Source organism: Stenotrophomonas sp. GL_101 (assembly GCF_057835675.1).
Genome location: NZ_CM174432.1, coordinates 3752311 through 3982996 on the forward strand (window position 1 = coordinate 3752311; position 230686 = coordinate 3982996).

At 67.0% G+C, this 230686-nt stretch carries 195 protein-coding genes, 1 other RNA gene and 1 riboswitch (1 of these 197 cut by a window edge); of the genes, 85 read left to right on the top strand and 111 right to left on the bottom strand.

The features are described from left to right. The 4 genes from AC3IR9_RS16555 to gap all read right to left on the bottom strand — a co-directional run. Window positions 1–875, bottom strand: the 5' portion of a protein-coding gene (locus AC3IR9_RS16555) for a phosphoglycerate kinase (protein ID WP_489292063.1). 301 nt of this gene lie to the left of the window's left edge; the window shows 875 of its 1176 coding nt (coding positions 1–875); its start codon is at window positions 873–875; the stop codon falls past the left edge of the window. 388 nt (window positions 876–1263) lie between these two features. Then, window positions 1264–2631, bottom strand: coding sequence for a DUF3999 domain-containing protein (locus tag AC3IR9_RS16560; RefSeq protein WP_489292065.1), 1368 nt, complete (start codon window positions 2629–2631; stop codon window positions 1264–1266). Continuing rightward, the gene (locus AC3IR9_RS16565; RefSeq protein WP_489292067.1) at window positions 2628–5291 is read right to left on the bottom strand and encodes a DUF2339 domain-containing protein; all 2664 of its coding nucleotides are present in this window, start codon (window positions 5289–5291) and stop codon (window positions 2628–2630) included. Before AC3IR9_RS16565 ends, AC3IR9_RS16560 begins: the two co-directional genes overlap by 4 nt. Window positions 5292–5451: 160 nt before the next feature. Further along, the gene (gene gap, locus AC3IR9_RS16570; RefSeq protein WP_489292068.1) at window positions 5452–6456 is read right to left on the bottom strand and encodes a type I glyceraldehyde-3-phosphate dehydrogenase; all 1005 of its coding nucleotides are present in this window, start codon (window positions 6454–6456) and stop codon (window positions 5452–5454) included. A gap of 200 nt (window positions 6457–6656) precedes the next feature. Between gap and AC3IR9_RS16575 the strand changes: the two genes are divergently transcribed. Next, window positions 6657–7286: an OmpW/AlkL family protein gene (locus tag AC3IR9_RS16575; RefSeq protein ID WP_489292070.1), complete on the top strand. Its 630-nt coding sequence runs from the start codon at window positions 6657–6659 to the stop codon at window positions 7284–7286. Between the two features lie 347 nt (window positions 7287–7633). Here AC3IR9_RS16575 and AC3IR9_RS16580 read toward each other — a convergent pair whose 3' ends face one another. Further along, a complete protein-coding gene (locus AC3IR9_RS16580; RefSeq protein ID WP_489295870.1) occupies window positions 7634–8344 on the bottom strand; it encodes an aspartate/glutamate racemase family protein in 711 nt (236 codons plus the stop codon). 96 nt (window positions 8345–8440) lie between these two features. Here AC3IR9_RS16580 and AC3IR9_RS16585 point away from each other — a divergent pair, with 96 nt between their 5' ends. Both AC3IR9_RS16585 and AC3IR9_RS16590 read left to right on the top strand, forming a co-directional pair. Further along, the gene (locus tag AC3IR9_RS16585; RefSeq protein ID WP_489292071.1) at window positions 8441–9256 is read left to right on the top strand and encodes a S1/P1 nuclease; all 816 of its coding nucleotides are present in this window, start codon (window positions 8441–8443) and stop codon (window positions 9254–9256) included. 10 nt (window positions 9257–9266) lie between these two features. Beyond that, the gene (locus AC3IR9_RS16590) at window positions 9267–10073 is read left to right on the top strand and encodes an MBL fold metallo-hydrolase (RefSeq protein WP_489292072.1); all 807 of its coding nucleotides are present in this window, start codon (window positions 9267–9269) and stop codon (window positions 10071–10073) included. Window positions 10074–10168: 95 nt separating this feature from the next. On the opposite strand, the gene AC3IR9_RS16595 is transcribed toward AC3IR9_RS16590, so the two are convergent. From AC3IR9_RS16595 to AC3IR9_RS16605, 3 genes are read right to left on the bottom strand one after another with little or no spacing between them, the layout of a single operon-like run. Then, entirely contained in the window at window positions 10169–10732 is a 564-nt protein-coding gene (locus tag AC3IR9_RS16595; RefSeq protein ID WP_489292073.1) for a hypothetical protein, read from the bottom strand. Continuing rightward, a complete protein-coding gene (locus AC3IR9_RS16600; protein ID WP_489292075.1) occupies window positions 10729–11967 on the bottom strand; it encodes a M56 family metallopeptidase in 1239 nt (412 codons plus the stop codon). The genes AC3IR9_RS16595 and AC3IR9_RS16600 overlap by 4 nt, the downstream gene beginning before the upstream one ends. Then, window positions 11960–12325 carry a BlaI/MecI/CopY family transcriptional regulator gene (locus tag AC3IR9_RS16605; protein WP_489292076.1) on the bottom strand — a complete coding sequence of 122 codons (366 nt, stop codon included), beginning with the start codon at window positions 12323–12325 and terminating at the stop codon, window positions 11960–11962. The genes AC3IR9_RS16600 and AC3IR9_RS16605 overlap by 8 nt, the downstream gene beginning before the upstream one ends. Before the next feature lie 216 nt (window positions 12326–12541). Between AC3IR9_RS16605 and AC3IR9_RS16610 the strand changes: the two genes are divergently transcribed. Beyond that, on the top strand, window positions 12542–14494 hold the full coding sequence (locus AC3IR9_RS16610; RefSeq protein WP_489292077.1) for an acetyl-CoA hydrolase/transferase C-terminal domain-containing protein: 1953 nt from the start codon (window positions 12542–12544) through the stop codon (window positions 14492–14494). Window positions 14495–14633: 139 nt separating this feature from the next. Here the strand turns inward: AC3IR9_RS16610 and tkt are convergent, their stop codons facing one another. The 14 genes from tkt to AC3IR9_RS16680 form a co-directional block, all read right to left on the bottom strand. Then, window positions 14634–16643, bottom strand: a complete 2010-nt coding sequence (gene tkt, locus AC3IR9_RS16615; RefSeq protein ID WP_489292079.1) for a transketolase — start codon at window positions 16641–16643, stop codon at window positions 14634–14636. 353 nt (window positions 16644–16996) lie between these two features. After that, window positions 16997–18319 (bottom strand): dicarboxylate/amino acid:cation symporter, encoded by a 1323-nt coding sequence (locus AC3IR9_RS16620; protein ID WP_489292080.1) that lies wholly within the window; start codon window positions 18317–18319, stop codon window positions 16997–16999. A gap of 67 nt (window positions 18320–18386) precedes the next feature. Next, window positions 18387–20081, bottom strand: a complete 1695-nt coding sequence (locus tag AC3IR9_RS16625) for a BatD family protein (protein WP_489292081.1) — start codon at window positions 20079–20081, stop codon at window positions 18387–18389. Continuing rightward, window positions 20078–21826 carry a tetratricopeptide repeat protein gene (locus AC3IR9_RS16630; RefSeq protein WP_489292083.1) on the bottom strand — a complete coding sequence of 583 codons (1749 nt, stop codon included), beginning with the start codon at window positions 21824–21826 and terminating at the stop codon, window positions 20078–20080. The genes AC3IR9_RS16625 and AC3IR9_RS16630 overlap by 4 nt, the downstream gene beginning before the upstream one ends. Beyond that, window positions 21823–22842: a vWA domain-containing protein gene (locus AC3IR9_RS16635; protein ID WP_489292084.1), complete on the bottom strand. Its 1020-nt coding sequence runs from the start codon at window positions 22840–22842 to the stop codon at window positions 21823–21825. The genes AC3IR9_RS16630 and AC3IR9_RS16635 overlap by 4 nt, the downstream gene beginning before the upstream one ends. Then, on the bottom strand, window positions 22839–23300 hold the full coding sequence (locus AC3IR9_RS16640) for a DUF4381 family protein (protein WP_489292085.1): 462 nt from the start codon (window positions 23298–23300) through the stop codon (window positions 22839–22841). The genes AC3IR9_RS16635 and AC3IR9_RS16640 overlap by 4 nt, the downstream gene beginning before the upstream one ends. Continuing rightward, window positions 23297–24211 carry a DUF58 domain-containing protein gene (locus AC3IR9_RS16645; RefSeq protein ID WP_489292087.1) on the bottom strand — a complete coding sequence of 305 codons (915 nt, stop codon included), beginning with the start codon at window positions 24209–24211 and terminating at the stop codon, window positions 23297–23299. The genes AC3IR9_RS16640 and AC3IR9_RS16645 overlap by 4 nt, the downstream gene beginning before the upstream one ends. 15 nt (window positions 24212–24226) lie before the next feature. Next, complete coding sequence (locus AC3IR9_RS16650; RefSeq protein ID WP_489292089.1) at window positions 24227–25261, bottom strand: AAA family ATPase; 1035 nt, start codon at window positions 25259–25261, stop codon at window positions 24227–24229. A 114-nt stretch (window positions 25262–25375) separates the two neighbouring features. Further along, window positions 25376–25663 (bottom strand): YkgJ family cysteine cluster protein, encoded by a 288-nt coding sequence (locus tag AC3IR9_RS16655; protein ID WP_489292091.1) that lies wholly within the window; start codon window positions 25661–25663, stop codon window positions 25376–25378. A gap of 308 nt (window positions 25664–25971) precedes the next feature. Beyond that, window positions 25972–27966 carry a type IV pilus secretin PilQ gene (locus AC3IR9_RS16660; RefSeq protein WP_489292093.1) on the bottom strand — a complete coding sequence of 665 codons (1995 nt, stop codon included), beginning with the start codon at window positions 27964–27966 and terminating at the stop codon, window positions 25972–25974. Window positions 27967–27986: 20 nt separating this feature from the next. Continuing rightward, complete coding sequence (locus tag AC3IR9_RS16665) at window positions 27987–28520, bottom strand: pilus assembly protein PilP (protein ID WP_489292094.1); 534 nt, start codon at window positions 28518–28520, stop codon at window positions 27987–27989. Beyond that, on the bottom strand, window positions 28517–29194 hold the full coding sequence (locus AC3IR9_RS16670) for a type IV pilus inner membrane component PilO (RefSeq protein ID WP_489292095.1): 678 nt from the start codon (window positions 29192–29194) through the stop codon (window positions 28517–28519). The genes AC3IR9_RS16665 and AC3IR9_RS16670 overlap by 4 nt, the downstream gene beginning before the upstream one ends. Next, window positions 29191–30018 (bottom strand): PilN domain-containing protein, encoded by an 828-nt coding sequence (locus AC3IR9_RS16675; RefSeq protein WP_489292097.1) that lies wholly within the window; start codon window positions 30016–30018, stop codon window positions 29191–29193. Before AC3IR9_RS16675 ends, AC3IR9_RS16670 begins: the two co-directional genes overlap by 4 nt. After that, the gene (locus AC3IR9_RS16680) at window positions 30018–31076 is read right to left on the bottom strand and encodes a pilus assembly protein PilM (protein ID WP_489292098.1); all 1059 of its coding nucleotides are present in this window, start codon (window positions 31074–31076) and stop codon (window positions 30018–30020) included. The genes AC3IR9_RS16675 and AC3IR9_RS16680 overlap by 1 nt, the downstream gene beginning before the upstream one ends. Window positions 31077–31300: 224 nt before the next feature. Between AC3IR9_RS16680 and AC3IR9_RS16685 the strand changes: the two genes are divergently transcribed. Both AC3IR9_RS16685 and AC3IR9_RS16690 read left to right on the top strand, forming a co-directional pair. After that, complete coding sequence (locus tag AC3IR9_RS16685; protein WP_489292100.1) at window positions 31301–33724, top strand: penicillin-binding protein 1A; 2424 nt, start codon at window positions 31301–31303, stop codon at window positions 33722–33724. A gap of 463 nt (window positions 33725–34187) precedes the next feature. After that, window positions 34188–34832, top strand: a complete 645-nt coding sequence (locus AC3IR9_RS16690) for a hypothetical protein (RefSeq protein WP_489292101.1) — start codon at window positions 34188–34190, stop codon at window positions 34830–34832. On the opposite strand, the gene AC3IR9_RS16695 is transcribed toward AC3IR9_RS16690, so the two are convergent. The 19 genes from AC3IR9_RS16695 to AC3IR9_RS16785 all read right to left on the bottom strand — a co-directional run bounded on the left by AC3IR9_RS16695 (window position 34817) and on the right by AC3IR9_RS16785 (window position 60611). Continuing rightward, on the bottom strand, window positions 34817–35686 hold the full coding sequence (locus AC3IR9_RS16695; protein ID WP_489292103.1) for a hypothetical protein: 870 nt from the start codon (window positions 35684–35686) through the stop codon (window positions 34817–34819). The genes AC3IR9_RS16690 and AC3IR9_RS16695 overlap by 16 nt on opposite strands. Window positions 35687–35729: 43 nt before the next feature. Further along, entirely contained in the window at window positions 35730–36533 is an 804-nt protein-coding gene (locus AC3IR9_RS16700) for a hypothetical protein (protein WP_489292104.1), read from the bottom strand. Continuing rightward, window positions 36533–36964, bottom strand: coding sequence for a hypothetical protein (locus AC3IR9_RS16705; RefSeq protein WP_489292106.1), 432 nt, complete (start codon window positions 36962–36964; stop codon window positions 36533–36535). The genes AC3IR9_RS16700 and AC3IR9_RS16705 overlap by 1 nt, the downstream gene beginning before the upstream one ends. Before the next feature lie 50 nt (window positions 36965–37014). Next, window positions 37015–42819 carry an ESPR-type extended signal peptide-containing protein gene (locus AC3IR9_RS16710; RefSeq protein WP_489292108.1) on the bottom strand — a complete coding sequence of 1935 codons (5805 nt, stop codon included), beginning with the start codon at window positions 42817–42819 and terminating at the stop codon, window positions 37015–37017. 65 nt (window positions 42820–42884) lie between these two features. After that, window positions 42885–43580, bottom strand: a complete 696-nt coding sequence (locus tag AC3IR9_RS16715) for a pilus assembly protein (protein ID WP_489292110.1) — start codon at window positions 43578–43580, stop codon at window positions 42885–42887. Window positions 43581–43597: 17 nt separating this feature from the next. Continuing rightward, window positions 43598–44737 carry a CblD like pilus biogenesis initiator family protein gene (locus AC3IR9_RS16720; RefSeq protein ID WP_489292111.1) on the bottom strand — a complete coding sequence of 380 codons (1140 nt, stop codon included), beginning with the start codon at window positions 44735–44737 and terminating at the stop codon, window positions 43598–43600. Next, a complete protein-coding gene (locus AC3IR9_RS16725; RefSeq protein ID WP_489292112.1) occupies window positions 44734–47457 on the bottom strand; it encodes a TcfC E-set like domain-containing protein in 2724 nt (907 codons plus the stop codon). Before AC3IR9_RS16725 ends, AC3IR9_RS16720 begins: the two co-directional genes overlap by 4 nt. Before the next feature lie 51 nt (window positions 47458–47508). Next, window positions 47509–48015, bottom strand: coding sequence for a CS1 type fimbrial major subunit (locus tag AC3IR9_RS16730; RefSeq protein ID WP_489292113.1), 507 nt, complete (start codon window positions 48013–48015; stop codon window positions 47509–47511). Window positions 48016–48296: 281 nt separating this feature from the next. After that, a complete protein-coding gene (locus AC3IR9_RS16735; RefSeq protein ID WP_489292115.1) occupies window positions 48297–49352 on the bottom strand; it encodes a protein kinase domain-containing protein in 1056 nt (351 codons plus the stop codon). 62 nt (window positions 49353–49414) lie between these two features. Next, window positions 49415–49777, bottom strand: a complete 363-nt coding sequence (locus AC3IR9_RS16740; protein ID WP_489292117.1) for a NirD/YgiW/YdeI family stress tolerance protein — start codon at window positions 49775–49777, stop codon at window positions 49415–49417. 703 nt (window positions 49778–50480) lie between these two features. Continuing rightward, window positions 50481–51758, bottom strand: a complete 1278-nt coding sequence (locus tag AC3IR9_RS16745; RefSeq protein ID WP_489292118.1) for a citrate synthase — start codon at window positions 51756–51758, stop codon at window positions 50481–50483. A gap of 355 nt (window positions 51759–52113) precedes the next feature. After that, the gene (locus AC3IR9_RS16750) at window positions 52114–52374 is read right to left on the bottom strand and encodes a type B 50S ribosomal protein L31 (protein WP_489292120.1); all 261 of its coding nucleotides are present in this window, start codon (window positions 52372–52374) and stop codon (window positions 52114–52116) included. 110 nt (window positions 52375–52484) lie between these two features. Continuing rightward, entirely contained in the window at window positions 52485–53423 is a 939-nt protein-coding gene (locus AC3IR9_RS16755) for a nucleoside hydrolase (protein ID WP_489292121.1), read from the bottom strand. Between the two features lie 185 nt (window positions 53424–53608). Next, window positions 53609–55720: an ATP-dependent DNA helicase RecG gene (gene recG / locus AC3IR9_RS16760; RefSeq protein WP_489292122.1), complete on the bottom strand. Its 2112-nt coding sequence runs from the start codon at window positions 55718–55720 to the stop codon at window positions 53609–53611. Between the two features lies 1 nt (window position 55721). Further along, window positions 55722–56114: a RidA family protein gene (locus AC3IR9_RS16765; protein ID WP_489292123.1), complete on the bottom strand. Its 393-nt coding sequence runs from the start codon at window positions 56112–56114 to the stop codon at window positions 55722–55724. Between the two features lie 175 nt (window positions 56115–56289). Continuing rightward, window positions 56290–58449: a RelA/SpoT family protein gene (locus AC3IR9_RS16770; protein WP_489292125.1), complete on the bottom strand. Its 2160-nt coding sequence runs from the start codon at window positions 58447–58449 to the stop codon at window positions 56290–56292. Between the two features lie 227 nt (window positions 58450–58676). Continuing rightward, window positions 58677–58976 carry a DNA-directed RNA polymerase subunit omega gene (rpoZ, locus tag AC3IR9_RS16775; RefSeq protein ID WP_489292126.1) on the bottom strand — a complete coding sequence of 100 codons (300 nt, stop codon included), beginning with the start codon at window positions 58974–58976 and terminating at the stop codon, window positions 58677–58679. A 112-nt stretch (window positions 58977–59088) separates the two neighbouring features. Further along, the gene (gmk, locus tag AC3IR9_RS16780; RefSeq protein ID WP_489292128.1) at window positions 59089–59754 is read right to left on the bottom strand and encodes a guanylate kinase; all 666 of its coding nucleotides are present in this window, start codon (window positions 59752–59754) and stop codon (window positions 59089–59091) included. After that, window positions 59751–60611 carry a YicC/YloC family endoribonuclease gene (locus AC3IR9_RS16785; protein ID WP_489292129.1) on the bottom strand — a complete coding sequence of 287 codons (861 nt, stop codon included), beginning with the start codon at window positions 60609–60611 and terminating at the stop codon, window positions 59751–59753. The genes gmk and AC3IR9_RS16785 overlap by 4 nt, the downstream gene beginning before the upstream one ends. 125 nt (window positions 60612–60736) lie before the next feature. Here AC3IR9_RS16785 and rph point away from each other — a divergent pair, with 125 nt between their 5' ends. The 7 genes from rph (at window position 60737) to pepQ (ending at window position 68137) form a co-directional block, all read left to right on the top strand. Continuing rightward, window positions 60737–61465, top strand: a complete 729-nt coding sequence (gene rph / locus AC3IR9_RS16790; protein ID WP_489292131.1) for a ribonuclease PH — start codon at window positions 60737–60739, stop codon at window positions 61463–61465. Further along, window positions 61462–61851 (top strand): VOC family protein, encoded by a 390-nt coding sequence (locus AC3IR9_RS16795; protein WP_489292132.1) that lies wholly within the window; start codon window positions 61462–61464, stop codon window positions 61849–61851. Before rph ends, AC3IR9_RS16795 begins: the two co-directional genes overlap by 4 nt. Then, the gene (gene rdgB / locus AC3IR9_RS16800; protein ID WP_489292133.1) at window positions 61848–62441 is read left to right on the top strand and encodes an RdgB/HAM1 family non-canonical purine NTP pyrophosphatase; all 594 of its coding nucleotides are present in this window, start codon (window positions 61848–61850) and stop codon (window positions 62439–62441) included. The genes AC3IR9_RS16795 and rdgB overlap by 4 nt, the downstream gene beginning before the upstream one ends. A 58-nt stretch (window positions 62442–62499) precedes the next feature. Further along, a complete protein-coding gene (gene hemW / locus AC3IR9_RS16805; protein WP_489292134.1) occupies window positions 62500–63717 on the top strand; it encodes a radical SAM family heme chaperone HemW in 1218 nt (405 codons plus the stop codon). Between the two features lie 201 nt (window positions 63718–63918). Continuing rightward, entirely contained in the window at window positions 63919–66375 is a 2457-nt protein-coding gene (locus AC3IR9_RS16810) for a DUF1631 domain-containing protein (RefSeq protein WP_489292135.1), read from the top strand. Next, on the top strand, window positions 66372–66725 hold the full coding sequence (locus AC3IR9_RS16815; RefSeq protein ID WP_489292136.1) for a PilZ domain-containing protein: 354 nt from the start codon (window positions 66372–66374) through the stop codon (window positions 66723–66725). The genes AC3IR9_RS16810 and AC3IR9_RS16815 overlap by 4 nt, the downstream gene beginning before the upstream one ends. An 83-nt stretch (window positions 66726–66808) precedes the next feature. Further along, window positions 66809–68137, top strand: a complete 1329-nt coding sequence (pepQ, locus tag AC3IR9_RS16820) for a Xaa-Pro dipeptidase (RefSeq protein ID WP_489292138.1) — start codon at window positions 66809–66811, stop codon at window positions 68135–68137. 124 nt (window positions 68138–68261) lie between these two features. On the opposite strand, the gene AC3IR9_RS16825 is transcribed toward pepQ, so the two are convergent. Continuing rightward, window positions 68262–69590, bottom strand: a complete 1329-nt coding sequence (locus tag AC3IR9_RS16825; RefSeq protein ID WP_489295871.1) for an aminopeptidase P N-terminal domain-containing protein — start codon at window positions 69588–69590, stop codon at window positions 68262–68264. 7 nt (window positions 69591–69597) lie between these two features. Further along, on the bottom strand, window positions 69598–70146 hold the full coding sequence (locus tag AC3IR9_RS16830; RefSeq protein ID WP_489292140.1) for a UPF0149 family protein: 549 nt from the start codon (window positions 70144–70146) through the stop codon (window positions 69598–69600). Between the two features lie 199 nt (window positions 70147–70345). On the opposite strand from AC3IR9_RS16830, the gene AC3IR9_RS16835 reads away from it, so the two are divergent. The 8 genes from AC3IR9_RS16835 to AC3IR9_RS16870 all read left to right on the top strand — a co-directional run bounded on the left by AC3IR9_RS16835 (window position 70346) and on the right by AC3IR9_RS16870 (window position 74436). After that, on the top strand, window positions 70346–70567 hold the full coding sequence (locus AC3IR9_RS16835) for a TIGR02449 family protein (RefSeq protein WP_489292142.1): 222 nt from the start codon (window positions 70346–70348) through the stop codon (window positions 70565–70567). Further along, window positions 70564–70860 carry a cell division protein ZapA gene (locus AC3IR9_RS16840; RefSeq protein ID WP_489292143.1) on the top strand — a complete coding sequence of 99 codons (297 nt, stop codon included), beginning with the start codon at window positions 70564–70566 and terminating at the stop codon, window positions 70858–70860. Before AC3IR9_RS16835 ends, AC3IR9_RS16840 begins: the two co-directional genes overlap by 4 nt. A gap of 121 nt (window positions 70861–70981) precedes the next feature. Further along, a non-coding RNA gene (gene ssrS / locus AC3IR9_RS16845) (6S RNA) lies at window positions 70982–71166 on the top strand. A 79-nt stretch (window positions 71167–71245) separates the two neighbouring features. Then, window positions 71246–71848: a 5-formyltetrahydrofolate cyclo-ligase gene (locus AC3IR9_RS16850; RefSeq protein ID WP_489292144.1), complete on the top strand. Its 603-nt coding sequence runs from the start codon at window positions 71246–71248 to the stop codon at window positions 71846–71848. An 8-nt stretch (window positions 71849–71856) separates the two neighbouring features. Further along, a complete protein-coding gene (locus AC3IR9_RS16855; protein WP_489292145.1) occupies window positions 71857–72333 on the top strand; it encodes an EVE domain-containing protein in 477 nt (158 codons plus the stop codon). Window positions 72334–72358: 25 nt separating this feature from the next. Continuing rightward, the gene (rpiA, locus tag AC3IR9_RS16860) at window positions 72359–73006 is read left to right on the top strand and encodes a ribose-5-phosphate isomerase RpiA (RefSeq protein ID WP_489292147.1); all 648 of its coding nucleotides are present in this window, start codon (window positions 72359–72361) and stop codon (window positions 73004–73006) included. 51 nt (window positions 73007–73057) lie between these two features. Beyond that, window positions 73058–73507 (top strand): DUF192 domain-containing protein, encoded by a 450-nt coding sequence (locus AC3IR9_RS16865; protein ID WP_489292148.1) that lies wholly within the window; start codon window positions 73058–73060, stop codon window positions 73505–73507. An 83-nt stretch (window positions 73508–73590) separates the two neighbouring features. Then, the gene (locus tag AC3IR9_RS16870) at window positions 73591–74436 is read left to right on the top strand and encodes a SirB1 family protein (protein WP_489292150.1); all 846 of its coding nucleotides are present in this window, start codon (window positions 73591–73593) and stop codon (window positions 74434–74436) included. 60 nt (window positions 74437–74496) lie between these two features. On the opposite strand, the gene AC3IR9_RS16875 is transcribed toward AC3IR9_RS16870, so the two are convergent. Continuing rightward, window positions 74497–74688, bottom strand: coding sequence for a rubredoxin (locus tag AC3IR9_RS16875; protein WP_489292152.1), 192 nt, complete (start codon window positions 74686–74688; stop codon window positions 74497–74499). 72 nt (window positions 74689–74760) lie between these two features. Between AC3IR9_RS16875 and thiE the strand changes: the two genes are divergently transcribed. Continuing rightward, complete coding sequence (gene thiE / locus AC3IR9_RS16880; RefSeq protein WP_489292153.1) at window positions 74761–75396, top strand: thiamine phosphate synthase; 636 nt, start codon at window positions 74761–74763, stop codon at window positions 75394–75396. A 15-nt stretch (window positions 75397–75411) separates the two neighbouring features. Beyond that, a complete protein-coding gene (gene hemL / locus AC3IR9_RS16885; protein ID WP_489292155.1) occupies window positions 75412–76701 on the top strand; it encodes a glutamate-1-semialdehyde 2,1-aminomutase in 1290 nt (429 codons plus the stop codon). 85 nt (window positions 76702–76786) lie between these two features. Here the strand turns inward: hemL and azu are convergent, their stop codons facing one another. Continuing rightward, on the bottom strand, window positions 76787–77245 hold the full coding sequence (gene azu / locus AC3IR9_RS16890; protein ID WP_489292156.1) for an azurin: 459 nt from the start codon (window positions 77243–77245) through the stop codon (window positions 76787–76789). Between the two features lie 113 nt (window positions 77246–77358). Here azu and AC3IR9_RS16895 point away from each other — a divergent pair, with 113 nt between their 5' ends. After that, a complete protein-coding gene (locus tag AC3IR9_RS16895; RefSeq protein WP_489292157.1) occupies window positions 77359–77973 on the top strand; it encodes an HAD-IA family hydrolase in 615 nt (204 codons plus the stop codon). A 145-nt stretch (window positions 77974–78118) separates the two neighbouring features. Here AC3IR9_RS16895 and AC3IR9_RS16900 read toward each other — a convergent pair whose 3' ends face one another. Further along, a complete protein-coding gene (locus AC3IR9_RS16900; RefSeq protein WP_489292158.1) occupies window positions 78119–79348 on the bottom strand; it encodes an acetylornithine transaminase in 1230 nt (409 codons plus the stop codon). 65 nt (window positions 79349–79413) lie between these two features. Between AC3IR9_RS16900 and AC3IR9_RS16905 the strand changes: the two genes are divergently transcribed. Further along, on the top strand, window positions 79414–80286 hold the full coding sequence (locus AC3IR9_RS16905) for an ion transporter (protein ID WP_489292159.1): 873 nt from the start codon (window positions 79414–79416) through the stop codon (window positions 80284–80286). A gap of 54 nt (window positions 80287–80340) precedes the next feature. Here AC3IR9_RS16905 and AC3IR9_RS16910 read toward each other — a convergent pair whose 3' ends face one another. The 11 genes from AC3IR9_RS16910 to AC3IR9_RS16960 all read right to left on the bottom strand — a co-directional run bounded on the left by AC3IR9_RS16910 (window position 80341) and on the right by AC3IR9_RS16960 (window position 93259). After that, the gene (locus AC3IR9_RS16910; protein ID WP_489292161.1) at window positions 80341–81333 is read right to left on the bottom strand and encodes a YiiG family protein; all 993 of its coding nucleotides are present in this window, start codon (window positions 81331–81333) and stop codon (window positions 80341–80343) included. A gap of 80 nt (window positions 81334–81413) precedes the next feature. Next, window positions 81414–82232 (bottom strand): SDR family oxidoreductase, encoded by an 819-nt coding sequence (locus tag AC3IR9_RS16915; protein ID WP_489292162.1) that lies wholly within the window; start codon window positions 82230–82232, stop codon window positions 81414–81416. A 726-nt stretch (window positions 82233–82958) separates the two neighbouring features. Beyond that, window positions 82959–83387, bottom strand: coding sequence for a hypothetical protein (locus AC3IR9_RS16920; protein WP_489292164.1), 429 nt, complete (start codon window positions 83385–83387; stop codon window positions 82959–82961). Window positions 83388–83534: 147 nt separating this feature from the next. Continuing rightward, window positions 83535–84158 carry a hypothetical protein gene (locus AC3IR9_RS16925; protein ID WP_489292165.1) on the bottom strand — a complete coding sequence of 208 codons (624 nt, stop codon included), beginning with the start codon at window positions 84156–84158 and terminating at the stop codon, window positions 83535–83537. A gap of 93 nt (window positions 84159–84251) precedes the next feature. Then, window positions 84252–84812 (bottom strand): hypothetical protein, encoded by a 561-nt coding sequence (locus AC3IR9_RS16930; RefSeq protein WP_489292166.1) that lies wholly within the window; start codon window positions 84810–84812, stop codon window positions 84252–84254. Beyond that, window positions 84809–85285, bottom strand: coding sequence for a hypothetical protein (locus AC3IR9_RS16935; protein WP_489292168.1), 477 nt, complete (start codon window positions 85283–85285; stop codon window positions 84809–84811). The genes AC3IR9_RS16930 and AC3IR9_RS16935 overlap by 4 nt, the downstream gene beginning before the upstream one ends. 231 nt (window positions 85286–85516) lie before the next feature. Beyond that, window positions 85517–86604, bottom strand: a protein-coding gene (locus AC3IR9_RS16940; RefSeq protein ID WP_489290575.1) for an IS3 family transposase whose coding sequence is annotated in 2 segments (ribosomal slippage) — window positions 85517–86352 and window positions 86352–86604 — 1089 coding nt in all. Because the reading frame shifts where the segments join, the coding sequence is not laid out codon by codon here. A 48-nt stretch (window positions 86605–86652) separates the two neighbouring features. Further along, a complete protein-coding gene (locus AC3IR9_RS16945) occupies window positions 86653–86991 on the bottom strand; it encodes an RHS repeat domain-containing protein (RefSeq protein ID WP_489292169.1) in 339 nt (112 codons plus the stop codon). A gap of 13 nt (window positions 86992–87004) precedes the next feature. After that, window positions 87005–90727, bottom strand: a complete 3723-nt coding sequence (locus tag AC3IR9_RS16950) for an RHS repeat domain-containing protein (RefSeq protein WP_489292170.1) — start codon at window positions 90725–90727, stop codon at window positions 87005–87007. Between the two features lie 141 nt (window positions 90728–90868). Beyond that, entirely contained in the window at window positions 90869–92239 is a 1371-nt protein-coding gene (locus tag AC3IR9_RS16955; RefSeq protein ID WP_489292171.1) for a hypothetical protein, read from the bottom strand. Between the two features lie 357 nt (window positions 92240–92596). Beyond that, window positions 92597–93259 carry a protein kinase family protein gene (locus AC3IR9_RS16960; RefSeq protein WP_489292172.1) on the bottom strand — a complete coding sequence of 221 codons (663 nt, stop codon included), beginning with the start codon at window positions 93257–93259 and terminating at the stop codon, window positions 92597–92599. A 102-nt stretch (window positions 93260–93361) separates the two neighbouring features. Here AC3IR9_RS16960 and AC3IR9_RS16965 point away from each other — a divergent pair, with 102 nt between their 5' ends. After that, on the top strand, window positions 93362–95353 hold the full coding sequence (locus AC3IR9_RS16965) for a bifunctional DedA family/phosphatase PAP2 family protein (RefSeq protein WP_489292173.1): 1992 nt from the start codon (window positions 93362–93364) through the stop codon (window positions 95351–95353). 82 nt (window positions 95354–95435) lie between these two features. Here AC3IR9_RS16965 and AC3IR9_RS16970 read toward each other — a convergent pair whose 3' ends face one another. The 3 genes from AC3IR9_RS16970 to AC3IR9_RS16980 all read right to left on the bottom strand — a co-directional run bounded on the left by AC3IR9_RS16970 (window position 95436) and on the right by AC3IR9_RS16980 (window position 98286). Continuing rightward, a complete protein-coding gene (locus AC3IR9_RS16970; RefSeq protein WP_489292174.1) occupies window positions 95436–96014 on the bottom strand; it encodes an LON peptidase substrate-binding domain-containing protein in 579 nt (192 codons plus the stop codon). A 10-nt stretch (window positions 96015–96024) separates the two neighbouring features. Further along, the gene (gene mpl / locus AC3IR9_RS16975) at window positions 96025–97389 is read right to left on the bottom strand and encodes a UDP-N-acetylmuramate:L-alanyl-gamma-D-glutamyl-meso-diaminopimelate ligase (protein WP_489292176.1); all 1365 of its coding nucleotides are present in this window, start codon (window positions 97387–97389) and stop codon (window positions 96025–96027) included. Between the two features lie 333 nt (window positions 97390–97722). Then, complete coding sequence (locus tag AC3IR9_RS16980; RefSeq protein WP_489292177.1) at window positions 97723–98286, bottom strand: adenylate kinase; 564 nt, start codon at window positions 98284–98286, stop codon at window positions 97723–97725. 137 nt (window positions 98287–98423) lie between these two features. Between AC3IR9_RS16980 and AC3IR9_RS16985 the strand changes: the two genes are divergently transcribed. After that, window positions 98424–99680 (top strand): 6-phosphofructokinase, encoded by a 1257-nt coding sequence (locus tag AC3IR9_RS16985; RefSeq protein WP_489292178.1) that lies wholly within the window; start codon window positions 98424–98426, stop codon window positions 99678–99680. A gap of 58 nt (window positions 99681–99738) precedes the next feature. Here the strand turns inward: AC3IR9_RS16985 and AC3IR9_RS16990 are convergent, their stop codons facing one another. Next, the gene (locus AC3IR9_RS16990) at window positions 99739–100242 is read right to left on the bottom strand and encodes a hypothetical protein (protein ID WP_489292180.1); all 504 of its coding nucleotides are present in this window, start codon (window positions 100240–100242) and stop codon (window positions 99739–99741) included. Between the two features lie 290 nt (window positions 100243–100532). Here AC3IR9_RS16990 and AC3IR9_RS16995 point away from each other — a divergent pair, with 290 nt between their 5' ends. Beyond that, a complete protein-coding gene (locus AC3IR9_RS16995; RefSeq protein ID WP_489292182.1) occupies window positions 100533–102560 on the top strand; it encodes a sodium-translocating pyrophosphatase in 2028 nt (675 codons plus the stop codon). A 61-nt stretch (window positions 102561–102621) separates the two neighbouring features. On the opposite strand, the gene AC3IR9_RS17000 is transcribed toward AC3IR9_RS16995, so the two are convergent. The 5 genes from AC3IR9_RS17000 to AC3IR9_RS17020 all read right to left on the bottom strand — a co-directional run bounded on the left by AC3IR9_RS17000 (window position 102622) and on the right by AC3IR9_RS17020 (window position 106047). Continuing rightward, the gene (locus AC3IR9_RS17000) at window positions 102622–102786 is read right to left on the bottom strand and encodes a hypothetical protein (protein ID WP_489292183.1); all 165 of its coding nucleotides are present in this window, start codon (window positions 102784–102786) and stop codon (window positions 102622–102624) included. A gap of 107 nt (window positions 102787–102893) precedes the next feature. After that, entirely contained in the window at window positions 102894–103556 is a 663-nt protein-coding gene (locus AC3IR9_RS17005) for an NHL repeat-containing protein (RefSeq protein WP_489292185.1), read from the bottom strand. Window positions 103557–103603: 47 nt separating this feature from the next. After that, a complete protein-coding gene (locus AC3IR9_RS17010; protein ID WP_489292186.1) occupies window positions 103604–104824 on the bottom strand; it encodes a helix-turn-helix domain-containing protein in 1221 nt (406 codons plus the stop codon). A 52-nt stretch (window positions 104825–104876) separates the two neighbouring features. Continuing rightward, a complete protein-coding gene (locus AC3IR9_RS17015; RefSeq protein ID WP_489292187.1) occupies window positions 104877–105449 on the bottom strand; it encodes a hypothetical protein in 573 nt (190 codons plus the stop codon). A 10-nt stretch (window positions 105450–105459) separates the two neighbouring features. Continuing rightward, window positions 105460–106047: a hypothetical protein gene (locus AC3IR9_RS17020; protein WP_489292188.1), complete on the bottom strand. Its 588-nt coding sequence runs from the start codon at window positions 106045–106047 to the stop codon at window positions 105460–105462. Between the two features lie 129 nt (window positions 106048–106176). Here AC3IR9_RS17020 and ppa point away from each other — a divergent pair, with 129 nt between their 5' ends. Both ppa and AC3IR9_RS17030 read left to right on the top strand, forming a co-directional pair. Further along, entirely contained in the window at window positions 106177–106713 is a 537-nt protein-coding gene (ppa, locus tag AC3IR9_RS17025; RefSeq protein WP_354284549.1) for an inorganic diphosphatase, read from the top strand. 151 nt (window positions 106714–106864) lie between these two features. After that, window positions 106865–107986 (top strand): HDOD domain-containing protein, encoded by a 1122-nt coding sequence (locus AC3IR9_RS17030; RefSeq protein ID WP_489292189.1) that lies wholly within the window; start codon window positions 106865–106867, stop codon window positions 107984–107986. Window positions 107987–108047: 61 nt separating this feature from the next. Here AC3IR9_RS17030 and AC3IR9_RS17035 read toward each other — a convergent pair whose 3' ends face one another. From AC3IR9_RS17035 to thiC, 6 genes are all read right to left on the bottom strand, one after another. After that, window positions 108048–108293, bottom strand: a complete 246-nt coding sequence (locus tag AC3IR9_RS17035) for a hypothetical protein (protein ID WP_489292191.1) — start codon at window positions 108291–108293, stop codon at window positions 108048–108050. 15 nt (window positions 108294–108308) lie between these two features. Next, window positions 108309–111161, bottom strand: coding sequence for a TonB-dependent receptor plug domain-containing protein (locus AC3IR9_RS17040; RefSeq protein ID WP_489292192.1), 2853 nt, complete (start codon window positions 111159–111161; stop codon window positions 108309–108311). Window positions 111162–111229: 68 nt separating this feature from the next. Then, on the bottom strand, window positions 111230–112111 hold the full coding sequence (locus tag AC3IR9_RS17045) for a helix-turn-helix transcriptional regulator (RefSeq protein ID WP_489292193.1): 882 nt from the start codon (window positions 112109–112111) through the stop codon (window positions 111230–111232). Between the two features lie 122 nt (window positions 112112–112233). Beyond that, entirely contained in the window at window positions 112234–114573 is a 2340-nt protein-coding gene (locus AC3IR9_RS17050; protein WP_489292194.1) for a winged helix-turn-helix domain-containing protein, read from the bottom strand. Between the two features lie 266 nt (window positions 114574–114839). After that, a complete protein-coding gene (locus tag AC3IR9_RS17055) occupies window positions 114840–115517 on the bottom strand; it encodes an ion channel (protein WP_489292195.1) in 678 nt (225 codons plus the stop codon). A 103-nt stretch (window positions 115518–115620) separates the two neighbouring features. After that, entirely contained in the window at window positions 115621–117498 is a 1878-nt protein-coding gene (gene thiC / locus AC3IR9_RS17060; RefSeq protein WP_489292196.1) for a phosphomethylpyrimidine synthase ThiC, read from the bottom strand. 94 nt (window positions 117499–117592) lie between these two features. Further along, a riboswitch (TPP riboswitch) is annotated at window positions 117593–117693 on the bottom strand. Between the two features lie 270 nt (window positions 117694–117963). Here thiC and AC3IR9_RS17065 point away from each other — a divergent pair. Next, window positions 117964–119532: a BCCT family transporter gene (locus tag AC3IR9_RS17065; RefSeq protein WP_489292198.1), complete on the top strand. Its 1569-nt coding sequence runs from the start codon at window positions 117964–117966 to the stop codon at window positions 119530–119532. A 727-nt stretch (window positions 119533–120259) separates the two neighbouring features. Here the strand turns inward: AC3IR9_RS17065 and ggt are convergent. Then, window positions 120260–121978 (bottom strand): gamma-glutamyltransferase, encoded by a 1719-nt coding sequence (gene ggt / locus AC3IR9_RS17070; RefSeq protein WP_489292199.1) that lies wholly within the window; start codon window positions 121976–121978, stop codon window positions 120260–120262. Window positions 121979–122639: 661 nt separating this feature from the next. Between ggt and ilvC the strand changes: the two genes are divergently transcribed. From ilvC to leuB, 9 genes are all read left to right on the top strand, one after another. Continuing rightward, window positions 122640–123614 (top strand): ketol-acid reductoisomerase, encoded by a 975-nt coding sequence (gene ilvC, locus AC3IR9_RS17075; protein ID WP_489292200.1) that lies wholly within the window; start codon window positions 122640–122642, stop codon window positions 123612–123614. Window positions 123615–123652: 38 nt separating this feature from the next. Beyond that, a complete protein-coding gene (gene ilvG / locus AC3IR9_RS17080) occupies window positions 123653–125392 on the top strand; it encodes an acetolactate synthase 2 catalytic subunit (protein WP_489292201.1) in 1740 nt (579 codons plus the stop codon). Continuing rightward, a complete protein-coding gene (locus AC3IR9_RS17085) occupies window positions 125376–125636 on the top strand; it encodes an ACT domain-containing protein (RefSeq protein WP_489292202.1) in 261 nt (86 codons plus the stop codon). Before ilvG ends, AC3IR9_RS17085 begins: the two co-directional genes overlap by 17 nt. A 129-nt stretch (window positions 125637–125765) precedes the next feature. Beyond that, complete coding sequence (locus AC3IR9_RS17090; RefSeq protein ID WP_489292204.1) at window positions 125766–126863, top strand: threonine dehydratase; 1098 nt, start codon at window positions 125766–125768, stop codon at window positions 126861–126863. Beyond that, window positions 126860–128413 carry a 2-isopropylmalate synthase gene (locus tag AC3IR9_RS17095; RefSeq protein ID WP_489292206.1) on the top strand — a complete coding sequence of 518 codons (1554 nt, stop codon included), beginning with the start codon at window positions 126860–126862 and terminating at the stop codon, window positions 128411–128413. Before AC3IR9_RS17090 ends, AC3IR9_RS17095 begins: the two co-directional genes overlap by 4 nt. 10 nt (window positions 128414–128423) lie before the next feature. Next, window positions 128424–129218: a class I SAM-dependent methyltransferase gene (locus AC3IR9_RS17100; protein WP_489292207.1), complete on the top strand. Its 795-nt coding sequence runs from the start codon at window positions 128424–128426 to the stop codon at window positions 129216–129218. A 35-nt stretch (window positions 129219–129253) separates the two neighbouring features. Then, window positions 129254–130675: a 3-isopropylmalate dehydratase large subunit gene (gene leuC / locus AC3IR9_RS17105; protein WP_489292209.1), complete on the top strand. Its 1422-nt coding sequence runs from the start codon at window positions 129254–129256 to the stop codon at window positions 130673–130675. Beyond that, the gene (gene leuD / locus AC3IR9_RS17110) at window positions 130675–131253 is read left to right on the top strand and encodes a 3-isopropylmalate dehydratase small subunit (protein ID WP_489292211.1); all 579 of its coding nucleotides are present in this window, start codon (window positions 130675–130677) and stop codon (window positions 131251–131253) included. The genes leuC and leuD overlap by 1 nt, the downstream gene beginning before the upstream one ends. Continuing rightward, a complete protein-coding gene (leuB, locus tag AC3IR9_RS17115; RefSeq protein ID WP_489292213.1) occupies window positions 131243–132307 on the top strand; it encodes a 3-isopropylmalate dehydrogenase in 1065 nt (354 codons plus the stop codon). The genes leuD and leuB overlap by 11 nt, the downstream gene beginning before the upstream one ends. 791 nt (window positions 132308–133098) lie before the next feature. On the opposite strand, the gene AC3IR9_RS17120 is transcribed toward leuB, so the two are convergent. Next, a complete protein-coding gene (locus tag AC3IR9_RS17120) occupies window positions 133099–136263 on the bottom strand; it encodes an efflux RND transporter permease subunit (protein WP_489292215.1) in 3165 nt (1054 codons plus the stop codon). Window positions 136264–136267: 4 nt separating this feature from the next. Further along, window positions 136268–137398: an efflux RND transporter periplasmic adaptor subunit gene (locus AC3IR9_RS17125; protein ID WP_489292216.1), complete on the bottom strand. Its 1131-nt coding sequence runs from the start codon at window positions 137396–137398 to the stop codon at window positions 136268–136270. A gap of 121 nt (window positions 137399–137519) precedes the next feature. On the opposite strand from AC3IR9_RS17125, the gene AC3IR9_RS17130 reads away from it, so the two are divergent. The 5 genes from AC3IR9_RS17130 to mgtE all read left to right on the top strand — a co-directional run bounded on the left by AC3IR9_RS17130 (window position 137520) and on the right by mgtE (window position 143389). Then, complete coding sequence (locus AC3IR9_RS17130; RefSeq protein ID WP_489292217.1) at window positions 137520–138191, top strand: TetR/AcrR family transcriptional regulator; 672 nt, start codon at window positions 137520–137522, stop codon at window positions 138189–138191. Window positions 138192–138328: 137 nt separating this feature from the next. Then, window positions 138329–138976, top strand: coding sequence for a protein-L-isoaspartate O-methyltransferase family protein (locus tag AC3IR9_RS17135; protein ID WP_489292218.1), 648 nt, complete (start codon window positions 138329–138331; stop codon window positions 138974–138976). Window positions 138977–138992: 16 nt separating this feature from the next. Continuing rightward, window positions 138993–140357 carry a TolC family outer membrane protein gene (locus tag AC3IR9_RS17140; protein WP_489292220.1) on the top strand — a complete coding sequence of 455 codons (1365 nt, stop codon included), beginning with the start codon at window positions 138993–138995 and terminating at the stop codon, window positions 140355–140357. 929 nt (window positions 140358–141286) lie between these two features. Continuing rightward, window positions 141287–141955, top strand: a complete 669-nt coding sequence (locus tag AC3IR9_RS17145) for a hypothetical protein (RefSeq protein WP_489292221.1) — start codon at window positions 141287–141289, stop codon at window positions 141953–141955. Between the two features lie 48 nt (window positions 141956–142003). Further along, on the top strand, window positions 142004–143389 hold the full coding sequence (mgtE, locus tag AC3IR9_RS17150) for a magnesium transporter (protein WP_489292222.1): 1386 nt from the start codon (window positions 142004–142006) through the stop codon (window positions 143387–143389). 27 nt (window positions 143390–143416) lie between these two features. On the opposite strand, the gene waaA is transcribed toward mgtE, so the two are convergent. After that, window positions 143417–144715 carry a lipid IV(A) 3-deoxy-D-manno-octulosonic acid transferase gene (waaA, locus tag AC3IR9_RS17155; RefSeq protein WP_489292223.1) on the bottom strand — a complete coding sequence of 433 codons (1299 nt, stop codon included), beginning with the start codon at window positions 144713–144715 and terminating at the stop codon, window positions 143417–143419. Window positions 144716–144801: 86 nt separating this feature from the next. On the opposite strand from waaA, the gene AC3IR9_RS17160 reads away from it, so the two are divergent. Further along, on the top strand, window positions 144802–145722 hold the full coding sequence (locus AC3IR9_RS17160) for an LpxL/LpxP family Kdo(2)-lipid IV(A) lauroyl/palmitoleoyl acyltransferase (protein WP_489292224.1): 921 nt from the start codon (window positions 144802–144804) through the stop codon (window positions 145720–145722). A 264-nt stretch (window positions 145723–145986) separates the two neighbouring features. On the opposite strand, the gene AC3IR9_RS17165 is transcribed toward AC3IR9_RS17160, so the two are convergent. The 3 genes from AC3IR9_RS17165 to AC3IR9_RS17175 are packed head-to-tail and all read right to left on the bottom strand — an operon-like array spanning window position 145987 to window position 148630. Next, on the bottom strand, window positions 145987–147324 hold the full coding sequence (locus tag AC3IR9_RS17165; protein WP_489295873.1) for an O-antigen ligase family protein: 1338 nt from the start codon (window positions 147322–147324) through the stop codon (window positions 145987–145989). Beyond that, complete coding sequence (locus tag AC3IR9_RS17170) at window positions 147305–148417, bottom strand: glycosyltransferase (RefSeq protein WP_489292225.1); 1113 nt, start codon at window positions 148415–148417, stop codon at window positions 147305–147307. Before AC3IR9_RS17170 ends, AC3IR9_RS17165 begins: the two co-directional genes overlap by 20 nt. Before the next feature lie 15 nt (window positions 148418–148432). Then, window positions 148433–148630 (bottom strand): zinc-finger domain-containing protein, encoded by a 198-nt coding sequence (locus tag AC3IR9_RS17175; protein ID WP_489292226.1) that lies wholly within the window; start codon window positions 148628–148630, stop codon window positions 148433–148435. Window positions 148631–149017: 387 nt separating this feature from the next. Here AC3IR9_RS17175 and AC3IR9_RS17180 point away from each other — a divergent pair, with 387 nt between their 5' ends. Further along, the gene (locus tag AC3IR9_RS17180; RefSeq protein WP_489292227.1) at window positions 149018–152368 is read left to right on the top strand and encodes a GH92 family glycosyl hydrolase; all 3351 of its coding nucleotides are present in this window, start codon (window positions 149018–149020) and stop codon (window positions 152366–152368) included. Window positions 152369–152430: 62 nt separating this feature from the next. Then, window positions 152431–153078, top strand: coding sequence for a basic secretory protein-like protein (locus tag AC3IR9_RS17185; protein ID WP_489295875.1), 648 nt, complete (start codon window positions 152431–152433; stop codon window positions 153076–153078). A 585-nt stretch (window positions 153079–153663) separates the two neighbouring features. Here AC3IR9_RS17185 and AC3IR9_RS17190 read toward each other — a convergent pair. Next, window positions 153664–155952, bottom strand: coding sequence for an NADP-dependent malic enzyme (locus AC3IR9_RS17190; protein WP_489292229.1), 2289 nt, complete (start codon window positions 155950–155952; stop codon window positions 153664–153666). A gap of 249 nt (window positions 155953–156201) precedes the next feature. After that, entirely contained in the window at window positions 156202–157551 is a 1350-nt protein-coding gene (locus AC3IR9_RS17195; protein WP_489292230.1) for a dicarboxylate/amino acid:cation symporter, read from the bottom strand. A 245-nt stretch (window positions 157552–157796) separates the two neighbouring features. Here AC3IR9_RS17195 and AC3IR9_RS17200 point away from each other — a divergent pair, with 245 nt between their 5' ends. Then, on the top strand, window positions 157797–158963 hold the full coding sequence (locus tag AC3IR9_RS17200) for an OprO/OprP family phosphate-selective porin (RefSeq protein ID WP_489292232.1): 1167 nt from the start codon (window positions 157797–157799) through the stop codon (window positions 158961–158963). A gap of 56 nt (window positions 158964–159019) precedes the next feature. Continuing rightward, window positions 159020–161668: a hybrid sensor histidine kinase/response regulator gene (locus tag AC3IR9_RS17205; protein WP_489292234.1), complete on the top strand. Its 2649-nt coding sequence runs from the start codon at window positions 159020–159022 to the stop codon at window positions 161666–161668. A gap of 74 nt (window positions 161669–161742) precedes the next feature. Here AC3IR9_RS17205 and AC3IR9_RS17210 read toward each other — a convergent pair. Further along, window positions 161743–162830 (bottom strand): IS3 family transposase gene (locus tag AC3IR9_RS17210; RefSeq protein ID WP_489290575.1). Its coding sequence is split into 2 segments (ribosomal slippage): window positions 161743–162578 and window positions 162578–162830, totalling 1089 coding nucleotides; the frame shifts between segments, so codons are not numbered across the junction. Window positions 162831–163496: 666 nt separating this feature from the next. Here AC3IR9_RS17210 and galE point away from each other — a divergent pair. After that, window positions 163497–164483, top strand: coding sequence for a UDP-glucose 4-epimerase GalE (gene galE, locus AC3IR9_RS17215; RefSeq protein ID WP_489292235.1), 987 nt, complete (start codon window positions 163497–163499; stop codon window positions 164481–164483). A 27-nt stretch (window positions 164484–164510) separates the two neighbouring features. Here galE and AC3IR9_RS17220 read toward each other — a convergent pair whose 3' ends face one another. From AC3IR9_RS17220 to AC3IR9_RS17235, 4 genes are all read right to left on the bottom strand, one after another. After that, entirely contained in the window at window positions 164511–165167 is a 657-nt protein-coding gene (locus tag AC3IR9_RS17220; RefSeq protein ID WP_489292236.1) for a LuxR C-terminal-related transcriptional regulator, read from the bottom strand. A 143-nt stretch (window positions 165168–165310) separates the two neighbouring features. Further along, entirely contained in the window at window positions 165311–166360 is a 1050-nt protein-coding gene (locus AC3IR9_RS17225) for an ABC transporter substrate-binding protein (RefSeq protein ID WP_489292238.1), read from the bottom strand. 10 nt (window positions 166361–166370) lie between these two features. Then, window positions 166371–167765, bottom strand: a complete 1395-nt coding sequence (locus tag AC3IR9_RS17230; protein WP_489295876.1) for a sensor histidine kinase N-terminal domain-containing protein — start codon at window positions 167763–167765, stop codon at window positions 166371–166373. After that, a complete protein-coding gene (locus tag AC3IR9_RS17235) occupies window positions 167743–168441 on the bottom strand; it encodes a response regulator (RefSeq protein ID WP_489292240.1) in 699 nt (232 codons plus the stop codon). Before AC3IR9_RS17235 ends, AC3IR9_RS17230 begins: the two co-directional genes overlap by 23 nt. Window positions 168442–168650: 209 nt before the next feature. Between AC3IR9_RS17235 and AC3IR9_RS17240 the strand changes: the two genes are divergently transcribed. The 3 genes from AC3IR9_RS17240 to phbB are packed head-to-tail and all read left to right on the top strand — an operon-like array spanning window position 168651 to window position 171946. Continuing rightward, entirely contained in the window at window positions 168651–169805 is a 1155-nt protein-coding gene (locus AC3IR9_RS17240; protein ID WP_489295877.1) for an OprO/OprP family phosphate-selective porin, read from the top strand. 40 nt (window positions 169806–169845) lie between these two features. After that, window positions 169846–171183 carry a CitMHS family transporter gene (locus AC3IR9_RS17245; protein WP_489295879.1) on the top strand — a complete coding sequence of 446 codons (1338 nt, stop codon included), beginning with the start codon at window positions 169846–169848 and terminating at the stop codon, window positions 171181–171183. A 22-nt stretch (window positions 171184–171205) separates the two neighbouring features. Next, on the top strand, window positions 171206–171946 hold the full coding sequence (phbB, locus tag AC3IR9_RS17250) for an acetoacetyl-CoA reductase (protein ID WP_489292242.1): 741 nt from the start codon (window positions 171206–171208) through the stop codon (window positions 171944–171946). Window positions 171947–172098: 152 nt separating this feature from the next. On the opposite strand, the gene AC3IR9_RS17255 is transcribed toward phbB, so the two are convergent. The 3 genes from AC3IR9_RS17255 to rsgA form a co-directional block, all read right to left on the bottom strand. Beyond that, the gene (locus tag AC3IR9_RS17255) at window positions 172099–174396 is read right to left on the bottom strand and encodes a TonB-dependent receptor (RefSeq protein ID WP_489292243.1); all 2298 of its coding nucleotides are present in this window, start codon (window positions 174394–174396) and stop codon (window positions 172099–172101) included. A 529-nt stretch (window positions 174397–174925) separates the two neighbouring features. After that, window positions 174926–176167 carry a flavohemoglobin expression-modulating QEGLA motif protein gene (locus tag AC3IR9_RS17260; protein WP_489292244.1) on the bottom strand — a complete coding sequence of 414 codons (1242 nt, stop codon included), beginning with the start codon at window positions 176165–176167 and terminating at the stop codon, window positions 174926–174928. 62 nt (window positions 176168–176229) lie between these two features. Continuing rightward, on the bottom strand, window positions 176230–177321 hold the full coding sequence (rsgA, locus tag AC3IR9_RS17265) for a ribosome small subunit-dependent GTPase A (RefSeq protein WP_489292246.1): 1092 nt from the start codon (window positions 177319–177321) through the stop codon (window positions 176230–176232). Between the two features lie 184 nt (window positions 177322–177505). Here rsgA and AC3IR9_RS17270 point away from each other — a divergent pair, with 184 nt between their 5' ends. Genes AC3IR9_RS17270 through AC3IR9_RS17290 form a run of 5 tightly spaced genes read left to right on the top strand, consistent with a single transcriptional unit; the run spans window position 177506 to window position 180883 of the window. After that, a complete protein-coding gene (locus AC3IR9_RS17270) occupies window positions 177506–178780 on the top strand; it encodes a pyridoxal phosphate-dependent aminotransferase (RefSeq protein ID WP_489292247.1) in 1275 nt (424 codons plus the stop codon). Window positions 178781–178783: 3 nt separating this feature from the next. Beyond that, a complete protein-coding gene (locus tag AC3IR9_RS17275; RefSeq protein WP_489292248.1) occupies window positions 178784–179407 on the top strand; it encodes an SGNH/GDSL hydrolase family protein in 624 nt (207 codons plus the stop codon). Further along, the gene (locus AC3IR9_RS17280) at window positions 179347–180105 is read left to right on the top strand and encodes a class I SAM-dependent methyltransferase (RefSeq protein ID WP_489292249.1); all 759 of its coding nucleotides are present in this window, start codon (window positions 179347–179349) and stop codon (window positions 180103–180105) included. Before AC3IR9_RS17275 ends, AC3IR9_RS17280 begins: the two co-directional genes overlap by 61 nt. 59 nt (window positions 180106–180164) lie before the next feature. Further along, on the top strand, window positions 180165–180533 hold the full coding sequence (locus tag AC3IR9_RS17285) for a hypothetical protein (protein WP_489292251.1): 369 nt from the start codon (window positions 180165–180167) through the stop codon (window positions 180531–180533). A 26-nt stretch (window positions 180534–180559) separates the two neighbouring features. Continuing rightward, window positions 180560–180883, top strand: a complete 324-nt coding sequence (locus tag AC3IR9_RS17290; RefSeq protein WP_489292252.1) for a hypothetical protein — start codon at window positions 180560–180562, stop codon at window positions 180881–180883. Between the two features lie 18 nt (window positions 180884–180901). Here AC3IR9_RS17290 and AC3IR9_RS17295 read toward each other — a convergent pair whose 3' ends face one another. Continuing rightward, window positions 180902–181684, bottom strand: a complete 783-nt coding sequence (locus AC3IR9_RS17295; protein WP_489292253.1) for a polysaccharide deacetylase family protein — start codon at window positions 181682–181684, stop codon at window positions 180902–180904. 56 nt (window positions 181685–181740) lie between these two features. Between AC3IR9_RS17295 and grxD the strand changes: the two genes are divergently transcribed. After that, window positions 181741–182667, top strand: coding sequence for a Grx4 family monothiol glutaredoxin (gene grxD, locus AC3IR9_RS17300; protein ID WP_489292255.1), 927 nt, complete (start codon window positions 181741–181743; stop codon window positions 182665–182667). Between the two features lie 355 nt (window positions 182668–183022). Here the strand turns inward: grxD and AC3IR9_RS17305 are convergent, their stop codons facing one another. Together AC3IR9_RS17305 and AC3IR9_RS17310 are read right to left on the bottom strand one after the other, a co-directional pair. Continuing rightward, on the bottom strand, window positions 183023–183562 hold the full coding sequence (locus tag AC3IR9_RS17305; protein ID WP_489292256.1) for a DUF924 family protein: 540 nt from the start codon (window positions 183560–183562) through the stop codon (window positions 183023–183025). Window positions 183563–183615: 53 nt separating this feature from the next. Next, a complete protein-coding gene (locus AC3IR9_RS17310; protein ID WP_489292258.1) occupies window positions 183616–184392 on the bottom strand; it encodes an AMP nucleosidase in 777 nt (258 codons plus the stop codon). Between the two features lie 181 nt (window positions 184393–184573). Here AC3IR9_RS17310 and AC3IR9_RS17315 point away from each other — a divergent pair, with 181 nt between their 5' ends. The 5 genes from AC3IR9_RS17315 (at window position 184574) to AC3IR9_RS17335 (ending at window position 189402) form a co-directional block, all read left to right on the top strand. Further along, a complete protein-coding gene (locus AC3IR9_RS17315; RefSeq protein WP_489292259.1) occupies window positions 184574–185986 on the top strand; it encodes an amidohydrolase in 1413 nt (470 codons plus the stop codon). A gap of 50 nt (window positions 185987–186036) precedes the next feature. Further along, window positions 186037–187269: an amidohydrolase family protein gene (locus AC3IR9_RS17320; protein ID WP_489295881.1), complete on the top strand. Its 1233-nt coding sequence runs from the start codon at window positions 186037–186039 to the stop codon at window positions 187267–187269. 55 nt (window positions 187270–187324) lie between these two features. Continuing rightward, window positions 187325–187954 (top strand): 2-hydroxychromene-2-carboxylate isomerase, encoded by a 630-nt coding sequence (locus AC3IR9_RS17325; RefSeq protein ID WP_489292261.1) that lies wholly within the window; start codon window positions 187325–187327, stop codon window positions 187952–187954. Between the two features lie 92 nt (window positions 187955–188046). After that, window positions 188047–188991 carry a DegV family protein gene (locus AC3IR9_RS17330; protein ID WP_489292263.1) on the top strand — a complete coding sequence of 315 codons (945 nt, stop codon included), beginning with the start codon at window positions 188047–188049 and terminating at the stop codon, window positions 188989–188991. A 72-nt stretch (window positions 188992–189063) separates the two neighbouring features. Then, complete coding sequence (locus tag AC3IR9_RS17335; RefSeq protein WP_489292265.1) at window positions 189064–189402, top strand: hypothetical protein; 339 nt, start codon at window positions 189064–189066, stop codon at window positions 189400–189402. 48 nt (window positions 189403–189450) lie between these two features. Here AC3IR9_RS17335 and AC3IR9_RS17340 read toward each other — a convergent pair whose 3' ends face one another. The 4 genes from AC3IR9_RS17340 to AC3IR9_RS17355 all read right to left on the bottom strand — a co-directional run bounded on the left by AC3IR9_RS17340 (window position 189451) and on the right by AC3IR9_RS17355 (window position 194563). Next, window positions 189451–190863, bottom strand: a complete 1413-nt coding sequence (locus AC3IR9_RS17340; RefSeq protein ID WP_489292267.1) for an efflux transporter outer membrane subunit — start codon at window positions 190861–190863, stop codon at window positions 189451–189453. Continuing rightward, window positions 190860–191915 carry an HlyD family secretion protein gene (locus tag AC3IR9_RS17345; RefSeq protein ID WP_489292268.1) on the bottom strand — a complete coding sequence of 352 codons (1056 nt, stop codon included), beginning with the start codon at window positions 191913–191915 and terminating at the stop codon, window positions 190860–190862. Before AC3IR9_RS17345 ends, AC3IR9_RS17340 begins: the two co-directional genes overlap by 4 nt. Before the next feature lie 16 nt (window positions 191916–191931). Continuing rightward, window positions 191932–193473, bottom strand: a complete 1542-nt coding sequence (locus AC3IR9_RS17350) for an MFS transporter (protein ID WP_489292270.1) — start codon at window positions 193471–193473, stop codon at window positions 191932–191934. 181 nt (window positions 193474–193654) lie between these two features. Next, on the bottom strand, window positions 193655–194563 hold the full coding sequence (locus AC3IR9_RS17355) for a LysR family transcriptional regulator (RefSeq protein ID WP_489292271.1): 909 nt from the start codon (window positions 194561–194563) through the stop codon (window positions 193655–193657). A 150-nt stretch (window positions 194564–194713) separates the two neighbouring features. Here AC3IR9_RS17355 and AC3IR9_RS17360 point away from each other — a divergent pair, with 150 nt between their 5' ends. After that, on the top strand, window positions 194714–195160 hold the full coding sequence (locus tag AC3IR9_RS17360) for a universal stress protein (protein ID WP_489292272.1): 447 nt from the start codon (window positions 194714–194716) through the stop codon (window positions 195158–195160). Window positions 195161–195255: 95 nt separating this feature from the next. Here the strand turns inward: AC3IR9_RS17360 and AC3IR9_RS17365 are convergent, their stop codons facing one another. Next, complete coding sequence (locus AC3IR9_RS17365; RefSeq protein ID WP_489292274.1) at window positions 195256–196722, bottom strand: GGDEF domain-containing protein; 1467 nt, start codon at window positions 196720–196722, stop codon at window positions 195256–195258. Window positions 196723–196939: 217 nt separating this feature from the next. Between AC3IR9_RS17365 and AC3IR9_RS17370 the strand changes: the two genes are divergently transcribed. The 3 genes from AC3IR9_RS17370 (at window position 196940) to AC3IR9_RS17380 (ending at window position 199523) form a co-directional block, all read left to right on the top strand. Beyond that, entirely contained in the window at window positions 196940–197908 is a 969-nt protein-coding gene (locus AC3IR9_RS17370) for a L,D-transpeptidase family protein (RefSeq protein WP_489292275.1), read from the top strand. Window positions 197909–197912: 4 nt separating this feature from the next. Next, window positions 197913–198548 carry a M23 family metallopeptidase gene (locus tag AC3IR9_RS17375; protein ID WP_489292277.1) on the top strand — a complete coding sequence of 212 codons (636 nt, stop codon included), beginning with the start codon at window positions 197913–197915 and terminating at the stop codon, window positions 198546–198548. Window positions 198549–198662: 114 nt separating this feature from the next. Then, window positions 198663–199523: a PA4780 family RIO1-like protein kinase gene (locus AC3IR9_RS17380; protein WP_489292278.1), complete on the top strand. Its 861-nt coding sequence runs from the start codon at window positions 198663–198665 to the stop codon at window positions 199521–199523. Window positions 199524–199544: 21 nt separating this feature from the next. Here AC3IR9_RS17380 and AC3IR9_RS17385 read toward each other — a convergent pair whose 3' ends face one another. The 5 genes from AC3IR9_RS17385 to AC3IR9_RS17405 all read right to left on the bottom strand — a co-directional run bounded on the left by AC3IR9_RS17385 (window position 199545) and on the right by AC3IR9_RS17405 (window position 202618). After that, entirely contained in the window at window positions 199545–199877 is a 333-nt protein-coding gene (locus tag AC3IR9_RS17385) for a hypothetical protein (protein WP_489292279.1), read from the bottom strand. Window positions 199878–199957: 80 nt separating this feature from the next. Beyond that, window positions 199958–200791 carry an S-formylglutathione hydrolase gene (gene fghA, locus AC3IR9_RS17390; protein WP_489292280.1) on the bottom strand — a complete coding sequence of 278 codons (834 nt, stop codon included), beginning with the start codon at window positions 200789–200791 and terminating at the stop codon, window positions 199958–199960. Between the two features lie 10 nt (window positions 200792–200801). Next, on the bottom strand, window positions 200802–201170 hold the full coding sequence (locus AC3IR9_RS17395) for a YqcC family protein (RefSeq protein WP_489292282.1): 369 nt from the start codon (window positions 201168–201170) through the stop codon (window positions 200802–200804). Between the two features lie 7 nt (window positions 201171–201177). Continuing rightward, entirely contained in the window at window positions 201178–202287 is a 1110-nt protein-coding gene (locus AC3IR9_RS17400; RefSeq protein WP_489292284.1) for an S-(hydroxymethyl)glutathione dehydrogenase/class III alcohol dehydrogenase, read from the bottom strand. Window positions 202288–202342: 55 nt separating this feature from the next. Then, the gene (locus AC3IR9_RS17405) at window positions 202343–202618 is read right to left on the bottom strand and encodes a metal/formaldehyde-sensitive transcriptional repressor (protein ID WP_489292285.1); all 276 of its coding nucleotides are present in this window, start codon (window positions 202616–202618) and stop codon (window positions 202343–202345) included. A 140-nt stretch (window positions 202619–202758) separates the two neighbouring features. On the opposite strand from AC3IR9_RS17405, the gene AC3IR9_RS17410 reads away from it, so the two are divergent. Then, the gene (locus AC3IR9_RS17410; protein WP_489292286.1) at window positions 202759–203874 is read left to right on the top strand and encodes an alpha/beta fold hydrolase; all 1116 of its coding nucleotides are present in this window, start codon (window positions 202759–202761) and stop codon (window positions 203872–203874) included. A gap of 204 nt (window positions 203875–204078) precedes the next feature. Here the strand turns inward: AC3IR9_RS17410 and AC3IR9_RS17415 are convergent, their stop codons facing one another. After that, window positions 204079–204987 carry a LysR family transcriptional regulator gene (locus AC3IR9_RS17415; protein WP_489292287.1) on the bottom strand — a complete coding sequence of 303 codons (909 nt, stop codon included), beginning with the start codon at window positions 204985–204987 and terminating at the stop codon, window positions 204079–204081. Window positions 204988–205111: 124 nt separating this feature from the next. Between AC3IR9_RS17415 and AC3IR9_RS17420 the strand changes: the two genes are divergently transcribed. Then, window positions 205112–206218 (top strand): alkene reductase, encoded by a 1107-nt coding sequence (locus AC3IR9_RS17420; protein WP_489292288.1) that lies wholly within the window; start codon window positions 205112–205114, stop codon window positions 206216–206218. A gap of 16 nt (window positions 206219–206234) precedes the next feature. On the opposite strand, the gene AC3IR9_RS17425 is transcribed toward AC3IR9_RS17420, so the two are convergent. From AC3IR9_RS17425 to AC3IR9_RS17435, 3 genes are all read right to left on the bottom strand, one after another. After that, window positions 206235–207020: a hypothetical protein gene (locus AC3IR9_RS17425; RefSeq protein ID WP_489292289.1), complete on the bottom strand. Its 786-nt coding sequence runs from the start codon at window positions 207018–207020 to the stop codon at window positions 206235–206237. Window positions 207021–207088: 68 nt separating this feature from the next. Further along, complete coding sequence (locus AC3IR9_RS17430) at window positions 207089–208153, bottom strand: linear amide C-N hydrolase (RefSeq protein WP_489292291.1); 1065 nt, start codon at window positions 208151–208153, stop codon at window positions 207089–207091. A gap of 91 nt (window positions 208154–208244) precedes the next feature. Beyond that, window positions 208245–209135, bottom strand: coding sequence for a LysR family transcriptional regulator (locus AC3IR9_RS17435; protein ID WP_489292292.1), 891 nt, complete (start codon window positions 209133–209135; stop codon window positions 208245–208247). A 107-nt stretch (window positions 209136–209242) separates the two neighbouring features. On the opposite strand from AC3IR9_RS17435, the gene AC3IR9_RS17440 reads away from it, so the two are divergent. Both AC3IR9_RS17440 and AC3IR9_RS17445 read left to right on the top strand, forming a co-directional pair. Next, window positions 209243–210295 carry an NAD(P)-dependent alcohol dehydrogenase gene (locus AC3IR9_RS17440; protein WP_489292294.1) on the top strand — a complete coding sequence of 351 codons (1053 nt, stop codon included), beginning with the start codon at window positions 209243–209245 and terminating at the stop codon, window positions 210293–210295. A gap of 652 nt (window positions 210296–210947) precedes the next feature. Next, a complete protein-coding gene (locus AC3IR9_RS17445) occupies window positions 210948–211280 on the top strand; it encodes an EmrE family multidrug efflux SMR transporter (protein WP_489292296.1) in 333 nt (110 codons plus the stop codon). 117 nt (window positions 211281–211397) lie between these two features. Here AC3IR9_RS17445 and AC3IR9_RS17450 read toward each other — a convergent pair whose 3' ends face one another. Further along, window positions 211398–212762 (bottom strand): glutamate--cysteine ligase, encoded by a 1365-nt coding sequence (locus tag AC3IR9_RS17450; protein ID WP_489292297.1) that lies wholly within the window; start codon window positions 212760–212762, stop codon window positions 211398–211400. 232 nt (window positions 212763–212994) lie between these two features. Between AC3IR9_RS17450 and AC3IR9_RS17455 the strand changes: the two genes are divergently transcribed. The 3 genes from AC3IR9_RS17455 to AC3IR9_RS17465 all read left to right on the top strand — a co-directional run bounded on the left by AC3IR9_RS17455 (window position 212995) and on the right by AC3IR9_RS17465 (window position 215597). Further along, window positions 212995–213693, top strand: coding sequence for a VIT1/CCC1 transporter family protein (locus AC3IR9_RS17455; RefSeq protein ID WP_489292299.1), 699 nt, complete (start codon window positions 212995–212997; stop codon window positions 213691–213693). After that, window positions 213693–214523: a helix-turn-helix transcriptional regulator gene (locus AC3IR9_RS17460; protein WP_489292301.1), complete on the top strand. Its 831-nt coding sequence runs from the start codon at window positions 213693–213695 to the stop codon at window positions 214521–214523. Before AC3IR9_RS17455 ends, AC3IR9_RS17460 begins: the two co-directional genes overlap by 1 nt. 96 nt (window positions 214524–214619) lie before the next feature. Beyond that, a complete protein-coding gene (locus AC3IR9_RS17465; protein ID WP_489292302.1) occupies window positions 214620–215597 on the top strand; it encodes an MBL fold metallo-hydrolase in 978 nt (325 codons plus the stop codon). A 91-nt stretch (window positions 215598–215688) separates the two neighbouring features. Here AC3IR9_RS17465 and yihA read toward each other — a convergent pair whose 3' ends face one another. Continuing rightward, the gene (gene yihA / locus AC3IR9_RS17470; protein WP_489292304.1) at window positions 215689–216312 is read right to left on the bottom strand and encodes a ribosome biogenesis GTP-binding protein YihA/YsxC; all 624 of its coding nucleotides are present in this window, start codon (window positions 216310–216312) and stop codon (window positions 215689–215691) included. Between the two features lie 155 nt (window positions 216313–216467). Between yihA and AC3IR9_RS17475 the strand changes: the two genes are divergently transcribed. The 7 genes from AC3IR9_RS17475 to betA all read left to right on the top strand — a co-directional run bounded on the left by AC3IR9_RS17475 (window position 216468) and on the right by betA (window position 225066). After that, window positions 216468–217256, top strand: a complete 789-nt coding sequence (locus AC3IR9_RS17475) for a c-type cytochrome (protein WP_489292306.1) — start codon at window positions 216468–216470, stop codon at window positions 217254–217256. Window positions 217257–217361: 105 nt separating this feature from the next. After that, the gene (locus AC3IR9_RS17480) at window positions 217362–218006 is read left to right on the top strand and encodes a thiol:disulfide interchange protein DsbA/DsbL (RefSeq protein WP_489292308.1); all 645 of its coding nucleotides are present in this window, start codon (window positions 217362–217364) and stop codon (window positions 218004–218006) included. A 124-nt stretch (window positions 218007–218130) separates the two neighbouring features. Continuing rightward, window positions 218131–218958: a thiol:disulfide interchange protein DsbA/DsbL gene (locus tag AC3IR9_RS17485; protein ID WP_489292310.1), complete on the top strand. Its 828-nt coding sequence runs from the start codon at window positions 218131–218133 to the stop codon at window positions 218956–218958. A gap of 53 nt (window positions 218959–219011) precedes the next feature. Then, on the top strand, window positions 219012–219749 hold the full coding sequence (locus AC3IR9_RS17490) for an endonuclease/exonuclease/phosphatase family protein (RefSeq protein WP_489295883.1): 738 nt from the start codon (window positions 219012–219014) through the stop codon (window positions 219747–219749). A gap of 134 nt (window positions 219750–219883) precedes the next feature. Further along, the gene (betT, locus tag AC3IR9_RS17495) at window positions 219884–221863 is read left to right on the top strand and encodes a choline BCCT transporter BetT (RefSeq protein ID WP_489292311.1); all 1980 of its coding nucleotides are present in this window, start codon (window positions 219884–219886) and stop codon (window positions 221861–221863) included. Window positions 221864–221897: 34 nt separating this feature from the next. Beyond that, window positions 221898–223370: a betaine-aldehyde dehydrogenase gene (betB, locus tag AC3IR9_RS17500; RefSeq protein WP_489292313.1), complete on the top strand. Its 1473-nt coding sequence runs from the start codon at window positions 221898–221900 to the stop codon at window positions 223368–223370. A gap of 25 nt (window positions 223371–223395) precedes the next feature. Continuing rightward, window positions 223396–225066: a choline dehydrogenase gene (gene betA, locus AC3IR9_RS17505; protein WP_489292314.1), complete on the top strand. Its 1671-nt coding sequence runs from the start codon at window positions 223396–223398 to the stop codon at window positions 225064–225066. Window positions 225067–225167: 101 nt separating this feature from the next. On the opposite strand, the gene AC3IR9_RS17510 is transcribed toward betA, so the two are convergent. Continuing rightward, on the bottom strand, window positions 225168–226049 hold the full coding sequence (locus AC3IR9_RS17510; RefSeq protein WP_489292315.1) for an EamA family transporter: 882 nt from the start codon (window positions 226047–226049) through the stop codon (window positions 225168–225170). A 72-nt stretch (window positions 226050–226121) separates the two neighbouring features. On the opposite strand from AC3IR9_RS17510, the gene AC3IR9_RS17515 reads away from it, so the two are divergent. Beyond that, window positions 226122–226595: an Lrp/AsnC family transcriptional regulator gene (locus tag AC3IR9_RS17515; protein WP_489292316.1), complete on the top strand. Its 474-nt coding sequence runs from the start codon at window positions 226122–226124 to the stop codon at window positions 226593–226595. Between the two features lie 44 nt (window positions 226596–226639). Here AC3IR9_RS17515 and AC3IR9_RS17520 read toward each other — a convergent pair whose 3' ends face one another. After that, window positions 226640–227128, bottom strand: coding sequence for a LuxR family transcriptional regulator (locus AC3IR9_RS17520; protein ID WP_489292317.1), 489 nt, complete (start codon window positions 227126–227128; stop codon window positions 226640–226642). A 58-nt stretch (window positions 227129–227186) separates the two neighbouring features. Beyond that, window positions 227187–227666: a VOC family protein gene (locus AC3IR9_RS17525; RefSeq protein ID WP_489292319.1), complete on the bottom strand. Its 480-nt coding sequence runs from the start codon at window positions 227664–227666 to the stop codon at window positions 227187–227189. A gap of 332 nt (window positions 227667–227998) precedes the next feature. On the opposite strand from AC3IR9_RS17525, the gene fhuE reads away from it, so the two are divergent. Continuing rightward, window positions 227999–230173, top strand: coding sequence for a ferric-rhodotorulic acid/ferric-coprogen receptor FhuE (fhuE, locus tag AC3IR9_RS17530; RefSeq protein ID WP_489292321.1), 2175 nt, complete (start codon window positions 227999–228001; stop codon window positions 230171–230173). The last annotated feature ends 513 nt before the right edge of the window (window positions 230174–230686 follow it).

A 230686-nucleotide genomic window follows, 5' to 3' on the forward strand; every position in this document is an offset into this window, starting at 1 on the left:
CCGATGTCCAGGATCAGGTCATCGTCGGCCACCTCGGCGAGCGCTTTGACGGTCGCTTCGGCATCGGGGAGGAACTGTTTGGCCACCACCACGTCGGTTGGCAGCGGGATGTCGGCACCCCGCGCCTTGGCGTCAGCGACGATCTTCCTGGCGGTATCCAGCAGGTCCGGTTCGCACAGCGACTTGCCGACCGGGTACCCGGCGGCGGCGATGAAGGTGTTGGCGATGCCACCGCCGACGATCAGCTGGTCGACCTTGCCGACCAGGCTGGACAGCAGTTCCAGCTTGGTGCTGACCTTGCTGCCGGCCACGATCGCCAGCAGCGGCGGCGCCGGTGCCAGCAGCGCCTTGGCCAGCGCATCCAGTTCGGCCATCAGCAGCGGGCCGCCAGCGGCGACCGGGGCAAAGCGGATCACGCCGTGGGTGGAGGCCTGGGCGCGATGCGCGGTGCCGAAGGCGTCCATGACGAAGACATCGCACAGCGCGGCATATTTCTTCGACAGGGTTTGGTCGTCCTTGCCTTCACCGATGTTCATGCGGCAGTTTTCCAGCAGGACGATCGACCCCGGGGCCACCTCGACACCGTCGACCCAGTCGCGCACCAGCGGCACCTCGACACCCAGCAGCTGCGACAGGCGCAGCGCGACCGGTGCCAGCGATTCGGCCTCGCTCCAGACGCCTTCGGTGGGACGGCCCAGGTGCGAGGTGACCATGACCGCCGCGCCCTTCTCCAAGGCCAGCTTCAGCGTCGGCAGCGATGCGCTGATGCGCTGCTCGGAGGTGATGCGGCCATTCTCGATCGGCACGTTGAGGTCCTGGCGGATCAGCACGCGCTTGCCGGAGAGATCGAGGTCGGTCATGCGAACGATGGACATGGGCAACTCTTTGGCTGAAAAAGGAAAGGGCGCCACGCATGGCGCAGACACCCATTGTCCCGGCTGCGCGGGTGCATCGCAAATGCGCGGGCAAATGCCAAAGCGGGAGCCAAAGCTCTACGGCCGATGCTCCTGCGCTGTGCGGGGGCCTGTGGGTTCACGGGACACGCTGCAAGTACGTCCATGTAAGCTCCGTCGCCGCATCCATGCGGCTCAGGGTCCCGTGAACCCACAGGCCCCCACACTCGACAGTGGGTCGGTCCGCATGGCAAAGCACATGCGTAATGCCGGGCTCTGCCCGGCAGCCCTTCTCCCCACCGCCAACGCGATGAACCGTCCGCAGGTGGCCCGCTAGGCGCTGCTCTTGCCTTCAGCGACCAAACAACGATCAACCACCCGCATCCCCAGGCTTCTGCCGCAGCACGCTCAGCGCAAACCCACCCACGATCAGCACGCCCAGCACCAGCAGCCCCCACAACAGCCAGCGCTTCCAGTCGCGTTGGGCGGCCACTGCCGCGTCGCCGCCCAGCACCTGCGCCGGGCCCTGCAGCGTGGCCAGCGCGGGCTGCCATTGCGCGCCCTGCTGCTCGCGCAGCTGCGCGATCACCGTGCCCACCGGCGCATCGGTACGTGCGGCCCGCACGCTGCCCGCAGCGACGCTGTAAGGAGGCTCGCCCTGGCTCAGGAACACCAGGGCCTCCGGCTGGTACCCCAGCTTCAAGGTCGGTGCCACGCTGGGCTGTGCCTGCGCGGCCACCAGCTTCCAGTAGCGGTCGCGGGTGGGCACCGGCAACGCCTGTGTCTGCGAGCGACGGCTCTGCGCGGCATCCTGCAGCTGATAGGCCACCCACGGCCCGGCGCGGACCTGCCACGGCTGGCCGGCGTCGTCGCGACTGAGCAGGGTCCACTGCACCACGCTGTTGTCGGTGGTGGTGATGTCGGCCTGGGCAATCGGGAAGCGCCCTTCCAGCGCGTACTCGAATTCGCCCGGCTTGCCCGCATGCCCCCCCAGCGACTGCCACGGCCAGTCGATCGACTGCGCTGCCGGCACCAGCTCGGCCTGCACGCCCGACAGGACCGGCAACGCATCCTCGCCCACCGGCAGGATGCGGAAATAGCGGGCCTGGCGCCCGATGTCGATACGCCGCTGCTGCAACCGCCGCCCGTCGTGCTGCAGGTCCACCAGCGGCACGTCGTCGGCGATGCGCTGCCACTGGCGCAGGTCGTCACTGGCCTCCACGCGCACCCGCGCCTGCAGCGCCGATTGGGTCTGCCAGTCCAGCCGCAGCGCCAGCACGCCCACCTTCAGCGCGCTGGCATCCACCAGCCAGCCCGCCGCCTGCGGGGTCGCAGCGCCGCTGCGTCCCAAGCGTGCCTCGACCCGGCGCACGCTGCCGTCGGTATTGCGTTCGGTCAGCAGTTGCAGGTCATCGGCTGCCGCACCGGCCAGCGCCGGCAGCGGGAACCAGGCCAGGTCCTGCCAGTGCGCGGCGCGCGCAAGCGGCTGATCCGCCGCCAGCAGGGTGGCCGGCAATGCCTGGCCCTGCGCATTGAACACCTGCACATCGGCCAGACGCGGCGACACCGCGCTGCGGTAGACCGCCTCGTCGAGCATCACCCGGTAGGCGCCTGCGTTGTCCTGCGACACCTGCAGCGGCCATTGCTGGCGATAGTCCTGGCGCGCATCGGCAGCGGCGGCAAGCGAAGGCAACGCGACCAGCGACAGCGCCACGATCAAGGTAGGCAGGGTGTTCACGAGGGTTGCTCCACGGTGGTGTCCGGCGCGCGCGGCGGTGCCGGCGCCAGGTAGCCCACGACCGTGCACAGCAGGCCGTAGGCGATGAAGGAAGAAATGCCCAGCAGATTGCCCAGGTGCTGGCGGTCGATCAGCACCAGCTTGGCCAGCACCACACCCATCAGCACCGCGCCCACCAGCCACAAGGTGCGTTGGCCGCGACGCGAGCCCCACACCCAGCTGATCACCCCGAGCACGCTCCAGACCACGGTCAGGCTGGTCTGGGCCAGGGTCGAGGACCACAGCGCGCCATTCCACGGTATCCCGCCCCAGTGGTGCACGGTATGCAGCGTCGTACTGGTCAACAGCAGGAAGCCGGCAACGGCCAGCAGCGGCACCCGCAGGCCGCGCGGGCCATCGGGCGCCTGTGCCGACCACAGCCAGCGCGCCAGCAATGCCATCACCGCCAACTGGGCCAGCTCCATCGGATTGAGCAGCGGCAGCCACGGCAGCGGCGTGGCCGAACCGGGCTGCACCAGCAGGCACAGCGCGCTGATCCCGAGCACCGCGAACACGGTGGCGGTCAGGGCCGTGCGCAGCCCATCGAAACGCGCGCCCAACGGCAGGGTCAGCCACGACCAGCGCAACAACGCGGTCGCGGTGACCAGCAACCATGGCAGCAACGCCAGCGCCACCGCCCAGCCCTGGGCAAGGGCGAAACGGTCGGCCAGCCACATGCAGGCCAGCGACACCACGGTGGGCCACAGCAGCCACCAGCTGAACTGCGCCGCCAGCGCCGCCTTGCCCTGGCCACCGCGCAGGCACCACAGGCTGCGCACGCCCAGCGCGGCGAACACCGCCCAGGCCAGCGCGCCGTAGCCGGCGAACGGCTGCTGGTGCACGTCGGCCTGCCACAGTGCCAGCGGGAACGCGGCCAACAGCATCGCCAGCGTGGTCAGCCCCAGCGCGCGGGCCGGCGCACGGCGATGCACTTCGGCTGCCATCCAGGCAGTGACGGCCACGCCGATCAGCAGTGCGTCGGGGCGGCTGTCGCGCGCGATGAAGCGGCTGACCTCATGGGCCATGCCCCCCAGCCACCACAGCAGGCCCCACAGGTAATAAACGATGGCCGGTGCATCCTGGCGCGCACGGCGATAGCTGTACGCCGAGGCGAACCCGGCCACGGCCAGCAACAGCCCGCTCATGAACGTCGGATTGGCAATGGCGGTGGCATCCTGGTGCCAGTAATCGGCGCCTACCACGAAGCCGAAGGCCGCCCCCAGCTGCAGCAGCGCGCCGGCGACCTGCGGCAGCCAGCGCTTCTGGCGCAGGCCCAGCCACGCCAGCGCGGCCCCCTCCAGCGCGAACACGCTGGCGGTGGCACGGGCCGACAGCGCCAACGGTACCGCCAGGGTGGCAAAACCGACCGCCAGCACCGCGTGGGACTGGCCCAGCGCGGCATAACGCTCGCGACGGATCAGCGCCCAACCCAGCAGCGCATACACCGCCGCCAGCGCCACCGCGCACAGCGCCAGCAGCAGCCGGTCGTCATGCAGCATGCCGGCCTGCAACGAGAAGGCGATCAGCGGCGTGCCGAACACCAGGCTGCCATCGACCAGGTCACGCTTCTCCGCCGGCTGGCGGCGCGCGTACAGGATCGGGATCAACAGGTAGAAGGCGAAGAACAGCAGCAGGAACGGCTCGGTGCTGCTGAACTTGTCGGCGTTGTACTGCAGCACGCCCCAGGCGGTACCGATGCCGAAGGTGAAGGCAAAGCCCAACAGGTTGAGCGCGCGCCACGGGCGCCACCAGGCGATGGCGAGAATGGCCGCATTGAGCACGGCGTAATACGAGAACAAGGCGACATGGTTGCCGCTGCCGGTGGACAGCCAGAGCGGCGCCATGAACCCGGCCAGGATGCCCAGCACCGCCAGCGTGCGCGAGTTCTGCACCACCGCCAGCACGCCCATGCCGGCGATCAGCAGCACGCTGATGGCAAATGCCGGCAGCGCGTCGATCAGATCGTAGCGCTTGAACGCGGCGAAGACGGTCAACAACAGGATGCCGATCGCGCCACCCTGCAGCGCCAGGGCGAACATCCGGCGGCGATCGCGCTGCACCCAGCCGAACACCAGCCCGGCCAACGCGCCCGCGGCAATGGCGGCCAGCCGCAGTTCGATCGGTGCGTTCAACCAGCCCTGGTCGCTGGCGTACTTGAGCAGCGCCGCCACACCGGCCAGCAATACCAGCATGCCGATCTTGACCGGCACGTTGCCATCGGTGAACCAATGTTTGATCGCACCGACCAGGCGCTCGCCCGGGCCCGGGCCCGAGGGGGGCGGTGGCGGTGCGGGCGGCAGTGGCGGTGGCAGCTGGGTCTGGCTGGCCGCCGGCACCGCGGCGGCAACCCTGGCAGGCACCGGGGCAGCCGCGCCGGGGTCGGCAGCGGTGGCAGCGGCCGCAACGGGAGCCTGGTAGGGCGCGTCAGCCCAGTGCATGGACCGCGCCGCGGGCGCCGGGGCCTGCGTCGTGTCCGCCGCCCCGGGTGCCGCCGCTTCGTATCGCTGCAGTTCCAGTGCCGCCACGCGTCGGCGCAGCCCGGCGATCATGACCAGCGCCACGATCAGCAGCACCGGGACCAGCAACAGCACCACCACGACCAAGGCAATCAGAGCTTCCATTCCACGCCATCCTCAAGGGGGAGCCCCGGCGGCCTTCTGCCCAGGCCATGCCGGTGGCACGCGGCCATGCTAATGGATCGGCGGCGGTGGCGGGGTACCGGAAACGACGAACCCCGGCACGGGGCCGGGGTTCGCGGGGTAGCGCAGGGTGCGTGCGCGCTTACTTGGCGGCGACTACCTTGACCATTTCCAGGCACTTGTTGGAATAGCCCCACTCGTTGTCGTACCAGGACACCAGCTTGACGAAGGTGCTGTCCAGCGCGATACCGGCGTCGGCGTCGAACACCGAGGTGTGGGTTTCACCGCGGAAATCGGTGGCCACCACCTTGTCTTCGGTGTAGCCCAGGATGCCCTTCAGCGCGCCTTCGCTCTGTGCCTTCACTTCGGCGCAGATCTCGGCGTAGGTGGCTTCCTTTTCCAGCTCGACGGTCAGGTCGACCACCGACACGTCCGAGGTCGGCACGCGGAAGCTCATGCCGGTCAGCTTCTTGTTCAGTTCCGGAATCACTACGCCCACGGCCTTGGCAGCGCCAGTGGAGGACGGAATGATGTTTTCCAGGATGCCGCGGCCGCCGCGCCAGTCCTTGTTGGACGGGCCATCGACGGTCTTCTGGGTGGCGGTGGCCGCATGCACGGTGGTCATCAGGCCGCGCTTGATGCCCCACTTGTCATTGATCACCTTGGCCAGCGGGGCCAGGCAGTTGGTGGTGCACGAGGCGTTGGAGACGATCGCCTGGCCGGCGTAGGTCTTGTCATTCACGCCGAACACGAACATCGGGGTGTCGTCCTTGGACGGGGCCGACAGGATCACCTTCTTGGCACCGGCGTCGATATGCTTCTGCGCGGTGTCCTTGGTCAGGAACAGGCCGGTCGACTCGATCACCACGTCCACGCCCACTTCGTCCCACTTGAGGTTGGCCGGGTCGCGTTCCTGGGTCAGGCGGATCTTCTTGCTGTTGACCAGCAGGTCGCTGCCGGACACCTCGACATCGGCCTTGAAGCGACCGTGCACGGAGTCGTACTTCAGCATGTAGGCCAGGTAATCGGGCTCGAGCAGATCGTTGATGGCGACGATTTCGATGTCATTGCCGAAATTCAGCACGGCCGAGCGCAGGACATTGCGACCGATGCGACCGAAACCGTTGATGCCAACCTTGATTGCCATGTTCACAAGCTCCTGCAGCCGCGACGGTGCGGCGCCGATGGAAAGGGGCGCTCATTCTAGCAGGGGTGGACCGGCCCCGGTCCGCGCCGGGGCATGGGTAAACGGTTCCAGACCGGATTGGGTGGATTGATCCGGATCAAGGCGCGAACAGGCATGGCAGGGAAAACTGGCGCCATTCCACCCCGCAACGAGAATCCCTCATGCGCAAGACCGCCCCCCTCCTGCTGTCCAGCCTGGCCGCTGCCCTGGCCCTCACCGCGGCCCCGGCCATGGCCCAGTCCAAGGGCGACTGGACCGTCGGTGCCGGTGTGCACCAGGTGGCCCCGAAATCCAACAACGGTTCGCTGTCCGGCGGCACGCTGAAGGTGGATGTCGACAACGACATCAAGCCGACCATCACCGGTGAGTACTTCATCGCCGACAACCTGGGCATCGAGATCCTCGCGGCACTGCCCTTCAAGCACGACATCAACATCGACGGCCTGGGCCGCGTGGGCAGCACCAAGCACCTGCCGCCGGTGGTGTCGCTGCAGTACCACTTCAACAGCAAGGGCAAGGTCTCCCCGTTCGTTGGCGCAGGCATCAACTACACCACGTTCTTCAGCGAAGAGACCGGTGGCGCGCTGGCCGGCAGCAAACTGAAGATGGCCGATTCCTGGGGCCTGGCCGCGCATGCAGGCCTGGACTTCGCGATCAACGACAAGGGTTCCCTGCGCGTTGATGTGCGCTGGATCGACATCGACAGCAAGGTCAAGCTCAATGGCGAGAAGATCGGTACCGTCAACATCGACCCGCTCGCTTACGGCGTGTCGTACGTGTTCAAGTTCTGATCGGACGATCAGGACTCAATAGAGCAACACCCCTCGCAGCAAAGCGTTTTCCCCGGCTTCGGCCGGGGATTTTTTTTTGGTTCTTCTCTCCTGTGAGGGGAGAGGTTCACCCATAGGGCGACAGCAGCTTGCTGGGGTGTCTTTGCTTGGCTATGGCGCGAGCGTCCGGGCCGCTTGGCGGCCGGTAGGCCCTTGGCAAAATAAAGGAGGAGGCCGTCGCCGCAGGCGTCGGCCGGGGGACATTTGCACAAGGGCCTACCGGCCGCCAAGCGGCTCGGCTTACGGCCCGCATGGGCAAAAAACTTCTTCCTGTTATGCCATTTGGAGCAGCCGACCAACGGTCGGCTCTACGGCCCGTGCAGGAGATGCTGCGCGGCGGCCTGTGCATGCAAGGCGGCGGTATCGAACAACGGCACCGATGCATCGTCCGCGCCGACCAGCAGCATGATTTCGGTGCAGCCCAGGATGATGCCCTGCGCGCCCCGGTCCACCAGCCACTGCATCACCCCGCGATAGACCTCGCGCGAGTCCGCCAGCACCCGTCCCTGCACCAGTTCTTCGTAGATGATCCGGTGCACCGCCGCGCGATCGTCCGCCTCGGGCACCCGCACCTCCAGCCCGTGCCGCTGCGCCAGACGCACCCGGTAGAAGTCCTGTTCCATGGTGAACGCCGTACCCAGCAGCCCGACCCGGGTCAGGCCCGAGGCCTTGACCAGCTCCCCGACCGGGTCGGCGATATGCAGCAGCGGCACGCCAATGGCCGCCTGCACCGCATCGGCCATCAGATGCATCGTATTGGTGCAGATCACGATCGCCGTCGCACCGCCCGCCTCAAGGCGCCGTGCCACCTCGACCATCGCCTGCGTCGCCGCCTCCCAGTCGCCCGCCCGCTGCAATGCCTCGATGTCGGCAAAATCGAACGACCACAACAGCACCCGCGCCGAATGCATCCCACCCAGCGCATCGCGCACCTGCTCGTTGATCATCCGGTAGTAATGCGCCGAACTCTCCCAGCTCATCCCGCCGATCAACCCCAGAACCTTCTGCACCGCCGCCACTCCCGTTCCCATCCGAGCAGCCAGCCTACCCCTGCCGTCGGCCGCCAGCCAGATCCGGGCAAGTCGCCCTGCGGACGGGCCGCTAGAATGCAGCCGATGAAGATCGTCTCCTTGATGCCGGCCACCGCCCTCGCACTGGCCCTCACCCTCGTCTCCACCGATGCCCTGGCCTGGGGCGCCCAAGGCCACCGGCTGGTCGCCCGCGTCGCCGAAACCCGGCTGACGCCGCAGACCCAGGCCGAAGTGGACCGCCTGCTGGCCAGCGAGCCCGACCCCACCCTGCACGCCATCGCGCCCTGGGCCGACCAGCTGCGCGCCAAGGACCCCGGGCTGGGCAAGCGCTCGGCGCGCTGGCACTACGTCAACATCGGCGAGGATGACTGCCACTACCAGGCGCCGAAACACTGCCCCGGGGGCAACTGCATCGTCGAAGCGCTGAAGGCGCAGACCGCCGTCCTCGGCGACCGCAGCAAGTCCGACGCCGAACGTGCGCAGGCGCTGAAGTTCGTCGTGCATTTTGCCGGTGACATCCACCAGCCCATGCACGCTGGCTATGGCAACGACAAGGGCGGCAACGATTTCCAGGTGCAGTTCAACAATCGCGGTACCAACCTGCACTCGCTCTGGGACAGCGGCATGCTCAACGAGCTCAAGCTTGACGACGACCAGTACCTCAAACGCCTGATGGCGCTGCCTGCGCCCAAGCTCGGCAAGCGCTCCAGCATCAACACCGACGCGGTGCAATGGGCCGAAGCCAGCTGCCGCATCGCCATTGCACCTGGCGTTTACCCGGCCGGGCGTACGCTGTCGGCCGAGTACACCGCGACCTACCGCCCGATCGCGGAAAGAGCGCTGCGCGTGGCCGGCGAACGCCTGGCGCTGCTGCTCAACGCGACGCTGGGCAACCGCTGAGGCCACCACCATGACACCGCACGTCGCCAGTTTTTTCCACCCCGACAGCCACACCTTCAGTTACGTGGTGCATGACCCGGCGACGTTGCAGGCCGCGGTGATCGATCCCGTGCTCGACTACGACCCGGATACCGACGCGCTCGGTGCCGGCCCCCTGCAGCCGTTGCTTGCGCACGTGCGCGACAACGGCCTACAGGTCCGCTGGCTGCTGGAAACGCACGCGCATGCCGACCACATCAGCGCCGGCCGCTGGCTCAAGCAGCCGTGGCCGGACGCGCGCCTGGCCATGGGCGATGGCATCGTGCAGGTGCAACGCACCTTCGCGCCGCGGTACGCGCTGGAGGTGCCGACCGACGGTTCGCAGTTCGACCATTTGTTTGCCGATGGCGAGCATTTCGCACTGGGCGGCATCGATGTAGAGGTGATCGCGGTGCCCGGCCACACCAGCGACAGCGTGGCCTACCGTATCGGCGATGCGCTGTTCACTGGGGATTCGCTGTTCATGCCCGACGGCGGCACCGCCCGCTGTGATTTCCCCGGCGGCGATGCGGCGCAGCTGTACCACTCGATCCAGCGCCTGCTGGCATTGCCCGACGCCACCCACGTGTTCATCTGCCACGACTACGGCCCCGGTGGGCGCGAGGTTGCCAACCAGACCACCATCGGCGAACAGCGCGCGCACAACATCCACCTTCGCGACGGCGTCAGCGAAGCCGATTTCATCGCCACCCGTCAGGCCCGCGACGCGACGCTGGCCGAGCCGAAGCTGATGCATCCGTCGGTGAAAGCCAACATCCAGGGCGGCCCAACCCCGTAGAGCGGGGCTCTGCCCCGCTGCATTGTCTCTGCCCCGCTGCATGGGCCCGGCCCCGTTGCGCGTGTCCGGCCCCGCGCAGCCACCCATGGGCGGCTCTACCTGCCTTGGCGGTGCACGGTCTGCTTGCCCTTCACGATTTCGAAGGTGAAGGCATACAACAGGCTCACCGGCACCGGCTCGATGCGCGCGGCCCCGCTGCAATCCCCGCGGTCATCGGGGACCTGTCCCGCAGCGTAGTGACACAGCGCCGCGGGCGAGTACCGCCACTGTGCCACCGCCTCCTGGGCTGCCTGCAGCAGCGGCGCGTTGTCCACCGTAGTCCCCGCGCTGCATTCAGGCCTGTCGGTCAACGCCACGCTGCGTTCCACAGTGCCTTCGGCATCCACAACCACCTGCAGGCAGACCACGGTGGGTGCCAATTCGCGGCGCGGGTCGCGCGTGCCGACCACCGGGTCCGGCGCCGCATACAGCTGCGGCATCCGGTAGCCCTCGCTCGGACTGAGCTGGTACGGCTGCACCTGGCCTTCCGCGCCCGCGCCAGCGGTCTTCAAACGCTGGTGATCGACGTTCTCCGCGCGCGTATCCACCGTGCTGATCTGGTCATGGCCGGCGCAGCCGACCACGGCCAACGCCAGCAGGGCCGGCCCGATGCGCCTCACTGCGCGGGCGCCGGTTCGTTCATCTCATAGGTCACCGGAATACGTACGGCTGCGGCCACCGGCTTGCCGTTCCTCAGGGCTGGCGCATAGGTCCAGGTGCGTGCCGCGGCGATCGCACTTGCTTCAAACACGCCCTGAGGGGCGGCGCTCAGCACGCGTACGTCGGTCACCGCGCCCTGCGCGTCCACATCCACCCGTAGCACCACCTTGCCAGACAGGCCCTGCTCGAAGGCCCGCGTGGGATAGCTGGGTGGGTTCATTTTGTTCGGCGTCACCGGTCGCTCCCCGTCGATGCTGGCAGCGTCGGTCTGCACCCGTTCGACTGTCTCGGTGGTGACCGCCCGCGGGGCCGTTGCGCCGCCCTGGCTGGCCCAGGCCACCGTGCCCAGACCCACGCACACGCCCACCACCAGCATCTGCCCGCTCAACCAGGGCAACGCCTTTGGCTTGTGTTCCTTCAACATGGCAATTCGCTCCTTCAGCATCGGTTGGCTGCGCCAGTGGCAGGCCATCGGGGCAGCCGGGTAGACCAACTGCGCCTTCAGCAGCGCGTTGGCGTAGAGCCGGCGCAAGGCCGGATGGGGATCAACCGTGCGCGCATCACAGGCCAGCTCCTGGTCACGCAGGAACCGACGCGCCGCCCACGGCAGCAGTGGATGGAACCAGAACACGCAGCGCAGCGCGGCCAGCGTGGCGTTCGCCCACGGGTCGCCGTGGTGGCGATGACTGCGTTCGTGCTGCAGGATCAGGTCCTGCTCGGCCGGACTGAAATCATCTTCAAAGCCCGGGCCCACCACGATGCGCGGCCGCCACAAGCCAACCAGCGCCGGCAGGCCCGGATCGGCGCTGGCCTGCCAGCTGCCATCGGCACGCGGTTGCAAGCAGCCCAGCGCGCGCTCGAAGCGGCGCTGCGCCTGCCAGCTGGAGACCGCCAAAGCCATCGCCCCGGCCATCCATACGGCCAACAGCAGCACCGGCCACAGCGACATCTCCGCCGGCAACACCGGCGCGCGCAGGGCGGCGCCGATCACCCGCATTGGGGCGGCATCGGCCAGCGGCAGGCTGGGCAAGGGCAGGCACAAGGCCACCAGCACCAGCGGCAACAGCCACCAGCTGCGGTAGGCCAGCGCCGCCCCGCCCAGCCGCAGCAGCAGGGGCCGCAGCGCTGCCAGCAGCAGCACCGCGATGGCCAGCCAGACGCTGGCCTGCATCAGTCCGTTGAGCAGCTCAGTCATGGTCCAGGTCCTGGATCAGCTGCTTCAGTTCGGCGAGGTCCTGCGCGCTGAGCTCCCCGCGCTGGCTGAAATGCGCCACCAGCGGCGCCACCCGGCCGTCGAACAGCTTGTCCAGCAGCCCACTGCTCTGCTCGGCCACCCAGGCCTGGCGTTGCAGTACCGGCGAATACAGGTAGCGACGGCCGTCGCGGCTGGCGCTGATCGCGCCCTTGGTCAGCAACCGGTTGAGCAGGGTCTTGATGGTCGGCTCGGCCCAGTCGCGCCCGGCCAGTGCGGCCACCACGTCGTCGGCAACCAGGGGATGCCGCTGCCACAGCACATCCATTACCACCGCCTCGGCTTCACTGATCTGGCTCATCATTTACATCCGTAATCGATGGACTGATTACGCACGTAATCACCATTGAAGTCAACCCCCTGCCGCCGACCCGTTGGCTTGCACAGCCGATTCATGGCGACGCTGCGAGGATCAGGCCATCCCGTGCAGATGCTGGATGCGATGGAGGCCCGCGTCGACGTCCGTTCAAACCCGGAATGCTGTAATGGTCCGCATGACTTTGAAGGATGGCGCTGGATGACCGAACACCTCACCGACCTCGACGCTGCGATCGACTGGCTGCTGCAGCGGGTCGATGGCCCCTTGCGCATCGGCGCGCCGCTGGCGCTGGGCAAGCCGCACCGGCTGCTCAATGCCCTGTATGCACGGGTCGAGAACGATTCTTCGCGACCGCTGCAGGTGTATACCGCGTTGTCATTGAACCCGCCCAGGCCCGCCGCCGGGCTGGAAGCGCGCTTCATGGCGCCGTTCGCCGAGCGCCATTTCGGTGCCGATTTCCCGCGCCTGGCCTATGCCGACGCGATGGTCCGCGATGCGCTTCCGGCCCACGTGCAGGTGGAAGAGTTCTACATGCAGTCCGGTGCGTTGCTGGGCTCGGCGCAGGCCCAGCGCGGCTACACCAGCCTCAACTACACCCATGCCGCCGACGCGGTGGCGCAGCGCGCGCCGCACGCCATCGTGCAGAAAGTGGCGATGCGCCCGGATGACCGGCGCTTGTCGTTGTCGTGCAACAACGACATCACCCAGGACACGCTCGATGCGATGGCCGCGCGTGGCCTGCCGCGCCCCTTGATGATCGCCGAGATCGACCCGCGGTTGCCCTACCTGGGCGGCACTGCGACGGTGGATGTGTCGTTCTTCGACCTGGTGATCACCCCGCCCGGCCCGTACCCGCAGCTGTTCGGGCTGCCGCGCCAGCCGGTCAGCGATGCCGATTACGCGATCGGCCTGTATGCCAGCGCGCTGGTCCGCGATGGCGGCACGTTGCAGATCGGCATCGGCACGCTCGCCGATGCGATCAGCCATGCACTGGTGCTGCGGCACACCGACAACGCGCGCTACCGGCAGATCCTGCACGCGCTCGATCCACGCCTGGCCACGCACCCCACCGTGCTCGAATGCGGCGGCCTGGAGCCGTTCGAGATCGGCCTCTACGGCTGCAGCGAGATGCTCAACGAAGGCTTCCGCCGGCTGGTCCAGACCGGGGTGATCCGGCGCAAGGTGCATGACGACCTGGCGCTGATGGAGCGCATCGAGAGCGGCAGCACCCTCACCATCGACCACGCCACCCTGGAGGCCGAAGGCGAGTACCTGCATGGCGCGTTCTACCTGGGCTCGCCAGAGTTCTACCAGTGGCTGCGCGAGCTGCCCGAGGACGAACGCGGTGCCATCGGCATGCGCCGGATCAGCGAGATCAACCAGCTCTACGGGGGCAATGAAACCCTGGAACGGCTGCAGCGTCGTCATGCGCGCTTCTTCAACTCGTGCATGATGGCCACCGCACTGGGTGCGGCGGTTTCCGATGCACTGGAGGATGGGCGGGTGGTGTCCGGCGTGGGTGGCCAATACAACTTCGTGGCGATGGCCCATGCCTTGCCCGAAGCGCGCAGCGCGCTGCTGTTCCGCGCGGTGCGCGAGGACAAGGGCCGCTTGCAGTCCAACGTGCGCTGGAATTACGGCCACACCACCATCCCGCGCCACCTGCGCGACATCTACATCAACGAGTACGGCATCGCCGACCTGCGCAACCTCACCGACGAAGACTGCGTGATCGGGATGGCCGGCATCACCGATGCCGCGTTCCAGGCCGAGCTGCTGCAGACCGCGAAAGCATCGAAGAAGCTGGATGCCGCTTTCGCTGCACCGGCCGATTGGCCGCAACGCAACACCGCCACGGCAGTCAGTGCCGTGCTGGCACCGTTCCGGCAATCGGGCCTGTTGCCGGACTATCCGCTGGGCAGTGACTTCACCGACGTCGAGCAGCACCTGGTCAAGGCGCTGGGCTGGCTGAAGCAGAACACGCAGACGCGCGGCGCCAAGCTGCGCACCGTGCTGGCGGCGGTGATGCAGCCGGCCGGCGACGGCGATGCGGCCTACCTGCAGCGGATGGGGCTGGAGGCGCCCAAGGACACGGCTGAGCGGATCGAGGCGCGGTTGCTGCGGTTGGGGTTGGCCCGTACCGCCGGATGAATCCGGCGCCGGGCCATGCTCGGCTGGACGCCCGCGACAATGAAGAAGGCCGGCTTTCGCCGGCCTTCGTTTTTGCAGCCGCCGGGCAGAACCCGGCGCTGCCACGGCGCCAGGATGCCCGGCACCGTGGGCAGGGCGATCAGTTCGCCAGCTGCGCCTTGGCCGCGGCCACCACCGCTTCGGTGGTGATGCCAAAGTGCTTGTACAGTGCTTCGGCCGGGGCGGAGGCACCGAAGGTGTCGATACCGATCACCGCACCGTCCAGGCCCACGTACTGGCGCCAGAAGCCGGTGACGCCGGCTTCGACGGCCACGCGGTTGCGCACGGCGTTGGGCAGCACCGACTCGCGGTAAGCCGCGTCCTGGCGCTCGAACACATCGGTGGACGGGATGGACACCACGCGGGTCTTGATGCCAGCAGCATCCAGTTCCGCCTTGGCGGCCACGGCCAGGCCCACTTCCGAACCGGTGCCGATCAGGATCACGTCGGGCACGCCACCGTCGGCATCGGCCAGCACGTAACCCCCGCGCGCGATCTGCGCGACCTGGGCGGTGCTGCGCGGCTGGTGCGGCAGGTTCTGGCGGCTGAACACCAGGCAGCTCGGGCCGTCGGTGCGGGTGATCGCCGACTTCCAGCTGACCGCCGATTCCACCGCGTCGCACGGGCGCCACACATCGTTGTTGGGGATGTAGCGCAGCGAGGCCAGGTGTTCCACCGGCTGGTGGGTCGGGCCGTCTTCGCCCAGGCCGATCGAGTCATGGGTGTAGACGTGGATCGCATGCGCCGGGATCAGCGCGCTCATGCGCACGCCGTTGCGGGCGTAATCGCTGAACACCAGGAAGGTGGCATCGAACGGAATGAAACCACCATGCAGGGCCAGACCGTTGGCGATCGCGGTCATGCCGAACTCGCGCACGCCGTAATAGACGTAGTTGGCGTTGGGGTCATCGGTGGCCACCGACTTGCTGGCCTTCCACAACGTCAGGTTGGAGTGGGCCAGATCGGCCGAGCCGCCGACCAGCTCCGGCAGCAGCGGGGCGAATGCTTCGATCGCCATCTGCGAGGCCTTGCGCGAGGCAATGGTCTGGCCGTCGGCCTGGACCTGGGCGATGTAGGCATCGGCCTTGGCGATGAAGTCGGCCGGCAGCTCGCCATGCGAACGGCGGGTCAGTTCGTCGGCCTCGGCCGGGAACTGCTTGGCGTACTTGTCGAAGGCCAGTTCCCACTCGGCCTGGCGCAGGGTTCCGGTGCCACCGGCACGCCAGCCGGCGTAGATCTCCTCGGGAATTTCGAACGGACCGTACGGCCAGCCCAGCTGCTTGCGGGTGGCCTCCAGTTCGTCCTTGCCCAGCGGGGCGCCGTGGCTGGATTCCTTGCCGGCCTTGCCCGGCGAACCGAACCCGATCGTGGTGCGGCAGCAGATCAGGGTGGGCTTGTCGAACTGCGCCAGCGCGCTGTCGATGGCCGCCTTGATGCTGTCCGGGTCATGGCCATCGACGCCGCGCACCACGTTCCAGCCATAGGCTTCGAAACGCTCGGGGGTGTTGTCGGTGAACCAGCCGGCGGTGTTACCGTCGATGGAGATGTGGTTGTCATCCCAGAAGCAGACCAGCTTGCCCAGGCCCCAGGTGCCGGCCAGCGAGGCGACTTCATGCGAGATGCCTTCCATCAGGCAGCCGTCGCCGAGGAACACCCAGGTGCGGTGGTCGACGATCTCGTGCTCGGGGCGGTTGTAGCGCTGGGCGAGGAGCTTTTCTGCCAGCGCGAAGCCGACGGCGTTGGCCAGGCCCTGGCCGAGCGGGCCGGTGGTGGTCTCAACGCCGGGGGTTTCATGGTGTTCGGGGTGGCCGGCGGTCTTGCTGCCGAGCTGGCGGAACTGCTTGAGCTGCTCGATCGGCAGGTCATAGCCGCTCAGGTGCAGCAGCGCGTACTGCAGCATCGAGCCGTGGCCGTTGGACAGCACGAAGCGGTCGCGGTTGAACCACTTGGGGTTGTTGGGGTTGTGACGGAGATAGTCGTTCCAGAGGACCTCGGCGATATCGGCCATGCCCATCGGCATGCCGGGATGCCCGGACTTGGCGGTTTCGACCGCATCGGCGGCAAGGAAGCGGATGGCGTTGGCCAACTGGCGGCGGGTAGGCTGCGTCATGGTTGTATCGGAGTCGGGAGGCTCCCGCGGAGCTGCGGGCCGCTAATTGTCCCACAGACGTCCGGCGGGGTCAGGTCGGGCGTCGGCTTTCTGAATAAAAGCGTTCGCCATCGGCTCCCAGGTTGGGCTGGGGTGGGCGGGCACCGATGCCCTTGCGGGTAGGTCACCACCGTTGGTGGTGACGCGGATCCCCGCATCGTCCGGCACTGCACCGGAAAACAAGGGAACTCGGCGCTGCGCGGGATTCCTGACGGGTGTTGCGGTGTCTCCGCTGCGCGGGCACCGATGGCCTCGCTTGGCGTAGGTCACCACCGTTGGTGGTGACGCTGATCGCCGCAGGCCGACGCCGTGCGTCAGTCGCGCTTGACCTGCAGCGGGACCGGGCTGTCTTCGGTTTCGCCCTTGGCCACCAGGGTGGTCAGGGCCAGGTCGCCGGTGACGTTCAGCGCGGTACGACACATGTCCAGGAAGTGGTTCACGCCCAGGATCAGGCCGATGCCCAGCGGGTTCACCCCGACCATGGCGCAGATCATCGCCACCACAGGCAGCGAGCCGGACGGCACGCCGGCCGTGCCGATGCCGCCGAGGATGCAGACCGCCATCACCATGATCTGCTGGCCGATGCTCAGGTCCACGCCGAAGAACTGGGCCAGGAAGATCACTGTCACGCCCTCGAACAGCGCGGTGCCGTTCTGGTTGGCGGTAGCGCCCACCGTCAGCACGAAGCGCGACACCTTCTGCGGCAGGCCCATCTGGTCGGCCACGCGCAGTGCGGTGGGCAGGGTGGCGTTGCTGGAGGCGGTGGAGAACGCCATCACCGTGGCTTCCTGGGTGTCGCGGAAGAAGGCCAGCGGCGAACGCCCGGACAACCACACCGCCACGCCATAGGTCACCACCATGTGCAGGCCCAGTGCCAGCACCACCACGCCCACGTAGGCGCCCAGGCGGATGATCAGGTCGAAGCCGAACAGCGCGGCCAGGTTGAACATGAAGCAGGCCACCGCGTACGGGGCCAGGCGGATGACCAGGTTGATCAGGGTCATCGACACTTCGAACACGCCTTCCACCGCGCGCCGCAGCGGGGCGACCTTTTCTTCGTCGCTGAGCACCATGCCGATGCCGAACATCAGCGCGAAGAACATCAGCGACAGGATCGCGCCATTGTCCGAGGCCGCCTGCAGCACGTTGCTGGGCACGATCGACAACAGCATGTCCATGCCCTTGGGCGTGCCATGGATGCCGGCCACGATCTGCTGGCTGCGCTCGGCATTCTCGGCGAGCATCTGCGCGGCCACCTGCGGGTCTACCCCGGCACCGGGCTTGAGCACATTGACCAGCACCAGCCCGATACCCACCGCGATACCCGACAGCAGCACCGTGTAGGCCAGGGTCTTCCAGCCGATGCGTCCCAGCGCGCGGATGTCGCCCATCTCCGACACGCCCATGATCAGCGCCGAGAAGATCAGCGGCACGATCAGCATGAAGATCAGGTTGAGGAACAGGCTCGACAGCGGCGTGGTCACCCAGGCCATCACGCCCTTGGCGACCTCGGGCAGCCCGGGAACGCCCGGGCCGGCGGCGTGGACGATCAGGCCAAGCACCAGGCCCAGCACGAAGCCAATGCCCATTTTCCAGTGCAAGGGCAGTTTCTTGCGGGTCGTTGCGGCCTGAGTCATGTAGCGGCTTTCCTGTAAAGAAGTGAAATCAGCTTAGCAAAGCCGGCCCCGCAGGCCCGGCAGCGGATCAAGATCCCGAAGGATATAGAGGCGCCAGGCCATTGTTTTCCGCCACCTCGTCCTGCTTCCAGTGCGGTCGGTCATGGAAGGCGCGGCGCAGCACCTGGCGGGCGACAGCCACATCGCCGCCCTGGCCGGCCCAGCGTACCCGCTGCATGGCCAGCAGCGCCTCGCGCTGGGCCGGATCGGCCAGCCGCGCCAGCAGGGCGTCCAGGCCCTGCACCCCGCCCATCGCGGCCAACAGGCCGATGATCTCGTCCAGGCCCTGGCTTTCCAGCGCGCGGCGCAGGTCTGCCTGGGCGACCGGAGCCGCCGCCGCGCGCGCGGCGCCCGACGACGGCACAGGGGCCGGAGCCCGCACGCCGGTGCGACGCCAGCCCCACCACAGCGTGAGCAGCCACAGCAGGACCAGGCCGGCGCTGGCCGCGATCCAGCCCCATGGCCGCGGCGTAGCAGCGGAATCGGCCAGTGGCAGGGCATTGGAGGGCGTTGCCGGCGTATCGGGCAGCGCCGAAGTCGTGTCCACCGGCAGGCTCGGGGCGGTGGACCCGGCAACCCCGGCAGCCACGGTGAGCGACAAGTCAGGCAAGGTCGCGGTCCGCGCCTGGCCGGTCTTCACGTCCCACCAGGCCATGCGCGGACCCGGCACCTGCAGGTTTCCGGCACGGCGCGGCACGATCGAGTAGCGGCGGGTCAGCTTCAGCTGCGGCGTGCTGCCATTGAAGGTTTCGTCGTACTGCGGTGGCTCGGCAAAGACCTGTGCTTCCGGGCCGACGTCCAGCGTGGGCAATTCAGGGAACTGGGCACGGGTGGCACCCTGCGCGATCGCCTCGACCACGACCGTGGCCGCTTCGCCGGCTCGCCCGCTACTGGGCGCTGCGGTGTAGCGCAGGCGCAGGTCATGCAGCGGCAACCACGGCTGCGGTGCGCTGGCCGGTTGCTCCTGTACCTGCAGCGTGCGTGCCGGCGCGCTGGCGCGCAGCCGCCCGTCGCCGCCGAACATGTCGTCGAAGAAGCCACCGGCCGCGCGCCCATTGAACTGCGCAGCAGGCAACTGCAGCGGCCCGCTGCGCTCGGGGATCAACAGGAAGCGCCGCTCCACCAGGTTGTAGCGACGCCCATTGACCTCGCGCACCAGGCTGCGGTCTTCGCCCACGCGCTGCAGCGAGGCGCCAGCCGGGGTATCCAGTACCAGCTCGCCGGAGACCAGCTGCGAGGCGTAGTACAACCGCACCACCACCCCGACGCTCTGCTGCACGTACGGCGTGCTGTCATCGACCTCGGTTTCCATGAACACCGCCGCGTTGCCGGGCACCGCGGCAGACGGGCTGGCACCGGCACTCACCTGCAACTGCAATGGCTCGGTACGGCCGTTGCCCACCTGCAGCGCAGGAATCTGCAAGGTGCCACTGCGCCGCGGCGAGAGCGCCACGCCATACAGGTTGCGCGTGCTCATGCTGCCATTGCTCAGCTGCACCTGGCGGCTGCTGGTCTGCGCGCTGAGGTCGAAATCGGTGCGCAGCGGAGCGTAATCCGGCATGCCGCTGCCCTCGCTCTCGATGGTGAGGGTCACCGTCTCGGTGTCGCTGATCTGCGCACGGTCCAGCCAGGCGCGGGTCTGCGCCTGCGCCAGGGTACTGACGCCCAGCAGCAACCAGCTGCAGGCACGCACCCATCGCCGCATGGTGGAATCACTGCTCATCGTCCTTCCCGTTTCCTGCGTTCGTTTTCCAGCTGGAACTTGGCCCGCAACAGGCTGCCTGGATCATCCGGAACGCGCCGCATCCACGCTTCCACCGCCTGCCGCTGCTCACGCTGCTGCGGGCTTTCGGCGGCGGCACGCTGGGCCGGGGTGTCCTTGCCATCCTTGCCTTGCTGCTGTTGCAACGCCTGCTGCATCTGTTGGCGCTGGGCAGCATCGGCCTGCGCCTGCGCGGCAGGGTCGGGGTTGCCCGGGTCGTGCTGCGCTTCGCCCTGCTTCGGCGTGCCCGGGTTCTGCCCCGGCGTGGGCGGGGCGTTGCCCGGATCCTGCTGGCCGGGCTGCCTGGGCGGTTGCCCCTGCTGCCCCGGCTTTGCCTGCCCCTGTCCCTGCGGCAGTGGTGTGTTCGGCGGCTGCTTGCCATCGCTGCCCTTGGGCGGGGCGGATGGCGGGGTGCGCTTGCGCGCGACCTCCACCGCCGCCCGGTTGGCCACCGCATCGGGCATGCCCGGACTGCGCCGCAGTGCCTGGTCGTACGCGTCGATGGCCGCGTCGTACTGGCCCTGACGGGCCAGTGCATTGCCCAGGTTGTACTGGCCGGCACCGCTGTGGATACCCTCGAACTGCTGCTGGGCGGCCTTGAAGTCGCCACGCCGGTAGGCATCCACCCCTGCGCTCAATCGCTGTTGCTCGATCTGGTCGGCACGCTGCCACCAGCTCCCTTCCGCGGCATGCGCCGGTGCCGGCAAGGCCAGCGGCAGGACCGCCCCGGCCACCAGCAGCATGGCAAGACCGCGCCGACGGAAGGCCCACAGCGAGATCAACATCAGCGGCAACAACAGCCAGAAACCTTCATCGCGCCAGGCCATGCCCGCACCGTCGCGACGGTCGTCGGCGCTGGCCCTGGGCGTCAACACGCCCAAGGCCTTCAGGTCGGCATCGTCATTGGCGATACGCACATACCGCCCGCCGCCGTTGCCGGCGAGCGCGCGCAACGGCGTTTCTTCCAGCCGCGCCTGTTCGATCTGTCCGTCGCCGGCGCGATAGGCGGCACCGGCTGGCGTACCCAGCCCCAGCACCGAAACGGTGAAGCCCTGTCCGCGCGCGGTGGCAGCCGCGCGGGCGGCGGCCGCGTCGGCGCGGTCGGTCAGCAGCAGGATGTCGCCGCTGCGTGCGCCGGATTGCTGCAGCAGCAGTACCGCCGCCTCCAGCGCACGTTCGGCGCGCTGGCCATCGCGCGGCATCACGTCCGGGCCCAGCGCGTCCAGGTACAGCGCCACGTTGGCGGTATCGGCAGTCAACGGCGCGACCGTGTAGGCATCGTCGGCGTAGACCAGCAGGGCCACCTGCCCGCCCTGGCGTTCGCGCAGCAGCGTGGCCAGTTTGGCGCGGGCCTGCAGCAGGCGCGAGGGCGGCAGGTCGCTGGCGGCCACCCGCGTGGACAGGTCCAGTGCCACCACCAGTGGCGTGGGCGATTGCCACAACGGCTGCGCCACCTGCCGCCAGCTTGGCCCTGCCAGCGCCAGCACCGCCAGTGTCCAGCCCAGCAGCAACAGCGCCAATCCGCCCCAGGCGCGGCGACCACCGGCGACCAGCAGGTGGCGCAGCAGGTGGGCATCAACGGCGGCCTGCCACGCACTGCCGCGGCGTTGCCGCCAGGCCCAGAACAGCACGATCAACGGCAGGGCCAGCAGCGCCCACAGCGCCTGCGGGCGGATCAGATGCAGTGCAGTCCAGTCGATGGTCATGCCCAGCGCCTCGGCAACAGCCAGGCCACTGCACCCAGCAACAAGGCCAGTGCGAGCGGCCAGGCGTAGCGCTCGATGCGCGGGCGCACGGCAGGGCCGGCCGATGCCACCGGCTCCAGACGCTGCAGTTCGGCGTAGATACCGGCCAGCTCATCGGTGTTGCGCGCGCGGAAGGCGCGACCACCGGTCATCTCCGCAATGCGCTGCAGCGTAGCCTCGTCGACCGGGTCCTGCCCGGGGGCGATCTGCACCCCGAACAGGCTGAAGCCGCCGTCGCCGCCGAAGGCCACGGTGTACACGCGTACGCCTTCGGCCTTGGCCAGCTCGGCGGCACGCAGCGGCTCCAGCACACCGGCATTGCTGACCCCGTCGGTGAGCAGGATCAGCACGCGCTGGCCCTGCGGTTGTTCGCGCAGGCGCTTGACCGCCAGCGCGATGGCATCCCCGATCGCGGTCTCACGCCCGGCCAGGCCCACCACGCTGTCACCCAGCTGCAGGCGCACGCTGGCCAGGTCGCTGGTCAGCGGGGTCAAGGTGTAGGCACGCTCACCGAAGATCAGCAGGCCCACGCTGTCGCCGGCACGACGGTCAAGGAAATCGGCGAGAACCGCCTTGGCCGCAGTGAGCCGGTCCACGACCTGGTTGCCAAGCGTCATGTCCGCTTCGCTCATGCTGCCGGACACGTCCACGGCCAGCATCATCTGTCGACCCTGATGCGGTGGCGTGATGGCCTCACCGAGGTGTTGCGGACGGGCGGCGGCCACGCACAGGCTGGTCCAGGCCAACCACAGCAGCACCCGCCCGATGCCGAGCGAGCGCACCCCGGCGGCCATGCCCAGCGCCTGCAGCTGCGCAGCCGCATAGGGCACCCGCAACGCGGCTGCGTCGGCGGTGCGCCTTGGCCACGCATGCATCAGCACCGGCAACGGCAGCGCCGCCAGCAGCCACGGCCAGGCCAGGGTATCCAGCCAGGACAGCCATCCGGGTATCCAGTCGGGCAAGGTCATGGCGATCATCGGCGACGCCTCGACAGCAGGTCGAGGAAGCGCGCGCGCGACAGGACCCGCAGGCGCAGCACCGCCTCCGGATCGACCTGCGCGCGATAGGCACCGTCCAGCAGCAAACGGCCATCACCGTCGGAGAACGCCTTGCTGCCAGGGGCATCCAGGAATTCCAGCCACGCCTGGCCCTGCAACAGCTCCGCGCCAGGCTGGCGCAGGCGTGCGGCACGCCGCAGCAGTGCGGCGATGGCGGCAACCTCGTCGGTCGGCGTCGCCGCCTCGATGGCGGCCTGGTCGAACAGACGCCTCCAGCGCTGCTGCTGGCGCCGCCGGCGGCGTTGCCACCACCACAGCACGCCGACCAGCGCGAGCAGGGCGGCCGCCAGCAGCCACCAGCCCGGCGCGGGCGGCCACCACGGGGGCGACGGTGGCAGGTGCACGTCGCGCAGTGGCAACGAGGCGGCCGCGCTCATGCCACTACCGCCGATGGCATCGGGGTCAGCCAACAGTCGCTGGCATCGTCTGAGGCCACCACGTGCACGTGGATGCGGCGCGATGACAGCGTGCGCTGCAGGTCCTCCAATGGGGCCACGAAGCGCTCGCGCCAGTGTTCGCGTACGGCCGCGCGGTCCAGGTCGAGCAGCACCCGGCGGCCCTGCGACAGGAACGCCAGGGGCGCCGACGGCGGCGCCAGTTCCAGCGGGTCCACCAGCAGCATCACCTGCACTTCGTGGTGCATGGCCAGCGCGGTCCAGCGCGACACGCTGATGCTGGCGGCCTGGCCGGGATCGGCCAGCACCACCACGCGTGCGCCGGGGCGCAGCAGGCGCGTGGCGTGCTCAAGGGCGCGGTCCAGGCCTGCGTTTTCGGTGGGCGGCTGCGCATACCAGCGGGTCAACGCGTCCAGCACGCGCAGCACACCACGGGTGCCCCCGGCCGGTGGCAGCGGTGCCTCGATGGCGCTGCCGCGCAGGGCAGCCAGCCGGTCGCCCTGGCGCTGCGCCAGCCAGGCGACGATGGCGCCTACACGTGCGGCCTGCACCGATTTGAAGCGAACCCGGGTGCCGAAGTACAGCACCGGGTCGGTGTCGGCCACCAGCAGCGTCAAGCGCTCGCGCTCGGCTTGGAACAATTTGGTATGCGCACGCCCGGTGCGTGCGGTCACCCGCCAATCGATGTGGCGGGCATCGTCACCGGCCACGTACTCGCGTGATTCGGCGTACTCCATGCCACGCCCGCGCATCGGTGCCGGCGCGCTGCCGGCATGGCCGAGCCGGCCACGGCGGGCCGGTGCCAATCGATGCGCATTGCGGCGCAGGGCCACCAGTTCGTCCAGGCGCGGGGTCACGCCATCGCCGTCTGCGCTGTTCGTCGGGGTATCCACGTGCGGTCGCACGGCTCAGGGTGCCGGTACGCGCGCCAGCAGCTCGGCTACCAGGCGGTCGCCGTCCCAGCCTTCGGCAGTGGCTTCGTAGCTGGGCAGCACGCGATGGCGCAGTACATCCGGGGCGACACTGCGCACATCGTCGGGCGTGACGAAGTCGCGGCCGCCAAGCCAGGCGCGGGCGCGGGCGCAGCGCTCCAATGCGATCGAGCCGCGTGGGCTTGCCCCCCAGGCGATACGCCTGGCCAGGGCCGGGTCGTAGCGACTGGCGTCGCGCGAGGCCAGCACGATTTCAATCAGGTAGCGCTCCAGCGCCGGCGCCATGTGCAGCGACAGCACCGCCTTGCGCGCGTCGAACACATCCTGCAGCGGCATCCGCGCCGGGGCCGGCGGCGGCGTGCCCAGCGCATCGCGGGCGCGCTCTCGGGCCAGCCGCAGGATTTCCGTTTCGGCATCCGAATCGGGGTAGCCGATGCGCACATGCATCAGGAAGCGGTCCAACTGCGCCTCGGGCAGCGGGAAGGTGCCCTCCTGCTCGATCGGGTTCTGCGTGGCCATCACCAGGAACAACGCCGGCAAGGCATAGGTGTGCCGGCCAACGGTGACCTGGCGTTCCCCCATCGCCTCCAGCAGCGCCGACTGCACCTTGGCCGGGGCCCGGTTGATTTCATCGGCGAGCAGGATCGGGTGGAAGATCGGGCCGGGCACGAACTCGAACCGGCCTTCCTGCGGGCGCCAGATCTCGGTACCGGTCAGGTCGGCCGGCAGCAGGTCCGGGGTGAACTGCACGCGCGAGAAGTCCGCCTCCAGGCGCGCGGCCAGCGCGCGGATCGCGGTGGTCTTGGCCAGTCCGGGGGCACCCTCCACCAGCAGGTGGCCGTCGGCCAGCAAGGCCGTCAGCAGCCGCTCGACCAGCGCCGCCTGGCCGACGATCTCGGCTGACAAGGCGTCGCGCAGCGCGCGGAAGCTGTCGTGCAGGCGGTCGTGGGCCAGTTCGGTGGCAGCAGGGGTATCGAGGGGAGTGTCGGGCATTGGAGGCGGCAGGTTCATGGCGTCCGTGTGACCTGCGCGGCGTGCGAAGGTTCCGCTTACATGATGGCAGGCGGGCCGGGGATCGGCATCAAGATTGCCTGAACGCGGCGACGGCGCCGCGCTGGCGTGCAGCTACCGCGCGCGGGGTGGCGTTGCGGCGTCATTACCCGGGAAGATGGCGTTGCAGTAGGCACCTGCCATCGTGAAGCGTCGACAGGCCAATGGCCGGCTTTCATAGATGCCGCAGTTCATCCGCTCTCTGTTCAGGGCGATGCACCATCCGTCTTCACCCTTGCTCATCACCCGCACGCCGCTTGGCAGCTCAGCGGTCAGCTCGGCCGGGATGGGCTCTGACTCGCCGAGCACCACCGTCAGCGTGCAACACCGCGCGTCACATCTTGAGCAGTGGGCTGCTGACATGGGAGATCTCCTGCATTTGCGACGAACCGGCGTGCACATTAACGCCGCTTTGGCTGCTGTCGCATAACGCAGCATGAAGCGGTATTGACAGGGCCGACCAGCGGCTAGGGCAGGTAGGCCGCGTACCTCAACGCTTGCCCCCCTTCTTCAACTATGACCAACCAGAGAGGCCGGAGAGTGTTGACATAGCCGCTTGAACGATCTGCGCAGCGCCCCCAGCCGTGGTTCATCGGAGTCGATCCGGTGGCTAAAACGGGAACGGGCCGCACATGGCGGCCCGTTCTTACCCACAGTTGCGTGGTTCGACCTCAGTTGGTCCTGGCCACGCGCAGCACCTTCGGGGTGACAAAGACCAGCAGTTCGGCCTTGTCCTTGTTGCGGCTGCGCTTCTTGAACAGGTTGCCCAGGAACGGCACGTCGCCCAGGAACGGCACCTTGTTGACGCTGTTGCGGTCGGTGAACTCGTACACGCCACCGATCACCACGGTCTGCCCGTCTTCCACCAGCACGGCGGTGTTGACTTCGCGGCGGTTGATGGTGGGCACTTCGCCGTAACCGGCCAGGCGGATGTAGCCTTCCACTTCATCCTTTTTGACCGCCATGTTCAGGAACACGCGGTTGTCGTTGGTGATGGTCGGGGTGACCTTCAGCTCCAGCACCACCTCCTTGAACTGTACGTTGGGCGTGGCAGCGCCACCGGCCGAACCGCCACCACTGATGGTGACATAGCCGATTTCCTTACCCTGCTTGATGATCGCTTCGCGCTGGTTGGTGGTGACCACGCGCGGATTGGAGATCACTTCGCCGCGCGATTCCTGCTGCATGGCCGACAGTTCGACGTCCAGCAGGTAACCGGCGTTGAGAATCGACAGCGCCAGCGAGCCCGGATTACTGGCCGCGGCGACCGGCAGGTTCCAGTTCAACCGTTCCGTGTTGATCGTGTACGGCGCGCGGATCGGGATTGCACCTGTACGACCACCGGCATCCCAATCGGCGAGCGCCTTGGCGTAGTCGTTGTTGACCTTCGACTGGTCGTTGATGTTCTTGGCATTGCCCTCGGTGCTGCCACCGAAGAACACATTGTCACGGCTGCCGGTGATGCCGAACTTGGCACCCAGCTCACGCGCAAACGTATCGGTAGCAATCACGATGCGGCTTTCGATCAGCACCTGGTCGACCGGACGGTCGATGACCTTGATCAGCTCGCGCATGTGCACCAGCTTCTTCGGGATGTCACTGATCATCAACGTGTTGGTGCGCTCGTCGGCGACGATGCGGCCCCGCGAGGACAGGAACCCGCTGTCTTCCTGCGAGCTGCCCCCGCCTCCGCCGCCGCCACTGCCACCACCACCGCCGATGCCCTTGGCCTCGGTCAGTGCTTTGAAGATCTGCACGGCGTTGTGGTAGTTGATCTGGATGTAATCGGTGACCAGGTCTTCGCGGTTTTCAATCGCGATACGCGCGTCTTCCTTGTCCTGCTCGAACTTGGCCAGCTCCGGCTGCGGGGCCACCCACACCACGCCGCCGTCGCGACGTTTGTCCAGGCCCTTGGCACGCAGCACGATGTCCAGCGCCTGGTCCCACGGCACGTTGACCAGGCGCAGGGTGACGTTGCCTTCGACGCTGTCGGAGGCCACCACGTTGAGGTTGGATTCCTCGGCGATCAACTGCAGCACGGTGCGCACCGGCACGTCCTGGAAGTTGAAGGTCACCGGCTTGCCGCTGTAACCGCGCTGGGCGACGGCGACGGCGGCCTGGGTCACCGTGGTGGCATTGATCGCACCGGTGGCCGGAGCCTGCTTGCGCGGGCTGATCTCCACCACGTACTCGTTGGCGGTCTGGTAGGCCAGCGACTCGAACGCGGTGTTGGTGTTGAGCACCAGCTGGGTGCCGCCGCCATAAGGCTTGGGATCGATGCGCTGGACCGGAGTGGCAAAGTCGGTGACGTTGATCGACTTCTGCAGGTTCTCCGGCAGGCGGACGTTGCCCACGTCGATCACCACGTTGTTGCCCTGGGTGCGCAGGTCCGGGTTGGCGCCCTTGCCGTCGAACTGCAGGATCAACCGGCCGGCGCCGTCTTCACTGCGCTTGAAGTCGATCTTGGTCACCGACAGCGACGCCGGTGCCGTGGCGGCAGCGGCAGCGGCAGCGCCGGCCGGCAGCGGTGCCGCCGCGGGCGTTGCCCCGGGCGTCGCCGCCTGCAGCGTGCCATTGGCCACCATGAGCGCGACTCCCAGCGCGCACAGGTGGATCAGCTTCGGGCGCCGCTGGGGGCGCTGCCGCATGGCATTGAAAAAGGTCATCGTGCTATCCCCATAATCATTCATTGATCTTCAAGCGCAAGCGATGCAGGCCGTTCCAGCCAGCCGCCCGCGCCATCCGGCACCAGTTCAATCAGTTCGATCCGGTCTTCGAAGACCCCGGTCACCCGGCCATCGCTCTGCCCCATGTAGACGCCCGGACGCACCCGATAGGTGACCTTGTCCGGCGCCATCACCAGCGCGACCAGCCCGCCCCCGTTGCCGATCGAACCGACCATGTCCAAGGCATCCAGCGGGAAGGCTTCCAGCGGCTCCTTGCGGCGGTTCGGATCCGGACGCAGTCCCGAGCCTCCCTGCGGATTGGTCCAGGCATCGGTGAACGGATCGCGCATCCCCTGCGCGGAGTATTCAAACGTCTCAAACTGCTGCATCACCGGCAGAGGCTCCAGCGGCGGTGCCGGGCGCGCGCGCACGTCGTCCACCCACTTGGCCAGGTTCGGCGCATCGCCCGGGGTACTGCTCACCCCGCGCGCGCAACCGGCCAGCAATGCCAGCAACAACAGCCCACCTATCCGTGCGGTCATCCCCAGGCTCATTTCCTGCCTCCGGACTTGGCGGACTTGTCATTGGCGGCGGCAGTCTTTTCCTGCGCTTCCATTTCCAGCTCGTCCAGATAACGGTAAGTCTTGACCGTACCGGACAGCTCCAGCGCGCCGCTGCGTGCGGTGATGCCGGTCTTGGGATCCTTGGGCTTCAGGTTGATATCGTGCATGGTCAGGATCACCACGCGCGGCAACGAGGCCACGCCACTGACGAACGCGCCGAACTGGTGGTAGCTGCCCACCATGCGCAGGGCGATCGGCTTTTCGGCGTAGAACTCCTTGGGCTGCTCGGCACCGGGCTGGAACAGTTCATTGACCAGGCCGCTGGACAGCGCGGTCTGGGAAATGTCGATGATCAGGTCCGGCATTTCGGTCTTGCTGGGCAACTGGCGCAACATCTGCTGCAGCACCTGCTCCATCTGGGTCAGCTGCTGCTTGAGTGGCTCCAGGTTGACCGCCCGCCCCTGCTGCTTCTCGAACTCGGTACGCAGCCCGGTTTCGGTCTGCTCCAGCGAAGCCAGTTCATCACGCTTGCCGCTGATCAGGGCAAACCACGCCAGGAACACGATCAACACCGCCAGCAGTGCGCAGAACACCACCTTGGCCTGCTGCGGCCAGTTACCGATGTTGTTGAAATCCAGCTCTTTGAGATTGATCTTCTGGCTCATGCGGCCCCCTTCTGCGGCGTACTGGCTGCCGCCGGTTGTGCCGGTGCGGCGGGCGGGCCGATACGGCTGCCGGCCGGCTTGGCCGGATCGGTCGCCGGTGCCGGCGCTGCGGTCGGGGCCGCAGCCGGATCGGCCGCTGCCGGCGCCGGCGACAACGGCGCGACGGCCGGCGTGGCCGGTGCCGTGACGGGCGCATCGGTCGGAGCCGCGACGCTGCCATCGGTGTTGATGCCGTTGATCGGCTCACTCTGCGCAGGCAGGGTGACCTTCACCACGAACATGTACGGCAGTGCGCTGATGTCGGTCACCGGTCCCGGCGCGGTCTTGCCGTCGTCGGGCTTCTTGGCCTCGATCACCGACAGTTCCGGCTTGCTCATCCAGCCCGAATTTTCCAGGTTGCGCATGTACGCGCTGACCCGTGCATTGGACTGGGTGCGGCCTTCCAGGGTCAGGATGTCGCCTTCCTGCTTGAGCGCGGTCAACACCACCCCGTCGGGGATGGTGCGCACCAGTGCATCGAACAGGTGCACCATCTGCGAGCGCTTGGCCTGCAGCTCCTCGATCACCTTCTTGCGCGCCAGCAGGCGCTCCTTCTGGCGATCCAGGCGGTCGATCTCCTTGTTCTGCTCCTTGACCTTCTCGATCTCGGCCTGCAGGAAGCTGTTGCGCTCGCCCTGCCCGCTGACCTGACGGTCGTAGTAGAACCAGATCATCAATGACAGCAGCACCCCGCCAATGGCGGCGAAACCGAGCATGCCGTAGAAATCGCGCTGGCGTTGCTTGCGCCGTTCGGCGCGCCAAGGCAATAGGTTGATTCTCGCCATCAGTCGAAGCTCCTCAGCGCCAGACCGGTGGCGATCATCAGCGCCGGGGCATCCTGGGCCAGGGCATGCGCCTGGACCTTCGGGCCCAGCGTCATCTGCGCCAGCGGATTGGCCACCACGGTGGCCACGCCCAGCTGCTCTTCCACCATCTCCGGCAGGCCGGCCAAGGCCGCACAACCGCCGGCCAGCACGATGTGGTCGACCCGGTTGAATTCACTACCGGCATAGAAGAACTGCAGGAGACGACTGATCTGCTGGACCGTGGCTTCCTTGAACGGCTCCAGCACCTCCATTGCGTAGGTTTCCGGCAACCCGCCCTGGCGCTTGGCCAGGCCCGCCTCTTCGTAGGTCAACCCATAACGGCGCATGACCTCGTCGGTAAGCTGCTTGCCGCCGAACACCTGTTCGCGGCTGTACAGGCTGCGCCCACCGCGCAGGACGTTCAGGGTGGTCATGGTGGCGCCGATGTCCACCAGCGCGACCACGCCATCGCTGGCGATCGGCAGCTCACTGGCTACCAGGGCAAAGGCGTTTTCGACCGCGAAGGCCTCCACGTCCATCACCCTGGCGGTCAGCCCGCCCAGCTCCAGCGCCGACTGGCGCAGCTCCACGTTCTCCGAGCGCGAGGCCGCCAACAGCACCTGGACCATTTCCGGGTTGTTGGGAATGGCGCCCAGCACTTCGAAATCGAGGTTCACTTCCTCGATCGGGTACGGGATGTAGTTGACCGCTTCGAGCTCGACCTGGGCTTCCATGTCGTTCTCGTCCAGGTCGGCCGGCATCGGGATCAACTTGGTGATCACGGCCGACCCGGCCACGGCGGCGGCCGCATGCTTGGCCTTGGTACCGGAACGGTTCACGGCGCGTCGGATAGCCTCACCTACGGCTTCAACTTCGACGATGTTCTTTTCAACCACAGCATTCGGCGGCAACGGTTCCACAGCGTAATGTTCCACGCGGAAACGATTGCCACTGCGAGAAAGCTGCAAGAGCTTTACTGCAGTCGAGCTGATGTCGACGCCAATAAGCGGCGACTGGCTTTTTGGGATGAGCCCCACGGTTTCTCCCCTGCCGACGGGCACTTGGACGCATAACCTGCGCCCGCGCATTAATAACGTTTTTTTTGCAAACCGCAACTGTCACGCCGCAAAACGGGCACTACGGCACGTTTCACGCGTCCCCAGACGTTGATCGAGTTGCGCTCCCCAGGAACGGCCCCAGCCGCTCCCTTGCGTAATCTATACTCTGCGGCCACGAAATTCGCAATCGGAATCTGTCCCTGATGACACGCTTTCGCCGCTGGCTGCGCTGGTTGCTGGTCGCCTTCCTGGTCCTGGCGCTGATCGGCGCCGCCGTCGCAGGTGGCCTCTACTACGCCGTTTCCTCCAAGCTCCCGGACGTGCAGTCGCTGCGCAACATCGAGATGCAGGAGCCCATGTACGTGTATGCCAGCGATGGCAAGCTGATGGCCGTATTCGGCGAGTCGCGGCGCGTCCCGATCACCATGAAGGAGGTCCCGGAGCGGCTCAAGCAGGCCTTCCTGGCCACCGAGGACGCCCGCTTCTATGAGCACGGCGGGGTGGACTACAAGGGCATCGGCCGCGCGGTGTGGCTGCTGGCCACCACCAACGACAAGCGCGTCCCCGGGGGTTCGACCATCACCCAGCAGGTCGCCCGCCAGTTCTTCCTGAGCTCCGAGTACAGCTACACCCGCAAGCTGGCCGAGATCCTGCTGGCGCGCAAGATCGAGTCCGAGCTGAGCAAGGACGAGATCTTCGAGCTGTACCTGAACAAGAGTTTCTTCGGCAACCGCGCCTACGGCGTGGCCGCCGCGGCCGAGTTCTATTACGGCAAGAAGCTCGGCGAGCTGGACCTGGACGAGATGGCCTCGTTGGCCGGCATCCCCAAGTTCCCCTCCTCGGGCAACCCGATCAGCAACCCCGAGCGTGCCCGCGAGCGCCGCGACTATTACGTGCTGCAGCGTATGGCCAGCCTGGGCTTCGTCAGCCAGGCCGAAGCCGACGCGGCCAAGGCCGTGCCGATGCACGCCAGCGCGCACGAGCCGCCGGTGCAGGTCGAAGCCCCCTACGTGGCCGAACTGGTCCGCCAGGAAATGATCGCCCGCTTCGGCGGCGACGTGGTCAACAAGGGTTACCACGTCACCACCACCATCAACGCCGAACTGCAGGCCGGTGCCAACATCGCCGTGCGTGACGGCCTGCTGGCCTACGACCATCGGCATGGCTGGCACGGCGTGGAAAAGCAGATCCAGACCGGCCCGGCTGACGATGCCGCGGCGCTGGCCGACCACCTGCGCGGGATCGTCTCGCAGGCCGGGCTGCTGCCGGCGATCGTCGCCAGCACGGGCGCCGACGGCAGCGCCACGGTGGTACTGGCCAACCGCAGCGAGGTCGTACTGCCCGCCTCGGCGGCCAAATGGACCAACAAGACCCCCGCCAAGCTGGTCCAACGGGGCGACATCGTGCGCGTACGCACCGGTGCCAAGGAGGGCGAGTGGCTGCTCGACCAGATCCCGCGCGGCCAGTCCGCGCTGGTCTCGGTGGATGCCGAGAGCGGCGCGCTGAAGGCGCTGGTGGGCGGTTTCAGCTTTTCCGGCAACAAGTTCAACCGCGCTACCCAGGCCCGTCGCCAGCCCGGCTCGAGCTTCAAGCCGTTCATCTATGCGGCCGCGTTCGACAAGGGCTTCAACCCGGCCTCGATCGTGCTCGACGCGCCGGTGGTGTTCCGCGACCGCCGTGGCAAGACCTGGTCGCCGCAGAACGATGGCGGCGGCTTCCGCGGCCCGATGCGCCTGCGCGAAGCGCTGGTGCAGTCGCGCAACCTGGTCTCGGTGCGCCTGCTGGACGGCATGGGCGTGGATTACGCGCGCAAGTACATCAGCGAGTTTGGTTTTGCCGAGGCCGAGCTGCCGCCGAACCTGTCGATGTCGCTGGGTACCGCCTCGCTGACCCCGCTGTCGGTGGCCCGCGGCTATGCGGTGTTCGCCAACGGCGGCTCGCGCGTGGACACCTGGTTGATCGACCAGGTCACCGACCGCGACGGCAACCTGGTGTTCAAGGAAAACCCGGCGATGGCCTGCCGCGATTGCGCCGGCACCAGTGGCGGCGCTCCGGTCAGCCAGGTCGTGGACGGCTTCAACTTCGGCTGGGCTGCCGCGCCAGCGCCGACCGGTCCGGCCAAGCCGCAGCAGCCGGTCGCTGAAGCGCCCAAGCCGGTCAACCCCGATGCCAAGGTGGCCCCGCGCGCGATCGATGCACGCACCGCCTACCAGTTGGTCTCGATGATGCGCGACGTGGTCCAGCGCGGCACCGGCACCGCGGCCAAGGTGCTGGGACGCGAAGACGTGGGCGGCAAGACCGGCTCCACCAACGACCACCGCGACGCCTGGTTCTCCGGTTTCGGCGGCCCTTACGCCACCACCGTATGGGTGGGCCGCGACGACTTCCGCTCGCTCGGCTACCGCGAGTACGGCGGCAAGGCAGCCTTGCCGATCTGGATCGACTACATGCGCGTGGCGTTGAAGGATGTCCCGATCGCCCAGAACGAGCCGCCGTCGGGCATGGTCCAGGCCACCCTCAACGGCGCCACGGAGTGGGTCAAGGTGGAGGACATGGACAAGATCGAGGAATACAGCTTCGAGGCCCATACGCCGCAAGCTGACGATGCCGCGTTCGATATCTTCTGATCGGCAGAGCCCGCAGGACGCACCAGAAGGCCGGGCATTGCCCGGCCTTTTTTTGATTCTTCGCCCGTTTGAGGGGAGAGGCTCGGCGCAGGGCGCGAGGGCGTCTCTTCGTTCCGGCCCGCCGCGAGGGTCCGGAGCCCCTTGGCGGCGGGCAGGCCCTTTCGCAAATGTCCCCCGGCGCCGGCCTGCGGCCGTCACCTCCTCCTTTATTTTGCCAAGGACCTGCCCGCCGCCAAGGGGCGCGGCTTACGGTACGTAAAGACACTCCGCCGCGGGCTGCGGGCTGCGCGGTGTCCTCCATGGCGTGGATCTACGGGTCTGCCATCGCTCGCCCGCATTCCCGATGCGCGGGTACCGATGCGCTTGAGGTAGGTCACCACCGTTGGTGGTGACGGTGCAGGCGCTACGTGCTTGTCACGCTCACGGTGTACATTGCGATGCAGGTCGCACAGGAATTCCGGTCATGCATCGAGCCCGCCAGCATGCAGCCAGCCAGACCCGCGAGCGCCGGCATCGGCTCGCCCACGAAGCGGCCCGGCTGATGGCCGAGGGCGGCATCCGCGACTACCACCAGGCCAAGCTCAAGGCGGCGGCCCGGCTGGATATCCACGACGACGCCTCCCTGCCCCGCAACGCCGAGATCGAGGACGCGCTGCGCGAGTACCAGCGTCTGTTCGCCGGCGCCGATCACGGTACGCACCTGCGTCAGCGCCGCGAGGCGGCCCTGCGCGCGATGGAGTTCCTGGAGCGGTTCGCGCCGCGCCTGTGCGGGCCGGTACTGGAAGGCACCGCCGACGCCAACAGCCCGGTGCAGCTGCAGGTGCACAGCGACGATGCCGATGCGGTGCAACGCTACTTCGACGAACACGGCATCCCCGCCGAACTGCGCACGCGCCGCCTGCAGCTGGACCGCGAGCGGGTACTGGACGTGCCGGTATGGGTGTTCAGCGCCGAAGACCTGACCTTCGACATCGCGGTGCTGCCCTACGACGCGCTGCGCCAGCCCCCCTTGTCGGCGATCGACGAGAAGCCGATGCGGCGGGCGTCGGTGGCGCAGGTCCGCCAGATGCTGGCCGAGGCGGAGATCGAGGGCTATCTGGCCGACTGAGCCACCGCCAGCGGCGGCCAACCCAGGAGCCTTCGTTCCATCGCAGTGACAGGGAGTTGTGTGTAAAACGGCTCGAGGAAGACGTCCGGTTCCGGTTGCTGCCCCGTCGACTTGAACAGCCTCGCCTGGCGCTGCGCGTCTTGCACCAGCTGCATCAGCACGGACGCCTCCATCGTGTGCGAACTGGGCGGAAGTTCATAGCGCACCAGCGGCGGCAACGCGCTGTCGAAGGTCTTGGCCAGCGCCTCAGTGAAGGTCTCCAGGCCCACGTTCTTTGCGGGCCGGGCGCGTCGACCGACCATCGTGGCAAACATCAGCTCCGAGAAGATCCACGGCGAGCCGATGAACGCCTTGTCCTCCAGATACTGCTCCACACGGACGGCATCGGTGTCCAGAAACAGCATCAGCTCGGCGTTGTCGATCATCCGGTGCAGGGCCACGTTGAGGATCATGTACATATTGGCCGCCGTGCGCGTGGCATGCCGGTAGTGGAACAGGTGCTCCTTGCCCTCGATGCGCGAGCGCGCAGTGTCCACCCGCAGCAGCAGGTCGTACACGTTGCCCCACACGCAGGAATCAACGAAGACACTCAGGCCCGCCGCTTCCAGCGCCAACGCGAGACTGACCACGGCATCCTGGTTGGCATGGGCGTGCGACAGGAAGACGTCGGCCTTGCCCACCGGAAAGAGTTGCGCCGCGATGCTCTGCGCATCGAGCAGGCTGTCCTTGCCCGCCATGAAGGTGGCGATATCGTCCAACTTCGATGTATTGCGCCCTTTGAGTTCGGCAATGGCGGCCGGGTCTTCGGTCAGGGAGAGCGCATCAAACCCGGTGATCTTTACATCCAACAGCATGTTTCGTGCTCCTTGATTCCGGTCTCGATCTTCATCATCGGCATCACCACCCGAGCAGCGCCCTCTCCGGTGCGCTCAACGGCAGCTTCCCGTACAGGTGATCCAGAAATACCGGGTTGTCACGCCAGCCCGGCGGTGACGGCAATCCCGTCGTATCCACAATCGCGCGCAGCAGGCGTTCCCACTCCATGACGTGCGCCTGTTGGGCCGCCAGCAAGGGCCTAGACGTCGCTTCGCCCTGGTCTTTCATTGCTTCCAGACGCAGTGGCGGTCGGCCACGTCGCGTGGCATGACGGGCGTAGAGGCGCTCGGACAGCGCCCACGTCGAGCCACCGCAGCGGCTGTTGTGCACCACGTCGGCAAGCCGCACCGGCGCGTGCTCGAGATGGATGAACAGTTCACAGCTCTCGATGAGCCGCTGCTGCACGGCAGCGACCACGGTGCAGATGCTGGTCGACGCGCGGGTGGTGCGGCCCTGCCTGGCATACGGCGTATCCAGCAGGTCGGCGTGTTCACCCGACGGGCGCTGCATGTCGCGCGACAGCGCCTCGGCACGTTGCCACAGGCTGGAGCCGACGAATACGCTCAGACCAGTCGCCTCCAGCGCGACCGCCAGCTGCACGACCCGTGCCGGGTTGCCCACGGCATGGGACAGGTAAACATCAACAGCGGGCAGCGTTGACAGCGGCTGCAGTGCATCGGGCTCCAACACGCTGCTGCTGTCACCCAGGTAGGCCGATACGCGCTGCAAGGTCTCGCTCCAGCGCTGCTCGTAGGCGTCCACCTCGGCCGTTTTCACGGCGAGGTCGTGGAGGGCAACCTGGCCCTCGTTGAGCTTCAGCAGCATCAGCGCGCCCCCTGGGCCAGCAGCAATGCGCCGACGCAGCCGCCAACCAGCAGCAGGTGAAATCCCAGCACGGTGGGCCGGAACAGCACCGCCAGCAGCGGATCGCGCAGGGCACGCAGGCGGCGCAGATCGATGCGCAGTGGCACCACGTCGTCCAATGCGCGGTCCGCTGCATCGTTGTACAGCGCAATGAAGGCGCGTTCGTACTGCAGGAAGTAGGCGTGGAAGCCCATGAACAGCAACCCCGGCGGCAGCAGCACCGCCCAGTGCAGCGCGGCCCCCTGGCCCAACGCGCAGGCCAGCATCGCGGCCATCACGGCCACGCTGGCGCCCTTCATGGCCGAGGCGCTGTTGGCCAGCCGGTTGATCACGCCCTGCACGATGTTCAGATAGCCCAGGCGCAGGGCGATCTGGTTGGTAATGGTATCCATTGCACTCGCTCCTTGAAGGGCAGGGCCTGGTGCAGGCCCTGCCCGGTGGGTCACCAGCCGATACCCACGCCCAGGCCCACGCTCTGCTCACCGCTGTTGGTGAACGCACCGTTGAGGCTGAAGGTGGCCGAGCCCTTGTCGTTGAGCACGCGCTGGTACCCCACGGCCATGGCCGACTCGCCTTCGGCATAGCCCACGCCCGCACCGAGACGGTTGTAGGTGGACAGGCCAGCGGTGTTCATGGCCATGGCCGTCTGCGCACTGCTCATCGCGGCCATGCGGTTGAAGCGCTTGTCCATCTTGTCCAGGCGCTGTTCGACGCCCTTGATGGCGCCATCGGTGTACTCGTTGGCGCGGGCCAGCATCTTTTCCAGGTCGGCCGTGTCGACCTGCGGGGTGGGTGCCGGCGTGGGCGCCGGCGCGTCGGCCGGAGCAGGCGTGCCACCGCCGTCAGCGCTGGCGATGCTGCCGCCGGCACGGTCTGCGGCGGCGCCGGCCGCGTCACCGGACGCCCCGGCCTGGCCGTCGCCTTCCGGTGCCGCTGGCGGCGCGGGTGCGTTGGACGCTGCCAGCGCCCTGCCCTCCGGCGCGGCACCGGTGCGTTGTTCCAACCCATCGATGCGACCATCCAGGCGCTGCTCGATGGCATGCAACTGGCCACCGTTGACCGCATCACGGCTGCCCGGCGCGATCAGGCCGTTGGCCACATTGCCCAGCACCATGCCGTTGGCGCCGGCCAGGTTGAGCTGGCCCAGGCCATCGCTGCGGGTACCCGGGCCGTCCTGGAAGACCGAGCGCAACTGGTTCTCCACTTTATCGACGCGGGTACCGGTGGTGGTCACGGCAGTGTCGAGGGCGGTTAGGGCGCCGTTGACGGTGTTCTGTTGACCACCCTGAATCTTGTACGACGGAGAGACAATGTTGCCCTGACGATCCAATGTAGCTCCTCCACCAAGTGACGACAAAGCGTCTCGAAGCTGCCCAGCAGTCGCAGCATCGTATGAGGCAATTCCGTTTGCAACGCTCGTCAGCCTGCGTCGATTTGAATGGGTTCCGATCGAAACTTCATTGGAACGCATCGCCTCAGAGCCCGCACCAATAGCCACCGAGTTCTCCGCACCGCCGAAGACCCAGGCGCGGTCACCGATGGCCATGCTTCCACGAGCGTCTGCACGTGCGCTTGAGCCGATTGCCAGCCCCCCCTCGTTGAAACCACTCACCGAAGAGGATTGACCGATCGCCACAGAGTTTCTTGCGCTCGCCCGCGCATAGTTACCGACTGCTGTGCCGCCCTCACTATCAACGCTAGCGGATGCATACTCGCCAATGGCTACTGAGCGGTCACCAGCCTTCGCAGGCGAATTGCTGTCATTCTTAGAGCTTATTGCAATCACCTTGCTCGTCAACTCCAGATCCGAAACACGTTCGTTGGTCTGAAAAAGCTGCGCCCCCGTCATCGCGTCGGAGCTGCCATCGGATATCCTTCCATTGGAAATCCCGGTTAGTCGGCTACCTCCAAAATCGACGTCACCAGCTGCAGTCATCGCTACCGCCGTATCGGTAAATTTCAGATCATTCCGATCTTTCTGCAGTTCATTCAGCTCACTGCGATTCCGCGCTATCTCTCGCTTCGCCTCAAACAGCTGATTGCCTGTCACTGCATCACGGCTACCAGCGCTGACGCTACCGTCGACCAGGTTGGTGAGCACCGCACCCCCTACACCAGCCAACGCCAACTGCCTGCTGCCATCGGGTCGCATTGACGGAACGTCTTGAAATGTCGCGCGCAGCTTTCCTTCCAAGTCATCGACTCGCGAGCCGCCGGCGGTCACCGCGCCATCCAAACTCGAAAGTGCGTCACCTACTGTATTGAATATTTCGCCTTGCACGCTGTAACTGGGGGCAACAACGCTGCCCCGTGCATCCAGTCCCGCGGCGCCACCAAGAGTCGCAATAGCTTCCGCTAACTGAGCTACCGTCGCCGAATCGTGGTCACCCAGTCCTCGACCAACGTTTACCAGACGCCGCTGCAATCCGTCGTTACCAAATGAGACCGTGTTGGTGTCTTTCGCTACAGACTGAGCTCCAATCGCCACAGACCCCATTGCCCCTTTCAACACGACACTCGCAGGTCCAAGCGCCACACCGCCTGCATCGGCGACTTGGGATTCTGCTCCAAGCGCAAAACCTCTGGCCGCGCCCTCATGCACATGGGACGCACGTCCCAAAGCGACTGAGTTTGTGCCTTCCGCGACCGCGTAGGCACCCAGTGCAACTGCACCCTCGGAGCCACCAGTAGTCGACGCCTGTGCAGAATCGCCCAATGCGATTGCAAGCCGTCCTGCTTCTGCTGCCTCTTGATCAAGGAACTGTCCAAAGGCCAGGTACTTGGCGCTTTCACTCAACGCATCTACGCGACGGTTCGTTGCAAACAACTGCCCACCATTCACAGCGTCAGTACTGGCAGCCGAACTGATATCACCCGCCGCAACCCCGCGCACCTTGCCGCCGTCCATATCGACCGAGCCGTCCGCTTCAAAGCGGACCACACCCTCCAGCTCTGGATCGAAGTTGTCGAAATCGGTTCGCAGTGCATCGAGGTCGCGCCGGTTATCGGCGATGCGCGTCCCTTGACTGGTCAGCTGCGTGGCATGGTTGCCCAGCAGGGTTTCGTTGGCCGCCACCTTCTGGTTGGTGGCGTGCACCTGCTTGCCCGTCACTGCATCGGTGCTGGTGCTGCTCAGGGTGCCATCGGCCACGTTCACCAGCTTGCGCTGCAACGTGGCGTTACCCACGGAAACCTGGGCCGTTCCGCCGGTGACGGACCCTTCGCCCAACGCCACCGCGTTCTCGTGCGTGGCTTTCGCATTCCCGCCCAGGGCAACAGCGTATTTCGCCGTCGCGGAGGTGGCGCTGCCGATGGCGATCGCGTTGGTACCCACCGCATTGGCATTGTTGCCCAGGGCCAGGGTGGCCAGGCCGTTTGCCCGGGCTTTGCCGCCCATGGCCATGGCGTAGTCGCCGGTGGCGGTGGCCTTGTCTGCATCGCTCACGTCAGCCGCTGTCGACAGCACGTTGCCGGTGGCGCGGGCCCGGGCCAGCGCACTATCGGCGGCGGTCTTCGCGGCTGTGGCAGCGGTGCGCACCGCCGCGACCTCGACGTTCGTTGCATTGAGCTGCTTGCCGGTTACCGCTTCGGTGCTGGTGGCGTTGAGCGTGGCATCGGCCACGCCGCTCAGCGTGCGATTGGCGTTGGACTTGTTGCGTACGTCCATCACAGTGCCGGTGTTCTCGCCGCCCACGCGCACAGCGCCGGTAGCCGACGCCTGGCTGATCAACCCGCCCAGTTCATTGGTTTTCGCCAGCGCACTGTCGGCGGTGGCTTTTGCGGCGGTTGCAGCCGTGCGCACCGCTGCGACCTCCACGTTCGTTGCATTGAGCTGCTTACCGGTGACCGCTTCGGTGCTGGTGGCGTTGAGCGTGCCGTCGGCAACGTTCACGATCTTCCGTCGCTTGGTGGCACTGCCTACGGACACCTGGTCGGCGCCAGTGGTCTGGGCACCACTACCAAGCGCTACGCTGCCAGTGTGGCTCGCCGTGGAGCGCTCGCCCAGCGCGACACTGCTTTCCGCGGTCGCTGCAGCAAGGTTGCCCAGTGCGCTCGCGTAGGTCCCCGTGGCCCGCGCCTCACGGCCCAAGGCCGTGGCCTGGTTGGCCGTGGCTGACGCCTTGTAGCCCAGCGCCACCGCATGGATGCCCGAGGCACCGGCATCATTACCCAATGCCACGGCCCGGTCCCCCACTGCCGCAGCGCGCAGGCCGGCAGCCACCGCGCCATTGCCGCTGCGCGTCCCTGCACCCAGCGCCACTGCGCCGGTGGACGCATCCTTGCTGCCATCGGCCTTCACCCCGGCCCGGGCATCCGCACCCAGTGCCAGCCCGTTCGCGTTGTAGGATTTTGCGCCGTACCCCAGCGCAGCGCCGGCAGTCGCGCCCGCACCTTCTGCGGAGGCTCCCTGGCCTACTGCCGGTGCCGGTGCGTTCAAGCGCGCAGTCGCCGCCTCGGCGGCGGTGCGCGCAGTGTTGGCGGTTGCCGTTGCGGTGGTGACGGCCTGGTTGGTGGCATGCAGCTGCTGCCCGGTGACCGCATCGGTACTGCTGGTACTGAGCACACCGTTGTCCAGATTCTGGATCCGCCGTTTCGCCCCATTTTTGTTCTTCACGTCGATGACGGTGCCGGTATTGTTGGCACCTAGACGTACCTGGCCATTGGCGGCGGTCTGGCTGATCAGATCGTTCGCCTGGGTCGCTTTGGCCAGCGCGCTGTCGGCCGTGGTTTTGACGGTGGCCACCGTCTGGTTGGTGGCAAACAGCTGGCGGCCCGTCACGGCCTCGTCACTGCTGCTGCTCAAGGTGCCCTGGCCCACGTTGACGATCTTGCGCTTGGTGGTGGCGTTGCCAACCGAGACCTGGTTGGTCCCGCTCGTGGTCGAATGCGCCCCCAGTGCCACCGAGCCTGCATCGCCGGCCGTGGCCTTTTCACCGATGGCCACCGCCAGCTTTGCGTTGGGGCTCACCACTTTGGCCTGGTAGCCCATCGCGATGCCGCCTTCGGCCATGGAGTGGGCTCCGGCACCAATGGCAAACGACGAGAAGGCGTCGGCCGTGGAATTATTGCCAATGGCCAACGACTCCTTCCCTGCAGCATTGGCGCGCAACCCGAGCGCTATGGCACTTTCGCCCGCTGCACTGGCGTACGCACCGATGGCGACGGCATTCGCGCCGTTGGCCGCGGCGCTGCGCCCGGCAGCAACGGCAGTGGTGCCTCGCGCCGTTGCCTCCCGGCCAATGGCAACCGCGTCTGCGTCCAGCCGGGCCGTGGCGGCCGCCACGCGCAGGTTGGTGCCATGCAGCTGCCTGCCATTGACCGCATCAGTGCTGGACGCATTCAGCGTACCGTCTGCCACGTTGACGATGCTGCGCTTCAGCGTACTGTTTCCCACTGAAATCTGATTCTCTCTATTGGTTTGGGAATTTGCACCCAATGCAACCGAGTTGCCGTGGCTCGCGCGGGAATCCGCACCGAGTGCCATGGCGTTGCCCGCGCCGTCCGCTCGCGCGGCACGCCCAATGGCAATGCTGTTGGCATACCCCCCGGCCGACGCGTGATTGCCGATGACGATCGAATGACGGGAACCCGTATTGGCCACCTCGCCGAAGTCGCCGATGACAATGGATCCCTCCGCGCGCGCCTTTGTGTCGCCTCCCAACGCGATGGTGCCGCTGCCAACCGCTCGGGCACCGCTACCGAACGCGAGCGAGTTGTGCCCTTCTGCACGCGAGTCGTTGCCGATAGCCATCGATCCGGTGGAGTGCGCGCGGCTACCGAAGCCGATGGCAACCGCGTGCGTGCCATAGGTCTCCGCGCGGTTGCCGAGTGCCACGCTGTAGGCCTCCGCTGCTTTGGAACGGATACCCACCGCGATGCTCTCCAGCCCGCCCGCCTGCGCTTCGGCACCCACCGCCATCGTTTCCGCCGCCGTGATCAGGCTCCAGGCCGACGCCGTCGTGTTGTTGTAAACGTCCATCCGATGAACGGCGTTGACGCCGATCGGCGCTGAGGCAGCCTGCCTGGGCTGGAGGGCGGTCAGCGCCTGGCGTTGCCACCACTCGAGTTCGTCTTCATGTGACGTCCTGTCTGCAGCGCCGGCCATCAGTGGCATCGCCAGCAGCACGGCTACGGCCGCGCCACACTGTACGGTCTGAGCGCGCTTGCCTCGCGCACATGTCAGCTCACTCGCCACCACCCAGCACTGACGCGCGGTGGACCATAGACGTCGGTAGATCTTGTTCATTGAACTCTCCTTGGCAGAGTTTCCAACTTGCTCCCGCCGGGCACGACGCCCAGTGGGACAGGTAATCAGGGGGTAAGGGTGGTCACGTGTTCGCGGTTGCCATCGCGCGTGAGCCGATAGCGCAGTTGCACGGTGTGGCCTGGCGTGACCGTAAACGGCAGCGGCAGCGCGCTGCCCGGATACAGGCTGCGCGACACCTCATGTGCGGTGCAGCGGCTGCCGTCGCAATCGGCGATGCTGGTAATGCCCAGGCGCAGCGTGCCGTCGTTGCGCAGTGCATCGCCCGTTACGCGGGGGCCTACGCTGCCCTCTGCGGGCAGCACGTTCACCAGCGCGCCCCACACCAGGTTCACGCCGACGCTGGCCTGCGCGCCGTCAACGCCGCCGACAGGGGTGTCGTCCGGCCCGCGCACGCCTTCGAAGTACACCCGGTACGCGGTTTCGGCCTCCACCGGCTGCAGGGGAATGACCCGGATCAAGCGGTTGCCGCCGCCGGCCAGGGCAAATTTCCCCGGGGTGATGGCAATGGCGGCCTCGCCGGGTTCGACCTCCACCTCATGCTCCTGCGCGCCGGCGGGATCCACGATGCGGCGCAGCGAGGCCTGGATGTACTGCGGCTGCGTGGACTGCGAATAGATGCGGATCTGCGTGCTGCGCTTGGCATCCACGGAGGCGCGCATGGGGTGCACGGTGAGGTTGGCCTGGGCTGGCACGGCCAGCATCAGGGTCAGGGGAATCAGGCAAGCAATGACGCGTTTCATGGGTACTCCTGGCGGGGTCACGGCGTGGTGGTGGGGACACGCAGCTCCACTTGCACCTCGCCGAAATAGACACCGGGCTGCTGGGTGGAAATGGGTACACGGGGAATATCGAAGGTGAGCGGCGTGGGCACGCAGAACACCGGTTGGTTCATGCCGGGAAGCAGCACCAGCCGTAGCCGGGCGGTGTCGATGCCGTGCAGCTGCTGCTCCACGCCACTGGGCAGGGGCACTGTTGCGCCGTTGTGGGCAAGGCTGACGGCGTAGTCCAGGCGCCGCGTGTCGTCGGCGCCGCCATCGTCATGCCAGAGCGAATAGCCGCTCGGTCCGGGTGGGTGCCCGGCGATATCCCGCACGGTCACGCCCAGGTACTGCGACTGGGATCCGAGTCCGTCGTACAGGCACATGTCGAGCACCGTGCGCCCGCCCACTGTATGACCGATGGGGTCATAGGCGGCGTTGAGCTGGACCAGCGGGGAGACGTGTTCGAAGGCGGGGAAGTAGATGGAGACAGCATCGCGATCGGTGATGGTAAAGTCGAACGTGAAGCGGTAGACGCCTAATGCGTCTTCCACCGGAGAGCGCAAGTTGAGTTCGAGCGCACCTTTCCACTTTCCCGCCACAAGCCGCTCAAGCTCCGAATTTGGCAGCCACAAGTGCATGCTGGTTCCAGCCGGGGGATTGAAGGTGCAGTAGTCTGCGTAAGAGGTGTGCAGCGGCTGCGGGTACGCTTTCCACGAGTCGCTAGAACATGCAAAAGTGCCATCAGCCCGTAGCAGCTGCCCGTGCACCACAACCTCCGTCACGGTGCCTGTGCGCTCTTCAGTCAGCACAAGTCCGACCTTGGATACGTTCGAGGATATTTCGCCGCTGTCTTCTATCGGGCAGCGCCCCAAGGTTGGGAAGCTCGCGCTACTGCATGTGAGGAATAGCCTTCCGTAGAGCTTTCCATAGTCAAACCTGTCGTAGGCGAGGACTGTCTTGGGCGCCATCAGCTCGATGTCGCCGGGCATCGCGGACTTATCCCACGACATCACGGTATCCAAGGCGACGACCCCTCTCGGGGGTTCCGTCTGCGGCGGCCTCTGCCCCCACGCCTTCGGCATCACCATCAGCAATGCCATCACCAGCAACACCGCCCATACGCCACGCCGGTTCATGGCGTCCCTCCGGCCGCAGCGGTCTGCGGCACGACCGCGATCAGCGCCTGTTCCTGCAGCAGGCGGGTTACCCGCGCCTGCTGGCGGATGTCGGCGGGCAGCTGCGCCACGTTCAACGGTGCGCACTGCACCTGGCCGACCAGCATCACCACGTTGCGGCGCTCGCGAACCTGCAGCGGACACTGCAGCAGGCGGTCGTCCTGCAACAGGTAGAGGGTGCGTTCGCGGCGTGGAAAATCGGCCACAAAGCCGCCGTTGGCGCCGGTGCCGGGCACCGGCGCGTTGAGGATGCGCGCACCGCGCAGCGGCACGCCGGCGATGTCGCGCGCGTTGCCGATGAAGGTGTAGGTCACCTCGATCGGCACCGGCAGCTGCACGAGGCGGCCCGGCGACAGGAACAGCGGCCGTGCACCGCCCACCCCGGTCACGCGGATGGCGGCATCGCTGGTCAGGGCGCTGGCGTCCTGCACTTCGGCACGGTGCGACTGGTACGCCGGCAGCGGCAGCAGGCGACGTTCGCCCAGTGCCAGGCGCTGCCGGCGCTGCCCCCCCACCTGCAGCTCGGCGGCCACGCCGGTCAGTTCCAGGTCGTCGGTGTCGTCCACCTGCACGGCCAGCCCGGCGTCCGCGCCCAGGCCACCGCCCCAGTAGAAGCCGCGGCGTCCCAGCGCCAGCCCGGAACTGTGGGTGGCGCTGTAGGCCAGCTCATCGCTGCCGTGCTGCTGGTAGTGGGCCAGGGTCACACCGGTGTGCCCGACGCTGTTCTGCAGTTGCGCGCTGAGCGCGGCGCTGTAGCGGTCGCTGTTGTTGCCGCGCAGGTCCAGCGAGGCTTCGCGGTACTGCGTCTCCACCTCTTGGCGCACGGTCTGGCCGGCGCTGTAGTTGAGCTCCGGGCGGGCGTGCCGGGGCTGCCGATAGTCCAGGCCATAGCGGCGCTGCGAGGTGCCGCGGTCGCCGCGTTGCAGGCGGGTCAGGCTCAGGTTGAGATAGAGGCCGCGGTCACGGCCATCGCGCAGGCTGCTGCGCGTGGTCTGCTGCCACAGGCCGATGCGGGTGGACACACTGAACTCCTGCCAGCGCTGCACGCGGCTGTAGCTGGCCTGCCAGGTGCGGCTGAGCTGCGGTTCACGCGTGTAGCGCTGCTCCCACGGTGGCAGCAGCGGGTCGAGCCCGGCCATCGGGTCGTCGATGTCGCCCGGCAGCAGCGCGCCGCGGCTCCAGGTCTGGCGGCGGGTGTAAGCCACGTAGGCACTGCCGCCGGCCACCGGCAGCGCCATCGAGGCGCTGAGCGAATCGGCGCAGCCCAGGCGGTCGCGCGCGTCGTCCTCGAACTGGCAGGCCTTGCCGCGCAGCCGCTGGTGGTACAGGTTCCAGGAGGCCAGACGGCGGTAGGACAGCTGATGCTGCTGGCCGCTGCTGCCGTCGCTGCCACGCAGGCCGCTGAAGGAGGCGCGGAATTCCTGGGTGGCAAACAGGCGGCGGAAATCCGCGCGCAGCTCGCCATAGCTGAAACCGCCGATGTCGGCGACGCCGGCCGTCATTGCCAGGTCGCGCCCGAACGGCACGCGCACGCCTCCCATGGCGGCCATCTCGCCGTCGAAGCGGTCACTGCGGCGCTCGTTGCGGCGGCCGCCCTGCAGGAACCACTGCACGCTGCTGTTGGTCCAGTCGCCGCCCTTGTCGAAGGGCGCATCTTCGCTGCGTACCAGCACGCCATCTTCGTAGATGCGCAGCGACACGGTGTAGGTGCCGAACGGGAAGCGCCGGGTGTCCAGGTCGTTGATGCCGGCCTGCAGGTAGAAGGTCTGCAGCAGGCGCTCGCCATCGAACGCATCCACCCGCGCGTCGCGGCCGAGCAGCACGGTCAGTGGCGTGGCCTGGACGGCGGACTCGGTGTCCACGTAGGCCTGGGTGGTGCCCACGCGCAGGCCGGCGAAGCGGTCCATCGGCATCATGCTGAAGCTGAAGGTGCCGCCCTGCGGGCTGGACAGGTTGCGCCGGTCCATGCGCCCGGCCTGCAGGTAATGCTGCTGGCCCAGGTCGTGGCGGTAATAGGCATTGTCGACCTGGAACTGCTGGCGGCGCGGGCCGCTGCGGTACTGCTGGCTGCTGAAGTTCCAGTCCGCCGCCAGGTGGCCGCGCTGGAACAGGCCAAGCGCACCGGCGCCCTGGGCGGTGAGCGCCTGGTAGCCGCGCCCGCCACTGAGGTTGACGGTCTGCTGGTGCAGGAACGCGTTCTCGGCGTTGCTGCTGATCTGGTGGAAGCGGTCGGCGGCCGGCTCGGCGCTGATCCATTGGCGGGCGACGAACAGGCGCACCGCGCCCTCGCCTTCGTCATACAGGGCGCGCACGGTGTGGGGGTCCTCGGGTGGATCGAGATAGCCGCAGCCTGCGCTGGCATCGCCATAGCGGCAGGCCCGATGACTGTTGCGCGGCAGCGGTTGCGACAGCGCAGGCAGCAACGCCGCCTGGGCCTCGGTGGACAGCTCCAATGCCTGCAGCACCTTCGCCGGGTCTTCCAGCTGCACGTGCTCCAGGGTCACGCGCACCGGCGACAGCCCGGCCGAGAGGCCGAACAGGCGCACATCAAGTTGTTCGATCTGACCCTCGGCCAGTTCTTCGAAACCGACCGGTACGCCCCGTGCCGCAGCCAGCGGGGTGGCCAACGACAGGGCGAGCGCGATCGCCAGCCGGGTGCCGGCAGGTGCGTGAGCGTTCATGGAGGTTGATGCCTGATGCGGCCGGCCCGGGTACCGGGCCGGCGCAGGGTGTTACGGGGTGCCGGTCTTCTGCACCATCGCGATGCTGACGATGCCTTCGTACTCGCCCGCCACGGCGACCGGTGCGCGGGTGACCTGGCCGATACGCAGGTCCATCACCACCGAGGCCCCCTGCAGGGCGCCGTCGTAGATATCCGAGGCGAGGAAGTCCTGGGCGGCGACTGTCAGGCGCTTGTTGTTGAGGTCGACCGCCAGCGGAATCGGCGTGCCGCCGCCGCCCTTCAGCACCAGCGACGGATCGGTGGTCAGGCGGACTTCGATGTCCTTGGTTTCATCGTTGGTATAGATGCGCACACGCTCGGTGTGGGCGTTCAAACCCTGCCCCGGAATGTGGGAGAGCGTGATCAGGTCCGGCAGGGCACTGCCGTCGGCCTTCATCAGCGCCAGGGTGGTGTCCACATTGGTGTAGACCTTGATGTGGGATTCGGCGGCGTTGGCCGACACGGATGCGGCGACCAGCGCTGCAGCGAGCGCGGCCTTCTTGAAGATGGTGGACATGGGGTCTCTCTCTTGGTGTCATCGAAAGGAAGCTTTCGGCGAAAGCACCGCAACACCGCGTGGGGTGTGGCAGCCCAGTCAGATTAGTCAGCGAGACGTGATTTCCCCATTCAACCAGTCCTAAAAATGACGCTGCATGGCCCGTTCTGCGACACCCCGCGCAGTCCCGGAACAACGCACGCATTCCTACTTTTCCTGGCACACCAGCGCGCGCGCATGGCCCCCCTGCCCAGGCGCAAGGGGGGGTCGCAGCCACCCTTGGCCTGCGCCGGGTGCAGCGCTTAGGCCTGGCCCAGCACCGGCTCGTCCAGCAGCATTTCCTGCAAGTCTTTCCACATTTTTTCGCGCACCCGCCGCACCATCGCCGAGTCGCTCGTGGCCGGCACGGGAACCGGCAACACCGCACGGGCATGACGCGCCAACACGCCAACCGCGGCGGCCGCCGACGGACGTCGTGCGGGATCTGCATCCATCAATGCCGCGACCAGCGCGCGCACGTGCACGGGCACCTGTTTGCGCAGGCGACCCAATGCAGGCCGCTGCTCCACGCTGGCCTGCGCCGCCGAATCGGCCTCGTCGCGGTGCATCAACCAGGAGGTCAACAGCTGGTGGATGGTGGCGCCGAGCCCATATAGATCTTCGCGCTGGTGGGTGCCGGCGAACGCGCCACGTTTGGCCTCCGGTGGCATGTAGCTGGGGGTGCCCCACGGTGTGTCGCTGGTGTCATCGGCACGCAACGCGCCTTCGAAGTCGACCGGGCGCAGGCGGCCACTGCGATCCACCAGCAGGTTGGCCGGCTTCAAGTCGCGCCACACCCATCCGGCCGCATGCAGGTCGGCCACCAGCTGCGCCACCCCGGCGGCATAGGCCAGCGCATCGGCCAGCGGAATTTTCTTCTGCGGATCGGCGCAGGCGTGCAGCAGTGGCTCGCCGTCGATGTGCTCCATCACCAGATAGCGGTGCTCACCGATGCAGAACGCATCGATCACCGCAGGCGGCGCAAACGGCAGCCCGTCCATCGCGCGCAGGAACGCTTCCTCGCGCTCGACGAAGCTGCGGCCGTCCAGCCCATGCCAGTTGGTTTCGCCGTGGCGACGCCCTTCCTTCACCACGCACAGCCGCGCCGGGGAATACTGGATATCCACGGCGCGGTAAACGCCGCCCTTGCCGCGCTGCATGAACGCTTCGTAGCAGAGGAAGCGGGTCTGCAGCGGCGTGGGTAGCGATGCCGTCTCGACGGGTGTGTGGAACGGGCACTGGACCCAGTCGGGTACCGCCTTGCCGGGTTCGCGCAGGTCGGGAACCAGTTCACCGCCGGGCATGCGCACGGCGCTCACCCGGGTGCCATCGTCACCTGGCAGGCCGACATGGCAATCTGCGCAAACGGGCCGGCGGAAGGTCAACGCGGCGGCAGGACCTGCACGCGTTTCACCTCGATATCGGTGGCCTTGAAGCGGTGCGTGTCCACCTTGCCCAACAGTTCGACCGTGGTGGCCGCTTCGATGGGCAGGTGCGGCATGTCTTCGTCGTCGATCTCCACCTCGATCTCGCCGGTGGCGTCGCGGAAGCGGTAGCGTTCATCGCCGACCTTGGCGACCAGATGGCCCAGCAGCAGCACCGCATGGTCGTCGCGCTGCTGGCGCGCCTGCGCCACGGTGGTGGCGACCGCGGTGGCCCCCGGTCCGGTATAGCCGGCCAGCGCGTCGCTGGCGTGCAGGGTGGATGCAGCGGCAAGCAGCGGAATCAGCAGGTAACGCTTCATGGTCGGTCTCCTTTCGGCATGGCTTGATTGATGTGACAAGCCTGTTCCGTAGAGCCCGATAGACCCATGCAATAAGTACGAAAACGTCAGCGCACCGCCCCACCCCGCAGGCCCCGTTCATCCGCACGCCGGGTAGAGCCACCCCATGGGTGGCTGCACAGGGTGCCCACATCAACCGAAGCCACCGCGAAAAGAGGTTTTTCTCCCATCTGGGGGGAGCGTGATTGCTGCAGGGGCCGTCGATGAGTGAACACGACGCTGCGCGGGCGGTACCGTGTGGATCGGCTGTCGTGTCCGATCAGGCGGGTCGCGAGCGTGAGGGCCCCGTAGCAGCCGGTAGGCCCCTGGCGCAAATGTCCCCCGGCCGCGAGCGGCCTCCTCCTTGATTTTGCCCAGGAGCCTACCGGCTGCTACGAGGCTCGGCTTGCGGTGGGCAGGTGGACGCCAAGGTTTTTGGCGGTGGCCGGTGGGTCGGGCGCTGGGCCCCCATGCCCTTGGAGGCGAAATAAAGGGGGAGGTGGCGGCCGCAGGCCGACGCCGGAGGACATTCGCCGGAAAGGGCATGGGGGCCCAGCGCCCGACCCGCCGACGGCTGTGCCTGAAAAGCGTCATGGCACGTTGCTGCTTGCCCCGCAGATGGGAGAAGACCCAAAAAAAACGCCCCGCAATGCGGGGCGCCTTTCAACACGCGGTACCGGGGCGATCAGCCTTGGTAGTCGCGCACGTCGCTGCCGGTGTAGACCTGGCGCGGACGGCCGATCTTCATTTCCGGATCGACCTGCTGTTCCAGCCAATGCGCAACCCAGCCGGAGGTACGGCCCAGGGCGAACATGACGGTGAACATTTCGGTCGGGATCTGCAGCGCCTTGTAGATGATGCCGCTGTAGAAATCGACGTTCGGGTACAGCTTGCGCGCGACGAAGTAGTCGTCCTGCAGCGCGGCCTGTTCCAGCTTGACGGCCACGTCCAGCAGCGGATCCTGCACGCCCAGCTGCTTGAGCACCTTGCCGGTCATCTCACCGATGACCTTGGCGCGCGGGTCGAAGTTCTTGTACACGCGGTGGCCAAAGCCCATCAGGCGGAAGCCGGAGGTCTTGTCCTTGGCCTTGAGCACGGCGGACTCGACGTTGTCGGCCGAACCGATCTCTTCCAGCATCTTCAGCACGGCTTCGTTGGCACCGCCGTGGGCCGGACCCCACAGCGCGGTGACACCAGCGGCAACCGACGCATACGGGTTGGCACCGGTGGAACCGACCAAGCGCACGGTCGAGGTGGAGGCGTTCTGCTCGTGGTCGGCATGCAGGATGAACAGCAGGTCCAGCGCCTTGACCACGTCCGGGTTCAGATCGTACTGACCATCAGCCGACTCGAAGGTCTGCTTCAGGAAGCGGCTGACGTAGTCCAGCGAGGTGTCCGGCGTGTTGGCCGGCAGGCCCTTGCCATGGCGATAGATCAGCGCCGACAGGGTCGGCACCTTGGCGATCAGGCGCACGGCGGCCTGGCGGCGCTGCTCGGCGTCGGCCAGGTCCAGCGAGGCGTGGTAGATGCCCGACAGCTGCGCGATGGCTGCGGTCAGGATCGCCATCGGATGGGCGTCCTTGGCGAAGCTGGCGATCAGCGTGTTGATCGATGCATCGACGTTGGCTTCGGCCGCCAGCTCGTCGGTGAAGGCCTTCAACTGCTCGGCGCTCGGACGCTCGCCATTGATGAGCAGGTAAGCCACTTCGACGTAGCTGGACTTTTCCGACAGCTGTTCAATCGGGTAGCCGCGATACAGCAGCACGCCCTTGTCGCCGTCGATGTAGGTGATGGCCGACTTGCAGCTGGCGGTAGCGGTGAAACCAGAGTCGTAAGTGAAGAGACCGGTTTCCTTGGTCAGCTTCGAGATATCGACGCAATCGTTGCCGAGGGTAGGTTTGATGACAGGCAGAACAACCGACGTGTCGCCGGCGTTGAGCGTGACCTGATCAAGATCGGACACTGTGTGCGCTCCTCAAGGGGAAGGCGCCCGACCAAGCGCATGGGTCAGGCACGTGAAGGAAGTCCACGATCGTTGTCGTGGATCCCGCCATTATCGCACAGCAACATTTTCGCCGCCCTTGGACGGAAGTCGTAGAACCTTGCCAGGCCGGGCGAAGTATGGCTGCCGCGAGGCGCGGCAAGGGCTGCACGCGCGTAGGACAATAATGTCCGGACACACCGTTGCGGCAGCGGGAACGCGGCGCCAGCTGGCGTTCAGGAAAGAGCGCGGGGTGCGCGCAGGGCGGCGAACGGCAGACAGCAAAAAACAACGGCCGCCAGAGCGACCGTTGTTTTCATGCAACTGCAGCGACAGATCAGGCTGCGGTCGGCGCCGGCTTGCCGAAACGCTTCTGGAACTTGTCGATACGGCCGCTGGTGTCGATCACCTTGTGCTTGCCCGTGTAGAACGGATGCGAAGCCGAGGAGATTTCAACCTTGACGAGCGGGTACTCGTTGCCGTCTTCCCACTTGACCGTGTCCTTGGAGGACATGGTCGAACGGGTCAGGATCTTGAAATCAGAGGTAACGTCGTGGAAAACCACGTCGCGGTAAGCAGGATGAATATCGGCCTTCATGGGCGCGCACCGTAATAAGGGCTGGTGGTCAAGAGCGGCATTATAGCCCCGGATGCCGCCAAGGGCAAGCCGGGACCATCAACCGTGCGAATGGGCCGCCGGGGCGCCCCTCAGAGGATGCCGAGCGCGGCCCGGACCTGGGCTTCAAAGCGCCCTTGGTCGTAGGCCATCAGCAGCTGGGTGTTATCCGGCTGCCCGGTCTGGCGGTTCCAATCGACAATGGTAGCACCCCGGCTGTGGACGCCGGAAAGTTCCACGTTCAGCGGGCGCGATTCGACCCGCAGCGCGCCTTCGGGCTGCAGCGCCCACGCCATCGCCAGGGCATCGGCGGCGAACCAGCGGTCACCACGGCTGTCTTCGGACCACAGGCGGGTCTGGCGCGAGATCAGTTCGTAGAAGCGGGCCTTGTCGGTGTCGGCGGCCAGCCACTGTTCGACGTCCTTGTGCAGCAGGCCATGGGCGACGGTGGCTTCCCAGTCGGCCACTTCGATGTTCGGGAAGCCGGTGAATACAACGTGCGCGGCCTCCGGGTCGAAGGCGATGTTGAACTCGGCCGCCGGGGTGATGTTGCCGTGGCAGGTCACAGCCCCGCCCATCACCAGGAAGCGCTTCACGCGCTGCGGCAGGGTCGGGTCCAGCTTCAGGGCCAGGGCCAGGTTGGTCAGCGGGCCGAGCGCGACCAGGAACAGCTCCCCGGCGTATTCGTGCGACAGGCGCAGGATGGCCAGTGCCGCGTGTTCGGCTTCGGCCTGGCGCCTGGCGGCCGGCAGGTTCACATCGCCGAAGCCATCGGCGCCGTGCACATGGGCGGCATCCACCGAGGGGTGCAGCAGCGGATCGGCGCTGCCGGCGTACACCGGCACGTCGTCGCGGCCGGCCACTTCACACAGCTTGAGCGCGTTGCGCACGGTGTGGTCCAGGCCGACATTGCCGGCGGCGATGGTCAGCCCGACGATATCGTGGCGGTCATCGGCGAAGGCCATCAGCAGGGCCAGGGCGTCATCCACACCCGGGTCGGTGTCGATCAACAGCGGAATCTTCTTGGTCATCGTTGCCGTCTTGATAATCGGCAAGGGACTTTCGCACCCTGTCATGACAAATACAAGGCGGGGGAATACGGGTGCGAAAGGCGCCGGCCATGGGCCGGGGGCCCTGCGTGCGGAGCCCCTTTCCCGCTCCGTCACGACCAACGGTCGTGACCTACCCCCGGCAGGCGTGGGCGTGCGCCAGCGTCTTACGCCGCCGCATACCGCACCGCGGCCCCGATCCACCGGCGCACCACCTTGTCGGCCACCTCCGGCGCTTCGGCCAGCAGCCGCTCGGCCAGTGCGTGCACGCCGGGCAGCAGGTCGGCATCGCGCGCCAGGTCGGCCATGCGGAACGCGGCCAGGCCGGTCTGGCGGGTACCCAGCAGCTCGCCCGGGCCGCGCAGCTCCAGGTCCTTTTCGGCGATCAGGAAGCCGTCGTTGGTCTGGCGCATGGTTTCCAACCGCTCGCGCGCCATGTTCGACAGCGGCGCCTGATACAGCAGCACGCAACGCGACACTGCCGAACCGCGCCCTACCCGCCCACGCAGCTGGTGCAACTGGGCAAGCCCAAGGCGCTCGGCGTTTTCGATGATCATCAGCGAGGCATTGGGCACGTCCACGCCCACTTCAATCACCGTGGTGGCCACCAGCAGGTCGAGCTGGCCGGCCTTGAAGGCCACCATCGTGGCCAGCTTTTCACTGCCCTTCAGCCGCCCGTGCACCAGCCCCACGCGCACGCCCGGCAGCAGCGCCTGCAGCGATTCGTAAGTGGCCTGCGCCGGGGTGGCATCGAGCTCGTCGCTTTCTTCGATCAGCGTGCACACCCAGTACACCTGCTGGCCCTCCGCACACGCCACGGCGATGCGCTGGATCAGCTCTGGGCGGCGGTCGTTGTTGAACGCCACGGTCTGCACCGGGGTGCGCCCGGGCGGCAGTTCGTCGATGGCCGAGACGTCCAGGTCGGCGTACTCGCTCATCGCCAGCGTGCGCGGTATGGGCGTGGCGGTCATCACCAGCTGGTGCGGCACGCTGCGCCCGTCGGCGCCCTTGTCACGCAGGGCAAGGCGCTGGTGCACACCGAAGCGGTGCTGCTCATCCACGATGGCCAGGGCCAGGTCATTGAACACCACGCTGTCCTGCATCAACGCATGGGTGCCCACCACCACCTGCGCCGCGCCGGACGCGACGTCGGCCAGTACCCGGGCGCGCGCCTTGCCGGTGACCTTGCCGGCCAGCCAGGCGGTGCGCACGCCCAGCGGTTCCAGCCAGGCACGCAGGTTGTTGAGATGTTGTTCGGCAAGCAGTTCGGTAGGCGCGGCCAGCGCAACCTGCTTGCCCCGCTCCACCGCCAGCATCGCCGCCAATGCGGCCACCACGGTCTTGCCCGAGCCGACGTCGCCCTGCACCAGGCGCAGCATCGGGTGCGCCTTGACGAGATCCTTGCGGATCTGCTCGAACACGCGCTGCTGCGCGCCGGTGAGCTGGAACGGCAGGCTGTCGCGCAGTTGTTTCACCAGCCTGCCCGGGCCGCGCAGCGACGGCGCGTGATGGGCCTGCAGCGCCATGCGCTGGCGGCGCAGGCTGAGGTGGTGGGCCAGCAGCTCTTCGATGGCCAGGCGCCGTTGCGCCGGATGCGTGCCGCTGGCCAGCGCGGCCAGGTTGGCGTCCGGCGGTGGCCGGTGCACGGTGAGCAGTGCGCTGCGCAGCGACGGCAGCCCCATCCCGGACAACCAATCGGGCGGCAGCAGTTCCAGTGTGGATTCTTCGGGCAGCCGGTCCAGTGCCAGCCCGATGAACCGGCGCAGGGTGACCGGGCCCACGCCTTCCACCGCGGGGTAGACCGGGTCGAGGCTGTCGCCCAGGTCCTCATCATCGCTGCCCCCCATCACCCGGTAACTGGGGTGGACGATCTCCAGGCCGTGGTGGCCAGGCTTGGGGGTGCCGTAGCAGCGGACGCGCGCGCCCACGCCGAACTGCGCCACCTGCTGCGCGCGGAAATGGAAAAAGCGAAGTACCAGGGTGCCGTAGGAGTCGTCTTCGATGGCGACCTTGAGCATCGGCCGGCCACGGAAGCCACGCTCGACCGCGCTGACCCGCCCCTCCACCTGCGCGGCCATGCCGGGCTGCAGTTGGGCGATGGTGCTCAGCCGGGTACGGTCTTCATAACGCAGCGGCAGGTGCAGCCACACATCCTGCAGGGTGAGCAGGCCACGGGCCTCCAGTTTGGCGGCCACCGCCGGGCCGACCCCGGGAAGCATCGACAACGATGCTTCGCCGGCGGCCGCCAGGGCCGGTGCAGGAACCCGTGACCGCGCCACGTCAGGCCTGGTCGAGCACCATCACCGCGTCAACCTCGAAGTTTGCACCCTTGGGCAGGCCGGAGACTTCGATGGTGGAGCGGGCCGGGAACGGGGCCTTGAAGTAGTCCTGCATGACCGCGTTGACCTTGGCGAACTCGGCCAGGTCGGTCAGGTACAGGCCCAGGCGCACGATCTGGTCCAGCGTGCCGCCGGCTTCTTCAGCCACGGCCTTGAGGTTGTCGAAGGCGCGCCGCGCCTGGGCTTCGATGTCGCCGGCACCGACGATGTCACCGGTGGCCGGGTCCAGCGGGATCTGGCCGGAGAAATACACGGTGTTGCCGGCGCGCACGGCCTGCGAGTACGGGCCGATGGCCGCCGGGGCCTTGTCGCTGGTGATGATCTGACGGGACATGGAAGCTCCAGGTAACAAAAGTGGGCCCATCATTGTACCGCCGAAGCCGAGGCCCGAAGCCGCAATCCCTGGCGATCCGGGGCCGATGATTGCCGCGCGTTGCGCGGCCAGCCGACCAACGGTCGACTCTACGCGGTGGCGTGCCGATTGCATGACCGAGGGGCGCCGGGGCCGATCATTGCCTGCGCACCGATTGGACGACGGAGAGGCGGCGGAGGCGGCGCATCACTTCGGCCAAGTGGTTGCGGTCGCGCACCTGGATGTTGAAGGCCAGTACCGCCGCGTTGAAATCGCGGTCCAGGTAATCGACCCGTTCGATGTTGGAATGGCTTTGTGCGATGGCCGCGGCCAGCTGCGCGAGCACGCCGGTGCCGTTCTCCACTTCCACCACCAGTGAGGTGTCGTAGTCGCCGGAGACGGTGGTGTCCCAGCCGATCGGTACCCAGCGCTCGGGCGATTTACGCAGCTCGGCCAGGTTCGGACAGTCCGTGCGATGCACCACGATGCCCTTGCCGGCGGTGTGGTAACCCATGATGTCGTCGCCAGGGATAGGCTGGCAGCAGTTGGCGAAGCTCACCACACCGCGCTCGCTGCCGTTGATCAGGATCTTTTCCTGCGAGTGTTTGGAATGCGCGCCGCCGCGCAGCTCGGCATAGGCCATCAGCGCCTGCGCGGCCTGGTTGGGCATCCAGTTGCCCAGCGCCACTTCGGCCAGCAGGGCCTCCAGGCGCGGGTAACGATGTTCGGCCAGGAAGGCATCCAGGCGCCCCTTGGGCAGGCGCTCCAGTGAACTGTCCATCGCCTCCAGCGCACGGTCGAGCATGCGATGACCCAACTGCACCGCGTCTTCGTGCTCGAGCTGCTTGAGCTGGTGGCGGATGGCGGTGCGTGCCTTGGAACTGACCACGAACTCCAGCCACTGCGGCTTGGGCGTGGCCGAGCGCGCGGTGATCACTTCCACGGTCTGTCCACTGACCAGCTTGGTACGCAGCGGTACCAGCTTTTTGTCCACGCGCGAGGCCACCGCCATGTTGCCCACGTCGGTGTGCACCGCATAGGCGAAATCGAGCGCGGTGGAATTGCGCGGCAAGGCCAGGATCTTGCCCTTCGGGGTGAACAGGTACACCTCGTCGGGGAACAGGTCGACCTTGACGTTGTCCAGGAATTCCAGCGAGGAACCGGCCGCCCGCTGCGAATCGATCAGCTCCACGATCCACGCATGCGCGCGGCTCTGTGCACTGTTGGGCGAATCGCCGCCGAACTTGTAGGTCCAGTGCGCAGCCACGCCGCGCTCGGCGATCAGGTCCATTTCCTCGGTACGGATCTGCACTTCGATCGGCGAGCCGTACGGCCCGAACAACACCGTGTGCAGCGACTGGTAACCGTTGGCCTTGGGGATCGCGATGAAGTCGCGGAAACGCCCGTCCAGCGGCTTGAAGGTGGCATGCACCGCACCGAGCGCGTGGTAAGCGTTGGGCACGCTGCGTACGACCAGGCGGAAGCCGAACACGTCCATCACCTGGTCGAAGGATTTGTTCTCGTCGTGCATCTTGTTGTAGATGCTCCACGGGGTCTTGATGCGGCTGACCAGCCGATGCTCCAACCCTTCCTTGGCCAGCCGCTGGCTGAGCTGCACTTCCACCTGCGCCATCGCCTCGCGGCGCACCACCGGCTGGCTGCGGATGTGTTTTTCCAGGATGGCGTGGCGCCACGGGTACAGCGCCTTGAAGCCGAGGTTCTGCAGTTCGCTCTTGACCAGGCTCATGCCCAGCCGCTGCGCGATGGGGGCGTAGATTTCCAGCGTTTCGCGGGCGATGCGGCCGCGCGCTTCGCGGCTCTGCGCGCCGAGCGTGCGCATGTTGTGCAGGCGGTCGGCGAGCTTGATCATGATCACGCGCAGGTCGCGCGACATCGCCAGCAGCATCTTGCGGAAGCTTTCGGCGGCTGCTTCCTGGCGGTCGCGGAACTTCAGCTTGTCCAGCTTGGTCACCCCGTCGACCAGCTCGGCCACCGCTTCGCCGAACTCGGCGGCCAGCTCCTCGCGGGTCAGCGGCGTGTCTTCGATGGTGTCGTGCAGGATCGCGGCGATCAGCGCCTCCACATCCAGGCCGAGTTCGGCCAGCACCTGGGCCACCGCGACCGGGTGGGTGATGTAGGGCTCACCGGACTTGCGGGTCTGCCCGGCATGCGCGGCGGCACCGACTTCCCAGGCACGGCGCAGCAACGGCAGCTGCTCGGGCGGCAGGTAATGCGCCGCGCGTTCGAGCTGGAGGACATAGTCGGGTACGGCCGCGCCCGGGGGCGAGGCGACCTTGGCAGTGGGGCCTGGGTTCATGCTGGAAGACTATTCCAGCGGCGGGATAACGGCAAACGTCTGAACAGGGGTTGGGCGCGTGATGCGACGACCAACGGTCGTCGGCTACCGGTTGGGGGCGGCCGGTGCGTTGCGACGACCAACGGTCGTCGGCTACCGGGTGTGCGGCGTTGGTTTGCCGGGCCCGGACGCAGAACAGCCCGCCAAGGGCGGGCTGTTCTGGCAACAACGTATGTTCGCCGAAGCGATCAGTCGTCGTTCTTGGACATGTCTTCGTCGGCGACGACTTCGGCAGCGGCCCATTCCAGTGCTTCACGCTCGGCACGCTCGCGCTCGGCCTTCTCGACTTCGTCGATCATGGCGTTGTCGATCCGGCGGGCGGCAATTTCGCGCAGCGCCAGCACGGTCGGCTTGTCTTCGGTTTCGCTGTTATCCAGGGTGGCCTGGACGCCATTGGCCAGCTGACGGGCGCGCTTGGACGCCATCATGACCAGTTCGAAACGGTTGTTCACAACTTCCAGACAATCTTCTACGGTGATGCGGGCCATGCGGGCTCCCGGCAGCCGGTGCGGGCTGCTCAATCGAATGAGGGAAAGGGGACGGATTGTACCGGTGGGGGCTGGACAAAATCAAGCCAACCGGTTAGCTGCCCCTTGGGAATCAGTCAGTTGTGGCCGATTCCTGGGTCAGCAGGGCCTGGATGAGCCCGGCGTGGCGGACCTTCTGGGCCTCCCGGCGCAGCCGGCTGGCGGTGAAGATGGCGCACAGTTCGTCCACGGCGGTGTCGAACACCTCGTTGACGATCACGTAGTCGAAATCGTTGAAATGGAGCATTTCCTCGCGCGCAGCCGACAGGCGCTGGGCAATCACCGCCTCGCTGTCCTGGCCACGCTTGCGCATCCGGTCCTGCAGCGCCTGCCGGGACGGCGGCAGGATGAACACGGTGACCGTGCCTGGCACCAGTTGGCGGACCTGCTGGGCGCCCTGCCAGTCAATCTCCAGAAGCACGTCCTGGCCGGCGGCCAGCTGCGGCTCCACCGACTGGCGCGCGGTGCCCTTCCAGTCGCCGTGCACCCAGGCATGTTCGAAGAAGTCGCCGGCGGCGATCATCCGTTCGAATTCCTCGGCACTGACGAAGTGGTAGTGCTCGCCGTTGACCTCGCCGGGGCGCGTGGCGCGCGAGGTGAACGAGATCGACAGGGCGATCTGCGGGTCGCGCGCCAGAGTGGCGTTGACGATGCTGCTCTTGCCGGCCCCGGAGGGCGCGGCCACGATGTACAGGGTGCCGCGCGCGGGCGCACCGGGGGGCGTGGGCTGGGGGCTCATTCGATGTTCTGCACCTGTTCGCGGATCTGGTCGATCAGCACCTTCAGCTCGACGGCGGCGTTGGACGTACGGCTGTCCACCGACTTGGAGCCCAGGGTGTTGGCTTCGCGGTTGAACTCCTGCAGCAGGAAGTCCAGGCGTCGGCCGACCGGCTCACGCTGCTTGAGCACGCGGCGGATTTCCACGATGTGGCTGCCCAGCCGGTCCAGCTCTTCATCCACGTCCAGCTTCTGCAGCCACAGCACCAGTTCCTGCTCGGCACGGCCGGGATCGACCGGGTGCGGCAGGTCGGCCAGGCGGGCCGCCAACTTGGTCCGCTGGCCCTCGCGGATGGTCGGAATCAGCGTGCGGACCTCGGCGGCGATACGCTCGATGGCGTCCACGCGCTCGACGATCGCATTGCCCAGCTGGTCGCCCTCGCGCTCGCGCGCGGCCACGAAGCTGCCCAGCACCTGGTCCAGCAATGCCAACGCCTCGACCTGCAGCGCGGCCGCATCGGTGGCCTCGCCCTGGGTGACGCCCGGCCACTGCAGCAGGTCGATGAAGCTGACCTGCAGGCTGGGGAAGTCCGAGGTCAGCCGGTGTGCCAGCGCGCCCAGCTGGCCCAGCAGCACCTCGTTGACCTGCAGGCTGGCGCCGGTTTCCGGTGCGCGCAGGCGCATCACCAGGTCCAGCTTGCCGCGGCTCAGGCGAGCGGCGATGCGCTCGCGCAGCTGCGGTTCCAGCGCGCGCAGTTCTTCGGGCAGGCGCGTGCCGACCTCCAGGAAGCGGTGGTTGACCGAGCGCAGCTCGCAACCCAGCGTGCCCCAGGCGGTGGCGCGCTCACCGCCGGCGTAGGCGGTCATGCTTCGAATCATGGTGGGTTTTCCGATGTTCCCAAAGGGGGAATGGTACCCTAGCGACCTCATTCGAGCCTCCCTGCCTGCCCCCTAGGGGTGCGGGCATGGACGCGTTCTCCCCCGCTTTCACGGAACCCCACCGCATGTCCGATTCCCGTCCCAGCGGCCGCCAGGCCGACCAGCTGCGCGAAGTGCGCATCGAACGCGCCTTCACCCGCCATGCCGAGGGTTCGGTACTGGTCAGCTTCGGTGAAACCCGCGTGCTGTGCACCGCCAGCGTGGAAAACCGCGTGCCGGGCTTCCTGCGCGGCAAGGGCGAAGGCTGGGTCACCGCCGAGTACGGCATGCTGCCGCGCTCCACCCACACCCGCAACGACCGCGAAGCGGCCCGTGGCAAGCAGGGTGGCCGCACGCTGGAGATCCAGCGGCTGATCGGCCGCACCCTGCGCGCCTGCATCGACCGCGGCGCGCTCGGCGAGCGCACCATCACCCTGGACTGCGACGTGCTGCAGGCCGATGGCGGCACCCGTACCGCAGCCATCACCGGCGCTTACGTGGCGCTGGTGGATGCGGTGAACTTCCTGCTCAAGCGCGGCGACATCAAGCGCAACCCGATCTTCGGCGCGGTCGCGGCGGTATCGGTCGGCGTGTACCGCGGCACCCCGGTGCTGGACCTGGACTACGCCGAAGACAGCGACTGCGATACCGACATGAACGTGGTCATGAACGATGGCGGCGGCTTCATTGAACTGCAGGGCACCGCGGAGGGCCACGCGTTCCGTCGTGACGAGCTGGACGCACTGCTGGTGCTGGCCGAGAAGGGCATCAAGGACCTGTTCGTCGCGCAGCAGGCGGCACTGGCGTCGGCATGAACCGTCGCATCGCGCTGACCACCCTGGTGGTGGCCGACTATGACGAGGCGATTGCCTGGTACACCGGCAAGCTCGGCTTCACGCTGATCCACGACATCGACCAGGGCAACAAGCGCTGGGTGGTGGTGGGGCCCACTGACGGCAGCGCAGCGGCGCTGCTGCTGGCACGCGCCAGCAACGACGAACAGCGCAGCCGGATCGGCAACCAGACCGGCGGTCGGGTCGGCTTCTTCCTCAACACCGATGACTTCTGGCGCGACCATGCGGCGATGACCGCGCGCGGCGTGGAATTCCTGGAAACCCCGCGCGAGGAGGTCTACGCGACCGTGGCGGTATTCAAGGACCTGTACGGCAACACCTGGGACCTGCTGGAGCCCACACCATGAAACTGGTCCTGGCCAGCGGCAACGCCGGCAAACTGAAGGAGCTGCAGGCCATGTTGGCTGACCTGCCGCTGCAGATCCTGGCGCAGGCTGAGCTGGGCGTCAGCGACGTACCCGAAACCGGCCTGACCTTCGTCGAGAACGCCTTGATCAAGGCCCGCCATGCCAGCGCCGTCACCGGGCTGCCGGCGCTGGCCGACGATTCGGGCCTGATCGTGGACGCACTCGACGGCGCGCCCGGCCTGTACAGCGCGCGCTACGCCGGCAGCCCGACCAACGACGCGGCCAACAACACCAAGCTGCTCGATGCGCTGCGCGAGGTGCCGGCGCAACGCCGCACGGCACGCTTCTACGCGGTGATCGTGCTGCTGCGCCACGCCAACGACCCGCAGCCGCTGATCTGCGAAGGTAGTTGGGAAGGCGTGATCCTGGATGCACTGCGCGGCAGCAACGGCTTCGGTTACAACCCGGTATTCCTGGACCCGACGCGCGGCCTGACCGCGGCAGAGATGGAGCCGGCGCAAAAGAACGCGATCAGCCACCGCGCCATCGCGCTGCAGTTGCTCAAGCAGAAGCTCGCCGGTTGGCAGTGATGTGCCGCCTGATCGTCCCAGGGAAGCCGGCCAGCGGCCGGCACTACCGATGAATACCATGGCCCAGACACACGACCACTGCTCCCACCTGCCCGGCGAACACTGCGACGATGACCACGCGCCGCGGTTGGTTCCGCCGCCGCTGGCGCTGTACGTGCACCTGCCGTGGTGCGTGCGCAAATGCCCGTACTGCGATTTCAACTCGCATGCGGCCAAGGGCGAACTGCCGTTCGATGCCTATGTGGATGCGTTGATCGCCGACCTCGACCAGGACCTGCCGCTGGTCTGGGGCCGGGTGGTCAGCAGCGTGTTCTTCGGCGGCGGCACGCCCAGCCTGTTCCCACCGGAGGCGATCGACCGCTTCCTGCAGGCCGCCTCGGCGCGCCTGCGCTTTGCGCCGAACCTGGAAGTGACCCTGGAAACCAACCCGGGTACCGCCGAGCACGGCCGCTTTGACCGTTACCGCGCCGCCGGGGTGAACCGGATCAGCTTCGGCATCCAGACCTTCAACGATGACGCGCTCAAGCGGCTGGGTCGCATCCACGACAGTGGCGAAGCCGAACGCGCGGTGAAACTGGCCCAGGACGCTGGCTACGACAACTTCAACATCGACCTGATGTACGCGTTGCCGCAGCAGACCCTGGCCCAGGCCGAACATGACCTGGAACGCGCCTTCGCGCTGCAGCCCACGCATATGTCGCATTACCAGCTCACCCTGGAGCCGAACACGGTGTTCTTCGCGCGGCCACCGCAGGGCATCCCCGACGAGGATTCGGCGTGGGACATCCAGGAGCATTGCCAGCGCCTGCTGGCTGACGCCGGTTACGCGCAGTACGAAGTCAGCGCCTACGCCCAACCGGGCCGGCAGAGCGCGCACAACCTCAATTACTGGCGCTTCGGCGATTACCTGGGCATCGGTGCCGGCGCGCACGGCAAGATCAGCAGTGGCGCCGAGCAGCACGTGCTGCGCCGCTGGAAGCACAAGCACCCGCAGACCTTCATGGACAGCGCCGGCACGGCCGCCTCGATCGGCGGCGATGACGTGATCGATGCGCAACGCCTGCCGTTCGAGTACATGCTCAACCTGCTGCGCCTGCACGAAGGCTTCAGCCTGAAGGATTTCGAATCACGCACCGGGCTGGATCGCGCGCGCATAGCCGCGCCGCTGCAGGCGGCGGTCGAGCGTGGCTGGATGACCCTGGAAGGCATGCGCGCCCAACCGACCGAGCTGGGCCGGCGCTTCACCAACGACGTGGTCGAACTGTTCCTGCCGTAGAGCCGACCGTTGGTCGGCTGCCGTTGGTCGGACGCCGATAGCCACATGGAGCAGCCGACCAACGGTCGGCGCTACGTTGGTGGAAAGCAGCCGACCAACGGTCGGCTCTACGCCGGGGATGCGTGTCGGGGTATTCCTTCTGGCGGCGGCAGGGCGAAACCGTTAGATTCCGTGTTCTCAGGGGAGCCGGAACCACAACGGATGTCTGCGTCCGCACCTTCATCAGCCGCACCCGACCTGGCCCGTTTCGCCGACGTGCCGGCGCCACCGCGCGTGCGACGCCTGCTGGCCGCCCTGCACGCCCTCGCCGCGCAGACCCTGGCCAACCCGTTGAAGCTGACCATCGTCGAGCTGGAGCGTGAGCTGTTCCGCGACGCCGAGCGCGCGCGCAACAGCCAGATCCAGGCCGACATCTACGCCCAGACGCGGCGCCTGCACGAAGTCAACGCGCAATTCGCCCCGTGCTTCCTGGATGAACTGGGCAAGGTGTTGGCCAGCCTGCACGCGCCACGCATCAAGCACGTGCCGGTAACGGCGGCCGCCTCGATGACGGCCAATACGCTGACCCTGGTGGCCGACACCGACATCGACCGCGACATCGTGCTGGTGGACATCACCCGCCGCGAATCGCAACGCTCGGCCAGCGCGCTGCAGCTGCTGGGCCAGCGCTTCGGCGTGCTCGCCGCCGGGCCGGAGTTCGAGGTCGACGACCTGCCGTTCGGGCCCTATGTGGCGTGCCGGATCCTGCGCGAACTGGGCGAGCGGTTCGCGCTCGGGATGGAAACCCAGCTGGCGCTCTACCGCGTGTTCGACCGCCAGGTGATCGACCGGCTGGGCGAACTGCTGGAACGCGCCAACATCCTGCTCGGCCACGAAGGCATCCTGCCCGGCCTGGTCTACACCCCCTATCTGGCACGCTCGGCGACCACGCGGCGCATCGTCACCGGCGCCGAGCGCGCGGCCGCCCCGCGCGAAGGCGGCAAGGTGGTCCGGCCGCTGACCGGTTGGAGCGGTTCGGCCCAGAGCAGCGGCTGGGCAGCGCTGACCAACGAGGCGATGGCCGACCTGCCCGCCTCGCTGCGCGCGGCCGGGGCCGGGGCCGCAGCGATGGTCGCCCCGTCAGCGCCGGCCGGTGCGGAGGCAGCTGCCGACAGCCCGGTGCAGGACCTGGCAGCCCCGGCGATGTCGGCCCTGCACCAGTTGCTCGACGCGGCGCGCCATGCCAGCACCGGTGGCCTTGCGCCCCCTGCACACGCGGAGGCCGGCGCAGCGCCCGGCACCCCGCCGACCGCCGCCGACGGATCCACCCCAGCGCCCGCGCCGATGGCACCGGCGGTCGCCATCGCCAGCGAGACCGTGCACGCCACCCTGGCCAAGCTGCAGTCGCAGAGCGTGGGCCATGGCAGCGCCCGCCGCAGCATGTCCGACCTGCACAACGCGCTGCTGGCGCAGATGCGGGCCGACCACGGCGCGCAGGCTGCGCTGACGGTCAAGGACAACGACACCTTCGACCTGCTCGACATGCTGTACGGGCAGATCCAGCGCGAAGTGCGCCCCGACGCGGCGGCCGCCGAGCTGCTGGCCCGCCTGCAGGTACCGGTGGCGCGCGCCGCGCTGTCGGACCCGGCGTTCTTCGTGCGCGACCAGCACCCTGCGCGCGAGCTGCTCAACGCGGTCGCCGAAGCCGGGGCGAACTGGCTGGGCGCAGAGGACATCGACCCGCAGCTGGTGCAGAAGCTGGGCCGCGCGGTTGACCAGGTGGTCAACGACTACCAGGGCGATGCGGCGGTGTTCGAGACCGCCAACGAAGACATCCAGCAGCATTTCCGTGCGCTTGCGCACAAGGCCGAACTGGCCGAGCGCCGCCATGTCGATGCCGCGCGTGGCAAGGAGCGGCTGGAATCGGCCAAGCAGCAGGCCAGCGCCAGCATCGAAGACCTATGCGCCCAGGCGGCGCCGCCGCGCTTCGTGCAGTCGCTGCTCAAGCAGGCCTGGTCGGACGTGCTCACCCTGACCCTGCTGCGCAGTGGCGAGGACTCCGAACAATGGCAGCAGCGCCAGCAGGAAACCGTGCGCATTGCAGAGGTCACCTGCCAGGCACCGGGCAGCGCGCCCGGCGATGCCGAACTGGGCGGCCAGGTGGAGGCGGCACTGCTGCAGGTGGGCTACCACCAGGATGAAGCCGCCGCGATCGCCCGGCGCTTGTCCACCCCGGGTGGCGAGGACGACGGCAGTTCACGTACCGAACTGACCGCGCGGATCCGCGCCCGCACCCGGCTGGGTGAGCAGGCCGAGGGCAACGAGTCCCGCAAGGTCGCGCCGCTGGCGCGCAGCGTGGCCGAGGAAGACTGCTACCGCCAGCTGCGCACGCTGCCGTTCGGCACCTGGTTCGAGTTCACCACCAACCAGCAGGGCGACCTGCGCCGCCAGCGCCTGTCCTGGTACAGCCTGCTCACCGACAACGCGTTGTTCGTCAATCCGCGTGGGCAGAAGGTCGGCGAGCATTCACTGGATGCATTGGCGCGCTTGATGGCGCATGGCCAGCTGCGCATCGTCGGCGAGGACAAAAGCCGCCTGATCGACCGCGCCTGGCAGGCCACGCTACGTACGCTGCGGTCGCTGGCCGGCAGCAGCGCTGACGGAGAGACCCCCGCATGAGCACCGAAACCGACACCCGCCGCGCCCCCCGCCGCCAGGTGGCCGAACTGGTCCCGGTCAGCGACATGCTGGCCGAAACCGTGGTCGGCCGGCTCGGCAACGTGTCCGAGACCGGCATGCTGATGCTGGCCTCGGTACCCATGCACGACGACGCGCTGTACCAGCTGCAGTTTTCCATCCCCGGGCCGCAAGGCCAGCCGCTGGCGCTGGACGTGGGCGCGCACCTGCTCTGGAGCGAGCAGACCCATGCCCCCGGCCAGGCCTGGGTGGGCTTCCGTTTCCTCACCCTCAGCCGCGAGCATCGCGAGCGGCTGCGGGCCTGGATCGCGCAGGAAACTTCGGCGGCCTGAGTGCCGGTTCCGGCACAGCACCGCGCGGCCGATTGCGGCAGAATCAGGGGCTGCATTCCGCACTGTCCTACGAGTCTTCCGCGATGAACCAGCCAGACCTCGGCGCCCTGTACTCCCACCACGTCAGCGTGCTGCGCAGGCGCGCGGACGAAGCGCTGGCGCGCGGCGGTTTCGACCACCTGGTGATTCCCAGCGGCACCCCGCATTACCAGGCGTTCGACGACCGCGACTACCCGTATGCGGTCAACCCGAACTTCAAGGCCTGGCTGCCGCTGACCAAGCTGCCCAACAGCTGGCTGGTATACACCCCCGGACAGCGCCCGACACTGATCTTCCACCAGCCGTTCGACTACTGGCACGTGGTGCCCGATGCCCCCAACGGGTGGTGGGTGGAACAGGTTGACGTCCAGATCATCCGCACGCCCGAGCAGGCCTTGGCGCTGCTGCCCAAGGACGCCGCCCGCTGCGCGATCCTCGGTGAGCCGCAAAGCGCGCTGGGTACGTTCATTCCCAACAACCCCGCCCCGGTGCTGGACTATCTGGACTGGCAGCGCGGCTACAAGACTCCGTATGAAATCGCGCTGATGGGTGAAGCGCAGCGCCTGGGCGTACGCGGCCACCGTGCCGCCGAAGCGGCATTCCGCGCCGGCGCCGACGAATTCAGCATCCACATGGCGTACTGCAGCGCAGTCGGCCAGGATGCCAATGAGCTGCCATACGGCAACATCATCGGCCTCAACGAACACGCCGCGGTGCTGCACTACACCGACCTGGGCCGCACCGCGCCCAGCCCGCTGCGCAGCTTGCTGATCGATGCCGGCGCCAGCGCACATGGCTATGCCAGCGACATCACCCGTACCTATGCGGCCTCCGGCCATGACGAGTTCCAGGCGATGATCGACGCGGTCGACGCCGCACAGCAGCAGATGGCGGCCGGGGTGCGCGCCGGGGTCGATTACAAGCAGCTGCACGTGGACGCGCACTTGTCGCTGATGGGCATCCTGAAGGACTTCGGCGTGCTCAAGGTCTCGCCCGAAGCGGCGCTGGCCACCGGCGTCAGCGCGGCGTTCTTCCCCCATGGGCTGGGCCACCTGATCGGCCTGCAGGTGCATGACGTGGCCGGTTTCGCGGCCAGCGACCGCGGCGGTCGCATCGAGCGCCCGCCGGGCCATCCGTACCTGCGCCTGACCCGTGCGCTGGAACCGGGCATGGTGGTCACCATCGAACCGGGCGTGTACTTCATCGACATGCTGCTGGAGGAAGTGAAGCAGGCCGGCAACGGTGCGAGCATCGACTGGGACCGCGTGGACTTCTTCCGCCCCTACGGCGGCATCCGCATCGAAGACGAGGTGCTGTGCACCGAGGGCGAGGCCAGCAACCTGACCCGCCCGGCGTTCGCCGAAGCCACGTAGAGCCGACCGTTGGTCGGCTGCAGGCGGCACCGAAACATCGTAGCGCCGACCGTTCGTCGGCGGCTCCATGCGGCAATCCGGGCAGCCGACCAACGGTCGGCTCTACGGGTGGTTGTCGCGCGCCTTATGCGCGCTTGGCCATCTCCGCTTCAATCTCATCGGCGCTGCGCGCCAATGCCGCGGTCAACACCTGGTGGCCGCCTTCGGTAATCAGCACGTCATCCTCGGTGCGGATGCCGATGCCGCGCCAGCGCGCTTCCACGCTGCGGTCATCCGCTGATACATACAGGCCCGGCTCGATGGTGAACACCATGCCCGGCTCAAGCATGCGCGAGTCGCCGGCGAGCCGGTAGTCGCCCACGTCATGCACGTCCAGTCCCAACCAGTGCCCGGTCTTATGCCGGTAGAAGCGCTGGTAATGGCCCTCGGCGAGGTTGTCTTCCAGCGTCCCCTTGAGCAGGCCCAGCTGCAGCAGCCCCTCGGTCAGCGTCTGCACCGCCGCCAGATGGCCGGCTTCATAGGCATTGCCGGGCTGCGCCTGCGCAAGGGCAGCAGCCTGTGCGGCGCCGACCAGATCGTGCAGCGCGCGCTGCTCGGCACTGAAGCGGCCGTTCACCGGGAAGGTGCGGGTGATGTCGCTGGCATAGCCGCGGTATTCCGCGCCCGCATCGATCAACACCAGCTCGCCATCGCGCGTACGTGCATTGTTGTCGCGATAGTGCAGGATGCAGCCATTGGCGCCGGCACCGACGATGCTGGAGTAAGCCGCGCACGCATCATTGGCGCGGAACTCACGCTCCAGGTCGGCCTGCAGCGCATACTCGTGGATGCCCGGGTGCGCCACCCGCATCGCCACCCGGTGCGCCTGCACGCTGATATCGGCGGCGCGCTGCATCAGCGCGATTTCAGCACTGGACTTGAACAACCGCTGCTCGTGCAGCAGGTGGCCCAGCTCGAGGAACTCATGCGGCGGCTGCGCACCATGGCGCACCTGCGCGCGTACCTGGTTGACCCAGCCGATCAGCTTGAGGTCGAAGTCGGCATCGCGGCCGAAGTGGTAGTACACCCGCGAGCGGCCTTCCAGCAGCCCGGGCAGGATGTCATCCAGGTCGTCGATCGGGTACGCATCGTCCATGCCGTACTGCGACACCGCGCCTTCCTGCCCGGCGCGCGCACCGTCCCAGGCTTCGCGGTCGGCATCGCGCTCGCGGCAGAACAGGATCACCTCGCCGTGGCGTCGGCCCGGAATCAGCACCAGCACCGCATCCGGTTCCGGGAAGCCGCCCAGATACCAGAAATCCGAGTCCTGGCGGAACGGATAGTGGGTGTCCAGGCTGCGCACCCGCTCGGATGCGGCCGGCAGCACCAGGATCGCGTCGTCGCCAGCCATTTCCATCAGCTGGCGGCGGCGACGGCTGTATTCGGCGGCGGAGATGCCGGTCAGCTGCCGGATATCCATCTCAGTTCAAGCGCTGCCGGTGGCGCGCGGCCATCACGCAGTCGCCGTGCAGCAGCAGCACCGCCACGCGGATGAACTCTTCGATTTCGGCCAGCGCGTCTTCGTCGTCCTCGTTGCCGCTTTCGAAGTCTTCGCTGGAGGCCTGGGCCAGTTTGGCCAGGTCGTTCAACCCTTCTTCACCCTCTTCGGACAGGGTCGGGCGGGTGCTGCCCGAGCCCAGCCCGAAGCCGCCCAGGAACGCGCGTGCCCAGGTGAACAACGCATCGGCCTGCGCGGCGGTGTCGCTGGCGTCGCTGAGCAGCAGTTCAAAGGCGAAATCGCGGTCCTCAAGCTGTGCCACGCTGGCCTCCAGCAAGCGCGACAGCGCGTCGCCCTCGGCCGGGGTCTGCAGGTTGTCATCGGCCAGCACCCGCGCCGGCCATTCGCGCACCGGCGCACCGCCGGCGGACAACCAGCCACACAGGCCGCCGTGCAGTTCAGCGGCATTGGCGCCCAGGCCCAATGCCTGGCTGGCCTGGTTTACCTCGTCAACACTGGGAAGTTCGGTCATCTTGGGGCTCGATCGGGAAAAGGCGCCCGGGGCCACCCATGGCGGCGCTCTGGCAGCGTCACAGTGTAGCAATCCGGCCGTACGCTTCGGGTCGTGATCGAGGCGACGCCGGTTGCCGCCAGCGGCCAGGCGCCCCGCGACGCCCTCCCGGCCATTATTTGCTTGACCGCCTCCACTGCCCTTGCCTATGGTGCCGAACATGGAACCTTCCGACGCCATCGCCCAATTGCAGGCCTTCGCCGCCCGGGTGGAGGCATTGCTGGAACGCAACCAGCGCCTGGCCGAGGAGAACCGCAGCCTCCGTCACCAGCAGGAACACCTGGTCACCGAGCGCTCGCAGCTGCTGGCCAAGAACGAGCAGGCCCGTTCCCGGGTGGAAGCGATGATCACCCGCCTCAAATCCCTGGAGCAGCACACATGAGCCAGACCGAACCGGTCAGTGTCCGCATCCTGGACCGTGAATACACGGTGGGCGTGGGCCCGGAAGAACGCGAAAGCCTGACCGCCGCGGCCAGGCTGCTGGAGGCGAAGATGCGCGAGATCCGCGGCAGCAACCGCATGGCCGCGGTGGACCGCGTGGCGGTACTGGCCGCTCTGAACCTGGCCCACGAACTGCAGCAGCTGCGCGATGAGCATGCGCGCCAGGCCATTGCCCTGCAGCAGACCCTGGGCGATCTGAACCGGCGTCTGGACCGGGCGATCGACGGGACCTGATGCGCGATGGGGTCATTCCCCGTGGCGCGATGAACACGCGCCGGTCATCGATCTGAATTCAGGTGTAATCCGACCGACGAACGGCCTACCCCTCGGCGTGCGCTTGGCTATAATGGCGACGCGTTCTCTGCTGTGAACGACGGCGTGTGCAAACATTCGCCTTGTCCCTTAATTACGACCACGGGTGCGCGACGGCGCCGGGAGTGCAGGTCCGCCTTGTAGCGGGAAGCCCGAAGGAACCCCAGCGTACCCACTTGAACCCCGGGTTCAAGGTCGTTTCGCACGCATCGTCACCGCGGAGAATGCAGTCTTCCTGCAAGAGCGACGCCCCATCGGGACGTCGCTCTTGTTTTATCCGCGCCCGTACCCCGCTCCGGACCCAGGCATGACCGACCCGCGCTCCGCACTGCGCCAGCAGCTGCGCCAACGCCGCCGCGACATTCCCGCCGTGCAGCGCCTGGCCGCTGCCGAGCAACTGGCCGATGCCCTGCTGCAACTCCCCTTTGCCCCCACCGAGGGCTTCGTTGCCGGGTACTGGGCGATGGATGGCGAGATCGCGCTGCACCGCTGGCAGATGCAACTGCCCGACCGACTGCAGTACTGCCTGCCGATCCTGGCCGGCGATACCCTGCGCTTCGCGCCGTGGCGGCCAGGCCAGCCGCTGACCGCCAACCGCTATGGCATTCCCGAACCGGACCTGGCCATTGGCGACACTCTGGCGCCCGAACAGATGGCCCTGGTGGTCGCGCCACTGGTCGGTTTCGACGCGTGCGGCCGGCGGCTGGGCATGGGAGGCGGCTGGTATGATCGCAGCTTCGCATTCCGCCAGCAGCGCCCGGCGCCGCCGTGGCTGGTCGGGGTCGGCTTCTCGGTCCAGCAGGTCGATGACCTGCCGGTTCAGCCGTGGGACGTCGCGGTGGATGCGATCTGTACAGAAGCCTCAACCCTTGTTTCCGTACCGACCAACGATCGGTACCTACCGCGATAAAGACACGCATGACCGCACGCAAGCGCTACTGGCTGATGAAGTCCGAACCGGATGCCTTTTCCATCGACGATCTGCAACGCGTGGGCCGCGAGCCCTGGAACGGCGTGCGCAACTACCAGGCGCGCAATTTCATGCGCGACGGCATGAAGATCGGCGACGGCGTGCTGTTCTACCACTCCAATACCAAGGTGCCCGGCATCGTCGGGCTGGCCACGGTGGCCAGCGAGGCCTACCCGGACGAGACCCAGTTCGATGCGACATCGGACTACCACGACCCCAAGGCCACCCGCGAGGAACCGCGCTGGCTGCTGGTCGACGTGGCCTTCGAGCGCAAGCTGCGCGACACCATTTCGCTGGACCAGATCAAGCTGCATGCCGATGCGCTGGGCGAGGGTTTCCCGCTGACCGCGCGCGGCAACCGCCTCTCGATCCTGCCGGTGACAGCTGCGCAGTGGAAGCTGCTGCTGTCGCTGGAAAAGCACTGACCCTTTCCCTCACGAGTTTCCCGTCATGTCCGAAGCCAAGCGCCTGGCTGCAGAAAAAGCCCTGGAATACGTCGAAGACGGCATGATCGTCGGGGTCGGCACCGGGTCTACCGTTGCCTACTTCATCGATGGCCTTGCCCGCATCAAGCACCGCATCAAGGGCACCGTGTCCAGCTCCGAGCAGAGCACCGCGCGCCTCAGGGAACACGGCATCGAGGTGATGGAGCTCAACCACACCGGCAACCTGTCGCTGTACGTGGATGGCGCCGACGAGTGCGACGGCAACAAATGCCTGATCAAGGGCGGCGGCGCCGCGCTGACCCGCGAGAAGATCATCGCCGAGGCCAGCGAGCGCTTCGTGTGCATCATCGACCCGAGCAAGCAGGTGCCGGTACTGGGCCGGTTCCCGCTGCCGGTGGAAGTGATCCCGATGGCACGCAGCCTGATCGCGCGCCGCATCCTGGACATGACCGGCGGCCAGCCGGCCTGGCGCGAAGGCGTGGTCACCGACAACGGCAACGTGATCCTGGACATCCACCACCTGCAGATCACCGACCCGGTCCAGCTGGAGCGCGAGCTCAACCAGCTGCCCGGCGTGGTCAGCGTGGGCCTGTTCGCGCGACGCCCGGCCGACGTGGTCATCATCGGCGGCGAACCGCCCCGCGTGCTCTGATTCCGCAGCCGGCCCCTACTGGCCGGCTTCTTTCTTTTCGAGGTAGACCCGATGTCGCTGACCCGCCTGCTGCCGCTGCTGCTCCTGTTGACCTTGACCGGCTGCGCCAGCAGCGGCGCCCGCCATTGGGTGGAACTGAGCGGTGCCCGCTACAAGGTGGAGCTGGCCGTCGACGACGCCAGCCGCGCACGCGGGCTGATGTTCCGCGACCAGATGCCCGCCGACCACGGCATGCTGTTCCTGCACGAGCGTGAAGAGCTGCAGGCCTACTGGATGAAGAACACCAAGATCGCGCTGGACATCCTGTACTTCGACGAACAGCGCCGGCTGGTCAGCCAGCAGCGCGACGTACCGCCGTGCTCGGCCGGCGACCGGTGCCCGCCTTACCCCAGCAGCGGCCCGGCCCGGTATGTGCTTGAACTCAATGCCGGCCAGGCGGAAAAGCTCGGACTGAAGGACGGCACCGAAATCACCTTCGGCCCGGGCATCGCCGACCGGTAGAGCCGACCGTCGGTCGGCTGCCCACCACCATTTTTCACACCGGACAGCTTGAAACCGGTCGCGATTGCCGCCAGTCTGTACCCATGCAGGGGCAGATCACATTGCCGACGTGGGAGTCACTGGCCGAACTGGACGACGAGGCCCTGCCGCTGTTGCCCACCGCGCTGCTGATCGCCCGCGACGAATACCCCGACCTGGACCCGAAGGTCTACGACGCCGTGGTGCAGAGTCACGCCGACCACCTGCGCACCGAAGTGGACACCATCGAACACTGGCCGCTGAAGATCGCCGCAGTCAACCGCCACCTGTTCGACGAACTGGGCTACGGCGGCGACCACGGCGAGTATTACGACCCGCGCAACAGCTACCTCAACCAGGTGTTCGAACGCCGCCTGGGCAACCCGATCTCGCTGGCCCTGGTACAGATGGAAGTGGCCCGCCGGCTGGGTATCCCGCTGGACGGCGTGTCTTTCCCGGGGCATTTCCTGGTGCGGCTGCCGGTGGACGACGGGATGCTGGTGATGGACCCGTTCAATGGCGGCCGCCCGCTGGATGTGGAAGAACTGCGCGAACGCGCACGCTCGCACCTGGGCGGTGAAACCCCCGACGACAGCGTGCTGGCGCAGATCCTGGATGCCGCCCCGGCCCGCGCGATCCTGATGCGCATGTTGCGCAACCTGCATGGCGTGTACGTGGAACGCGGCGAGTGGGATCGCGCCGCGCGCAGTGCCGATCGCCTGCTCAAGCTGGCCCCCGAACAGGACGACGCGCTGCGCGATCGTGGGTTGGCCTACCTGCAGCTGGAGTACCAGGCCGGCGCGCAAAGCGACCTGGGCCTGTACCTGCAACGCAATGCAAAGGCCTCCGATGCGCAGTGGGTGCGCGAGAAGCTGGTGGAAATGGGCGGGCGGACCCCGCGACTGCATTGAAGCGGTAGCGCACGACCGTGGGGCGTGCAGGTAGCGACCAACGGTCGATACCTACCGCCGTCAATCGATCTCGACCATCTCGAAATCATCCTTGGTCACGCCGCAATCCGGGCACGTCCAGGTCTCGGGAATGTCTTCCCAGCGCGTGCCGGGAGCGATGCCTTCTTCGGGCAAGCCCTCCTCTTCCTTGTACAGGAAGCCGCAGACAACGCACATCCAGGTGCGGAAGGTGGTGGCGGTGGCATCGGTCATTGGATAATCACGGCTGGACAAGAACTGGCAACGGCCATTGTCCCACTCCCGTCGTGCTACCGGTAGCCACCGATGAATCCTGCTTCAGCCACCACGCTGCGCCCCAGCGGCGTTTACCTGATCACCCCTGACGAGGCCGACACCGCGCGCCTGCTGGCGCGTACCGCGCCGCTGCTGGCCGCTGGCGTCACCTGGCTGCAATACCGCAACAAGACCGCCGACACCGCCCTGCGCCAGGCACAGGCGCATGCCCTGCAGGCGCTGTGCGTGCAGCACGGCGTGCCGCTGATCATCAACGACGATCCACTGCTGGCCCAGGCCGTGGGCGCGGCCGGCGTGCACCTGGGCGGTACCGATGGCGACATCGGCCAGGCGCGCGGGCTGCTGGGCGCCGATGCCATCATCGGGGCGTCCTGCTACGACCAGCTGGCCAATGCCGAACGCGCCGTGGCCGCGGGCGCCAGCTACGTGGCCTTCGGCGCCTTCTTCCCGACCACCACCAAGGTCACCACCAGCCGCGCCCATCCCGACCTGCTGCGTCAAAGCGCCGCACTGGGCGTGCCGCGGGTGGCCATTGGCGGGCTGACCCCGGACAATGTCGGTCCCATCATCGCCGCCGGTGCCGAGCTGGTGGCCGTGGTCAGCGGTATCTTCGCCGCCGCCGATCCGGTTGCCGCCCAGCGCGCCTACCGCGCCCAGTTCGCGTAATTCCCAGGAAAGCCCATGAACCACGACCAGTCCCACGCCCTGTTCACCCGCGCCCAGGCGCTGCTGCCCGGCGGGGTCAATTCGCCGGTGCGTGCGTTCAAGTCGGTCGGCGGCGAACCGTTCTTCGTCAAGCGCGCCGATGGTCCGTACCTGTACGACGTGGACGGCAACCGCTACATCGACTACGTCGGTTCGTGGGGCCCGATGATCGTCGGCCACAACCACCCCAGCGTGCGCCAGGCGGTCAAACAGGCGGTCGGCGATGGCCTGTCCTTCGGTGCACCGTGCGAAGCCGAAGTGGTGATGGCCGAAACCCTCACCCGGTTGATTCCCTCGTGCGAGATGGTGCGCATGGTCAACTCCGGCACCGAAGCCACGTTGTCGGCGATCCGGCTGGCACGCGGTGCCACCGGGCGCAACCGCATCGTCAAGTTTGAAGGGTGCTACCACGGCCACGGCGACTCGTTCCTGGTCAAGGCCGGCAGCGGCATGCTGACCCTGGGCGTGCCGACCTCCCCTGGCGTGCCGGCCGGCCTGAGCGAACTCACCCTCACCCTGCCCTACAACGATTTCGACGCCGCCACCGCGCTGTTCGCCGAACAGGGCCGCGAGATTGCCGGGCTGATCATCGAACCGGTGGTGGGCAACGCCAACTGCATTCTACCGCGCGAGGGTTACCTGCAGCACCTGCGTGCGCTGTGCACCCAGTACGGCACGCTGCTGATCTTCGACGAAGTGATGACCGGCTTCCGCGTCGCCCTCGGCGGTGCGCAGGCGCATTACGGCATCACCCCGGACCTGAGCACGTTCGGCAAGATCATCGGCGGCGGCATGCCGGTGGGTGCCTACGGCGGCCGTGCGGACCTGCTGTCGCAGATCGCCCCGTCCGGCCCGATCTACCAGGCCGGCACGCTCAGCGGCAATCCGGTGGCGATGGCCGCCGGCCTGGCAATGCTGGAGCTGATCCAGGAACCGGGTTTCCATGATCGGTTGAGCGCGGCCAGCGCGCGCCTGTGCGCCGGGCTCGAAGCGGCCGCGGCCGACGCCGGCGTGGCGGTGACCACCAACCAGGTCGGCGGCATGTTCGGCCTGTTCTTCACCGATCAAAAGGTCGACAGCTACGCCCAGGCCATCGCCTGCGACATCCCCGCATTCAACACCTTCTTCCACGCGATGCTGGAGCGCGGCGTGTTCCTGGCGCCGTCGGCCTACGAGGCCGGTTTCATGTCCAGCGCGCACGATGACAGCGTGATCGATGCCACCATTGACGCCGCGCGCGAGGCGTTCAAGGTGGTCAAGGGCTGATCGAACGCGGTAGGTGACGACCGTTGGTCGTCACATCGTCTACCGACCAACGGTCGGTAGCTACCGGGCGTTTCGCTTTCGGTCTTCAACCGAAAACGAAACGCCCTTTCATCATCGCAAAATGCCCCGGGAACGAGCAGAAGAACGTGTAATCGCCGCCCTTGGCCAGCTTCGCGGTCGAGAAGGTCACGCTGGTGGTCTGCCCGCCGCCGATCACCGGCGTATGTGCCAGCACGCGCGCATCGCCCTTGGGCAGGTAGCTGTCGGCCAGGGTCATGCGCATGCCCGCCATCGCCACCGGCTGATAGTCCGCGCTGCGGGTCAGCACCCAGTTGTGGCCCATCGCCGTGGCGGCCAGCTTGCCGGTGTGGCGCAGGGTCAGCTTGACCTGGCTGCAATCGGCGGCAACCTTGATCTCCTTCTGGGTGAAGCTCATCTGGTCGGTGCTGTCGAGGCTGACCGCGCACACGCGGGCATGGGCAGCCGGGGCCAGCATCAGGCCGGCGAGCAACACGGGGGCAAGCAGTTTCACGGCGATCTCCATCAGGCAGTCCCAAGGATTCTAGACAGCCACCCCGCTGCCCACCTGCGACGCGATGTCGCAGCGCGTGCCCGCAGTGAGGTACGGTCAGCACTGGACCTGGACGAACCTTGCCGATGCCGGTTGCCGTGGACTGCCTGCTGCTGGACCTGGATGGCGTGCTGGTGCGCTATGCGCGCCATCTGCGCGTGCGTCATCTTGCCGCCAGCACCGGCCGCAGCGTTGCGCAGGTACAGGCCGCGTTGTTCGACAGCGGGCTGGAGCAGGCGCATGACGCCGGCCTGGACAGTGCCACGTATCTGCAGCAACTGGGCGAGGCACTGCATACCACGATCGGTATCGATCAGTGGCAGGACGCACGTATTGCTGCCTCCGTGCCACAGACCGGGGTGATCGAACGCGTCGAGCGCATCGCGCGCCGGATGCCGATCGCGATCCTGACCAACAATGGCGCGCTCATGGCCCAGACAATCCCACGCCTCCTCCCTACCCTGGCCGATGCCCTGCACGGGCGCATCCTGTGCAGCGGGGCCCTGGGCTCGCGCAAGCCGGACCCGGCGGTATTCACCCAAGCGATGACGCGGTTGGGCGCGTGCGCCGGGCGCACGCTGTTCATCGATGACCTGTTCGTCAATGTGCGCGGCGCGCGCACGGCCGGCCTGCATGCGGAGACGGCCAACGACAGCCGCAGCGTTGGCAAGGTGTTGCAGCGGTACACCCTGCACCCGTAGAGCCGACCGTTGGTCGGCTGCCGTTGATCAGGGGCCGTTGATCGGTGGCCGGTGGTCGCCTGCCGATCAGAAGCAGCCGACCAACGGTCGGCTCTACGGGCCGGTGTTCAGCGCGACACGATGGACCCGGCGCCGATGCCGGTATCTATCGCGAAGCGACAAACGCGGCAATCGCCGCGCGCAGGCGCTTGAGGCCCTCGGCGATTTCCTCGTCGGTGATGTTCAACGACGGCACGAAGCGCAGCACGTCCGGACCGGCCTGCAGGGTCAGCAGGCCAAGCTCGGCGGCATGGTCGAGGATGGCGCCCGCCTGGCCGGCAAAATCCTTGTCCAGCACCGCGCCCAGCATCAGGCCGCGCCCCCGCACCTGGCTGAACACCTTGAACTCGTCATTGATCCTGCCCAGTCCATCGCGCAGCGCCTGCGACTGGCGGCTGACGTTGTGGGCGATCTCCGGCGAGGACAGCTTGCGCAGCGCCACCCGCGCCACCGCAGCGGCCAGCGGATTGCCACCGAAGGTGGTGCCGTGCGCGCCGAACTGCATCACCTCGGCCACCTTGGGCCCGGCCAGCATCGCGCCGATCGGGAAACCACCGCCGAGGGCCTTGGCCAGGGTCACGATGTCCGGCGTAATGCCGTCCTGCCAATGCGCGAACAGAGTGCCGGTGCGGCCCATGCCGACCTGGATCTCATCGAGCACCATCAACGCATTGTGCTGGTCGCACAGGTCGCGGATACGCTGCATGAAGCCCGGCTTGGCCGGCATCACCCCGCCCTCGCCCTGGATCGGCTCAAGCATCACCGCGGCCACGTCGCCAGCGGCCATCACGGTTTCCAGCTGGGTCTCATCGTTGAAATCGACGTAGCGGAAACCGGCAGGCAGCGGCTCGTAGCCTTCCTGGTACTTGGGCTGCGCGGTGGCAGTCACCGTGGCCAGGGTGCGGCCGTGGAAGCTGCCGCGGAACGTCACGATTACCCGCTGGTGGGCCGGGCGGCCCTGTGAGGAGGCCCACTTGCGCACCAGCTTGATCGCCACTTCATTGGCTTCGGCGCCGGAATTGCACAGGAACACCCGCTCGGCGAAGCGTGAGGCGGTGACCAGTTCCTCGGCCAGGCGCAGCGGCGGCTCGCTGTAGAACACGTTGCTGGTGTGCCACAGCTTGCCGGCCTGTGCGACCAGCGCGGCGGTCAGGTCCGGGTCGTTGTGGCCCAGCCCGCACACGGCGATGCCGGCGGACAGGTCGATGAACTCACGCCCCTGGGTATCCCAGACGCGCGCGCCCTGGCCGCGCTCGAGCACCACCTGGCGCGGCTTGTAGACCGGCAGGTAGTAATGCGACAGGGACAACAGCGGATCGGTGGCAGCGGCGGTCATGGCAGTCAGGGGCTCAGGAAAGTCCCCATTCTCGCGCTTCCACCGGCTGGGGCACAATGCGCCTCATGCGACCGCTCAGTGCCCCCCAGCTCAACCCCGCCACCGAGACCGGCTGGCGCCGGCGTTGGTTCGACATCATCTACCGCCACGACACCCGGCCCTCGCGCAATTTCGACCTGCTGCTGGTGTACGCCATCATCGCCAGCGTGCTGGTGGTGATGCTGGACAGCGTGCAGCGCTTCCATACCGCCCACGCCGACTGGCTGTACGTGCTGGAGTGGGGCTTCACGATACTGTTCACCGCCGAGTACGTGCTGCGCCTGGTGGTGGTCAAACGGCCGCTGCGCTACGCGTTCAGCATCTGGGGGATCATCGATGTCGCCTCGATCCTGCCCACCTACCTGTCGCTGTTCATCCCCGGCGCGCAAAGCCTGCTGGTGGTGCGTGCGCTGCGCATCCTGCGGGTGTTCCGCATCCTCAAGCTGACCCGCTACATCGAAGAAAGCGGCATCCTGATGGAGTCGCTGTGGCGCAGCCGGCGCAAAGTGCTGCTGTTCCTGTTCACGGTGGTGACCATCACGATCATCGCCGGCACCATGATGTACGTCATCGAAGGCCCCAACCACTGCTTCACCAGCATCCCCAGCAGCATGTACTGGGCCGTGGTGACCATGGCCACGGTAGGCTTTGGCGACATCGTGCCGCAGACCGTGCTGGGCCGCTTTGTCACCTCGGTGCTGATCCTGATCGGCTACAGCATCATCGCCGTGCCCACCGGCATCTACACCGCCGAACTGGCCAGCACCATGCGCGATGCCGAACAGGCCGCGCGCCGCGATGCGCGCGGCTGCCCGCATTGCGGGCTGGAAGGACACGAGCCCGATGCCCGGCATTGCCGCCAGTGCGGCGAGAAACTGCCCAAGGTGTTCAACCAGTAGCAGGCGCGGGCCGCCGCTGCCGGCGCGCGGGCGCCGGCAGCGGCCTCGACCGCGTTACTGCCGGTTGCTCTGGAACACCAGCTTGTTGTATTCGTTCAACAGCCGCCCGGCCGAGCCCTGCGCAGCATGCGTCGGCGAATCATGCATGCGCTGTTCGAAGTCGGTGTACGGGGTCTTGTCGACCACGCGCTTGATGCGCTCACGGCCTTCGCGGCGGAACTGCTCGGCCGCGGTTTCAAAACTCTTCCAGTCCATTTTGCCCGGTTCCTGCTCGCCCACCTTGGCATGCGCTTCGTCGGCGATGGTGTTGAACGCGGCCAGTCTGGCGCGGCCCTGGGCCACGTCGAAGTCCTCGTCAGACATGAAGTCCATCAGCGACTTGGCCTCCAGCATGATCGCCAGGCGGTAGTACGTACGGGTGCGGCCTTCCTGCTTTTCCAGTGCCTGCAGCTGCGCCTGCTGGGCGCGGTCGTTCTCGGCATCCAGGGCCGTGCTGAAGGTGTCGCTGGCCTCGGCGAAAGCGACCAGCGCGTCCATCAACGGCGCATGCATCTGCTTGCCGCGCGCGTAGCCATCGTCCTGGTAGTCCTCGCGCTTGTAGTAGTCGTAGGCAGCATGGGTAAGCGGCTGCAGGGTGTGCAGGCTGTCCAGGTAGGCCTTGGCGGCCTTGTCCAGTTCGGCCAGGGCCGGCGCGGCGGCGATGCCGGTGGGAATGGCCGCATCGCAGCTGGCCAGGTCACTGACCTCCAGGTCCGGCGGGCCGATCGGGCGGTCTTCGCGACCGGTCGGCCCGGCCTTGGGATCGTTCATCCAGCCGGTGTAATAGCCGATGCCACGTTGAATGTCCGAATCCACATCGTTGTAGCACTCGATGTAGCCGTTGAGCTTGGCGGTCAGCGCCTGCTCGGCGTCGATGGCGGCGGTATCGGCGGCCGTGCCGGCCGCATCGGCAGCCTCCTTGCCCGCATCGGTGGGTTTGCCGCCGCAGGCGGACAGGACCAGGGCGATCGACACGGCCAGCGCGGCCGTGGAAAGTGCATGTTTCATCAAACGTCTCCGTGATGTAAACGATTCCAGAGACGTAGTGTACCCACCCGGGCCGCGCAGGTAAGCCTTTCGGCAACCGCTCAATCCAGGAACAGGTCCGGCAGCAGTGGATGCGATGGGTCCACCGCATAGCCGCTCAGGTCGGTAATGCCCGCCTGCGCCAGCACCTCGTCATCGAGCAGGAACTGGCCACTGAAACCGGCGGCGTCACGGGTGAGCACCGCGTGCGCCGCATCGGCCAGGATCTCCGGCGTGCGGCAGCCGGCCACGTCGACCCCGGGAATCATGTTGATCGCATCGGTGGCGATGATGGTGCGCGGCCACAGCGCATTGACCGCCACGCCCTGCGGGCCGAACTCGGCGGCCAACCCCAGCGTGACAAAGCTCATGCCCATCTTGGCCAGCGTGTAACCGGTGTGCGGGCCCCACCATTTCGGGTCCAGGCTCGGCGGCGGTGCCAAGGTGAGGATGTGCGGGTTGGGGGCCTGCAGCAGGTGCGGCAGGCAGGCCTGCGCGCACAGGAAGCTGCCGCGCGAATTGACCTGCTGCATCAGGTCAAAGCGCTTCATCGGCGTATCCAGGGTGCCGCGCAGCCAGATCGCGCTGGCGTTGTTGACCAGGATGTCGATACCGCCAAAGGTATCCACTGCGGCGGCCACGGCAGCGCGCACCTGATCCTCTTCGCGGATATCGCACTTCAGCGCCAGCGCCTGGCCACCGGCAGCGGTGACCGCCTCGGCGGCACTGTGGATGGTGCCGGGCAGCTTCGGGTTGGGCACCGCCGACTTGGCCGCGATGGCGATATTGGCGCCGTCGCGTGCGGCACGCAGCGCAATGGCCAGCCCGATGCCGCGCGAGCCACCGGTGATGAAGAGGGTTTTGCCTTGCAGACTGGCCATGCGAATGTCCTCGTTGCGATCACTGTAGATGGGCATTATGCCCAGCAAGGCAGCGCTCCGGTCGGAGCAGCGCCACGATCCGGGCAAGGTCGCCTCCCAAACGACTGCCGACAACGTTGATCAGCGGGGTAACTAGCCCGCCGGCACCTCCCGCATTGCATCCCTGACTGGGTAGGCATACGTCCCCGCAATCAAGATCACAACGCGAATCACGCTGAGGTCACAAACCGTACAAGAAGTCGAAGAACTCCCGCCAGACGTGAGCGACCTTACCCCTCCCTCCAGTACCTAGCACAACAAGAACAGTAGTAATGATTGCAAATGCCAGCAAGGCACATCCGGCGACTATACCAACCCAGCCAGGGAGGAGGTAGAACATCCAAACGCCAAAGCCTATCGCCGCAAGGGCAAGCAGGGCACTTGGAAGATTCATCACGGTATCACCCCACCAACCTCATCGAGAATATGCAACGGGCTCTTGTTCCACTCACTCTTCAAGTGACTCATCACAACTCTCTCAAAACCAGGCTCTCCAGGATCGCCCGGCAATGTACCAAATGGAGCGCGCAGCTCTGAACCGTGAACCAGTCAGGCGCAACCTTTGCGATCTCGGCTCCAACGTCCAAACCCGTCACGATGGTGACAGGTGCAGCAGTTCGTTCTAGGTATCTACGCAAGCCTGGGCGATTCCGGTTCCTCTCGCTCAGCTGTTAATCAGGCCAACTATCAATCCACCTTCATCTGAAAAACACTCTCAATTACGGACGAAATATACTCACAGCGCATCGTTCCGGAGCCTGAACACGCATATAAAAGGCTCATTGCTTCCCGCTGCATCTCACCACCACTTGTCGATGAAAAAACGAAAAACGAAGGCTCGAGATACTCAGACCTTCTCTGCAAGAACTCCTTGCACTCTTCAACAAGGAAGTCGGCACCATGGTCCGCCCATTCAATGTAGCGCTTCCAGAATGCCGGAGGGCTCCAACGTCCAAACTTCTGATCTACCTGCCCCATGAGATCAGACAGCTGATCTGCAAGGCTCGCGACCTCATCTGAATCCAATCGAAGCGCAGCGACTCGACCCGGGTCTGTCATCTGCCAGCAAAAGACCATGAAATCTGCAATGAGCTCCTCCGAGACGCCTGCACTCATGCGTCCTCGATAGAACACCAATCCGCCACTTGCATCTCTCGGCTCAACGCACTCCAAGCTCACCTCATAAAGTCCACTCACGACGACGAAATTCCGCTGACAGCGGACCGTCATCCGGAGCATGATCGAGCGAAGGCTGCGGCACCATCAACGACCGGCCTCCCAGTTCTCCATCATTCCAAGGCGATCTACATCGATGGCATGGAATTTTACTTTTGAATCGCCGCCACCTATCACGTGAAAAACGCCAGTAATACGCAAGTATTCTGGCCCCTTCGCGCGCCCTTTCGCTTCGACCATACTCAGCGCGTCCGCGCCGGAGTAAATTACGATGGACTGGAAAGAATCGCCAGAATCAAGCGCCTCTTTAGTCGGAAAGAGAAGCAATACATCGCCAGCTTGATTAACCCATGCCATCATTGAAATCCTGCGGCCATCAAATACAACTGGATCGGCCAAAATACTGAAAAAAGAAGTCATACAGACGACGGTCGTGGCCGAATTCCCTCGAATCTTGCATGCTCCAGGTTCACCCAAGGCCCGGTCAGTGGAGCTTCGTTGACTAATGCCTTGGCCTTGACAGCCAGCAGCAAGGAGTACAACTGACGAGACAGCAAGCAACCTAAGCGTTGACTTCTTCATCAGGGGAACCTCAAAGAAATAATCCTGCGCTGCGACATAAGAATCACCTGCTTTCGAGACCGCCTTAAGCATTCCACGCAGATCAAACCCCGTGACTGCACTTCTCGGCGCTGAAACATAGGAATTCACGCCAACTTCCTTGGCACGCTCAAGGCCGCCTCGATGGATGTTCCCTTTGCGTCCGCATCGCTGGCGGGCTTCCTCCTTACCCCCGTCGGCACACTACTTCTTCTCGATACCATCCAGCGTCGGCAGGGGAAGAAACCCTTGTGAGTAGTTCATTGTGCAGTTTCCGAGTGCATAGCACTCCTCCACAACCTCATCCAGCGATGGTACTCGCTGCGCTTCCACGATCCGCTCGAATCGACCTGCAACAACTTCCAACGGTGTAATCCCCTCGCCGACAATCACCGGCTTTGATCGCTCAAAGTGAGCGATCACACGGTAGTAGCCGGGCAGATCCATTGTTGGCCCTACTCCCTCCATACGTCCACGCTGGGCGCTGGGGAAAACGAATCCGGACGCCAGATCGTTGCTCTGCGCCGCATCATGACTGGCGAACAGCACACGTGCGCCGAAGCCCGGGTAGTAGAGGACAACAACAACGTCTCTCCCCGCCAGCTTCTCGGGCGAAGTCAGCAGTTGAACCGGGGATACATGGCAAACCCCACCACTCATCCGGTAGGCGCAGACATCTTCGGCGCTGGATACTGCAACGGGTTTCGTTCCTTGGCATCCGGCCAGCGCCAGGACGATCAACCCTAATATCTTGATATTTCTCATTTCACTTCCTTCACCAGTCCGCCAAGCCGCACCATCTTCTCGCCACTCGGGGTCGCCATGACACGTTGATACTGTTCAATACTGAATTCATAAACACGCCCATGATGCACCATGGCAACGTCAATTTCTCGAGAAACTGCAGTAGTCAGATCTCCCCAGTCGGAGAACTTCCCCACGCCATACATCCTACCGCTCACCCTCGATACGGCGACATCTGATGCACTCATGACGGGAGTGTTGGGGTGTGTATGTATCAGACCAATCTCTCCGCCGGCCGTTGCCGGAAGCACTCCGCCCACGCTGGTTGGTAATCCATCACTATGCGCGGCGCCGAAGCGATACCGTCCGCCACCAGCCTTGTAGATGAGTGATGCGATTTCATAGCCCCAACTTTCGGATACCGGCTCTACCATCTTCGCCCAAACTTGGTACATATCAGACTTTGATTCAAACGGCCTGAATGCGTCAGCCACTCTGAGCGCACTGTTCGCTTGCCTTGCCGCTCCAGCCCCTCGGGCACTCGTCTGTAGACCCGCAACTCCTCCGGCTTCACACACGGCACGAATGCGACTGCCTGTGCACTGGCGGCCATCGGGATCGATGTTGGTGTACGGATTTCCATTGGCATAGCGATATCGATTGAACTGTCCGAACCCTTGGTTCAGCGGTAATCCCCCCGCTTTTAGCGGTCGCCAAAAGTGGAACTACGCTGCCAGTGCAAGCTTCTGCATTGGCGTGATGCCGCCGAGCGCCATGTTCGGGCGCTCGTGGTTGTAAGTCCATAGCCAACGGGTGGCGATGTCCTGGACCTGCTGGATGTCATTGAACAGATTGCTGGCAAGCCAAGCGTAACGCACGGTCCGGTTGTAGCGTTCGATGTAGGCGTTCTGCTGAGGATTGCCTGGCTGGATGTAGAGCAGCGCAATGCCTTGCTGCTCGGCCCATGCTTGCAGCGCTCCGCTGATGTACTCGGGCCCATTGTCGCAGCGTATGGCGCGAGGCTTTCCGCGCCATTGAATGATCTGTTCCAAGCTGCGGATAACGCGCGCCGCAGGCAAGGAGATGTCGACCTCCATCGCCAGACCCTGCCGGTTGAAATCATCCAGTACGTTGAGCATCCGGAAGCTGCGTCCATCAGCCAGTTGGTCGTGCATGAAATCCATCGACCAAGTGTGGTTCGCCGCCTTCGGAACCGCTAGCGGCGCCGGCACTTCTCGGACGATGCGCTTACGCGGCTTGATGCGCAGGTTCAGCTCCAAATCGCGATAGATCCGATACACGCGCTTGTGGTTCCAAGCGAAGCCCTTCACGTTGCGCAGGTGCAGGAAGCACAGCCCAAAGCCCCAATCGCGGTAGGCGCTGGTCAGCCTGAGCAACCAGTCAGCGATGATCGCATTTTCTTGGCAGGCCTTGGCCTGATAGCGGTAGCAGGTCTGACTCACCTCGAACGTCCTGCACGCATGAACGATGCTGGTGATGCCTGCCTGGACCGCCAGTCTGGCCATCTCGCGACGCTGAGATGGCCTCACCATTTTTTTGAGAGCGCTTCCTTCAGCAGCTCGGCACTGAGCTGGGCATCGGCGTACATCTTCTTCAGCCGCCGGTTCTCGTCCTGCAGTTCTTTTAGCTGGGACACCATGGACGCATCCATGCCGCCGAACTTGCTGCGCCACTTGTAGAACGTCGCTGAGCTGATGCCATGCTGTCGGCAAAGGTCCGGGACAGGCGTGCCGGCCTCGGCCTGCTTGAGTACGGCGATGATCTGGCTGTCGGTGAATCGTGATTTCTTCATGGGATCTCCTCGGGTTAGGTTACGAGAAAATTCCACTTCTGGCTGCTACTAACCTGCGGGGGGATTACCCAGCGGTATCACCGGATCTGAACTCAAAAACGAGCCCAGTTCCGAATCATAGTACCGCTGCTGCATATACGTCAGGCCTGATGCCGAGTCGGAGACATGGCCCGTGTACCCCGGTCGATCGCCCTTAGCCTCACCGATAACAGCGCCATACGGCTCGTGGGTAGTGCGCTCTATGATCGTCCCGGAAGCATCCGAGAGGGCAACCGGAGAGCCCAACGCATCGGTATGCACATACTGAACGATCTCCTGCGCCGATACGCTCCGCGCACCCAACAGGAGGCCTACAGTCATCAAAAGGCATACATGGATCTTCTTCATCTTCATGGCTCCATTACTTCGGATTGGTCATATCGCCGAAATCGATGAATCCCTGGGGATAGGGGCTTGACCACGCAGAACAGCCATTGGCATTGCAGGCTCGCAGCACCTGTGTCTCGGCGCAGTAGGCGGCGCCATGAGCACTAACTGCGGTCGCCGGTCCCGTGTACTGCGACCAACCACCGTCGGCCTTCAACTCGTACGTCGTGGCACCCGGCATGCCGGTCCATTTGACGTCGCAGGCGATCTTGGTCGCACGCCCCTCCTTCCACTGCGACTTGACCGAAGAGATAAACTGCGGGGTTCCCGGCGGCGGATTGGATGCTATCGATACGGTGTTGGAGAACCCGCTGCATCCAGCAACGTTGCATGCCCTCACGCGATAGCTGTACGTGCCAAACACCAAGCCGTTGCGCTGCGACTGTGTTGAACCGTCATTCTGGACAGCCGTCCACGCGCCTCCATTGATGCTCTGGTCAAGGAGATAGGTGGTTGCCATTGCAACCCCGGTCCAGCTGACCGTGACGCTGCCCGACGCCGTTCCCGCTGGCGCACTGATTGCTGGCACGCCCGGCGGCCGGATTACCGAGACGGTGCCGGTACCCGAATAAGCACCCCAGCCAGCGTCATTGCCGGCACGCACCCGATAGGCATAGCTGCCGGTGCCTTTGCCGCTGAACGCCTGGCTTGTACCAGCGACCGACGCAACACCCTTCCACGCGCCACTGTTGATGCTCTCCTCCAGCGAGTAGCGCGTTGCACCGCCCACCACGCCCCAGCTGATGGTGTAGCCACCATTTAGGCTCTGCGCGGGCGCACTGATCGAAGGTGCAGCTGCCGGCGGATAGACCACCGTCGTCGAAACGATGGCAGACTCAGGCCCACAACCCGCTGGGTTACATCCGTAAACACGGTAACCATAGGGGCCGGCAGTCTTGCCCGAAAAAGCACGGGCGCGCGCAGCCGTTTCCTGCACCGTCTGCCATGCGCCCGTACCCACCCGTTCCTGCAAACGGTACGTTGCCGCGCCCGCCACCTCGGTCCAACTCACGGTGTAGCTGCCGTTGTAGGCCGTCGCAGGCGTAGTCAGAGCAGCCTTTGCCACCGGCGGTCGCTGCACGACCAGGTTCGACGTGGCCGACCAACCGCTACAGGCAGTCTGCTGGCAGGCCCGTACGCTGTACCCGAAGGTGCCTTCGGCCTTTGCCGAAGCGCTCCAGCTGCGACCGGCGCCTTGGTAGACCGTTGCCCAAGCGCCTACGCCGACCCGCTCACGCAGCTCATAACCGGTTGCATAGGTCACGGCCGTCCATTCCAGCTGGAAGCTGCCATTGCTGCTGAACGCTGGGACCGTCAGGACCGGCACCGTCGGTGCCACCACGTGGATCGCCTGTGCGACCAAGCTGCCATTGAGGTGGATGTACTCGGTATTCTTACCTGTGCGCGCATTCTCTTGACGGCGCAGCACACCATCATTGCCGTACAGCGAGCGAATCGTTGCGTTGTCACCGTTGCCGGTAGACAGTATTCGGCGACCATGGGCGTCGTAGCGATAGCGCTCGGCATCGGCCACCGTACGCAGGCGGTTGCCGAAGTCGAAGCTGTAGCCCACACCGCTGCGATTGGAGACGTTTCCCTGGACGTCGTAACTCAGGCCCAAGGTCGTTGCGCCGCCACTGTTCTGCACGTTGGTCAGCCGATTGCGGGCGTCGTACCAGTAGACATGATCCTTCACGCCCGCCAGTTTTGCCGAACGCAGGTTGTCTACCGCGTCGTAGGTGTATCGATAAATGCCATCCCCACCGAAGGAGGGTGACGTCGCCTGCACCAGTCGATCGAGACCGTCGTAGGCCATTGTGCGGGTACGTTTGGCGTCGAGGTTATCAACGATGCGGGCGACATTGCCGTTGGCGTCGTACTCGTACGTATTGTCCAATGCTCCCTTGCCGTCAGTCACCCGGGTCGGCAACTGCCGCAGGTTCTGCGCCATCGTGTGGACAATGCCGTTGCCATAGCTGAACTGCTTCATGCCACCATTGGGGTAGTAGCTGACGCCATTCGCATAGCTGCCCGCCTTGGTCGGTTGGCCCAGCGCGTTCGGCGCGTAATCGACGAAGCGACCACTCGGGTACGTCAAGCCCGCCAGCGCACCATTGGTGTCGTAGGCATAGCCCAAGGACAGGATACCCAGGGAACTGTCGCTGGACGTTTCGGCAGTCAACAGATTGCGCTTGTTGTAAGCGTACGTATTGATGGCCTGGGTGGTGCCCGCATCGTTGGCGGTGGTGACCGTGGCCGGCTTGCCGTCCTTGGTATAGGTCCAGCTCTGGTTGCCGTTCTTGTCCGGGAAGCTCAGGGTCGACAAGCGGTTGCGCACATCGTAACCACGTACCACCTTGCGAGCTGCGACGGTGCCGGCACTGGTGTCGCACGCAGTAGTGCTCGGCAGTTCCAGGCCGGTCGCGCTCCACGCCACATTACCTGCAGCGTCGTAGCCCATCAGGGTCGCGCCAGTTTCCGGCTCCACGCTCTTGCAGAGCTGCTGATTGCCGTCATACACATAGCTCCGGGTGATCTTCGTGCTGCCGTCCTGGTTGCGACGCGCGATCGAGCGCGGCTTACCAAACGTGTCGCGCACGATGTCGGTGATCGCACCGGCAGGATGGGTGATGGAGATCGGCGCATCGAATGAAGGCGCGCCAAAGGCCTGGAAGCGGGAGACCGTGGCATTTCCTTTGGGATCGACCACTTTCAGGCTGCCACCGGCCAGGTAGCTGGTCAGCGAGGTCAGCAGGCCGGCTTCGCCATCGATCGATACCGAGGTCTGCCGCCCCAGTGCGTCGTAGCCCGTCCAAGTGCCGGCACTGAGCGCTGCCGAGCCCCCGAGGTGAGAGGTGAATACCTGCCGCCCCGCTTCGTCATAGGCGAACCGCTGGAATCGCTGCGTTGCGGCGCGTGCGGACTCGTCGTACTCCTCGGTCAGCAATGGGCGCCAGAACGCATCGAAGAAGACATTGCGTCGGGCATTGCCGGTGGCTACCGTCTGCCGCCAATGCCCCGCGGCGATGCCATACTCCTCACCATTGATGGCGTTGAACGCTTGGGTGGTGCGGGCCCAGCCGACACTGTCACCGGCCGGCCAATCGATGTTGGCGATACGGCCCATGACATCGTATCCATACCGGGTGATTGCGCCGTTCTCATCGGTGACGCTGCCGACCCAGCCATTGTCATCGACGATGGCTGACTGACCCGCTCCATCAGCGAACTGAATCTGCTGTGGCGTGCCCCGTTTCCAGCCAGAAAGTGTGGTGCGGTTGCCTCGACCGTCGGCGACGGTCGCTACGGTGCCGTCGCCGTTGTACGTCAGCACCTGCTTCAGCAATCCATAGGAGCGCACCTCCGTCGGCCGCATCAAGCCATCGAACGCAGCCTGCTCGACTACCGCACCCGTGTTTTCGTTGGTGACCTTCGCTGTGGCACCCAGAATCCACCTTACACGGTCGTCTGCATACTGGGTGGCATCGGTTCGGCTTCCGAGCGGGCTGGAGCGATTGACCCGCAGCGGGCGCGCCAGATCATCGAAGGTGAGCATACTGGTCTGGTAGGTGACACCATCCTGCTCAATCGCTTCAGCCACCGCGGGACGAACCTGGGCGGTACTGGGCTCATCGCCGCTGTAGATCAACCCGTACAGAGGGATGAAGGGCTGTGTATTCACCTCATCCTCGGTCATATACAACGTCGTACTGCTCCTGACCACCTTGCCACCAGCATCAAGCACGCTGCTGCCCAACAACCGACCTTCATTCAAGGCGTACTGGGAACCATAGCGGTAGACCGTACGAGTCCAGTCGGGGTTGGTGACCGTGACCTGCTATTCTTTGTTGCAGGTGGTACAAGGATAAATCGCACCGCCACTTGGTGTCCCCCAAAGGCGCTCGAATCCATTCCCATAGTCATAGGTCCACTGTAGCGTCTTGGGCAGGCCCGGCCCCCATGTCTTCTTGATGTCCAGCGAAACAACGTCGTAAAAGTACGGCACGCCCAGTTCATAGTAGTACTGCGATGCCGAAATGCGTCGAATGCACTCGCTTGCGTGGACACCGCTGCGATACTGACGGCCGTTGGAGAACTGGAACTCACCCATCGCTCCCGATGGATGCTTGATGGTCATGACCATTTTGCCATTGCGCGGGAGAGGCTGCTCAAGACAAGACTCATTGCTGTTGCCATCCCAGAACACCTTCTCCCATGCACGAAGCGCACTGGAGTAGTTGTACGTCCAGGTGCTGCCGTCAGGCTGGGTGACGCTGGTCAATCGGCTCTGACCTTCGACCTGTCCGTAGGCATACCCCCAGGTACGGCCTGCTGCGGATACAGACGCCAACATGCCTGCGCTGTAGGCCAGCGTGATCTCACGCCCGTCGCTGGACCAGATCCTGATCGGATGTCCATTGTCGTTGTACTGGTACTGGACCCAATTGCCCGAGCGATCTTCGACACGGCTCGCCATCAGATAAATGCGCATTCGAGCCACCTTGGTGCGGTCGCCAAGTCCTCCCGACCTTTCCAGCGTGCCGCCATAGCGGGTGAATGCTGTATCGAAAAAATAGGAAACGCCAGACGTAGTCCTGACCCGATAGCCTTCGCCTGCCAAGCCTGACTTCATGGGAATGCAATCGATCACATCGCGCTGGGATGTGCTCCACTTGCGGGCCACGCCATCAGCCGGTACGGGCGACTTGGGCCAAGCTCCCAGCATCGTCCGGTCTCCGCCATCGGGCACATGGATCATGTTGCCATGCCAGATTTCGTTGAGGCGGAAGGTGATCGGACCTTGCGGCGCCATGTGACCACTGCAGCGGTTGTCGCGCCAGGACGCAATGCCTGGGAACATGCCGGAAATATACGGAGTGTCGACCTCCCAGCCCCCGACGCCATCGATGTTGGAGTTGTAGCTTCCGCTGCCGACCAAATCCATCTCGACACTGAAACGGCGCCGCATCTCCACCGGCAGCGCATTGTTGCCCGGCAGGCTTACATCGGTGACATTGAACTCGGTTTTGCCGTTGTAGAGGCTGATGCTTTCGCCGAAGAGATCATCCTTCAACGCTGTAAGATTCTGCGCCGACTCAATGAGCTTCCGGTATTCCTGGTAGGGTTCAACCGCCAGCGCGGACCCTGCACACACTGACAACACCAATGCAATGCCAAACCGGCACTGCCAAGCAACTGCATACTTCACACGACACTCCCTGACTCGCATGCCCGTTCGCGCACCATGGCGAACATCGCTTCCATGCGATCGTCTATCGCTCGATGATAGGCGAGATACGTCTTTGTGAAAAGAGTGTGAATGGCACGATTCACCACGCGTGAGTTGCGCTCAAGTGTCGCGCTCTGCGACTGGCAATGTTGCCCAACGACCGAGACTACATAGGCGATGAAAGCATCATTGGTAGTCAGTGCATCCTCATCGCCATCCCGGGCAACGCTATGGGCCCATCAAACGCCAGAAATCAAACGTAGGCGCGCATCTGCCGCCTCAACCAACACAGCATGGTCCACCGATGCGCCGCTGCCATGCCCACCTCCAGCAAACTCAAGGCTTCGGCCCCTGCCCCTCGTTGTCTTCCCAGTGCAGGATCCTGCGGGTAACGAAGCGGTACACCGGCTTGCCGGTGCGGAACCACACATCGCGCACCCACGAGGTGCGCTTGAGCAGGCGTTTCTCCACCGGAGTGAGGTGCTCGCGGCAGTACATGCGCTTGTGCTTGAGCAGATGCCGCAGGTCTTCGCGTGCCAGCAGGCGCATCCAGCGCGAGCGCGGGTGGCCGATCACCGCCAGCTGGAAATCGATCAACGCCGGCGAGCCGTCCTCGCGCACCAGCCAGTTGGCTTCCTTGGCCAGGTCGTTGTGCGCGATGCCGTGCCGGTGCACACGCTGCAGCAGCCGGCGCGCGGCATGGAAGTAGGCCAGGTCGCCACGTGGTGGGCGCTGGTACATCGCATCGCCGGCCATGAAACTGCGGTCCAGCCAGCGACCATTCCAGGACAGCAGCGCCGGGGTGTCGGCCATGCCATCCAGGTGCGCCAGCGCGCGGGCTTCGCGGCGGGCCAGCCACCACGCCGGTAGCCGCAGCCACCACGGGGTGGCGCCCAGGTCGCGGCGCACGAAGCGCTGCCCGTCCTGCTCGATCAACAGGATGCAACCAAAACTGTCGGCCTTGAGGGCATGCGGCGCGGGATCGGGGGTGCGGTTCATCGCGCCATTCTAGGCGGGCGATCGCATCCGATCACGGCAGTGGGTGAACATTGGCCGCGCATGGCCGGCAGTCAGTCACTTTCACCCCCCTATAATCCCCCGATGGACTCATCATGGATCGATACCACCCTTACGTGGATCGCAGCTCACCCCGTGCTCGCCGGCGCGGTCATCTTCCTTATCGCCTTCTGCGATGCGGTCATCGTGCTGGGCGCGATCGTGCCTGCGTTGCCGCTGCTGTTCGCCGTGGGGGTATTCATCGGCCTGGGCCAGATCTCCGGTCCGTATGCGGTGGCCTGCGCGGCACTGGGGGCCTTTGCCGGTGACGGCATCAGTTACTGGGTAGGGCGCCGCTGGGGCGATCGCCTGCGCGGGTTCTGGCCGTTCAGCAAGTTCCCGCAGCTGCTTGATCGCGGCGAGACGATGTTCCGCCGCAATGCGTTCAAGAGCATCCTGGTTGCCCGTTATGTCGGGGCGATCCGGCCGTTCGTGCCGGCCATCGCCGGCATGATGAAGATGCCCGCGCTGCGCTACGTACAGGCCAGCGGCATCGCCAGCCTGTCCTGGGCGGTGTTGTTCCTGGCCCCGGGTTGGGTGCTCGGCGAGGCCTATGACGCGGTGGCCGCGGTGGCCGGGCGACTGGTGATGGTGCTGGGCCTGGTGGCCGTGTTGATGGGCGTGGTGTGGGCGATCGTGCTGTACAGCTACCGCTGGTCGGCCTCGCGCATGGACAACTGGCTGGCCGCGCTGCTGCGCTGGTCGCAACGCCACCCCACGCTGGGCCGTTACTCGGTGGCGGTGTTCGACCCGCAGCGCCGCGAGTCGGTGCCGCTGGCGATGCTGGCGCTGATGCTGCTGGTGCTGGGCTGGGGCTGGTTCGCGCTGCTGATGGCCGTGGTCGCCCATGGCGAACCGTTACGCCTGGACCTGGCCGTGCACCAGGCCATGCTGGCATTGCGCAATCCGCTGGCCGACTACCCGATGGCCGCGCTGGCCTCGCTGGGGGCCTGGCAGGTGTTGCTGCCGGCCACCGCAGCGGGCATGGGCTACCTGGTCTGGCGCCGGCGCTGGATGGCGGCCGGGCATTGGCTGGCGGCGTTGGCCTTCGGCCTGGCGCTGTGCAAGCTGCTGGGCGCCACCGTGGATGTGGTGCGTCCCCTGGATGCCAGCAGCGGGTTCGGTTTCCCGTCGGTGTCGGTGACCATGGCCACGATCACCTTCGGCTTCTTCGCCGTGCTGATCGGGCGCGAACTGCCCGGTCGCACCCGCGTGTGGCCGTACCTGTTGTCGGGCATCGTGGTCAGCCTGATCGGGTTTGCCCGTATCTACCTGGGCGCGCATTGGCTGAGCGATGTGATCGGCGGGATGCTGTTCGGTATCTTCTGGCTGCTGGTGCTGGGCATCGCCTACCGCCGCCGCTTCAACCGGTCGTTCTGGGTCAAGCCGGTGGCGTGGCTGTTCTATGGCGTGTTTGCCCTCGCGGCGCTGTGGTATGCCCCGCGCAACATTCCGCTCAAGCTGGCGCGTTTCGAGCCGGCGCAACCGGTGCCGGCCGACATCGCCGTGCAGGCCTGGTGGCAGGAGGAGTGGCGCAACCTGCCGTCGCGTCGCAATGAATTCGACGACGACCAGCGCTGGCCGCTGGATGTGCAGGTGGCCGGACCGCTGGCGCCGCTGCAGCAGCGGCTGGAACGCCAGGGCTGGCGCGTGCAGCCGCAGGCCGGCTGGCAGCAGGCGTTGTTGATGCTGGACAAGTCGGCCACGCCCGAAGAAGTGCCGGTGTTGCCGGCCACGCTGGATACCCAGGTCGAATCGCTGCTGATGCTGCGCGCGGGCAATGCGCCCAACGAGATCTTCGCGCTGCGGCTGTGGCCGGCCCCGGCGCGGGTACAGCCGGGCAACCAGCCGTTGTGGCTGGGCAGCGCGCAGACCCTGCATTACCAGCAGCATTTCCATCTGTTCGGGATGTGGCGGCCGATGCGCGGCATCGACCCGTCGCTGAAGGCCGTGCGCGATGCGCTCGATGGGCTGCCGCAGCAGGTGGACACGCATCCGGAAACGCAGATGCCGGTGTTGCGGGTGCGAACCCCGTAGCGCCAGGCTCTACCCGGCGGGTGTGCGGTAGCGCCGGGCTCTGCCCGGCTGTTGCGCAGAGGCAGCGGGGCAGAACCCCGCGCTACGGGATCCAGCTGAGCAGGTCCTGCAGGCGTTCGTGCGGGTCGTCCTGCTGCAGCAGTTGCAGCCGCTGCGGGTCTTCCAGCGGCAGCAGTTCGGCCAACCGCCAGCCTACCCACGCGGCCTGCTCCAGCAAGGCCGGATGGGCCGGCGCATAGGCGCTGCCGGCCTGGTCGATGATGTGGCCGAGCACCGTGGCGAGCAACGCATGCTCGGGCAGCAGTTCGTCATCGTGATCGGGCACGCACCACTGCACGTCGGCGATGATCAGGCCGTTGTCGCGCACGCGGGTACGCAGCACATGGAAGCGACGCTGGCCGCGCAGGCGCAATACCAGCACGCCATCGGCACCGACGTCGAAATCCTCGATCCGCGCTTCCACCCCGTAGGCCGCCGGTGCGGCCGGTGCGCCAACCTCGTCGCCTTCCAGGATCAGGCAGATGCCGAAGCTGGATTCCTGGCGGCTGCAGTCGCGCAGCATGTCCAGGTAACGACGCTCGAACACGCGCAGGCCCAGCGCGGCGCCGGGCAGCAGCACCGCGTGCAACGGAAACAACGGCAGCGAAACAGCGTCGGTCATGGTCCGCGCGTCAGCCGTGCTGCAGCTGCGCCAGGAAGCGGCGCGGCGCACCATCGAAGCCGCCGTTGGACATGAACACCACGTGGTCGCCCGGCTGCACGATCGCGCCCAGCTCGGCCAGCAACGCCTCGCTGTCGGATACCGCATGGGCCTGGCCACGCACCGCGACCAGCACCGTCGACGCATCCCAGGCCAGTTCGGGGCGATGCAGGAACACCACCGCATCGGCCAGGTCCAGCGACGGCGCCAGGGCCTGCGCATGGGCGCCCAGCCGCATCGAATTGCTGCGCGGCTCCATCGCCACCACGATGCGCGCATCGCCCACCTTGGCGCGCAGGCCTTGCAGGGTGGTGTGGATGGCGGTGGGGTGGTGCGCGAAATCGTCATAGACGGTGATGTCATGCGCCTGCCCGATCACTTCCAGGCGACGCTTGACGCTGCGGAAATCGGCCAGCGCCGGGATCACCGTGGCCAGCTCGACACCGATCGCATGCGCGGCCGCCAATGCAGCCAGGCCATTGAGCACGTTGTGCCGGCCCAGCAGCGGCCACTGCACCTGGCCCACGCGCGTGCCGCGATGGTGCACCACGAAGACGCTGCCGTCGGGCTTGACCAGCTCGGCATGCCATTCCAGCGAGGGATCGAAACCAAAACGCTCCACCGGCGTCCAGCAGCCCATCGCCAGTACCTCGGCCAGATAAGCATCCTCGCCGTTGACGATCAATCGCCCGCGCGCCGGTACGGTGCGGATCAGGTGATGGAACTGGCGCTGGATCGCGGCCACGTCGGGGAAAATGTCGGCGTGGTCGTACTCGAGGTTGTTGAGGATCGCCACCAGTGGCCGGTAGTGCACGAACTTGCTGCGCTTGTCGAAGAACGCGGTGTCGTACTCGTCCGCCTCCACCACGAACTCCCGCCCCTGGCCAAGACGCGCCGATACGCCGAAGTCCTCGGCCACGCCGCCGATCAGGAACCCCGGTTCACGACCGGCCGCCTGCAGCAGCCAGGTCAGGATGGTGGTGGTGGTGGTCTTGCCGTGGGTGCCGGCCACGGCCAGCGTGTCGCGGCCGGGCAGCACCTGCTCGGACAGCCACTGGGCGCCGGAGAGGTAACGTTGCCCCGCATCAAGCACCGCTTCCACGGCCGGATTGCCGCGCGAGAGGGCATTGCCGACGATCACCTCGTCGCAGTCGGGTCCGACGCTGTCGGCGCGGTAGCCGGGATCCAGCGCGATACCCAGCTGTTCCAGCTGGGTGGACATCGGCGGATAGATCGCCTGGTCGCTGCCATGGACCGTATGGCCCAGTTCCCGCGCCAGCGCGGCCACGCCGCCCATGAAGGTGCCGGCAATTCCAAGGATGTGAATCTTGCTCATGCGTTGGATTGTGACCGATCCCCCACGGCCATGGAAATTGTCATCGGACAATTTCTCAAACGTGCGTAGGGGAAATGCGTGAGGTGTCGGGGAATCCCCGATAGCGACGTACTGTGAAGACGGACACAATTGAGCCGGCCAGCCGCAGTACCCCATTGGTCCTACTCCCCAAGAGGCCATCCCCAGGGGAGCTCATGCTGCGGGGCCCTGAGCAAGCCCGTTCGCTGGCACCTTACACCGCACGCCGGGCCCCTTCGGGGGCCGGGCGTGCGTTCCTGTCCGGCGCCCGAAGGCCCGGCCAGACCGGCGCTGCACCCGGCAGCGCCGCAGGGCTCAGCCGTGGATCGCCGCGCGGATGCGCGCTTCCACTTCATCCAGCTCGCCAACGCCGTCGACGCGGGCCAGGGTGCCGCGGCCGGCATAGAAATCCACCACCGGTGCGGTCTGCTCGTTGTAGACCTGCAGGCGCTGGCGCACCGATTCGGGATTGTCGTCGGCGCGGCCCTGTTCCTGCGCGCGGCCGGCAATGCGCTGGACCAGCAGCTCGGTGGCCACGTCCAGCTGCACCACCGCATCCAGCGGCTGGCCGATCTTGGCCAGCAGGGTATCGAGCGCATTGGCCTGGGCCACGTTGCGCGGATAACCATCCAGGATGAAGCCGTTGGCCACGTCGGCCTGACCCAGGCGCGATTCGAGCATGCCCAGCAGGATGTCGTCGGACACCAGGTTGCCGGCATCCATCACCGCCTTGGCCTGCTTGCCCAGCTCGGTGCCGGCGGCCACTTCGGCACGCAGCAGGTCGCCGGTGGAAATGTGCGCAATCGCCAGATGTTCCTTCAGGCGCGTCGCCTGCGTCCCCTTGCCCGAACCGGGCGGTCCCAACAGAACCAATCGCATCAACCTGACTCCAACTTGGTAAAAAGAAGGGCGCGTGCCCCGGGATTGTCCACAATCACGCTGCACCGCAATACACGCACTTTACCCCATACCGGTAATGTCTCTGCAATGTCCTTCCCCCCTCCGCTGGTGAAATGATGTCCAAAGGTACCTTGCTCTACGCCCAGTCAGGCGGCGTCACCGCCGTGATCAACGCGACCGCCTCGGCGGTCATCAGCACCGCCCGGGCCAAGGGAATCAAGGTCTTGGCGGCGCGCAACGGCATCCTGGGCGCGCTCCGCGAGGAGCTGATCGACACCACCAAAGAGTCGGCGGCGGCCATTGCCGCGCTGGCCCATACCCCCGGCGGGGCGTTCGGGTCGTGCCGCTACAAGCTCAAGGCGCTGGACGTGGACCGGGCCAAGTACGAGCGCCTGCTGGAAGTGCTGCGCGCCCATGACGTGCGCTGGTTCCTCTACAACGGCGGCAACGACTCGGCCGACACTGCCTGGAAGGTCTCCCAGCTGGCCCAGGCCTTCGACTACGACCTGACCTGCATCGGCGTGCCCAAGACGATCGACAACGACCTGGCGGTCACCGATACCTGCCCGGGGTTCGGCTCGGCGGCCAAGTACACCGCGGTATCGGTGTGTGAAGCGGCGCTGGACGTGGCGGCCATGGCCGAGACCTCCACCAAGGTGTTCGTGTACGAGGCGATGGGCCGTCACGCCGGCTGGCTGGCCGCCGCTGCCGGCCTGGCCGGGCAAGGCGCCGACGACGCCCCGCATATCATCCTGCTGCCCGAGCGCGCCTACGACGAAGCCGCGTTCCTGGCCAAGGTCAAGCAGGTAGTCAAGCGTGTGGGCTACTGCGTGGTGGTGGCCTCCGAAGGCATCCAGACCGCCGATGGCCGCTTCGTTGCCGATGCCGGTGGTGGCAAGGATTCCTTCGGGCACACCCAGCTCGGCGGGGTGGCCTCGCAACTGGCGGCCCGGGTCAAGGACACGCTGGGCTACAAGGTGCACTGGACCCTGCCCGACTACCTGCAGCGCTCGGCCCGCCACCTGGCCTCCAAGACCGACTGGGAGCAGGCGCAGGCGGTCGGCAAGGCGGCGGTGCAGTTCGCGTTGAAGGGCCAGAACGCGGTGATGCCGGTGATCGTGCGCACCAGCGACAAGCCCTACCGTTGGAAGATCGAAGCGGCGCCACTGCACAAGGTGGCCAACCACGAGAAGAAGATGCCGGCCGGCTTCATCCGTCGCGATGGCTTCGGCATCACCGACAAGGCGCGTGCGTACCTGTCGCCGTTGATCAAGGGCGAAGCGCCGCTGCCGTATGGACCGGACGGGTTGCCGAAGTATGTGACGCTCAAAAACGTGGCGGTCAAAAAGAAGTTGCCCCCGTTCGAGGCGTGACCGCGGAAGGTCGTGCCGGCCATCGGCCGGTACGACCGATGGCCGGAGCGCGATCAGCTCACTGGCAGGCCTTGCCTTCCACCGTCATCTGCGCGGCGAACATCGGAATCTGCGCGATCTTGCCGGCAGCGGCCTGCTTCTTGGCATCCTCCAGGTAGATCCGCGACTGGCCCTGCCCGTCCAGCTCGGGTTTCTGCACGACCGGCAGGCGCCAGACGCGCACCACGGCCTGCTGCGCCGGGCACGCCGCGCTGGGGACGCGGATCACATCATTGAGTTTCCAGCCTTTGTCCGGGCTGGGCTGGGCCTTGGCATAGTCGACAAAGCGCGCACGGGGCTGGCATTGCGCGCTGGTACGCACCACCGCGAACTTGTACGGTTGTGCCGATTCGCCGGTAAACACGCCTTCCAGACGCGCGCAGGCTTCGGGAATCTGCCGCAGCGTATGCGCGGCGCCTACCGCCTGCGCCGCACCGGTAGCGCGTTGCAGCTCGGGGGTTTCAGCGGCAAGTGCTGACACACTGGGGAGCAGCGCCAGCAAGAGCAGGTAACGGGTGTGCATGGCCAGACTCCAGGACGGGGATGGGAGCGAGGCTGCCAGTGGGAGGCTGAACGGCGTGGCAAAGGCCGGATGTCGGCCGGGATGTGCGTGGTTGCCGGCCAGCGGCCGGCACTACCTGTATGCGGGCGAATGCCCGCATACTCGCGGGCACCAGGGATTGCTGAACACCGCCACACGCTTGATGACCGGGCACGGTCTGAACGGGTTGGTCCAAGGTTGCAGCCCGTTGTGCCCCCGCGTGGAGACGTTCATCCGTTCACTGGATGTCATTCCATTACCGGAGGGGACACATGCTGGAACGTTATGGGCTTTCCCTGGCGCTGTTCTGCGCCATCCTCGCGATTCTCTACGGCATCGTATCGGCACGCTGGATTCTCCGGCAACCGGCCGGCAATGCCCGCATGCAGGAAATCGCCGCCGCCATCCAGGAAGGCGCGCGCGCCTACCTCAACCGCCAATACCTCACCATCGGCATCGCCGGCGTCGTCCTGTTCGTGCTGGTCGGGATCTTCCTCAGCTGGTACACCGCGATCGGCTTTGCAATCGGTGCGGTGCTGTCCGGCGCGGCCGGCTACATCGGCATGAACGTCTCGGTCCGCGCCAACGTGCGTACCGCCGAAGCGGCCCGCAATGGCCTGAGTGCGGCGATGGATGTGGCCTTCCGTGGCGGTGCGATCACCGGCATGCTGGTGGTCGGGCTGGGCCTGCTCGGCGTGGCCGGCTACTACGCGCTGCTGCTGCGGTTGGGCCTGGATACCGCACAGGCGCTGCATGCACTGGTCGGGCTGGCGTTCGGTTCGTCGCTGATCTCGATCTTCGCCCGTCTGGGCGGTGGCATCTTCACCAAGGGCGCCGACGTCGGTGCTGACCTGGTCGGCAAGGTGGAGGCCGGCATTCCTGAAGATGACCCGCGCAATCCGGCGGTGATCGCCGACAACGTCGGCGACAACGTCGGCGACTGCGCCGGCATGGCCGCCGACCTGTTCGAGACCTACGCGGTAACGGTGATCGCCACCATGCTGCTGGGCAGCCTGATGATCGTCGAGGCCGGGCGCAATGCGATCCTGTATCCGCTGGTGCTGGGCGGCGTATCGATCATCGCCTCGATCATCGGCGCGCTGTTCGTCAAGGTGAAGCCCGGCGGCTCGATCATGGGCGCGCTGTACAAGGGGGTGATCGTGTCCGGCGTGCTGGCGGCGATCGCGTTCTATCCGATCACCCTGCAGCTGATGCCCGACAACAGCCACGGGGCGTTGAACCTGTATTTCTGCGCGCTGATCGGGCTGGTGCTGACCGGGCTGATCGTGTGGATCACCGAGTACTACACCGGCACCCAGTACAAGCCGGTGCAGCACGTGGCGCAGGCGTCCACCACCGGCCACGGCACCAACATCATCGCCGGGCTCGGCGTGTCGATGAAGTCGACCGCTTTGCCGGTGATCGCGGTGTGCGTGGCGATCTGGCTGGCGCACTACTTCGGCGGGCTGTATGGCATCGCCATCGCGGCCACGGCGATGCTGTCGATGGCCGGCATGATCGTCGCGCTGGATGCCTACGGGCCGATCACCGACAACGCCGGCGGCATCGCCGAGATGGCTGAACTGCCCGCGGACATCCGTGCGATCACCGACCCGCTCGATGCAGTCGGCAACACCACCAAGGCGGTGACCAAGGGCTACGCGATCGGCTCGGCCGCCCTGGCCGCGCTGGTGCTGTTCGCCGATTACACCCACAACCTGCAGGCTGCCAATCCGGGCGAAACCTTCGCCTTCGACCTGTCCGACCACACCGTGATCATCGGCCTGTTGATCGGCGGGTTGATCCCCTATCTGTTCGGGGCGATGGCGATGGAAGCGGTGGGCCGTGCGGCCGGCGCGGTGGTGGAGGAAGTCCGCCGGCAGTTCCGCGAGATTCCCGGGATCATGCAGGGCACCGGCAAGCCGCAGTACGACCGCGCGGTGGACATGCTGACCCGCTCGGCGATCCGCGAAATGATCGTGCCCTCGCTGCTGCCGGTGGCGGTACCGGTGGTGGTCGGCCTGCTGCTGGGGCCACGCGCGCTCGGTGGCCTGCTGATCGGCACCATCGTCACCGGTTTGTTCGTGGCGATCTCGATGACCACCGGTGGCGGCGCCTGGGACAACGCCAAGAAGTACATCGAGGATGGCCACTTCGGCGGCAAGGGCAGCGAGGCACACAAGGCCGCGATCACCGGTGATACGGTCGGCGATCCCTACAAGGACACCGCCGGCCCGGCGATCAACCCGCTGATCAAGATCATCAACATCGTGGCGCTGCTGCTGGTGCCGTTGCTGTAGCCGCGCAGACCAATGACCACGACCTGTCCGGGCCTGCACGGCCCGGGCAGGTGCGCGTTGCTCAGGCCCGGTGCTGGAGCCAGGTCACCAGCAACGCGGCCAGCACGCAGGCAACGCCGATACCGACGAACGTCTGGATCACCCCGGCAATCATGTTGTCGCCGAGCAGGTAATGCCGCCAGGTGAACTCGGGCATGACCGGTGGGCGGGGCGCGACAGGTTGCATGAAAGAATCCTCTGGTTGCGTAGCGTCGGACCGTGCTGCGTATCGGGAATGCCCGCCATGATCACCGCAACCGGTTCCCGCCGCCATCGGTCCGTGCCGCCGGACGCTCAGCGCGGACGCTTCACCGCACACACCCTGCCGTGGCCTGCGCCGCAGTAGAACAGCGCACCGCCATCGGCTTCCAGCCCACTGACGCTCATCCCGGCCGGCATCTGCAGGCGCTCCAGCACCACGCCGGTATCGGCATCGATATGCCGGATGTCGCTCTGCCCCCCTTCATCGGTGCCATGCCAAAGCGCGCCATCCACCCAGGTCACCCCGGTGACGAAGCGGTCCGATTCGATGGTGCGCAGGATCTCCCCGGTTTCCGGATCGATCTGGCGGATGCGGCGCTGACGGTACTGCCCCACCCACAGGCTGCCCTCGGCCCAGGCCATGCCCGAATCGGTGCCCGCCCCGGGGGCCGGGATTGAGGCCACCACCTGACCGGTGTGCGGATCGATCTTGTCGATGCGCGCCTCGGCGATCTGATACAGATGGATGCCGTCGAAAGCGGTCCCCGAATCGCAGGCCAGTGCCAGGCTGCGCACCGCCTCGCCACTGGCCGGATCGAATGCCACCAGGGCCGCGCCAGTGGCCGCCCACACGTGTTGCCCGTCGAAGCTGACGCCGTTGATGCTGTCCGAGCCGGCGAACGGACCATACTCGCGGACGATTTCAGCTGGATGCACGTTTGCCGCCGTGGCGAGGGGATGGATGTCAGTGTTCATGGTTGCGGTCTCCTGGCACATCGGGGATGGGGTGCCTGCCAACGACACTAGCCAATCGGCAGCGCAGCAGGGAGTAACAAGATCGTCGTGAATCCGGCCAGCGGCACGGACCGCCAGCGCTGTGCGCGTCCGCGTCCGCTTGAACGCACCCGCCCCGCCGCCACCAGTGCGACCAGCGCCCGCTGCACGCTGCGCTGGCCGGCCCCCAGCGCCAGCGCCAATGCCGAAGTGGACCATGCCGCACCATCGTCGAGCAGCGCGGCCAGCGCCGCCTCATCCCCCTCGATCGGCGGTACCAGCACCTTGACCGCAGGGGCGGTGCACGGCACCAGGCGGAAACCATGCGCGGTTGCCTCAATCCGTGCCTGGATGGCGATGAGCGCGCGCAGGCGGCCCATGTCCACCCGCAAGCGTGCGCGCAGCGTGTCATCGCAATGGGCGATACCGAATGCGCGCACGATCAATGCATCGCGCTCCACGTCCCCTGGCCACGCCTCGGCAAGCGCGCGGACCAGGGCGAACAACACCGGGCGTCGCGCCAACGATTGCCAGCAGCCGCCCTGGCGTACGCCGCGCCGGCAGGCATCCACGATCAGCGTGCCGGAGCCGAGCAACGCGGGAATCTCGTCGATGCGCAGCGGCCGTTCGATGCCAGCCTCCACGCACCGTGCCGCAGGCTGGTCGAGCAGGGCAAGCGCCCGGTCGACCTCGCCACGCAACGCGGCGATGCCTGCACGCTCGGCCGCCCCACGCGCTCGCCCCAGCGCCTGCCGCGCCGGGTCGACCTGCAGCGCGCGCAGCGCCAATGCGGCGGCCGTCAGCTCGGCCATCGCTGCCAGCGCAGGTGGCAGCTGCCGGCCGGCAAGCCGGGCCAGGGCGCTGTCCGCCTCCTGCAGGCGGCCCAGCAGCAACAGCCGACGGGCCACGATCAGCCAGGCCTGCAGCGCATTGGCAGGGTCGCCGTGCGATTCCAGGACCGCTGCGGCGGCCAGCAGCGGCTGCACGGCACCGCCAAGTTCGCGCATCGCCAGGGAGACCTCGGCCTCGGCAACGGTACAGCGGGCCCGCGCCACCACCTCATGCGCGCCGAACCCGCGCCGCGCACGCCGCAACAGGTCACGCGCGCTGGCCAGTTCGCCGAGCTGGGCCATGCCAATCCCGCGCAGCGCCAATGCTGGCGGATCGTCGCGCAAGGCCACATGTTTGAGCGCGGCGAGGACATCTCCGGTGGCAAGGGCGCGTGCGGCGGCGGCAATCAACGAGTCCATGCACACAGGCTACCCGCCCGGCGCCACGCATGCACCGGGCCCGGCGGGCCGTTTACAGGCAGTCGGTCAGACCTTCATACACGGTGGTGCGGGTGCCGGGCAGCAGGGTGTCGATCGCATCGTTGCCCTGCAGCGCATCCAGCAACTGCGGTAGTGGCGTGTCCGGTGCCAGCGGCAGGCGGCACGCCCAGCTGCGCACATCCACCTCCACGCGTCCGCTGCCGTCATCCACCCACGCATTGCTGCCAGCGAAGGTCCAGATGCACTCGCGTACCCACCCGCTGGCGGCCTGGACCGAACAGCGCAGGCGCATCGCCTGCAGGTTGTAGTACTCGCCTTCACAGAAGGTATCACCACAGATGTCGTTGAAACCCCGCACCAGGGCGTCTTCCATCCCGGCGAAACGCGAATGGCCCTGCCCCGGCCGTGGGTAATCACGCGCATCGACGTAACCGTCGCTGCCACGAACGGTGTCACCGATCCCCGCCGCCGCTCCGGTCGGGGCCAACAGCGTTGCCAGCAGGAAGCCTGCGACCCACCGCCATTGCAGGGTGCAGCCCCTGGCCACGGTGGCGAACAGGATGAGCGCGGCCAACGGGCGGCCGGGGCGGGATCGAACGGTCATCAGGATGTCCTCATTCATGCGGGTGTCCCCCCGCGGCAGCGGGGACGGCAGGTTCCTGCAGGCAATGGCCGACCGCCGCGCCGATCGACGACGACGCCCCCGGGAGGGTGACGTTGAGCGCATCTGCGCCCTCCAGGGCCCGGTGGAAGACCGCCACCGCCACGCCCCGGCCCAACGGCAGCGGACAGACCCACTGCCGGTTGTCGACGATCACCGCGCCGCTGTCACGGTCGATGTCCAGCTGGCTGGCAATGAAGATCCAGGTGCAGGCATGCACGCTGGCCGCGGCGGTGCGTACCGAACAGCGCAGCTGCAAGGCCTGCAGGTTGCTGTAATCGCCTTCGCACAGGGTGTCGGCGCAGAGGGCATCGAAGCGGCGCGCCAGATGATCCTCAAGGGCGTAGAAGCGATCCCAGTTGGCTTCATTGGCCGGAAAATCCACCAGGTCCACGAACGGCGGTGTGCTGGCGGTGGCAGTGGCACCGGCCAGCAGCAGCGGCAGCGCCAGGGCACGCGGCAGCAGGTAGGCAAGGGGGGGGCATCGGCACGCTCCGGGACGGGGACGCTCAGGATCGGCGCCCGCACCGCCGCCGCCCATCCGTTCAGGGCGCGCGCCAAGGTGGGAAAACCCGGTATTGCGATGTGGGGTTGCCGGGGCGCTGCACGCGGGCGGGCAAAGGCATAAAATGGGGAGCTATCCGCCTACATCCCCCTCCTGGAGCACACCATGGGTCTGGAACTCGTCTCGCCCGGCAAGAACCCGCCGGAAGAAATCAACGTCATCATCGAGATCCCGAAGGATTCCGAGCCGGTGAAGTACGAAGTGGACAAGGAAACCGGCGCGATCTTCGTCGACCGCATCCTGTCCACCCCGATGCGCTACCCCTGCAACTATGGCTATGTGCCGAGCACCCTGTGTGGCGACGGCGATCCGGCCGACGTGCTGGTGGTGCTGCCGCTGCCGCTGATCCCAGGTTCAGTGGTGCGTTGCCGCCCGGTCGGCGTGCTCAAGATGAGCGATGAGGCCGGCAGCGACGAAAAGATCCTGGCCGTGCCGATCTCCAAGGTGTTCAGCGGTTACGCGCACGTGGAAGACATCGAGCAGGTGTCCAGCCACTGGCTGGAGCGCATCGGCCACTTCTTCGAGCACTACAAGGACCTGGAAAAGGGCAAGTGGGTCAAGCTGGACGGTTGGGCCGGCGCTGCTGAAGCCAAGCAGATCCTGGTCGAAGCGCACCAGCGTTACCTCGCCAACAACGGCTGAGGAGGCGCCACGTCGCTCCGGCGGGGGTCGCCGGAGCGATGTACATCACGTTTTTTGAAGGTGGCACAGCACTATCTGTGCCGGATTGGGTACATTGCGTCTTCACACCGTCCACGGTGGGTTTCGCCGTGGTCAGCCAGGGGACTGTGTCGTGCGTATTCTGCTTGTTGGGGACCAAGCCAGCCTGTCGGCTGAGCTGACCGATTTCATTGCCGATCTTGGGGAAGAGTGGCACCCCTTGACCGCTGCCGATGGCCAGACGGCCATGAGCATCGTGGCGGCCAGCGCGGTGGATGCGGTCATCGTCTGCCCCGCCCTGCCCGACCTCAATGCGACCACGCTGCTCGGCCAGATCCGTACCCTGCGGCCGGAGACCATCCGCATCGCGCTGGTCGACGCCGACCAGGGCAACCGCCCGCCGCCGGCACGCCTGATCGGCGTGGCCCATCGGTTCCTGCCGATGCCGCTGGCACCAGAAGTGCTGTTGGAAGCGCTGACCAGCCTGGAAGAACTGCGCGAACTGCTGGACAGCGCGCGGCTGCGCAGTGCGATCGGCCGGATCGAAAAACTGCCCTCGCCGCCCCACCTGTACCTGAGCCTGACCCAGGCGCTGGAGCATGACGACGATACCAATACGGCGGACGTATCCAAGCTGGTGGCCGCCGACCCGGCAATCGCCGCCAAGGTGCTGCAGCTGTCCAATTCGGCGTTCTTCAACCATGGCCGCATCATTTCCGACCTGCGTACGGCGGTGACCCGCCTGGGCCTGTCGACGCTGCGCGACCTGGTGCTGGCCAGCGAGGTGTTCTCGGCATCGCCGTTGTCCGGTGCCGAACGCAATTCACTGCAGCAGCGTGCGTTGATGGCCTCGCGGCTGGCGGCCAAGCTGCTGCCGGACTCCAGCGCCGAACTGGGCGCTACCGCGGCACTGCTGGCCGACATCGGCCTGCTGCTGCCCGGCGTGCGCAATGAACGCACCGAACCGGCCGATGCCGGCGATGAGCGCCCGGGCCATGCCGAGGCCGGCGCCTACCTGCTCGGCCTGTGGGGCCTGCCGATGCCGATCATCGAAGCGGTGGCCTTCCATCTGGAACCGCAGCGGTCCAACACGCGCAGCTTCTGGGTAACCGGGGCGGTGCACGTGGCGCTGGCGCTGGTCAACGGCAACCCGGTCGACGAGGACTACCTGCAGCGCGCAGGCGTGCTCAACAAGTTGCCGCAATGGCGCGACCACGCCAACGGGCTGATGGGGCTGGTGGCAGCCGAAGCCTGAGCTCCCGCGCCAAGGCGGTACTACACAGGATGGCGCGCCGTGAGGGCGCGCCATCGTCGTTTCAGCGTTGCGGACAGGCGTCCAGCACGCAGTTGCGCCACAACAGCTCGCAGTACGCGGGCAGTTCGCCCGAATTGACGCAATCGATGCGGACTTGTTCGCAGTAGCGGCCGCCCTGGCAGACGATGAGGCCGGCCGATGCGCTGCCGGCAACGGCCAGGGTGCCAAGGAATACAGCAGAGAGTTTCTTTCCCTGACCCCAACGAAAAGAGGGCGGACCTTGCGGTCCGCCCTCCTGGTGTTGCAACAGAACTTCGATGGATCAGAAGCGCTGGGTGTACTTCATGTACAGGACACGACCGATGTCGAAGCCGCCGTAGTAGGCAAAGCTCGAGTTCGGTGCGCTGTACATCAGCGGGCCGCGGTGGTCGAACAGGTTGTTCGCGCCGACAGCAACGGTGGCATCCCACGGTGCCTTCCAGCTGACCTGCAGGTCATGGAAGGTGTTGGAGCCGGTCTTGCGCAGCGGAGCTGCTTCGCCATTGGCGTAACGGTCCGGATCGGTGCAGCCGATCGAGATGCACGACTCGCTCAGGCCGGAGTAGTAACGCGCGGTGTAGTTGACACCGAAGTCACCCATCGCCCAGTTGACGCCCAGGTTGGAACGCACGCGGAACAGCGTGGTGTCACCCGACTGGCCGACCTTGCCGATCATGATTTCGTCGCCGTTGCCGTTCTGGCCGGCTTCGTCATACTTGGACAGGTAGCTGGTCTGCCAGTCGATGCTGAACTGACCGATGGCCAGTTCCGGCAGGCGGTACTTGATGCCCAGGTCGTAACCTTCGGTGACCATCTTGCCGAGGTTGGCGGTGCCGTAGGTCAGCGCGCTGACGTGGCCATCGCTGCCACGGACAACATCGCTGCAACGGGCCGAGTTGCCGAGCACGTAGCAGTCACGGAGGATGCGGTCGACGCTGTCCTCGATGATCATGTCGTTGATCTCGTAACGGTACCAATCCAGCGAGACGTCCAGGCCCTGCACCCAACGCGGGCTCCAGACCAGACCGACGGTCTTGCTCTTGGAGGTTTCCGGCTTCAGGTTCGGGTTGGCGCCGGAGACGAACTGGTCACCGGACTGGCACGGCAGGGTCGAGCAGACCTTGTTACCTTGGCCGATCTGCACGTAGTCGGCCGGAACGCCTGCGGCCGAGCACGGGCCGTTGCCGGCAACGCTGCCCGGTGCGGTGGCGCCGCACGGATCGATGTACGACTCGAAGCTCGAGCTCAGGCCACCGTAAAGGTCGCTGATGGTCGGAGCACGGAAGCCCTCGGCGTAGGTGCCGCGGACCAGCAGCTCGTCCATCGGACGCCAGGTCAGGCCGAACTTGCTGTTGGTGGTGCCGCCGAAGTTGCTGTAGTCCGAATAACGGCTGGCAACGTTCAGGGTCAGTTCCTTGGCGAACGCCATGTCGGCCAGGATCGGCACGTTCAGTTCGAGGTAGACCTCGTTCAGATCGTACTCACCACGGGTCGGCTTCTGGCCCAGGCCGGTGGAACGGCCCGACTGTGCGAAGGCGTCCGGCGTGTAGCTGCCTTCTTCCTTGCGGTGTTCAACGCCCATGGCGAAGCCCAGGTCACCGGCCGGCAGGGTCACGATGGAACCGGCCAGGTTGGCGGTGAAGCTGGTGGTCTTGGTCAGGCCACGGGTGGTGAAGGTCGGGAACAGGAAGTCCTGCAACTCCGGGTCGGCCAGCGAACCCTGGCCCGAGACGCCGTACGGGAGCAGCGGGTTCCACGGACGGCAATCGCCCAGGATCGGGTTGGCAGCGGTGCCGCAACGAGCCACGCCACCGGCGTCGATGAACGACGGGCCGAGGGCCTGCTGGGAAGCGATCAGGCTCATGTCGCCGCGCTGGGTCTTGATCGACTCATTGCGGTTCCACAGGGCGCCCACGTCCCAATCGAAGGTCTTGTCAGCCACTTCGAAGAAGCCGCTGATGGTCGGGGCGAAGCGCAGGGTCTTCAGCTGGCTGTCGGTGGTGCGCGGCACTTCCCACAGGCGACGACGGAAGCTGATGTCCTGGTTGAGCGGGTTGAACGCACTGGAGCCGGACAGCGGGGTGTTGATGTTGGACGCTGCGGACTGGTACGGGTAGCCGGCGATCTGCTGGAACGTCTGACGCTCGTTGTAGAGCAGGTCGGTGTTCAGGCTGATCGAGTCGGTGAAGTCGTAGGTGCCGTTGATGTAGACGGACTTGCGCTTCACGCCGGTCAGCAGGGTCATCTGCTCGTTGGCATTGGCGTATTCGCCCGAGGTCAGCTCGTGGTAATCGTTCGGGTTCTTCGGGTTGCCGCCCTGGTTCAGGGTCTGCCACACGGCCGAGCCCTTGGTGCAATCGTTCAGGGTCGGGTTGCACCAGCTGCCGTTCTGGCTGATCGGGCTCCAGTCTTCGCTGGTGGAGTTCGGACCCAGTGCGCCATCACGGCTGTACCAGCGGTCCTTGGCCCACACCGGATCCTGCTTGGAGTATTCAGCCGACAGGGTCAGGCTGCCGCGCTCGCCCTTGGCACCCAGGGTCATCGAGTACTGCTGTTCGTCACCGTCGCCGTTGCCGTACTGGCCAACACGGACGCTGGCTTCGCCGCCGTCGACGTTCTTGCGGGTGATCACGTTGACCACGCCGGCAATGGCGTCGGACCCGTAGATCGAGGACGCGCCGTCCTTCAGGATCTCGATGCGCTCAACGGCCGACATCGGGATCTGGCTCAGGTCCTGCAGGCCCGAGGTGGAAGCGCCCAGGCGCTTGCCGTTCATCAGCACCAGGGTGCGCTGTGCGCCCAGGTTGCGGATGTCGACGTAGTAACCGCCAACGTTCTCGCCCGATGCCAGCGACTCCGAACGCGAGATGGCCGGCGAACCAGCCGAGGTCAGGTTGTTCAGCACGTCGGCGACGTTCGAGAAACCCTGCTTTTCCAGGGTTTCGCGGGTCATCGTCAGGATCGGCTGCTGGGTCTCCATGTTGGCACCGCGGATGCGCGAGCCGGTGACCGAGATGCGGTCCAGGTCAGTGGTGCCAGAGGCAGCTTCCTGCGCCGAGGCGAAGCTCGGCGCGAGCGCCAGCGCGATGCCGGCGGGCAGCAGGCCCAGCCGCACTGCGGGAGTACGAAAATTCATTGCTCTCTCCAAGGTACGTTAGTAGCGTGTTAAAACGCCTCGGAAAGTTACGATTGCGTTGCACTTTATTATTTGCGGGAAGCAACCGAAGGCTTTGCCGACTTTGGCGGGAGCATTCCGACGGCCTCGCGGAAGCCTGACGCAGACTGCCCGTAACGTGCGCGAAACGCCCGCGCAAAGCTGCAACAGTTGTCAAATCCACTGGCGGCGGCCACTTCGCCGATCATCATGTCGGTATCGCGCAGAAGGTCGGCAGCGCGCTCCAGGCGCAACCGTGCCGACAACGACTGCGGGCTTTCTTCGTACAGGCTCTGGAAGGTCTTGGACAGGTACCAGCTGGAGAAGTTGGTCAGCTCGGCCAGCTCGCCGATGCGCACGACGCGATGGCTGTTGCCTTCCAGGTACAGGCGCGCACGCTGCATGCGCCCGAACACCTGGCGCTTGCGGATGCGCGAGCGGCCCGGGCAACGCTGTACGCCGGTGGCGAGCACGCGCTGCAGCGAGGCCAGGTGCAGCAGCACCGGGCGCAGCGACTGCGCGGGCTGGCCGCTGGCCAGCACATCGCGCCACAACCGCAGCGCCACCCGCACTTCACCGCGGCTCATGCTGCCGCGTCCGGCGTAAAGGCTGCAGTCTTCCAGTTCACCCAGCGCGCGCAATGCATCCGGAGTCAGGCTCAGGCCGATGCACAACCCATCGCGCCCGGCCTGGATCATCGGCCTGGATTCCTTCTCGAAGGCGATCCACTCGCGCTGCCGCAGGCGGAAGCGTCCTTCCTTGGATTCCACCCATGCGCTGCCACGTAGCTGCATCCACACGGTGAAGGTAGCGCCAGCGGTCTGCAGGCTGCCGAGCCGGGCCACGCCCAGGCAGGTGGGCAGCGGACCGTCGTCGACGATCTTGTCCAGGGAAAGCGATTGGCCGCGATCGGCGAGGGAAAGCTGACGCATGACTACACCGTGGTTTGCCGTAACTGGGCAAACGTTTTGCCAAATCAGGCCGGTGTCGTCAGGAAACAACAACGAGATTCATCCGAATTCGGCACGAGGCCGATACGAAGGAATCACGACGGCTACTTCGCCTTGAAAAACAATGCGTTGGCAATCGACGGGAAGACCGGCGCGGCGGTCGTCGGCAGGGGCATCACGCCGATGTCGGCGCCATCGGCCACCGCCAGGGCCACATACAACGCGCTGCCATCGGGCTGCGCACTGAATCCGTTGCCGGCACTGAGGCGCGCGGCATCCAGGCAGTGCTCGACGTCGGTCTGGCCGGCGGTGATCCGCGACAACAGCGTGGCGCAATCGGTACGGTTGGACAGATAGTCGACGCTGCCACTGCGGGCCACCGCCCAGGTCCGATAGCGCCAGCGGGTAGGACGGTCGTCGCTGATCTGCTGGATGCTGTCGGCGCTGAGCCGGGCATCGGCCGACCACAGCCCGCCGGCAGACAGGCGGGTGAACAGGACGCGCTGGCTGGCAGGATCGAACCGCGCCTGCGACACGCCGTCCAGGCTGGCCAGCAGGGCCCACGGCGTCTGCTGGCGATCAAACAGCAACAGCCGCATGCGCTCGCGGGCGTCACGATCGACCACCAGCACCTGTGCCGGGTCGGCGGTGTACAACGCCTGCAACGGCTGGGCGACGGGAACCGGCAAGGCCACCACCTGCTCATCGCGCGGGGAGACCTCATAAATCACCGGATTGGCCTGCCCGTCGCGCCCGGACACCAGCAGGTGGCTGCTGTCAGCCGACCAATCGGCGGCCTGGCGGGTTTCCGGGCGCAGCCCTTCCACCGGGCGCAGCGACTCGGGCCGGTCGAGGTCGGCCCACCACAAGCCGTAGTTGCCGGAGCGATCGGAGGTGAACACCAGCTGGCGCCCGTCCGGTGCCAGCATCGGTTGGCCATCACGCCCGTTGGAGGCAAACAGACGCTCCGGCGTGCCCGGGCGACCGTCCTTGAGCGGCACGCGGAACAGGCCGAACTGCGCCTTGCGATGCACGAAGGCCAGCATCTCGCTGTTGCGCGACACCGCCGGGGACTGTGCATCGTCGATGCCAACATCGCGCAGGGTACGGGTCTGGATGTCCAGTTCGTACAGCCGTGCCTCGCTGTCCACGCGGCGCCCAAAGACGATGTGGCGGCTGTCGCTGCGCCATGCCCAGCCACGGATTTCTGCCGAGTCGGCGGTCAGCTGCTCGGGCACGCCGCCCTCGGCAGGCAGGCGCCACAGGTCGCCGATCTGCGGGTTGCGTACGAACACGATCCAGCGCCCATCCGGCGAATAGCGCGGGGCGTAGTCGAAACTGTCGGCGGCCACGTCATAGGCCACTGCCGTCCACCGGCCACTGGCGATGTCCAGGATGCGGATGCCGCGATGGGCGAAGCGCCCTGCCAGCGACCCGAACAGCAGCCCGTGGCCATCAGGTGTCCAGTCGAAGCTCAGCAGTTCGGTGCCATCGCAGCGGGTCACATGGCGCACCGCACCGCCGGTGGCGCTGGCAATCAGTACTTCACAGCTTGCACCCGGGCCAAACCGTGCGAACGCGATATCGCGCCCGTTCGGCGACCAGGTCGGGAAACGGTCCGAGTAGCCATCCGGTGTATCGGTAAGCGACCGCGCCGGTGCATTGCCGGAGGTCTGCACCTTGATGGCGCTGCCCTCACGGGCACTGCTGTCGGCTTCGTAGGCCACCTGCGAGCCGTCCGGCGACAACGTTGGATAGGTCTCGAAACCCGCCGTGGCGGTAATCAGGCGATACGGCCGCTGGGGGCTGCCGACCACGCGGCTGCCGTCTTCGAGCACGCCGCTGGACGCGGCAACCGGCGTGGGCCGCTGCAGCAGCAGGGCGGTCAACACCAGCAGCGCGACCAGCATGCCGATGCCCACCGCCAGCAGCACGTAACGGCGGATACGTCGCCAGCGGCTGCGCGCGGAGACCGTGGCAGGCACGATCGCCACCGCCGGTGTCATCGCCGGCGTGGGCAGCGCGGAAAGATCGATCGGAGCGTGCGCAACCACCGTGGCATCGACCGCCCCGGCGTCCATCGCGCCGACCGTATCGACGCTACTCACCGGCACCAGCAGGCGGTAGCCGGTCTTGGCAATGGTTTCGATATAGACCGCAGCGTCATCGTCGCTGGCAAATGCCTTGCGCAGCTGGGTGACGGCCTGGGTGAGCACATCGTTGGTAGGCAGCGTATCGGGCCACACCTCGGCGAACAGCTCATCGCGGGTCACCACCGCACCGGGCGAGCGCAGCAACGCCTTCAGTACCCCCAATGCCTTGGGGGTGAGCCGACGGGTGCGACGCGCGCCGGGCACCATGACCTCGCGGGAGGACATCGTGACGGTGCAATCGCCGATCCTGAACACATCGGCTGAAGGTGTCTCACTTACGTGGCTGATCATTCCAGTGTTACGAGTAAATGCAGAAGAACAGGAACGCAGCCTTCATCAACCGACAAACGATCGAACGAACCGCCAGATTCCGCACATGGCATCAGCGCAAACCGCAAAAACACTGAAGCGCGCGAATACTAGCCTATGCCGGTTAACCGCGCCTGTGCGTGCGGCCAACATCAGGCTCTCTCTCGCCGACGAATTCACATAAATCGCTTCAGCATTCGCGCCTTCGGGCGCGAATTTTTTATCTGCGATTCAGTTTCGAGCACACCTCAGCGGCGACCCCGCTGCAGCATGGTCAACCCGACCAATCGCGAAACCACCAGAGCCACATACATCACGCCCGCAAACTGCTCCAGCATCACCAGGGCGCGTGCCTGCGGATGCACCGGCACGACATCGCTCAACCCTACCCCTGACAGCAAGCTGAAGCTGAGATAAAGCAGCTCCATCCAGGTGCGCAGTTCGCTCTCGCTGGTGGCCAGGAAACTGCCCGGATACCACTGCTGGCAGACCGAGAAGGCGAACGCGAATGCCCAGGCCAACAAGGTGAATGTCGCCCCGGCCGCGAACAGCTCGTCGCGGGTGACCTTGTGGTCCTGCAGCATGTAGGCGGTGAGGCTGCCGGCGGTATAGAAGTACAACAGGCATTCCAGCAGTTGCGCGGTGGTGGTCAGTGCGGGCTTGCCCCACACCGCACCGGTGATGGAGAACACCACCGACGGAATGGCCAGCAGCAGGGCCAGCCACATCCCCAGCGGGCTGCGCCGCACCACCCACAGGGACAACCCCAGCACCGCAATCCCGAACGCACCGAACAACGCACGCCCGGCCCCGGCCTCGTCCATCGCCGGGTACAGCAGGACGCCCAGCAGCTGCACGGCCAGCAACCACGCCGACGGATGCCGGCGGGCGATGGCCAGCCATTTGGTGGTGCGTGCGATCGCCATGCCGATGCCCTTGCCTGTCCCCGGTCGGGCCGAGCTTAGCGCGGTTGCCGGCGATACCGCATGAGCCTGCCGGGACCGCGCGACGCCGTCCCGGCAGGGGGCGTCATTGCGGGCGATAGACCTCGGCACCGAGATCGCGGAACTGCGCCGACTTGTCGGCCATGCCTTCGGTCAGCGCCGCATCGTCGGTCAGGCCATGCTCGGCCGCGTAGTCGCGCACGTCCTGGGTGATTTTCATCGAGCAGAAGTGTGGCCCGCACATCGAACAGAAGTGGGCCAGCTTGTGCGCATCCTTGGGCAGCGTCTCGTCGTGGAATTCCTTGGCCTTCTCAGGATCCAGCCCGAGGTGGAACTGGTCTTCCCAGCGGAACTCGAAACGCGCCTTGCTCAGTGCGTTGTCACGCACCTGCGCACCGGGATGGCCCTTGGCCAGGTCCGAGGCATGCGCGGCGATGCGATAGGCCATGATGCCGTCGCGCACGTCCTGCCGGTTGGGCAGGCCCAGATGTTCCTTGGGGGTGACGTAGCAGAGCATGGCCGTGCCATACCAGCCGATCATCGCCGCGCCGATCGCACTGGTGATGTGGTCGTAGCCCGGTGCGATGTCGGTGGTGAGCGGGCCGAGCGTGTAGAACGGCGCTTCGCCGCACTCGCGCAGCTGCTTGTCCATGTTTTCCTTGATCAGCTGCATCGGCACGTGGCCGGGCCCTTCGATCATGGTCTGCACGTCGTGCTTCCATGCGATTTTCGTCAGTTCGCCAAGCGTTTCCAGCTCACCGAACTGCGCGGCGTCGTTGGCATCGGCGATGCACCCGGGGCGCAGGCCATCGCCGAGCGAGAAGGTCACATCGTAGGCCTTCATGATCTCGCAGATGTCCTCGAAGTGCGTGTAGAGGAAATTCTCCTTGTGGTGGGCCAGGCACCACTTGGCCAGGATGCTGCCGCCGCGCGAGACGATGCCGGTGACGCGTCGTGCGGTGAGCGGCACATAGCGCAGCAGCACGCCGGCATGGATGGTGAAGTAGTCCACGCCCTGTTCGGCCTGCTCGATGAGGGTGTCGCGGAAGATCTCCCAGGTCAGCGCCTCGGCACGACCGTCCACCTTCTCCAACGCCTGGTAGATCGGCACGGTGCCGATGGCGACCGGCGAATTGCGGATGATCCACTCACGCGTCTCGTGGATGTGCTTGCCGGTGGACAGGTCCATCACCGTGTCGCCACCCCAGCGGATCGCCCAGACCAGCTTCTCCACTTCTTCGGCAATACCCGAGGACACCGCACTGTTGCCGATGTTGGCGTTGATCTTGGTCAGGAAATTGCGCCCGATGATCATCGGTTCGCTTTCCGGGTGGTTGATGTTGTTGGGTAACACGGCGCGGCCGCGGGCGATTTCATCGCGCACGAACGCCGGGGTGATGATCTTCGGCAGGGAGGCGCCAAACGACTCCCCGGGGTGCTGCTTCAGCAGGGCCGCATCGCGGATCGCTTCGATGCGCTGGTTCTCGCGGATCGCCACGAATTCCATTTCCGGGGTGATGATGCCGCGCCGCGCATAGTGCATCTGGGTGACATTGGCCCCGGCCATGGCACGACGCGGGGTAATGCGCGATGGGAACCGCACCGCGTCCAGGCGCGCATCGGTTTCGCGCGAGCGGCCAAAGGTCGAGCTCAGGCCGGTCAGCAGTTCGGTGTCGCCACGCTCGGCCACCCAGCCGGCGCGCAAGGGCGCCAGCCCCACCGAGAGATCGATGCTCGCCTGCGGGTCGGTATAGGGCCCGGAGGTGTCATAGACGGTCACCGGCGCGTTCTCCTCGCCGCCGAACAGCGTGGGCGTGCGGGTCAGCACGATCTCGCGCATCGGCACCTGCAGGTCGCTGCGCGAACCGGGCACGTGGATCTTGCGCGACCCTGGAATCGGGCGGGTCACCGACTCGGAGAGTTGCTGGGCCTGTTGCTGCAGGGCGGAAGGCTGTGCGTTCATCGGGCATCGTCCAAAAAGGTCGGGGACGAAGCGGCGGCGCACGGCAGACGGATTGCGGGCGGTCACCGGGCACGGTAGCCCTGCGGCGCAGTGCATCTGCAGTTGCGAAGCTTCCTACGCCGGTATCAACCGGATCAGGTTCGAAGGGACTGTCTCAACCTTGGCCATGTGGCCGCGGTACCCCCGCTTCGGGGCGAATTAGACCACAAACGACACCACGGTAGCCGCCGGACAGCGGGCGATTGCCTTGCTCCGGCGTGCGCGTGAACAACGCCCTGACGCTGCCTGGACTAGAATGTTGCGGCGCGGTATACGCCCTGTTGCTTCCCACCGCCCGACCAGAGCCCCTGTTCTGGCCACCCGCACAGTCCGGCATCGACCGGCTTGAATCGCCCCAGTTGTCGCCGTTGTGCCGCTGGAGACTGCAAGCATTCGCTCGCCCCATTTGTTCGGAGAAACTCCTGCATGGTGTTTCGTATTTCCATCGCACTGGTCATTGTTCTGGTGCTGCTGGCCGGGATCGCGCCCGGCCCGTTCAATGCCGTCATCCAGAGCGGCCTGACACCCATCATCAAGAGCACCGGCTGGCTGTACCTGCTGGTGGTGTTCATCACGTTGTCGTTCCTGATGTACCTGGCGTTCGGCCGTTTCGGTTCGTTGCGCATCGGCGGTGAAGATGCCGAGCCGGATTTTTCCAATGCCAGCTGGATGTCGATGCTGTTCGCTGCGGGCATGGGCATCGGCCTGGTGTTCTGGGGCGCCGCCGAGCCGATCTCGCACTTCGTCAAGCCGCCCGAAGGGCTGGCGCCGCAGAGCATGGACGCGGCACGTGCATCGATGCGCTACGCCTTCTTCCATTGGGGCCTGCACCCGTGGGCCATCTACGCACTGATCGGGCTGGCAATGGCGTGGTTCCAGTTCAACCGCAATGGCCGTGGGTTGATCAGTGACCTGCTGCAGCCGCTGATCGGCCGCCATCATCGCGGCTGGATCGGCACGGTGGTGAACGTGGCCGCCGTGGTGGCAACGGCCATCGGCGTGGCCACCACGCTGGGCTTTGGCACCATCCAGATTGCCGCCGGCATCGAGCGGGTGTTCGGCATCCGCTCCTCGCCCGCCGTGCAGCTCACCATCATTGCCGTCGCGTTCGTGCTCTACATGGCCTCGACCACCAGCGGCGTGCACCGCGGCATCAAGTGGCTGTCCAACTTCAACCTGGGGTTGGCCGCGCTGCTGCTGGCCCTGATACTGGTGCTGGGGCCGACCGGCTTCATCTTCGACACGTTCACCACCACCCTGGGTTCCTACCTCAACCAGCTGGTGACGATGAGCCTGCGCATGTCGCCGTTCTCGGGCAGCACATGGGTGGCGGACTGGACGATCTTCTACTGGGCGTGGTGGATCGCCTGGGCCCCGTTCGTAGGCTCGTTCATCGCGCGGGTCTCGCGTGGGCGCAGCATCCGCGAGTTCGTGCTGGGCGTGGTGATCGCGCCGAGCGTGCTCGGCTTCCTGTGGTTCTCGGTGTTTGGCGGCACGGCGCTGTGGTCGCAGATTTTCGGCCACGTCGACCTGGTCCAGGCGCTGGGCAACGGCTATGAAACCGTGTTGTTCACGATGTTCGACAGCCTGCCGATGCCGACCGTGTTGTCGGTAGTGGCGCTGGTGCTGCTGGTGATCTTCTTTGTGACCTCGGCCGATTCCGCAGTGCTGGTGCTGGCCACCATGTCCACCGATGAAGCCGGCGAGCCGCCGCTGTCGCGCAAGATGGCCTGGGGGGTGGCGATTGCGTTGATTGCCGGTGCACTGCTACTGGCCGGCGGCCTGGATGCACTGCAGGGCATGATCACCATTGCCGCACTACCGTTTGCCCTGTTGATGCTGCTGGTGATGTGGTCGCTGTACCGCGTGCTGGACATGGAATATGCCTTGCAGCGTCGCCGCGCGCAGCGCGCGCGACACATGATGGACGCCTGGATAGAGCGCGAAATCGCCGCGCAGGAAGAAACCCGCGACGAGGCCGCGCGGGCGCCGTAGCGGGCGCGCACCCGGTAACCTGCGCAACCGTGAAGCCGACCGTTGGTCGGCTTACGGCTTCGTTCGGGCATGCTGCGCGCGTTCGGGCCGCTTCGCAGCCGATAGGCTTGCGGAAGGCAGGGCAAAAACATGCTTCTTTTGGCCTGCCAGCATTCTGGCCACGCAGGCGTGGGGGGAGCGTCACCACCAACGGTGGTGACCTACCGGCACGCGGGCATCGGTGACCGCGTGCGGAGCACCCCGGCGGCCGTAGATCCACACCATCCGTGGATAGCACCCTTCGCGCACCGCAAGCCGAGCCCCTTGGCGGCCAGCAGATCCTTGGCAAAATAAAGGAGGAGGGCGCCGCAGGCGGCCGGGGGACATTTGCACAAGGGTCTGCTGGCCGCCAAGGGGCCCCCGACGCTCGCGGCACGCCCAAACGAGGAGGCTGTCGGCGCAAAGCGTCACCACCAACGGTGGTGACCTACCGGCACCCGGGCATCGGTGCCCGCGTGCGGAGCTCCCCGGCGGCCGTAGATCCATGCCATGCGTGGATGCCGCTCTTCACGTCCCGCAAGCCGAGCCCCTTGGCGGCCGGCAGGTCCTTGGCAAAATAAAGGAGGAGGCCGGCGCCGCAGGCGTCGGCCGGGGGACAGTTGCACAAGGGTCTGCCGGCCGCCAAGGGGCCCCGGACGCGCGCGGCGCACCTGATCGAAGATCGCTCCTGCTTTGTGTTGGCGTTACCTCAGTACCCCGCAGCCTGCCCATCCTTGCGGCTTTCCGAGGCGCCGTAATACACGCCGGTGTCCGGGTCGCGCAGGATCGCCTGGTAGCCACCGTACGGGCCATCGGCGAATACCACCCGATGGCCCTTGCGCATCAGCGCACGCACGGTTTCATACGGGAAGCCGGTTTCCAGGTTGACCTCGCCACCGTCGCTCATCGCAGTGGCCTGTCCGGTCGGCTCGGTCGAGCCTTCATGCTGGATGCGCGGCGCATCGCCGGCTTCCTGCAGGTTCATGCCGAAGTCGACCATGTTCATCACGATCTGCGCATGGCCCTGCGGCTGCATCGCCCCGCCCATCACCCCGAAGCTCATCCACGGCTTGCCGCCCTTGGTCACGAACGCGGGAATGATGGTCTGGAACGGTCGTTTGCCCGGCGCGTAGCCGTTCGGATGGTCCTTCTGCAGCACGAACATCTCACCGCGATCCTGCAGGATGAAGCCCAGCCCCGGCGGCGCCATGCCGCTGCCCATGCCACGGTAGTTGGACTGAATCAGCGACACCATCATGCCGTCCGCGTCGGCTACGGTCATGTAGATCGTGTCGCCTTCCTGCAGCTGTTTGGGCGTGCCCGGCTGCACCTCGCGCAGCGCCTTGTCCATGGAAATCAGTTTGCGCCGCTCGGCCGCGTAGCCCTTGGAAATGAGCTTGTCCACCGGCGCCGGCTGGAACGCCATGTCGGCATAGAAGCGCGCGCGGTCGGCGAAGGCCAGCTTCTTGGCCTCCACGAACAGATGCACGTGCTCGGGAGAGCCGAAGGCGATCTTGGAGAAGTCGTAGCCCTCGAGCACATTGAGGATCTGCAGCGCGGCAATGCCCTGGCTGTTCGGCGGCAACTCCCACACGTCGTAACCGCGATAGTTGCTGCTGACCGGCTCGACCCACTCACCGTGGTGGCTGGCCAGGTCGTCGTAGCTCAGGTAACCACCGTTGGCCTTGAAGTAGCTGCCGATGGTGCGCGCGATGTCGCCCTTGTAGAACGCATCCCGCCCGCCCTGCGCGATCTGCTCCAGGGTGTTGGCCAGGTTGGGGTTCTTCCACATCTCACCCTTGCGTGGCGCATGGCCATCCACGGTGAACTGCTCTTTGAAACCGGGGTACTGCGACAGCTTGGGCACCGAGCGGTCCCAGTAGTAAGCGATCACCTCGGCCACCGGATGGCCCTCGCGCGCGTAGCGGATGGCCGGGGCCAGGTTGTCGGCCATCGGCTTGCGCCCGAAGCGCTCGTGCAGCGCGAACCAGCCATCCACCGCGCCCGGCACCGACACCGGCAGCGGGCCGGTGGCCGGGATTTCCTTCAGGCCACGGCGCTGGAACTCGGCCAGGGTCAGCGACTTCGGGGAACGCCCGGAGCCGTTGTAACCGTACAGCTTCTGCGTTTTGGGGTCCCAGACGATGGCGAACAGGTCGCCGCCGATGCCGTTGCCGGTCGGCTCCATCAGCCCCAACGCCGCGTTGGCGGCGATGGCCGCATCCATTGCCGAACCACCGGACTTCATCACGTCCAGTGCGATCTGGGTCGCCAAGGGCTGCGAGGTGGCCGCCATCGCGTGCGGGGCAATGACTTCCGAGCGGGTCGCGAAGGCGTGGCCGGTGACGCGGTCGGCCGCCGAAGCGAGCATGGGAAGGGCACACAGGACAGCGGCGGCAAGCAGGCCGCGGGCAAGACGTCGGGACACGGGGTGGTTCCTGATGGGTGGTAGCGGCTTGATAGTGGCCGTAATTGCCCGGCGACGGCATCGGACAATGGTCATGGGCGTGCCCGAAAGGAAGATCATTTCCGCGCAGAATGCCGCGGCAAAATAGTGAATTCGGGTTCACCGTAACGATTTCAGCCGCAACCATCCTTGCGTGGCGGGGCTTTGCGCTGGATGCAGGCGAAACCGTTGCAAATATCGCCGCAACGGTTGACAGCCCTGAAAGCGCTGTGGTTTTCTCGATCTCATGTTGCAGCGCACAGCCATCCGCGAATCCATCCAGCACGCCGACCCCGGCGCGGCCTCGATCCGTTCGCTTCTTGTCCTCGTACTTATTACCCAACCAACAGGTGCGGGACGGACCGGCGTGTAAGCAAGACTGCCAGGTATCCATCAAAACCCGCACCCACCCAGGTGCGGGTTTTTTCGTTTCAGAGCCCCTCGATTCTTCCTCCCCCTCCCCTTCCCCACGCCGAGTTTCCCTTCCCCATGACCCGCCAGCCCGCCACCGCCGCCCCGATGCCCAGCGCCCCACCGGCGTGTGCGTGTGGCCGTGGCCCTGCGCGCGCCACCCCTTCCCCTGATTGGCCGACGCGTCGCTGACCGTCGGCCTTCTTTTTTTTGCCTCCAAAGGATCTTCCCCATGAGCACCAACGACCTGCCCCAGATCAAGATCGCTGTTGTCGGCTACGGCAGTCAGGGCCGCGCCCACGCCTTGAACCTGCGTGAATCCGGCTTCGACGTTGTCATCGGGCTGCGCCCGGGCGGCCCCACCGAGGTCAAGGCGCAGGCCGACGGCTTCACCGTCCAGGCCCCCGCCGAGGCGGTCAAGGACGCCGACCTGGTCGCCGTGCTGACCCCGGACATGGTGCAGAAGAAGCTCTACGAAGACGTGCTCGCGCCGAACATGAAACAAGGCGCGTGCCTGCTGTTCGCGCATGGCTTGAACGTGCATTTCGACATGATCAAACCCCGCGAGGATCTGGATGTAGTACTGGTCGCGCCGAAGGGCCCCGGCGCGCTGGTGCGTCGCGAGTACGAAATCGGGCGCGGCGTGCCGTGCATCTGGGCGGTCCACCAGGACCGCAGCGGCAAGGCGGCCGAGTACGCGCTGGCCTATGCCGCCGGCCTGGGCGGCGCCCGCGCCAACCTGATCCAGACCACCTTCAAGGAAGAGACCGAGACCGACCTGTTCGGCGAGCAGGCGGTGCTGTGCGGCGGGGCCTCGGCGCTGGTCCAGGCCGGTTTCGAGACCCTGGTGGAAGCCGGTTACCAGCCGGAAATCGCCTATTACGAGGTCCTGCACGAACTGAAGCTGATCGTGGACCTGTTCTACGAAGGCGGCATCACCCGGATGCTGGAATTCATCTCCGAAACCGCCCAGTACGGCGATTACGTCAGTGGTCCGCGCGTCATCGATGCCGGCACCAAGGCGCGCATGAAGGACGTGTTGACCGACATCCAGAACGGCACCTTCACCAAGAACTGGGTGGCCGAGTACGAAGCGGGCCTGCCCAACTACAACAAATTCAAGCAGGCCGACCTGGAGCACCCGATCGAGAAGGTAGGCAAGGAACTGCGCGCCAAGATGGTCTGGTTGCAAAGTCAAGCCGCGTAACCCGCGGCTCCCCCACCCGCTTTCGTAAAGGTCACCGCATGAATACCTCCGCACACAGCAGCGCGCCCCGCAACGGCGCACGCTGGTTGACGCAGGCCCTGGAAGCCGAGGGCGTGCATACGCTGTTCGGCTATCCGGGCGGCACCATCATGCCGTTCTACGACGCCCTGGTGGATTCCGGGCTGAAGCACATCCTGGTCCGCCATGAACAAGGCGCGGCGCTGGCCGCCAATGGCTACGCCCGCGCCAGCGGCCAGGTCGGCGTGTGCGTGGCCACCTCCGGCCCGGGCGCGTCCAACCTGGTCACCGGCATCGCCGATGCGATGCTCGATTCGGTGCCGATGGTCTGCATCACCGGCCAGGTTGCCACCCCGCTGCTGGGCACCGACGCGTTCCAGGAACTGGACGTGTTCGGGCTGACCCTGCCGATCGTCAAGCACAGCTGGCTGGTGCGCTCGGTCGATGACCTGCCGCGGGTAGTCGCCGAGGCCTTCCGCATCGCCCGGGAAGGGCGCCCCGGGCCGGTGCTGATCGACCTGCCCAAGGACGTGCAGATCGCCGACGCCGCGCACCTGCCCGCGCATGTGCCGGCATTGGTGAGCCCGCCGCCAGCCCCGCAGGACGCGGCATTGGCACAGGCCATCGTGGCCATCGCCGAGGCCGAGAAGCCGGTCATCTATGCCGGTGGTGGGGTGGCGTTGGGCGATGCGGTGGAGGACTTCCGCCGCTTCGTGGATGCCAGTGCGATCCCCACCGTACTGACCCTGCGCGGGCTGGGCGCGCTGCCGGCGCAGCACCCGCACTACCTGGGCATGCTGGGCATGCACGGCACCCGCGCGGCCAACATGGCCGTGCAGGAGAGCGACCTGCTGGTGGTGGTCGGTGCGCGTTTCGATGACCGTGCCACGGGCAAGTTGAATGAATTCGCCCCGTTCGCACGGGTCATCCATATCGACGCCGATGCGTATGAAATCTCCAAGCTGCGCACCGCCGACATCGCCGTGCCCGGCAACGTCGGCACCGCCCTGCGTGCGCTGACTGCCGCCGCCTCCGCCGCGCCACCGGCAAGCCAGGACACCTGGCGCAAGCGCTGCAACAGCAACCGCGAACGCTTCGCTGCCCGCTACGACGCACCGGGCAAGCACATCTACGCCCCGGCGTTGCTGAAGCGCCTGAGCGAGCTGGCCCCGAGCGATGCGATCATCGCCTGCGACGTCGGCCAGCACCAGATGTGGGTGGCCCAGCACTGCCGCTTCAACCACCCGCGCAACCACCTCACTAGTGGCGCGCTCGGCACCATGGGCTTCGGCCTGCCGGCGGCGATGGGCGCGCAGTTCGCCTGCCCGGACCGCACCGTGGTGCTGGTCTCCGGTGACGGCAGTTTCATGATGAACGTGCAGGAGCTGGTGACCATCGCCCGCTGCCGCCTGCCGGTGAAGATCGTGCTGCTGGACAACAGCTCGCTGGGCATGGTTCGCCAGTGGCAGGAACTGTTCTTCGCCGAGCGCTACAGCGAGATCGACCTGTCCGACAACCCGGACTTCGCCGCACTGGCGCAGGTGTTCGGCATTCCGGCCACCCGCATCGATGCCCGCGACGATGTCGAAGGGGGGCTGGCCGCGTTGCTGGCCCAGCCGGGCCCGGCCCTGCTGCACGTGGCCATCGACGCACGCGCCAACGTGTGGCCGCTGGTGCCGCCCAACAACGCCAACAGCACGATGCTGGACAGCAACCCCGCTCACCAGACCCAGGAGTTCCCCAATGCAATACCGGCTTGACCTGGTGCTGGTCCCCGCCGAAGGGGCGCTGCTGCGCGTGATCGGCATGGCCGAACGTCGCGGCTTCGCCCCGCGCGCGATCGCCGGCGCCCCCAATGCCGATGACGCGGGCCGCTGGCATCTGCAGCTGGTGGTGGACAGCAACCGTCCGCCGGAAACGCTGTGCCGGCAGATCGAAAAGATCTACGACTGCATTTCGGTGCGCATCAGCGCGCTGGAACCCACTGCCGGAGTCTCGGCATGAACGCCCGCACCGTGACACCGGTGCCGGTACGGAGGTGTCTTCTCCAAGCACAGGGATGCACGACCTCGCACGCAGGCGCGCCGTTCCCGCAGCGGGCAGCCTGCGGCAACCTGCGTGGTCTGGACCGGCATGCCCGCTAGCTACGCCACGCAGGACCCGGACGTAGGCGAGGTAAGCGTCGCTGACGTGCTGGCCGCGCAGGCGCGCCTGCGCCGTTTCCTGCCGCCCACCCCGCTGCATTACGCCGAGCGCTTCGGCGTGTGGTTGAAGCTGGAGAACCTGCAGCGCACCGGTTCCTACAAGGTGCGCGGCGCGTTGAATGCGCTGTTGGCCGGGCGCGAGCGCGGCGACGAGCGGCCGGTGATCTGTGCCTCGGCCGGCAACCATGCCCAGGGCGTGGCCTGGGCCGCCTATCGCCTGAACATCCCGGCGATCACGGTGATGCCGCACGGCGCACCGGCGACCAAGATCGCCGGCGTCGCCCACTGGGGCGCCACGGTACGCCAGCACGGCAACAGCTACGACGAGGCCTATGCCTTCGCCCGCGCGTTGGCCGACCAGCATGGCTACCGCTTCCTGTCCGCCTTCGACGACCCGGACGTGATCGCCGGCCAGGGCACGCTGGGCATCGAACTGGCCCCGCACGCACCGGACGTGGTGATCGTGCCGATCGGTGGCGGCGGTTTGGCGTCCGGCGTGGCGCTGGCGCTGAAATCGCAGGGCGTGCGCATCGTCGGCGCGCAGGTCGAAGGTGTCGATTCGATGGCCCGGGCGATCCGCGGCAACGTCCGTGAGATCGCCCCGGTCGCCACCCTGGCCGACGGCGTCAAGGTGAAGATCCCCGGCCTGCTGACCCGCAAGCTGTGCAGCGCGCTGCTGGACGATGTGGTGATCGTGCGCGAAGCGGAGCTGCGCGAAACCCTGGTGCGGCTGGCACTGGAAGAACACATCATTGCCGAAGGCGCCGGTGCGCTGGCGCTGGCCGCCGGTCGCCGCGTGGCCGGCAAGCGCAAATGCGCGGTGGTGTCCGGCGGCAACATCGACGCGATGGTGCTGGCCCAGCTGCTGGCCGACATCCGCCCGCGCTCGCCGCGCAAACCGCGCCGCCGCGCCAGTGAACGAACGCGACTACCGCTGCCCACCGCGCTCGCCCCACCCACGATTCCCGTTGCTTCCCCTTCCTTTGCCACCCCATCCGACATCGCTGTCGAGGAGACCTCCTGGTGACCACGCCCAACTCCCCCCGAATTAGAATTTTCGACACCACCCTGCGCGACGGCGAGCAATCGCCGGGCTGCAGCATGAGCCCGCAGCAGAAGCTGGTGATGGCCCGTGCGCTGGACGAGCTGGGCGTGGACATCATCGAAACCGGCTTCCCGGCCAGCTCGCAGTCCGACCGCGAAGCAATGGCGATGATCGGCCGCGAAGTACGCCGCCCCACCCTGGCGGTGCTGTCGCGCTGCCTGGCCGGCGACATCGAAACCTCGGCCAAGGCCCTGGAAGCGGCGGCCAACGCGCGCCTGCACGTATTCCTGTCGACCAGCCCGCTGCATCGCGAGCACAAGCTGCGGATGAGCCGCGAGCAGGTGCTGGAATCGGTGCACAAGCATGTCAGCCTGGCCCGCAGCTATGTGGATGACGTGGAATTTTCGGCCGAAGACGCCACCCGCACCGAGGAAGACTTCCTGATCGAGGTGGCCCGCGTCGCGGTCGCTGCCGGTGCCACCACCATCAACCTGCCCGATACCGTAGGGTTCACCACGCCGGAAGAAATCCGCGGCATGTTCCAGCGCGTCATCGCCGGCGTATCCGACAGCGACCGCATCATCTTCAGCGCGCACTGCCACAACGACCTGGGACTGGCCGTGGCCAATTCGCTGGCCGCCATCGAAGGCGGTGCGCGCCAGGTGGAATGCACCATCAACGGCATCGGCGAGCGCGCCGGCAACTGCGCGCTGGAAGAGATCGCCATGGTGCTGAAGGTGCGCAACGCCTTCTACGCCGAAGACACCCGCATCAACACCCCGCGCATCGTCGGCACCTCGCAGTTGCTGCAGCGCCTGGTGGGCATGCCGGTGCAACGCAACAAGGCGGTGGTCGGCGCCAATGCATTCGCGCACGAATCGGGCATCCACCAGCACGGCATGCTGCGCCACCGCGGCACTTACGAAATCATGCGCCCCGAAGATGTGGGCTGGGAGTCCTCGCAGATGGTGCTGGGCCGCCACAGTGGCCGCGCGGCAGTGGAACAGCGCCTGCGGGCGCTGGGCTTCTGGCTGGACGAAGACGAATTGAAGCTGGTCTTCGAGCAGTTCAAGGCATTGTGCGAACAGCAGCGCGTGGTGACCGACGCCGACCTGCAGACCCTGATGCAGGGCAGTGCCACCCAGAGCGGCTACCGCCTGGCCTCGATGACCATCAGCGATGTCGGCAGCCGCGCCAACGCGCTGGTGGAGCTGTCCGACCCGGACGGCAACCGCGTTGCTGAAACCTCCCAGGGCGATGGCCCGGTGGATGCGCTGTTTGGCGCGCTGTCGGCGGCTACCGGCGTGCAGCTGATGCTGGACAGCTACCACGTGCACAGCGTCGGCATTGGTGCCGATGCGCGCGGCGAGGCCAATCTGAGCGTGCGTCACGAGGGCGTGGAGTACGAAGGCACCGGCACCAGCCGCGACATCATCGAAGCGTCCGCACTGGCCTGGTTGGAGGTCGCCAACCGCCTGCTGCGCCAGCGCAGTGCCAGCACCGAGCAACCCGCGGCCAGCGCCGCCGCCTGAGGACCCGAGCATGAGCGCCTTCGACAGCAACCACCCCAGTGCCGACGCCCCCGTTGCCGGCCAGCGCTGGAACGCCCACGACTACGCCATCGATGCCGGCTTCGTGCCGGTGCTCGGCGGCGCGGTGGCGCGGCTGCTCGACCCGCAGCGCGGTGAACGCATCCTCGACCTGGGCTGCGGCGACGGTGTGTTGAGCGTCGAGCTGGCGCTCGGCGGCGCGCACATCACCGGTGTGGATGCCTCGCCGGAGCTGGTGGGCGGCGCCCGTGCACGCGGTATCCAGGCGCACGTCATGGATGCCCATGCGATGCGCTTCGAGCAGTCCTTCGATGCGGTGTTCAGCAACGCCGCCCTGCACTGGATGCGTGAGCCGGACCGGGTGATCGAAAGCGTGCGCCGTGCGCTGAAGCCCGGCGGCCGCTTCGTCGCCGAGATGGGCGGGCACGGCAACGTCATCGCCATCACCAGCGCGCTGCAGGCCGCGCTGTGTGCCAATGGCCACGCTACACCGGCATTCCCGTGGTACTTCCCCAGTGCCGACCAGTACGCCGATCGGCTGCGCGCGCATGGCTTCCAGGTGCGCTTCATCGCGTGCGACGCCCGCCCCACGCCCCTGCCCACCGGCATGCGCGGCTGGCTGCGCACCTTCGCCTCACCGTTCCTGACCGGGGTGGAAGGCGCGGCGCGGCAGCGGGTGATCGATGACACCTTGGCCCTGCTCGAACCAACCCTGCGCGACGCGCGCGGCCAGTGGACGGCCGATTACGTGCGGCTGCGTTTCGACGCACGCCTGCGCACCGTCTGATACAACCCTTACATGAACCGCAGCAAGGCCATCCCATGACCCCAGCTCCCCGCACCCTGTACGACAAACTGTGGGACGCCCACTTGGTCGTGCCCGAATCGGACAGCGCGCCCGCCGTGCTGTATATCGACCTGCACCTGATCCACGAGGTGACCTCGCCGCAGGCCTTCACCGCGCTGCGCGAACGCGGCCTGTCGCCGCGTTGTCCGGACCGGACCAAGGCCACGATGGACCACTCCACCCCCACCCTGCCGGCCCGCGCCGACGGCAGCCTGCCCTATGCCAGCGCCGCCTCCGAGGCGCAGGTGGCGATGCTGGCGCGCAACTGCGCCGAGCACGCCATCGAACTGTTCGACCTGCACTCGGCCAACCGCGGCATCGTCCACGTGATCGCCCCCGAGCAGGGCTTCACCCAGCCGGGCATGACCATTGTCTGCGGCGACAGCCACACCTCCACGCATGGTGCATTCGGGGCCTTGGCCTTCGGCATCGGCACCAGTGAAGTGGGCCACGTGCTGGCCACCCAGTGCCTGCTGCAACGCAAAGCGAAGACCATGGCGATCACCGTCGACGGCGTGCTGCCGGTCGGCGTGGGCGCCAAGGACGTGGTGCTGCACATCATCGGGGTGATCGGCGTCAACGGGGGTACCGGCCACGTGCTGGAGTTCCGTGGCAGCGCGATCGAGGCGATGGACATGGAGCAGCGCATGACCCTGTGCAACATGTCCATTGAAGCCGGCGCGCGCGCCGGCATGGTCGCCCCGGACCAGACCACCTTCGACTGGGTGGCCAACACCCCGCGCGGCCCCAAGGGTGCCGACTTCGACGCCGCCGTGGTCGCCTGGTCGCAGCTGCGCAGCGATGCCGGCGCGCGCTTCGATGCGGCCGTGCATATCGACGCCGCCGACATCCGCCCCACCCTGACCTGGGGCACCCATCCGGGCACCGCCATCGCGGTTGACCAGCCGATTCCGGCGGCCAACGATGCCGCCGACCAGAAGGGCCTGGACTACATGCAGTTCCACGCCGGGCAGACCTTGGCGGGTACCCCGGTGGACGTGGTGTTTGTCGGCTCGTGCACCAATGGCCGCCTGAGCGACATGCGCGAAGTGGCGCAGGTGCTGCAGGGCCGTCGCATCGCCGAGGGCGTGCGCATGCTGGTGGTGCCCGGCTCGGAGATCGTCAAGCGGCAGGCTGAAGCCGAGGGCATCGACACCATCGTGCGTGCGGCCGGCGCGGAATGGCGCGAGCCGGGGTGTTCGATGTGCATTGCCATGAATGGCGACCTGGTCGCCCCCGGGCAGCTGGCGGTGAGTACCAGCAACCGCAATTTCGAAGGCCGCCAGGGCCCCGGGTCGCGCACGTTGCTGGCCTCGCCGATGACCGCCGCCTGGGCCGCGGTGAACGGCCGCGTGGCCGACCCGCGTGAACTGTACGCCGCCCGGGAGGTGGCCTGATGAGCGGCTTCCGTAGCCTGACGTCCACCAGCGTGGTGCTGGCCGGGACCAACATCGATACCGACCAGATCATTCCGGCGCGGTTCCTGTCCACCACCGAGCGCGCCGGGCTGGGCAAGCATGCCTTCAACGACTGGCGCTGGCAGGCCGACGGCTCACCGACTCCGGACTTCGCCTTCAACCAGCCGCACAACGCCGGCCGCAGCATCCTGCTGGCCGGGCGCAACTTCGGCTGCGGTTCCTCGCGCGAGCATGCGCCGTGGGCATTGACCGACCTGGGCCTGCGCGCCATCGTCAGCAGCGAGATCGCCGACATCTTCCGCGGCAATTCGCTGAAGAACGGCCTGCTGCCGATCGTGCTGGACGAGGCCGACGTGCAGACCCTGATGCAGCGCCCCGACGATGCACTGACCATCGATGTGGCCACGCGCGAACTGCGCACCCCCGATGGCCGGGTCTACACCTTCCCGCTGGACGGCTTCTCGCAGACCTGTCTGCTGGAAGGCGTGGACCAGCTGGGGTATCTGTTGGGCCGCGGCCCTGAAATTGAACGCTATGAGAGTGAACATGCACGCTGAGATCGTCGTACTGCCCGGTGATGGCATTGGTCCGGAAGTCGCCACCGCCGCCGTGGCGGTACTGGACGCCGTCGCGACCCGCTTCGGCCACACCTTTGTATTCACCGAGCACGACATCGGGGGCATCGCCATCGACCGTCACGGCGAACCGCTGCCGGCCGCCACCCTCGATGCCTGCCGCAACGCGCAGGCGATCCTGCTGGGCGCGGTGGGCGGCCCGAAGTGGTCCGATCCCAACGCCAAGGTGCGCCCCGAGCAGGGCCTGCTGGCTATCCGCAAGGCATTGGGCCTGTACGCCAACCTGCGCCCGGTGCGCACCCACGAGGCGGCGCTGAACGCCTCGCCGATCAAGCCCGAGCTGCTGCGCGGCGTGGACTTCGTGGTGGTGCGCGAGCTGACCGGCGGCATCTACTTCGGCGAGAAGACCCGCACCGCCGACACCGCCAGCGACCTGTGCAGCTACAGCGTGGCCGAAATCGAGCGTGTGCTGCGCACTGCCTTCCGTCTGGCACGGCAGCGCCGCGGCAAGGTCACCTCGGTGGACAAGGCCAATGTGCTGGAAACATCGCGCCTGTGGCGCGATGTGGCCGCGCGGATTGGCCGCGAGGAGTTCCCGGAGATCGCACTGGAGCACCAGCTGGTCGATTCGATGGCCATGCACCTGCTGGCCAAGCCGCGCGAGTACGACGTGATCGTCACCGAGAACATGTTCGGCGACATCCTTACCGACGAAGCCTCCATGCTGGCCGGCTCGCTGGGCCTGCTGCCGTCGGCCTCGCTGGGTGAGCCCGGCGCGGTCGGCATCTACGAGCCGATCCACGGCTCGGCGCCGGACATTGCCGGCAAGGGCATCGCCAACCCGTACGCGACGATCTTCAGCGCGGCGATGCTGCTACGCCATTCGTTGGGGCTGGCGGACGAAGCGGCGGCGGTGGAGGCGGCCGTGCATGCGGCGTTGGATGCGGGCGTGTTCACCGCCGATCTGGCCGCCCAGGGGGCTGCGGTAAGCACCACCCAGGCCACCGACACGGTGCTGGCGCGGCTGCGGGCCTGACCGGCCACGGGCCTCGGCCCAATGCCGATACCCGGTAGAGCCGACCATTGGTCGGCTGGCCGCGCAGCGCGCGGCCGCTCTTTTGCGGGTAATCGGTGCCGGCGCGGAGAGCAGCCGACCAACGGTCGGCTCTACGGGGTGTCTGCGTCGGCATTCATGCTGACCGGCCTCGGCCCAATGCCGATACCCGGTAGAGCCGACCGTTGGTCGGCTGGCCGCGCAGCGCGTGGCCGCTCTTTTGCGGGTAACCGGTGCCGGCGCGGAGAGCAGCCGACCAACGGTCGGCTCTACGGGATGTCTGCGTCGGCATTCATGCTGACCGGCCACGGCCCAATGCCGATACCCGGTAGAGCCGACCATTGGTCGGCTGACCGCGCAGCGCGCGGTTGCTCTTTTGCGGGTAGCGGTGCCGGCGCGGAGAGCAGCCGACCAACGGTCGGCTCTACGGGTTGTCTGCGTCGGCATTCATGCTGACCGGCCACGGCCCAATGCCGATACCCGGTAGAGCCGACCATTGGTCGGCTGACCGCGCAGCGCGCGGTTGCTCTTTTGCGGGTAATCGGTGCCGGCGCGGAGAGCAGCCGACCAACGGTCGGCTCTACGGGTGTCTGCGTCGGCATTCATGCTGACCGGCCACGGCCCAATGCCGATACCCGGTAGAGCCGACCGTTGGTCGGCTGGCCGCGCAGCGCGCGGCCGCTCTTTTGCGGGTAAGCGGTGCCGGCGCGGAGAGCAGCCGACCAACGGTCGGCTCTACGGGATCATCGACATCGGGAGTCGGCCGATATCGGTCAACCCGCGCTGCCCTCATCCGGCTTCACCCGGAACCACGCCGCATACAACGCCGGCAGGAACACCAGGGTCAGCACCGTGCCGACGATCAAGCCACCCATGATCGAGATCGCCATCGAGCCGTAGAACGCACTGCGCGACAACGGAATCATCGCCAGCACCGCGGCCAGCGCGGTCAACACGATCGGGCGGAAGCGGCGCACGGTGGCGTCGATGATCGCGTGCCAGCGGTCATGGCCGGCGTCGATGTCCTGCTGGATCTGGTCGATCAGGATCACCGAGTTGCGCATGATCATGCCGGCCAGGGCAATCGTGCCCAGCAGCGCGACGAAGCCGAACGGTGCACGGAACAGCAGCAGGAACAGCGTGGCCCCGATGATGCCCAGCGGCGCGGTGACCAGCACCATCGCCGCCCGCGAGAAGCTGCGCAGCTGCAGCATCAGCAGCGTGGCCACCACGATCAGGAACAGCGGCATGCCGGCCTTGATCGAGTTCTGCCCGCGCGCCGAATCCTCGACCGTGCCGCCGGTCTCCATCAGGTAGCCCGACGGCAGCTGTGCGCGAATGCCGTCCAGGGTCGGTTCGATCTGCTTGACCACGTCCAGCGGCTGCATGCCGTCACCGATGTCGGCGCGTACGGTCACCGTCGGCAGGCGGTTGCGATGCCAGATGATGCCGTCCTCGAACGCATACTCCAGGCGGGCCACCTGCGACAACGTCACCGGGGTGCCGCTGGCGGTGGGAATGGCCAGGCTGCCGATCATGCCCAACTGCGCGCGCTCGTTGTCCGGGCCACGCAGCAGCATCTCGATCTGGCGGTTGCCTTCACGATAGGTGCTCACGCTCATGCCCGACAGCGAACTGCTCAGGAACTGGCTGACCTGCGCACTGCTCACGCCCAGCGCGCGCGCACGGTCCTGGTCGATCACCAGCCGCACCACTTTGCTCGGTTCACTCCAGTCCAGGTTGACGTTGATCACGTGCGGGTTCTCGCGCACCTTGGCCTCGACCTGGCGGGCGATCGCCTGCACCTGCGCGATGTGCTCGCCGGACACCCGCATCTGCACCGGGTAGCCGACCGGCGGGCCGTTCTCCAACCGGGTCACGCGCATCTGCACGTCCGGGAACTGCTTGATCACTTCTTTCAACATCCAGTCACGGGTGGCTTCGCGCGCCTTGGCATCGGCGGTGAGCACCACGAACTGGGCGAAATTGGTGGCCGGCAGCTGCTGGTCCAACGGCAGGTAGAAGCGCGGCGAACCGGTACCGACGTAGGCCACGTAGTTGCTGATGCCCTCACGCCCCTTCAGCAGCGTCTCCAGCTTGGTGGCCTGCGCCTGGGTGGCCGCCAGCGATGCGCCTTCGGCCAGTTCGATGTCCACCATCAGTTCGGGCCGGGTCGAATCGGGGAAGAACTGCTGCGGCACGAAGCGGAAGATCACCAGCGAGAACACGAACAGCGCCGCGGTGGCCGCGATCACCCACCAGCGATGGCGCAGGCAGCGATCCAGGAACGCGCGGAAGCGGGTGTAGAACGGCCGCTGGTAGGGATCGTGGTCGTGCGCATGTTCCTTCGGCGCGAGCCAGCGCGCGAACGCCGGATGACGGTCGGCCCACTGCAGGCGCCTGGCCCGCCAACGCCCGGCCAGGCTGTCCGGCTTGGGCAGCTGCCGATTGAACAGGTCCGGCAGCATCTTGTCGCCCAGGTAGGGAATGAACAGCACCGCGGCAATCCACGACACCACCAGCGCGATGGTCACCACCTGGAACAGCGAGCGGGTGTACTCGCCGGTGCTGGACGCGGCCGTGGCGATCGGCAGGAAGCCGGCGGCGGTGATCAGCGTGCCGGTCAGCATCGGAAATGCCGTCGATTCCCAAGCGAAACTGGCCGCGCGCAGGCGGTCGTAGCCCTGCTCCATCTTGGTGGCCATCATCTCCACCGCGATGATCGCATCATCCACCAGCAGGCCCAGCGCCAGCACCAGCGCGCCGAGTGAAATCTTGTGCAGGCCGATGCCAAAGTAATGCATGACGAAGAACGTCATCGCCAGCACCAGCGGAATGGTCACCCCGACCACCAGGCCGGTACGCAGGCCGAGTGAGAAGAAGCTGACCAGCAGCACGATCACCACCGCTTCGGTCAGCACCTGCACGAACTCGCCCACCGACTCTTCCACCGCATGCGGCTGGTCGGACACCTTGCGCAGTTGCATGCCGGCCGGCAGGGTCTTCTGCAGGCGCTCGAACTCGGCATCCAGGGTGGCGCCGAGCTTGAGGATGTCGCCGCCGTCCTTCATCGCCACTGCCAGGCCGATCGCATCGGCACCCATGAAACGCATCTTCGGCGAGGCCGGGTCGGCGAAGCCGCGCTTGACCTCGGCGATGTCGCCCAGGTGCAGGGTGCGATCACCGGCCTGGATCGGGAACTTGCGGATGTCCTCGACGCTGTCGAACTGCCCGGTCACGCGCAGCTGCACGCGATCGCTCGGGGTTTCAAAGAAGCTGGTGGCGGCCACCGCGTTCTGGTCGGCCAGCGCCTGCTGCACCTGCTGCAGCGACACGCCCAGCGTGGCCAGCTTGGTGTTGGACAGTTCGATCCAGACCTTCTCGTCCTGCAGGCCGACCAGGTCGATCTTGCCCACGTCGGGCACGCGCTGCAGTTCCAGCTGGATGCGGTCGGCATAGTCGCGCATCACCGCGTAGTCGAAGCCCTGTCCGGTCAGTGCGTAGATGTTGCCGAAGGTATCGCCGAACTCATCGTTGTAGAACGGCCCGACGATCTCGCGCGGCAACGTGGCCTTGATGTCGCCCACGCGCTTGCGCACCTGGTACCACAGGTCCGGGATCTGCCTGGAGCGCAGGCTGTCGCGGGCCATGAAGATCACCTGCGATTCGCCCGGGCGCGAGTACGAGCGGATGAACTCGTACTCGCCGGTGTTCATCAGCGCTTTTTCGATCGGCTCGGTGACCTGCCGCGAGACCTGCTCGGCGGTGGCGCCCGGCCACATCGTGCGCACCACCATCGCCTTGAAGGTGAACGGCGGGTCTTCGGACTGGCCCAGGTGCTTGTAGGACCACGCGCCGATCACCGCAAAGGCGATCATCGCAAACAGTACCAGCGGGCGATTGCTCAGCGCCCATTCGGAAAGATTGAAACGGCGCATGGGTTCAGTGCCCCTTGCCAGCGGCAGCGGGCGCGGCCGCCGGTGCCAGCACCGGGCGGTTCTGGCGATCCACCGGGGTCACCACCTGGCCGTCGCGCAGCAGGTGGCCGCCGGCGGCCACCACCCAATCGCCGGCACCCACACCGGTCAGTACCGGCACGGACTCGGCGGCATAGGCACCGACGGTCACCGGGGTCGCCTTGAGCGCGCCGTTGGACGGGTTCACCACCCACACGCTGGCCGTGCCGTCGGCACCGCGCAGCACGGCGGCCAGCGGCAGTTGCAGGGTGCCGCTGCGGCCGGCGGCGGCAAACACCCGCGCGCTCTGGCCCAGCTCCACTTCGCTGAGCGCCTCCGGTGCCAGGCTGACCCGGGTGGCATAGGTGCGCGCCTGCGCATCGGCGGCCGGGGCGATCTCGCGGATGCTGCCGGGCAGCAGCTGGCCCGGGCGGTTCCACAGTTCCACCTGCACCGGCTGGCCGACCTGGTAATCGCGGATGCTGCTCTCCGGCAGCGCGATCAGCACCTCGCGGCCGCCGTCGGCGGCCAGGGTGAACACGGTCTGGCCGGCACTGACCACCTGCCCGGCCTCGGCCTGGCGGCTGGCGATCACCCCGTCGGTCGGTGCACGCAGCTGCGCGTACCCGGCCTGGTTGCGGGCCACCGCCAGGTTGGCGCGGGCGGCGTTGGCCTGGGCCTGCGCCGCCTTGAACGCAGCGGTCTGCTGGTCCAGTGCCGACCGGCTCACCAGCTGGTCTTCGGCCAGCGTGGCGTAGCGCTTCTGGTCATCGCGGGCGCGCACCAGGTCGGCTTCGGCGGCGGCGAACTGCGCCTGCGATGCGGCGGCCTGCGAGGCATAGTCGGCCGCGTCCAGCTCGGCCAGCAGGTCGCCCTTGCGCACGCGCTGGCCGGCATCGACATGCCGCTTGACCAGGTTGCCGCCCACCCGGAACGACAACGGGCTTTCCTGGCGGGCATGCACTTCGCCCGGATAGGCGGCCGCTTCCTGCCCGGCCACGGTGCCCGGATGCACCACCAGTACCGGGATCGCCGCCACCGGCTCGGCATCCTGCTTGCCACACGCTGCCAGCATCACTGCCAGCAGACCACCGCCCACCCAACGCATGTTTTTCATGAGGTACAGGACCTGAAAGGAAATCCGGGAAGCGCGCGGGCAACATACTGTTCCAGCGCGGCCAATAGTGAACCAGCCGGTATAGTATAAATATCAAACCGATTGGTCTAGTATTGATTGGATGAGTGATCCTACCTCCCCTGCTGCGCTGACCAAGCCGGCTGCCAAGGCCTCCGGGCCCGGGCGCCCGAAGGACCTGGGCAAGCGTGCGGCCATCCTGGAATCGGCCCAGGTGCTGTTCGTGGAACAGGGCTACAACGGGGTCAGCATGGACAGCATTGCCGCGCAGGCGGGGGTGTCGAAGCTGACCGTTTACAGCCATTTCGGCGACAAAGAGACCCTGTTCGCCGAAGCGGTGAAGTCCGCCTGTTCGCAGATGCTGCCCGACACGCTGTTCGTCGCCGATGCCGAGGCGCCGCTGCGCGACCAGTTGCTGGGCATCGGCCAGGCGTTCTTCGACATGATCACCTCGCAGGCGGCCGTGGCCGTGCAGCGGGTGATGATGGCCCCGGAAACCGACGACCGGCTGCGCGAGATGTTCTGGCTGGCCGGGCCGCAGCGCACCACCGATGCGCTGGCCGAGTTCCTGCGCGCGCGCGTCAGCCGCGGCGAGCTGGAGATCGACGACTGCCCCACCGCCGCCCTGCAGCTCATGACCTTGATCAAAGGCGAGCTGCATACGCATATGATGTGCGGGCTGCGGCCGGCTCCGGTCGAAGGCGATGCCGACGCCCACCTGAGCGCGAGCGTCGACTTTTTCCTGAGAGCCTACGCACCGCGCCCACCGGCGTGATAACAACATGAATGGACCGGAGGTCGCGGTGACTTCCGGCACTGCGACCCCGGCGCGACGGCAGCGATGCTCTCAGCGCGCCGCCGGCTCCCGGCACCGGTAAAATGGCCGGCCCACTGCGCTGGATATAGAACCCCATGACGATCGATTACTCCCACGCCCGCGAACTGATGGTCGAACAGCAGATCCGCCCTTGGGATGTGCTGGAAATCCGCGTGCTCGATGTACTGGCACGCCTGCCGCGGGAGGCATTCGTCGCTGAATCGCACAAAGCCCTGGCCTACGCCGACATCGAACTGCCGCTCGGCTTCGGGCAGAAGATGATGAAGCCGGTCATCGAGGGCCGTACCCTGCAGGCGCTGGACCTGCAGCCGGGCGATGAAGTGCTGGAAATCGGCACCGGCAGCGGCTTCCTGAGCGCCTGCATGGGTGAACTGGCCCGCGACGTGCTGAGCCTGGAGATCCAGCCGGAACTGGCTGCCGGTGCGCGTGCGCGCCTGGATGCCGCCGGCCTGGGCAACAACGTCCGTATTGAAACCGCCGACGCACTGAGCTGGGATACCGAACGTCGCTTCGATGCGATCTGCGTGACCGGCGCGGTGGACGTCATCCCGTCACGTTTCGCCCAGTGGCTGCGTCCCGGTGGTCGCCTGTTCGCCATCCGCGGCCGTTCGCCGGTGATGGAAGCGGTGCTGGTCCAGGCCGACGGCAGCACCGAGTCGCTGTTCGAAACCGATATCGATTACCTGCGCGGTGCCGCCCCGGCGCCCCAGTTCCAACTCTGAGTCCAAGGAAGCCGCAATGATCCGCCGATCCCTCGCAATTGCGCTGGCCGCCGCCCTGCTGCCGATGACCGCCTCTGCCGCCGACCTGCTGCAGGTCTATGAAATGGCGCGCAATGGCGATCCGCAGCTGTCTGCCGCCGAATCGACCCGCCTGTACGACAAGGAAGGCGCCGTGCAGGCGCGTGCCGCGCTGCTGCCGCAGCTCAATGGTGAGGCCTCGCTCAACCGTACCCGCACCTCGCCGGACTACGATGTGAGCTCGGCGTCGTTCGCCACCAAGAGCCGCAACTACACGATCAACGGCAGCCAGACGCTGGTCAACTTCTCCCAGTTCGCCAACCTGCGGTCGCAGCGCGATCTGAGCAAGGCGGCCGACTTCACCCTGGATTCGGCCAACGACAGCCTGATCGTGCGGACCTCGGCGGCGTACTTCAACGTGCTGGTGGCGATCGAATCGCTGACCGCGGCAGAGACCAACGAGGCGGCGGCGAAGAAGCAGTTCGACTTCGCCGACAAGCGTCTGGAAGTGGGCCTGGCCCCGATTACCGATGTGCATGAAGCGCGCGCCCAGTACGACCAGGCCCGCGCCAACACGATCGTGGCGCAGAACACCCTGGCCGACAGCTACCAGGCGCTGACCGAGCTGACCGGGCAGCCGGTGGCCGACCTGCGTGCCCTGCCGGCTGATTTCCGCCCGGAACTGCCGGCCAAGTACGCCCAGATCGACCAGCTGGTTGGCGAAGCGGTGGCGCAGAACCCGGCGTTGAAAGCGCAGGAACTGAAGGTCAGCGCCGCCGAATCGGGCGTGTCCGCCGCGCGTGCCGGTCATTACCCGACCCTGTCGCTGGGTGCCACGGCCGGCAAGTCGGCCAGTTGGGGCGATGTGGTGGGTGACGGCGGCAGCAGCTTCAGCCCGGACCGCCGTACCAACAGCGTCGGCCTGACCCTGAGCGTGCCGATCTTCTCCGGCGGTGCCACCCAGTCCGGCGTGCGCCAGGCATTGGCGTCGCGCGACATCGCCCAGGACGGCTACGAGCAGCAGAAGCGCGCGCTGGACCGCAACACCCGCAATGCCTACCAGACCCTGGTCGCGGGCATCAGCGAAGTGGAAGCGCGACGCCTGGCGGTGGTTTCGGCACAGAGCGCCTACGACGCATCGCAGGTCGGCCTAGAAGTGGGTACCCGCACCGTGCTGGACGTGATCCAGAACCAGCGCATCCTGTTCTCGGCGCAGCTGGACTACGCCAACGCGCGCTACACCTTCCTGCAGAACCGCCTGCAGCTGGGCCAGGCCGTGGGCACGCTGGACATCGCCGAACTGCAGGACATCAATCGCCTGCTGACCCAGGCCGCGGCGACGCCGAGCACCAAGGTCAACTGAATCCGGCGACATCGCTGTCGAAGAAACCACCCGCATGCGGGTGGTTTTTTTTTGCTCTTCTCCCATATGCCAAAGGGCGCCAGCAGCAGGCTGGTGTGTCTTCGCTTGGCTATGACGCGCGCGTCCGGGGCCGCTTGGCGGCCGACAGGCCCTTTCGCAAATGTCCCCCGGCCGACGCCTGCGGCGACGGCCTCCTCCTTTATTTTGCCAAGGACCTGCCGGCCGCCAAGCGGCTCGGCTCGCGGAGGCGCACTCCGGTATTTGCCGTGGGCGGCCAGAGTTCTCTGCACGCGGTCACCGATGCCCTTGCGTGCGAAATAAAGGAGGAGGTGACGGCCGCAGGCCGGCGCCGGGGGACATTCGCACGCAAGGGCATCGGTGACCGGCGCTCGACCCACTTGCCGCGTGAACTCCCCCTGCCCAGCGTGAGAGCAGATGACAGAAGCTGCCCTCTGCCTTTTCCATCATCGGGAGAAGTATTTTTTTGATCGGATCGCACGCCAGCCACGCATGGCGCAACGCCACCCTCGTGCGCCACGGCAGCCAATCACGTCATCGCGCGGCGCGCGCTCAGCGGCCTTGTTTCGCCATCAAACACGCGCCGCCACGGTTTTGCGGCAGGCGCCGGTATGCGGCATGTATACCGTGGTATCACCGCCCGAAAAGCGCTTGACCGATCCCGGCGCACTGTCTAACTTCCGCCCCGCACCTTCCCTTCTCCCAGAGACCCCCTCCTTGGACAGTCATAGTCGATCTCGTTGCTGCTCCTGAGCCGACGGACCCACTGACCCTCCAGGTCGGTCCCGTCCGCCCAGGACGGGGCCCCACGGCGTAGCGCCTGCTCGCCTGCCTCGCATCATCCGCATCGCAGTTCCACCCGACCCCCGACGAGGGTGCCGCTGGTGTTTCCGTTTGCCTGGAGATTGCCCATGCACACTTCCCGCGCATGTGTCCCGCTGCTGTTGAGCGTGGCCGTGTTTCCGTTGACCTCCCACGCCGCCGCCAGCCTGCTGGTGGACGACGCCGGTATCACCGACGCCCACCATTGCCAGCTGGAAAGCTGGGTGCGCCACACCGATGCCGGCCAGGAATGGACCACGGTGCCGGCCTGCACCGTGGCCGGCACTGAATATTCGCTCGGGATCACCCGCGCGCCCGGCACCCCCACCCTGCAGTGGGCCGCCGGTGCCAAGCGCGTGCTGCGCGACATCGACCAGCGTCGCTGGGGGCTTGCCTTGAGCGCCGGCATCGGTGGCAACGCGCATCAGCCGCGCTCGGATGATTGGGATCTCAACGCACCGCTGACCGTCGCGCTGGGCAGCGGCGAGCACGTCCGGCTGCACGTCAACCTGGGCTGGGCACATCGTGATGGCGTCAGTGGCCGCACCGAAGGTGTCGGCCTGGAGGCGGCCGCCACACCGCACTGGTCCGTGCTGGCCGAAACCGCACGCGATCCCGCCCGCCACCGCAGCAGCCAAGCCGGCATTCGCCGCCATCTCGGCCAGGCCGGCAGCGTCGACCTGCTGCTTGGACGGGTGCACCACCAGCCCGACAGCGGCTGGATCACGCTCGGTTTCAACCTCGCCTTCCCGCGCTGAGCGCTGCCTGCGCCCACGCCCGTTTCCGCATCCCCTCTGGAGCATCCCATGAACCGCGAAGACCTTCTGTTCTCGATCCGCACGCTGTCGCACTCCCACGATGCCGCCGGCTTTGCCAGCATCGCCAGCATCACCCACCCCACCGACCTGGCCGAGGTGCTGTCCAGCCTGGGCGACGAGGCATGCACCGGGCTGCTGATGCTGCTTGAGCCGTCGGCGCGCGCCGCGCTGTTCGCGCACTTCCACGACATCCGGCAGGACAGCCTGCTGGCGGCGATGCCGCGCGAGGCGGTGGTGCAGCTGTTCGAACAGATGCCCTCCGATGATCGCGCCGATCTGTTCAACCGCCTTGACCCGGACGCGCAGCAGAAGCTGCTGCCGGCGCTGGCCAAGGTCGAGCGCGACGACATCCTGCGCATGGCGTCTTATCCGAACGGCACCGTGGGCGCCGCTGCCACCTCCGACTACGCCTACGTCGCCCCGGACATGACCGTGGCCGAGGCCATCGCCCACCTTCGCAGCACCGCGCTGGACAAGGAAACGGTCAACATCGTGTTCGTCCTCGACCACGCACTGCGGCTGTGCGGCACGGTCACCCTGCGCGACCTGGTGCTGGCCGATGCCAGCGCCGCCATCCAACGCATCATGCAGCCCCGGCCCACCACCGCCGATGCGTACTGGCCAGAGCTGCAGGCCGCCGAACTGATCCGCCGTTACGACCTGCTGGCGTTGCCGGTGACCCACGCCGATGGCCGCATGATCGGCATCGTGACCGTGGACGATGCGATGGACATCGAGAAAGAGAGCGATGCCTCGCAGCTGGCGCGTTTTGGCGGCACCGTGGGTGCCAATGGCAACGACCTGGACGTGCGCAGCACGCCGCTCAAGCAGATGTTCCGCGTGCGCGTGTTCTGGCTGGCGATCCTGACCTGCTTCGGCATCGTCACCAGTACCTTCGTGGCCGCGCAGGAAACACTGCTGTCGCAGGTCATCGTGCTGGCCGCCTTCATCGCCCCGATCGTGGATATGGGCGGCAATACCGGCAGCCAGTCGGCCACGCTGGTGATCCGCAGCATGGCGCTGGGCGAGTTGAAACTGAGCTGGCGCGATGTGTGGTTCGTGGTCAAGCGCGAACTGCCGGTGGCGGCCGTGCTGGGGGTCACCATCGCCGTGCTCGAAGCGATCCTGGCCTACTTCAGCAAAGGCGTGGGCATGGACGTGCTGATGGTGGTCGGCTCAAGCATGCTGGTGTGCACCGCGCTGGGCGGGGTGATCGGCGCACTGCTGCCGTTTGCCGCCCGCCGCATCGGCGCCGATCCGGCCACGCTGTCCTCGCCGCTGATCACCTCGGTGATGGACCTGCTTGGCGTGTTCATCTACTTCGGGTTCGCCTACGCCTTCCTGGGCGACCTGCTGGTCGCCTCGGCCACGTAGTTGGCCCGGGCCACGCCCCGCTGGCGCTCAGGCCAGGGGCGGTGGCAGGTGCGGGGCGATCAGGGCCACGGTGCGGTCGAGCGCACCGCGCCCGTTGCTGACCAGCGTGCAGCCCGCACGCGCCATGTCTTCGCGCGCCTGCGGGTCGCGCAGCAGGGTCAGCAGGGCATCGCCCACCGCCGGTGCATCCTCGGCGATCACCACCGCGCCGGCCTCACGCATGCGCCGGGAAATCTCGGCGAAGTTGTGCAGGTGCGGACCGGTGACGGCGGCCGTGCCCATTGCTGCTGGTTCCAGCAGATTGTGTCCGCCGATGGCCTGCAGGCTGCCGCCGACGAAGGCCACCTGCGCGCATCCATAGAACGACATCAGCTCGCCCAGCGTATCGATGACGAACACGTCGGTGTCGGCCTGCGGCCACTGCTGCTGGCGGCGCGTGGCGACCTTCCAGCCCTGCTCGCGCGCCAGCGCTTCCACCCGCGGGAAGCGCTCGGGATGGCGCGGTGCCCACAACAGCAACAGCCCGGGCAGCGCTTCGCGCAGACGCCGGTGCAGGTCGATGGTGGCCTGCTCTTCGCCTTCGTGGGTGCTGGCGGCGATCCACACCGGGCGGTCGGCCGGCACCAGTGTGTGGAACTGCGCCACGAAGTCCTGCACGTTGGGCGCGGCGATGTCGAACTTGAGGTTGCCCAGCGCCTGCACCTGGCCGGGCAGCGCGCCCAGCTGCAGGAAGCGTTCGGCGTCGTCCTGCGATTGCGCGGCCACGCAGGTGACGGTGCGCAGCGCGCGCCCGATCAGTGGCCGCAGCAGCCGGTAGCCGCGCAGCGAGCGCGCCGACAGCCGCGCGTTGAGGATGTACACCGGAATGGCGCGGTCGCGGCAGCCGAACAGCATGTTCGGCCACAGCTCGGTTTCCAGGATCAACGCCAGGCTCGGCTTGAAGTGGCCCAGGAAGCGCCCGACGCTGCCCGGCACGTCGTAAGGCAGGTAGACGTGGTCCAGCGCATCGCCCCACAGCGCGCGCACGCGCTCGGAGCCGGTCGGGGTGATGGTGGTGATCACCCAGCGGATATCCGGGCGCAGCCTGCGCAGCGCGTTGACCAGCGGGGCCGCCGCATTGACCTCGCCCACCGACACCGCATGCAGCCACACCCGCGGCTGCCCACTGGGATGCGGATAGGAAGCATAGCGCTCGTCCCAGCGGCGGAAATACTCGCGCACCCGGAAACCGCGCCAGACCAGGTGGTACACGGTGATCGGCAGCAACAGGTACAGCACGGCCGAGTACAGGCCGCGCAGGATCCATTCGACAGGGCTTTTGCGCATGCGCAGAGGATACGGGAGCCGCGCGGGGAAGGCATCCCGCACCGCCGTGATGGGCCTGCCGGGATGCATCCATTAGAATCGAGCGCATGTCAGATAACCCTTCCACCGCCACTCGCCCGTCCCTGCGCGATCCGCGCAACTGGCCGATGTTCGCCGTCATGTTCGCCGCCTTCGGCGTGGCCCGCCTGCCATGGATGCTGCAGCGCGCGCTCGGCCGTGGGGTCGGCACCGTGACCTACCGCCTGGCCGGCAGCCGCCGACGTGCGGCCGAGGTCAACCTGCGGCTGTGTTTCCCCGAGAAGGACGAGGCTTGGCGCCAGCGCCTGCTGCGCGACAGCTTCGACGCCCTGGGTGTGGGCATTTTTGAATTCGCCCGGGCCTGGTGGGGCAGCATCGACAGCATCCGCCCGCAGGTGCAGATCGAAGGCCTCGAGCACCTGCAGCGCCTGCAGGCCGACGGCCGCGGCGTGCTGCTGGTCTCGGGGCACTTCATGACCCTGGAGATGTGCGGGCGGCTGCTGTGCGACCACGTGGACCTGTCGGGCATGTACCGCAAGCACCGCAACCCGGTGTACGAGTGGGCGGTCAAGTTCGGCCGGTTGCGCTATGCCAAGGCGATGTACGCCAACGAAGACATCCGCGCCACCGTCCGCCACCTCAAGAAGGGCGGCTTCCTGTGGTACGCGCCGGACCAGGACATGCGCGGCAAGGACACGGTGTTCGTGCCGTTCTTCGGTCATACCGCCGCCACCATCACCGCCACCCACCAGTTGGCGCGGATGACCGGCTGCGCGGTGGTGCCGTACTTCCATCGTCGCGAAGGCGGCAGATACTTCCTGAAGATCGGTGCGCCGCTGGAAAACTTCCCCAGCGAGGATGTCGAAGCCGATACGGCGCGCGTCAACCAGGCCATCGAAGCCATGGTGCGCGAAGCGCCGGACCAGTACCTGTGGATCCACCGCCGCTTCAAGCGCCAGCCGGGCGGCCGCAGCGATTATTACCAGTAGGCATGCGCACAACGGGGATCACCGGCCTCACGACCAACGGTCGTGAGCTACCGGTTGCATTGCGTACGGTCGTTGCCGGTTCCATTCCGCACGGTCGTTGCCGGGTGCATTCCGCGTGGTCGTTGCCGATTCCATTCCGCACGGTCGTTGCCGGTTCCATTCCGCACGGTCGTTGCCGGGTGCATTCGGCGCGGTCGTTGCCGATACCTACCGGCCGGATGCGCCCGGTAGGTACCGACCGTTGGTCGGTACGCGCCGGCCCGATCACCCTGCCGGGGGCTGGGTCTCGTCCCGGGCCAACAGGCTGCCGGCGTACAGCGCGGCCAGCAGCAGGGTCAGGCCCCCCCAGAACGTGGAATAGAACGCGAGGTGGGTGTTGAGCGGGAACACGGTAACCGCCAGCGCCAGCATGGCCGGGCGGGCGCGCTCGCGTGCCGCCGCCGGCGCGAAACGCCACGCGCGCCACGCCTGGGCGACTGCGGCCAGCCACAGCAGCAGGCCGAGCACACCGGTTTCGGCCAGGATCTCCAGCACGATCTGATGTGCGTGCAGCGCGGGCCCCTCGCCCCAGACCTCCTGCGCCTGCGGGGCCGGATTGCAGCCTTCGTAGGCATCGCGAAAACCACGCGCACCGACCCCGTTGATCGGATGGGCGGCAATCATGCAGCCGGCGGCGGACCAGATCTGGGCGCGGCCGGACAGGGCCTGGTTGACCCCGTCGCCGTCACCCTCCCAGGCCATGGCGGTGCGCGCCACGCGCTCACGGACCTGGGTCGAGCCCACTCCGATCGCCACCGCACCGACCAGCCCGATGGCCAGGCAGGCCAGCAGCACGCGGGCGCCCAGCAGGCGCCACCCCGAATACACCACCACCAGCGCATAGGTGAGCCAGGCCGCGCGTGAGCCGGCCAGCACCAGCACCACGCCCAGCGCCGCCGCCGCGAGGCTCCAGCCCCACCAGCGTGCATGCCGCGCCGCGGCGAACAGCAGGAACGGCGACAGGCTGGCCAGCACCTGGCCGAACTTGAGATTGCATGGCCCCAGCACACCGCTGAGCCGGTCCACGGCGGCTGTTTCCACCGGATTGCACAGCCCATGCCCGCTCACCGCCCATTTGATCTGGTCCAGCGACCAGAACAACGGACTGGTACCGAAGGCGGCCTGGGCCAGCGCATCCAGGGTCCACAGCGCGGCGATCAACGCGACCCCGCCCAGCGTCAGGCGGCGCCGCTGCGGGGTTGCCACGGCGATCGCCACCAGCCACATGAAGGGCAGATAGCGCAGCCCGGCGGCGGTCTTGCGCCACGCGGTGGCCGGGTCGATCGCATCGAATGCGGAAAAGGCCTGCGGCAGCCAATAACCCAGGAACAGGATGCTGGTCAGTGCCCATGCCGGCGCACTCAACAGGCGCTGCTTGCCCTGCATGCGCAATTGCACCATGCGGACGGCGGCATACAGCGCGCCCAGCACCAGGACGCTCTCGGCAATGCCCGGCAACGGCCACAACGCGACGAAGGCCAGCACCCACCACGGCGCCCAGCGGCCCGCGCGGGACCCTGGCGAGCCGGGCGCCAGCGGGATCTCAGCCGGCGAGGGAGGCATAGAGCTGGAGGGTGTCACGCTGCATCGCCTGCAAGGTGAAAGGAATGCGCGAAGGCAACGCCGGCGGGTGCTGCAACAACTGCCGCGCACGCGCCAGCAGGGCTTCGCTGTCGTGCAAGGCTACCGCACCGGAGGGCTGCAATTGCGCCAGCAGTTCGCCGACGCCACCGTGGTTCCAGCCCAGTACAGGCCGGCCCACCGACAACGCCTCGAGCACGGTACGCCCGAACGCTTCGGCCTTGTCCGATACCTGCAGCACCAGGTCGCTGGCCGCGTAGGCCTGGGCGATGCGGGTGGTGGGCGCGGTCATCAGCAGGTGGTCGGCAATGCCCAGCGCGCGCGCCTGTGCGTCCAATTCGGCCACATAGGCTTCGCGGCCGGGCTCGCGGGTGCCGGGCATCCACAGTGTGGCCGGCACCCCTTGGGCATGCAGGCCTGCCAGCAATGCCAGTGCATGCTGATGGCCCTTCAGGCGGGTGCCGCGGCCGGGCAGCAACAACAGTGGCGCCTGCGTGCCCAGCGCGGGATGTTGTTGGGCCACGGCCAGCCGCGCGCGCCGGTCGGTGCGCGCCACCGGCGGGAACTGCGCCACATCCACCCCGCGCGGAATCACCTGCAGGCGCTCGGCGTGCACGCCGGGGTAATGGGTCTGCACGAAGTCGCGCACGGTAGTGGACACGCAGATCACACGTTCGCCGCTGGTCATCACCGCGCTGTAGCGTCCCGGTGAATTCAACCCGTGCACGGTAGTCACCCAGCGCGGGCGCTGTGCGGGGGGCAGGTTGCGCACCGCATACAGGCCCAGCCAGGCCGGCAGCCGCGAGCGCGCGTGCACGATGTCCGCGCCCACTTCGGCGAACAGGTTGCGCAGGCTGCGCACGTGGCGCAGGGTCAGCAGCGACTTGCGGCCGATGTCCAGGGTGAGGTGTTCGGCGCCGCTGGCCAGCAGCGGTTCGACCAGCCGCCCACCGGCGGACACGACGATGGCCCGGTGGCCGGCGGCTACCAGGGCAGAGGCGATTTCAAGGGTGGAGCGTTCAACCCCGCCGGAGTGCAGCGCCGGCAGCAGCTGCACCACGGTCAGTTGGCGCACGATGGCAACCGTGGCTCAGTCGGCCAGCACGAACACGGCGCCGCAGTACGGGCACTTGGCCTCGCCATTGGGCTCGTCTTCGATCGGCAGGTACACGCGCGGGTGCGAGTTCCACAGGGCCATTTCCGGGGTCGGGCAGCTCAGCGGCAGGTCGGCGCGGTGCACGCTGTAGCGCTTCTCGGCGTTGGCGGGCGCGGTGGCGGTATGGCTCATGGCGTGGACACACAAAGGAATTGCGAGGGCGATGATTCTAGCATCCGGGGCCGGCGCGCCGCGGCTGCAGACACGCCACGGGGTGCCGCAGCTGCGGCCTGCATCACGCCACCGGACCGTTCTTTTTAAATCGATCCAAAGACACTGTCAACCCACCTGTCCAATGACGGATTTTCAGGGTTTGGATCGAACTAAATGGCACTTGCCAGCAGCATGACCGCTGTTGCAGCATCGAACCCGATTGAACCTCTGCCCCGATCGCATGGCCCGCCCCCCGCCGGACCTGCATCGCCCTCTCGTCCGCCCCTGGCGGCCGGGGTGATGCTGTCCGCCGTGGTCGCCGATGTGGGCCCTGCCTGCCGCCTGCCCTTTCCGGGAGACCCTTGCATGACCCTGTCCGCCCCGCGTCCCGCGCGCCCCGCCCTGCTTCCGCTCGCCCTGGCCGTGGCCTGCGCGTGCCTTGCCCTGCCTGCGTTGGGCCAAGGACTGCAGACCTCGTTCGAGCGTGGCCAACCGAGCCCGCAGCGCAGTGCGCAGGCGCTCCAGGTGGAGGTGGGTGACGGTCCGCGTGCGCCTTACGCGGCCAAGGCCGGCGTGGGCTACACCGGGATCCGCGCGCTGCGCTACAGCACCAAGGGCGGCGCGCAACGGCGCACGCTGTTCAACATCGACCTGCCGATCGAGGCCGACACCACCTTGAGCTGGCTGGTGCTGCCGGAGATCGTCGGCGGCGATACCGTCGCCTCCACCTACGTGTCACTGGACCTGCTGCTGGATGACGGCAGCCGGGTCTCGGCCAGCGCGGCGCGCGACCAGCATGGGGTCGCCATGGGTGCCACCGCGCAGGGCGATTCAAAGACGCTGTACCCGCAGCAGTGGGCGCGCAAGGCCGTGCGCCTGGGCGATGTCCCCGCGCTGCGCGGGCGTCGCGTGGTGGCGGTGGAACTGGAGGTGGCCAGCGCCGATGCGGCGCCGGTCGCCGGGTGGATCGACGACCTGCGCCTGGACGTGCAGCCGCGCGTGGTGCCGCAGCGCGCCTCCGACTGGGTCCTCACCACCCGCGGCACCCAGGCCAACGGCACCTTCTCGCGCGGCAACAATTTCCCCGCCACGGCGGTACCGCACGGCTTCAACTTCTGGACCCCGGTGACCGACGCCGGCGCACTGAACTGGTTGTACCGCTGGAACGAACAGAACGACGCGCGCAACCGCCCGCAGCTGCAGGCACTGGCGTTGAGCCACCAGCCCAGCCCGTGGATGGGCGACCGCCAGACCTTCCAGGTGATGCCCTCGGCCACGCGCGGCGTGCCCGAGGCCGACCGCAGCAAGCGGGCCCTGTCGTTCTCGCGCGACAACGAGCGCGCGCAGCCCTACCGCTACCAGGTGCAGTTCGACAACGGCATCGGCGCGGCGATCGCCCCGACCGACCATGCCGCGCTGTTCCGCTTCGACTTCCCGGAAAAGGGCGATGCCAACCTGCTGTTCGACAACGTCGACGCGCGCGGCGGGCTGACCCTGGATGCAGCCACCCAGACCCTGAGCGGCTACACCGACACCCGCAGCGGCCTGTCCAACGGTGCCACCCGCATGTACGTGGTGGCCAGCTTCGACACGCCTTGGCGCAGCAGCGGAGCGGTCAGCACCGGCCGCCCCACCGGCTACATCAAGTTCGCCGCGGGCAGCCGCCAGGTCAACATGCGCATCGCCACCTCGCTGATCTCCCTGGACCAGGCGCGGCACAACCTGGCCTTGGAACTGGCCGCCGATGACACCCTGGAGCGGGTCGCCGCCCGCGCGCAGGATGCGTGGGATGCGCGCCTGGCGCCGTTCGATATCGGCGATGCCAGCGACGACCAGAAGACCACGCTGTATTCCAGCCTGTACCGGCTGTACCTGTACCCCAACTCCGGCCACGAGAACGCCGGCACCGCCGCCGCGCCGGACTGGCGTTATGCCAGCCAGGCCAGCGCCGCCGACGACAGCTCCGATGCCAGCGCCACGCGCAGCTTCGCCCCGGTGCGCGACGGCAAGGTGTACGTCAACAACGGCTTCTGGGACACCTTCCGCACCACCTGGCCGGCCTACGCGCTGTTCACCCCCACCGATGCCGGCGAACTGGTGCAGGGCTTCCTGGAGCAGTACCGCGCCGGTGGCTGGGTCGCACGCTGGTCTTCACCCGGCTACGCCGACCTGATGGTGGGCACCAGTTCGGATGTGGCCTTCGCCGATGCGTGGCTGAAGGGGATCGGCGGCTTCGATCCGGAAGAGGCCTACGAGGCCGCGTTGAAGAACGCCACCGTGGTGCCGCCGGACCGCCATGTCGGGCGCAAGGGCATGGACCGTTCCAGCTTCCGTGGCTATGCCAGCGCCGAGGTGCATGAAGGCATGTCGTGGACGATGGAAGGGGCACTCAACGATTTCGGCATCGCCAACATGGCCCAGGCGTTGTCCAAACGTGCACGCACTGCGGCCGCACGCGAGCGCTACGCCACCGAGGCCGACTACTTCGGCCATCGCGCCGGTACCTATGCCACGCTGTTCGATCCGGCGGCAGGTTTTTTCCAGGGCCGCAAGGCCGATGGCAGCTGGCGCCTGGATGCCAAGGACTACGACCCGCGCGTGTGGGGCTTTGACTACACCGAATCCAACGGCTGGACGTTTGCCTTCACCGCCGCGCACGATGGCGAAGGCCTGGCCACGCTGTATGGCGGGCGCGAGCAGCTGGCAGCCAAGCTGGATGCGTTCTTCGCCACGCCGGAGACCGCCGATGCGGCCTTTGCCGGCTCCTACGGCGGCACCATCCACGAGATGACCGAAGCGCGCGATGTGCGCATGGGCATGTACGCGCACAGCAACCAGCCGGCGCACCACATCCCATGGATGTACCTGTACGCCGGGCAGCCATGGAAGACCCAGCAGCACGTCCGCGACATCCTGTCGCGACTGTACGTGGGCAGCGAGATCGGCCAAGGCTACCCCGGCGATGAGGACAACGGCGAAACCTCGGCGTGGTACCTGCTGGCCTCGCTGGGCCTGTATCCGCTGCGGATGGGCGCGCCGGAATATGCGATCGGCTCGCCCGCGTTCCGGCATGCGAAGGTGACCCTGCAGGGCGGCGCGGTGTTGACCGTCAATGCACCGCAGAACTCGCGCGAGAATGTGTACGTGCAGTCGCTGACGATCAACGGCAAGCCATGGAGCAACACCTGGGTGCCGCACGAGGTGATCGCCAAGGGCGCAACCCTGGACTTCGTGATGGGTCCAGAACCGTCGACATGGGGCAGTGGCCCGGACGCCGCGCCCCGCTCGCTGACCGCGCGCGGGCAACGCCCGGCCCTGCTGCATGACCTGCTCGGCCGTGGCGCGCAGGCGCACGCGGCCGACGGTACGGCACTGGCCGCGCTGATCGATGACGACGCAGGGACCACCACGCCGCTGGGCAAAGGCGCCACCATCACCCTGACCGGGGCCAGCGACGGCCGCGCCTCGATGTACACGCTGACCAGCGGCGACAGCGCAATCCGCAGCGGCCAGTGGACCCTGGAAGCACGCAGCAACGGCGGCCGCTGGACCACACTGGACCAGCGCCGGGGCGAGGATTTTGCTTGGGCAAAGCAGACCCGGCCGTTCCGCATCGCCAGCCCCGGCCGTTACGCCGAGTACCGCCTGCGGATTGCCGGGCCGGGCCGGATGCAGCTGGCCGAGGTGGAGTTGCTGGCACCGGATGGGGAGCGTTGAGGATGGCGATGATGGAAGTCAGCAAGCGGTTTTGTGCCGGGGCATGTCTGCTGTTGTTGGGGATGCTTGCACTGTTCGATGCAGCTGCCGTCGAGCAACGTGTGCAGCGTGGCGGGGTGACGCTGACCTACCGCGATGCGGCCGATGCACTGCCCGCGCCGCTGCGCACGCGGATCATCGACACGTTCTTCGCCGCCTACGTGCGTGAGCGGGCGGACTTTCATCCGGCCGCACCGGCACAGGTGCAGATCGTGATCGACCCTGACTACGACGGCATCGCCTTCGTAGGCGAGAAGGACAAGGCGGCCACCATCACCATCAACCCGGCGTGGCTGGACAAGCACCCAGAGGATGTGGACCTGGTGACCCACGAGGCGATGCACATCGTGCAGGGCTATCCCGAATATGCCAATGAACGCGTGCCGGGCTGGCTGGTGGAAGGCATCGCCGACTACGCGCGCGACCACTACGGGCAGGACAATGCGGCCGCCGGTTGGGCCCTGCCGACGGTGGTGAAGCAAGGGCAGAATTTCGATACCGGCTACCGGGTGACCGGCGCGTTCCTGAAGTGGAGCGAGGCGCAGCATCCTGGGCTGGTGAAGGCGCTGGATGGGGCGTTGCGCGACGGACGGTATGCGCCCGCGTTGTGGGAACAGCGCACCGGCATGGCGCTGCCTGCGCTGTGGACGGCGTACGTGCAGGCGCGTTGATACGACCGCTCGCACAATCCGGGCACGCCAGGTACTGACCGTGGGTCGGTACGCCGCACCTCGCATCGCCATATCGCCCCGGTAGGTACCGACCGTTGGTCGGTACGCCGCACCTGGCATCGCCGTATCGTCCCGGTAGGTACCGACCGTTGGTCGGTACGCTTTTCAGCGCGCCCCGACCAACCCGGCATACAGCGCGAACAACTGCTGGAAATAGCGTTTGCGTGCTCGATTGCGCATGACGATGCTCCGGGCGGGGAATCTGGTCGGGCCCAGGAGTGGCGGCATCCCCGACGGGAGCCGCCACGGCCGGGCCGCGTGGGCGTATTAGGCGCGGCGCAGGTTGCACGGGGGTGACGGGAGTGAGGCGTGCCTGTTGCAGATGCGGCGGCGCATGCCTTGCGCAGCGGGCCGTTGGGAAGTCCGCGAAAGATCACGGGCAAAAAAGCAGCGGCGCGTTGCGCCGCTGCTTTTCTCCAATGCCTACCGACCAACGGTCGGTAGCTACCCGATCCGGGTTTCGCTGCGCGAAACAAAAACGCGCCCCGAAGGGCGCGTTTTCTGCAACTGGAGGTGGAGAAGGCCTCAGGCCTTCTCCGCCTCCAGTTGCTTCCGGATCTGCGCATCCACCGCCGCGATGGCGGTCATGTTGAGCACACGGCGCGAGGTCGCGCTGGTGGTCAGGATGTGCACCGGCTTGGCCACGCCCATCAGGATCGGGCCGATCGCCACGCCGTCGGTGAACACGCGCACCAGGTTGTAGGCGATGTTGGCCGCTTCCAGGTTGGGCAGCACGAACAGGTTGGCACGGCCCTTCAGCGTGCTGTTGGGCAGCAGTTTCTGGCGCAGTGCCTCGTCCCAGGCGGTGTCGCCCTGCATTTCGCCATCCACGTTCAGGCGCGGATTGCGCTTGAGCAGCATGGCGCGGACGCTGCGCATCTTCAGCGCATCCTTGGAATCGTGGCTGCCAAAGTTGGAGTGCGACAGCAGCGCCACCTTCGGCTCGATCCCGAACAGCTTCATGCGGTAGGCCGCCTGCAGCGTGGCTTCGCAGATCTGCTCGGCGGTAGGATCTTCCTGCACGTGGGTGTCCACGAAGAAGAACACGCCGTGCTGGTTGATCACCCCGGTCATCGCCGAGGTCGAGCTGACCCGCGGTTCCAGCGGCAGCACGCTGCGCACATAGCCCAGCTTCTTGTGGAAACGGCCCACCACGCCGGTGAGCATGGCATCGGCTTCACCGCGTGCCACCATCACCGCCGCGATCAGGGTCGGGCGCGAGCGCATCAGGTTCTTGGCCGCGGCCACGGTCACACCGCGACGTCCGGTGAGGTTGTGGTAGTACTGCCAGTACTCGTTGAAACGCGGGTCATCGTTGATGTTGGTGACCTGGTAATCCACGTCGGCCTTCATCCGCAGGCCCATGCGCTCGATCCGCGATTCGATCACGTCCGGGCGGCCGATCAGGATCGGCAGCGCCAGGCCCTCGTCGACCACGTTCTGCACCGCGCGCAGCACCACTTCTTCTTCGCCTTCGGCATACACCACGCGCTGCTTGTCGGCGCGCGCACGGTCATACACCGGCTTCATCATCAGGCTGGTGCGATAGACGAACTGGGCCAGCTTCTCGCGGTAGGCGCCCATGTCGGCGACCGGCCGGGTGGCCACGCCCGAATCCATCGCGGCCTGGGCCACGGCAGCGGACAGCTCCACCAGCAGGCGGCGGTCGAACGGACGCGGGATCAGGTAGTCGCGGCCGAAGCTCGGGGTTTCATCGCCATAGGCCGAACCGAGGTCGCTGGCTTCGCGGCGTGCCATCGCGGCGATCGCGTGCACGCAGGCGATCTTCATTTCTTCGTTGATGGCGGTGGCGCCAACGTCCAGGGCGCCGCGGAACAGATACGGGAAGCACAGCACGTTGTTGATCTGGTTCGGATAATCCGAACGACCGGTGCCGATGATCGCATCCGGGCGCACCGAACGGGCTGCTTCCGGCATGATTTCCGGGGTCGGGTTGGCCAGGGCGAAGATCACCGGGTCCTTGGCCATGGTCTTGACCATGTCCGCGGTGAGGATGCCCGGGGCCGACAGACCCAGGAAGATATCGGCGCCGTCGACGATCTCGGCCAGCGTGCGCTTGTCGGTGTCGCGTGCGTAACGCGCCTTTTCCGGGTCCAGGTCGCTGCGCCCGGTGTGGATCACGCCATCGCGGTCGAAGGCCAGGATGTTTTCTTTCTTCAGGCCCAGCGAGACCAGCATGTTGACGCAGGAAACACCCGCCGCGCCCATGCCGGTGGTGGCCAGCCTGACCTCGTCGATCTTCTTGCCGGTGACCACCATCGCATTGAGCACCGCGGCGCCAACGATGATCGCGGTGCCATGCTGGTCGTCATGGAACACCGGGATGTTCATCCGCTCGCGCAGTTTGCGCTCCACGATGAAGCATTCCGGGGCCTTGATGTCTTCCAGGTTGATGCCGCCGAAGGTCGGCTCCAGCGAGGCGATGATGTCGACCAGCTTGTCCGGGTCGTTCTCGTCGATCTCGATGTCGAATACATCGATACCGGCGAACTTCTGGAACAGCACGCCCTTGCCTTCCATCACCGGCTTGCCGGCCAGCGGGCCGATGTTGCCCAGGCCCAGCACGGCGGTACCGTTGGAGATCACCGCGACCAGGTTGCCACGGGCGGTCAGTTCGCTGGCCTGCTGCGGGTCGGCCAGGATCGCTTCGCAGGCGTGCGCGACGCCGGGCGAGTACGCCAACGACAGATCACGCTGGGTCAGCATCGGCTTGGTCGCAGTCACCTTGATCTTGCCGGGCGGCGACATGCGGTGGTAATCGAGGGCAGCCTGTTTGAAATCTTCGTTGGACATCGCTTTCTGCAGATGAATGGGCGAGAGGAACAGGGGATCATACCCCCGTTGGCGTGGATGGACCTGTCGCTACGCTGTCGCGATCATGCTGCAACCGCACATATCAGGTGCCGTTCGGCGCCGTACACAACAGGCTGGCGCGGGAGGATGACAACCAGCATCGCCCCACGCGCCTGCTGAAAAAACAGGGCCCGTCCACCCAGGGGGAGTGGCCGGGCCCTGCAACACACACACCTGGGTGAAGCCGTCTCAGCGTGCCGGCACGGGCAGCGGCGGCGGCAGGTCATCGGTGGCCAGCGCCGGCAGCTCGGCCTCGCGGCCATCCAGCGCCAGCGCGAGGCGGTCGCGGTCCAGCGCGCCTTCCCAGCGCGAGACGACCACGGTGGCCACGGCATTGCCGATGAAGTTGGTCAGCGAGCGGCACTCGCTCATGAAGCGGTCCACGCCCAGGATCAGCGCCATGCCGGCCACCGGCACTTCCGGCACCACCGCCAGGGTGGCGGCCAGGGTGATGAAGCCCGCACCGGTCACGCCCGCAGCGCCCTTGGAGCTGAGCATCGCCACCAGCAGCAGCGCGACCTGGTGGCCCAGGGTCAGCTCGGTATTGGTGGCCTGGGCGATGAACAGCGCCGCCAGGGTCATGTAGATGTTGGTGCCGTCCAGGTTGAACGAATAGCCGGTGGGCACCACCAGGCCCACCACCGACTTGCTGCAGCCGGCGCGCTCCATCTTCTCCATCAGCGAGGGCAGTGCCGATTCGGACGACGAGGTGCCCAGCACCAGCAGCAGTTCGGCCTTGAGGTAGCGGGCCAGCTTGAACACCGAGAACCCGCACAGGCGGCAGACCAGCCCCAGGATCACCGCCACGAACAGGAACGCGGTGAGGTAGAACGAGCCGACCAGCCAGGCCAGGTTGACCAGCGACCCCACCCCGTACTTGCCGATGGTGAAGGCGATGGCACCGAAGGCGCCGATCGGGGCGGCCTTCATCAGCAGGTGCACCAGGCGGAACACCGGCGCGGTCAGCGCTTCCAGGAAGGTCAGCACCGGCCGGCCCCGCTCGCCGACCATGGCCAGCGCGATACCGAACAGCACCGCCACGAACAGCACCTGCAGGATGTTGCCGTCGACGAAGGCACTGACCAGGGTGGCCGGGATGATGTCCATCGCAAAGCCGGTCAGGGTCAGCTCGTGCGATTTCTGCACGTAGCTGTGGACCGCCGCCTGGTCCAGGTCGGCCGGGTTGATGTTCATGCCGGCGCCCGGCTGCACCACGTGCGCCACGATCATGCCGACCACCAGCGCCAGGGTGGAGAAGAACATGAAGTACGCCATCGACTTGGCGAATACCCGGCCCACGGTACGCAGGTGGGACATGCCGGCGATGCCGGTGACGATGGTCAGGAAGATGACCGGGGCGATGATCATCTTCACCAGCTTGATGAAGGCATCGCCGAGCGGCTTGAGCGATTCGGCGAAGGCCGGCTCGAAGTGGCCCAGCAGGGCGCCCAGGACGATCGCCACCACCACCTGGAAATACAGCTGGCGGTAGAACGGCAGCGGCGGGGCCGCAGGCAGGGAAGCGGTGGGAATGTGCATGACGACTCCGGAGTGGGCGACGCGTGGAGCTGCGACCGATGGACGCATTTGTACGCGCGAGTCACCGCTGTGCAGATAACCTATTGGTACTAGCCCCCCGGTTCAGGCGGCGTTGGGTGCCTACACTGCCCCCACACCGCCCTCCCCCACGGCGGCAAGTGACCGCGCGCGGCCCGGCTGGCAACAGTTTCCGGCGTTGCGGCCGTTGTTGTCCTGTCCCGTCTCAAAGAGAGAGCTGCACCTCCATGCGCCCGACCCCGACCCTGCTGGCCCTGTGCCTGGCTGCTACCCCCGCCCTGGCTTCGGCCGCCGATTTCGACAACTGGCCGACCAAGTACGCCTTTGGCGATGGCACCGAACTGGCCGCCACCGCCAACATCGCCTACGACCTCAATGATTTTTCCGGCAACAGCGGCATCGAAGACGCCGACGCGGTACGCCGCAAGGAATTCGGCGCCACCCTGAAAAAGAAGGGTGTCTACGACGCGATGGTGTACTACGACTTCCAGGCCGACACCTGGCTGGACGTGTTCGTGCGGTTTGAGAGCAAGGCGTTCTTCGGCCGCGACGTGGGCCGGTTCCGCTTCGGCTACATGAAGACCCCGGTCGGCCTGGACGCGGGCACCTCCTCGCGCGCCGGCAGCTTCCTGGAAACCGCCCTGCCGGTGCAGGCCATCTACGAAGGCCGCCGCACCGGTGCCGAATGGGTGCTGGAGCGCCCGCAGTACCTGCTGCAGGCCGGCGCTTACGGCGGCAAGGACCTGCAGGGCGACAACCCCGGCACCACCCAGGCGGTGCGTGCGGTGTGGACGCCGGTCAAGGCGGCAGGCGACGTCCTGCACCTGGGCCTGGCCTACTCGCTGGAAAACCCGCGCGGCTACCGCGATGGCCGCGATGTGCACCATGACGCCAGCGCGCGCCTGCGGGCACGTCCGGAAGCGGGCCTGACCGACATCCGCCTGGTCGATTCGGGCGCACTGGCCACCGCCGACCAGATCCGCCGCACCGGCCTGGAAGGCATCTGGATCCGCGGCCCGTTCTCGGTGCAGGCCGAAGCGCTGCAGACCACCGTCACCCGCGAAGGCAAGCCGGACTACACCGGCAACGGCCAGTACGCGATGGCCAGCTGGGTAATCACCGGCGAATCGCGCCCGTACAACGCCGGCGCGGTGGCCAACATCAAGCCGGCCCACGATTACGGCGCGGTGGAACTGGTGGCCCGCTACAGCCGCCTGGACCTGGACGATGCCGATGTGTTCGGTGGTCGCCAGCACGACTGGACCCTGGGCGCGAACTGGTACCTCACCAGCCACTTCAAGTTCCAGGCCAACTACGTGAAGGCCGACGCCAGCCGTCGCGGCGTGCAGAGCAAGCCGGAAATCTTCGAACTGCGCGCGCAGATGCACTTCTGATCCACGCGCGTGCGGCGGGCGTGCACGCGCCCGCCGCACGCCCGTAGACTGCCGCCATGTATTGGCTCGGCCGCCACCGCACCCTGCTGTTGACCCTGCTGCTGATGATCGGCGGCACGGTGCTGTGCGCGGCGGCGGCCGGCCACTATGCGTGGCGACGTGCGCTGGGCGCTGAAAGCAGCCAGGTGCAACGCCAGCTGGAGCTGTATGCACAGGGCCTGCAGCAACGCATCGACCGTTTCGGCACGCTGCCGCAGGTGCTGGCACTGGATCCGGACCTGCGCCACGCGCTGCTGCAGGTCCCCGATGCCGCCAGCCGGCAGCGGCTCAATCTCAAGCTGCAGCAGGCCAACCAGGTCACCCGCGCCTCCACCCTGACCCTGGTCGGCCGCAACGGCGTGGCCGTGGCGGCCAGCAACTGGGACCAGGCCAGCAGCAACGTCGGCGAGGACTACAGCTACCGCCCCTACTACCGGCAGGCGTTGGCCACCGGCCGCGGCCGCTTCTACGGGATCGGCATGACCACCGGGGTGCCGGGCTATTTCATGTCGCAGGCACTGGAGGAGAACGGCGAGCGCATCGGCGTGGTGGTGATCAAGATCGAACTGTCGGCGCTGGAGCAGGAATGGCTGTCCAGCCCGGATGTGGTGCTGGCCAGCGACGAGCACGATGTGGTGTTCCTGGCCAACCGCGATGCCTGGCGCTATCGCCTGCTGCGCCCGCTGGGCGCGATCGAACGCCGCGAGATGCTCGACGCCCGCCAGTATGCCGACCGCTCGCTGCAGCCGCTGCGGGTACGCACCGAAGACGTACTGGACGATGGCGGGCGCATGGTGCGCCTGCTCGACCCGCGGCTGCCGGGGCCGATGCTGTGGCAGAGCCTGGCCCTGCCCGAGGAACGCTGGAACCTGCACCTGCTGCACGATGCCGGGGCGGCGACCAGCGCCGGGCGCAGCGCGGCCATCGGCGGCGCGGCGGCGTGGCTGGCGCTGGGCTTCCTGGTGCTGTTCGTGCAGCAGCGGCGCCGCCTGGCCGCCCACCGGCAGCGCAGCCGGCGCGAGCTGGAAAGCGTGCTCAAACAACATGCCGAAGAACTGCGCACCGCACAGGATGGCGTGCTGCAGGCCGCCCAGCAGGCCGACAGCGGCCTCAGCCGCGGCCTGGCGCACCTGCCGCAGGGCGTGGTGGTAATCGACAGCGAACAGAAGCTGGTGGCCTGGAACGCACGCTACCTGGAGCTGTTCAGATTCCCGGCCGGATTGATCCGGGAGGGGCGCCCGATCGAAGAGATCTTCCGCTTCAACGCACGCCGTGGCCTGCTGGGCCCGGGGCCGATCGACGAGGCGATCGAGCGCCGCCTCAACCACCTGCGCAGCGGTCGCCCGCATATGCGCGAGAGCGAGAAGGACGACGGCACGGTGCTGGAGATCCGTGGCAACCCGCTGCCCGACGGCGGCTTTGTCACCAGCTATGCCGATATCACCGCCTACAAGAACACCGCGCGCGAACTGCGCTCGCTGGCCGATGCCCTGGAACACCGCGTGGCCGAGCGCACCCGCGACCTGGACGAGGCGCGCCGCGAGGCCGAGCAGGCCAACCGCTACAAGTCGCGCTTCGTCGCCTCGGCCGTGCACGACCTGCTGCAGCCGCTGAATGCCGCGCGCATGTTCGTGTCGGTGCTGCGTGGCAGATTGCACGGCGATACCCGCGAACTGAGCGAGCACGTGGATGCGGCATTGGCGGCGCAGGATGCGATCCTGACCAGCCTGCTGGATATTTCGCGGCTCGAATCAGGTGCACTGCAGACCCAGGTGCAGGCGTTTGCGCTGTCGCCGCTGCTGGAGACGCTGGCGCGCGAGTTCGGCATTGCCGCCGACAGCCGGGGATTGCAACTCCGCTGGGTGGATACCCGCGCGGTGGTGGTCAGCGATGAGGCATTGTTGCGCCGTATCCTGCAGAACTTCCTCTCCAACGCGCTGCGTTACACCCCACGTGGACGGGTATTGATCGGTTGTCGCCGACATGCCGGCCACCTGCGCATCGAAGTGCACGACCAGGGGCCGGGCATTCCGGAAAGCCTGCACGGCGAGATCTTCGAGGAGTTCCGCCGGTTGGACGATGGGGTGGAACAGGAGCGCGGGGCTGGGCTGGGGTTGGCGATCGTGGAGCGTATCGGGCGACTGCTCGGTCACCGCATCACGTTGCACTCCACGCTGGGACGCGGCAGCGTGTTTGCGGTGAGCGTGCCGCTGGGTGATGCGGCGGCCATTCCCGCGCCCGCGCCGATGTCTGCCCTACCGGCGGATCCCGGCGATGACAGCCCGCTGCGGCACTGCCGGATATGGAGCATCGATGACGATGCGCGCGTGTGCGCGGCTACCCGCGCCTTGCTGGAACGCTGGGGATGCGCCGTCGAGCTGGCCGATGGGCCGCAGACGGCGTTGGAAATCGCCTCGGCGCTCAACGTGCCGCAGTTGCTGTTGCTGGACGTGCGCATGGGGCAGTGGCACGGCCCGGATCTGTACGAGCATCTGTGCGTACTGTGGCAGGCACGGCCGCCGGTGATCCTGGTGACGGCCGAGCGCGATGACGCACTGCGCGCGCAGGCCGCGAAGAACGGCTGGGGTTTCCTGTCCAAGCCGGTGCGCCCACCGGCGCTGCGCGCGCTGATGACCCAACTGCTCCTCCGCCACAGAACCCCGTAGAGCGGACCGTTTGTCCGCTGCTCTGCCCGAAGGATGGGTAATCCCCCCGCTTTTAGCGGTCGCCAAAAGTGGAACTACGCTGCCAGTGCAAGCTTCTGCATTGGCGTGATGCCGCCGAGCGCCATGTTCGGGCGCTCGTGGTTGTAAGTCCATAGCCAACGGGTGGCGATGTCCTGGACCTGCTGGATGTCATTGAACAGATTGCTGGCAAGCCAAGCGTAACGCACGGTCCGGTTGTAGCGTTCGATGTAGGCGTTCTGCTGAGGATTGCCTGGCTGGATGTAGAGCAGCGCAATGCCTTGCTGCTCGGCCCATGCTTGCAGCGCTCCGCTGATGTACTCGGGCCCATTGTCGCAGCGTATGGCGCGAGGCTTTCCGCGCCATTGAATGATCTGTTCCAAGCTGCGGATAACGCGCGCCGCAGGCAAGGAGATGTCGACCTCCATCGCCAGACCCTGCCGGTTGAAATCATCCAGTACGTTGAGCATCCGGAAGCTGCGTCCATCAGCCAGTTGGTCGTGCATGAAATCCATCGACCAAGTGTGGTTCGCCGCCTTCGGAACCGCTAGCGGCGCCGGCACTTCTCGGACGATGCGCTTACGCGGCTTGATGCGCAGGTTCAGCTCCAAATCGCGATAGATCCGATACACGCGCTTGTGGTTCCAAGCGAAGCCCTTCACGTTGCGCAGGTGCAGGAAGCACAGCCCAAAGCCCCAATCGCGGTAGGCGCTGGTCAGCCTGAGCAACCAGTCAGCGATGATCGCATTTTCTTGGCAGGCCTTGGCCTGATAGCGGTAGCAGGTCTGACTCACCTCGAACGTCCTGCACGCATGAACGATGCTGGTGATGCCTGCCTGGACCGCCAGTCTGGCCATCTCGCGACGCTGAGATGGCCTCACCATTTTTTTGAGAGCGCTTCCTTCAGCAGCTCGGCACTGAGCTGGGCATCGGCGTACATCTTCTTCAGCCGCCGGTTCTCGTCCTGCAGTTCTTTTAGCTGGGACACCATGGACGCATCCATGCCGCCGAACTTGCTGCGCCACTTGTAGAACGTCGCTGAGCTGATGCCATGCTGTCGGCAAAGGTCCGGGACAGGCGTGCCGGCCTCGGCCTGCTTGAGTACGGCGATGATCTGGCTGTCGGTGAATCGTGATTTCTTCATGGGATCTCCTCGGGTTAGGTTACGAGAAAATTCCACTTCTGGCTGCTACTAACCTGCGGGGGGATTACCCAATAATTTTGCCCCGAAGGTATGGGATGACCACATAGATTCATCGGTAGCAAGCGGCCACATTGAGCAGCCCGCCAATTTCCGCTCGAAAGCAGCACTTGAGAAAACGCTTGGACTACTAGGCCTCTCCGCAGACTCCAATGCCATGGTCCCAGGAGAATTTGGCTTGGGGTCACAGCGCACGCTTTCTCAGTACGAGGTACACGACGGAATAAGCTTCCACCACCGGGCAGTTCAGAGTGAATCCCTCATGCCTCAAGAGCCAGGCATGTCGCGAGATAGGATTGACAGAAGGCGGTGGGAGCAGAACCTGATCTACTTCCGCTCGATACGAGTCAACATCTCCCTCTCCAGCAGCTGCCGCATATCTCCAACCTCGGTACTCGTCTCCTATCACTCGGCGAATGATGCCACTCCCTCCATCCGTGAGCTATCCAGCTCGGAACTGGAATCACTATCAACAGAAGGTCGCATACAGTACGTCGATGAGTTGAGGGTAGCACTGCACCGCCTGCCTACGCGCTATGCAGTACACGCCCGCAGCGACCAAGGTGCGATTGACGCACACCTTTCAATATCTGTAGAAGAGACCACACTGTGAAGCGCGCAGTACTTGTTACGGGTGGCGCAGGATACATCGGATGTCATTTAGTACATCAACTATTGCAGCGGAACACCAAGGTTATTGTCTTGGACAACCTCAGCACTGGCAAACCGGAACGAGTCCATAATTCACACCTCGTCACCGGCAGCATCTCGGACCGGCATCTTGTGAAGAGCGTCATCTCTGAATTCGACATTGGCACTGTCGTTCACATGGCGGCGAAGACTGACGTGGCGGGGTCAATGCGATATCCATTGGACTACTACTCGGAAAACACCTCCGGAACGCTTGACTTGCTCTCATGCTGCCAGGAGTCTGGAGTATCGAAGTTCGTCTTTACGTCAACAGCGTCCGTGTATGGCTCCGGCTGTGACGAGGAGCTTGTGGACGAGGGACATTCAACAAGACCAGCGAACCCCTATGGGGCGTCAAAATTGATGGCAGAGCAGCTCCTGTTGGATTTGTCCCTAGCCAGTCACCTTCGATACATCTCGCTAAGGTGCTTTAACGTGGCTGGCGCCAGCATGTCGGGTCAGTTTTTCACCCCTGGGGAGAATGCGAAAAACCTGATCATGGCTGCGTGCAAGGTCGTGACGGGAAAGCAGGCTGCAGTAACCGTCTTCGGAACGAATCTTGCGACAGCTGACGGCACGGGGGTGCGCGACTACATTCATGTCGACGATGTCGCTGTAGCTCATGTGCGGGCGATTGATCACCTAAGCAGTGGAGGTCGTTCATTGACGCTCAATTGCGGATGCAGCCGGGGATATTCCGTCCGCGAGGTTCTGCATGCAGTTGAACGCGCTTCAGGGGTAAAAATTCCTGTCGTTGAGGCGGAGCAACGCAAAGGAGATGTGCCAGTTCTTGTGTCAAATTCGGGCAGAGCTCGCAGAGAGCTGCTCTGGTCACCGCGCTACGATGAGCTGGAGTCCATCGTTCAAAGCGCCTTACGCTCGGAGCAATTGCAAGCTGCCTACTGAGCATGCCGGTTCAATACCCGCCCAGTCTCAGCCATCCAGCCCTGCGCCGGCATCGCCTTCCGGCTCCAGCGCCTTCACCAGTACCGCCGCCTGCGTGCGGCTGACGCACTCCAGCTTTTTCAGGATGGCGGTGACATGCACCTTCACCGTGTTTTCGGCCAGGCCCAGTTCGTAGGCGATCTGCTTGTTGAGCAGTCCATCGGCCAGGTACAGCAGCACGCGGAACTGCTGCGGGGTGAGCTGGGCCAGGCGCGCGGCCAGCAATGCATCGGATTCGGAGCGCTCGGGGGACATCGCCGGGAACCACACGCCGCCGTCGAGCACCGCTGCCACCGCCTGCCCGATGGTCTCGGCCGGGGCGGATTTGGGGATGAAGCCGGCCGCGCCGAACTGCTGCGCGCGGCGGATGACGCGGGGGTGGTCGTTGGAGGACACGATGACCACCGGGATATCCGGGTGCGCGCCACGCACGTGCAGCAGCGAGGAGAAACCACGTGCGCCGGGCATGGTCAGGTCCAGCAGCACCAGTTCCACGTCCGGGCGCTGGTCCAGTGCCGCCTCCAGGGTGGAGGCGCTGGCCACTTCGATCACTTCGGCCTGCGGCAGCGACTGGCGCAGGGAATGCACCACCGCCGCGCGCAGCAGCGGGTGGTCGTCGGCGATCAGCAGGGTGATGTGGCTCATGCGGTCATTGTAGCGCCGGGTCTCTGCCCGGCAGCTTTTGGTGAAGCGCGGCGATAAGGAAGAGCAGCCGGGCAGAGCCCGGCTCTACGCGGCATGTGGCATGTGGTCAGACGGGAAAGCTACCGCCACCGCAGTGCAGGTACTCAGGGCTGCATGCTGCCTCGCCAGGCCTCCAGGAACTGGCGGCGCTTGAGTTCGTCCAGATACACCAGCAGGCCCGGGCCCAGCTGGATCGGCCGGTAGCTGCGCTCGGGGGAGCGGCCGCGCTGCTGGCCCTGCGCGGGCAGGATCGGCATCAACCTGGCTTCTCGCGAGAGCACCTGCTGGCCGCGTGGCGACAGCAGGTAATCCAGGAAGCGTCGCGCTTCTTCCGGATGCCGGCTGCTGCGCGGGATGATCGCGGTGCGCAGCACCACCAGGGTGTAATCCTCCGGCTCGACGATGCCCAGCGGCGCGCCGGCGTCGATGCGCGCCTGCGCGTAGGAGCCCAGCACGTTGTAGACCAGCGACAACTGGCCGCTGCTGACCCGGTCCAGCAACACACCGGTGCGCTCCTCCAGCTGCACCTGGTTGTCGCCCAACGCGCCCAGCAAGGCGCCGGCGATGCTGCCGCGCTGTCCATCCTGGGTCGCCATCAGGTAGCCCACGCTGCTGCGCTCCACGTCGTAGGTGCCCACTTTTCCCTGCAGCGGTGCATCGGGCGCGCGCAGCAGCTCCAGCAGCTGGCGGCGCGTGCGTGGCACCCGCGCGGCCGGCAGCGTGCGCGTGTTGTAGACGATGGCGACCGGCTCGTAGCTGATCCCGAAGGCTTCGTGCCGCCACTGTGCCCAGGCCGGCAGCGCGTCGGCCTGCGGTGAACGATGGGGCAGCGCATGGCCATCGTTGACCAGCTTGGTCTGCAGGTCCATGCCGCTGCTGATCAGCATGTCCGGCCCGGTTGGTCCGCTGCGGTCATGCAGGTAGCGTGCATACATGTCCTGGGTGATCACGTCTTCGTAGACGATTTCCGTACCCGGATGCAGCTTCTGGTAATCGGCGATCACCGTGGCGAACACTTCGATGTCGGTCGAGCCGTGGATGCGCAGCTGCGCCACCGGCGTGCCGGTAGCGGCAAAGCGCTGCACGTCGCCGGGCGCGGCGAGCGCATCGCCTGCTGCGGCGAGCAACCCCACCACTAGCATCAGTACTTTCATCGGCAGCACCTCATGGATACATCCTCGGCAGCCGGATGGTGGCCACCAGCCCACCCCCGATGCGGTTGCTCAGGTCGATGTGGCCGCCGTGGCTGTCCACCACCCGCTTGACGATCGCCAGTCCCAGCCCGGCCCCGCCCGCGGCGGCGCCGTCGCCGCGCGCAAAGCGCTCGAACACCCGTTCGGCATCGGCGGCGGCGATGCCGGGGCCATGGTCGGCGATGGTCAGCACGCACTGCTGCGCTTCTTCGGTGAGCGCTACCTGCAGGGCGCCGTCGCCGCCGTACTTGAGCGCGTTGTCGATCAGGTTCTTGATCGCCTCGCGCAGCAGCAGCGCATCCCCGCGCACCCACGCCGACTGCGTGCCCACCGCCAGCTGCACGCGCGGGGCGGGCAAGGCCTGCGGCAACGCTTCATGCAATGCCTGATGCACGGTTTCGGCCAGGTCGACCGGGGCGAAACGCTGCAGGTTGGCGCGGTGGATCACGCTGGCATCGCTGAGCAGCTGGTTGAGCAGGCGGCTCATGTGGGTGGCATTGCGCTCGATCGCCAGCAGGCTGCGCCGCATCTCCTCGGGCTCTTCCTCATCCAGCGCCAGCTGGGCCTGGGCGCGCAGCGCCGCCAGCGGCGTGCGCATCTGGTGCGCGGCCTCGGCCATGAACGCGCGCAGGGTTTCATTGCTGCTCGACAGCCGGCCCATGAAGTGATTCAGCGCGCCCACCATCTTGTCCATCTCGCGCGGCACGCGCGTGTCCAGCGGCTTGAGGTCGGACGGCTCGCGCCGCGCCAGCTCGCGCTCCATCCGCACCAGCGGGCGCAGCGCACGGTGCACACCCCATCCGACCAGGGCCAGCGACAACAGCGACAGCACGCCGATGGCCAGCAGTGCGCGGGTCACCATGTCCTGTGCCAGGGCCTCGCGGGCACGCCGGGTCTGGCCGACCTGCACGCGTACCTCGCCCTGCGCCGACGGCGAGGCGACCCGCCGCGAGACCACCACGAAGCGCACCTGCTCGCCGCTGTAGCTGGCATCGAACAGTTGCGGCCGGTCGCTGGACGCCTGCGGCGGGGCCGGCAGGTCGGCGTAGCCGGTCACCGTCGCGTCGTGGGCATCGGAGACCCGGTAGAACACCCGGTCTTCCGGCGCCATCGCCAGCAGGTCCAGCGCCGCATACGGCAGGTCCACCTGCCACTGCGCCTCCACCAGCGCCACCGAATCGATGATCGACAGCGCCGAGGACACCAGCAGGTGGTCGTAGGAACGGTTGGCCGCGCGCTGGCCGTAGGCGCGTGCGCCGAACAGCAGCACCACCGCGAACAGCGCCAGGAACGCGCCCAGGTACAGCCACAGGGTGTGCCGGATCGAGCCGGAGGTGCGCGGGTCAGTCGGCATCGGTGCCCGCATCGCGGTTGTCATCGACCGCCTCCAGCAGGTAGCCGCTGCCGCGTACGGTGACGATCCGCAGCGGTGCATCGGCCAGCTTGCGGCGCAGGCGGCCGACATACAGTTCGATTGCATTCGGGCCGGCTTCGTCATCGAAACCGAACAGCCCGTTGCCGATCTCGTCCTTGCCCACCACATGGCCCAGCCGGCCCATCAGGATTTCCAGCAGGCGGTATTCGCGGTTGGGCAACTCGATGGGCTGGCCATCCAGGGTTACCCGGTGCGAGGCATTGTCGAACTGGAACGTGCCGATCTGCACCACTTCGCTGGCCTGGCCACGGATACGCCGCAGCAGCACGCGGCAGCGCGCCTCGAATTCGCGGAAGTCGAACGGCTTGCCCAGGTAATCATCGGCGCCCACGTCCAGCGCCTGCACGCGGTCTTCGATACCGTCCCGGGCGGTCAGCATCAGGACCGGGGTGCTGTCGCCACGCTCGCGCATGCCGGCCAGCACGCGCAGTCCGTCCAGCTTGGGCAGGCCGATGTCCAGCACCACCAGGTCGAAGCTCTGGTAGCGCAGCACGCTGGCCGCGGCCAGGCCATCACTCTGCCAATCCACCGCGTGGCCACTGCGGCGCATGCGGCGGACGATGGCATCGGCCAGGTCCGGATTGTCTTCGACCAACAACAGGCGCATCGGGTGGGTATCGGCAACGGTGCACGAATCCTAGCGCGAGCGGCCGCTCCGGTGGGATTCGCTGCACTGCACAAACGCCTGACAGGTGGATGACAGCTTCCCCGCACTAGGCTGCGCCATCGCGTCGCAGCCGTGTCGGCGCCCGTGGCGACACCATCCGATACGAGTACCTGGGAGGGTCCGTGGAACTGAACTCATTGCGCTGGCGCATGCCGGCCACCTGCACCCTGCTGCTGTTGTCGGCACCGTTATGGGCCGCCGCCGACGGCGACGACGAGCGCCCGGTCACCGCCAGCATCGGTGGCCGCCTGCACCTGGATTTCGCCGACTTCAGCAACGACCACCGCGGTACCCCGAACAAGGACGACACCGAGATCCGCCGCGCCTGGCTCGATGTGTCCGGCCGGTTCTTCGTGGTGGACTACAAGCTGGAAGCGGATTTCTCCGGCGATCGCGTCGAGGCCAAGGATGTGTTCGTCAGCCGCGATTTCAGCGGCGGCAAGCTGACCGTCGGCCAGTTCAAACAGTACTTTTCACTCGATGACCGCACCGGGTCCAACTACGGCAGCTTCCTGGAGCGCGGCAACGCCGGCACCACGCTGGCGCCGCTGTACCGGCTGGGCGCGTCGTGGCAGGCGGCCAAAGGCGACATGACCTGGGCGGCCAGCGCCTACAGCCTGGAAAGCATCGATGCCTGGCAGGTAAAGGGCCGCGCGGCCGGTGGTCGGGTGACCTGGGCCCCTGGCGCCACCGCCGGCGACGTGCTGCACCTGGGCCTGTCGCTGGCCCACGAGCGCTACGACACGCCCGGCGCCAACGGCGTGCCCGGGGTGAAGATCCGCCCGCGCCCGGCCGGCCACCTGTCCGACAACAGCCGGCTGACCCTGGTCGATTTCTCGGCCGGCCGTGACACCGACGTCAACAAGTGGTCGCTGGAGTACGCGCAGGTGCGCGGGCCGGTGTCCTGGCAGGGCGAGTTCAGCGGTGCCAGTTTCGATGATGGCAGCCAGCGCGGCCAGGTGCTGGCCGGCTACGGCATGCTCAGCTGGTTGCTTACCGGCGAATCGCGCAGCTACGACCGCAAGACCGGGCGCTTCGCGCGGATCAAGGACATCCAGCACAAGGCCGGTGCGTTTGAACTGGCCCTGCGCTACGACCAGATGCGCGGCGAGCAGCACCTGCTCGGCCAGCCGGACCTGATCGATGCGCAGACCGAGGCCTGGACGCTCGGCGGCAACTGGTACCTGCGCCCGAACCTGCGCTTCATGCTCAACCTGATCGAAAGCCGCAACCGCGACCGCCTCGCCGCCGCCACCGTAGACCGCACCCGCGCGGTCACCGGCCGCCTGCAGTTCGATTTCTGAGTTTCCCCTCCCGTATCCCCTCTTCAGGAGTCTGCAGATGATGCTGAGCATCCTCGGCTTTGGCATGGTCATTACGTTCATGTACTTGATCATGAGCAAGCGGCTGTCGCCGCTGGTCGCGCTGATCACCATTCCCATCGTGTTCGCGCTGATCGGCGGCTTCGGCGGCGGCATCGACGAGATGATGCTGGAAGGCATCAAGAAGATCGCGCCCACCGGCGTGATGCTGATGTTCGCCATCCTGTACTTCGGGGTGATGATCGATGCGGGGCTGTTCGACCCGCTGGTGCGGATCATCCTGCGCCTGGTCAAGGGCGATCCGATGAAGATCGTGCTCGGCACCGCCGCGCTGGCGATGCTGATCTCGCTCGATGGCGATGGTTCGACCACCTACATGATCACCGTCTCGGCGATGCTGCCGCTGTACCAGCGGCTGGGCATGAACGCATTGAACATGACCTGCGTGACCATCCTTGCCGGCGGGGTGATGAACCTCACTCCGTGGGGCGGCCCGACCGCACGCGCAGCCACCGCGCTGCACGTGGACCCGGCCGATGTGTTCGTGCCGCTGATTCCAGCGATGGTGATCGCCTGTGCCGGCGTGCTGGTGCTGGCCTGGTACCTGGGCATGAAGGAACGCCGCCGGCTGGGCGTGGTGAGCCTGCCGCAGGGCGGCAGCTGGATGGACAGCAGCGTGTCCGATGACGGCAACGCACTGCCGACCGTGGAAGACGCCGAAGACACCAAGCGCCCCAAGCTGCTGTGGGTGAACCTGGTATTGACCGTGGCGCTGATGACCGCGCTGATCATTGGCGTGCTGCCGATGCCGGTGCTGTTCATGATCGGCTTCGCCATCGCGCTGGTGATCAACTATCCGAACCTGGCCGAGCAGCGCCGCCGCGTGGTCAGCCACGCCGGCAGCGTGCTGTCGGTGGTGGCACTGATCTTCGCCGCCGGCATCTTCACCGGCATCCTCAACAACACCGGCATGGTCGAGGCAATGTCGCACAGCTTCCTGGCGATCATTCCCGACAGCTGGGGCCCGTACCTGGCGGTGATCACCGCCGTGGCGTCGATGCCGTTCACCTTCTTCATGTCCAACGATGCCTTCTACTTCGGCGTGTTGCCGATCCTGTCCGAGGCGGCTGGCAACTACGGCATCACCCCGGTGGAAATGGCACGCGCCTCGCTGGCCGGGCAACCGGTGCATCTGCTCAGCCCCCTGGTGCCCTCCACCTACCTGCTGGTGGGCCTGGCCAAGGTGGAATTTGCCGACCACCAGAAGTTCACCCTGAAGTGGGCGGTGCTGATTTCGCTGCTGCTGATGGCCGGCAGCCTGTTGTTCGCGCTGTACCCGCTGGCCTCCTCGGCCGCCTGACCCCTTTGTACTGGAGCCTGTCATGACCCTTCGCGTCGCTTACGTCACCAGTGGTACGGGCAGTGTGGGTACCGCCATCTGCCAGAAACTCGCCCGCAATGGCCATACCGTGGTGGCCGGTTGCGCCCCCAACTCCCCGCGCAAGGCCGCCTGGCTGCGCGAGCAGCGCGAGCTTGGCTTTGATTTCATCGCTTCGGAGGGCAATGCCGCCGACTGGTCCTCCTCGGTGGCCGCATTCGCCAAGGTCAAGGCCGAGGTGGGCGAGATCGACGTACTGGTCAACAACGCCGGCGGAAGTCGCGACGTGCTGTTCCGGCAGATGGGCCCGGACGACTGGAATGCGGTGATGGGCTCGAACCTGCATGCGCTGTTCAACATCACCAAGCAGGTGATCGACGGCATGACCTCGCGCGGCTGGGGACGCATCGTCAACATTGGCTCGGTGAGCGCGCATAAAGGCCAGATCGGCCAGGTCAACTTCGCCACCGCCAAGGCGGCGATGCACGGGTTCAGCCGGGCGCTGGCCAATGAAGTGGCCGCGCGCGGGGTCACGGTGAACACCATTTCGCCGGGCTACATCGCCAGCCAGTCGATCAGCAGTTTCCCGCCGGACGTGTTGGACCGCCTGGCCGGCTCGGTGCCGATCCGCCGGCTGGGCAAGCCGGAGGAAGTGGCCAGCCTGTGCGCGTGGCTGGCCTCGGATGATGCGGCGTATGTGACCGGTGCCGATTACGCGGTGAACGGTGGGTTGCACATGTTCTGATGTTTGGCGCGTCGTGTTGACGCGCTGTACCTCCCCCACGAGGTGGCCGCGATGCTGAAAAGCACCGCGGCCTTTTTTTGCCAGGTGTCGACCGTTGGTCGACACGCCATCAACCCCACCGCCCGCGCATCGACCAACGGTCGATACCTGCCTCAGAACTCCGCGCCGACGGTCATGAAGATCTGTCGCGGCGCGCTGGCGTGGATCGCGTAGCGGGTACCGGTCGGATCGGTCGGGGCGAAGGCGCTGAGCTGGCCGGCGTAGCGCTTGTTGGTCAGGTTGGTCACGTTGAGCGACACCTTCACGTTCTTCAGGCCCATGCCCGGGCCGAAGTCGTAACCGGTGCCCGCATCGAAGGTGGTCACACCGGCCACCGACTGGTCGTTGGTGTAGGTGTAATAGCGCTTGCCGGTGTACTTGGCGCGCAGGCTGGCGAAGAAGCCGTCGCGGTTCCAGCTGATCTCGCTGGAGGCCATGCGCTCGGGCGTATCCACGGTGATCTTGCCGGCCACCGGCACGACCACGCCGCCGGAGGTGTAGTTGTCCTCGTAGGTGGTCTTGTTCCAGGACAGCGCGTTGTACCACTGCAGGCCATCGACCGGCTTGAGGATGAAGGTCAACTCCGCGCCGCGGCTCTTGACCGAGCCGACGTTGATGAAGCGGGTGATGCACTCCGGACGCGTGCCTACTTCGATGCTGCTGCACGGGTTGAGCGACAGCAGCCGGTTATCGAACATCACATGGTAGGCGGCGATGGAGGCCTGGTACTTCTCACCGAAGGTGCGGAAGCCCGCTTCCAGGGTCTTGGACTTCTCCGGCTCCAGCCCGGCGCTGGCGGCGAAGGATTCCGGCGACACCTGCAGCGGGCCGCCGCTGCCGCCGCCGACAAAGGCGGCGATGTTCTCCGAGTACGAGGCGAACAGCTCCTGGTTCGGGCTCAGCTTGAAGCCGATGCCGGCCTGCGGCAGTACCGATTCCTTGGCCGTCAGCGTGCCCGAGGCATAGCTGGCTTCGGTGCCGGGCTTGGCATTGGCGGTCATGCGGGTGTTGGGGCTCTTGATGCCGACATCCACGGTGAGGCGGTCGTCGAGGAAGCGCATGCGGTCCTGCACATAGAACTGGCGCGTGCGGATGTCGAAGTCCTGGTCGAACAGGCGACGATCGGGGTAGTTGAGGTAGCCGTCATCCAGGAACGGGCCGGTGATGTAATAGAAATTGCGTTCGATGTTGTGGTCATTGCGCTCGTACCACAGGCCCGCTTCCAGTGCGTGGATACCCCACTGCCAGCTCAGCGCGGCGGTGATGCCCTGGCGGTTGATGGTGTAGTTGGAGCTGCGGATCGAGATCGGCAACGCTTGCGCGGTGCCCGGGTTGGACGGCTGGCCCGGCGCCCACCAATGGCCCTGGCCACGGTTTTCGTGGTGGTAGGCCAGCAGCTTCAGGCGCGAGGTCTCGCCCAGGGCGAGGTCGGCGTCCAGCGAGTACAGGTTGTCGTCGCGCAGCGCGCGGCTCTGGTAGTACGCATCATCGATGCTGTTGACGCCGCCGCTGAACGCGCACTTCTGCGCGTTGAAGGTGCCTGGCGCGCAGTACGCGGCCGCCACGGCACGGTCCCAGTCCGGTGCGTAAATGTTCCAGTCGTAGCCCAGCCCACGCGACAGCATGCTCTTGGACAGGTAGGCGTAGTTGGCCTGGCTCACCCGCGAGGTAGCCGCGAACGCGCCGAAACGATGGTCGCCCACCTGCCAGATCGCCTTGGCGTTGAACTGGCGCGTGGTCTGGTTCTGATAGGGCGCGGCCCACATGTCCGAATCCTGGTGCACGCCGGACACGTACGCCGAGAAGCCGTTGATGTCGCCGGTATCCACGCGCAGGTAGCCGCGGCGCTGGTTGTCATCGCCCACGGTGACGCTGGCACGGCCGCCGAACTCGGTGGACGGGTCCTGCGAGAAGTACTGGATGGTGCCGCCCAGGTTGCTGGTGGAGGCCACGCCCAGCGAGCCGATGCCCTGCGACAATTCGGCGCCGGCCAGGTTCTCGGCGATCAGCGCCCGGGAGATGCTCAGGCCGTTGTAGTTGCCGTAGCTGTTGTCGCCCAGCGGAATGCCATCGAGCGTATAACCCAGCCGGCTCTTGTCGAAGCCGCGCAGGGTGATGCTCTGCGATTCCTCGTTGGCACCGAACGCATCGTTGGACTGCACCGACACGCCCGGCAGGCGGTCGAGGATCTTCTGGCCGCTGGTACCCGGCGGCAGCACCTGCTTGTCGACCGCGCTGATGCGCTGCACCTGGCGGGTCTCACCCTGGCCGATCACCGACACGGTATCCAGGGTCTGCGCGCTGAGCGCGGCGCTGACATCGGCGCCTGCATTGGCAGCTACGTCGGCGGCATGGGCATTGGCGGCGCACAGCGCGATCGCCACGGCGATCGTCAGGGGTCGGGTAAGCATGTTGATCCGTTGCATGGGGGACGAAAACCTGCGTGCTGCAGGTGCGTGACCATCATGCGAGCGGAAGATGAAAGCATTCTTACGCGCAGGCGTGTGCGCAATGAAATGAGACACAGCGCAAAAAACAGCGTCACCACCAACGGTGGTGACCTACCTCGACAAACGTCACCACCAACGGTGGTGACCTACCGCGGGGGTATCGGGCACCGCGCGCCGACAACGCCGACGGCCGTAAATCCACGCCATGCATGGATACCGCTCTTGGCGTACCGCAAGCCGAGCCCCTTGGCGGCCGGCAGGTCCTTGGCAAACTAAAGGAGGAGGCCGGCGCCGCAGGCGTCGGCCGGGGGACACCGCACAAGGGCCTGCCGGCCGCCAAGGGGCCCCGGACGCTCGCGGCATTCCCGAGCGAGGAGGCCGTCGGCGCAGAGCGTCACCACCAACGGTGGTGACCTACCTCTGGAAGTGCATCGCAGCCCACGCGTCGAGAGGTCATGGTGGGCGTGCGCGCACCAGCGTGTAGCTGACGCTACTCGGGCGCCAGCTGGTCCATGCGGATGCGGTTGGCGAACAGCGAGAACGCCAGCATCCCGGCCAGCCCGTTGGCGCGGCTGACCCAGTGCGGCAGCCAGCGCGGCGGGCGCAGGATGCCCTCTTCGAACAGCGGGGCGAAGGCGAGCGCATCGGTCAGCGACATCTTGCCGGCAAACAGCCAGCGGCAGACCTGCAGACGGTCTTCGGCCAGCATGTGGCGGAAGAAGGTGTGCACCGAGACCAGCCCGCGCAGGTACACGGTGTCCTTGGTGAAGGCGGCACCGCCGGTCGGCGGCACCCCACGGAACACGCGCTGGGCCGAGGCGAAGCTCTCTTCGTTGTTCTGCCCGGCCTCGCAGAAATAGCGGAACACCTGGATGAAATCGGCGCCCTCGCGTGCCATCGCAATCGCCTCGGTGCGCAGGCTGATGCGCTTGAGGCGTTCGATGTCGATGCTGCCGGTGATCTGCTCGGCAAACGTGGCCAGGCCTTCCTGGGTCGCGGTGACCCGCGGCGAGGACAGTGCCAGGCTGGGCAGGTGCGGTTGTTCGCGGCCGTTGAGCGCGGTCAGCGAATGCACCAGCGCTTCATGATGGAACAGCTGCGCGCGATCGTAGGCGCTGAAGCGCGCACTGGTGCGCAGACGGATGCGGGTGGGGCCGGCGGCGGCCTTGGAGATCAGCTCGGGGTCGAGCTGCACGCTGATGATGCGCGATTCGAAGAACGCATCCAGGTCGCTCTGCAGCTGCAGTTGCAGCGCGGTGGCCGACACCGGCACCTGCTCTTCCGGGGCCAGCAGTTCGTGGTCCAGTTCCTGCGCGATCTGGATGAAGTGGCGGGCCGCGTCGCGGGTGCTGGGGCCATTGCCGGGCAGCGGGTGCTCGGGCGCACCGAACAGTTCCACCGAGTAGCGGTCCACCTCGGCGGTGCCCAGCGACTCCAGCAGGCCGGCGGCCAGGTCCCAGCTGTGCGCCGAGCGCTGCACGTACAGACCGATGGGATGCGCCGGATCGCACTGGGCGCTGATCGCGGCAAGGGCGCGCCGGGTATCGCCGAAATCCAGCCGGGGATACTCCACCTGCGGCAGCACCGGATTGCCCCGCGCCACGCTGGCCAGGAACGGCGCCTGCAGCGCCGCCGGCCAACTGGTCAGGCCGAGCAGTTTGATGCCGGCCACCGCCTCCACCAGCTGCGCATCGAGCGCGGTGTGGTGGGCCACCTCACGATCCACGGTCATCGGTGTGCTCATGGGCGGACAGTAGCAGGGTCCGGGCCGCCGTGGCGGGCCGGTGGGGGGCGCTAGCGCTTGTTCTTGCCCGGGCGCCACTGCGCGCCCTTGCCCACGTGCTTGCGCTCGATCGCCTGCTGGGCCTGGCGGATCGCCAGCTTGGCGGCGGCGGCGGCCACTTCTTCCTTGAGCTTGAAGTAATTGAGCAGGCGCTCTTCATCCAGGCTGCCGTCGTCGATCGCCGCACGCACCGCGCAGCCGGGCTCGCGCTGGTGCGCGCAGTCGCGGAAGCGGCATTGCGCGGCCAGTGCCTCCACGTCGGAGAAGCCGCCTTCGCTGAGTGCCTCTTCACCGGTCGGCTTGAGCTCGCGCATGCCGGGGGTGTCGATCAGGCAGGCACCGGCCGGCAACGGGATCAGCGCGCGGTGGGTGGTGGTGTGGCGGCCGCGCGAGTCGTTGCTGCGCACGTCGGCGGTCTTCATCCGCTCCTCGCCCAGCAACGTGTTGGTCAGGGTCGACTTGCCGGCACCGGAGGAGCCGACCAGCACCACGGTGCTGCCCGCGCCCAGCCACGGCAGCAGCGCCGAGGCGCTGGCGGGGTCCTTGCCGTTGATCGCCAGCAGCGGGATGTCCTGCGCGGCCAGTTCTTCCAGCACCGCCAGCGCGTCTTGGCTGTACTCGGTCTGGTCGGCCTTGGTCAGCACCACCACCGGCTGCGCGCCGCCACCGCCGACCAGCAGCAGGTAGCGTTCGATCCGGCGCGGATTGAAATCGGCATCCAGCCCGCAGACGATGAACACCGTATCGATGTTGGCGGCGATCACCTGCTGGTGGTAATGCTCGCCGGCCGCGCCGCGCTTGATCGCGGTACGCCGCGGCAGCAGTGCCACGATCTTGATGCCCTCCAGCAGCACCCAATCGCCCACCGCCGCGCGTTCGTGGCTGGGGAAGCGCGGGCGCTGCCATTCGGGCGGGGATTCGGTCTTGATCGCCGCGTCCGGCACGTCGGCCACGATGTAGCCGGTGCGGTGCTGTTCGATCACCCGGCCCGGCCGGGCCTGCGGATACTGCTCGAACAGGGCCTGCCAGCTGGGCAGCTCGGGGGCGCCGGCCCAGGGCCAGCCCATGGTCTGCAGGGCACGGTAATCGGTGGTTTCGCTCATCCTGCCCATTCTAGAGGGTGTGGCCGGCTGGCGTCGCCGCAGACCTCACCGGCCCGGTCCGCGGCAGCGCCCGGGAAGGCGGCCACAACGCCCGCCAGCAGGGCGGGAATGGCCCGGAAAGGCTTGCCCTGCAACGCAACATTTCCGCTACCATGCCCATTCACGCCCGAACCACGGCTCCGTCATGTCCACGCCCCCGCTGAAGCCGCTCGCCACCCGCGAGCGCCTGTCCGAAGTCCGCTACGAGATCCGGGGCGAACTGGCGCGACGAGCGCGGGAGCTGGAATCGCAGGGCCGCAAGCTGATCAAGCTCAACATCGGCAACCCCGGCGCCTTCGGCTTCCGTGCACCGGAGCACCTGCAGCGCGCGATCGCCGATGACATGGGGCGCACCGACCCCTATACCCACCAGCAGGGCCTGCCGGAGGCGCGTGAAGCGATCGCCGCGGCCTACGCGCGGCGCGGCGCGCCCGATGCGCATCCGGACCGGGTGTTTGTCGGCAACGGCGTCAGCGAGCTGATCGACCTGTCGCTGCGCGCCCTGCTCAACCCGGGCGATGAAGTGCTGGTGCCCTCGCCGGACTACCCGCTGTGGTCGGCAGCCACCATCCTCAACGATGGCCGCCCGGTGTACTACCGCTGCGCGCCGGAGAACGGCTTCCAGCCGGACCCGGTCGAGATCGAATCGCTGGTCTCCTCGCGCACCCGCGCGATCGTGCTGATCAACCCCAACAACCCCAGCGGCGCCAGTTACTCCAAGGCGCTGCTGGAGCGCATCGTGGCCATCGCCGCCAAGCACAACCTGCTGCTGATGGTCGATGAGATCTACGACCAGATCCTGTACGACGATGCGCCGTTCCATTCGGTCGCGCCGTTGGCCGGCGAGCACCCGTGCATCACCTTCAGCGGCCTGAGCAAGGTGCACCGCGCCTGCGGCTGGCGGGTGGGTTGGGCGATGCTGTCCGGTGCGGCCGAGCGCCTGGGCGAGTTCCGCGCGGCGATGGACCTGCTCAGCGCACTGCGGCTGTGCGCCAACGTGCCCGGCCAGTACGCCATCGATGCCGCGGTCAACGGCCCGGACACCATCTCCGCGCTGTGCGCGCCCGGTGGCCGGCTGTATGAAACCCGCCGCGCGGTGATCGAGGCCTGCAACGCCAGCGAGCACCTGTCGCTGGTGGCCCCGGCCGGTGCGCTGTACGCCTTCCCGGCGGTGGTCGGCCCGGCCGCGCGCAGTTTCGACGACCACGATTTCGCGCTGGAACTGATGAATGAAGAAGGCGTGCTGGTGGTCCCGGGCTCCAGCTTCAACGTGCCCTACCGCCACCACTTCCGGGTCACCCTGCTGCCCGAGCCGGAGGTGATGGGCGATGTGTTCGCGCGGATCGACCGCGCCCTGGCGCGCCGTGCCGAAGCGAACACCAAGGTGGTGCCGTTGAAGCCACGCAGCGCGGTCGCCTGACCGGTGGCGCTGGCCTACCTGGCACTGGGCGACTCCTACACCATCGGTGAGGGCGTGGCGGCTGCCGGGCGCTGGCCGGTGCAGCTGGCCACCGCGTTGCAGGAAGCCGGCATCGTGGTGGACAGCCCGCAGATCATCGCCACCACCGGCTGGACCACCGACGAGCTCGACGCCGGCATCGATGCCGCCGCCCCGCAGGGGCCGTTCGACCTGGTCAGCCTGCTGATCGGGGTCAATGACCAGTACCGCGGCCGCAGCGTGGCCGAGTACCGCCCGCGCTTCACCGCACTGCTGCAGCGTGCGCTCGGCTTTGCCGGTGCACGTGCGGCACGGGTGCTGGTGCTGTCCATTCCCGACTGGGGGGTCACCCCGTACGGCCACGATTCCGGTCGCGACCGCGTCGCCATCGGCGAGCAGCTGGATGCCTACAACGCCGCCGCCGCGGCGATCTGTGCCGAGCACGACGTCGCCTTCGTCGACATCACCGACATCAGCCGCGCACACGGTGGCGACGCGGCGATGCTGGTCGATGACGGCCTGCACCCTTCGGCGGCGATGTACACGCTGTGGACCCGGCGCGCCTACCCGGTCACGCGCCTGCAACTGGTCGACGAGGTGCCGCGCTGAGCACGGATGCCCTGCCACTGGCCAAGGAGCAGGCCCGCCACATCGCTGATGCCTTCCTGCCGGCACAGCGCCTGGGCAGCCGACGCGATTATTACTACAGCCGCGGCAAGCTCGGCAGCGATCCGCTGTACCCCGGCGTGCTGGCCGCACTGACGCCAGCGCCCCGCGCACTACTCGACATCGGCTGCGGGCTGGGCCTGATGGCCCACGTGCTGCGCCAGGCCGGGCAGCAACAGCCCTACCTGGGCGTGGATATCGATGCCGACAAAATCGCCCGCGCGCAGCGCGCCGGTGCCCGCGCCGGGCTGGCCGATGCACGCTTCCAGTGCCTGGACGCGCGGGCCACGCTGCCCGCCCACCACGGCAACGTCGCCCTGCTGGATGTACTGCAATACCTGCGCGCCGAGGCCCAGGTCGCGCTGCTGAGTGCCGCCGCGGCACGGGTTGCGCCAGGCGGGCGGCTGGTGATCCGTACCACCCTGGCCGACAACAGCGGCCGCCACCACACCACCCGCATCACCGACATGCTGGCCCACCTGGTCGGCTGGATGGGCACGCGCCCACGCCATTACCCGCATGCCGCCAGCGTGCGCGCGCCACTGGAAGCGGCCGGGCTGCACCTGACGATCACGCCGTTGTATGGCAACACGCCCTTCAACAACTGGCTGGTCTGCGCCGAGCGCGCGGTGACCGGCTGAGGGTCGCGCCCAGCGCGTCGCACGCGCATACTCGCGCCCCACACCGGCATGGAGCCTGCATGACCCCGCATCCACCCCGACATTCCGCACTGGGCATCGCCGCGCTGGTGGTCAGCCTGTGCGGGCTGGTGATGTTCGCGATCAGTGCGCACGTCGCCCACACCCCGGCGCATGCCGCGATGCAGGAGGTGCCGTTGGTGCTGGTGGTGGTGCTGTGCATCAGTGTCGGCCTGGCCCTGCTGGCCACGCTGCTGGGCATCGGCAGCATGCTGCAGCACCGCCGGCGCCGGGTCAGCGGGGTGCTGGCCCTCGGGCTGTCGGTCACCCTGCTGCTGGCGCAGTTGTCGCTGGCCAGCTGGATGCGCCAGCAATGGCAGCGCTCGCATCCGCTGGCCGGCAGCGCCAGCAGTCTCACCCTTTGGGCATGAGCCCGCATCCACTTACAGGAGTTCACATGCAGCAGCGTCATTCCGGCTTGGGCATCGCCTCGTTCATCCTCTCGCTGGCCGGCGGGGTATTGATGTTCCTGTTCATCGTGCTGGCCGGCTATGTCGAAATGACCACGCCGGGCGGGCTCGATGTAGATGGCCCGACCACGGTGATGATCGGCCTGGCCGTCCTCGGCGCCGCGCTGATGGAAGTGGTGGCATTGGCCCTGGGCATCGGTGGGGTGCTGCAGCACGACCGGCGCAAGGTGTTCTCGATCCTCGGCCTGGTGTTCGCCGCCGGTACCCTGCTGGGGACGGCGGGGCTGATGGTGCTGGGCGCGGTGAGCTGAGCGCACGCTGCCCGGGCCCTACCCCGCGTCGGGCAGTTCGGCCGTCAGCCCCCGCTCCTGCAACGCCTGCAGCACCGCTTCGATGATGGCCAGGTTGTGCCCATGCGCGGCCCCTTCGTGCAGCAGCACGATGGCGCCGGGGCCCAATTGGCCGGCGATGCGCTCCACCACCACCTGCGGCTGGCAGTCCACGCCGTCGTAACCGCGCGCGCTCCAGCCCACCCGGGTCAGCTGCCACTGCTGCAGCGCCGGGGCCACGAACGGGTTGGTCATGCCCACCACCGAGCGGTACCAGCGCGGCGGCTGCCCGGTGATTGCGGTCAGCGCCTGCTGGCACTGCGCGATTTCAGCGGCCATCGCCGCCCGCCCCAGCCGCCAGAAGCGGGTCTGCGGATGGCGATGGCTGTGGTTGCCCACGCTGTGCCCGCGCGCCAGCATCTGCCGCACCAGCGCGGGGTGGGCCAGGGCGCGTTCGCCGACCAGGAAGAAGGTGGCCTTGGCCTGGTAGCGGTCCAGCAGATCGAGCACCGCCGGGGTTTCGGCCGAGGGGCCATCGTCGATGGTCAGCCAGACCCGCGGCGCGTTGCCCGGCAGGCGGCTCAGCACCGGGGCGTAGAAACGGCTGTTGGGCAGGAACACCGGCCCCATGAACAGCGCGTGCGAGGCCACCATCAGCGCCAGTCCGGCAGGCCAGCCCAGGCCGACCCATGCGGCGACCACGCCTACCTGCGAAAGTACCAGCCAGGGCACCCAGCGCCAGGGGCGGCGGGGAATGCGATGCAACGTTTCCGGTACGGTCATGCCCCATGATGCCATGCCGCGTAGAATGGCCGGTTCCAAACGTCGGACCGACTGTCATGTCCCTTGATCCCGCCCTGCGCTCGCGCATCGAATCCATCCTCAACGCCAACCGCGTCGTGCTGTTCATGAAGGGCCAGCCGAGCATGCCGCAGTGTGGTTTTTCGGCCAAGGCCGTCGGTGCGCTGCAGGACCTGGGCGTGGCGTTCGACCACGTCAACGTGCTGGCCGATGCGGATATCCGTGAAGGCATCAAGGCCTACGGCGACTGGCCGACCATCCCGCAGCTGTACATCGACGGCGAGCTGGTCGGTGGCAGCGACATCATCCTGCAGATGGCCGGCAGCGGTGAGCTGAGCAGCGTGCTCGGCCTGGCCGCCCCGGACCGTACCGCCCCCACCATCACCGTGACCCCGGCCGCGGTGGAAATGCTGCGCGGTGCGCTGGCCGATGCGCCCGGTGCCTCGCTGCAGTTGGGCATCGATGCCAGCTTCCAGCCGAACTTCCAGCTGGCCCCGCACGACAACAACGCGATCGCCGCCGAATCCAACGGGCTGCGCGTGCAGTTCGACCTGGCCAGCGCGCGCCGCGCCGAAGGCATCACCATCGACTGGGTCGACGATATCCGCGGCAAGGGCCTGGCGATCGACAACCCGAACGCGCCCAAGCCGGTGCAGGACATCAGCGTGCGTGACGCCGACGACCTGCTGCGCGCCGGCAACGTGACCGTGGTGGACGTGCGCCCGGCCGACGAGCGCGCGATCGCCGCGATCAACGCCGCGTTCGAGACGTTCGACGGCGACAACCGCGCCCGTCTGGAAGCCCTGCCCAAGGACACCGCACTGGCCTTCCTGTGCCACCACGGCGGCCGCAGTGCCCAGGCCGCAGAGCAGTTCCGCGCGTTGGGGTTCACCAAGGTGCAGAACATCACCGGTGGCATCGACGCCTGGTCCAACGACGTGGACAACAGCGTGCCGAAGTACTGATTGCAGGCTGTAGCGCATTGAACGAAAAACGCCGGCAATGCCGGCGTTTTTCATTTGTAGCGGCCGACCGTTGGTCGGCCACCGCGCGCAAGCGCGGCACAAGCATCGAACATCCAGATACATCGTTGCCGAGCAAGTCTCCGGCGCTGACCTCCTTCCGAAGCCACCGGTCAGAGGTTCATGAACACCTGACATACGGCTTCGGACGTTGATCAACCGCGATCAGCCCATCGCAGCCCGCAACAATCCGGCTGCGGGCTTTTGCGCCGCGCTGCGCGCGGTGGCCGACCAACGGTCGACCGCTACGAATTGCTGACGGTCGATAACAGATCCGGATACGTCGGTGCGCAGCACCTCAGCCGGCAAAGCCGCCTTCGGACAGGTAATGCAGTTCTTCTGCCGTCGGCATCCTTCCGAGCACGGCGTTGCGGTGCGGGAAGCGGCCGAAGCGCCGGATGATGTCGCGGTGCTGCTCGGCGTACTGCAGGTATTCCTTGTCGCCCAGCGCATCGAACATCGCCACCGAACGCTCCTGGTCCTGCGGGTCTTCGGAATGCTCGAACGGCAGGTAGATGAAAGCGCGCAGCTTGGGCACCAGCTGCATGTCCAGACCTTCCTCGAACGCGCGCGTGGCGTAGTGCCGGGCCAGGCCATCGGTGGCGTAGGAATGGGCCGTGCCACGGAAGCAGTTGCGCGGGAACTGATCCAGCAGGATCATCAGCGCCAGTGCGCCTTCGGCCGTGCCCAGCCAATGTTCGCGCGCACGCCGGGCCGCCGCGACATGTTCGTCCAGGAACGCCTGGCGGAACCGCGCATCGAACGCGTCATCGCGCGTGAACCATTGCTGTGGTCCGGCGTTGCGCCAGAACTCCACCACTTGTGCCGCCACGTCCATTCACTACCCCTGTGGGCGGCACATCACCAAGACGCGCGCCCGTTCCATTGCCATCACTCGTCAAAGCGCAGGTGTCGGACCGATTTTCCGTTGCGCCGTATAAGCTTAAGCGCCTCGATACCGATCTGGATATGGTTTTCGACGAACTGGGAGCTGACCTTGGCATCGGAGGCCTCGGTTTTGACCCCATCGGGGATCATCGGCTGGTCGGACACCAGCAGCAGCGCGCCGATCGGGATGTGGTTGGCGAAGCCGGCCGCAAACAGCGTGGCCGTCTCCATGTCGATGGCCATGCAGCGCATCAGCCGCAGCTTTTCCTTGAATGCCTCGTCATGCTCCCAGACCCGCCGGTTGGTGGTGTAGACCGTGCCGGTCCAGTAATCGTGGCCCAGGTCGCGGATGGTGGTGGAAACCGCCCGCTGCAGCGCGAACGCCGGCAATGCCGGCACTTCCGGCGGCAGGTAGTCGCTGGAGGTGCCTTCGCCACGGATGGCCGCGATCGGCAGGATCAGGTCGCCGAGCTGGTTCTTGCGCTTCAGTCCGCCGCACTTGCCCAGGAACAGCACCGCCTTGGGCATCACCGCCGACAGCAGGTCCATCACGATGGCCGCGTTCGGGCTGCCCATGCCGAAGTTGATCAGGGTGATGTCATCGCTGGTGACGCTGGCCATCGGCCGGTCCAGGCCCTGGATCGGCGCGCCGGTGCGCTGCGAAAACACCTGCAGGTAGCCGGCGAAGTTGGTCAGCAGCACGTGCTGGCCAAACTGGTCCAGTGGCACGCCGGTGTAACGCGGCAGCCAGTTTTCGACGATTTCCTGCTTGTTCTTCATTGCGCGCGTCTCGTCCTGCAAGGGGTTCCAATGCGTTGATTCTCGATGAGTCCGCCCAATAAGCAAGGAAAATGCCGTGCCGGCCGCTTGAAAACGGCTTCCCCGTGCAGGGAGCCACTTGGCAACACCCCCGCCCAGCCGCTAGCGTCGGCGCATCTGTTCACGCCGCATCGGGGAAAACATGCGCACACGATTGACCGCCGGGCTGGGCCTGGCGCTGTTCTCACTGGCCGCGCCGGCGGCGCCGGCCGCATCCCGGTTCGTGCAGGACCCCTACCCCAGCACCTATGCGCCGATCGCCTCGGCCCCGGTGCTGATCCGCAACGCGACGGTGCTCACCGGCACCGGCACGCGCCTGGACAACGCCGACGTGCTGCTGCGTGACGGCCGCGTCGCCGCGGTCGGCAGTGCGCTGGCCGCGCCTGCCGATGCAGTGCAGGTGGATGCGCGGGGCAAGTGGGTGACCCCGGGCATCATCGATGTGCACTCGCACCTGGGGGTGTATCCCAGCCCGGGCGTCAGCGCGCACAGCGATGGCAACGAGATGACCGCGCCGGTCACCGCCAACGTCTGGGCCGAACACTCGGTGTGGCCGCAGGATCCCGGGTTTGCCGCCGCGATGGCCGGTGGGGTGACCACCATGCAGGTGCTGCCCGGCTCGGCCAACCTGGTGGGCGGGCGTGGCGTGACCTTGAAGAACGTGCCGGCCACCACCTACCAGGCGATGAAATTCCCCGGGGCACCGTGGGGCCTGAAGATGGCCTGCGGTGAAAACCCCAAGCGCGTCTACGGCAGCGGCAAAGGGGTCGCGCCCGGCACGCGGATGGGCAACGTGGCCGGCTACCGCGCCGCCTTCATCGATGCCAGCGAGTACATCAGCAAGAACGCGGCAAAGCCGACGGCAAAGAAAAAACGCTGGTTCAGCGGCAGCGACAAGGGCGACAGCGCCGGTGACACCGGCGGCAAGCGCGACCTCAAGCTGGATACCCTGGCCGGGGCGATCCAGGGCGACATCCGCGTGCACATCCATTGCTACCGCGCCGATGAGATGGCCACGATGCTCGACCTGTCCAAGGAGTTCGGCTTCAAGATCGCCGCCTTCCACCATGCCGTGGAAGCCTACAAGCTGGCCGACCGGCTCGCCGCCGAAGGCGTCTGCGGTGCGCTGTGGGCCGATTGGTGGGGCTTCAAGATGGAAGCCTTCGACGGCATCCAGGACAACATCGCCCTGGTCGACCGCCCGGCCAACAGCTGCGCGATCGTGCATTCCGATTCGCCCGAAGGCATCCAGCGGCTCAACCAGGAAGCGGCCAAGGCGATCGCCAACGCGCGCCGCGCCGGCCTGCAGATCGCCCCGGAGCGGGCGATGATGTGGTTGACCCTCAACGCGGCACGCTCGCTGGGCGTGGACAAACAGACCGGCAGCCTGGAGGCGGGCAAGATGGGCGATGTGGTGGTGTGGAACGGCAGCCCCTTCAGCTCGTATGCGCTGGCCGAAAAGGTCTACGTGGATGGCCACCAGGTCTACGACCGGCAGGACCTGCGGCGGCAACCGCTCTCGGACTTCATGCTGGGCCAGGAGGCGCGCCCGTGAGCGGCCTGACCTCCCCCGCGCTGCGTCGTCGCGCCTGGCTGGGCGCCACCATGGCCACGCTGCTGGCAGCAATGCCGGTGCAGGCACAGGACCTGCTGATCCGCAACGCCACCGTGCACACCGTCAGCGCGCGCGGCAGCCTGGCGCATGCCGATGTGCTGGTCCAGGGCGGCGTGATCCGCGCGGTGGGGACAGGCCTGTCAGCACCGGCCGGGGCCAGCGTGGTGGACGCGGCGGGCAAGCCGCTGACCCCGGCGCTGTTCGGCGGCATCACCGATATCGGCATTGAAGAAGTCTCCGGCGAATCGGCCACGGTGGACAGCACGCTCAAGCTCGCCGACCAGCCGTTGCGGCCGGAGTTCGACGTGAGCCTGGCCTACAACCCGGCCTCGGTACTGATTCCGGTGGCGCGGCTGGACGGCATCGGCTTCACCGCGCTGGGCGCCAACAGCGGCGGCGGCTTCATCGCCGGCCAGGGTGGCGTGATGCGGCTGGACGGCAGCGCCGATCCGATCGGGCCGCTGGCGCTGTACCTCCGCCTGGGCGCTGCCGGCGCGGAGCTGACCGGCAACTCGCGCGCCGCACAGTGGATGCTGCTGGAGCAGATCGTCAGTGAAGCGCGCGGACGCGTGCCGGCCGATTCGCCGCATGCGCTGCTCACGCCCGCCGGGCGCGCCACGCTGGCCCGTTACCTGGCCGGCCAGGGCCGCCTGGTGGTACAGGTGGACCGTGCCGCCGACATCCGCCAGCTGTTGCGCTGGGCCGCGCGCGAGAACGTCAGGATCGCCATTGCCGGCGGTGCCGAGGCATGGCGGTTGGCCCCCGAGCTGGCCCGCGCCAACGTGCCGGTGTTCGTCGATGCGCTGGGCAACCTGCCGGCCAGCTTCGACCAGCTTGGCGCCACCCTGGAAAACGCCGCGCGCCTGCACGCCGCCGGGGTGCCGGTCAGTTTTGCCCAGCGCGAGGATGCCTCGCACAACGCGCGCAAGATGCGCCAGCTGGCCGGCAACGCGGTGGCCAACGGCTTGCCCTGGGCCGATGGCCTGGCCGGGCTGACCCGGGTGCCGGCGCAGGCGCTGGGCGTGGCCGACCGGATCGGCAGCATCGAGCCGGGCAAGCTGGCCGACCTGGTGCTGTGGGAAGGCGACCCGCTGGACGTGGGCCACTACGCCGAACAGGTCTGGCTGGGCGGCCGCGCGATGCCGATGCGCTCGCGCCAGACCGAGCTGCGTGACCGCTACCTGGCGCCTGCCTCGCCCGAACCGCGCGCATACTCGCGCTGAGCCCCACCCTGCGGCGGGTGCCTGCACCCGCCGCGTCCGCCTGCAAGGATTCCCGATGGCCCTGCGCTGGTACTTCGATTTCGTCTCACCGTTCTCCTACCTGCACTGGCAGAAGCTCAAGGCGTTGCCGCAGTTCGAGCGCATCACCCCCATACCGATCGCCTTCGGCGCCGTCCTGCACCACCTGGGCAACCTCGGCCCGGCCGAGATCCCGGCCAAGCGCCGGGCGATGTACCGGCACCTGCTGTGGCAGGCCCAGCGCGACCACGTCACCCTGCGCTTTCCCCCCGGCCACCCGTTCAACCCGCTGGCCGCGCTGCGGCTGTGCCTGGCTGCCGGGGTCTCGGCGCAATCGGTGGACGTGCTGTTCAACTGGATCTGGCGCGACGGCCATGCCGGTGACAGCGCCGCCGCCCTCGCCCTGCCGGGGGCGATGCTGGACGTGGCCGATGTGGCCGCCGCCATCGGCGCGGCCGACGTCAAGGAGCAGCTGCGGCGCAATACCGATGCGGCCATTGCCGCCGGCGTGTTCGGCGTCCCCACCCTGTCCATCGACGGCGAGCTGTATTGGGGCAACGATGCCCACGACCTGATGCAGGCCGTGCTGGCCGATCCCGACACCGTGCGCGGTGGCGAATGGGACCGGCTCGGCGCCCTGCCGGTCGCGGTGGAACGCAGTCGCTGACCGACCTCCCGCCCCCCGGTCAGGCAGCCGGTTGAAATATGAGATAGCTTTCACACTTCCGAACCTACAACCGGCCTTGAGGGGGGCTCAGGATGCGCATCGGAATCGTCGTCGACTCTGCCTGCGACTTGCCGCAGGATTTCATTGAACAACACAACATCGTGCTGCTGCCGATCACGGTACGCATCGGCGAAGCGGTGCTCGCCGACCACCGCGACGAGCAGGCCACGCTGAGTTTCCTGCACGCCCACGTGGCCGAACACGGCGCCGAAGCGGAGACCATTCCGTTCAGCGTCACCCAGATCCGCGACCTGTTCCTGGGCAAGCTGGTGATCGATTACGACCATGTGTTCTGCATGACGATCACCAAGACCCGCAGCCCGATCCACGACAATGCGATGCAGGCCAGCTTTGCGATCCTCAACGACTACAAACCGGTGCGCCAGGCGGCAGGCTTCAACTCGCCGTTCGCACTGCGCGTGCTGGATACCCAGAACCTGTTCGCCGCCCAGGGCGTGACCGCAGTGGAAGCGGTACGGCTGCGTGGCAGCGGGGCCAGCGTGCAGCAGATCCGCGAGCGGCTGGAACTGCTGGCGCACAACGTGCACGGCTACATGGTCACCCGCGACCTGTACTACATGCGCGCCCGCGCCCGGCACAAGGGCGACCGCAGCGTCGGCTTGATCAGCGCGGCGCTGGGCAGTGCCCTGGACATCAAACCGGTGCTGCACGGGTACCGCGGCGAAACCGGCCCGGTGGCCAAGATCAAGGGCTTCGACAACGCGGTGCAGAAGCTGTTCGACTTCGTCTGCCAACGGGTCAAGGCCGGGCTGATGACACCCACGGTGTGCGTCAGCTACGGCGGTGAACTGGCCGACCTGCAGGCGCTGCCCGGCCATGAAAACCTGCGACAGACCTGCGAGGCGCACGGGGTACAGCTGTTTGAGTCGGTGATGAGCCTGACCGGCATGGTCAATGTCGGCAAGGGCGCGGTGACCGTCGGCTTCGCCGATGAACCGCACACCTTCAGCGGCTGAGGCGGCCGCCGCGATCTGCACACCGAATCCACTGCGTTTCTGCCAGCCTTGCCGCATTCAATGGAGACCACCATGTCAGCGCAGTACCACATCAGCCTGCCGGACCCGTCCCGGGCCCGCGGCAGCGATTCCGATCTTTCCTTCCACTCGCAGGGTGCCGCCGGCTTCGCCGAGGAGCTGCAGGAAGCCCTGCGCACCACCACGCTGTTCGAGCGCTGGCGCGCCAAGCAACCCGACCCCGATGCGGTGGAATCGCAGTGGGGCGCGACCGACCCCGGCGCGACCGTCACCGGCTCGCAGGACGACCTGCGCATCAACCTGATCGTCACCACCAGCATCGACAGCGACGTGTTCAAGCAGCGCCTGCGCATGCTCGCCGGCCACCACTGGGAACTGCGCGACGTCCGCTGAGCGGCGCCCGCCGGGAGGCCGGCCGCTGGCCGGCACCCCGCTTCGCCATTACCAACCGCCGCCCAGCGCGCGGTACAGATCCACCCGCGCGATCGCCGCAGCCGCCTGGCTGTCGGCCAGCGCGGTCTGGTTGTCCAGCGCGATGCGCTGGGTACTGAGTACATCCAGCATGTCCACCACGCCGGCCTGGTACTGGCGCCGTGCCGCGCCCAGCGCCCGGTCGCTTTCGGCCACCGCCGCCAGCAGGTGGGTGCCGCGCTGTTGTTCGGCGGCGTAACCGTCGATCGCATCGTCCACCTCATGCCAGGCGCCCAGCACCGTGCGCTGGAACTGCAACGCGGCGTGTTGCTGCTGCAGGCGGCTCAGCGCGAGGTTGGCCTTGAGCCGGCCGCCCTGGAAGATCGGCAGGCTGATCGACGGGCCGATGCTGAAACGGTGCGCGTTCCATCCGTCCAGTTGGTCCAGTTGTTTCGACTGGAACCCGGCATCGCCATTGAGGGTGATGCGTGGCAGGAAGCTGGCCTGGGCCACGCCGATCGAGGCCGTGGCGGCATGCAGTGCGGCTTCGGCGCGGCGGATGTCCGGGCGGCGTTCGGCCAGCGCGCTGGGCAGGCCGACGGCCATCGCAGGCAGCGCCGGCCAGTCGCGGCCGATGCCGTCCAGGCGGCTGTCCAGCGCGTGCGGGGGGCGCGCCAGCAACAGCGCCAGCGCGTTGCGCAGCTGGGCATCGCGATGCTGCAACGGCGCCAACCGCGCCTCCAGCGCGGCGACCTGGGCGGCCGCGCTGGCCACCTGCAGCGTGCTGGCCACGCCTTGGCGCTCGCGCGACAGGGTAAGCCGCTGGATGTCGCGGGCAATGCGCAGGTTGTCTTCGGTAAGGGCCCGCAACTGGCGGGTCGCGCGCAGCTGCAGGTAGCTGCGCGCGGTCTCGGCCAGCACCGCGGTCTGCACCGCGTGCGCATCTTCGTCGGCCATCTGCACGCGGGCATCGGCCGCTTCCCCCTGGCGCCGCACCCGGCCCCACAGGTCCAGTTCCCAACTCAGCCCCACCCCGGCCTGGAACAGGCCGTAGTCGTCGCGCCCGGCGTTGCCGGAGGGATCGTTGAGGCCTGTTTCGCTGTTGCGGGCACGCACGCCGCTGGCGGTGGCACCGACGCTGGGCAGGCGATCGGCCGTGCTGATCGCGCGGGCCATGCGGCTCTGCTGGACGCGGTTGGCGGCCAGCTCGATATCCAGGTTGGCCTGCAGGGCCTGCGCGGCCAACGCGCCGAGCAGCGGGTCGGCGAAACCGGCCCACCATTGCGCATCGCTGTCCAGCGCACTGGCGTTGACTACCGTGCCCTGCCACTGCGGCGGCAACTGCGCGGCAGGACGCACGAAATCCGGGCCCAGCGTGCAGGCCGACAGTGCCAGGCAACACCCGCCGGCCATCCACCTGCGCCACGGCAGGCGCGCCATCATGCCCCCTCCCCGTCGGTGCCCTGGCGCCCGCTGTCCAGGTCGACACTGGCCTCCACCGACATCCCGGCGCGCAGCCGGCCAAACAGCGGCTGGCCCGGGTCCAGCACGATCTTGACCGGAATGCGCTGCACCACCTTGGTGAAGTTGCCGGTGGCGTTCTCCGGCGCCACGGCGGCGAAGGTCACCCCGGTGGCCGGGGCGATGCTGTCGATGCGACCGTGCAGCGATTGGCCCGGGAACACATCGACCCGCAGTTCAACCTGCTGGCCCGGCTGCATGCGGGTCATCTGGGTTTCCTGGAAGTTGGCCACCACGAACGCCTGTTGCAGCGGCACCACCGCCAGCACCGCGGTGCCGGGCGTGAGGTAGGCACCAACGCGGATCGCGCGGCGGCCGACCAGGCCGTCGATCGGGGCGCGCAGTTCGGTATGCGACAGGTCCAGCGCGGCGCGCGCCTGTGCGGCCTGCGCTCGTTGCACCGCCGCCTGTGCCGCCTGAACCCCGGCGCTGAGGATGGCGGTGCGCTGGCGCGCGGTAAGCAGTGCCGCGGTGCCCTGCTGCAGGTGCGCGCTGGCCACGGCCTGGCGCGACTGCGCCTGTTGTGCGTTCTGTACGGTCCCGGCGCCATCGCGGGCCAGCGCGCGATAGCGCTGCTGGTCGGCCGCCGCCAGGGTCAGCTCGGACTGGCTCACCGCCAGCGTCGCCCTGGCCTGGTCAATCAGCGAATCCTGCTGCGCCAGTGCGGCCTGTGCATTGGCCAGCTGCGCGTGCGCACTGGCCAGGTCCGCGCGTGCCGCTACCAGCGCCACCTGGTAGTCGCGGTCATCGATGCGCGCCAGCACGTCGCCGGCCTTGACCGCTTGGTTGTCGACCACCCGCACCTCGCTGACGAAGCCGGGCACCTTGGGCGCCACCACGGTGAAATCGGCGGTGACGTAGGCATTGTTGGTGCGTTGGTGGCGCCCATCGCGCAGCAGCAGCCAGCCAGCGGTGGCAAGCACGACCACGCCCAGGGCGATGATCGCGGGGACATGTTTTCTTGATGCGGACATCGGGGTTTCCAGTAATTCAGGCCACGGCGCGTGGCGGGAAGATGCGGCCGGGCAGCCACGGAATCAGCGCGATCAGGGCGATCGCGACCACGGCTACCCACAGGTAGAGATCAGCAGAGGTGAGCGCCACCGTCTGCGCATGCAGGCGCGCACCCAGCGATGGCGTGGCGCCGGCATCCAGCCACGGCGCGTTGCCGAGGCGGTCGACCAGCACGGTGGAGTGGAAGTGGCTGCGCACGGTGGTGGCGGCCTCCAGCAGCCCGCCGGCCAGCACCGCCGAGAAGCCCTTGACGGTGTTGAACCACGCCGACGCGTACGGGCCGTCGGCCGGGGACAGACTGCCGGTGGCCAGCAGCAGCAGCGGCAGCACTGCCATCGGCTGGGCGATGATCTGCACCACCTGCAACAGCACGAAGTTGTCGCGGTTCCACTCGGTGGTGAGCTGCGCGCCGAGCCAGCAGGCCAATGCCAGCAGTGCCAGGCCGATGGCCTGGACCCAGCGGCAATCCACCCGCCGCTGGTTGAGCAGGGTGGCCACCAACGGCAACGCCAGCAGCTGCGGAAGGGCCACCCACAGCAGCAGCGGCGCGGTCTGCAGGGGGCGATAGCCCTGCACCTTGGCCAGGAAGCTGGAGGGAATCAACACCACCGCCAGCAGCACGAACAGCACCCCGGCGAGGGTGACCAGCGCATAGGTGAGGTTGCGGTTGGCCAACAACTGCAGCTTGAAGAACGGCAGCGGATGCGACCATTCGTTGTAGAGGAACAGCACCAGCAGCCCGCCACCGCCGCCCAGCAGCATGCACACCAACGGCGAGGCGAACCAGTCCAGGCGCGGGCCCTGCACCAACCCGATCACCAGCATCACCAGGGCCGGGAAACCCAGCGCCAGCCCGAGCCCGTTGAACTGGGCGAAGCGCTCCAGCCGCAACGGGTCCTGCGGCAGGCCCCAGCCCACCATCGCAATGGCGGCCAGGCACCACGGCACGATCTGCCAGAACGCCCACTGCCACCCCACGTAGTCCACCCACACCGCGGCCATCGGCGTGCCCAGGCTGGGGCCGAAGGTGGCGGTGAGTGCATAGCCGGCCAAGCCGTACAGCTTGATGCCCGGCGGCAGGAAGCGCAGCGCCACGCTCATCAGCAGCGGCGGCAGCGCACCGCCGGCCAGCCCCTGCAGCGCGCGCAGGATCAGCAGCGAAGACAGATCCGGCGCCAACGGGCACAGCACGCCGAGCAGCATGAACGCAGCGATCATGCACATCGCGAACCGACGCAGCGAGAAGGTCACCGCACACCACGGCGCGAAGGCCATCGCACTGACCGACATCGCGGTGTACAGCGCGACGATCCAGCTGCCGTCGTCGACGCTGATGCCCATCGCCCCGCGGATGTCGGCCAGCGCGACCTTGGTGACGTTTTCGTTGATGCCCGAGATCAGCACCGCCAGCAGCACACCGCACAATCCAACCGCCAGGCGGGTGCCGAACACCGCCTGCGGCGGGCTTGCCATCGGTGGGCTGGCAAGCGCAGGCGCGGGGGCGGCCAGCGCGGTCATCGTGCACCGCCGGCGGGGGCACGGTGCACGGAAAACAACAGGGACATGGAATCCACTCCACGACAGGGAGCGGCAGTCTATTCAGCGCCGGTGCTGCGAAAAATGGCCTTCCGCCCACGCCTGGCGTGCGCCTGGCGCACGCCCCGACACGCAGCGCACGGCCGGTCTAAACACCGGCAGCTCAGGCAAATCCAGACTCGGCGTCGCACATCGCCTTGATGCTGCGGCGCAGCCAGCGATGCGCCAGATCGCTGTCCAGGCGCGGATGCCATGCCTGTACGACAATCACGCTGCGCACCGGGATGGGCACCTCGAACAACCGCAGCGGCACGCCCAGGCGTTCCAGCCGGCCCAGCATCACGCTCGGCATCATCGGCAGGATCAGGTCCGAATCGGCGGCGGCGAAGATCGCCGAGTGGAAGGTCGGCATGATCTGCGCCACCCGCCGTTGCAGGCCGAGCTCGGCCAGATCTTCGTCGATCGGCCCGTGCGGCAGCCCGCGGCGCGAGACCGTGATGTGGTCGTAGGACGCGAAGCGCTCGGCGGTGATGTCCTCGTCGAAGATCGGGTGGTCCTGCCGCGCGGCGCCGAAGAAGGAGGTGCTGAACAGGTTCTGCACCTTGGTATCGGCGCCGTGCTTGCCGGCGGTACCGATATGCAGGTCGATGCGACCCTGCTGCATCGCATCGTCGTCGCCTTCGCCTTCAGGCACGAAGCGCAGCACCGCACGCGGTGCCTGCGCCCGGAACAGCTCGCGCATGCGGCCACCGAAACTACCGACGAACACGTCGTTGGCGCGGATGCTGAAGGTGCGCTCGAGGGTCATCATGTCGACCTCGCGCCCGGCGTTGAACACCAGGTGCGCCTGCTCGATCACCTCGCGGACCTGCTCGCGCAACTGCAGCGCGCGCAGGGTGGGGGCCAGCCCGCGCCCGGAACGGACCAGCACCGGGTCGCCCACCGCCTCGCGGATCCGCCCCAGGGTACGGCTCATGGCCGGCGCACTCAGGTTCATGCGCCGCGCGGCGCCCACCACGCTGCCCTCTTCAATCAGCACATCCAGGGCAAGCAGCAGATTCAGGTCAGGCATGGCAAGGGCAGCATGGGGAGGAGTGTCAGTCACTTTACGGCATGCCATCACTGCCATTGCTGCGTTCAACGCACTCCATACCTGCGGCGCACGGCATGGGCCCGCGCCATGCGTTGCGCGACGATCCTGCTCCCCCCTGCGAGATCGCCCATGTTCAAGCACATCCTCGTCGCGCTCGACGGTGGCCCCCAGCATGACCAGGTGCTGGCGCTGGCCGGGTCGCTGGGCACGCCGCACACCCGCTTGCACCTGGTATGCGTGCTGGACCCCTCCTATGCCCTGGCCGATGACGCCCCGCGCAGTGACCACACCGAGTACCGGGCCGCCGATGACCAGCGCCGCCAGGCCCGTCAACTGCTCGACCAGGCGCTGGACGCACTGCGCGAGCGCGGGCTGGACGGCGTGGCCAGCCACCCGGCCGGCGACCCGGCCCACGTGCTGTGCGACTACGCACGCCAGCACGGTTGCGATCTGATTGTCATCGGCCACCGGCATCTTTCCCGGGTGGAGCGGCTGTTCGACCGCTCCGTCGGCCAATGGACCATCGACCACGCCCCCTGCCCGGTGCTGGTCGAGGTCCGCGACGCAGGTCCCTGATCCTGCACAGGCCTGCGCCCTGTCCGCTCGTTCGCCCACCTGCGCCCGCTACCGCCCGATCGGGCGGCGCTACACTCCCGCCGGACAGCGCCTGATCAGCCCGCCGAGGTTGCCCGTGCCGCCCTGCTCTGCTGGGTTTCCGCTACACCCTCCACGACCTGGTTGCGGCCCCGGTGCTTGGCCGCATACAGCGCCGCGTCGGTAGCGGCCAGCAGGCTGGCCGGGTCGGATGTCAGGGTATCGTCCACCCGTGCCATGCCGATGCTGACCGTTACCACCGCCGGCGTCGACGGATCGCTGGACGGCAGCCGCAGGCCTTCGACCGCATGGCGCATGGTTTCAGCCAATGCCATCACCCCCTCGCGCGAGGACGACGGCACCACCACCGCGAACTCCTCGCCGCCGTAACGCGCCACCACATCGGTCCCGCGGGTGGCGCAGCCGGCCAGTGCGCGCGCCACCGACTGCAGGCACAGGTCGCCCAGCGGATGGCCGAAGCGGTCGTTGAAGTCCTTGAAGTGGTCGATGTCCACCATCAGCAGCGCCAGGCCATGGCCATTGCGCCGCGAGCGGCTCCATTCGGCCTGCAATGCCTGGTCGAACTGGCGGCGGTTGGCCAGCCCGGTCAGGCCGTCGATGCGCGCCAGCACGTCCAGCTGGTCCTGGCGTTCCAGCGAGCGCACCTGCATCACCACGCTGCGCAGGCCGGCGCCGATCGTCGCCAGCGCGAACCCGGCGACGGCCAGGTGGGGATGGTCATGCACCATCAACCCCGACACCACCAGCAACGCCGCCGGCAGGATCAACGGGCTGCCCGCGCGCACCGCCAACGCCAGCCGGCGTGGCGTATGTGGCATGGCCGCCTCGGTTGCCGGCCGCAGCGCCAGCACCGCCACCACCAGGAACGGCACCGTGATGATCAGGTCGATCCAGCCACCGTATCGGGCATCGTCGGCGCGATGGTTGATGTAGCCGGCCATGGCCAGGTACAGCCAGGCGAACAGCGCCAGCGTGCGGAAGAACGCCCGCCGCGCACCATCCTCGCTGGCGACGAAGCGCAGCAGTGCGAACACCGCAATGAACAGGTTCTCGATATCGAACATCCGCCGCAGGCTGTCGATCCCCTGCTCGCCGGCATCGGTAAGCGTGGCGAAAGAAAACGTGTAGACGAAGAACAGGTACCCCAGCACCAGCGCCAACGCGCCATCGATGGCCACCAGGTACCACGGCTCATGTCGCGGGTGCGCCATCGCGAAGGTCAGCGGCACCCCGTACAGCACGTACAACAGCATGCTGATGCCGGGCGTGGCGTCCACATTGCCCAAGCCGATTTCCTGGTACATGTTGACCGCCATGCCGCCGGCCCACAGCACCATGCCCACGGCAAAGGCGATCCAGCCGGCCCGTGCCTGGCTATGCCCACTGCGCCACAGGCAGGCCGACGCCGCCAGCAGCGGGGCGATCATCAGGAACGAAAAGGACACGGCCACGCCCTGGCCGGGCAGCAGTGCCAGGGCCAGTCCATGGCAGAGCACGTATAACGCAGCCCAACGAATGGCCATACGCCCCCGGCAACGATGCGGTGTATTCAGACCATAGCGCTTTTCGCCGCGCACGCCGAAGACGAATGTGATGCGCTTCACAGCTTACGCACGACGTTGCCGCTGCAGGTGGCAATCGCCGGTGGCCGACCCGCCGCTCAGCCGCGCGTCAGCCTTTTCACGGTCACTGCGCATGGCGCTGCGGCATGGTGAAAGCGACCCCGGAATGGAGCCCCTGATGCCGCTGCGCCTGCACGCCACCGCCCACCTGATCGTCCTTGCCCTGGCCAGCGCCCCGCCAGCGATGGCGCAATCCCCTGCGGGCCTGCCCCAGCCGATCGACGAGACCCCCGCCGGCCTCGCCACCGGCGCCCGCTCGGACCTGCATGCGCAGGTGTTGCTGGACCGCGCGCACTTTTCGCCCGGGCAGATCGATGGCCTGCCAGGCTCCAACCAGAGGCGCGCCGTGGCCGGCTTCCAGGCCGCGCACGGGTTGAAGGGCACCGGCGAACTGGATGCGCCCACCTGGCAGGCGCTGCAGCCCGATACCACCGCGCCGCTGGCGCGCTACACGCTGACCGCCGAAGACGTGGCCGGCCCGTTCCAGCCGGTCCCCCAAAAGCCCGCCGACCAGGCCAAACGCACCACGCTCGGCTACGGCAGCGTGGACGAAGCCCTTGGCGAGCGCTTCCATGCGTCGCCTGCGCTGCTGCGCGCGCTCAACCCCGGCGTCGACCTGGGTAAGGCCGGCACTGCCATCCAGGTGCCCAACATCGCACCGGCGGCGCTGCCCAAGGCGGCCAGGCTGGTAATCGATAAATCCGAGTCGACGCTGCGCCTGTACGACGCACAGGGCAAGGTCTACGCGCAGGTGCCGGTGTCCTCGGGCAGCCGGCATGACCCGCTGCCGATCGGCCAGTGGAAGATCCTCGGCGTCTCGCGCGACCCGACCTTCCACTACAACCCCCGGCTGTTCTGGGATGCCCGGTCCGGCGATGCCAAGGCGACCCTGCCGCCGGGGCCGAACAACCCGGTGGGCCGGATCTGGATCGACCTGTCCAAACCGCACTACGGCCTGCACGGAACGCCCGAACCGGGGCACGTGGGCAAGACCGAATCGCACGGCTGCGTGCGCATGACCAACTGGGATGCGCTGCAGGTCGCCGAGGCGGTGGATGCCTCGGTGCCCGTGGTGATGCAGGAGTGATCCGATGACGCTGCCCAGGCTGTTGGCGTTGGGACTGGCCATCGGGGTGGCCGCCGGAGGCTGGCTGGGATCGCGCCCACCCGCCCCGGCCGGCGCCACCTCGCCCGCTGCGGTTGCCGCCAGCACGGCGGTGCCTGCGCCAGCGCTCGCCGCACCGGCAGGCACCGCACCGCCCGCCACCGCGGCCAGCCCCCCCGGCAGCGCCCTGCTGCTGCCGGTGCAGGGCATTACCCCCGCGCAGCTGCAGGACACCTTCACCGATGCCCGCAGCGAGGGCCGCGTGCACGATGCCATCGACATCCTCGCCCGCGCCGGCCCCCCCGTGCTGGCAGTGGCCGACGGCACCATCGAGAAGCTGTTCGACAGCGCGCGCGGCGGCCTCACCGTCTACCAGTTCGAGCCCGGCGGCCGCTACTGCTACTACTACGCGCACCTGCAGCGCTATGCCGACGGCCTGGCCGAGCAGCAGACCGTCACCCGCGGCCAGGTCATCGGCTACGTCGGCAGCACCGGCAACGCCAGCCCGGAGGCCCCGCACCTGCACTTTGAAATCCACCGGCTGGGCCCGGAAAAACAGTGGTGGAAGGGCCAATCGCTCAATCCTTACCCGCTCCTGCGCGGTGACCGACCACTGCCCTGACCGCCTGCCTGAACCCTTTCAGCCAAACGTCGATGGCCGACCCGTCCCGAAGATGCGAAAATCGCGGCCCCTTTCAGGTTGGCCCATTGGCGCCGGCCGCATCCGCGAGATTCCGTGAAAACCCCCCAAGGCCTGCAGGCGCTGATCGACGACGGCGTGATCGATGAAGTGTTGCGCCCGCTCAAGAGCGGCAAGGAAGCCGCTGTGTACGTGGTACGCAGCGGCGATGACGTGCGGTGCGCCAAGGTCTACAAGGACATGGCCCAGCGCAGCTTCCAGCAGCGCGTGCAGTACCAGGAAGGCCGCAAGGTGCGCGGCAGCCGCGAGGCGCGTGCGGTGGGCAAGGCCAGCAAGTACGGCCGCAAGCAGCAGGAAACGGCCTGGAAGAACACCGAGGTCGATGCGCTGTACCAGCTGCGCGATGCCGGCGTGCGCGTGCCCGAGCCGTATGGCTACTACCACGGCGTGCTGGTGATGGAACTGGTCACCGATGCCGATGGCTTCTCCGCCGCCCGCCTGGGCGAGGTCGAGCTGGAACCGGACCAGGCCCGCCAGTTCCACCAGGTGCTGGTCCGCCAGGTGGTGCGCATGCTGTGCTGCGGGCTGATCCACGGCGATCTGTCGCCGTACAACGTGCTGGTCGGTCCGGAAGGCCCGGTGGTGATCGACTTCCCGCAGGTGGTCAGCGCCGGCGGCAACAACGCCGCACGCAGCATGCTGCTGCGCGATGTCAACAACCTCACCGCCTACCTGGGCCGTTATGCCCCGGAACTGCTGGACACCTGGTACGGCGAGGAGATGTGGGCCATCTTCGAGGCCGGCGACCTGCTGCCGGACAGCGAACTGACCGGCATCTTCGTGCATGACGCTTCCACCATCGACCTGGACAGCGTGCGCCACGCCATCAACGATGCGCGCGAAGAAGCGTTGATCCGCCAGCAGGGGCGTGAGGCGGCGGAAGAAGACGAGGATTGAGGACTCGCGGCACGGCGGCGCTCAGCCGCCGTGGTTGAACCGCCACGCCGCCACGGCGATGCCGGCGGCCAGTGCCAGTCCGATCGCAACGCCGAAGCGCAGCCGGAAGGGAATCGGCACGCCGCCCAGCTGCCGCTCCATCTGCCGCGTATCCAGCAACCAGCCGTGCCCGCATTGCGGACACGCCAGCTGGTAGCGCTTGGCGTAGACCATGCCGAACAGCAGGTCGAACTCGGCGTAACGGTACTTCAGCTGCGGCTCGAAGGCGGTGACCTCCTCGCAGCGGGGGCAGTGCCGGTCTTCCACCGGCCCCACCACCACGATGCGTTCGCCCTGGCCGATCATGAACATCATGGGGACACGTCCTTGTGCACGGGATGGCGGCCGGCAATGTAGCCGAACCGGTCCGCCGCGGCCAGTGTGGAATCGGACCGTTACCGGCCGTTCAATGCCTTGGCGTGGTGGGCAATGTGCTCGCCGATGAAGCTGCTGATGAAGTAGTAGCTGTGGTCGTAGCCGGGCTGCAGGCGCAGTTGCAGCGGGTGGCCGGCAGCGGTACACGCGGCCTGCAGCCATTGCGGCTGCAGCTGGGTGTCGAGGAATTCATCGCCGCCGCCCTGGTCCACCAGCAACGGCAGCTTTTCGGTTGCCACGGCCACCAGTTCGCTGGCATCCCATGTCGCCCAGCTCGCGCGGTCTTCGCCCAGGTAGGCGCTGAAGGCTTTCTGCCCCCACGGCACCCGGGTCGGCGCGACGATCGGCGAGAAAGCCGACACGCTGCGGTAGCGGCCCGGGTTCTTCAACGCGATCACCAGCGCGCCGTGCCCGCCCATCGAATGGCCGCTGATGCTGCGCGCATCGGTGGCCGGCAGGTGCGCCTCGATCAGCGCCGGCAGTTCGTCCACGAGGTAGTCGTACATGCGGTAGTGCGCCGCCCACGGCTGCTCGGTGGCGTTGAGGTAGAAGCCCGCGCCCTTGCCCAGGTCGTAGCCGTCGGAATCGGCGACATCATCGCCGCGCGGGCTGGTGTCCGGCGCGACCAGGATCACCCCGTGCTCGGCGGCATAGCGCTGCGCGCCGGCCTTGGTGATGAAGTTCTGTTCGGTGCAGGTCAGCCCGCTCAGCCAGTACAGCACCGGCAGTTTCTGCGTGGCGGCCTGCGGTGGCAGGTACACGGCCACCTTCATGACGCAGTTCAGTACCTGCGAAGTGTGCTGGTACACGTCCTGCCAACCGCCGCAGGCGGCGCGATGTTCAATACGTTCCATGGAGAGTCCCTCAGGGGCGGCCGCGCGCAGGCGCGCCGCCGGTGTTGATGTCGTGGTCCAGCTGCGCGAGCAGGTGCAGCAACGGCGCGCAGTCCTCCTGCCCATCCAGGTTGCGACACGCGGCCACGGCCACGTCGCTGCGGGGCGGCCAGCGCCCATCGCGGCGCGCCTCCTGCAGGCGCGGCAGGAATACCTGCACCAGCCAATGCTCGAACGGCATCTCGTCGATACCGAACGGCGAATCGACATGACGCGGTGCGCCGACCGGGCCCTGCAACCAGCCCAGATCGCGCAGTGCCTGCTCGATCTGGTCGACCAGCGTGTCACGTACCGTCGGTGCTGGCGCGCTGCGTTGCCTCCAGAAGTCGGTCAGGCCCATGTGCGGCTCAGTAATGCACGACCGAGCGGATCGACTTGCCTTCGTGCATCAGCTCGAACGCGTCGTTGATCTGCTCCAGGTCCATGGTGTGGGTGACAAACGGCGCCAGCTCGATCTCGCCCTTCATCGCATCCTCGACCATGCCCGGCAGCTGGCTGCGGCCCTTGACGCCGCCGAACGCGGTGCCCTTCCACGAACGTCCGGTGACCAGCTGGAACGGACGGGTGGAGATTTCCTGGCCCGAACCGGCCACGCCGATGATCACCGACTGACCCCAGCCACGGTGTGCGCATTCCAGCGCCGCACGCATCACGTTGACGTTGCCGATGCACTCGAAGGTGTGGTCCACGCCCCAGGTGGTCATCTCCACGATCACCTGCTGGATCGGCTTGTCATGGTCCTTCGGGTTGACGCAGTCGGTGGCGCCGAACTGCCTGGCCAGGTCGAACTTGGACGGATTGGTATCGATGGCGAAGATGCGCCCCGCCTTGGCCTGGCGCGCGCCCTGGATCACGGCCAGGCCGATCCCGCCCAGACCGAACACGGCCACGCTGTCGCCCTCCTGCACCTTGGCGGTGTTGTGCACCGCGCCGATGCCGGTGGTCACGCCGCAGCCGAGCAGGCACACGTGTTCCGGGTTCGCTTCCGGATGGATCTTGGCCAGCGAGACCTCGGCCACGACCGTGTACTCGCTGAAGGTCGAGCAGCCCATGTAGTGGTAGATCGGCTCGCCGTTGTAGCTGAAGCGGGTGGTGCCATCGGGCATCACGCCCTTGCCCTGGGTGGCACGCACGGCCACGCACAGGTTGGTCTTGCCGCTGGTGCAGAACAGGCACTCGCCACACTCGGCGGTGTACAGCGGGATCACATGGTCGCCCGGCTTGACGCTGGTGACGCCCTCGCCCACTTCCACCACGATGCCCGCGCCTTCATGGCCAAGCACCGCCGGAAACAGGCCTTCGGGATCATCCCCGGACAGGGTGAACGCATCGGTATGACACACCCCGGTATGGGTGATGCGCACCAGCACTTCGCCCTTCTGCGGCGGGGCAACGTCGATCTCGACGATCTTCAACGGTTCGCCAGCGGCGAAAGCAACAGCGGCACGGGATTTCATCGGGAATACTCCAAGGCAAGCAACAAGACGGGACTGCGCGCGGTCACCCGCACGCTTATTTCAGGTAAGAACGAATCAGCGCGCTCATGTCGCGCACGCGCTCGGCGCGCTGCACCTCGGACTGCGCCGGCTGGCCGAATTCTTCGCGCAGGTGGGCTTCCATCACTTCGGACATCAGCCCGTTGACGGCGCCCCGGATCGCCGCGATCTGCTGCAGCACCGGGCCGCAGTCGGCCCCTGCTTCCAGCGCCCGGTCCAGCGCATCGCACTGGCCACGGATACGGCGCACGCGGGCCAGGACCTTCTTCTTTTCCTGCGGGGAATGAGGCATGCCAACACCACCAGGGAACTATACTGGGGGTGAGTATACATGCGGCCTTGAAGCCGGTCCAACATGCACTGGTCGGCCCGCAAGGGGCGTGACACACTCGGCTCCCGTTACCGGCTCCCCGGCAAAGGATGCTGATGCTGATGCAGTCACTTGTTTCCGGCCTGCTGGCCATCACCCTTGCTGCGCTGTCTGCAACGGCCGTGGCCGCACCCGCCCCTCACAACCGCAGCGAAGCGATCGGCATTCTTGCCGACATGCGCCGGGTGGTCGCCGACAACGGCATCGAGCGGCTGGAGAAGGTGCACATCGGTGGCATCGACCAATGGATATCCATTCGCGGCAATGACCGCCGCAATCCGGTGCTGCTGATGCTGCATGGCGGGCCGGGCTGGGTGTCGATGCCGACCAGCTGGTACTTCCAGCGGGGCTGGGAAGAGTATTTCACCGTGGTGCAATGGGACCAGCGCGGCGCAGGCAAGACCTATGTCGCCAACGATCCGGCGCGCGTGGCACCGACCATGACCCGCGAGCAGATGGTGGCCGATGCCGAAGCCATGGTGGCCTGGCTGCGCAGGGAACTGGGCAAGGACAAGATCTTCGTACTGGGCCACTCGTGGGGCAGCTACCTGGGTGTTGAGCTGGCCCAGCGCCGTCCGCAATGGCTGCATGCCTATATCGGAATGGGGCAGGTAACCAACGCGCCGGAGAGCGAACGCCGCGGTTGGTCATGGACTCTGCAGCAGGCGCGGCGGGAAGGAAACGCACAGGCCATCGCCGACCTGGAAGCGCTCGCCCCGTATGCGCAGGGCAACGCACCGCTTGCGCTGGACAGCCTGTTCAAGCAGCGCCGGTGGTTGAACCATTACGGCGGCATGGTGCACAACCGCCGCGGGGGCGATGCCGAAGCGGCCGCGATCGCGCTGTCCCCGGAGTACACCGACCAGGACGTGGCCGGCATCTGGAAGGGCAACGATTTCTCGACGAAACACCTGCTTGCCGAAGTACTGACGCTGGACATGTCGACGGTCCGCAGGCTGGACACCCCATTGTTCCTGTTCCTGGGCCGGCATGACCACAACGTCTCCTCGGCACTGGCCGCGGAGTGGTTCGCCACGGTGGAAGCGCCACGCAAGGAGCTGGTCTGGTTCGAGCAGTCCGCGCACGAGGTCATGAACGAAGAACCCGGCAAGACCCTGCTGATGCTGGTGCAGAAGGTGCGCCCGATCGCCGAGCGCGCAGGCGACGCCGCGCCCTGACTGCACACACGCCTTCGCTGTTCCGCCCTACCACCACCAACGAGTCCATCGACCTGGCCACCACGCGCATGGCCACCCGGCAAGCGCATATCCCGGGTCGAATCGTGTGGATGCTGCCCTGTTTGCGATGCAACGCAGCCTATGACGCCGCCGGGCACCGCCTCCCGGTAGCGCAGCAGGCATCGGTTGCGCCCTGTGCGGTACTCAGTCGAATGCACCGGCATCGGCCAACCGCGACAGCGCATCCACCACATAGCGCACTTTCGGCCGCAGGTGCCGGGTCTGCGGCCACAGCGCATGGATCTCCACGTGCTGCTGCATGCAGTGCTCCAACACCGGTTGCAGGGTGCCCGCGTCGAGGTGGCGCTGGACCAGAAAGCCGGGCATCTGGCAGATGCCCAGCCCGGCGATGGCCGCTTCGATCACCGCATCGCCATCGCTCATCTGATGGGTGCCACTGGGAATGAACGGTGCATGCTCGCCCGCCAGGCCGATCCGCCATGCCACCGGCTGCCCATGGCGAAAGCCGACGATGCTGCGGTGCGCGGCGAGTTCCTCGACCGTGCGCGGCGTGCCGTGCGCCCGCAGGTAGCCGGGCGCGGCGCAGGTGATCAGGCGTTGGCGGCCGAGCCGCCGCGCTACCAGGTGCTGGGCCAGGTCCAGGCCACCGAAGCGGATCAGCAGGTCGATGCCTTCCTCGACCGGATCCACGAAGTGGTCGGTGAAGGTCATGGTGAGCTGCAGCTCGGGATGTTCGCTGCAGATCCGCAGCAGTATCGGCAGCACGACATGCCGCCCGAACGACGACGGCATGTCGATGCGCAGCCGCCCGGCCGGCAGGTGCGAGGCCGAGCCCAGGCACGCCTCGGCCGAGGCGATTTCCTCCAGTGCCGCCGAACACGACGCGAAGTAGGCCTGGCCGTCGGCGGTCAACGTGATGCGCCGGGTGGTGCGGTGGAACAAGCGCACCCCCAGGCGTTGCTCCAGCCGCGCGATCGCCTTGCCCACCGCCGAGCGCGACAGCCCCAGCGTCTCGGCCGCCTCGGTGAACGTGGCCGAGCGCGCCGTGGTGACGAAGGTGACCAGGCCGTTCAAGGATTCCACTGGCAGCATGTCCGTACTCCATTGGGGACAAATGTTCCCGCTTGAGGGGAAATTGAACGGCTTTATGTGCTTCCCGGTCAACCCTATCTTGAACGGGTCGCGCCACTGGCGCCCTGCCCCCACGAGTATCCCGATGACTGACCTGTCCCTCTTCCGCCCCTACGACCTGGCCGGCACACCGCTGCGCAACCGCATCGCGATGGCGCCCATGACCCGCGCTCGCAACCCCGGCAACGTGGCCAACGCGCTCACCGCGCAGTACTACCGCCAGCGTGCCAGCGCCGGGCTGATCATCAGCGAGGGCACGCCCGTGTCGGCGCAGGGCCAGGGCTACATCGACGTGCCGGGCATGTGGTCGGCCGAGCAGGTGCAGGGCTGGCAGCAGGTGACGGCAGCGGTGCACGCCGAAGGCGGCGCCATCTTCGCCCAGCTCTGGCACGTCGGCCGCATGTCGCACGCCTCGCTGCAGCCCGGCGGCGGCCAGCCGGTCAGCGCCGGCGCGCGCGCGGTGGCGAGCGATCCGAAGAACACCGCGTTCGTGTATCACGCCGATGGCAGCCGCGGCCATGCCGACCCGACCCCGCCACGCGCGTTGGCCACCGACGAAGTGCCGGGCATCATCGGCGACTTCGCCAACGCCGCCAGCAACGCGATCGCGGCCGGTTTCGACGGTATCGAACTGCACGCAGCCAATGGTTATCTGTTCGAGCAGTTCCTCAACCCGGTCACCAACGACCGCAGCGACGTCTACGGCGGCACGCTGCAGAACCGCGCCCGCCTGATCCTGGACACCGTGGACGCGATGACCGCGCGGATCGGCGCGCACCGCATCGGTGTACGGCTGGCGCCGAACAACGTGCAGTTCGACATGCCCGAATACCCCGGCAACGAAGCGGCCTACCTGTACCTGGCGCAGGAACTGGGCACGCGTGGATTGGCCTACGTGCACCTCAACGACAACCATGCCCGTGGCGTGTCGGCGCTGTCCGAGGCGTTCCTGGCGACCTTCAAGCGCGCCTACGGCGGCACGGTGATCCTGGCCGGCAGCCTGACCCGTGCGCGCGCACTGCAACTGGTCGACGCGGGCATCATCGACCTGGCCGCGTTCGGCCAGCCGTTCATTGCCAACCCCGATCTTGTGGCGCGGCTGGAGCAGGACGTGGCCTTGGCGGTACCTGAGCGCGCGACTTACTACGGGGGTGGCGTGGCGGGATACACCGATTACCCGGCAAGCGCGTAACACCTGCGCGCTGGACTCAAGGCAACCCCGCCGCGTGCGCCGCACCGAAGCGATAGGTCAGGCCGAGCATGGGCCCGGACAAGGCCAGGTCCAGGCGTTTGCCCTGCGCGCGGTAGTCCACCGCCAGATGGCGGTACCCCATCGACACATGGATGTTGGCGCTGGCCTGGTAGTTGGCCAGCGCCAGCACCTGCCAGGTGGCATCGGAGCCCACGCCGAAACCGCCCACATCCACATACACCAGGCTGCTCCAGCGCGGCGCGAGGGTCTGGCGCCAGCGCACGGCCGCGATCGGATCCACGAAGGTGGTGTCCGAGCGTGCCGATACCCACCCGGGCACGTTCACCGCCGCGTTGATGTCCCAGTAGCGCAGGCCAGCCATCAGATCCAGGCCGCTGCGCTCGTCGGCGGCCCAGGCGTAGCCGGCCAGCAGCGTGGCCGAGGTCTGCCGCACCGTCACTTTCGCGGCCACACCCACCGGCAATGGCACCGCATCGGAGCTGGCCGCGTGGCTGATATCGGTGTGCAGCACCAGCGCGCCACGGCGCGCGGTACCAGTGATGAAGGCGGCAGCGTCGAGCGTGTCCAGCAGCTCGGAGAAGGACTTGTCCACGTCCACCCGGGGTGCGCTCCGATGCGGGCGCACCTCGCCTTCCATGCCACTCATCCACACATAGGGCGTGGCCTGGAATCGCCAGCGGTCGGCAGCGGCAGTGTCGTTGGCGTAGGCCAATGGCGTTGTGCAACATACAGGCAGCAGCATCGCCAGCGCGATGCGCGCCGGTCGGATGAGTACGGTCATACAGCCTCCGGTAAAGCATGCCCGGCGAACCGGGCATGCAGGGATCGCAATGCGGCGCAGCGCGGTGGTTATACGCCCAGGAAGCGGAACGCCTTGGCATCCTTGAACTGTGCGTTGGCCTCGCCGGCGTAGATGGTGCGCTGGTGCGGCCCCAGATCCAGCCGTTTCACCTTGCCGGTGCGCTCGCTGAAGTCGATCTTCTTCAGGTCCACCCAGAACACATTGGTGCTGAGTGCCGATTCAAAGTAATAGCGCTTGCGGGCGTGGTCGGACACCGTGCGCCAGCGCGTGGAAGCGATGTTGGGCTGATCGGGCGTGGATATGCCATAGGGAACCGACACATTGCGGATCACCCCGAACACGCTGGCCGTGGATTCCACCGGGTCGCTGGATTTGGGGATGGCCTCCACATAGAACGCCGCGCGCGCGAAACGGTCGGCGGCGCGGTTGGTACCCGGCAGCATCACGGTGCCGCCGATCTCCCGCCAGTAGCTCTCCAGCGCCAGCTGTTCCTCGAAGACCGGGGAGTTGGTCATCACCGTGTAGTTGCGGCTGTGGTGGATGACCTGCTTGCCCTTGATGTACTCGATGATGACGCTGTCGCCACTGGCATCGGACAGCGACAGGTGCAGCGTGGCCAGGCGCTGTTCGCCCGGCGGCGCATCGGTGACAAGGGTGAACGGCTCGTCGGCCAATGCCTTGACGGCCTCGTCCACGCTGGCGAAGTTGTCGAGCATGTACTGCGTCCAGGCCGAAATGCTCAGGCCCGGCTTGCCACTGTTGCGTTCGGGATACTCCGATTCGGCCAGCCACAGCAGGTTGGCGACAAGACCCGCCTCGTTCATGCCATCGGTGGTGGCGATGTCATACGCGCTGGTAATCACGCTGCCATGGCGCGAGGTCCACGTCAGCGAACCCGGACCGGCTTCGCCCGTGCGCTGCATGCCGCGCGGGAATATCCACAGATGGCTGCCGGTATCGATTTTGTAATCCATCGAACGCCCGGTGAAAACATCCGCGCCGGCACCGTGATAAACGAATCGGGTGCAGGCATCTGCCGCGGGCTGTACGGCCAATACCCCCAGTGAAACCAGTGCACCGGTCACAAAACACGACAATCCATTCGCCTTCATGAGTAACTGCTCCTTGGCTTGGAAGATTGCATGACGCAATCCACCCCAGCCTAACAATTATTCAGCGTCGATAGTGCTGCAGGCCTGCCACTCAACACGGTTCGCGCAGCATGTCCACGAACGCCCGCAGCGCCGAGGACATCTGCCGCTGGCGCGGGTAATACAGCACGAAACCTGGGAACGGCGGGCTCCAGTCTTCCAGCACCGCCACCAGCCGGCCATCGTCGAGGTACGGCCGCGCGGAATCTTCCAATACATACGCAAGCCCGAGTCCGTCGACCACGGCTTGCAGGATGGTGTTCTGGTCGCCGAGGGTGAGGCGCCCCGGCACATCGATTTCCAACGCCTGGCCATCGCGTTCGAACTGCCACTTGTACAGATGGCCGCTGGCGAAGCGGAAACGCACGCATTCGTGGCGGATCAGGTCGCGCGGATGCAGCGGTATCTCGCGCCCCTGCAGATATGCCGGTGCGCCGACGATCAATCCACGCAACGGCGGGCCCAGTGCAACCGCCACCATGTCCTCGGGGACCGACTCGTGCAGGCGCACGCCGGCGTCGTAGCCGCCTCCGACGATGTCGACCAGGCCATCATCCTGCGCCAGTTCCAGGCGCACGTCGGGATGGGCCAGCAGGAAGCGCGCCAGGCGTGGGCCGAGCTGGGTATGCACGGCGGCGCGGGTGGCGTTGATCCGCAGCAGGCCGGCCGGCGCGGCGCGGAAGTGGTTCATTTCCTCCAGCGCGTCATGCACCTGGCCGAGCGCGGGTTGCAGACGCTCCAGCAGGCGCTGGCCGGCTTCGGTGAGGGCTACGCTGCGGGTGGTGCGGTGAAACAGGCCCACCCCCAACCGCTCTTCCAGCGCGCGGATCGCATAGCTCACCGCCGAGGTCGACAACGCCAGTTCGGCGCCGGCCCGGCGGAAGCTGCGATGGCGGGCCACCGCGGCGAACGCGGCCAGGTGGGTGAGGTTATCGGTGGCCATGATTATCCCGTTTCACTTGATGAATCATGCCGATATCCTGACTGTCTGTGCACGGGAACCGGGCGTATTGTAAAGCGCCTTTCTACAAAACCTGCCAAGGATCCCTCATGTCCCTCGCCCATGGTTATGCCGTCCACGACCAGACCGCGCCCCTGGTGCCGTTCGCCTTCGAGCGCCGCGCAGTCGGCCCGGACGACGTCCGCATCCAGATCCTGTACAGCGGCATCTGCCACTCCGACCTGCACCAGGCGCGGGATGACTGGGGCGGCGCGATCTTCCCGATGGTGCCGGGCCACGAAATCATCGGCCGGGTCACCGAAGTCGGCGCCAATGTCACCCGCTTCAAGGTCGGCGACCACGCCGGCGTGGGCTGCATGGTCGATTCCTGCCGCCATTGCGATGCCTGCGAACACGACCTGGAGCAGTACTGCGCCGAGGGCGCAAGCTGGACCTACAACGGCCGCGAACGCGGCACCGGCGCCCCCACCTACGGCGGCTATTCGGACCACGTGGTGACCGAACAGCGCTTCGTGGTGAAGGTGGCCGAGACGCTCGACCTGAAGGCCGCCGCGCCGCTGCTGTGCGCCGGCATCACCACCTACTCGCCGCTGCGTCACTGGAAGGTCGGCCCCGGCCAGAAGGTCGGTGTGATCGGGCTGGGCGGGCTCGGCCACATGGGCGTGAAGTTCGCCAAGGCGATGGGCGCCACCGTGGTGATGATCACCACCACGCCGGAAAAGGGCGCCGACGCCAAGCGCCTGGGCGCCGATGAGGTGCTGGTGTCGCGCGATCCTGCGCAGATGAAGGCCCACGCCGGCAGTTTCGACTTCCTGCTCAACACGATTCCGGTCGGCCACGACACCAACCCGTACATGGGCCTGCTCAAGCGCGAAGCGACCATGTGCCTGGTCGGCGTGCTGACCGAGCTGGACCCGCCGTTGACCGGCGCCAGCGTGATCTTCGGCCGCAAGCACCTCACCGGTTCGGCGATCGGCGGCATGGCCGAAACCCAGGAAATGATGGACTTCTGTGCCGAACACAACATCGTCAGCGACGTGGAAGTGATCGATGCCAGCACCATCAATGAAGCCTGGGAGCGCATGGCCCGCAATGACGTGCGCTACCGCTTCGTGATCGACATGGCCACGCTCAAGGCCTGATCCCCGCGTTGACGCTGACCGGAGAACGCCCCGGTCATGCGGTAATGCGGTTCACTCAAGAAAAGCGCCGCGATCCCCTTCGGAATCGCGGCGTTTTTCGTTGCTTCCGCTCCCCTTTATGGGAAAAAGCACAACGCGCGTTTGGGTTCGGGTATCTGGCCAGGCAAGGGTGGCTGAGTTCGCGCGGCAAGTTGATCGAGACCAGCGTCACCACCAACGGTGGTGACCTACCTACGCAAGGGCATCGGTGCCCGCGTATCGAGAATGCCGGCGGCCCATGGCAGACAACGGCATCGGCACCCGCGTGTCGGGAACCATGGCAGCCCACGGCAAACATCGGAGTGCGCCTGCGCCTGTGCGTCCCGCAAGCCGAGCCCCTTGGCGGCCGGCAGGTCCTTGGCAAAATAAAGGAGGAGGCCGTCGCCACAGGCGTCGGCCGGGGGACATTTGCACAAGGGCCTGCCGACCGCCAAGGGGCCCGGACGCTCGCGCCATAACCATCCGAAGACACACATCCGCAACGGCGGCGGGCGCAAGCTGGTGGCGTGCGCACAGGCGTGCTGAACGCGATCTGCGCGCGGGCCGCTGCGCACCTTCGGCACCCCAGCGTGCGAACGTAGAATGCGCGCATCGTCCAAACGGAGCGCACACGATGAATGTCTATCTGCTGTTGGGCCTTGCGATCGTGTTTGAAGTGATCGCCACCAGCCTGCTCAAAGCCTCCGAAGGCTTCACCCGGTTGTGGCCATCGATCGGCACCGTGGTCGGCTATGCCGCCGCGTTCTATCTCCTGGCGATGACCCTGAAAACCATTCCCACCGGCGTCGCCTATGCGATCTGGTCCGGCGTGGGCATCGTACTGATCTCGGTGATCGGCTGGGTGGTGTTCAAGCAGAAACTGGATGCGCCCGCGCTGATCGGCATGGGCCTGATCGTGGCCGGCGTGCTGGTGATCAACCTCTTTTCGCAGAGCAGCGCGCATTGAGGCAATGCGTACCGACCAACGGTCGGTACCTACCGGGCGATGAACACCTACCGGGCGATGAATACCTACCGGTGGGTGGGCAGGTGACGACCGTTGGTCGTCACCGTTACCGCGGGATCAATACGCGAACTGTTTGAACACCGGGTCGATGTCGCCGTTCCATTCGCCATGGAACAGCGCCAGCTTGCGATCGGCCGGGGTCAGCCCCGAATCCACGATCTCCTGCAGCACCTCCAGGAACTTGCTTTCGTCCTGGCCATCGGCATTGCGCGCCGCGCGGCGCTTGAGACCGGCCACGGCGATCTTCAGGGCTTCGCGCGACAGATCCAGCACGGTGCCGTTGCGGAACGGCAGCTTCAGCCCATGCCGCGGCACCCCATCGCGCAGGACGTTGCGCTCGACCAGGCTGAAATCGCGGACCAGGTCCCAAGCCGCATCCAGTGCCGCATCGTCGTACAACAGCCCCACCCAGAACGCCGGCAACGCGCACAGGCGGCTCCACGGGCCGGCATCGGCACCGCGCATTTCCAGGTACTTCTTCAACCGCACTTCGGGGAACGCGGTGGTCATGTGATCGGACCAGTCCGCCTGCGTGGGCAACTGGCCCGGCAACGCCGGCAGCTTGCCCTGCATGAAGTCGCGGAAGCTCTGCCCGCTGGCATCGTGGTACACGCCGTTGCGGTAGGAGAAATACATCGGCACATCCAGCAGATAGTCCACGTAACGCTCGTAGCCGAAGCCGTCTTCAAACACGAAGTCGAGCATCCCGGTACGGTCGTTGTCGGTGTCGGTCCAGATGTGCGAGCGGTAGCTCTGGTAGCCGTTGGGCGTGCCTTCGGTGAACGGCGAATCGGCGAACAGCGCCGTGGCGATCGGCTGCAGCGCCAGCGACACCCGGAACTTCTTCACCATGTCCGCTTCGGTGCCGTAGTCCAGGTTGACCTGCACCGTGCAGGTGCGGGTCATCATGTCCAGGCCCAGCGTGCCCACCTTGGGCATGTACTCGCGCATGATCTTGTAGCGGCCCTTGGGCATCCACGGCATTTCATCGCGCGCCCACTTGGGCTGGAAGCCCATGCCCAGGAAGCCCAGCTGCAGCTCACCAGCCACCTGCGCCACTTCATTGAGATGGGTGCCGGTTTCCACGCAGGTCTGGTGGATGGTTTCCAGCGCCGCGCCGGACAGTTCCAGCTGGCCGGCCGGCTCCAGGGTTACCGAGGCGTTGTCGCGCAGCAGCGCGATGGTGCGGCCGCCTTCCTGCACCGGTGCCCAGCCGAAGCGGGTCAGGCCGGTGAGCAGGGCTTCAATGCCGCGGTCGCCGTCGAAGGCGGGCGCACGCAGGTCGTCCAGGCGGAAGCCGAACTTCTCGTGCTCGGTGCCGATGCGCCACTGCGCCTTGGGCTTTTCGCCGGAGGCCAACGTGGCGACCAGTTCGTTGCGGTCGGTGATCGGCGTCTGCGCGACGTGGCTGGGGCTCGACAAGGGAGAGGCTCGCAGGATTCTGGTCAGGACGGGGATGTGGGGCTGGGACCCCGGCATCGCAAGGGCGCACTATATCGTGGCGCCCCCCACCGTCGTGTCACCGTGACGGTTTTCAGCATCCTACTGGTACCGGCTTGACGCTGGCACGGCACCAGCGGTCCACGCGGTGCGACTGGCAGTGCGGCTGCGAGTCATTCCACCGTCGCTCGCCGACCCACCCTAGACTGCTCGCATGAGCAGATCCCGACATCCGGAAGTCCATCGCTCCGACCGCGTCGGCTGGCTGCGCGCTGCCGTGCTGGGCGCCAACGACGGCATCGTCTCGGTGGCCGGGCTGGTGGTCGGTATCGCCGCGAGCGGGGCCAGCGCATCGACCGTGCTGGCCACCGGCATCGCCGGCACCGTGGCCGGCGCAATGTCGATGGCGGCCGGCGAATACGTGTCGGTGCAGTCACAGGCCGATACCGAACGGGCCGACCTGGCCGTAGAACAGCGCGAGCTGCACGAAGACCCGCACAGCGAGCTGGAGGAACTGGCGGCGATCTACCGCCATCGCGGACTGGCGCCGGCGCTGGCCCGGCAGGTGGCCGTGCAGCTGACCGCCCATGACGCGCTGGCCGCGCATGCGCGCGACGAGCTGGGCATCACCGAGGAGATGCGGGCGCGCCCGCTGCAGGCGGCGATGGCCTCGGCTGGCGCGTTCGTGACTGGCGCGGCCTTGCCGGTCCTCACCGCGTTGCTGGCCCCGCACACGCAGGTGGCCCAGATCACCACCGGGGTCACCCTGGCCGGGCTCGGCCTGACCGGCGCCCTGGCCGCGCGTGCCGGCGGTGCGGCGCCTGTGCGCGGTGCGTTGCGGGTGATGTTCTGGGGTGCACTGGCGATGGGCGCGGCAGCGCTGATCGGCCAATTGTTCGATACTGGCGTGTAATGGAGACCCCTTTCGATTCCCGGCCGTTGCTGGCCGAGATGGCCAGCCTGGTCCAGTGCCAGCACGCCACCGGCTATGCCTGCATCACCGCGCGTGCCGAACACGGCGCGTCCTCGGTGGATATCCCACAGCCGCAGTTCGCGATCCTGCTGCAGGGCCGCAAGCAGGTCAGCACCGCGCAGCAGACGCTGACGTTCGTGCCGGGCGACCTGTTGCTGATCACCCGCCGCTGCCGCATTGACGTGGTCAACATTCCCGACCCGCACAGTGGGCTCTACCTGAGTGCGATCGTGCCGTTGTGCACCGATGCGCTGGCGGCCGCACGCGTGCTCTGGAACGAGCCCCTGCCCGAGGCCGGCGATGCGCTGGCGCGGCTGCCGTTGGCCGATCACGGCGACAGCCTGCGGCAATGGCGCAAGGCACTGGAGCTGGGCCGGTACAGCGATGCCCGGCTGGCGCTGACCTCGCTGGTGCTCGCCTTCTGCCGACGCGGCCATGGCAGCCTGCTGGTGCCGCCGGAGCCGAGCACGGGGGAACGCATCCGCGACCTGATCGCCGCCCAGCCCGAACGCGACTGGCAGTCGCGCGATTTCGAACACCACCTGGGATTGAGCGGTGCGACCCTGCGCCGGCGCCTGGCCGCTGAACAGTCCAGCGTGCGCGACCTGATCACCGACGCCCGCCTGGCGCACGCAATGAACCTGCTCTACACCACCCAGCTGCCGTTGAAGACGGTGGCGGCGCGGGTCGGTTACCGCTCGCCGGGCAGCTTCAGCAAACGCTTCGCTGCGCGCTACGGGCTGGAGCCGGGGGCGATCGGCAACAGCTGAGCGAGCGGCACGCGGCGCATTCTGAGCGGATCGCACAGCGCACTCCGCGCAGCATGGGGACACTGCGGCACCGACCGCCCTGCAAAGGATCACCCCATGTCCCTCTCCCGCATCCGTCGTCTCGCGGCGGCCCTGTTGTTGGCCGCCTGCGCCAGCTCAGCAGGAGCCACCACCGGGCACACGCCACAGCAGCAGGTGCCCGGCGTCTACCACCAGCAGATCGGCACGTTGCAGGTCACCGCGCTGTTTGACGGCACGGTGGCGCTGGGCCGCCAGGAGATCGTCGGGATCGCGCCGGGCGCGGTCACCCGCCTGCTGGATCATCGCTATGTGCCTGAAGACGGCAAGGGCCTGCAGACCGCGGTCAATGCCTTTCTGGTGCAGCGAGGCGACCACCTGACCCTGGTCGATACCGGCACCGCGCAGTGCTTCGGCGCCGGCCTGGGCCAGGTGCTGGGCAACCTGCGTGCGGCCGGCTACGACCCGGCGCAGGTGGATGATGTGCTGCTGACCCACGCCCACCCGGACCACCTGTGCGGGTTGCTGGACGCGCAGGGCAAGATGGCCTTCCCCACTGCCACGGTGTGGTTGTCCGCCGCCGATGCCGCCTACTGGCTGGACCCGGCCAGTGAAGCCACCGCGCCGCAGGGCGTGCGCTTTGCCTTTGCCCTGGCGCGCAAGGCGGTGGCGCCGTATGCAGCGGCCGGCAAGCTGCGCCGGTTCAGCCCCGGGCAATCGTTGCCCAGCGGAGTGGCCGCGCTGGACAGCCACGGGCATACCCCCGGCCATGTGTCGTGGAAGCTGGACGGCGGCGACGGGCAGTCATTACTGGTGTGGGGCGACCTGGTGCATTTCCACGCGGTGCAGTTCGCCCGGCCGGACGCGGCGTTTGAAGCCGACAGCGACCGCACGGCGGCCATCGCCAGCCGCCGCGCGATGATGGCGCAGGCCGCCGACCAGGGCTGGTGGGTCGCCGGCGCACATCTTCCCTTCCCGGGATTGGGGCATGTGCGGCGGGAAGGTGAGGCGTTTGCGTGGGTACCGGGGGAATACGGGCCGCTGCCGACACCGTAGCGCTACGCCATGCGTGGATACCACGCGCAGCGCGCCACAATCGCCCGCAGATAGATGCCCACTGTGCAGCCGACCAACGGTCGGCTCTACGTCAGGTGGTTTGCGGCGCCGGCTTGTTCAGGCCCAACCAGCCACCGATGATGCCGCGGGCCTCGTCCACGCCCTGGCGGGCCGGGCCGGAGAAGGTCTGCACGCTGACCGTGTCGCCGAAGGAGGAATGCAGTTCGTTGCGTACCTTCTGCAGGGCGATGCCCTGCTGGCCACGGCCGAGCTTGTCGGCCTTGGTCAGCAGCGCGTGCGCGGGCAGGCCGCGCTGCACCGCATAGGCCAGCATCTGGCGGTCGTAGTCCTTCAGCGGGTGCCGGATGTCCATCACCACCACCAGGCCACGCAGCGCCTCACGGGTACGGAAGTACTGGTCGATGAAGGCCTGCCAGTGCGCCTGCAGGTCCAACGGGACCTTGGCGTAGCCATAGCCGGGCAGATCGACCAGCTTGGCGTCCGGGGTGATCTCGAAGAACACCAGCTGCTGGGTGCGGCCGGGGGTCTTGGAGACCCGGGCCAGGCTGTTCTGGCGGGTCAGGGCGTTGAGGGCACTGGATTTGCCGGCGTTGGAGCGCCCGGCAAAGGCGACTTCGGCGCCAACATCCTCGGGCAATTGCCGGGTGTTGTGGGCCGAAAGCAGGTATTGGGCACGTTCGAGGAGCAATGACATACCCATAGGATCGCATGTCCGGGGCGGATCCGCGCTGTCCATTCCCGCTTTTGCTGCACCCTGCGTTGACCGTGGCGTGAAAGCGCATGGATAATCGGACGATCCCCGTGGTTGCGGTCCCGCAACTGCCAGGCCGGTCCACACGGAGCTTCCGCATGCGCCATGCTCGCGTTCTTGCCGTTTCCGCTATTGCTGTCTCATTGCTGGCTGCCGTTGCGGTCGCCCAGACCTCGATCACCCCGTTGCCCGACAACGGACCGATCAAGACCGCCTCGTTGGAGGTCGATTTCAGCAAGACCACCTGGGGCGATGCCAAGGCCGGCCAGACCAAGGCGGCCGCCTGTGCGGCCTGCCACTCGGCCGATGGCAACTCCACCGTGGAGATGTATCCCAGCATCGCCGGCCAGAGCGAGCGCTACAGCGCCCAGCAGATGGCATTGATCGCCAACGGCCAGCGCACCTCCGGGGCGTCGGCGGCGATGGTGCCGTTCGTGCAGGACCTCACCCCGCAGGACATGCGCGACATCGGTGCCTATTTCGCAACGCAGAAGGCCAGCGCCGGGCTTGCCGACGATGGCCTGGTGGGCGAAGGTGCCTACGCCGGCAAGAAGTTCTACGAGATCGGCCAGCAGCTGTATCGCGGCGGCGATGCGCAACGCGGCATCCCGGCCTGCATGGCCTGCCATGGCCCCACCGGCGCCGGCAATCCCGGCCCGGCCTACCCGCACATCGGTGGCCAGCATTCGGCCTATGTCGCGCGCCGGCTGCAGGAGTACCAGGCCGGTACCACGCAGGTCACCGACAAGGCCCACTTCCAGATCATGGCGACCATTGCCAAGCAGTTGACCGAGCAGGAAATCCAGGCGCTGGGCAGCTACCTGCAGGGCCTGCACAACCGCGCCGATGACGTGGCCGCGGCCGGTGCACCGCCCAAGGCGCCTTAGCAACCGTTCGGCGGCGGGTTGGCCGCACCGCCCTCACGGCGGGTTATGTTCACCGCTACGCCGGCACCTGGCCGGCGTTGCTTTTTTCGATGGAGATGGATGTAGATGACGTTGATGCCCCGCCTGATGCTGTTGCTGCTGGCCCTGAGCCCCCTGTCCGTGCTGGCCGCGACACCGGCCCCGCTGGTCGAAGGCACCGACTATGACGTGATCGAGCAACCCGGCCCCTACGCGCCGTTGGCCGGCAAGATCGAAGTGGTGGAGATGTTCGGCTATACCTGCCCGCATTGCGCGCGCTTCGAGCCGCAGCTGGAAGCCTGGGCGGCCAAGCTGCCCAAGGATGTGCGCTTCACCCCGGTGCCGGCCGCGTTCGGCGGGGTCTGGGATTCGTTCGCACGTGCCTACTACGCCGCCGACCAGCTGGGCGTGGCCAAGCGCAGCCACCGGGCGATGTTCGACGCCCTGCATGAGCAGCGCTCGCTGCCGATGCAGAACGTCTCGCCGGACGAGCTGGCCGGGTTCTACAAGGGCTATGGGGTCGCACCGGAGCGCTTCGTGACCACCCTCAAGGGCGATACGGTCGAGCAGAAGCTGCTGGCGGCACGCGCCTTCGCCCAGCGCACGCAGGTGCCGGGCACGCCGGCACTGGTGGTCAACGGCCGCTACCTGGTCAAGGGCGATTCGTTCGACGCCCTGCTGCGCAATGCCGACGCGGTGATCGCCAAGGCCCGCGCCGAGCGCGCGCGCTGAGCCAAGGCTCGCTGAACCATCACACACCGTGCACGCGGCCGGCGCGGTGGCCCATGCCATCATTCCCCCTTGGCCGGTGCCCTTGGTGCCGGCCCCAACATGCTCATCCGCTGGAGATGCTTCGATGAAGACCCGTTTCGCTCTTACGCTCATGGCCGTGCTGCCGATCCTGGTGGCGTGCAAGGCCCAGGACGGCACCGCAAACACCACCGCGCCGACCGAGCCGGCGGCACCGAGCAGCGCGCCGGCCACTGAAACCGCTCCGGCCGATGCCGCCGCACCGGCCGCCAGTGGTGAAACCGCCGCCGCCGAAACCGCCGCTGCCAACGCCACCACCCCGGCGCCGGCACCAGCCTCCTCGCGTCCGACCGGCCCGGACCCGGTGGCCGGCACCGACTACGTGCTGATCGAGAACGGCCAGCCGTTCCAGCCGGCGACCGGCAAGATCGAAGTGGCCGAGATCTTCGGTTACGTGTGCCCGGCCTGCGCCGCGTTCCAGCCGCTGATCGGGCCGTGGAAGGCCGGTCTGCCGAGCGATGTCAGCTTCGTCTACGTGCCGGCCATGTTCGGCGGCACCTGGGACAACTACGCACGCGCCTTCTACGCCGCGCAGAGCCTGGGCCTGCAGGAAAAGACCCACGAGGCGCTGTATTCGGCCATCCATGCCGAGCAGACCCTGAAGGGTGAGCGCGGCCGTGACTCGGTCGAAGACATTGCCGCCTTCTACGCCAAGTACGGCGTGGATGCCAAGCAGTTCGCCGGCACCATGAGCAGCTTCGCGGTCGGCGCCAAGACCAACGCGGCCAAGCAGTTCGCCCAGCGCAGCCAGATCACCGGCACGCCATCGGTGATCGTCAACGGCAAGTACCTGGTCAAGGGCAAGAGCTTCCCCGACATGCTGCGCATCGCCGATCACCTGATCGCACGCGAGCGCGCCGCCAAGGGCAACTGATCACCGCCGAGCCTGCAACTGTCGTGAACACCCCCCATACGCGAACCCTGCGCCTGCTGACGGCCAACATCCAGGCCGGCAGCAGCACCCGCCGCTACAGCGACTATGTGACCCGCAGCTGGTCGCATGCGCTGCCGGCGGGGCGCAAGCGCACCAGCCTGGATGCGATCGCGCAGCTGGCGCGCGGCCACGACATCGTCGGGCTGCAGGAAGCCGATCCGGGCAGCCTGCGTTCGGGCTTCACCAACCAGACCCACTACCTGGCCGAGCGCGCCGGCTTCAATTACTGGAGCCACCAGCCCAACCGGCGCATGGGCGGCGTGGCCTCCAGCGCCAATGGCCTGCTCAGCAAGCTGGAGCCGGTGGAAGTCCAGGACCACGCCCTGCCCGGCCGGATCGGCGGGCGCGGCGTGCTGCTGGCCAAGTTCGGAGATGGCAGCGAAGGACTGGCCGTAGCGGTGGCGCACCTGTCGCTGGGCACCAACTCGCGGATGTCGCAGCTGGCCTTCATCGCCGACCTGCTCACCGACCACCCGAACGCGGTGCTGATGGGCGATTTCAACTGCCTGGCCGAGCGCCCGGAAATGCAGGTGCTGTACCAGAAGACCACCCTGCAGCCACCGGGCTGCGCGGTGCCGACCTTCCCGAGCTGGCGCCCGGACCGGGCCATCGACCACATCCTGCTCAGCACCGGCCTGCGGCAACGCAGCGCCGAAGCGGTACCGGCGGCGTTTTCCGATCACCTGGCCCTGGCCATGGAGATCGACGTGCCCGGTAACGCCCTGCGGTAACCCAGGGCGCGTCGATCCCGTCACCCCGCCGCCCTTGCGTGGCGGGAATCACGGGTCGCGCACACGCAACAACGACAGCCGCTGTGCGATAAAACCCGCCTTGCCTTCCAGGCAGCGGGAGTTACCCCCATCCCATGAGTACCGTGGAGACGCCTCTCAGCGAGGTGCGCACGCTCCGGCCCGTGTTCCTGCTTGCCGCCACCCTCGTGGCGGCATTCGCCATTCTGGTGGCCGCATTCCCGCTCCAGTCCGGCGCGCTGCTGCTGGATGCGCAGACCTGGGCCTCGCGCAATGTCGGCTGGTACTACCTGCTGGCGATGACGGTGTACCTGGTGTTCGTGGTCGGCGTGGCGTTGTCCGGCTACGGCCACGTCAAACTGGGCGCGGACCATGACGAGCCGGAGTTCAGCTATCTGTCCTGGGCCGGCATGCTGTTTGCGGCCGGCATCAGCATCACCCTGTTCTTCTTCTGCGTCTCCGAACCACTCACCCATTACCTGGAGCCACCGCAGGGCGGCGTCGGCGGTGGCGAGGCCAGCGCGCGCCAGGCCATGCAGCTGCTGTTCCTGCACTGGGGCCTGCACGGTTGGGGCGTGTTCGCGCTGGCGGCGATGGCACTGGCCTATTTCGCCTACCGCCACAACCTGCCGCTGGCGCTGCGTTCGGCGCTGTACCCGCTGATCGGCAAACGCATCAACGGCCCGATCGGCTACACCGTGGATGCGCTGGGCATCGTGGCCACCGTGTTCGGCCTCGGCGCGGACATGGGCTTTGGCGTGCTGCACCTCAACGCCGGCCTCAACACCCTGTTCCCGGTGCCGCATGCAGCGTGGGTGCAGGTGGGGTTGATCGTGCTGATGATGGGTGCGGCGATCACCGTGGCGGTGTCGGGGGTGGAAAAAGGCGTGCGCTGGATGTCCGACATCAACATGCTGCTGGCGATCGCGCTGCTGCTGTTCATGCTGTTCGCCGGCCCCACCCAGTACCTGCTCAGCACGTTGATGCAGAACCTGGGCGACTACCTGGGCAACGTGGTCGGCAAGAGCTTCGATGTGTATGCCTACGGCGGGCGCCCGGACTGGCTGGGCAACTGGACGGTGTTCTACTGGGCGTGGTGGATCGGCTGGGCGCCGTTCGTGGGCCTGTTCATCGCGCGCATCTCGCGCGGCCGCACCATCCGTGAGTTCGTGTTGGGCGTGCTGTTGATCCCGCTGGGTTTCACCCTGGCGTGGTTGTCGATCTTCGGCAACAGCGCGCTCGACCAGATCCTGCACCATGACCAGGTGCAGTTGGCGCAGATGGCGGTGGACAACCCGCCGACCGTGCTCTACGCGCTGCTGCAGCACTATCCGTGGAGCCGCACGGTGATCGCCGTCACCGTGATCGTCAGTTTCATCTTCTTCGTCACCTCCGCCGATTCGGGCACGGTGGTGCTGTCCACGTTGTCCTCGCACGGCGGCGCCCCCGAGGACGACGGCCCGCGCTGGCTGCGGGTGTTCTGGGGGGGGATGACCGCGCTGGTCACCGCCGGGCTGCTGCTGGCCGGCAGCATGGACGCGCTCAAATCGGCGGTGGTGCTGGCCTCGCTGCCGTTCTCGGTGGTGCTGCTGCTGATGGTCTGGGGGCTGACCCGCGCGCTGGGCGAGGAATCGCAGCGCAAGAAGGCCTCGCAGTACTCGCCGATCCCGTTGGCCGGGCAGTCGCGGCACCAGCGTGGCTGGCGCCAGCGCATCACCCAGGCCGTGCACTTCCCGGTGCGCGATGAGGTCTACCGGTTCATGGACACCGACGTGAAGCCGGCCATCGAAGCCGTTGCCGCGCAGCTGCGCGAACAGGGCCTGGACGTACAGACCCGCTTCGAGCCCGGCGAAATGGAGCTGCTGGTGGACCATGGCGAACAGCAGATCTTCACCTACCAGGTGATCATGCGCGGCTACCTCACGCCCTCCTTCGCCGCGCAGCGTTTCCGCAACCTGCGCTATTACCGCGCCGAAGTGCACCTCTACGAAGGTGGACAGGATTACGAGCTGGTCGGCTACAGCCGCCAGCAGATCATCAACGACATCATCGACCAGTACGAGCGCCACCTGCAGTTCCTGCATCTGACCCGTTGAAGCGCTGGTCTCCCGCAGCAAAGGAGTCATCGACATGCCCACCCTCCCCGACCAACTGCTCTACATCGGCGGCCGTTACGTTCCCTCGCAGGGCCGCCGCACCTTCGAGGTGGTCAATCCGGCCACCGGACAGGTACTGGCCAACGTGCACAGCGCCAACAGCGACGACCTCGATGCCGCCGTGGAGAGCGCGCGGGCCGGCCAGAAGGTCTGGGCCGCGCTGACCACGGTGGAGCGCTCGCGCATCCTGCTGCGGGCGGTCGCCCTGCTGCGCGAACGCAACGATGCCCTGGCCGAGCTGGAAACCCTCAACACCGGCAAGGCCCTGAGCGAAACCTGCAGCGTGGACATCGTCACCGGCGCGGACGTGCTGGAGTACTACGCCGGGGTGATGCACGGGCTGGAAGGCAGCCAGGTGCCGCTGCGCGATGGCAGCTTTTTCTACACCCGGCAGGAACCGCTGGGCGTGGTCGGTGCGATCGGCGCCTGGAACTACCCGATCCAGATCGCGCTGTGGAAGGCCGCGCCGGCGCTGGCGGCGGGCAACGCGATGATCTTCAAGCCCAGCGAAGTCACCCCGTTGACCGCATTGAAACTGGCCGAGATCTTCACCGAAGCCGGGCTGCCCGATGGCGTGTTCAACGTGCTGCCCGGCGACGGTGCCGGGGTCGGTTCGGCACTGACCGAGCATCCGGGCATCGAGAAGATCTCCTTCACCGGCGGCACCAGCACCGGCCGCAAGGTCATGGCCAGCGCGTCCAGTTCCACCTTGAAAGAGGTGACCATGGAGCTGGGTGGCAAGTCGCCATTGATCATCTGCGCCGACGCCGATATCGAGCTGGCCGCCGACGTGGCGATGATGGCCAACTTCTACAGTTCCGGCCAGGTCTGCACCAACGGCACCCGCGTGTTCGTGCCGAACGCGCTGCTGGCCGATGTCGAGCAGGCGCTGCTGCAGCGCGTAGCGCGCATCCGCATCGGCGATCCGCTGGATCGGTCCACCACGTTCGGCCCGCTGGTCAGCGCCGCGCACATGCGCCGCGTGCTCGACCACATCGCCAGCGGCAAGGCCGAGGGCGCACGCCTGGTCTGCGGCGGCGAGCGCCTCACCGAGGGTGCGCTGGGCAAGGGCTGCTACGTGGCCCCGACCATCTTCAGCGACTGCCGCGACGACATGCGCATCGTGCGCGAGGAGATCTTCGGGCCGGTGATGAGCCTGTTGGGCTACGACGACGAAGACGAGGCCGTGCGCCGCGCCAACGACACCGACTATGGCCTGGCTGCCGGCGTTGTGACGCCGGATATCACCCGCGCGCACCGCCTGATCCATCAGCTGGAGGCCGGTATCTCCTGGGTCAACTGCTGGGGCGAATCGCCGGCGACGATGCCGGTGGGCGGCTACAAGCAGTCCGGGGTGGGCCGCGAGAACGGCCTGGCCACGCTGCGCGCCTACACCCGCACCAAGTCCATCCAGATTGAACTGGACCGCTACGCGTCGGTGTTCTGAACCGGCCCCACAGGAGCACACCACGATGAAGCGCGAATACGATTACATCATCATCGGCGCCGGGTCGGCCGGCAACACGCTGGCCGCGCGCCTGACCGAAGACGAAGGCATCAGCGTGCTGCTGCTGGAAGCCGGTGGCCCGGACTACCGGCTCGACTTCCGCACCCAGATGCCGGCCGCGCTGGCCTACCCGCTGCAGGGCCGCCGTTACAACTGGGCCTATGAAACCGAGCCCGAGCCGCACATGGACAACCGGCGCATGGAGTGCGGCCGCGGCAAGGGCCTGGGCGGCTCGTCGCTGATCAACGGCATGTGCTACATCCGCGGCAATGCGCTGGACTTCGACCACTGGGCCCGGTTGGACGGCCTGGAGGACTGGAGCTACCACGATGTACTGCCTTACTTCCGCAAGGCCGAAACCCGCGACATCGGCGCCAACGATTACCACGGTGGCGATGGCCCGGTCAGCGTGGCCACCCCGAAGAACGACAACAACGTGCTGTTCCACGCGATGGTCGAGGCTGGCGTGCAGGCCGGTTATCCCCGCACCGATGACCTCAACGGCTACCAGCAGGAAGGCTTCGGCCCGATGGACCGCACCGTGACCCCGCGCGGCCGCCGTTCCAGTACCGCGCGCGGTTACCTGGACATGGCCCGCGACCGCGCCGGGCTGGAGATCGTGGTGCACGCCACCACCGACCGCATCCTGTTCGACGGCAAGCGCGCAGTGGGCGTGCGCTACCTGGCCGGCAACAGCGTTGAACCGATCGACGCCCACGCCCGCCGCGAAGTGCTGCTGTGCGGCGGCGCGATTGCCTCGCCGCAGATCCTGCAACGCTCCGGCGTAGGCGCCCCGGCGCTGCTGGCCGCGCTCGGCGTGCCGCTGGTGCATGACCTGCCCGGGGTGGGTGAGAACCTGCAGGACCACCTGGAGGTGTACATGCAGTACGCCTGCAAGAAGCCGGTATCGCTGTACCCGGCGCTGCAGTGGTGGAACCAGCCGGCAATCGGCGCGGAATGGCTGTTCAACGGCACCGGCATCGGTGCCAGCAACCAGTTCGAGGCCGGTGGTTTCATCCGCACCCGCGACGCCTTCGAGTGGCCCAACATCCAGTACCACTTCCTGCCGGTGGCGATCAATTACAACGGCACCAATGCGGTCAAGGAGCACGGCTTCCAGGCGCACGTGGGCTCGATGCGCACGCCCAGCCGCGGCCGCGTGCATGCGCGCTCGCTGGACCCGCGCGAGCACCCGTCGATCCTGTTCAATTACCAGTCCACCGACCAGGACTGGCAGGAATTCCGCGATGCCATCCGCATCACCCGCGAGATCATCGCCCAGCCGGCGCTGGACGACTACCGGGGGCGCGAGATCAGCCCGAGTGCGGAGTGCAACAGCGATGCGGAGCTGGACGCCTTCGTGCGTGCCCGTGCCGAGACCGCCTACCACCCGTCGTGCTCGTGCGCGATGGGCACCGAGGCGATGAGCGTGGTGGACGGCCAGGGCCGCGTGCACGGCATGCAAGGCCTGCGCGTGGTGGACGCCTCGATCATGCCGCGCATCATCACCGGCAACCTCAACGCCACCACGATCATGATCGCCGAGAAAATCGCCGACCATATCCGCGGGCGCACGCCGTTGCCGCGCAGCACCGCCACCTACTACGTCGCCGGCGACGCACCGGTAAGACGCTGACCCCGTAGAGCCGACCGTTGGTCGGCTGCCCTTGACGTTCGGGTAGGTCACCCATTCCCGATGTTCGGGTGGGTCGCGCAGCAGCCGACCAACGGTCGGCTCTACGGCGTTGCGGGCACGACCGGTATGGCGCGCCGCGCGGTCACCGTGCTGCCCACCGAGGCCAGTACCGTGAAGCCGATCGCCGTCCACTGCAGCGCGGTCAGGTGCTCGGCCAACAAGCCCATCGCCAGCACCGCGGCCACCGCCGGCTCCATGCTGATCAGGATGCCGAAGGTCTCCTTCGGCAGCCGCTTGAGCGCCATCATTTCCAGCGACATAGGGATCGCGCTGGACACGATTGCCACGCCCAGCCCGAACAGCAGGATCTTCGGGTCCAGCAGCGCCATGCCCGCATGCGCCACCCCCACCGGCACCACCACCAGGGCGGCCGCACACAGCCCCAGCGATACCGTGTGCCCGGCGGGCAGGTGCCCGGCGCGCTTGCCGAAGATGATGTACATCGCCCAGCAGGCCGCCGCGCCCAGCGCGAACATCACCCCGACCGGATCCAGCGGCGCGCCGTGGCCCAGCGGCAAGAGCAGCAGCAAGCCGACCACCGCGCAGCCTACCCAGACAAAATCGATCGGCCGGCGCGAAGACCACATCGCCACCGCCAGCGGGCCACAGAACTCGATGGCCACCGCGATCCCGAAGGGAATCGTGCGCAGCGCCATGTAGAACAGCAGGTTCATCACGCCCAGGGTGATGCCGTAGCGGAGGATCGTACCGGCATCGGCACGGGAGGTTTTCCAGCGCCATGGCCGGAACACCGCCAGCAGCACCAGCGCCGAGAACCCCACGCGCAACGCGCTGGTGCCCTGCGCGCCGATCAGCGGGAACAGCTGCTTGGCAAAGGAGGTGCCCACCGACAGGGCGGTGACCGAGCCGAGTACGGCCAGGACGGGAATGAGCGCGGTGAAGCGCGAGGGGGAGGTCGACATGCTCAAAGCATATTGCGTCGGCGGCGAAGCAGGCGCTCAATTGCAGGGGTCGTCCTGCAACTTCCACTCGCCATGCCCAGTCCCGCCTATGCCCCCGATGATTTCGACCGCGCCATCCTGGCCATCCTGCAGCGTGACAACACCACCGCCCAGCGTGAGATCGCCGAGACCGTGCACCTGTCCGCGCCGGCCGTGCAGCGCCGGATCAAGCGCCTGCAGGAGGCCGGCATCATCCGCGCCAACGTCGCCGTGCTCGACCAGTGCCGGCTGGGCCGCCCGCTGACGATCATGGTTGAGGTACGCGTGAGCAGCGAACAACCGCATCGGGTGGCCCCGTTCCGCCGCCGCGTACAGGAAGACCCGGCCGTGCAGCAGTGCTATGCGATCACCGGCGACGCCGACTTCCTGCTGATCCTCACCGCCGCTTCCATGGAGGAGTACGAGGCGATCAGCGAGCGCCTGTTCAACAACGATGACAACATCGAGCGCTACCGCACGGCGGTGGCGTTGAGTACGTTGAAGCGGGGGCTGGACGTGCCACTGTAGGCGAGCCGGCGCGCCCTCGATGGGTGCACCGGCAACCCGCGCCCTCAGGGCATGCGCGTGAAGTGGATCGTCATCAGGATCGGCTTGCCCTCCTTGCTGAAGAACGCCTTGGACTCGGTCATCTGGTTGCCATCGCCGGCCACGGTATAGATGCGCGTCGACGCGGGCGTCCCGTGGTCCACCAGCTGCATCACCAGTACATTCGGCGCGGGCATGCTGAGCGAGGCGACGTCGGCGCCGTAGTTGCCCACGATCGGGCCGGGCGTGCCGTCCAGCAGCAGGGTGCTGTCGGCGGTCATCCTTCCCCCTTTTGGATCGACGATCTCGGCGCGGGTGGTCCAGCGGCCCGCGCCGGCATCCTTGAACTCCAGCTGCACACTTTCAGGCCGGTCCGCCGCCGGCATCGGCAGCGTGGCGACATCGATCGCCCAGCGCCCGGCCAGTGGCGAGGCGGTGGGCGTGGCGGCAAACAGCACCAGGGGCGCGGCCTGCAGCGCGGCCGTGACCAGGCAGATGGCAGTCATCCTCTTCATGGAACCTCCTTGCTGGGTGAATGCACGACGCGGGCCGTGGGGGGGCAACGTGGCAGGGTCAGCCCCGCACCGCCGCCTCGATGGCGGCCACGTCGATCTTGCGCATGGTCATCATCGCCTCGAACGCGCGCTTGGCCACTGCCGGATCCTTGCTGGTGACCGCCGAGGTCAGCACGCGCGGGCTGATCTGCCAGGACAGGCCCCACTTGTCGCGGCACCAGCCGCAGGCGCTTTCCTCGCCGCCGTTGTCGACGATGGCGTGCCAGAGCCGGTCGGTCTCGGCCTGGTCATCGGTGGCGATCTGGAAGGAGAAGGCCTCGCTGTGCTTGAACGCCGGGCCGCCGTTGAGGCCGATACAGGGAATGCCGGCCACGGTGAACTCGACGGTCAGCACATCGCCCTGCTTGCCGGAGGGAAAGTCCCCCGGGGCATGGTGGACGGCCCCCACCGCGCTGTCGGGGAAGGTGGCGGCATAGAAGGTGGCCGCCTCCAGGGCGGTGCCGTCGTACCAGAGACACAGGGTGTTCTTGCTGAGCATCGCGATTCTCCCGAGGCGGAAACCCCATGCGGCCACGGTAGCGGCGACGGTGTTAAGCCGACGCCGATACGGTCGACCGGGCCGGGCGGCATGCAGCCGGCCGCGGCCGGTGGTGGCGCCGCCGCACATGAATGCGATTGCAGATAGTAATGATTCCCATTAACATGGTGTGATCCCGCATGCGCCTAGGAGGCGCTGCGGTGATCGGTCGCCAAGCCCGCGCCTGCACCTGCAAGGCCCTGCCAGCAGCGCACCGACCCCCACTCCCTGCGCATTGCCTGGCCACCGAGGACAACACCGGCCACGTGGATGCCGCCGCCCTGGAAATGCCGATGACCCGTTCCACCGCTGTGATGCTCCGCCCGCTGGCCCCCCGCCGCCTGTCGCAGGCCCTGCTGGTTGCGCTGTGCGCGCTGGCGACGGCCCCCGCATTCGCCCAGGCCGCCGCCGACGCCACCACGCTGGACAAGGTGGTGGTCAAGGGTGAACGCGCCGAAGGCTACTCCGTGCGCAAGACCGCGGCCGGCACCCGTTTCGACCTGGCGCCGCGCGAGATCCCGCAATCGGTCAGCATCATCAGCCACCAGCGCATCGAGGACCAGAACCTCGATGACATCATCGACGTGCTGGCCAACACCACCGGCATCAGCAGCACCCAGTCGGACACCGAGCGCACCGAGTTCTACGCGCGCGGCTTCTACATCGACAGCTACCAGTTCGACGGCCTGCCCACCCAGATGGTGCAGAACTGGAGCTACGGCGATTCCGGCCTGGACCTGGCCCTGTACGACCGCGTGGAAGTGGTGCGTGGCGCCACCGGCCTGCTCAGCGGCGCCGGCAATCCGTCGGCCTCGGTCAACCTGATCCGCAAGCATGCCGACAGTGCCGAGCTGACCGGCAGCGTCTCGCTCAACGTGGGCAGCTATGGCCGCACCCGCACCACCGTGGACGTGGGCAGCGCACTCAATGCCAGCGGCACCGTGCGCGGCCGGGTCATCGCCAGCTACCTGGACACCGATGCGCAGATGGACCGTTACGACCAGCACAAGACGCTGGGCTATGCGGTGATCGATGCCGACCTGACCCCGGACACGCAGCTGAGCGTGGGCTATGACTACCAGCAGAAGCGCGCCAACGGGGCCACCTGGGGTGGCTTCCCGATGGTGTTCTCCGACGGCAGCTCGACCGGCTACGACGAATCATTCAACGCCAGCCCGAGCTGGACCTACTGGGACACCACCAGCAAGCGCGCGTTCGCCACGCTGCAGCATGGCTTCGCCAACGGCTGGAAGTTCAAGATCGGCGCGACGCACGATGAAACCAACGCCGACGACAAGCTGTTCTACCCGGCCTACAACGATTGGACCACGGGTGCGTCGGCCTTCGACAAGAACACGGGCGCGGGCATTTCGCCGTCGGCCGGCTTCTACAACACCGAGCGCAAGGTCAGCGCCGTGGACGGTTACGTGGATGGTCCGTTCCAGCTGTTCGGCCGCGAGCACCAGTTCATGGCCGGCCTGAGCTACAACAAGCGCGACTATGCCAACTACGGTGACTACCAGGTGGGCGGCGCCAACCTGCCGTGGGATCCCTTCAACAGCTACCTCAACTGGACCGGCAACATCAGCGAGCCGAACTGGAACCCGCTGGCGCTCGCCAGTGAAGGCACCATTACCCAGAAGGCCGGCTACGTGGCCACGCGCCTGTCGCTGGCCGACCCGCTGAAGCTGATCATCGGCGCGCGCTACACCGACTGGAAGAGCGAAGGCGAAAACGCCGACCGTTCGCACAAGGTCACCACGCCCTACGCCGGGCTGGTGCTGGACATCAACGACACCTACGCCACGTATGCCTCCTACACGGAGATCTTCCAGCCGCAGATGCTCAAAGACCGCACCGGCGGCTACCTGGATCCGGTGGACGGCAAGAGCTACGAAGTGGGCGTCAAGGGCGCCTGGTTCGACAGCCGCCTGAACGCATCGCTGGCCGTGTTCCGCATCGAACAGGACAACGTGGGGCAGTCGACCGGTGAGCCGGTGATCGGCGGCACCGCCGGTGAGACCGCCTACATCGCCGCACGCGGCACCGTCAGCCGCGGCGTCGAGTTCGAGGTGAACGGCGAGCTGGCCACGGGCTGGAACGCCACCTTCGGTGCCTCGCGTTACGTTGCCAAGGACATCAACGATGCGGACATCAACACCAACCTGCCGCAGACCACGTTGAAGCTGTTCACCAGCTACACCCCGCAGTCGCTGCAGGCGCTGACCGTGGGCGGTGGCGCCAACTGGCAGAACCGCATCTACTACGCGGTGCCCGCGTATGGCCGTTTCGAGCAGGATGGGTATGCCCTGGTCAGTGCCTTCGTGCGCTACCGCATCTCGCCGGAGTTCAGCGTGCAGGCCAACCTCAACAACCTGCTGGACAAGAAGTACCTCTCGCAGATCAACGGCTACGGTGCGTACGGCGATGGCCGCAATGGGTCGATCACCTTTAGCTGGTCGTTCTAAGCCGGTTGCAGGCCGTATCAAGTGGGACAAAGGCCGGGCAATGCCCTAATACTGTTCACTTAAGAAAAGCGCCGCGATCCCATCAGGGATCGCGGCGCTTTTTGGTTGTTCTCTGCGTTGAGTGGAGAGATTTACTTCAACGGGCGGCAGCAGCGAGTGTGTGCGTCTTCGCTTGGGTGTATCGCGAGCGTTCGGTGCCGCTTGGCGGCCGGCAGGTCCTTTCGCAAATGTCCCCCGGCCGACGCCTGCGGCGACGGCCTCCTCCTTTATTTTGCCAAGGACCTGCCGGCCGCCAAGCGGCTCGGCTTGCGGTGCGCAACGGCGTACGCCGATGGTTGATGTGGGCGCTGCGGTTTTCCGCGCACGGGCACCGAACGGTAGGTCACCACCGTTGGTGGTGACGCTGACCCGAACCACGCATGCCTGGCCCGCCTTCTGCAAGCCGAGCCCCTTCGCGACCGACAGGCCCTTGGTGCAAATGTCCCCCGACCTTCTGCGCCTGCACACGGCCGC

Excerpts from the sequence above, each read along its gene's own strand:
- AC3IR9_RS16640 (WP_489292085.1), bottom strand. The coding sequence starts at position 23,300 with ATGAGCGCGGCCGCCTCGTTGCCACTGCGCGACGTGCACCTGCCACCG.
- AC3IR9_RS17050 (WP_489292194.1), bottom strand. The coding sequence starts at position 114,573 with ATGATCAGCCACGTAAGTGAGACACCTTCAGCCGATGTGTTCAGGATC.
- AC3IR9_RS17130 (WP_489292217.1), top strand. The coding sequence starts at position 137,520 with ATGAGTGATCCTACCTCCCCTGCTGCGCTGACCAAGCCGGCTGCCAAG.
- AC3IR9_RS16665 (WP_489292094.1), bottom strand. The coding sequence starts at position 28,520 with ATGAGCCTGGGGATGACCGCACGGATAGGTGGGCTGTTGTTGCTGGCA.
- AC3IR9_RS16900 (WP_489292158.1), bottom strand. The coding sequence starts at position 79,348 with ATGACCGCCGCTGCCACCGATCCGCTGTTGTCCCTGTCGCATTACTAC.
- AC3IR9_RS17515 (WP_489292316.1), top strand. The coding sequence starts at position 226,122 with ATGCCCAGTCCCGCCTATGCCCCCGATGATTTCGACCGCGCCATCCTG.
- yihA (WP_489292304.1), bottom strand. The coding sequence starts at position 216,312 with ATGTCATTGCTCCTCGAACGTGCCCAATACCTGCTTTCGGCCCACAAC.
- AC3IR9_RS16625 (WP_489292081.1), bottom strand. The coding sequence starts at position 20,081 with ATGAGCAGTGATTCCACCATGCGGCGATGGGTGCGTGCCTGCAGCTGG.
- AC3IR9_RS16795 (WP_489292132.1), top strand. The coding sequence starts at position 61,462 with ATGAACCGTCGCATCGCGCTGACCACCCTGGTGGTGGCCGACTATGAC.
- AC3IR9_RS17015 (WP_489292187.1), bottom strand. The coding sequence starts at position 105,449 with ATGACCGTTCGATCCCGCCCCGGCCGCCCGTTGGCCGCGCTCATCCTG.
- AC3IR9_RS16650 (WP_489292089.1), bottom strand. The coding sequence starts at position 25,261 with ATGAACCTGCCGCCTCCAATGCCCGACACTCCCCTCGATACCCCTGCT.
- hemW (WP_489292134.1), top strand. The coding sequence starts at position 62,500 with ATGGCCCAGACACACGACCACTGCTCCCACCTGCCCGGCGAACACTGC.
- AC3IR9_RS16970 (WP_489292174.1), bottom strand. The coding sequence starts at position 96,014 with ATGACCGACGCTGTTTCGCTGCCGTTGTTTCCGTTGCACGCGGTGCTG.
- AC3IR9_RS16710 (WP_489292108.1), bottom strand. The coding sequence starts at position 42,819 with ATGAACAAGATCTACCGACGTCTATGGTCCACCGCGCGTCAGTGCTGG.
- AC3IR9_RS17460 (WP_489292301.1), top strand. The coding sequence starts at position 213,693 with ATGGAGACCCCTTTCGATTCCCGGCCGTTGCTGGCCGAGATGGCCAGC.
- AC3IR9_RS17395 (WP_489292282.1), bottom strand. The coding sequence starts at position 201,170 with ATGGGCCTGACCGACTTCTGGAGGCAACGCAGCGCGCCAGCACCGACG.
- AC3IR9_RS17120 (WP_489292215.1), bottom strand. The coding sequence starts at position 136,263 with ATGCGCCGTTTCAATCTTTCCGAATGGGCGCTGAGCAATCGCCCGCTG.
- AC3IR9_RS17220 (WP_489292236.1), bottom strand. The coding sequence starts at position 165,167 with ATGAGCCACATCACCCTGCTGATCGCCGACGACCACCCGCTGCTGCGC.
- AC3IR9_RS17140 (WP_489292220.1), top strand. The coding sequence starts at position 138,993 with ATGATCCGCCGATCCCTCGCAATTGCGCTGGCCGCCGCCCTGCTGCCG.
- rdgB (WP_489292133.1), top strand. The coding sequence starts at position 61,848 with ATGAAACTGGTCCTGGCCAGCGGCAACGCCGGCAAACTGAAGGAGCTG.
- AC3IR9_RS16830 (WP_489292140.1), bottom strand. The coding sequence starts at position 70,146 with ATGACCGAACTTCCCAGTGTTGACGAGGTAAACCAGGCCAGCCAGGCA.
- rph (WP_489292131.1), top strand. The coding sequence starts at position 60,737 with ATGTCCGATTCCCGTCCCAGCGGCCGCCAGGCCGACCAGCTGCGCGAA.
- AC3IR9_RS16730 (WP_489292113.1), bottom strand. The coding sequence starts at position 48,015 with ATGTCCACCATCTTCAAGAAGGCCGCGCTCGCTGCAGCGCTGGTCGCC.
- AC3IR9_RS17370 (WP_489292275.1), top strand. The coding sequence starts at position 196,940 with ATGCCGCTGCGCCTGCACGCCACCGCCCACCTGATCGTCCTTGCCCTG.
- AC3IR9_RS17345 (WP_489292268.1), bottom strand. The coding sequence starts at position 191,915 with ATGTCCGCATCAAGAAAACATGTCCCCGCGATCATCGCCCTGGGCGTG.
- AC3IR9_RS16915 (WP_489292162.1), bottom strand. The coding sequence starts at position 82,232 with ATGGCCAGTCTGCAAGGCAAAACCCTCTTCATCACCGGTGGCTCGCGC.
- AC3IR9_RS17230 (WP_489295876.1), bottom strand. The coding sequence starts at position 167,765 with ATGCGGGCACCGATGCCGACTGACCCGCGCACCTCCGGCTCGATCCGG.
- AC3IR9_RS17455 (WP_489292299.1), top strand. The coding sequence starts at position 212,995 with ATGAGCAGATCCCGACATCCGGAAGTCCATCGCTCCGACCGCGTCGGC.
- AC3IR9_RS16630 (WP_489292083.1), bottom strand. The coding sequence starts at position 21,826 with ATGACCATCGACTGGACTGCACTGCATCTGATCCGCCCGCAGGCGCTG.
- AC3IR9_RS16945 (WP_489292169.1), bottom strand. The coding sequence starts at position 86,991 with ATGAAGAAGATCCATGTATGCCTTTTGATGACTGTAGGCCTCCTGTTG.
- AC3IR9_RS16840 (WP_489292143.1), top strand. The coding sequence starts at position 70,564 with ATGAGCCAGACCGAACCGGTCAGTGTCCGCATCCTGGACCGTGAATAC.
- leuD (WP_489292211.1), top strand. The coding sequence starts at position 130,675 with ATGAGCGGCTTCCGTAGCCTGACGTCCACCAGCGTGGTGCTGGCCGGG.
- AC3IR9_RS16985 (WP_489292178.1), top strand. The coding sequence starts at position 98,424 with ATGTCCAAAGGTACCTTGCTCTACGCCCAGTCAGGCGGCGTCACCGCC.
- AC3IR9_RS16620 (WP_489292080.1), bottom strand. The coding sequence starts at position 18,319 with ATGACTCAGGCCGCAACGACCCGCAAGAAACTGCCCTTGCACTGGAAA.
- AC3IR9_RS17410 (WP_489292286.1), top strand. The coding sequence starts at position 202,759 with ATGCAGTCACTTGTTTCCGGCCTGCTGGCCATCACCCTTGCTGCGCTG.
- AC3IR9_RS16755 (WP_489292121.1), bottom strand. The coding sequence starts at position 53,423 with ATGACCAAGAAGATTCCGCTGTTGATCGACACCGACCCGGGTGTGGAT.
- AC3IR9_RS16715 (WP_489292110.1), bottom strand. The coding sequence starts at position 43,580 with ATGAAACGCGTCATTGCTTGCCTGATTCCCCTGACCCTGATGCTGGCC.
- AC3IR9_RS16950 (WP_489292170.1), bottom strand. The coding sequence starts at position 90,727 with ATGACCGAGGATGAGGTGAATACACAGCCCTTCATCCCTCTGTACGGG.
- AC3IR9_RS16635 (WP_489292084.1), bottom strand. The coding sequence starts at position 22,842 with ATGATCGCCATGACCTTGCCCGACTGGATACCCGGATGGCTGTCCTGG.
- AC3IR9_RS16705 (WP_489292106.1), bottom strand. The coding sequence starts at position 36,964 with ATGGATACCATTACCAACCAGATCGCCCTGCGCCTGGGCTATCTGAAC.
- AC3IR9_RS16785 (WP_489292129.1), bottom strand. The coding sequence starts at position 60,611 with ATGATTCGAAGCATGACCGCCTACGCCGGCGGTGAGCGCGCCACCGCC.
- AC3IR9_RS17225 (WP_489292238.1), bottom strand. The coding sequence starts at position 166,360 with ATGAAAGTACTGATGCTAGTGGTGGGGTTGCTCGCCGCAGCAGGCGAT.
- AC3IR9_RS17465 (WP_489292302.1), top strand. The coding sequence starts at position 214,620 with ATGTCCCTCTCCCGCATCCGTCGTCTCGCGGCGGCCCTGTTGTTGGCC.
- leuB (WP_489292213.1), top strand. The coding sequence starts at position 131,243 with ATGCACGCTGAGATCGTCGTACTGCCCGGTGATGGCATTGGTCCGGAA.
- leuC (WP_489292209.1), top strand. The coding sequence starts at position 129,254 with ATGACCCCAGCTCCCCGCACCCTGTACGACAAACTGTGGGACGCCCAC.
- AC3IR9_RS17125 (WP_489292216.1), bottom strand. The coding sequence starts at position 137,398 with ATGAAAAACATGCGTTGGGTGGGCGGTGGTCTGCTGGCAGTGATGCTG.
- AC3IR9_RS17445 (WP_489292296.1), top strand. The coding sequence starts at position 210,948 with ATGAATGTCTATCTGCTGTTGGGCCTTGCGATCGTGTTTGAAGTGATC.
- AC3IR9_RS17325 (WP_489292261.1), top strand. The coding sequence starts at position 187,325 with ATGGCCCTGCGCTGGTACTTCGATTTCGTCTCACCGTTCTCCTACCTG.
- fghA (WP_489292280.1), bottom strand. The coding sequence starts at position 200,791 with ATGGAACGTATTGAACATCGCGCCGCCTGCGGCGGTTGGCAGGACGTG.
- rpiA (WP_489292147.1), top strand. The coding sequence starts at position 72,359 with ATGTCCGAAGCCAAGCGCCTGGCTGCAGAAAAAGCCCTGGAATACGTC.
- ppa (WP_354284549.1), top strand. The coding sequence starts at position 106,177 with ATGGGTCTGGAACTCGTCTCGCCCGGCAAGAACCCGCCGGAAGAAATC.
- AC3IR9_RS17040 (WP_489292192.1), bottom strand. The coding sequence starts at position 111,161 with ATGAATTTTCGTACTCCCGCAGTGCGGCTGGGCCTGCTGCCCGCCGGC.
- AC3IR9_RS16740 (WP_489292117.1), bottom strand. The coding sequence starts at position 49,777 with ATGAAGCGTTACCTGCTGATTCCGCTGCTTGCCGCTGCATCCACCCTG.
- fhuE (WP_489292321.1), top strand. The coding sequence starts at position 227,999 with ATGACCCGTTCCACCGCTGTGATGCTCCGCCCGCTGGCCCCCCGCCGC.
- AC3IR9_RS16870 (WP_489292150.1), top strand. The coding sequence starts at position 73,591 with ATGCAGGGGCAGATCACATTGCCGACGTGGGAGTCACTGGCCGAACTG.
- AC3IR9_RS16980 (WP_489292177.1), bottom strand. The coding sequence starts at position 98,286 with ATGCGATTGGTTCTGTTGGGACCGCCCGGTTCGGGCAAGGGGACGCAG.
- AC3IR9_RS16700 (WP_489292104.1), bottom strand. The coding sequence starts at position 36,533 with ATGCTGCTGAAGCTCAACGAGGGCCAGGTTGCCCTCCACGACCTCGCC.
- AC3IR9_RS17285 (WP_489292251.1), top strand. The coding sequence starts at position 180,165 with ATGACCCCGCATCCACCCCGACATTCCGCACTGGGCATCGCCGCGCTG.
- pepQ (WP_489292138.1), top strand. The coding sequence starts at position 66,809 with ATGAACCAGCCAGACCTCGGCGCCCTGTACTCCCACCACGTCAGCGTG.
- AC3IR9_RS16575 (WP_489292070.1), top strand. The coding sequence starts at position 6,657 with ATGCGCAAGACCGCCCCCCTCCTGCTGTCCAGCCTGGCCGCTGCCCTG.
- AC3IR9_RS17055 (WP_489292195.1), bottom strand. The coding sequence starts at position 115,517 with ATGGCGATCGCACGCACCACCAAATGGCTGGCCATCGCCCGCCGGCAT.
- AC3IR9_RS16810 (WP_489292135.1), top strand. The coding sequence starts at position 63,919 with ATGTCTGCGTCCGCACCTTCATCAGCCGCACCCGACCTGGCCCGTTTC.
- AC3IR9_RS17440 (WP_489292294.1), top strand. The coding sequence starts at position 209,243 with ATGTCCCTCGCCCATGGTTATGCCGTCCACGACCAGACCGCGCCCCTG.
- AC3IR9_RS17195 (WP_489292230.1), bottom strand. The coding sequence starts at position 157,551 with ATGCACATTCCCACCGCTTCCCTGCCTGCGGCCCCGCCGCTGCCGTTC.
- hemL (WP_489292155.1), top strand. The coding sequence starts at position 75,412 with ATGAACCACGACCAGTCCCACGCCCTGTTCACCCGCGCCCAGGCGCTG.
- mgtE (WP_489292222.1), top strand. The coding sequence starts at position 142,004 with ATGAACCGCGAAGACCTTCTGTTCTCGATCCGCACGCTGTCGCACTCC.
- rsgA (WP_489292246.1), bottom strand. The coding sequence starts at position 177,321 with ATGAGCGAAACCACCGATTACCGTGCCCTGCAGACCATGGGCTGGCCC.
- AC3IR9_RS17205 (WP_489292234.1), top strand. The coding sequence starts at position 159,020 with ATGTATTGGCTCGGCCGCCACCGCACCCTGCTGTTGACCCTGCTGCTG.
- AC3IR9_RS16660 (WP_489292093.1), bottom strand. The coding sequence starts at position 27,966 with ATGACCTTTTTCAATGCCATGCGGCAGCGCCCCCAGCGGCGCCCGAAG.
- AC3IR9_RS17510 (WP_489292315.1), bottom strand. The coding sequence starts at position 226,049 with ATGTCGACCTCCCCCTCGCGCTTCACCGCGCTCATTCCCGTCCTGGCC.
- AC3IR9_RS17180 (WP_489292227.1), top strand. The coding sequence starts at position 149,018 with ATGACCCTGTCCGCCCCGCGTCCCGCGCGCCCCGCCCTGCTTCCGCTC.
- waaA (WP_489292223.1), bottom strand. The coding sequence starts at position 144,715 with ATGCGCAAAAGCCCTGTCGAATGGATCCTGCGCGGCCTGTACTCGGCC.
- AC3IR9_RS17165 (WP_489295873.1), bottom strand. The coding sequence starts at position 147,324 with ATGCCTCCCTCGCCGGCTGAGATCCCGCTGGCGCCCGGCTCGCCAGGG.
- AC3IR9_RS17360 (WP_489292272.1), top strand. The coding sequence starts at position 194,714 with ATGTTCAAGCACATCCTCGTCGCGCTCGACGGTGGCCCCCAGCATGAC.
- AC3IR9_RS16835 (WP_489292142.1), top strand. The coding sequence starts at position 70,346 with ATGGAACCTTCCGACGCCATCGCCCAATTGCAGGCCTTCGCCGCCCGG.
- AC3IR9_RS17295 (WP_489292253.1), bottom strand. The coding sequence starts at position 181,684 with ATGACCGTACCGGAAACGTTGCATCGCATTCCCCGCCGCCCCTGGCGC.
- AC3IR9_RS17010 (WP_489292186.1), bottom strand. The coding sequence starts at position 104,824 with ATGGACTCGTTGATTGCCGCCGCCGCACGCGCCCTTGCCACCGGAGAT.
- AC3IR9_RS17425 (WP_489292289.1), bottom strand. The coding sequence starts at position 207,020 with ATGACCGTACTCATCCGACCGGCGCGCATCGCGCTGGCGATGCTGCTG.
- AC3IR9_RS17330 (WP_489292263.1), top strand. The coding sequence starts at position 188,047 with ATGCGCATCGGAATCGTCGTCGACTCTGCCTGCGACTTGCCGCAGGAT.
- AC3IR9_RS17355 (WP_489292271.1), bottom strand. The coding sequence starts at position 194,563 with ATGCCTGACCTGAATCTGCTGCTTGCCCTGGATGTGCTGATTGAAGAG.
- AC3IR9_RS17185 (WP_489295875.1), top strand. The coding sequence starts at position 152,431 with ATGCTTGCACTGTTCGATGCAGCTGCCGTCGAGCAACGTGTGCAGCGT.
- AC3IR9_RS16695 (WP_489292103.1), bottom strand. The coding sequence starts at position 35,686 with ATGCTGTTGGATGTAAAGATCACCGGGTTTGATGCGCTCTCCCTGACC.
- AC3IR9_RS16865 (WP_489292148.1), top strand. The coding sequence starts at position 73,058 with ATGTCGCTGACCCGCCTGCTGCCGCTGCTGCTCCTGTTGACCTTGACC.
- AC3IR9_RS16995 (WP_489292182.1), top strand. The coding sequence starts at position 100,533 with ATGCTGGAACGTTATGGGCTTTCCCTGGCGCTGTTCTGCGCCATCCTC.
- ilvC (WP_489292200.1), top strand. The coding sequence starts at position 122,640 with ATGAGCACCAACGACCTGCCCCAGATCAAGATCGCTGTTGTCGGCTAC.
- grxD (WP_489292255.1), top strand. The coding sequence starts at position 181,741 with ATGTCCCTTGATCCCGCCCTGCGCTCGCGCATCGAATCCATCCTCAAC.
- AC3IR9_RS17435 (WP_489292292.1), bottom strand. The coding sequence starts at position 209,135 with ATGGCCACCGATAACCTCACCCACCTGGCCGCGTTCGCCGCGGTGGCC.
- AC3IR9_RS16765 (WP_489292123.1), bottom strand. The coding sequence starts at position 56,114 with ATGTCCCGTCAGATCATCACCAGCGACAAGGCCCCGGCGGCCATCGGC.
- AC3IR9_RS17315 (WP_489292259.1), top strand. The coding sequence starts at position 184,574 with ATGCGCACACGATTGACCGCCGGGCTGGGCCTGGCGCTGTTCTCACTG.
- gmk (WP_489292128.1), bottom strand. The coding sequence starts at position 59,754 with ATGAGCCCCCAGCCCACGCCCCCCGGTGCGCCCGCGCGCGGCACCCTG.
- AC3IR9_RS17525 (WP_489292319.1), bottom strand. The coding sequence starts at position 227,666 with ATGCTCAGCAAGAACACCCTGTGTCTCTGGTACGACGGCACCGCCCTG.
- AC3IR9_RS16910 (WP_489292161.1), bottom strand. The coding sequence starts at position 81,333 with ATGAAACATGCACTTTCCACGGCCGCGCTGGCCGTGTCGATCGCCCTG.
- AC3IR9_RS17520 (WP_489292317.1), bottom strand. The coding sequence starts at position 227,128 with ATGAAGAGGATGACTGCCATCTGCCTGGTCACGGCCGCGCTGCAGGCC.
- AC3IR9_RS16725 (WP_489292112.1), bottom strand. The coding sequence starts at position 47,457 with ATGAACGCTCACGCACCTGCCGGCACCCGGCTGGCGATCGCGCTCGCC.
- AC3IR9_RS16685 (WP_489292100.1), top strand. The coding sequence starts at position 31,301 with ATGACACGCTTTCGCCGCTGGCTGCGCTGGTTGCTGGTCGCCTTCCTG.
- AC3IR9_RS17375 (WP_489292277.1), top strand. The coding sequence starts at position 197,913 with ATGACGCTGCCCAGGCTGTTGGCGTTGGGACTGGCCATCGGGGTGGCC.
- AC3IR9_RS17245 (WP_489295879.1), top strand. The coding sequence starts at position 169,846 with ATGCTGAGCATCCTCGGCTTTGGCATGGTCATTACGTTCATGTACTTG.
- AC3IR9_RS16655 (WP_489292091.1), bottom strand. The coding sequence starts at position 25,663 with ATGTCAGCAGCCCACTGCTCAAGATGTGACGCGCGGTGTTGCACGCTG.
- AC3IR9_RS17145 (WP_489292221.1), top strand. The coding sequence starts at position 141,287 with ATGCACACTTCCCGCGCATGTGTCCCGCTGCTGTTGAGCGTGGCCGTG.
- AC3IR9_RS17335 (WP_489292265.1), top strand. The coding sequence starts at position 189,064 with ATGTCAGCGCAGTACCACATCAGCCTGCCGGACCCGTCCCGGGCCCGC.
- AC3IR9_RS16605 (WP_489292076.1), bottom strand. The coding sequence starts at position 12,325 with ATGAGCCAGATCAGTGAAGCCGAGGCGGTGGTAATGGATGTGCTGTGG.
- AC3IR9_RS17340 (WP_489292267.1), bottom strand. The coding sequence starts at position 190,863 with ATGATGGCGCGCCTGCCGTGGCGCAGGTGGATGGCCGGCGGGTGTTGC.
- AC3IR9_RS17240 (WP_489295877.1), top strand. The coding sequence starts at position 168,651 with ATGCCGGCCACCTGCACCCTGCTGCTGTTGTCGGCACCGTTATGGGCC.
- AC3IR9_RS17085 (WP_489292202.1), top strand. The coding sequence starts at position 125,376 with ATGCAATACCGGCTTGACCTGGTGCTGGTCCCCGCCGAAGGGGCGCTG.
- AC3IR9_RS16675 (WP_489292097.1), bottom strand. The coding sequence starts at position 30,018 with ATGGCGAGAATCAACCTATTGCCTTGGCGCGCCGAACGGCGCAAGCAA.
- AC3IR9_RS17000 (WP_489292183.1), bottom strand. The coding sequence starts at position 102,786 with ATGCAACCTGTCGCGCCCCGCCCACCGGTCATGCCCGAGTTCACCTGG.
- AC3IR9_RS17480 (WP_489292308.1), top strand. The coding sequence starts at position 217,362 with ATGACGTTGATGCCCCGCCTGATGCTGTTGCTGCTGGCCCTGAGCCCC.
- betB (WP_489292313.1), top strand. The coding sequence starts at position 221,898 with ATGCCCACCCTCCCCGACCAACTGCTCTACATCGGCGGCCGTTACGTT.
- AC3IR9_RS16855 (WP_489292145.1), top strand. The coding sequence starts at position 71,857 with ATGACCGCACGCAAGCGCTACTGGCTGATGAAGTCCGAACCGGATGCC.
- AC3IR9_RS17365 (WP_489292274.1), bottom strand. The coding sequence starts at position 196,722 with ATGGCCATTCGTTGGGCTGCGTTATACGTGCTCTGCCATGGACTGGCC.
- AC3IR9_RS17255 (WP_489292243.1), bottom strand. The coding sequence starts at position 174,396 with ATGCTTACCCGACCCCTGACGATCGCCGTGGCGATCGCGCTGTGCGCC.
- AC3IR9_RS17190 (WP_489292229.1), bottom strand. The coding sequence starts at position 155,952 with ATGTCCAACGAAGATTTCAAACAGGCTGCCCTCGATTACCACCGCATG.
- AC3IR9_RS17290 (WP_489292252.1), top strand. The coding sequence starts at position 180,560 with ATGCAGCAGCGTCATTCCGGCTTGGGCATCGCCTCGTTCATCCTCTCG.
- AC3IR9_RS17475 (WP_489292306.1), top strand. The coding sequence starts at position 216,468 with ATGCGCCATGCTCGCGTTCTTGCCGTTTCCGCTATTGCTGTCTCATTG.
- AC3IR9_RS16770 (WP_489292125.1), bottom strand. The coding sequence starts at position 58,449 with ATGAACCCAGGCCCCACTGCCAAGGTCGCCTCGCCCCCGGGCGCGGCC.
- AC3IR9_RS17175 (WP_489292226.1), bottom strand. The coding sequence starts at position 148,630 with ATGAGCCATACCGCCACCGCGCCCGCCAACGCCGAGAAGCGCTACAGC.
- AC3IR9_RS16875 (WP_489292152.1), bottom strand. The coding sequence starts at position 74,688 with ATGACCGATGCCACCGCCACCACCTTCCGCACCTGGATGTGCGTTGTC.
- mpl (WP_489292176.1), bottom strand. The coding sequence starts at position 97,389 with ATGAGCAAGATTCACATCCTTGGAATTGCCGGCACCTTCATGGGCGGC.
- AC3IR9_RS16815 (WP_489292136.1), top strand. The coding sequence starts at position 66,372 with ATGAGCACCGAAACCGACACCCGCCGCGCCCCCCGCCGCCAGGTGGCC.
- AC3IR9_RS16990 (WP_489292180.1), bottom strand. The coding sequence starts at position 100,242 with ATGCACACCCGTTACCTGCTCTTGCTGGCGCTGCTCCCCAGTGTGTCA.
- AC3IR9_RS17045 (WP_489292193.1), bottom strand. The coding sequence starts at position 112,111 with ATGCGTCAGCTTTCCCTCGCCGATCGCGGCCAATCGCTTTCCCTGGAC.
- AC3IR9_RS16585 (WP_489292071.1), top strand. The coding sequence starts at position 8,441 with ATGAAGATCGTCTCCTTGATGCCGGCCACCGCCCTCGCACTGGCCCTC.
- AC3IR9_RS16750 (WP_489292120.1), bottom strand. The coding sequence starts at position 52,374 with ATGAAGGCCGATATTCATCCTGCTTACCGCGACGTGGTTTTCCACGAC.
- AC3IR9_RS17350 (WP_489292270.1), bottom strand. The coding sequence starts at position 193,473 with ATGACCGCGCTGGCCGCCCCCGCGCCTGCGCTTGCCAGCCCACCGATG.
- AC3IR9_RS17100 (WP_489292207.1), top strand. The coding sequence starts at position 128,424 with ATGAGCGCCTTCGACAGCAACCACCCCAGTGCCGACGCCCCCGTTGCC.
- AC3IR9_RS17415 (WP_489292287.1), bottom strand. The coding sequence starts at position 204,987 with ATGCTGCCAGTGGAATCCTTGAACGGCCTGGTCACCTTCGTCACCACG.
- AC3IR9_RS17065 (WP_489292198.1), top strand. The coding sequence starts at position 117,964 with ATGGTGTTTCGTATTTCCATCGCACTGGTCATTGTTCTGGTGCTGCTG.
- AC3IR9_RS16850 (WP_489292144.1), top strand. The coding sequence starts at position 71,246 with ATGACCGACCCGCGCTCCGCACTGCGCCAGCAGCTGCGCCAACGCCGC.
- AC3IR9_RS16965 (WP_489292173.1), top strand. The coding sequence starts at position 93,362 with ATGGACTCATCATGGATCGATACCACCCTTACGTGGATCGCAGCTCAC.
- AC3IR9_RS17485 (WP_489292310.1), top strand. The coding sequence starts at position 218,131 with ATGAAGACCCGTTTCGCTCTTACGCTCATGGCCGTGCTGCCGATCCTG.
- AC3IR9_RS17235 (WP_489292240.1), bottom strand. The coding sequence starts at position 168,441 with ATGCGCCTGTTGTTGGTCGAAGACAATCCGGACCTGGCCGATGCCATC.
- AC3IR9_RS16690 (WP_489292101.1), top strand. The coding sequence starts at position 34,188 with ATGCATCGAGCCCGCCAGCATGCAGCCAGCCAGACCCGCGAGCGCCGG.
- AC3IR9_RS16895 (WP_489292157.1), top strand. The coding sequence starts at position 77,359 with ATGCCGGTTGCCGTGGACTGCCTGCTGCTGGACCTGGATGGCGTGCTG.
- AC3IR9_RS16590 (WP_489292072.1), top strand. The coding sequence starts at position 9,267 with ATGACACCGCACGTCGCCAGTTTTTTCCACCCCGACAGCCACACCTTC.
- AC3IR9_RS17260 (WP_489292244.1), bottom strand. The coding sequence starts at position 176,167 with ATGACCGTGGATCGTGAGGTGGCCCACCACACCGCGCTCGATGCGCAG.
- AC3IR9_RS17160 (WP_489292224.1), top strand. The coding sequence starts at position 144,802 with ATGTCAGATAACCCTTCCACCGCCACTCGCCCGTCCCTGCGCGATCCG.
- AC3IR9_RS16565 (WP_489292067.1), bottom strand. The coding sequence starts at position 5,291 with ATGGAAGCTCTGATTGCCTTGGTCGTGGTGGTGCTGTTGCTGGTCCCG.
- AC3IR9_RS16920 (WP_489292164.1), bottom strand. The coding sequence starts at position 83,387 with ATGAGTGCAGGCGTCTCGGAGGAGCTCATTGCAGATTTCATGGTCTTT.
- ilvG (WP_489292201.1), top strand. The coding sequence starts at position 123,653 with ATGAATACCTCCGCACACAGCAGCGCGCCCCGCAACGGCGCACGCTGG.
- gap (WP_489292068.1), bottom strand. The coding sequence starts at position 6,456 with ATGGCAATCAAGGTTGGCATCAACGGTTTCGGTCGCATCGGTCGCAAT.
- betA (WP_489292314.1), top strand. The coding sequence starts at position 223,396 with ATGAAGCGCGAATACGATTACATCATCATCGGCGCCGGGTCGGCCGGC.
- tkt (WP_489292079.1), bottom strand. The coding sequence starts at position 16,643 with ATGACGCAGCCTACCCGCCGCCAGTTGGCCAACGCCATCCGCTTCCTT.
- AC3IR9_RS17400 (WP_489292284.1), bottom strand. The coding sequence starts at position 202,287 with ATGAAATCCCGTGCCGCTGTTGCTTTCGCCGCTGGCGAACCGTTGAAG.
- AC3IR9_RS16930 (WP_489292166.1), bottom strand. The coding sequence starts at position 84,812 with ATGAGAAATATCAAGATATTAGGGTTGATCGTCCTGGCGCTGGCCGGA.
- AC3IR9_RS16610 (WP_489292077.1), top strand. The coding sequence starts at position 12,542 with ATGACCGAACACCTCACCGACCTCGACGCTGCGATCGACTGGCTGCTG.
- AC3IR9_RS17005 (WP_489292185.1), bottom strand. The coding sequence starts at position 103,556 with ATGAACACTGACATCCATCCCCTCGCCACGGCGGCAAACGTGCATCCA.
- rpoZ (WP_489292126.1), bottom strand. The coding sequence starts at position 58,976 with ATGGCCCGCATCACCGTAGAAGATTGTCTGGAAGTTGTGAACAACCGT.
- AC3IR9_RS16670 (WP_489292095.1), bottom strand. The coding sequence starts at position 29,194 with ATGAGCCAGAAGATCAATCTCAAAGAGCTGGATTTCAACAACATCGGT.
- AC3IR9_RS17270 (WP_489292247.1), top strand. The coding sequence starts at position 177,506 with ATGTCCACGCCCCCGCTGAAGCCGCTCGCCACCCGCGAGCGCCTGTCC.
- AC3IR9_RS17320 (WP_489295881.1), top strand. The coding sequence starts at position 186,037 with ATGGCCACGCTGCTGGCAGCAATGCCGGTGCAGGCACAGGACCTGCTG.
- thiE (WP_489292153.1), top strand. The coding sequence starts at position 74,761 with ATGAATCCTGCTTCAGCCACCACGCTGCGCCCCAGCGGCGTTTACCTG.
- AC3IR9_RS17420 (WP_489292288.1), top strand. The coding sequence starts at position 205,112 with ATGACTGACCTGTCCCTCTTCCGCCCCTACGACCTGGCCGGCACACCG.
- AC3IR9_RS17020 (WP_489292188.1), bottom strand. The coding sequence starts at position 106,047 with ATGGGCGGCGGCGGTGCGGGCGCCGATCCTGAGCGTCCCCGTCCCGGA.
- betT (WP_489292311.1), top strand. The coding sequence starts at position 219,884 with ATGAGTACCGTGGAGACGCCTCTCAGCGAGGTGCGCACGCTCCGGCCC.
- AC3IR9_RS17405 (WP_489292285.1), bottom strand. The coding sequence starts at position 202,618 with ATGCCTCATTCCCCGCAGGAAAAGAAGAAGGTCCTGGCCCGCGTGCGC.
- AC3IR9_RS16960 (WP_489292172.1), bottom strand. The coding sequence starts at position 93,259 with ATGAACCGCACCCCCGATCCCGCGCCGCATGCCCTCAAGGCCGACAGT.
- AC3IR9_RS17135 (WP_489292218.1), top strand. The coding sequence starts at position 138,329 with ATGACGATCGATTACTCCCACGCCCGCGAACTGATGGTCGAACAGCAG.
- phbB (WP_489292242.1), top strand. The coding sequence starts at position 171,206 with ATGACCCTTCGCGTCGCTTACGTCACCAGTGGTACGGGCAGTGTGGGT.
- AC3IR9_RS16720 (WP_489292111.1), bottom strand. The coding sequence starts at position 44,737 with ATGAACCGGCGTGGCGTATGGGCGGTGTTGCTGGTGATGGCATTGCTG.
- AC3IR9_RS17385 (WP_489292279.1), bottom strand. The coding sequence starts at position 199,877 with ATGATGTTCATGATCGGCCAGGGCGAACGCATCGTGGTGGTGGGGCCG.
- thiC (WP_489292196.1), bottom strand. The coding sequence starts at position 117,498 with ATGAACGCACAGCCTTCCGCCCTGCAGCAACAGGCCCAGCAACTCTCC.
- AC3IR9_RS17200 (WP_489292232.1), top strand. The coding sequence starts at position 157,797 with ATGCGCCCGACCCCGACCCTGCTGGCCCTGTGCCTGGCTGCTACCCCC.
- AC3IR9_RS17090 (WP_489292204.1), top strand. The coding sequence starts at position 125,766 with ATGCCCGCTAGCTACGCCACGCAGGACCCGGACGTAGGCGAGGTAAGC.
- AC3IR9_RS16905 (WP_489292159.1), top strand. The coding sequence starts at position 79,414 with ATGCGACCGCTCAGTGCCCCCCAGCTCAACCCCGCCACCGAGACCGGC.
- AC3IR9_RS16600 (WP_489292075.1), bottom strand. The coding sequence starts at position 11,967 with ATGACTGAGCTGCTCAACGGACTGATGCAGGCCAGCGTCTGGCTGGCC.
- AC3IR9_RS17310 (WP_489292258.1), bottom strand. The coding sequence starts at position 184,392 with ATGAAGAACAAGCAGGAAATCGTCGAAAACTGGCTGCCGCGTTACACC.
- AC3IR9_RS17430 (WP_489292291.1), bottom strand. The coding sequence starts at position 208,153 with ATGAAGGCGAATGGATTGTCGTGTTTTGTGACCGGTGCACTGGTTTCA.
- azu (WP_489292156.1), bottom strand. The coding sequence starts at position 77,245 with ATGGAGATCGCCGTGAAACTGCTTGCCCCCGTGTTGCTCGCCGGCCTG.
- AC3IR9_RS17305 (WP_489292256.1), bottom strand. The coding sequence starts at position 183,562 with ATGGACGTGGCGGCACAAGTGGTGGAGTTCTGGCGCAACGCCGGACCA.